We start from the raw sequence: 225224 nt of genomic DNA on the forward strand, positions 1-225224 counted from the left end.
CTACACGCTCACAAGGCCCAAGCGCGAACCGTGGCAGCCGCGCCAGCAATGGACCAAGGGCGGCCGCTTCGCGCCGCAACGGCCGACCACGCCGCAGGCGAAAGCGGTCGGGCTGAGCGGCCTCGGCGCGCAGACTGCGCGGGCCGTTCTCCACGGACTGCTGCGCTTTCCGGAGGTGATCGCCGACCATATCGAGGCGATCGCAGCCATCCCGCTGGCCGAAAAAGCGGGGGTCGATCTGCGCCGCGCGCTGCTCGATGCCGCCCTGCATCACGGTGAACTTGATCCCGAGCGCCTAAATACCATATTGGCGGACACGGGTGTGGCTGGTCTCATTGGCGAGCTGCGCCTGCAACAAGGTTTGTCCTTTTCCTTTATTCGACGTGATGCCGACCCGGAACGTGCTCGTCGCGACCTCGTTCTGGTCATCGAGACTCTGGCAGCACGCCCCGGACTGGAGGCCGCCCTCGAGGCGGCGACCGCACGGTTGAAGGAAGAGGGCGACGAAGCCGCATTCCAGGAGCAGCAACGGCTCCGGGCGGCGCGGGACGAGGCGGACAGGCAGCTCGCGACCCTCTTGGTCGACGTGGCTGATTGACAGATTTAAGGCGTGCGAATGGCGAAGACGAATATGGCCGAGGCGAACGAGAAGTCCGAGGGCGGCGATGCGCCGCTGATCGACCTCAACGAAGCCTCCCTCAAGAAGCTGGTCGCTCGCGCCAAGAAGCGCGGCTACATCACTTATGACGAGCTGAACAACGGCCTGCCCCAGGACCAGATGTCGTCCGAGCAGATCGAGGACGTGATGTCGGCGCTCAGCGAGATGGGCATCAACGTCGTCGAGAATGAGGAAGCCGACGAGGACGAGCAGCCCGATTCGGACAGCGGCGCGGAGGAAGTCAGCGAGATCGACGCCGACGGCGCGGCCAATTTCATCGTCGAGAAGAAGAAAGAGACGGTTGATCGCACCGACGATCCCGTCCGCATGTATCTGCGCGAGATGGGCGCGGTCGAACTGCTCTCGCGCGAGGGCGAGATCGCCATCGCCAAGCGCATCGAGGCCGGCCGCGACACGATGATCTGGGGCCTGTGCGAGAGCCCGATCACGTTCAACGCCATCATCGAATGGTCCGAGGCCCTCAATCGCGGCGACATGCAGCTGCGCGAAATCCTCGATCTCGACGCGATGCTCTCCAAGGGCCCGACCCCGGAGCAGGTCGAGGGCGCCGAGGAAGGCGAAGGCGAGATCAGCGAGAAGACCGCCGGCCCCTCCTACAAGGAGGAAGAGGAGGTCGAGGACGAGCCCGAGGCCGAGGTCGACGAGGACGGCAACCCGCGCACCCCGCGTCCCACCGAAGAGGATGACGAGGACAACACCCTATCGCTCGCTGCGATGGAGGAACTGCTCAAGCCGCAGGCGCTCGAGAAGTTCGCCAACATCACCGCCCTCTTCAAGAAATTCTCGAAGCTCCAGGGCGGACGCATGGAGGCGATGGGCGGCGGCCAGGAATTCGCCAAGGCCGACGAAGCCAAGTACCAGAAGCTCCGCGAGCAGCTCACCGCCGAGGTCGAGAGCGTCCAGTTCCACGGCGCCAAGATCGAATATCTGGTCGACCAGCTCTACAGCTACAACCGCCGGCTGACCGCGCTCGGCGGCCAGATGCTGCGCCTGGCCGAGCGCCACAAGGTGCCGCGCAAGGCCTTCCTCGATTCCTATATGGGCCACGAGCTCGACGACGGCTGGGCCGAGCGCGTCTGCAAGACCGACAAGAAGTGGGCCGCCTTCTGCGAGCAGGAAGGCCCCGCGATCGAGCGGATCCGCACCGAGATCGCCGAGATCGCCCAGGCGATCGGCATGAGCCTCGCCGAATTCCGCCGCATCGTGAACCAGGTCCAGAAGGCCGAGCGCGAGGCGCGCATCGCCAAGAAGGAAATGGTCGAGGCGAACCTGCGCCTCGTCATCTCGATCGCCAAGAAATATACCAATCGCGGCCTGCAGTTCTTGGATCTCATCCAGGAGGGCAATATCGGCCTGATGAAGGCGGTCGATAAGTTCGAATATCGCCGCGGATACAAGTTCAGCACCTACGCCACCTGGTGGATCCGCCAGGCGATCACGCGTTCGATCGCCGATCAGGCGCGCACGATCCGAATCCCGGTCCACATGATCGAAACGATCAACAAGCTGGTCCGCACCAGCCGCCAGATCCTCCACGAGATCGGTCGCGAGCCGACCCCGGAGGAATTGGCCGAGCGCCTGTCGATGCCGCTCGAGAAGGTCCGCAAGGTGATGAAGATCGCCAAGGAGCCGATCTCCCTCGAAACGCCGATCGGCGACGAGGAAGACAGCCATTTGGGCGACTTCATCGAGGACAAGAACGCCGTCATCCCGGTCGACGCCGCGATCCAGGCCAACCTCAAGGAAACGGTGACGCGGGTTTTGGCCTCGCTGACGCCGCGCGAGGAGCGCGTGCTGCGCATGCGCTTCGGCATCGGCATGAACACCGACCACACGCTCGAGGAAGTCGGCCAGCAATTCTCGGTGACCCGCGAACGCATCCGCCAGATCGAGGCTAAGGCACTTCGGAAGCTGAAGCATCCGTCGCGGTCGCGGAAAATGAGGTCGTTCCTCGACCAATAGGCGCCGACAGTAGCGAGCGCAAAGGCCCCGCCGAGGCGGGGCCTTCTACCGGCATCCGTTAGGCAATTAGCGCCAACGATCGCCTCGTTGCGTTACGTAGTGGGTGCGAACCTAGGTAGTTCGCTGGTCGCCTTGCCTCAGAGCACGAAGTCGGTGGCGACCAGCGCGTGCTGGCCCTCGACCATGATCAGGAAGTCGGCGGCGCGGTCGCCGTTGAAGTCGCCGGCGACGAAGGTGTCGCCGCTCGACTGGAAGGTGCGGAGCTGGCCGGCGACCCCCGAGAAAGCGGCGGTGCCGATGAAGGTGAAGGCATCGTCGACGCCGCCGGGACGGGCGTCGGCGAGCGAGACGTCGATCTTGTCACCCTCGGAGCGGAAGAAATCGGCGATATAGTCGGCGGTGGCGTTTGTGCTGCCGCCGAACTCGCCGTCGTCGAAGATGAACCTGTCGGCGCCGAGGCCGCCGTTCAGATCGTCGGTGCCGGCTCCGCCGCGAAGCAGGTCGTTGCCGGTCCCGCCCTCGAGGAAGTCGCGCCCCGCGCCGCCGAATAATGTGTCGGCGCCGGCGTCGCCCTCGAGCAGGTCGCTCTCGGTGCCGCCGTCGAGCCGGTCGTTGCCGTCGCCGCCGACCAGCCGGTCGTTGCCGGCATTGCCGTTCAAGACGTCGCTGCCGACGCCGCCGAGCAGGATGTCGAAGCCGGCGCCGCCGCTGAGAATGTCGTTCAGCCGCGAGCCGAACATGACGTCGTCGAACGCAGTTCCGGTGGCCGTGATTGCCGCGGGATTGGCGAAGATGAAATCGCCCGCGATCAGGTCGCCCGGCGCGACGGCGTTGAGGGTCAGAACATGGTCGTGACCGGCATAATAAGCGTTGAGCGTAGCGTCGCCGTAGGAATCGCTCTCGAGCAAAGCGAGGACTTGGCCGAAGTCGCTGACTCCCCAAGCGCGGAGGTCGATCCGGTCGACGTCGAAGCGAAAGTCCCAGACTAGGTCGTCGGAGAAGCCGGCGCTGGAGCGTGCGCTCATCGTGAAGATATCGGCGCCGGAATCGCCCCACAGGTCGTTGATGCCGAGTCCGCCGATCAGGACGTCGTTGCCGAAGCCGCCGAAGAGCCAGTCGTTGCCGGCGCCGCCGTCGAGCCGGTCGTTGCCGCCCTTGCCGTAGAGAGTGTCGTGGCCGCCGCGGCCCTGGATGTCGTCGTCGAGAGCGGTGCCGTGGAGGGTTTCGGAGGAATCGGTGCCGATGATTGTCGCCATGGAGCTTCTCCTCGGAAGATCAACAGGATAGCGCCGCGCCGGCTGAATGGCGGATGAAGCGGGCCTGCCCCATTGCTCTGGAAATCGGAATTCGGGCGCCCATCTAAGAGACTGACAACACGGCTTTAAGGACCGATATGGCTGGCGGATGGTCGCGCGACGGCGCGGTGCAGGATCAGATCGACGACACCGTGAAGGACGCGGTCATGGCCGCGCGCGCGCGGCTCGCGGCCGGCGAGGGCGAGACCCATTGCGTCGAATGCGGCGAGGAGATTCCCGAAGGGCGCCGGCGGGCGCTGCCGGGCGCGATCACCTGCGTCGCCTGCCAGTCCGCCCGCGACGCCCGCACGCCGGCCGGGGGCATCAACCGCCGCGGCAGCAAGGACAGCCAGCTCCGCTGAGCGCGTCGCCGCGCCCCTAGCGCAGCACGCCGCGCGCCCGCATCCGCAGCGCATAAGCGAGCAAGGCGATCGCCACCGCCCAGATGGCGAGGTGGAGGGCAAGCGCGCCGCCGCCGTCCATATGGCTGCCGGGCATCGGGCTGGTCGCCTGGAACAGGGTGTTCACCGCCAGGCCCGCAAGCGAGACTGCGAAGGCGATGACCGCGTGGCGGCTGCGCGCGAGAAGCAGCAGTGAACCGATGAGCGCGCCCCAGACGCCGCACGCCCACGAGGCCACCGCCCAGGCCGGCGCGGCGTCGAGCCAGGCGATCTGTGCGGGGCTGAGCTGCGCCATCCATGCCGCGCTCCGGGTCTGGGTCATCGTGTAATCCAGTGCGCCGAACGCGTTCCACAGCGTCGTCACCCCGGCGACGACCCACAGATGCACAGGCGTGCCTGCCCCTCCCTCCATGTCGCTCCTCCCCGTTTTCTTGCCAGGCCGGAGCCTGTCATTCCACTGCGCGGACCGCCAGTCCAAATTGACGGCAGCCACGGGTGGCGTACATTCGACGTTGCCCTGGCAGAATTTCGCAACAAATTTCCCAACATTTGGCGCGCAGCGCCGCCAAGCCCTGGCTCGGTCTGCATCTACAGCGGCTAAAACCCTTCAGAATCCACGCCTTCCGTAATCTGGCACGGCTCGTGCTCTGCACTCCGTAACCACGCCAGCCAGGAGCCGACGATGCAGACCCAGACCAATCTTTTCGCCCGCGACGACACCTTCTTCGGCATCTGCCAGGGGCTGGGCGACGATCTCGGTTTCAACCCGAACTGGCTGCGCGTGGCGCTGACCCTGTTCCTCTTCTTCCATCCGGTCGCCGCGATCGCCGCCTATTTCGGCGCCGGCATCCTCGTCGCCGCTTTGCGCCTCCTCATCCCCGATCCGCGCCCGGCCGTGGCGCCGCAGGCCGAAACCGCCGAGGAGGACGAGACGGTCCGGCTCGCCGCCTGAGGCCCGGGTTCGCCCCCCTGCCTCGCTCGGCGAGGCGGGGGTCCGCCTGCCCGCGTAAACCCGATCTTTACGGGCCCGGCGTAGGACCGGACGAGCGCACCGCATGGGGGAGGATGGACATGGCAGCTTCACTGGTCGGCAGGGAGAGCGACGCCCGCTTGGGCGGAAGATTGCTCGCCCGCGTCGCCGAGCAGGGCAGCGCCGCCCACCCCTATCTTTCGAGCGAGGCTTTGCTGCGCGGGCCGCATGCCGCGCGCAACCTTGCCGACGCCATCCATTTCCTCTGTGCGCTCCACGCCCGGCATCCCGGCGTGGTCGATCATGCCGCCGCCCGCGCGGTCGATCCGGCGGCGCGGCAATGGTTCGCCTCCACGGTCCCGGCCTTCGCCGGCGAACGCGGCCTGCTGGCGCGGCTAGCGGTCGGGGCCGGGCCGCTGCCCAGCACGCCCGGCGCTGCCGACAACCAGGCCGCTGCTCTCGGCCAGCGCCATGCGCTCGAAATGCTCGCCCAGTCTGAGCGCAACGGCTGCGCGCTCGGCGCCGCTTTGGCCGTCGTCGCCGATTGGAGCGCGATCCGCGCCGTGCTCGACGTCGCCGCCGCCCGCTTCGGAGTCCAGGTCCCCCCTTGCGCCCTCGACGCGCCCCACGCGCTCCACGCCTTTGCCGACGGTCAGGACGAAGGGCCCGGCTTCGAGCGCGCCTTGATGTTCGGCGCCGAGCAGGTCCTGCTCCAGCATTTCGGCTTGTGGGACCTGCTCGAGGCCCGCCAGGAAGCTCGCGGCGACAACTGACGCCTGGCGCTGCCTCGGCGCCGCGCTTGCGCCGTCCCCTGCCCTCCCTTATCCCGGCGCCGCACCGGCACGGAAGGAAGAGCATGCGTTTCGAGGGCACCGATTCCTATGTCGCGACCGAGGATCTGAAGGTCGCGGTCAACGCGGCGGTGACGTTGCGCCGGCCTTTGCTGGTCAAGGGCGAACCCGGTACCGGCAAGACCGTGCTCGCCCACGAGATCGCTGCCGCGGTCGGCGCGCCGCTCATCGAATGGCACGTCAAATCGACCACCAAGGCGCATCAGGGCCTCTACGAATATGACGCGGTGGCGCGGCTGCGCGATGGCCAGCTCGGCGACGAACGCGTCCACGACATCGCCAACTACATCCGCAAGGGCAAATTGTGGGAGGCGTTCACCTCGCCCGCGCTGCCGGTCCTGCTGATCGACGAGATCGACAAGGCCGACATCGAGTTCCCCAACGATCTCCTCCAGGAACTCGACCGGATGAGCTTCGACGTCTACGAGACGCACGAGACGATCGCGGCCCGCGAGCGGCCGATTGTAGTGATCACCTCGAACAACGAGAAGGAGTTGCCCGACGCTTTCCTGCGCCGCTGCTTCTTCCACTATATCAAGTTCCCAGACCGCGAGACGATGGCGGCGATCATCGACGTCCACTTCCCGGGCATCCAGAAGATGCTCGTCTCCAAGGCGATGGACATCTTTTACGAGGTGCGCGAGGTCCCCGGCCTCAAGAAGAAGCCGTCTACCAGCGAATTGCTCGACTGGCTGAAACTGCTTTTGCACGAGGACATGCCGCTCGACGTGCTCCAGTCGCGCGACCCGCACAAGGCGATCCCGCCGCTCCACGGCGCCCTGCTCAAGAACGAGCAGGACATCATGCTGTTCGAACGTTTGGCCTTCATGAGCCGCCGCCAGGGCGGCTGACGCTCAGCTCTCGGTCGCAGAACTTTCGTCCTGGGCAGCCTCGTCGCGATAGGCGAGCTCGAAATTGCCCCAGCGGCGGCCGTTGATCCACAAGGGCACAAACACGTTCTTGACCGGCAGATAGCGGCCGTGGCCGAGGTCCATCCGGTAGGTGACCAGCATCGCTTCCTTGTCGCTTTCGATCGCGCGCTGGGTCGCCTCGTCGATGAAATTGCGGCGGTTGCGGCAGAATTTGGCGTTCCACACCGGGTCCGCGCTCTGCGGCTGCGACCGCTCCGAAACGTGGGTCGGCAGATAGCCCTTATTGTCGCTGATAACGCAGCCGATATGGCGCGGGTCCGCCGCCATCACCCGGTCCAGGATCGGCCGGACGCGGGCGTCGGCGAAGGCGCAGAAGCGGGTTTCATATTGAGTCGGGTTGGTGCCCGGCATTGCAACGTAGGTCGTATCGAATACGGCGCCCTCGTCGATTTCGCCGGCGGCGACGGCAGCTTCGATCATCGAAGCCAGCTCGCGCGTCGCGCCCTGGGCGAGTTCGATGAAGGCGGTGTCGTCGATGCGGACGCCGCAGCTCGCGAGCCGGTCGAGCATTTCGCCGGAAAGCCGCTCGAGCTCGGACAGGCGTTGCTGCGCGGCGAGCAATTGCCCGCCATTCTCGCGCGCGTCGGCGGCGAAGTCGGAGAGCCCGCCCTTCACGCTGTCGACGCTCTGCTGGATGAGGCCGGTGGCCTGGGCGATGCCGTCGGTCTGGCGGTCGACCATCGCGACGATGTCGGAAACGTCGCGGATATTCTCGGTCATCGCCGCGAAGCGCCCCTGTGCGACGCGGCTGCGGTCGACGCCGGTGCGGATTTCCGAGGTCACCGCCTCGGCCTCGCGGGTCAGCGACGCGACGGTCAGCGCGATCTCGCTCGTCGCGGCGCGGGTGTCGTGGGCGAGCTTCTTCACTTCGGCGGCGACGACGGCGAACGAGCGCCCCGCTTCGCCCGCGCGCGCCGCCTCGATCGTGGCGTTGAGCGCGAGCCGGTTGGTCTGGTTGGCGATGCTTTCGATGCTGCTCGAAACCTTCTGGACCTGGACCATGGCTTCGGCGAACCCCGCCATGCGGTCGCCCAGTTGGACGACGAGTTCGGTGAGCCCACTGAAGATCTGGATCGTGTCCTCGATCGCCGCGCGGCCATCGCCGAGTTTCTCGCGCGCCTGTTCGGCGAGGAGGCGGGCTTCGTCGGTGGAATCGGCAACTCGCGCTTGATCGGCCATCAGGCGGGAGGTGACGTCCTCCAGCGAATCGAGCGTCTTCAGATTGGAGGAGATGCGCTCCGAAACGCCTGCAACATAGCCGGAGACGTCGCTGCACTCGATCGCCAGCGATCCGCAATTGCGCGCGACTCTACTGATCGCGTTTCCGTCCGGTCTCTCAAGCGCTGAACTCGCCACGACGCACTCCCGATACGATATGCCGTCCGGTGTATCCGCAATGTCTTGCGAGCGTCTTAACCGCGAGGTGCTGGCTCGCGCGCCGCGAGCAGGATAAGAGGCGCCGATGTTCTTCTCTTTCGTCGACGAACTGCGCGCTGCGGGCATCCCCGCCTCCATCAAGGAGCATCTGACCCTGCTCGAGGCGCTCCAGGCCGACGTGATCGCGGCCCGGCCGGAGGAATTCTATTATCTCGCGCGCGCTACCTTCGTGAAGGACGAAGGCCTGCTCGACCGCTTCGACCAGGTGTTCGGCAAGGTCTTCAAGGGCATCGAGAGCGATTACGGCACCGATACCGTGCCGATCCCCGAGGAGTGGCTGCGCAAGGTCGCCGAACTCTACCTTACGCCTGAGCAGATGGCGGAGATCGAAGCGCTCGGCTCCTGGGACGAGATTATGGAGACGCTGAAGAGGCGGCTCGAGGAACAGAAGGAGCGGCACCAGGGCGGCAACAAGTGGATCGGCACCGGCGGCACATCGCCGTTCGGCCATGGCGGCTATAATCCCGAAGGCGTCCGCATCGGCGGCGACGGCGGTCAGGGCCGCGCGATCAAGGTCTGGGACAAGCGCGAGTTCAAGAATCTCGACAATGCCCGCGAGCTCGGCACCCGTAACATCAAGGTCGCGCTGCGCCGCCTGCGCCGCTTCGCCCGCGAGGGCGCGGCCGACGAGCTCGACCTCGACGCGACGATCGACGGCACTGCGCGCCAGGGCTGGCTCGACATCCGCATGCGGCCCGAGCGACACAATGCGGTGAAACTGCTACTCTTCCTCGATGTCGGCGGCTCGATGGACCCGCATATAAAGGTCTGCGAGGAACTGTTCTCGGCTGCGACCGGCGAATTCAAGAACCTCGAATTCTTCTACTTCCACAATTGTCTCTATGAAGGAGTATGGAAGGACAATCGCCGCCGCTTCACCGAGCGCACGCCGACCTGGGACGTGCTCCACAAATATGGGCACGACTACAAGCTCGTCTTCGTCGGCGACGCCTCGATGTCGCCCTACGAGATCAACATGCCCGGCGGCTCGGTCGAGCATCATAACGAGGAAGCCGGCACAGTGTGGATGCAGCGCATCGTGAACACCTATCCGAGCGCGGTCTGGCTCAATCCGACGCCCGAGCAATATTGGGGCTACACCCAGTCGATTGGCATGATCCGTGCGCTGATGCAGGACCGCATGTATCCGCTGACGCTGGAAGGGCTCGATGATGCTATGCGCACGCTGAGCCGGAAGAGCTAAACCCCGAGGCCTGGAAGAGACCCGTGTCCGATATTGACGATCTCCTGCCCGACGACCGCAGCAGCGCCGAGAAGCGCCGTGCGCCGCGCGAAAGCGTGTTCCTTTTGGCGATCGTCACCGCCTTCGGATCGGGCATCACCAAGCATCGCGTCCGCAACATCTCGGCCAGTGGCGTCTGCATCGACCAGGCCGATGGCCTCAAGCTCGGCCAGACGGTGGCGGTCGCCCTCGGCATCCTCGGAGACGTCGGCGCGACCGTGATGTGGATCGACAACGGTTTGGCGGGCCTCCGTTTCGCTCAGCCGATCGAGCTTACCGCGGCCAAGTCACGCCCCAAGCCAGCCCATGTCGAGCAAGGCTGGGGCGCCGAACCTTGGCGAAGGGCCGTGCCACCGCCGCCGCGGCGATAAGGTCGGCCGCTCAGTAGAGCAGATAAGGACGCCGTTCCTCTGCCCAGGCTTGTTCGTCGGGGACGGTCAGCGCATCGAGATCGGCCGCCATCGCGTCCGCATCGTCGACCCATTCCCTGAGCAGCGGTGAGCCGTTGATCACGTCGATCGGAAGCTTCCCGAACTCATATTCGTAGGGGAAATCGCGCCACAGTTCGTAATCGGGATAGAGCCGACGGATCGCCTTGAAGGCCAACGCCTGCAGGCGCCAGGGCTTGAACGCGTCATGTTCGTAGAAGGCGCCTTCGGGGTGGATGTGGACCCCGTGACAGAGCTTGCCGACATGCTTGTGGAAGGTCGGCTCGAACGAAATCTCTCGGAGCGCGCAGCCCCCCAGCCATTGCGGGGCGAAGGCTTGCATCTCGGCGATGACGGCGCGGGCGTCGATGTCGGGTGCGCCGAACAGTTCGAGCGGGCGGGTCGTCCCCCTGCCCTCCGACAAAGTCGCGCCCTCCAGCATGACCGTGCCGGCATAGGAGCGCGCCATCGACAGATTGGGCGCGTTGGGGCTGGGGTTGACCCAGATCCGCTCCATCGGCCAGCCGAAGCCCGGAGCGGCGTCGGGCGCGTAGCCCTCCATCTCGATCACGCGATAATCGACGTCGAGCTTGAAATGATCGACGAACCACAGGCCCAGTTCGCCCAAGGTCATGCCGTGGCGCATCGGCATCGGGCCCGCGCCGACGAAGCTCTCCCAGCCGGGACGAAGCGTCAGACCCTCGATCGGGCGGCCGGCGGGATTGGGGCGGTCGAGCACCCAGACCGTCTTGCCGTGCTCGGCGGCCGCCTCGAGCACGTAGAGCAAGGTCGTGATGAACGTGTAGATGCGGCAGCCCAGATCCTGCAGATCGACGAGCATCACGTCGAACGTGCCCATCGACTGGCCGGTCGGCCGGCGCACCTCACCGTATAGGCTGAAGACCGGGACGCCGTGGGCCGGATCGTTATAGTCGGGCGATTCGACCATATTGTCCTGCTTGTCGCCCCGCAGCCCATGCTGCGGACCGAAGGCCGCGGTGACGTTGAGCCCGGCTGCCACCAGGGCGTCCAGCGAATGGGTGAGGTCCTCCGTCACCGAAGCCGGATGGGCGAGAAGCGCGACGCGGCGGCCGGCAAGCGGCGCGCGCAAAGCGGGATCGGCGAGGAGTCGGTCGAGGCCTGTTTTCATCGGTCTAGCTTGCTGGCGGGAGTGTGAGGGCAAAGCAATCCCCGTTGTGGAAATCGGGGTCGCCCGGCGAATGGGCGAGCGCCCAATAGGATTTGGTGCCGTCTCTTTGCTCGATCACCGCGGTGAGGTTCAGATGCCAGGGTGCGCCGTCCAGATCGGGAAGGTCGAGCGTGGCCCGAAGCACGAAACCGTCGGCCCCCTCGACCTCGATCTCGGGCGGGGCGATCGGCGCGTCGGTTCGCCCGGCGCGATAGCCGGCGAAGCTGTAGGCGGCCCACTCCGTCGACGGGGCGAAGTTGAACTCGTGATAGGCCTCCGCGTCGCCGGGCCGGACGAACGCTTCGAAACAGCTATGCTGCCAAAGATCGTCGGCGCGAACAGAGGCGGATAGCGGCGGGAGGCGCAGGGCGGCGACGTCGCCCGTGACGCGGTACAGCAGTTCCAGTCTGCCGGAGCGGGAGCGCACGACCTTTGCCGTAAGGCTTTGGACTGCCGCGGCTGGCGTGTCCGGATGAGGATGCAAATCATGGAGCATTGCTCCCCCTACGTCATTCCCGCGCAGCCGGGAATCCCGCTTCCCGCGCATTGCCGCGCCGAAAAAGCGGGATCCCCGCTTTCGCGGGGATGACGAGAAACCTTGTGGGCGCTAAGCACTCGCTCGCCATGACCGAATACAAATCCGATCTCCTTCGCCTGCTCGACGAGCGCGGCTACATCCACCAGGTCACCGATGCCGAGGGCCTCGATGCCATGGCGGCCAAGCAGATCGTGCCCGGCTATATCGGCTTCGATCCGACCGCGCCCTCGCTCCATGTCGGCAGCCTGGTGCAGATCATGATGCTCCGCAGGCTCCAGCAGGCCGGCCATAAGCCGATCGTGCTGATGGGCGGCGGCACCGGCAAGATCGGCGATCCGAGCTTCAAGGACGAATCCCGCAAGCTGCTGACCGACGAGGTGATTGCCGGCAACGTCGCCTCGATCAAGCGTGTGTTCGAGCGCTTCCTGACCTTCGGCGACGGACCGACCGACGCGGTCATGCTCGACAATGCCGAGTGGCTCGATGCCCTCGAATATATCCCGTTCCTGCGCGACATCGGCCAACATTTCTCTGTGAACCGCATGCTGAGCTTCGACAGCGTCAAGCTGCGGCTCGACCGCGAGCAGTCTTTGTCCTTCCTCGAATTCAACTACATGATCCTGCAGGCCTACGACTTCCTCGAGCTTTCGCGCCGCGCCGCATGCCGGCTGCAGATCGGCGGCTCGGATCAGTGGGGCAATATCGTCAACGGCGTCGAGCTGGCCCGGCGGGTCGATTCGACCCAGGTCTACGGCGTCACCACGCCGCTCATCACCACCGCCGACGGCGGCAAGATGGGCAAGACGGCGGCCGGCGCGGTCTGGCTCAACGCCGACGCGCTCGCCCCCTACGATTACTGGCAGTTCTGGCGAAACACCCAGGATGCCGATGTCGGCCGCTTCATGCGCCTGTTCACCGATCTGCCTCTGGACGAGATCGCGCGCCTCGAGGCGCTTCCGGGCAGCGAGATCAACGACGCCAAAAAGGTGCTGGCCGACGAGGCGACGGCGATGGCGCACGGCCGCGCCGCCGCCGTGGAGGCCGCCGAGACGGCGCGCCGCACGTTCGAGGAAGGCGCCGCCGGCGGAGCCCTGCCGACGCTGACCGTGACCGGCGACGGGCTCGGCATCGTCCAGGCCCTCACCGTGATCGGCTTCGCGGCGTCCAACGGCGAAGCGCGCCGCAAGATCGCCGAAGGCGCGGTGCGCTTGAACGGCGTCGTGATCAGCGACCCCGCCTTCACGATCACGCTGGAGAGCGACGAGCCGCTGAAGCTCAGCCTCGGCAAGAAGAAGCACGGCGTCCTGACGCGCTAGCCCGAGCGCAGCAGCCCCACTGCCGCGTCGCGCTCGAACAAATAGAGCAGGGTGCGCGCTGCCTGGCCGCGCGGGCCTTCCAGGCCGCCGTCGCGGTCGACCAGCAGCCGCGCGTCGTCGCTGGCCGACTGGATCAGCGCCTGGATCTGCTCGGGACTGGCGAGCCGGAACTGGGCCTCGCCCGACTGGCGCGTGCCGAGGATCTCGCCGGCGCCGCGCAGCCGCAGATCCTCCTCCGCGATGCGGAAGCCGTCGTTGGTCTCGCGCATCAAGGCGAGCCGCGCCCGCGCCGTTTCCGACATGGCGTTGCCGCGCAGCAGCAGGCACACCGATTTCTGGTCGCCGCGGCCGACGCGACCGCGCAACTGGTGGAGCTGAGCGAGGCCGAAGCGCTCGGCCCCCTCGATGATCATCAGGGTCGAATTGGGCACGTCGACGCCGACCTCGATCACCGTCGTCGCCACTAGCACCGCCACCGCGCCGCGCTGGAACGCCTCCATCACGGCGTCCTTTTCCGGCCCTTTCATGCGGCCGTGGACGAGGCCGACCTTGTCGCCGAACCGCAGCCGCAGCAACGCCGCCCTTTCCTCGGCCGCGGCCTGGTCGGAAGCCTCGCTCTCCTCGACCAGAGGGCACACCCAATAAGCCTGGCCACCTTTGCCCATGTGTCGGCCGAGCGCGTCGATCACCTCGGGCAGACGCTCGGCGCTCAGCACCCGCGTTTCGATCGGCTGGCGCCCCGGCGGCATCTCGTCGAGCCGGCTGACGTCCATCTCGCCATAATGGGTAAGCGTCAGCGTACGCGGGATCGGCGTGGCGGTCATCACCAGCAAATGCGGCGGCTTCTCCGCCTTCTCGGCCAGCATCATGCGCTGGGCGACGCCGAAGCGGTGCTGCTCGTCGACCACGGCGAGGCCGAGATTGCGATAGGCGACGTGCTGCTGGAAGATGGCGTGCGTGCCGACCAGGATGTGGATCGAACCGTCGGCGAGACCCATCAGGGTCGCCTCGCGCGTCCTGCCCTTCTCGCGCCCGGTCAGGATCGCGACGTTGACCGGCAGGCCGGCGAGCTGGCGGCGCAAAGTGTCGAAATGCTGGCGCGCCAATATCTCGGTCGGCGCCAGCAGCGCCCCCTGAGTCCCGGCCTCGACCGCGATCAGCAAGGCCTTCAAGGCGACCAGGGTCTTGCCCGATCCGACGTCGCCCTGGAGCAGGCGCAGCATCGGCACCTGCTGCTGCAGATCGCCTTCGATCTCGTCGATCGCGCGGCGCTGGGCGCCGGTCGGGGCGTAAGGCAGGTTGAGCTGGCCCCGCAGCCGTCCGTCGCCGCGCAGCGGCACGCCGCGTCGCCGGCGCGAGGACGCGCGCACCAGCATCAAAGCGAGCTGGTTGGCGAATATCTCGTCATAAGCGAGCCGCTCGCGCGCGGCGTCAGCTTCCGAGTCGCGATGCGCCTTGTGGAGCGAGGCCTGCCAGCCCTGCCAGCCCTTGCCGGCGGCGAGGCTCGGCTCGATCCATTCGGGCAGGTCCGGCATGCGGCCGAGCGCCTGCGCGGCGAGCTGGCCCATCCGGTTGTTGGTGAGCCCCTCCGACAAGGGATAGACCGGCTCGCGCTCCGGCAGCGCGTCGCCCTCGTCGGGCGCGAGCACATAGTCCGGATGGACCATCTGCAGCTCCTGGCCATACATCTCCATCCGGCCCGAGACGAGCCTGGGCTCGCCGAGCGGGAGCTGCTTGCGCGCCCAGCCGGGGTTGCGGAAGTAAGTGACGGTGAGCGCGTTGCCGGCGCGGTCCTGCGCGATCACGCGGAACGGACCGGTCGCGCGTCCCTGGCGATAGTCGGTCGGCGTGACGACCACGCTCACCACCCGCCCCGCATCCGCCTCGTCGAGCAGGTCGACGCGCTTGCGATCGATCCAGCTCACGGGGAGGTGGAACAGAATATCGACCACGCGCTCCAACCCCAGCCGCTTGAGCGGCTTGGCGAGGCCCGGGCCGATGCCTTTCAGCACCTCCACTTCGGCGAACAGCGGATTGAGAATATCGGGGCGCATAACTAGATGGGCACTTCGTAAGCATGATCCGGGAAAGTGGGAACCGGTTTTCCGACCCGATCATGCGCCAACCAAGAAGCCCAAAGCCTGCAGGCTCCGCCAGCCCGCCGGCCGATTCCCCATGGAGCGTCATGAACCGCGAACACCGTCTGAAACGCCTCCGCTTCCGCGCCTGGCACCGCGGCACCAAGGAAGCCGACATATTGATCGGCGGCTTCTTCGACCGGCACCATGAAGGCTGGGACGAGGCGGAGATCGACTGGTACGAGGCGTTCCTCGAGGAACAGGACGTCGACATCATGGCCTGGGCGATCGGAACCCAGCCCGTCCCCGAACGCTGGGACGGCGCGATGATGCGCGACCTCAAGACCCTCAACTATATCAAGCATGCGGAATAAGTGACCGACATCCAGAAGATCCTGTCGGCCACCAGGCCGACGACGCTCGCCGGGGCCCCCGTCGGCTTCGTACCCTGGCTCGCCGCCGACCTCGCTCGCGCCGCAAAGCCTGCCCTGAGCGGCGCCGCAGGAGGCCGCGCCGAAGGAGGCCGCGTCGTCTTCATCGCGCCTGACGAGGCAGCCATGCGGCACATCGTCGATGCCGCCCATTATTTCGCGCCCGAGCTCGAGACTTTGAGCTATCCCGCCTGGGACTGCCTGCCCTACGACCGCGCCTCGCCTTCGCTCCGCGCTTCGTCCGAGCGGCTGGCGACGTTGCATGCGCTGCAGCGCAAGGCCGACAAGCCCCAATTGCTGGTCACCACCGTCAATGCCGCGACCCAGCGGACGCTGACGCCGTTCCGCGTCCGCCAACTGGTCGCGCACCTTGCTCCCGGCGAGCGGATCGACCTCGACAAGCTCACGCAGCTGCTGAGCGCCAACGGCTATGCCCGCACCGAGACGGTCGCCGACGCCGGCGAATTCGCCGTCCGCGGCGGCCTCGTCGACCTTTTCCCCTCGGGCGAGGAAGAGGCGCTGCGACTCGACTTCTTCGGCGACGAAATCGAGAGCGTGCGCCGCTTCGACCCGGCCACCCAGCGCACCACCGGCCGGGTCGATGGCTTCACCCTCCTGCCCGCCTCCGAGACCCTGCTCGACGAGGACAGCATCAAGCGCTTCCGCTCGCGCTACCGGGAGCTGTTCGGCGCCACCGCGACCGGCGACCCGCTCTACCAGGCAGTGTCCGAGGGCCGGCGCCTGGCCGGGCTCGACCATTGGCTGCCCCTGTTCGAGGAACGGCTCGAAACCCTGTTCGATCATCTCGGCCCGGCCGACCTGATCGTCCGCGACGCGGGCGATGCCGGCGCGGTCGATGCGCGGTTCGAGGCGATCGCCGATTATTACGAAAACCGGTCGCGCGCGCAGTCGTCCGACGCGGGCAGCTATCGCCCGCTCAAGCCCGAGACGCTCTACCTCAGCCGCGCCGAGTGGGACACCGCGATCGCCGAACAGCCGATGCACCTCGTCACGCCGTTCCACGAGCCGGACAGCGCCACCGTGATCGACTTCCAGGTCGAAGCTCCGCGCGACTTCGCGCCGGAGCGGGCGCAGAATGCGAACATCTACGAAGCGGTCGTCGATCATGTCGACGCGCTCCGCAAATCGAACCACAAGGTCGTGCTCGCCAGCTACTCGGCCGGCTCGCGCGAGCGCCTGAAGGGACTGCTGGGCGACCACGGCCTGACCAAGGTCGCCGAGGCCGACAATTGGCAGGAGGCGCTGGGCGCCGCCGCCAAGGGCCAGGTGGCGCTGACCGTCATCCAGCTCGATCACGGCTTTACCGCCGCCGATGTGGCCTTGCTGACCGAGCAGGACATGCTCGGCGACCGCCTCGTCCGCCGCAAGAAGCGCAAGAAGAGCACCGACGCCTTCCTGTCCGAGCTGGCGACGCTGACGCCGGGCGATCTCGTCGTCCACATGGACCACGGCATCGGCCGCTATGACGGCCTGACCCAGATCCCGGTCGGCACCAGCCCGCACGATTGCGTCGCGCTGGAATATGCGGGCGGTGACAAGCTCTACGTGCCGGTCGAAAATATCGACGTGCTCAGCCGCTACGGCAGCGAGAGCGACGGCGTGACCCTCGACCGGCTCGGCGGCGAGGCCTGGCAGCGGCGCAAGGCGCGGATGAAGGAGCGGATCCGCGAGATTGCGGGCGAGCTCATCAAGACCGCGGCCGAACGCGCGTTGCGCCAGGGCCAGGTGGCCGAACCCGATACCGGCTTCGCCGCCTTCGTCGACCGCTTCCCCTATGAGGAGACAGAAGACCAGGACCGCGCGATCGACGACGTGGTGGGCGATCTCGGCGCCGGACGGCCGATGGACCGGCTCGTCGTCGGCGATGTCGGCTTCGGCAAGACCGAGGTCGCGCTGCGCGCCGCCTTCGTCGCGGCGATGGCTGGAATGCAGGTCGCGGTGGTCGCTCCCACCACCCTCCTCGCCCGCCAGCATTACACCAATTTCGTCGAGCGCTTCCGCGGTTTCCCGGTCGAAATCGGCCGCCTGTCGCGGCTCGTGCCCGCCAAGGAGGCCAAGGAAACCCGCGACAAGACCGCCGACGGCCAGACCGACATTCTCATCGGCACCCACGCCCTTCTCGCAAAGTCGGTGGAGTTCAAAATGCTCGGTCTCGTCATCGTCGACGAGGAGCAGCGCTTCGGCGTCACCCACAAGGAGAAGTTGAAGGCGCTGAAGTCCGACGTCCACGTGCTGACGCTGACGGCGACGCCGATCCCGCGCACTTTGCAGATGGCGATGTCGGGACTGCGCGAGCTTTCCGTTATCCAGACCCCGCCGGTCGATCGCCTCGCCGTCCGGACCTATGTGATGCCGTGGGACCCGGTGGTGCTCCGCGAAGCCCTGCTGCGCGAACATTATCGCGGCGGCCAGAGCTTCTTCGTCGCGCCGCGCGTGTCGGACCTCGCCGACATCGAGCAGTTCCTGCGCGAGGAAGTGCCCGAAGTCAGCTTCGTCACTGCCCACGGCCAGATGTCGGCGACCGAGGTCGAAGAGCGCATGTCGGCCTTCTACGACCGCAAATATGATGTCCTGCTCTCGACTACGATCGTCGAGAGCGGCCTCGACATCCCGAGCGCCAACACGCTCATCATCCACCGCGCCGACCGCTTCGGCCTTGCCCAGCTCTACCAGCTGCGCGGCCGCGTCGGCCGCTCGAAGACGCGCGCCTACGCCTATCTCACCACCCCGGCCAACCGCACGGTCACCGAGGCGGCGGAGAAAAGGCTGAAGGTGCTGGTCAATCTCGATTCTCTGGGCGCGGGCTTCCAGATCGCCAGCCACGACCTCGACATTCGCGGCGCCGGCAACCTGCTCGGCGACGAGCAATCGGGCCACATCAAGGAGGTCGGCTTCGAGCTCTACCAGTCGATGCTGGAGGAGGCGATCGTCACCGCCAAGGCGGGCGGGCTCGAACCGCGGCGCGAGGACTATTCGCCGCAGATCACGGTCGACGCTCCGATCATGCTGCCCGAGGAATATGTCCCCGACCTCGACCTGCGCATGGGCCTCTACCGCCGCATGAACGAACTCGAGAACCGCCAGGAGATCGAGGCGTTCGCGGCCGAGCTGATCGACCGCTTCGGCAAATTGCCCGAGGCGACCGAGAATCTGCTCAAGATCATCGAGATCAAGCTCAACGCCAAGAAGGCCTGCATCGTGAAGCTGGACGTCGGCGCCAAGGGCGCTCTGGTCAGCTTCCACAATGATCAGTTCCCCGATCTCGAAGGCCTGATCGGCTACGTCCAGCGCCTCAAGGGCACCGCCAAGCTGCGCCCCGACAGCAAGCTCGTCATCACGCGCAGCTGGCCCGACCCGGCGGCGCGGATCACCGGCGCGCTGCAGCTCTCCAAGGGCCTGGCGAAGATCCTCGCCTAACCGGCGACCAGGGCTTCCAGCGCGGCCGAATCGATCGGCTTGGAGCAGAGGAAGCCCTGGTAGAGGTTGCAGCCCTCCTGGGCGAGCAGGCCCAATTGCTCCTCGGTCTCGACCCCCTCGGCGATCACGGCGAGGCCGAGCGAGCGCGCCATGTCGATCACGCTGCGGACGACGATGCGGTCGCGCGGCGAGCCGGTGATGTCCTCGCACAGCCGCTTGTCGATCTTCAGGTAATCGAGCGGCAGCGCCTTCAGATAGGCAAGGCTCGAATAACCGGTGCCGAAATCGTCGATCGCGATGCGCAGCCCGCCCTCGCGCAGCTCCGCGAGCAGGGTCGCGGCCGCGTTGAGGTCCTCGATCAGGCCGGTCTCGGTCACCTCGACGGTGAGGCGCGAGCGATCGAACCCGCTCTTCTCGACCAGATCGAGGAACTGGGCGGCAAAGCCCGGACGGACGATGTCCTCGGCGGTGATGTTGACCGCGACCCGCAGGTGGGCAAGCGAGGCTGGCCAGGCGGCCGCGGCGGCGATCGCCTTGCGCTGCACATGGTCGGACAATTGGACGAGATAGTCCGAGCGCTCGGCGACGCTGAACAAGGTGATCGCGCCGAGCTCGCCATAAGTCGGGTGGCGCCAGCGGGCGAGCGCTTCGGCGCCGGTGATGGCTCCCGTGGTCGTCGAGACCTGGGGCTGGAAAAGGATTTCGATCTCGTCCTTGTCGAGCGCGCGGCGCAGGTCGATCTCGAGCTGGTCGCCGAGCGCCGTGTCGCTCTGCGCTTCGCTGTCGAGCACCCGGATCGGCCCGGTGTCGGCATTCTTGGCGTCGACGAGCGCGCTGCTGGCGCGGCGCAGCAAGGCGGCGGCATCGTCACCGGACGCGGATGCGGCAATGCCGACGCGGCTCCCCAGGGTTATGACATGATGGCCCGACATGAACGGCCGCGCGATCGCCTCGACCAATTGGCCTGCAAGGAAGCGCGCTTCCGCCAAGGTGGTCGGAGCCGCCATCGCGATCACGAACTCGGCTCCCGCCAGGCGGGCGACGAAGCGGCGGCGCGGCGCACCTTCGACCACGCGCTCGATGCGCCGCGCGACCGCCTGCAGCACGCTGTCGCCGGTCGCGCGCCCGAAGGCGGCATTGATCGTGTCGAACCGGCTGACCGCGAGCAGGAGCACGACCAGTTGCGGCTGGTCGCTCTCGGCGCCGGCCAAACGGCTCCCGAGCCAGGCGCGGGCGGCGTGGGCGTCGCGCAGGCCCGTCATCGGATCGCGCGACTGGAGCGGGCCGTTCTCGGCGACGGCGATCGTCTCGGTGCGGCCGACAATCTCGCTGTCGGCGCCGACGCGGAGATGGTGTGCGAGCCGGGCCCCGTCCTCGTCATGATGGGCGAAGGCGGTCGATTCGCCGGTCGCCATCAACCGGTCGATCGCGCCCCGAGCGGCGCGGCGGCCGTCGGCGTCGAGCTTGCGGAACAACTCGATCAGCGGGATGCGCTGGCCGTTCTCGCCGCCGATCCCCGCCTTGCGTGCGAGCGCCGGGCTGAGCTCGACCGTGGAAGCCCCCGGCTGCCAGCGCCACGAGACGCGCTGGCCGGCCTCTTCCGAACGGCGCGGGCGATAGCCGCCGGCGACGCGATCGGCGTGGCGCGCGGCGAACTGGACGGCCTTGAGGAACTGGTGGTCGCTGAACGGACTCACCAGGAAATGGGTGGCGCCGGCTTCGTGCAGCCGGTCGAGCGCCTCGCCGTCGTTGCGCGAGACGAGGACGAGCAGGGCAGCGGCATTGGCTTCGGCCGGGTCGGCGAGCGCGCGCACGCCCTCATAGCCTTCCTCCAGCGCGCCGCGCGCGTCGACCACGGCGACGGTAGCGCCGGACGAGACGAAGCGACCTTCGGCATTGGCGGTGCGGCGGGCGGCGATCGGCTGCCAGCCCGCGCTTTCGGCGAGACGGGTCAGCTCGTCGCGATGGCGGAACGAGAGGACGAACAGGGGTGCGGACACACCGGCTGCCATTCGCTTCGACCCCTTTCCGCCCGGGCGAGCTTGCCCTCCGTCCCTCTAGCTTGCGCCCATCGCCTCAACAATCGGTTTAGACCGCCTGCCCCGCCCCGGCACAGGCCGCGCTTGCGGCGGGCCGGCACCCGCCCTAGCAATGTCGCTGATGTCGTACAGCAACCATCCGGCGATGGCCCTTCTCGCATCTCCCGCAGAGGCGGCCCTCGCGGCCGAGACCCTGCTGCGCGAGCGCTACGATTTCGTGCCGCTCGAGCAGGCCGACATGATCCTCGCATTGGGCGGGGACGGCTTCATGCTACAGACGCTCCACGAGATGCTCGACCGCGGCAAGGCCTGCCCCGTGTTCGGCATGAACCGCGGCACGGTCGGCTTCCTGATGAACGAATGGCGCCTCGATGGCCTCTACGAGCGGGTCCAACGCGCCAAGAAGATTTCGGTCGCGCCGCTCCGCATGGACGCGTTCACCGTCACGGGCGAGCATATCGTCAGCCCCGCGATCAACGAGGTCTCGTTGCTGCGCGAGACACGCCAGACGGCGCGGGTCGAGGTGGCGGTGAATGGCCGCGTCGTGCTGCCGGAACTGGTCTGCGACGGCGTGCTGGTCGCAACCCCGGCAGGGTCGACGGCGTACAACCTGTCTGCTCAGGGACCGATCTTGCCGCTCGGATCGAAGATGATGGCGCTGACCCCGATCAGCCCGTTCCGGCCGCGGCGCTGGCGCGGGGCGCTCATCCCCGACGACCTTAAAATCTCGTTTCGTGTGCTCGATCCGGTCAAGCGGCCGGTGTCTGCGGTGGCCGATCAGCGCGAAGTGCGCGACGTTGCCGTCATCGAGGTGCAGATCGACCGCGAGCAGGTGCTGACGCTTTTGTTCGATCCCGAGCATGCTCTCGACGAGCGGATCACGATGGAACAGTTCGCAGTCTGAAAAATCTCGGCCGAAGGCCTTGCCAGCCCCGAACATCTCTGCTTATAGCCCGCCCTGCCTGAACGGGCTGCTCCCCGGTAGCTCAGCGGTAGAGCATCCGACTGTTAATCGGATGGCCGATGGTTCGAATCCGTCCCGGGGAGCCACTTCTTCTTTGAAGAAGAGCCCGTAAGCGCAGGAAAAGGCCCGACTGGAGCGATCCAGCCGGGCCTTTCGCATTTCGTGCTTCAGGCGGTCGCGAGCGACCGCGCCGGGGCCGGGTCGGACCTCATGTCGGACGGCGTCTCGAAGTCGCGCGTCGCCGCGCCCCGCGCGGCCGCAACGCCGCCTGGGAAGCCGGAACGGTCGCTATAGTCGCGCTGCTCGCCGCGATCCTCGCTCACCTCGCGCGTCAGGCTCGCTGCGGTCAGGACATCGACCACAGCGATCCCCGCCACCGCCGCGATCGCCATGCCCGCATTGCGGCGCTGCTGCTCGTCGCCACGCCTCAGCCCGACCGCGAGCGTACCGAGATCGAGCAGGTCGCCGCCGACGCGGCTCCAGATCGCCGGCGCCGGGTCGACCGACAATGCGCCGACGCCGCTCGCAATCTCGCGTGCCCCGAATGCCTGGAGCAGACGCTCATGCCCCTCGAGGCCGAGCGCCTTGGCGAGCCGCCCGGGCGCGACGATCTCGGCGAGCCCGAGCCCGATGCTGAACCAGCCCAGGCCGCGCGCCACGCGGTCGGTCGTCGTCAGGCTTCGATCGGGACGGCTGACCACCAATGTGGAAACTTCGTTCATGACCATCTCCTAGGGTTTCAGGACCACCTTGATGCAGCTGTCCTGCTTCTGCTCGAAGACGCGGTACATGCCCGGGCCCTCCTCGAGCGAGGCGGTGTGGGTGATGACGAAGGACGGGTCGATCTGACCCTCCTCGATGCGGCGCAGCAGGTCGTCGGTCCAGCGTCGGACATGAGTCTGGCCGGCGCGCACGGTCAGTCCCTTGTTCATCAGCTGGCCGAGTGGGATCTTGTCGGCAAGCCCGCCATAGACGCCCGGGATCGAGAGAATGCCGGCCGGGCGGCAGACGTAGATCATCTCGCGCAGCACATGGACCCGGTCGTTGACCGCCATCGTCGCCTGCTTGACGCGGTCGTACATGGAATCGACCGTGCTGCTGGCGTGCGCTTCCATGCCGACTGCGTCGATGCACTTTTCGGGGCCCTTGCCGCCGGTCAGCTCGTTCAGGCGCTCGACGGCATTCTCCTCGTCGACGTTGATCGTGATCGCACCCGCCGCCGCAGCCATGCTCAGCCGGTCGGGAAGCCGGTCGATCGCGACGACCTGCTTGGCGCCGAGGAGGATGGCGCTGCGGATCGTCATCTGGCCGACCGGGCCGCAGCCCCAGATCGCGACCGTATCGGTCGGCTGGATGTCGCACTGAACGGCGGCCTGCCAGCCGGTGGGGAAGATATCGCCCAGGAACAGCACTTGCTCGTCGGTGAGGCTGTCCGGCACCTTGATGTGGGTCGCGTCGGCGAACGGCACGCGCAGGTATTCCGCCTGACCGCCCTGGTAGCCGCCGGTGAGATGGGTGTAGCCGAACAGGCCTGCGGTGGTGTGGCCGAACACCTTCGCCGCTAGGTCCTTGTTGCGGTTGCTGCGCTCGCACACCGAATAATTCCCGCGCTTGCACTGCTCGCATTCGTCGCAGTTGATCGTGAACGGCACGACGATGCGGTCGCCCTTCTTGAGCTTGGTGACGCTGCTCCCGGTTTCGACGACTTCGCCCATCATCTCATGGCCGACGACGTCGCCGGGCTTCATCGCCGGGATCATGTTGTGGAAGAGATGGAGGTCCGAGCCGCAGATCGCGCAGCTCGTCACCTTGATGATGGCGTCCTTCGCGTCCTCGATTTCGGGGTCGGGGACCGTGTCGCACCTAATGTCCTGCTTGCCGTGCCAGACGAGCGCTTTCATCCTGGTCTGCTCCTTCTTTTCACCCCACGCACGCCAACCGAACGTACCCGCTGGCGGATCGGCCACGGCCTTGGCTTCGGGTGGTCGCACACCAGTAACGGCTCGACGCGGCAGGCGCAGTCGACGGAGCCAAGTGAAGGAAATTGCTCCGCTTTTCCTGATCTGGATCAAAGGCCCACTCGCCCCGAACCGGAACATCGCAGCCCGCCCGAAGGTTTGCAGCAGCAGTTTCCTAGGAGGTCGATATGGCAACCAAGACACGTGCGAAGGGCGGCAGCAAAAGCCGCTCGGGCGAAAGCCTGTTCAACTGGGACAATGCCAATACCGGCGTGCTCGTCGGCGCGGCCGTTGCCGGCGCGGCGGTTGGGCTTGCAGCCAATATGGGGCGCAAGATGTTCGTCCAGATGTCGAGCGGCGCCAGCGGCGACTGGGTCGAGGCGCTCAAGACCGAGCACAAGCTCGCGCTCGCCATCTTCGACAAGATCCAGGCGACCGACGACAGCCAGACGATGATGCGCTCGCATCTGCTCGCCAAGCTCAAATATGCGCTGACCAAGCATGCGCTTGAGGAAGAGAATGTGATTTATCCGGCATTGCGCGCGGCCGACGAGATCGCCGGCGCCGACCGGCTCAACGCCGATCACGGCTATGTGAAGACCTATCTCTACGAGCTCGAGACGATGGCCAAGGATGATCCGGCTTGGCTCGCGCGCGTGTCCGATTTCCGGGCAATGATCGAGGAGCATATGCGCGAGGAAGAGGAAGAGCTTTTCCCGATGCTGCGCGGCCGGCTCTCCGAAGAGGACAATGCGAAGCTATCGACGATGATGAACAAGGAAGGCTTCAAGTTCGCCTGATCGCAATCTGAAAAGAAAAGGGCCGGTCCCATCGGGCCGGCCCTTTCTCTTTTAGGCCACCACGCCGTGGCAGTGCTTGTACTTTCGCCCGGACCCGCAGGGGCACGGTGCATTGCGGCTTTCGGGCGGCGCGAACTCGCCATTCTCCCCGGCCGGCAGCGGCGGCTGCGGAATCTGCATCGGCGGCAGGCGCGACATGACGTTGCCCGTGGCCGCGTCGATGTCGGCGCTGTTGTCCTCGCCGGTCAGCGGGTCGATATGATGCGTCACAAAATCCGGCATTTCCGGAAATTCGCTCATTTCCGGCTGCTGCCAGCTGAACTGGGCGAAGGCCAGCGACCGGGTGACGTCCTCACGGATCGCGCCGAGCATGCGCTCGAACATCTGGAAGGCTTCGTGCTTATACTCGTCGATCGGCTTCTTCTGCGCATAGGCGCGCAGGTGGACGACCTGACGCAGCGCGTCGAGCATCGCGAGATGCTCCTTCCAGTGATGGTCCAGCGACTGGAGCAGGATGCTCTTCTCGATCTGGATCCAGGTCTCGGGCGCGAGTTCGGCCGCCTTGGCGGAGATTTGCGCGTCCGCCATTTCGCGAATCCGGTCGAGTAGGATCTCCGGATCGACCGCTTCCTCCTTGAGCCAGTCGTCGATCGGCGGATTGAGGCCGAACACCTGCTCGAGGCGCGATTTCAGCAGCGCGATATCCCACTGCTCGGGATAGGTGTTGGGCGGGCAGGCCTCGCCGACGATCGTGTTGACAGTCTCCGCGCGCATGTCCTCGACCACATCGCCGATCGTGTCGGCATCCATGATGTCGGCACGCTGCTCGTAGATCACCTTGCGCTGGTCGTTCATCACGTCGTCATATTCGACGACCTGCTTGCGGATGTCGTAGTTGCGCGCCTCGACCTTCTTCTGCGCCGTCTCGATCGCCTTGGAGATCCAGGGGCTGACGATCGCCTCGCCGTCCTCCAGATTCTTGTTCATCAGGCGCGCGAACATGGTCTGCGGGCCGAAGATGCGCAGCAAATCGTCGTCGAGCGAGAGATAGAAGCGGCTGAGACCCGGATCGCCCTGGCGCCCCGAACGGCCACGCAGCTGGTTATCGATGCGGCGGCTCTCGTGGCGCTCGGTGCCGAGCACGAACAGGCCACCGGCATCGAGCACGCGCTGCTTCTCTTCAGCAATTTCGCGCTTGATGCGCTCGATCGCCGCCTCGCGCTCCGGACCCTCCGGCATCTCGCTGAGCTCGTCGTTGATGCGGAAGTCGAGGTTGCCGCCGAGCTGGATGTCGGTGCCGCGGCCGGCCATGTTGGTCGCGATCGTGACGGCGCCCTGGCGGCCCGCCTGCGCCACAATATGCGCTTCCTGCTCGTGGTAGCGCGCGTTCAGGACCTCATGCTTGACGCCGTCTCGGTTGAGGAACTCGGAGAGCAGCTCCGACTTTTCGATCGAGACGGTGCCGACCAGTACCGGCTGGCCGAGCTCGGACTTCTCGCGGATCGCCTTCGCGATGGCCCCGAACTTGTCCTCCTGATTCTTGTAGAATTCGTCTTCCTCGTCAATGCGCTGCACCGGCACGTTGGTCGGGATGGTGACGACGTTCATCTTGTAGATGTCGTAGAATTCGGGCGCCTCGGTGAGCGCCGTTCCGGTCATGCCCGCAAGCTTCGGGTAGAGACGGAAATAATTCTGGAAAGTTATCGAGGCGAGCGTCTGGTTCTCGGGCTCGATCTTCGCCCCTTCCTTGGCTTCCACCGCCTGGTGGAGGCCGTCCGACCAGCGCCGCCCGTCCATCATGCGCCCGGTAAACTCGTCGATGATCACGACCTTGTCGTTCTTCACGATGTAATCGATGTCGCGCTTGAAGATCACGTTCGCCTTCAGCGCCTGATTGAGGTGGTGGACAACCTGCGTATTCTCGAACGCGTAGAGGTTGGCGCCCTCGAGCAGCCCCGCGTCCTCGAGCAGGCGCTCGACGCGCTCGGTGCCGTCTTCGGTGAGCACGACCGAACGCTGCTTCTCGTCGACTTCGTAATCGTCGGGCACGAGCTGCTTCACGATCAGGTCGACCGCCATGTAGAGCTCGGACTTGTCGTCGGTCGGGCCCGAGATGATCAGCGGCGTGCGCGCCTCGTCGATCAGGATCGAGTCCACCTCGTCGACGATCGCGAAATTGAAAGTCCGCTGGACCATCGATCCGCGGTCATATTTCATATTGTCGCGCAGATAGTCGAAGCCGAACTCGTTGTTCGTGCCGTATGTGATGTCCGACGCGTAAGCGTCGCGGCGCTGCTGGTCGGTGAGGTTCGGGACGACCACGCCGACGGTCATGCCGAGGAAGCGGTAGACCTGGCCCATCCAGTCGGAATCGCGGCTGGCGAGATAGTCGTTGACCGTGACGACGTGAACGCCCTTGCCCTCGAGCGCATTCAGATAGGTGGCGAGCGTCGCGACCAGCGTCTTGCCCTCGCCGGTCCGCATCTCGGCGATCGAGCCGCGGTGCATGACGATGCCGCCGATCATCTGGACGTCGAAATGGCGCATGCCGAGCACCCGCACCGCCGCTTCGCGCACCGTGGCGAACGCCTCGGGGAGCAGGTCGTCGAGCGTCTCGCCCGCAGCCAGGCGTTCGCGGAACAACTGGGTCTGGTTCCGCAGCGCATCGTCGGACATCGCCGAGATGGTCGGTTCGAAACCGTTGATGCGATCCACGATCTTGCGGAGAGAACGGACGTAACGGTCGTTGGCCGAACCGAAGATTGCTTTGGCAAATCCGCCAAACATGGGCGTTCCTGTCGTTAATTATGTGATCTGCAACAATTGCGGCCCGGAACAGCCGCCCCCGCAGAAATTGTCCCCGGCGATGTAGGGTTGGCCCCTATCCAAGTCAATTGACGGGGGACCGACCCAAGGCCTAGCAAAAAGCCATGACCGAGCGGCTGTCGGGAGGCTGCGCCTGCGGCGCAGTTCGCTATGCGCTGGAAAGCGCTCCGTTCGACGCCGGCTGGTGCCATTGCCGCATCTGCCAGCTCAATTCCGGAGCTCCGGCCATGGCCTTCGCCAGCGTGCGATCCGGCAACCTCGTCTTTGTCCAGGGCGCGGACCAGGTCCGGACCTTTCCTTCTTCGAGCTTCGGGCACCGGCTGTTCTGCGGAGCGTGCGGAACGCCGATCGCGATGGAGGTGAACCACCAGCCCGAGACGATCGACTTCAGCATCGCCACGCTGGACGAGCCGGACGCCGTGGCGCCCGGCTTCCATATCTTCTGGGCGAGCCGCATCGCCTAGTTCGATCCCGGCGACGAGCTGCCCCGCCACGACCGCTTCCGTCCCGACACGCGCGGGCTCGCCGGGACGGAACCGCCGGAATAGATTCCCCCACGATATCGTGGGGAAGATTGGCTCAGAGTTCGCCTTCGAGCCAGCCCTGGAGCGCGCTCTTGGGAGCAGCGCCGACCTTGGTCGCCGCCGGCTCGCCATTCTTGAACAGGATCATGGTCGGAATGCCGCGCACGCCATATTTGGCGGGCGCGTCGGGGTTCTCGTCGATATTGAGCTTGGCCACCGTGACCTTTTCGCCCAATTCGTTGCTGATTTCCTCGAGCGCGGGCGCGATCATCCGGCACGGGCCGCACCATTCCGCCCAGAAATCGACGAGCACGGGGCCCGATGCGCCCAGCACGTCCTGCTCGAACGAGGCGTCGGTAACGGTCTTGGTAGCCATTTCAATCTCCTGAAGTATCCAAGTCGATGTAGGGTGCGCGGGCAGCCGCCTCAACCTTCGGCGAGCGCGGGGACGGCACCGAAGCGCAGAAGAAGCTCGCGCGGAAGCGGATGGAGCGTCGGGCCGGACGTATAGAGCAACGAGGCCTCGACCGGGCGGCCCGGGAAGATGACCTCCAGCGCGGCGACATAAGCGGCCATCTGCCGCAGGTGGGGCACTGGCACCTCCTCGGGCCGGGCAGGCACGCCCCTCCCCGTCTTGAAATCGACGAGGCGTATGCCCGCATCGGTCACCAGCAGCCGGTCGACTGTGCCGGTAATGACGGCACCCTCCGGCGTCACCGCCGCTATCGGCGCCTCGGCCAGCGCGTCCGGGCCGAATATGTCGGCAAAGGCCGGATCGCCGATGATCGCGCAGGCATCGGCGACGAGCCGGCTGCGGAGCGCGGCGTCGGCGACGCCCGCCGAATGTTCGAGCCAGGCGTCGGCGAGCGCCGCACGCGCATCGGGCGCGGCCGAAGGCAGCCGCTCGAACAAAGCATGGAGCAATTTGCCCCGCTCCGAGGCGGCGCGCATTGCCGGTGTCGGCGGCGGATTGGGGACGTCGTCCTCGCCCAGCGACGAAGGCGCGAGCGGGCGCGGCGGCCGCGCTTCGATCGGCGCGGGACGGTGAGCCCAGTGCGGAGCGACCAGCGGCGCGCGGTCCGCCTTGGCGGTCACGCCCCGCGCAGGCGCCTCCGCATCGCCGAAGCGGCGCGCCTGGCCCCAGAGGCGATCCTCCTGCCAGTCGCAACCGAGCCCGGCCAGCGATGTCTCGATCGCCTGGTACCAGCTTCCCTGCGGCGGCCCCCTGCGGTCGGCCGGACCGAGAGCGCCGCCGACATAGAGCCGCTCCTCGGCGCGGGTCATGGCGACATAGAGCAGCCGCCAATGCTCCTGGCGGTCGAGCGCGTCCTGGCGCTCGACTTGGGCCTTGAGCGGATCGGTCAATTCGTCCTTGCGCGGCCGGAAAACGGGCAAAGGCGGCGAGCCGTCGCCGAGATCGAGGTCGGCGCCGCCGGCGCGCGAACGCGACGGATCGACAGTGGCGTCGGCGAGGATCACGACCGGCGATTGCAGCCCCTTCGAGCCGTGCGCGGTCATCACCCGCACCGCGTCGCGCGATTCGCCGGCGTCGCGGACGATCTCGACATCGCCGCGCGCGAACCAGTCGAGGAAGCGCTGCAGCGACGGCCTGGCGTTGCTCTCGAAGTCGAGCGCGCTGGCGAGCAGTTCCTCGATCGGGTCGCGCGCCTCCGGGCCGAGCCGTTCGAGCAACCTGCGCCGTCCTTCGAGCGGACCGGACAGCAAAGTTTCGATAAACTGGTGGGGCGTCGCGTAATCGGCCATCGCCAGGATGTCCTGGAGCCCTTCGAGCGTCGCCGGGTCGGCCTTCGCCCGTATCTCGGGCCAGAGCGCCCCTTCCCTTTTGTGCGCGACGGCGAAGAGTTGGTCCTGGGTCCACCCGAACAGAGGCGAGACGAGCAGGCCGGCGAGGTTCAGATCGTCCATCGGCTGGACTGCGAAGCGAGCGGCCGCGAGCAGGTCCTGCACGGCCAGCGGCGCAGAGAGGAGCAAGCGGTCGACACCGGCGACCGGCACGCCTTCGGCGTGGAGCCGCGCGACTATAAGCGCCGCAAGCGTCGAGCGGCGCCGGACGAGGATCAAGATGTCCTCGGGCCGGACCGGACGCTTCTTGTCGCCATGGCCGATTTCGAACGGATGATCGAGCCAGTGGCGGATCTGCCGCGCGACGCGCGACGCGAACAGGCGCACCGAGTCACCGATCCAGCCCTCCTCGCCTTTGTCTTCGTCCAAGGTCTCGGCGAGTTCGACGCTGAGCGGCTGCCACAGGGTCACCGAGCCCGGGCGCGTCTCGTGGAAGCTTTCATGCGGGTTCGGGCGCTTGGGCAGGCCCAATGCCTCGTGCCCAAGATCGGCGATCACCCGGTCGACGGCCTGCAGGATAGGCGGCGACGAGCGGAAGCTGCGGTCCATCGACAGATCGAGGAAGTCGCGCTCGACCGCCCGCGCCTCGCGGTCGAACCAGGCCCGGGCGACGTCGAAGCTTTGCGGATCGGTGCCTTGGAAGCCGAAGATGGCCTGCTTGTAGTCGCCGACGGTAAAGATCGTGCGGTGGGCGTCGCGCGCACCCTCGCCAGCGAAATATTCGAGCGCGAGCGCGCGGACGATGTTCCACTGCCGCTCATTGGTGTCCTGCGCCTCGTCGACCAGGATATGATCGGTCTGCTGGTCGAGCTTGAAGCGGACCCACTCGCCCATGCCGGGCTCGAGCAGCAGCCGCTCCGCCCATCGGATGAGGTCGTCGAAATCGACCGCGCCCTGCGCGCGCTTGGCAGCGGCATAGGCTGCGGCAAAGCTCTGGCCGACCCGCAGCCCCGCGGCGATCTGCTCCACCAGCCGAGCGGTGGAGCGGAGGCGCAGCAGCGCTTGGCAGCATTCGACCAGCTTGGCCGCATGCTGCGCATAATCGGGGGCGGCTTTGAGCAGGCCGGCCGTGACCGCGCGCGGCTCGCCTGCCTTGGTGAGCACAGTGCCGGCCAGCTCATCGAGCGTCAGGCCCCGTTCAGCATTGGAGCGGGTCCGCCAGGCGGCGATCGCGTCGCAGCATTTGAGCCCGCTGGCCGTGCCCCAGTCGCGATTGGCAGCGACGATCCGATCGACCGTGCCGACATCGAAAATATCGTCGCAGCAGGCCTCGGCGATCGCCTCCTCAACGTCGCCGGCCGGAATGCCGAATGCGCGCCGCAGCCGCGCCTCGATCCCTTCGCGCGCGCCGAGCGCCTCCATTGCCGCGGGCGCGCGGGCGCATTGCATCAGGAAATCCTCGGCTCCGCCCTCGCCCAGCCGATGGCTCAGCGCCTGGAGGTCGCGCACCAGCGGCAAATCACCGCCGGCCTCGGCGCGGACGAGCAGGTCGGCCAGCGTCTGGCGGGCAAGCGCCTTCTCCTCGCGTGCCTCCAGGGGGCGGAAACCGGGGACCAGCCCCGCCTCGGCCGGGAAAGCGGCGAGCAGTCCCTGGGCGAAGGCGTGGATCGTCTGGATGCGGAGGCCGCCGCCGGCGGCATCGAGCACCCTGGCGAACAGCGTCCGGGCCCGCTCGCGGCTGGCCGGCCCGGGGTCCTCGCCGAGCGCGACCAGCTCGGCGCCGAGCTCGGCATCCTTCAGCCTGACCCAGTAAGCGAGCCGGGCGTGGATGCGGTCGGCCATTTCGGCGGCGCCGGCCTTGGTGAAGGTGAGGCACAGGATCGAGGCAGGATCGACGCCGGAAAGCAGAAGCCGCAGGACGCGCGCGGTGAGAACGTGCGTCTTGCCGGTACCGGCCGAAGCCGACAGCGCCGCATGGTCGCGCGGGCTCGACGCGCGCAACTGGTCGCCTTGCAGGCGCGAGAGCGGCTTCAGGCGTTTAGGCAAGGTGCGACAGGTCCCGCATTACCAAAGCTATAGGCGAGGCATCGCCCGCGCGCCAACCGCCCGCCCCGCAGAGGCCCTTCAAATATTTCCCGGCATTAACCTTCCTTAATTCGCCGCCGCCGCCGCTCCGCTATGACCGCGGCTGCTCGATTCGGAAGGACCACCGATGGCCGCGGAACGCATTCGCACTCTCTCCACCTGGTTTGCCGGCGCATTCGTGTCGACTTTGCTCGGCCTGGCGTCAGCCTCGCTCCCGGGATTGCTCTGACGGCGGAAATAAAGATCCCCACGCGCTTTAAGAGTCGGCCTGCCGACACTAATGTAGATTCATGGCACTGAGCGCGCGCTACCGTTTCCCGATCGGGATCAAAGCCGAAGACATCGACTTCATGGGGCACGTGAACAACGCCACCTATCTCACGTGGGTGCAGGAGGCGGTGATCAGCCACTGGCGCAACCTGGCGCCGTCCGACGCGGTGGCGAGCAAGCTCTGGGTCGCGCTCAAGCACGAGATCACCTACCGCAAGCCCGCCTTCCGGCAGGACGAGGTCGTGGCGACCGTGGTGCTGGAGAGCGTCAAGGGCGCCCGGGCCATCTACCAGACGCTGATCCAGCGCGGCGAGGAAGTGCTGGCCGAGGTCCGCTCGAGCTGGTGCTGCGTCGACGCGCACACGCTGCGGCCGTCGCGGCTCGCGAAGGACGTCATCCAGCGCTTTCTCCCGACCGGGGGCCGCGAAAGCTAAAGCGCGCGGTCGTGTGCCGCCACGGCGTCGGGCGCGTCGGCGCTCGATATCTCGCCGCGATCGCGATCGTCCGGCGAGGGATCCTCGTCCTTCCTGCGGGCATTGTCGGTGACATCGGGTCGATCCCCGGGCCGTTCGCGCTCCGGAGCCGGGCCGGCATTGACCGTGTCTTCGCCTTTTTGATTGGCCATCGAAAACCTCCATCCGTCACCAGCCAAACGAACAGCCGCGGGAAAGGTCGCCGCGGCGATGACGGGCGCGTCAGCGGGTGGGATTGGCGCGGTAGAAGGCGGCGATCTCGTCGGCGAGCGTGGCCGCGGCGGCCACGTCCGGACTGACCTTGATGTCGGGATAGGGTTCCTCGCCTGCGCAGACGAAGCGGAGCACGTCCTCGCTGGCCGAACGCGGCAAGACCGGGCGCATGTCCGGAGCACGCGTCGGCTCGGCGAAGAGCAGGTGTCCGCCTTCGCCGTAGAAACGGGCCTGCTCCTCGCCGACCGTGCCGCGCGCGCAATCGGCGCGACTGGTCCGCACGGCGCGGCGGACGAGATGCGGACCGACGTGTTGCGCCGGGGTGTAGATCCAGAGGGTCTCGAAGCGTTTCGAATCGCCCTCGACGCGGATGGTGCCGGGCGCGACGAAGCCGACCTGCTCGTCGCCGGCGAAGGCGACCAGCACAAAGGCCGGCGGCGCGGTCGCGGCGGCGAACATCAAGGCGAGACTGGCGAGCACGGGTTCTTCTAGACCCAAAGCGGCTGAACCGGCGATGATCTTGTCGCTCCGGCGCATTCGGCGGCGAAACAATCCCCGTCCCGCCTCGTTCTCCGCTCAACTCATGTGCGGAGCCCCGGAATGGAAGCCTCGTTGCTGGAGGGAATTCGCTGGACAGTCCGCGCCATCGAGGTCGTCGGAATCGCGATCATCGTCGTCGGCGCTGCGGCCTCCCTGCTTCTCTTCCTGAGGGATTTGGCGCGGCGCATCGGCAAGGACGCGGCTTTCGAAGCGTTCCGCTCCGACCTCGGCCGCTCGATCCTGCTGGGACTGGAGTTCCTCGTCGCCGCAGACATCATCAACACCGTCGCGATCGAGCCTTCCCTCGACAGCCTCGCCGTGCTCGCCGGCATCGTGCTGATCCGGACCTTCCTCAGCTTCAGCCTGGAGGCGGAGATCGAGGGGCGCTGGCCATGGCAGCGCGCCGCGGCCGAGCAGCGCCGAAACGACGCCTAGAGCGGCACGGCCGGGAGCTCGACGACGAAGCAGGTGCCGCCGTCCGCATTGTCCTCCGCCCAGATACGGCCGCCATGGCTCTCGACGATCGTGCGGCAGATCGACAGGCCGACGCCCATGCCGCTGTCCTTGGTCGACCGGAACGGCTCGAACAATGCGTCCCGTGCGGCTTCGCTGAGGCCGGGGCCCGTGTCGCTAACGGTGATCCGGATATGGCTGCCATGCCGGGAACCGCTGATGCGAAGCGTCTTGCACGACTCTCCCTCCATCGCCTCGATGCCGTTGCGGACCAGATTGAGGATGACCTGCTCGAGCTGGATGCGATCGGCGCTGACGCAGAGACGCGGCGCATGATGGATGACCGCCTCGACGTCGCGGTCTGCGGCGCCCACGAGCGCGAGCGCGGCCGCCTCGTCGATCACCTCGGCAGCGTCAACGATCGTTCGCTGTGTCTCGCCCCGGACCGTCATCGTGCGCAGACGGCGTATGATCTCGCCGGCGCGCATCGCATTCAGGCGGGCGCCGTCCAGAACCGGGCCGAATGTTTCGGAGTCGAGCGGCCCCTTGCGAAGCGCCGTACCGCACGCCGACAGGTAATTGCTGATCGCGGTGAGCGGCTGGTTGAGCTCGTGCGCCAGCGTCGCTGCCATCGTGCCCATGGCGCTGACCCGGGAGACATGGATCAGCTCCGACTGCAGCCGCGCGATTTCGGCCTCGGCTTCCTTGCGCGCGGTGATGTCGCGGACGAAGCCGAGAAACAGCTTCTCGTGGAAGCGATTGGTGAGCATCACCGACAGTTCGATCGGGAATTCCTCACCGCTCTTGCGCAAGGCGGTCAGCTCGACCCGCCGGCCGAGGATCGAAACTTCGCCGATGTTCAGGAAACGCTCGAGACCGATATCGTGCCGCCGCCGCTCAGAAGCCGGCATGATCAGCTCGCTCATGCGCCGGTTCAGGGCTTCGGCCGCGGTCCAGCCGAAGGTGCGCTCGGCGAGCTTGTTCCAAGCGGCGACGGTGCCGTCGTGGCGCATGACGACGACGGCATCGAGCGCCGTGTCGAGGACGGCGGATAGGAGCTGATCCGGGTCGGCGGACGAAGTCATCGGGCGGACTTAGGCAGGCCCGCCCGGTTCGCGATACCGCGCGACTACGGGGGCGAGCCGAATTCCGCCGGGATCGGCGCCTTGCCAAAGCGGCCGGCGTCGGGGATCAAGGGCCCCATGACGATCCTTTCGAACCGACGCGATTTCATCGGCATGACGGCCGGCGCTAGCGCGCTCGCCGCAGCCGCCCCCAGCGGCCTGCTGGCCCAGGTCCCAACCGGACTGACGAAGATGACCACGGATGTCGTCCCCATCGAGCCTGCCGAGCGCCAGGCGCGGATCGCCAAGGCCCAGCGCCTGATGCGCGAGCAAGGCATCTCGGCGCTGCTGATCGAGCCCGGCGCCTCCCTGGTCTATTTCACCGGCATCCATTGGTGGCGCAGCGAGCGGCTCACCGCAGCGATCCTGCCGGCCGAGGGCGAGATCGGCATCGTCACGCCCGCTTTCGAGGAACCGTCGATCCGCGAGAGCCTGGCCGTTCCGGGCGACGTGCGGGTATGGCAGGAGGATGAAGACCCGCTCGCGCTGGTCGCCGGCTGGCTGCGCGACCGCAAGCTCGGCCAGGGCACGATCGGCGTCGAGGAGACGGTGCGCTTCTTCGCCGTCGACGGGCTCGCCCACGCGCTGCCGCAGGCGAAGATCAAGTCGGGGGCCGCGGTGGTGCGCGCCTGCCGGATGGTGAAGTCGCCGGCCGAGATCGCGCTGATGCAGAAGGCGACCGACATCACGATCGCCGCCTACCGCCACGTTCATCCGCGGATCAAGCGGGGCATGACGCCGCGCGACATCGGCCGAATGATGGACGAGACCACTAGCGCGCTTGGCGGCACTCCGGAATTCTCGCTCGTCCTGCTCGGAGAGGCGGCCGCCTACCCGCACGGATCGGGCAAGCCGCAGCAGGTGCGCGACGGCGAGATCGTGCTGATGGACTGCGGCTGCCATGTCGAAGGCTATCAGTCGGACGTGTCGCGCACCTTCGTGTTCGGCGAGGCGAGCGCCGAGCAGCGCAAGGTCTGGGATAAGGTGCGGCGCGGCCAGGCGCTGGCTTATCAGGCGGCGAAGGTCGGCGTGTCGGCCGGCAGCGTCGACGACGCCGTGCGCGGCTGGTACGAAAGCCTCGGCTATGGGCCGCGCTACAAGCTCCCGGGCCTCTCGCACCGCACCGGGCACGGCATCGGCCTCGAGGGCCACGAACCGGTCAATCTGGTCCATGGCGAGAAGACGAAGCTCGCGCCGGGCATGTGCTTCTCCAACGAGCCCGGTCTGTACCTCCCCGGCAAGTTCGGCGTGCGGCTGGAGGATTGCTTCCATATGACCACGCAGGGCCCGCGCTGGTTCTCAACGCCGCCGACCTCGATCGACAGGCCGGTCGGCTGATCAGCCCGCGCGCCGCTGTCGCCACCAGCGCCGCGACTCGCCGAGGCTCCGGAGCAATTCGGGGATCTGGACGCCGGGGACGGCCGCACTGAAGAAATAGCCCTGCGCCTCGTCGCAGCCCCTGCCCCGCACCTGATCGAGCTGCTGGCGGTTCTCGACGCCCTCGGCGGTGATCGCCATGTGCAGCGAGACGCCGAGGCCGGCGACGGCGCGGACGATCGCCTGCGAGGCTTCCTGGCCTTCGAGCCCGGTGATGAAGCTGCGATCGATCTTGATCTTGTCGAACGGGAATTTGTGCAAATAGCTCAGCGACGAATAGCCGGTGCCGAAATCGTCGAGCGCGATGCGCACGCCCATATCCTTCAACCGGCGCAACGTCGCGAGGTTGGCGTCGCTGTCGCGCAGCAGCACCGACTCGGTGATCTCCAGTTCGAGCCGCAGCGGGTCCAGCCCCGTCCGGTCGAGGATGGCCGCGACGCGCTCGACGAGGTTGCGGCTGTGGAACTGGGCTGGAGACAGGTTGACCGCGAGGCGCAGATGGCCGGGCCAGTTGCGAGCCTCGGCACAGGCCTTTTCCAGCGCCCATTCGCCGATCGGTACGATCAGCCCCGTTTCCTCGGCGATCGGGATGAACTCGTCGGGCGGGACGAGTCCGCGATCGGGATGGCGCCAGCGCATCAGGGTCTCGAAGCCGGAGACCTCGTCCCGGTCGAGCGCGATGATCGGCTGGTAGACGAGCTCCAACTCGCCGTTGGCGAGAGCGACGCCGAGATCCGTCTTGAGGCGCTTCCGGTCGCGGTTGCTGCGCTCCATCTCCGGGTCGAACAGCGACCAGGTCCCGCGCCCTTCCGATTTTGCGGAATAGAGGGCGAGGTCCGCATGCTTCAGCAATTCGCCAGCATCGGCAGGGCCGCAATTGCGCCAGGCGATGCCGATGCTCGCCCCGATCCGCACGACCGCACCGTCGATCACATAGGGCGCGGCGAGGTCGGCGACGATGTGCTCGGCGAGCAGCGCCGCGTCCTCCGCCGCATAGCCGGTGAGGCCAATGATCGCGAACTCGTCTCCGCCGGTGCGCGCCACCAAGTCGTTCGCCTGGACCCGCCGCTGCAGCCTGGAGGCGACCTCGCTCAGCACAGAGTCGCCGGCCGCGTGACCGTGCATGTCATTGACCTCCTTGAAGAGGTCGAGATCGATGCCCATCACCGCGAAGGATTCACGCGTAGCGCGGGAGCAATATTCGTCCAGCCGGGCCTGGAAGCGGACGCGATTGGCGAGCCCGGTCAGCGCGTCGTGGTGCGCCAGATGCGCCAAGCGCTCGGCCGCCTCGCGCCGCTCCGAAATGTCGCGGAAGAAGAGCGACAACGAATCCGGCCGGGGATGGGCGTGCAGTTCGAGCCATTTCCCCTGCTGCTCCAGATAGTCCTCGACGCTGACCGGCCGCTGCCGCTCCATCGCATCACGACAATGATGGGCGAGCGAGCAGCCATCCTCGGGGAACAGGTCCCACAGGTGCGCGCCGATGCGGAGCAAATCGGGTCGACCGATCAGGCCGTGCGCATTGGCGTTCGCGTAGGTGATCCGCCACTCACCATCGAGCACGATCACGCTGTCCGTCGTGCTCTCCAGCACGTTCGCGAGGCGGAAGCGGCTCTCCGCAAGGCCGCAGGCATTCTCTTCGGCAGCGATGCGCAGTGCGCGCTCCCGGCTCAGCCCCATATGTTCGCGGACGCCGATTACGAGCGCGAAGAGGAGCCCGATCGGAAGGCACAGCGTGAACAGGGCGCCGCTATGAAGGACGCCCGAGAATGCCCCGGCCGCGAGGATCGCTGTCACCGCCGCGGTCGGAACGAACGCCTCGAGCCAGACCCGCGGCCGCGGTGGCGCGAATGCCGTTTCCGTAGCGGCTTGCGCCTTGAGGCGGATAATCATCCGGATGGCTGCCGTTGCGACCAGGAGCGGGCTCGCCACCCAGAGATAGTCTGCGATTCCGATCCCGCCGCCCATGCGCGCCATCAACGCCCGGCCGAACTCGTAATCGGCCACGGCCTGGCCGAGGATGGCGATCAGGATGAGCGAGAAAACCGAGCGCTTTGCGGGCTGTGTGTAGAGCAGCATGCAGGTCACGCCGAACAAGGCGGTGCCGAGCCACAAGGCGGGTACGAGGAAGGCCACCAATGTGCCGAGCGGCGTCAATTGCGACGCGGCGAGATCGGGAAAGGTGACGATGAACGCCGCGATGCCAGTGGAGCACAGAACCAGTGCGAGATTGCAGAGCTGGACCCGATCGATCTGGCCCTTCGCCGAGCCGAAGCGATAGATGCCGGCAATGACCGTCAGGGCGGCGCCGAGATAGAAAGCGTCCGACAGGCTCGGAAAGCCGGGAGGAGAGCCGACGCTCGCCCGAAAGGTGAAGAGCAGGCTTCCGAGCGCCCAGGCGATGCAGCCACCGCCGAAGCACCGCCACGCAGCATGGTCGCGATCGCACGACAGGCGGGCGGCCCACAGGCACAAAGCCGCCGCAAGCGCGGGCGCCGCGGCCCATCCGAAATGGAACCAGGCGAGGAGGCCGGCGCCGTCCATGCCGCGCAACGCCAGAATCCAGAAGAAGCCGACGAACGCCGCCGCCGGCAACAACTGCAGGCAGAGATTGCGAAGTGCGGATGGCAATGTCGAAGAAGGGATATTTCCGGCCATGGTTCCGGCCGGAATTATGGGCACAAAGTCAAATTCTTCCGTTCCCCCCGTGCGGTAATATTCCTTATCGGCGGAATGCACGGCATTCTCCGGTTTCCGACCGGCCGCTTGGAGCACTGGACCCCAGCCCGCGCCCGGTTGCGCCGGCCGGGAGCGCTGGTTAGGGAGATCGGATGCTACGCCCCGAAACCCAAAGCAAAGACGCCGCTGCGCATCCTTCCGATGGCTCCGAAGATGACGGTCGGCACAAGAAGAACCGCCTGATCAAGGGAGTCGCCTTCGGGATCGGCTCGGCGGCCATCGTCGCCGCCCTGCTCTACGCCAACCGCTCCAAGCGCAACGGCTGACGCGCGGCCCGGCTGGACGCAACATTGCTAGTCCGGACGTGCAATCCCGGTTAGCCTCCAACGGGTTAACCGAGGGGGCTGCGTGAACCAGGCTACCGATCCCTACGATCCCGCCGCGATCATGCGCGGCCTCTACGGCGACGGAATCATCGCCTTCCAGGGGGCGTTCGGACGCCCCTGGGTGGAGCGGATGCGCGAGGATATCGAAGCGCTGTTCATCGAAGCGCGGCAGGTGCCCGGCGGTGCGCTACCGCGCGGGCCCGAGCGTTTCTACGTCGAGGTGCAGCCCGAGCGGGTGCGCGGCTTCGTCGACATCGTCACCCACCCCTGGTTCGTGGCCGTATGCCAGACCGTGCTCGGGCCAGACTATAAGGTGGTCGAGATCGGCTTCGACATTCCCTTCCCGGGCGCGGCCGACCAGCCCTGGCATCGCGACTTCCCGGCGCCCGAGGCGACCACCCGTGGGCGGCGGCTCAATTCGCTCGCGTTCAACCTGACCGCAGTCGACACCGTGCCGGCCATGGGCCCGCTCGAAATCGCGCTAGGGACGCAGTGGGACGATCTGTCCGGGTGCCCGGATACGATGTTTCCGCCGAAGGAACTCTATCCCCGCTATCGCGAGCGGATGGTGCGCAAGATGCCGCAGATGGGCGACATGTCAGCGCGCTCGGCGCTCACCATCCACCGCGGCACCGCCAACCGCTCGGACCAGGCGCGGCCGGTGCTGGTCGTCGGGGTCGACGCGCCGGACGCGACCAACGCCCACCATCACGATCTGCAGGTGACGCGGGACTATGCGGCGACGCTCCCGCAGAGCGTGCTCGACCATCTCACCTATCGGCTGGTCGATGCGCTGGAAGTGGTGGTCCAGCACCATGTGATCGAGGGGCTGCTTCAGCCCGAATAGCAGGGACGGCGCCGCTCCCTTCGGCGCCGCCCCCTACCCCGCGCGGCTCAGCGCGCGACCGGAGCGGCCGCGCTGGGGTTTGCCGGAAGGCCGCCCAACTGGGTGACCAGATTCTTGTAGGCGTCGAGGTAGGCCAAGACGAGCACCTGGCCGATGTCGGTATTCTGGTAGCCGCCGCCACCGACCGCACCGAAGCCGCCCCACCAGCCCGCGCCGCCGCCGGCGCCGAAGCTCCAGTCGGACTTGCGGGCATAGCCCTCCGTCATCCGCTCCTGTTCGGTGGTGCGGCTGTTGACGAGCGTGAGGAGGACGTTGGCCTCCTTCTTGTTGACGCTGATATTGCCGGCGAGCGCGCCGAACGTGCTGCCGCCAAGGAATCCGCCAAGAGCGGCGCCGATATTGTTGCCGCCCGAACGGTCGTTCTTCGAGACGATGTCGGGGACGATGAAATAGTCGGCGGCCTTGACCTGGCCGCGGCCGATGTTCGAGCCGCCCTGCAGCTCGCCATTGTCGGCCAGCGCGCGCTCGATGTTGCGGCTCTGCAGGCCCTTGTTGCGGTCGACGAGGCTAAAGCAGCCCGACTTCATGACGAACATCTTGATCACCGCCTCCGGGCTGCCGAGGCCGAGGCTCTGCCACCAATTATTGTCAGGTTCGACGATCGCGATCGTGCCGAGCTTGCGGGTGCAGACCGGGATTTCGGCCTGGGCCTTTTCCTGGGCCTTGCGGCCCGAGGATTTGTCGGCCGCCATGGCCGGAGTCGCGGCAACCGCGATCATGGAAACGGCAGCGATAAGAGCCAGTTTGCGCATCGATTTTCCCCCTTTTAGGACCGTTGTGCCCCGACCGGCCGATCTGTGCCGATCAAGTTGATCTTCTGCCTAGGAGGGGCTCTCGTCGAGGTCGCGGCTCTTGCGGCTGAAGCCGCGCGCTATGCTGCCAACGCGGCAGCGTGCGACGAAAGCGCCAATTCCATCGACGGGGATGCACTCCGGCCTGATGTTTCCCGCACCCTGTCCTTCCACGCGGCCGCATGCCACAAACGCTGCCGACAACCAGATTCGGGGAAATATCCAGATGCGTTCTGCCGTGCTTGCCCTGCTCCTCGCCACCGCCGCGCCGGCGATCGCCCAGAATGCGCCCGTCGAGACCCGCCAGGTCGGGACCGCCACCCTGGAGAACGTGCCGGCCATTCCCGCCGAGGTGAAGGCGGCGGTCCAGCGCTACCAGAACTACCGCGAGGCGACCTTCCGCGACTGGCTCCCCGACGGATCGATGCTGATCACCACCCGCTTCGGCACCACCAACCAGGTCCACCGCGTCGCTGCCCCGGGCGCGGCCCGCACCCAGCTCACCTTCTTCGACGAGCCGGTCGGCGGCGTCTCGACGATCCCCGGCAGCGACCGTTTCGTCGTCACGCGCGACACCGGCGGCGACGAGTGGTTCCAACTCTACGCCATGGGCCTGACCGGCGAACCGGTGGCGCTGACCGAGCCCGGCACGCGCAACCAGGGCACGGTGTTCAGCAAGGACGGCAGTCTGATGGCCTGGTCGCGCGCGATCAAGGGCTCGCCAGATTACGCCATCTTCACCGCCGATCCGTCCAGTCCGGGATCGCGCAAGCTCGCTTATCAGGGCACGGGCGCGATCCAGGCCGCCGACATTGCGCCCGACAAGAGCCGCATCCTCCTCGCCCGCAACCTCTCCAACCGCGTCACCCGGCTGTCCCTTCTCGATCTCGCCACCGGCGAGGCGCGCGAGATCGCCTTCACCGCCAAGCCGGCCCGCTACGAGGAGGCGCGCTTCACGCCGGACGGCAAGGGCATCATCGTCATCACCGACGCCGATGCCGACAATCGCCGGCTGGTCGAGATCGACCTCACCAGCGGCAAGCGCACCGTCCTGGCGCCGGACCTCAAATGGGACGTCGAGACCTTCAAGCTCAGCCCCGACGGTCGCGTGCTGGCTTATGCGGTGAACGAGGACGGCTTCTCCAAGGTCGTGCTGCAGGACCGCGTGACGCGGCGCGCGCTGCCGCAGCCCCAGCTGCCGCGCGGCGTGCTGACCGGCCTGGAATTCTCGCCGGACGGGTCGAAGCTCGCCGTCAGCCTTTCGACTGCCACGTCGGCCGGCGACGTCTGGAGCTGGGACGTGGCCGGCGGGCAACTCGTCCGCTGGACCGAGTCCGAGCTGGGCGGGCTCGACACGAAGTCGCTGGCCGAGCCGAAGCTGATCCGCTTCAAGTCCTTCGACGGGCTCTCGGTCCCCGCCTTCGTCTATCGCCCCACCAACGTGCCTGCCGGCGCGAAGACCCCGGTGGTGATGGACATTCACGGCGGCCCGGAATCGCAGACGCGCCCTGGCTGGAATCCCGGCGCGCAATATATGGCCAACATGCTCGGCGCGACCGTGATCCTGCCCAACGTCCGCGGCAGCGACGGGTACGGCACCAAATATCTCAACCTCGACAACGGCCCCAAGCGCGAGGACAGCGTCAAGGATATCGGCGCCCTGCTCGACTGGATCGCCGCCCAGCCCGACCTCGATAAGGACAAGGTCGCCGTCTACGGTCAGTCCTATGGCGGCTACATGTCGCTGGCGGTGATGACCCATTATGCCGATCGCCTGGTCGGCGGCGTCGAGCGCTACGGCATCAGCGACTTCATCACCTTCTTGAACAACACCGAAGCATATCGTCGCGACAACCGCCGCGCCGAATATGGCGACGAGCGCGACCCGAAGATGCGGGCCGTGTTCGAGCGCATCAACCCGCTCGCCAACGTCCACAAGATCACCAAGCCGATCCTGGTGATGCAGGGCGCGAACGATCCGCGCGTGCCCAAGTCGGAAAGCGACCAGGTGGTGGCGAAGATCCGCCAGAACGGGGTGGATGCCTGGTACGTCGTCTATGCCGACGAGGGCCACGGCTTCCTGAAGAAGCACAATAACGACCTGCGCCGCGAGGTGGAGACGGTGTTCCTGCGCAGGCTATTCGGCAGCCAGTAAGGCGAAGCGGCCGCGGGGATCAGCCCTCGCGGCCGTACCATTCGTCGAGGCGCATCAGCTGGTCATATTCGCCATAGGGCGCATATTCGGGATGGAGCTTGGCGGTGAATGGCTCCTCGCCGGTCAACCATTTCTCGGCCGCGCCGATGAAGTTGCGCGCGGCCACGGTCGTGAACTCGGCCGGATCGAGACCGTTGCGGCCGCCGACCGGGCTGGCGACATAGCCGAGCTTCCCCGCTTTCTTCGCCAGCGACCAATATTCGAAGCCGGCGGGGACGCCCTCGACGCCCTCGAAGCCACCGCGCTCGGCGATCAGCCCGAGCAGGCCCAATTGCATCGAATAGCCTTCGGCGACGGCCTTGGGCCCTGGCGGCATTCCGGTCTTGTAGTCGATCACCACCAGGCTGCCGTCGGCGGCGCGATCGAGTCGGTCGGCCTTGCCGCCGAGCTTCACCCCTGCGATTTCGGTCGCGCCCCAGATTTCCGCTTCGAGCGGCACGCGCCCGGCGGCGCGATTGGTCGCGACCTGCTCGGCCACCCAGTCGATCGCCTCGAGCAGCCGCGGCTGCCACAGAGCCCGCATCAAGGGATGCGCCGAAGCGGTGGCGAGGAAGGCTTCCGCCCGCGGACGCAGCTTGTCCGGGTCGCAGCCATCCTGCTTCATCCAGGCTTCCAGCACGTCGTGAACGGCGGTGCCGCGCCAGGCCGGGCTTGGATCGGCATCGATCGGGTCCAGCGCCAGCAGCCGCAGCATCTTGCGCGCATAGAAAGCGAACGGGTCGGCTTTCAGCCGGTCGACTTCGGTGACCGAGATCGACCGCGGGCGGATGTCCGCCGGGGGGACCGGCGCCGGCTGCGCGGCCGGGCGATAGTCGGCCGGCCTGTCGAGCGCCTGCGCCCAACGGCGGAGCCGCGGCTCGCGGGTGAGCCCGCCGGTCATCGCCTCGAGCCGGAGCCACAAGCGCGAGGCGATAGCGGGCGCGCGCGCGTCGCGGCGGGCGCGGGTCACCAGCACCTCGCGGCCGCCGAGCGCGGTGGCGAAATCGTGGGCGGCAAGGCCGATGCGCCGCTCCAGCCCCGGCAGGCCGAGCTCGGCGCGGATGCGCGGGGCGAGCCACGGATCGGGCGTCGGCAGCGCGGGCCACGTCCCTTCGTTGAGCCCGGCCAGGATCATCAGATCGGCATGCTGCAGCCGCGCTTCGAGCAGGCCCCAGATGAAGATGCGCGGATGCTGACCGTAAGGCGGGCGCACGGCGACGGCGTCCATCAACTGCTGGAGCAGAGGCGCCAGGCTGGCGCGATCGAGCCGGCCCGGTCCGTGCTCGGCGGCCGGCTCCGCACTGGCGAACAGGTCCGCGGCCGCCCGTCCGGCCGGACCGGCCCAGACAGCGTCCTGGGTGAGGTCCGACGCCGCCGAGCGGAGCGCGCCCAGCAGTTCGGCAATCTTCGGCTGCGGGACGGCGAAGGCCGCTTCGAGCGCATCCAGACGCCGCCCCGCGCCTTTCCACCACAGGCCTGCCCGCCTGCGCAGCTCGCCGTCGCGGCCGCTCGTATCGGCGAGATAATCGGCAATGCCCTTCAGCCCGGCGGGCGGGCGCGGTCCGCGCAGGGCGAGGTCGAGCATGCGCACCCCCTCGAGCCAGTCGAGGCGCCCCTCCTCTTTCATCACCAGCGGATGCTTGAGGAATGCCAGCAGCGACACCGGCGCGAACGATTCGGCGGCGGCGGTAGCGAGCGCCAGCAGCAAGGTTCCCGGCGGAGTCTGGCTGAGCGGGCGGCCGGCGCTATCGTCGGCCTCGATGCCCCAGCGCTTCAAATGCGCCGAGACGCGGCGGGCGAGGTTGCGGTCGGGCGTCACCAGGGCAGCGGTTCGCTCCGGAGTCTCGAGCGCCTCGCGCAATGCCAGCGCGATCGCCTGCGCTTCCTCGGCCGGGTCGGCCAGTTCGAGCGCACGCACGCCCGAGAGGCGCCGCTCCGCCGGCTTCAGGTCCTGCCACTTGCCGGTGAAACGGGCCGGCGCCATCGCATGGGCGATAGCGCGGCTGCGCACTGCCGGCGCATCCCGGCCGCCGCCCCAGCGCCAGCGTTCGACCTCGCCGCGCCTTACGCCCATGCGGTCGAGCAGCAGCTTCAACTGGAATTGCGGATGGGTTTCGATCGCACGCGGTCTACGGCCGGTGACGGGATCCGGGTCGTGGGGCCCGAGCGCGTCCCATTCCTCGTCGGGCATCGCCGTGTCGAGCGCGGGCAGGACGACCATACCCTGCTCCAGATGCGCCACGGTCTTGAGCAGGCGTGCCACCGCCGGTGCCGTCGTGGTGATGCCGACGGCGGCGACAAAGCCGCGCGGCGGCTCCGCCTGCCATCGCCTGGCGACGGCGGCGAGCAACCGGTTGCGGCGCTCGGCCAGGTCGATGCGGCCGCGCTCCTTCAGCAAGGCCGGCCATTCGTTCAGGATCAGGCCGAGCCGGTCGAGCGACTTCTGCCAGTGGATCGACAGATCGGGCAGGTCCGCAGCGATTCCGCGCAGACGGGCCGGATCGATCTCCTCGATCAGCAACTGATCGAGCGTGCGCGCCAGATGCTGGGCGAGGCGCAGCGCCTCGGCGGCGTCGACGTCGCCGTGGCGCTGGACCAGGCGGGCGAGCAGCATCAGCCGCTCGACCGGGTCGATCGCGGGCGGGATGCGCTCGCCCTCCCCCAGCGGCTCGAGCGCGCCGCCGATCCGCTCGTCGAGCTCGGGATCGCCGACCGGGACGAGCCGCGGCAGCAGCAGACCCTTGTCCGAACGACGGACGAACGCGTCGGTCAGCGCGCGGGCGGCACGGTTGTTGGGCACGAGGACGATGCCCTGCGCCAGCCCGAGCGGCCCCTGCCCGTGGCGCGCGAGCAGCCGCGCCGCCAGCGCATCGGCGAAGGCGCGGTGGGGCGGGATCGTGTAGACGGACGGACGCAGGCTCACGCGCCGAGCCTAGCCGCTCGCCGGCCGCTTAGTCGAGCGGCGAAAGCCCGGCTTTGGCGAGCAGGGCTTCGGCCTGGGCGACATGCATCGATTCGATCATGCGCCCTTCAAACCGCTCGGCCCCGCCGCTCGCGGCGGCGATCAGGCGCCGGGCGCCTTCCACCTCTTCCGCCGTGGGACCGAAGACGCGGTTGGCGGTGTCGATCTGGCTCGGATGGATGATCGACTTGCCGTCGAAGCCGAAGGCGCGGCCTTCCGCGCATTCCTCGGCGAGGCCGGCATCGTCTTCGAGCCGGTTATAGACCCCGTCGAACGCCGGGAGGCCCGAGGCGCGGGCGGCGACGACGATCGTCTGCAGCCCGTGCATCAGCCCGCGCCGCCCCGCTCCTGCGGGAATGCCGAGATCGGCGGCGAGGTCGTTGGTGCCGGCGATCAGCCCTGCCGCCTCGCGGGCGATATGGTGGGCGGCGAGCACGCCTAGCGACGTCTCGATCATCGCCAGCACCGGCTTGCCGCCGATCCGCGCGACCTCCTCGACCCGACCCGCCGACTGGGCCTTGGGCAGGATCAGATAATCGGCCCGGCTGGCCGCGACCGCGGCCACGTCGGCCTCGTACCAGGGCGCGCCGCGCGGGTTGACCCGGATCGCGACCGGGCGCCCGCCGAAGCCCTGCGCGGCCGCGGCGACCGCGGCGTCACGGGCGGTGGCCTTGTCCTCCGGCGTCACCGAATCCTCGAGATCGAGGATGATCACGTCGGCGTCCAGGCCGCGCGCCTTCTCGATCGCGCGGGGGTTGGAGGCGGGCAGGAAGAGGAGCGAGCGGCACAGCCGCAATTCGGTCGGGTTCATCATTCTCGATTCTGCTTGGAAGCGGGGCCGCTTGTCTACATGATATCTGCCACATTCGGGGGAGATTGATGATGGCTGCGACCGCCTTGTTCTTCGTGCTGCTGCTGGTGATCATTTTCCTGATGTCCGGCATCAAGATCGTGCGCCAAGGTTATCATTACACGATAGAATATTTCGGCCGGTTCACGACCGTGGCGAAGCCCGGCTTCAATTTCTACATGCCCTTCTTCTATCGCGTCGGCCGCAAGGTGAACATGATGGAGCAGGTCCTCGACATCCCCGGCCAGGAAATCATCACCAAGGACAACGCGATGGTGGCGGTCGACGGGGTGGTGTTCTTCCAGGTGCTCGACGCCGCGCGCGCCGCCTATGAGGTGTCCGACCTCTACCTCGCGATCATGCAGCTCACGACCACCAACCTGCGCACCGTGATGGGCTCGATGGACCTCGACGAGACCCTGTCCAAGCGCGACGAGATCAACGCCCGCCTGCTGATCGTGGTCGACCAGGCGACCGAGAGCTGGGGCGTCAAGATCACCCGCGTCGAGATCAAGGACATCCGCCCGCCGACGGACATCGTGTCGGCGATGGGCCGGCAGATGAAGGCCGAGCGCGAGAAGCGCGCCCTCATCCTTGAGTCGGAGGGCCTGCGCGCGTCCGAGATCCTCAAGGCCGAGGGCCAGAAGCAGGGCCAGATCCTGCAGGCCGAGGGCCGCCGCGAGGCCGCCTTCCGCGACGCCGAGGCGCGCGAGCGCGAAGCCGAGGCCGAGGCCAAGGCGACGCAGATGGTGTCGGAGGCGATCGCCGGCGGCAACGCCCAGGCGATCAACTATTTCATCGCCCAGAAATATGTCGAGGCGGTGAGCCAGTTCGCCACCTCGCCCAACGCCAAGACGATCCTGTTCCCGGTAGAGGCGACCCAGCTGATCGGCACATTGGGCGGGATCGGCGAGATTGCGCGGGACGCGCTCGGCGGCGGCGGCAGGTCCGCCGCGGAGGCGCCGGCCGAGCCCACTGCCCCGCGCCGCCGTGGCCCCTTCGAAGGGACGCCATCGTGAATTTTGACGGCATCGAACCGCACTGGCTGTGGCTGACCGCGGCGTCGGTGCTCGGCATCGCCGAATTGGTCATGCCCGGCGTGTTCCTGATCTGGCTGGCCGCGGCGGCTGCCCTGACCGGCTTCGCGGCCTTGCTGCTCGGCATCCCGCTTGCCTTCCAGTTCGCTTTGTTCGCGCTTCTTTCGCTCGCCGCAGTCTATGTCGGCCGGCGCTGGTATGCGCGCCACCCGGTCGAGAGCGCCGATCCCCTGCTCAACGACCGCGCCGCGCGCCTGATCGGCGAGACTTTGGTGGTGGTGGGCGCGATCGAGAACGGCCGCGGCCGCGTCGCAGTCGGCGACAGCGTGTGGCCTGCGCGCGGCCCCGACGCCGAAGTCGGCGCGCGGGTGCGCGTCGTCGGCGCCGACGGGGCCTGCCTCAAGGTCGAACCCGCGCCGGCGTTGCGGCCGCCCGCGCCGTAACAGGCGCCGGGCGCGCGGGCTCAGTCGTCGGCGCTCTCGCGGTGGCGGCGGTACATCAAAGCCGCTCCGGCCGCAGCCGCGACGCCGATCGCCGCCGCGCCGACGCCGATCGTCTTCCAATCGAACATCGGCCCTTCGCCGAGGCCGTAGCCGCTCTTCTCCTCTTCGAGCATGACGGCATTGTCGCCATTGGCCGAAAGCCGCACGCGATTACCCTCGATGCCGGCGATCAGGCCTTCGGAGATATAATGGTGGTGGCTCTTGTGCGAGCCGCTGTCCGGCTTGGTCATCTTGATGCGGCTGCCCTCGACCTTGTCGACCGTGCCGACATGGACGCCGTCGGCGCCGACGATCTCCATATGCTCTTTGACCTGGCTGATGTCCGCCATTCCTGATCTCCTCGTTGCAGGTGGAGAACAAGAAACGGTTCGGCACGGCATTGGATGCAGGGGGTGCGGGACTTGGCCGAAAGCGGACTGTCTGCTTCTGGACGACGGGCGAGTGGAAAGCAGGCGTTTCAGAGCGGCGTACGCGAGTGTCCGCTTACGACCATGAAGACGCCCGGGGCGTCCTAGGCCGTCCTCAGAATAACCGCCTCGAACGTCATCATCGCTCTCAGGACCGGGCCGAGCGCATCCCGGACCTCGACGGCAAGCCGATGCTTCACGCTTCCGGGGATCACGTCACGCGCGAGCTCGGCGAGCGATCGCGCGGCCTCGACCTTGACCGCTTCGAGATTTGGAAAATCGAGGCCCATGTCATCTTCGATGAAGTCGTCATTGTCGCGCGTGTCGAAGAAATATAGCGGCATGATCCGGCTCCTTCCGCGCGGCGGCGGCGCCCGGGTCTTCAGACCGGACGCCAGCGACGCAAAGGCCACAACGCAGTGGCACGATGCGTGTTTCCCTAGGGACCGGCCCCGCAGCATAAGTGCCGGCCAAAGTGCGGTAACGGGGCTGCTGAATAAATATAAGATAGAACCGAAGCGACTAAACTATGCTATGACTTTCTATCGCTTGCTCATTCTGGCCGCTGGCGACTGAGAGTTTCGTGCTCCCGCCCGCAGGGAGAGCATATGCCGCATTCCGACAAATCCCCGCTCGCGTCGTTGCTTCGCAAGCTGGAGCTGTGGGCGGGCTTCACGCCTGACGACAAGGAGGCGCTGCTCGCACTTCCCCACACGCTCAAGACGATCGAGCCGGCAGGCTACATCGTTCGCGACGGGGATGTGGCCACCCATAGCTGCCTCCTGCGCACGGGCTTCGTGTACCGGCACAAGATCGTTGCTGAAGGCGCGCGGCAGATCGTCTCCATTCATATGGCCGGAGACATGGTGGATCTTCAGAATTCGCTTCTGGGCGTTGCCGACCACAATGTGCAGGCGCTTACACGTTGCGAGGTGGCGTTCATTCCGCGCGAGGCGGTTCGCGAGATTGCGTTTGCCAGACCCGCCATCGGAATGGCGATGTGGCATGACACTCTCGTCGACGGCTCCATCTTCCGGGAGTGGATAGCGAACGTTGGTCGTCGCAATGCGCGAACGAGGATGGCGCATTTGCTGTGCGAGTTCTCTCTCCGGCTGGAGGCGGCAGGCCTCGGCACCCAGAACGAGTGGGAGTTGCCGATGACCCAGGAGCAGTTGGGCGACTGCACGGGGCTGACTCCGGTCCACGTCAACCGGACGCTGAAAGGGCTCGACCGGGATGGGCTGATCACGCGATCGAACCGCGCGGTGACCGTCAACGACTGGCAGAAGCTGGCTCAAGTCGGTGATTTTCAAAGCCGCTATCTGCACTTGGGCAGCGACAAGCTCGAGATGCTTCAATGAGGCGTCACAGGTTCGGCCTGCGGATTGCTTGGAGCGTGCACGCTCTAGTTGATTGATGTTAGCCGCAAATTTGGCTGCGTTTTACCTGCAGTTAGTGACGCCCGTTGCCTCTGGGCACGATCCTCCTTGGCGGAAGTGAGTCCGCCGCCCACCGGGACGTGGGAAATGGAAGAACTTCGTTACGTGCAGTTGCACCTAAACCGAGCAGCCGAGGAGTTGGCCGCCGCCGAGCAATGTTCGCATGGGAACGCAGCACGAGCGCACTCGAAGCTCGCTTTCCTGCACAACGTTCGTGCTCAGGAGCTGTCGTGCGGATTTAGGCCGGGGCGCCGACGACTTCTGCCTGCCAATATTTCGTAACTGGTATGGGCAGATAATGATTAGAGGTATCGAAGTCAGGTTGACGCAACTGGACTGCACGCTATCCTAACCAAAACGATAACTGGGGGGATAGAGGATGAAGTCCGTCGATGCCGGCCGCGTGGCCGCGAACAATGCACGTCTTTTGAAGAATTTGCTGGCCGGCGCGGCCCTGTCCGCGCTCGTTCTGCCCGCTGCGGCTTATGCCCAGGAGCAGGATTCGAGCGTCGCCGACGATCAGCTCGCGACCGCCGACGAAGGCGACGCGATCCTTGTCACCGGCATCCGCAGCTCGCTGCGCAGCGCCCTCAATGAGAAGCGGACGTCGGACAATCTCGTCGAAGTCATCCAGGCCGAGGATATCGGCAAGCTGCCCGACCAGAATCTGGCCGAAGTGCTCGAGAACGTCACCGGCATCCAGATCACGCGCGAGGCCGGCGTCGGCAACGCCGTGCAGATCCGCGGCACCGACGCCAACCGGACCGAGATCAATGGCGTTTCGACCGTATCCTCCGGCGCCGGCCGCTCCGGGATCAGCTTCGAGGATCTGCCCGCCGCGCTGATCGCCTCGGTGGAGGTCACCAAGGTTCCCGAGGCGCGCACGACCGAAGGATCGGTCGGCGGCACCATCAACCTGCGCACGATCCGGCCGCTCGATCTGCGCAAGCCTTTGTTCGCGCTGCGCGTGCAGGGCGAGCGCAGCGACCTTGCCGAGAGCACCCGGCCGCGGATCGCCGGCACGGTCGGCAACGCCTGGTCGACGGGCGCGGGAGAATTCGGCCTCGTCTTGAGCGGCAGCTATGCCCGGCAGGACGTCGCCAGCTTCGAGCCGCGCGTCGACCGCGACAATCTCATCCTGCCCAATTCGGGCATCACCAGCGCCGAATCCTTCCCGTTCCTGCCGATCCAGTTCTTCGACCAGGAGCTGATCGCGTACAAATATGAGACGCTCAACTTCACCGGCTCGCTCGAATGGAAGCCGGCCGACAACCTGAAAATCTATTTCGACGGCACCCATAACGACCAGAAAAGGGCGCAGCAGAGCACGCGCGTGCAATTGTCGGGCGTGTCGGCCGTCCCGGTCTTCAACAATACGACGAACACCGCCTTCGAGACGGTCGATTTCGGCACGCTCCAGGGCCCCAACGGCCCGATCAAGCTCGGCGAAGTTCAGGCCGTCGTGGCCGGCGTCCTGCGGCCGGGCGCGAACGTCAACGGCGCGCTCGATCCCAATCTGCGCACGTCGAGCAATACCGGCGCGCGCCTCACCAAGAGCCAGGTCTTCGCGCTCGGCACCGAATGGGAATCGGGTCGCTTCAAGGCGCGCGCCGAAGGATCGCTGTCGACCTCGGATTCGGTCCTCCCCAATTTCTCGACCAACCTCGACTTCATCAATCCCAATTCGACGCAGCCGCGCTACGGCCAGAGCCTAGACAACGGCGTTCCGCTGGAATTCGACCTGCGCAATGGGACGCTCCAGTTCGGCATCGCACAGGGCCTGGCGTCGACCCCGACCTCGGCGCAATTGCTCGATCCGGCCAATTACAAGCTGCAGCAGATCGACCACAGCCTCGACACGCGCGAGAATAAGGAAAAGGCCTTCCGGCTCGACACCTCGCTCGACATCTCGGATCTCAATCCGGTCGTGACCTCGTTCGATCTGGGCTATCGCTGGAACGAGACGTCGGCGGAGAATAACGACGTTCTGCGCCGCACCAACTTCACCAGCGCCACCAGCGCCTGGAACCGGCCGAGCGCGAATCTGTTCGCCGACATCGTCAAGGCCGGCCCCAGCAATTTCGATGCGGCCGACGGGCGGACCCTGTTCTTCCCTGATTACCTGATCATCGACGGCGGCCTCGCCCACAAGAATCCGGGCAAGGTCCTCGACGCGATCAATGCCGCGATCGCGGCCAGCAACGCCGCCAAGACGGTCGGCCCCAATATCCCGCTGATCTCCCAGCCGACCGACCAGCTTTCTGCCTTCTTCTCGGTCGCGGAAACGACGCACGCCGTCTACCTGCAGGCCAATTTCGACGGCGAAGAACTCGGCCTCCCCGTGCGCGGCAATGCCGGCGTCCGCTGGCTCACCACCGGCCTCAAGTCGGTCGGCAACAATATCGAGAACGGCGCCGTCTCCGGACAGGTCGTCAAGCGGAGCAACTATCAGTTCTGGCTGCCGCGCTTCAACATGGTGGTCGAGCCGGTCGAGAAGGTGCTGATCCGCGGCGGCATCGCGCGCGATATCCGCCGTCCCGATTTCAACGACCTGTCGACCTCGCTCACCTTCAGCGGCTCGGCCAACACCCCCGTCGTCGCAGGCAATCCGAGCCTGATCCCGGAAGCGGTCTGGTCGTTCGATATCGCCGGCGAATGGTATTTCGCGCCGTCGAGCCTGGTGAGCGTCGGCTTCTTCCACAAGATCCGCACCAACCTGTTCGCCGATCGCCAGGAGGATCCCGCGCCCAATTTGGTCGGTAACCAGCTCAACATCGACATCACGGCGCCGTGCGAGCAAGGCGGCATCTTCAACCCGATCGCCGACCGCAACATCAACAACCCGACGCCGGGCACCGGCATCTGCGTGCCGCTGCGCACGACCTTCAACGTCCCGGGAACGACGACCCAGACCGGCATCGAGGTCGCTTTCCAGCATGACCTTTCGGCCTACGAAGACGTGCTCGGCTTTGCCTCCGGGTTCGGCTTCATCGGCAACTTCACCTACCAGTGGACGGGCGGGTCGGCTGAGGAATATCGCGCCGTCGACGGGCCGCGGAATATCTTCACGCAGCTGGGCATCGCCAACGCACAGGACCGGATCGAGCTGGCGAACCTCTCCAAATATGCGTTCAACACCACCTTGTTCTACGACAAATACGGGCTGAATGCGCGGCTGCGCTACACGTGGCGCTCGAGCTATTTGAACGAGGAGCGCTTCTTCTTCGGCCTGCCGCTGGTCAACGGCGCTCGCGGGCAGCTCAACGCCAGCGTCAATTACGACGTCACCGACAACATCAATATCGGCATCGAAGGGATCAACCTGCTGCGCCAGGACGCCAATCAATATTGCGTCAACAACAAGGCATTGCTCTGCTTCCAGGGCCTCACCGACCGCCGCCTTACCGCCGGCGTCAGCGTGAAGTTCTAGGAGCGCCAACCGGCGAAGCCGGGAAAGGGCATGGAAGGCGCAGGCCCCTGACGGGAGACCGGCAGTCGCGAACGGCAAGGATACTTCCCTTACCGATCCGACTGCCGGACTCGGCGACGAAGGCACCTTCCGCCCGACTCCTGTCGGCCCGACGCCTGGTCCACCACACCATTGCGGAAGGCTCGAACCCTGGCGCCGGCACGACAGGGTCGCCGTCGTGCGAGACTCTGCGATCGCCGGCTTGGCGCGGCGCTAGTCCGCTTTCGACCCATTGCAGACATAGACGGCGCGTGTGAAAGTCGAGGTGATGTTGAACCTCATCCTCATGCTGATGGCCGGTGCTGCGGGTGCTCTCGCACCCGGCATTCCGTCTGATGGTCCCCTAGTCCTTGTTCAGCCTCAGGTGGCGGTAGCGCGAGTTGCCGATTGTGGCTTCAACAGCGTTCAATCGAGATTTGATGATGACCTCCAGCAGGAGGTGGTCGAGGTCCTAGATGTGAGTTCTGCCACGCCCGAGCAATTGCGGTGCACGGTGATCGCTTCCCTGAATTCGCACTACTACGTCCTATTCCCGGCACCATTGTCTGAAGCATATCAGAGCCTCTATTGGCGCATTTCACACGAGGCGGAACAAGCTGACGCGCGGGCCTGGCTTGAGAAGCGAGGCTTGTTGTCGCAGCTCCCCCCGTATGATCCCGAGCGCTCCGACGAAGCCGTCTTCGTTCACACGCTCGAAGGGCTTTGCGGCCCAGCCGCGACTGGGATGCTTCAGGCCGTGGGCGGCATGGCGACCCTTGAGGAAGCGTCCGGCAGGATCGAAAAGGGCAGCGTCGCCCAAGGCAAGCTGGACGACGAGACGATGTCCTGCCTCGTCAACGCCGCAGTCGCATCCGGCTACCCTCTGGGGTTCACGGGCAATGAAGCATATCAGTAGCGGCCTGAAGTCTGGTTTCCACCCTTAGCCGACATTGCCGTCGCCTATGCGCAAAGTCCGTGTTCCCCGTCCGCTAATCGAAAGCGGACGCGCTATTGGAGGCCAATAAGCTCTCCATTCGCGAGATTCTGCCGTCCGTGATTAGGGCTGATCCTCATACTTGTTCCGGGTGTCGAAGCGTGCCTCGCCGATCTCGTCTCCGTGACGTGTGATGAACCGGTGAAGCGCAAACGCGCCGCCGAGCGTCAGGAGGATGACGAGAATGCCAAGGACCGTGTTCACCGGCGAGCCGTTAAAGAAGCCGCTGCTGCCGTAACCAAAAGCTGCGAAGCTCGTAACGAGGATTAAGCAGACACCTCGAGCCGTGGCCCAGTCTCTGCTTTTGTCATCTTCCATGCCGGCAGCTTGGCCCGGGCCATGAACGTCCGCAATAGGTCGGAAGCAGACCGTCAGCTACGAAAGCGGACATCAATCGGCGACGCATCTTCCAACATCAGCGGGCTGGTAGTTCAGCCGAGCGCCATCAGTGGCAAGCATCTGAAAGCCCTCCAGCAAGCCCTCGTCAAATACCCCGTAAACTCTGCCGTCTTGTTCGCGATAAAAGTCGAGAAACCTGCCAATTCCTCGGCGATCGATGGCGAACTGATAGCCTTGGGCGGTGCGATCCGCCCGTATCGGAGCCTCGGCTACCAGACTTATTCCTGTCTTGTGTCGCTGCAAGTGGAAAGCGATCGCCGGGAAGCCCCCCTGACGGATGTGCATGCCCGTTGCGTTAAGCAGGATGGCTGCAGCATGAGGATTTGCGTAGCAGCCGAAGACCAGGCTGTTCGCTGGCGGCGGCGGCGGAGAGGCGCGCAAAAGCAGCAAAGCTCCAAAACCCAAAGCTAAACCGAGGGGCAGAAGCCGAAGGAACCAGCTGAACTCATCCTCACCTTCGAACGGCATCCGGCCTTATCCACCGCAATCTGAATGTCCGCAACGGGTGGCTTTACGACGGTCCGCTACTGGACATGATGGATTGAAAGCGGACATACGCTGTGACCGCGCGAGGGGTAACGCTGACATGAGTTTCGAGAAGATAGGACCTTACGAGTTGACGCGCGGCGACCTGATTGCAGCGTCGCTGGTCATATCTTTCTCGACCGGCGCTACCTCCACCCGATTAAAGGCCACGCTATTCATATTTATTGGGGTGTTGATGATCGGTGGTGGCTTGGCTTTCGGAGAACCGCAGACCGTCGGCTTCGGCTTGTTTTTCATCCTCCTAATTTTCGTGATTGCTCCGGCATTGCGCTCCCGAAAGGGAAGCGAAGAAATTTACTTGGACTACAGCCCGGATGGATTGGTCGCGGAGACGCCTGACGCGCGAACCACTTACAAATGGTCCACAGTTCGCGAGGCAAAGAAAGTAGGTTCGCGGCTGTTCATTATGATCAGTGACGGCTGCGCGCTCGTGATTTCTGACCGATCAACCAGCGGCAAAAACATGAGCCGCCTGATCGCCACGGTTGCGCAACATCGAGGTTCTGCCGGTCTCTGAACGGCAGCCTTTCGACAGGACCCCGAAGATTTTTAGGGCCGAGATGGGTCGCTAGCTGCAGTTCCAACAACGCGGCGCCGAATGTCCGCTAAGGGTGGATAGGCGGCATTGCTCTTCTTCGGCGCTTGAGCCACTGTCGTTGGGTCGACATTTGAGGCGTGTCTGGGTCTAGCATCATGCGCGTCGGGGGGGCTTAACTGGATGGTCCGCGTCCGCGCTTACAAGTTCGTCCTCGGGCTACCGATGCTGCTCGCCATCATAGGCACGGCTACGGCTTTTTTGGGAAGCGGGAGCGCATTCATTGTAGGTTGGTGCACTTCGCTCGCAGGTGCCGCCCTACTAGCGCTATTCAATTTGATCTTCGCCTGTCCGCAGTGCGGCAAGTCTCCATACGCCATAGGCCCTCACCGTGGCCCATTCAGCCTCGTCGGCAAGCCTTGGCCGGATAAGATATGCTCATCGTGCGGGCACAAGTTTTTTAGCAATGCGCGCTCGGGACAACCGTTGCAGACATTCTTCTGACGCAGCAGTCTACCGAAAGCCGCCGGTCCGCTTTCCACCCATCGCGGACATCGAGACTTTTGAGGTGGGAGGTCGTTGCGAACGTCCAGTAACGCCTCTAGCGCCCTTCACTGGGGCAAGAAATTGAAGGGGCGAGATGGTTCGTAGCTCGGATGTGCTGGCTCGCGTGGGGCTTGCTTTGTTGAACGTGCCTGCGCCGGGAACCGGGCTGCTGCGTCTTGGGCGACTGAAGACGGCGCTCGTCTTCTATCTTCTGGCTCTGCTCGCCCTCGTCTTCCTTCGAGCCGCGCCACCCGTTCCTTTCGCGTTGCTGGCCATCGTCGCTATGCTCGCTATTGTCGTTCCGCTAACCGCTATAGTCCTCACCTGGCGACAAAGCCGCGAGCGCCTCGAGTCGAGGCCTTGGTATGCCCGCTGGCATGCCGTCCTCGCCGCCGCCCTCGCGATGCTGATCGTTCGTGTTGTGATCGGCGATCCGAACAAGGTCGCTTATCGCTCCTTCTACATGCCCTCCGAGGCGATGGCGCCATCTCTGCCCAAGCATGACAGGTTCATTGCATATATGGGTTCGTTGGGGCCGCTGCGGCGCGGCGATCTGGTGCTGGTGCGCACACCGGCCGACTTCATCTACGTCAAGCGGGTGGCAGCCATGGGCGGCGATCACTTCGCCATGCGCGCAGGCGTCGTCATCCTGAACGGAAGGCCAGTTCTCCAGCGCCCTTTGGGACAGGAAAAACACTTGGACGCCTTCGACGAGGCACCTGCACGCCGTCTCGCGGAGCGCTTTCCCGGGGAGACATCCGGGCATGAGATTTACGATCTCGGCCCGAGCGCCGGCGACGACGTGCCTGAGCAGCTGATCCCGGCCGGGCATCTGATCTTGCTCGGCGACAATCGGGATCGCTCGGCCGACAGCCGCTATTCGATAGAAGAATTCGGTCTCGGCGGCGCGGTCCAGGAAGCCGACATCATCGGCCGCCCTTATTACTCCAGCTGGGGATCCACCCGACCGCTCGGGACGCCCTTGGCGCCGTGAGCGTCGATGTCCGCTTCCGACCCATTGCGGACATTCGTGGAACTTGGCACCTTCGATCGATGTCGACGCGATATCAGCAATTGCGGGGAGCGGTCGTTCACCTCAGCTTGGACGCGGATGATCAACACGCATACCTTGAGGGCATCCTCGCTCCCATGAGCAAGGATGGGAGTGGTATTGGCTATGGTAATGACGAACTCGCACTTGAACTGAACGATATCTTTCTGGCCGCAGGGCATATGCGCGAGTGGGGCGAAATCAGCGACGCTGAAGTGGCAGCAGTTAAGCCGCTCGACGATCTCCTGGAGAAATGGAGCGGAGAGGCAAACTCGGACTTCTGGCAGCGAGAAGCTTTGTGGACCGACCCTCGATGGAAAGAAGTCCGAAAGTGCGCCTCTCAGGCGCTGGCCGCTCTGCCGGATGAGGAGCGTGATACCGGTTGGCAGGCCAGCCTGTGATGTCTGCTTTCCACCCATTGCGGACGTTGATGGCCAGTTGAGTGATCGAGGCCCAGGGACGTTCGGAAAAGAGTGGACAACGGACATTGCCTCAGTCGTCAGTAGTACGCCTGCTTCGAGTAGAAAGCGGGCTTATGTCTCCACGCGCTACAGCATGCAGCATGATGTATGCATGCACGACTGCCGGACCCATCATCGCCGCGAAGAGGGCCATTGTGGCGTAGGGATGTTCCCACGGTTCGCCGAACATGATGAGAGCGAACCATAACAAGAGGCAGGCGAAGAATGGCCACTGCAGGCGTTGCGCCCAGGTGGGCATCCACTTCGGTCCAGATGGCTTCATCTCCTATCGGTGCTGGAAAGAGCTAACGTCCGCAATGGGTCGAAAGCGGACGTTCGGGACTCGCGTACGATGCTGGTCTCTTCCCTTCGCATCAGCGGCGGTCCCGCCGCGTGACGCTGCGCCATCGTGAGCGCGCGAAGGCGCGAAGGGTGTGATCAGGCGGGGACGTAGGTCAGCCTGATCACGTCCTCGCCCATGCGCTCCTCTCCCACGAGGCGGAGCGGCGGGCGGGGACCGGCGAAAAAGGGCGTGCCGTGCCCGAGCACGACGGGGTGGAGGTAGAGCCGGTAGGCATCGAGCAGCCCCAGTTCGGCCAAGCTTCGCGCAAGGCTGGGTCCGCCCACCTGGATCTCTCCATCGAGCTCGGCCCTCAGCCGGCCGATCACCGCCGCGACGTCATCCCGGACGAGCGTGGCGTTGGGGCCGACCGACAGCAACGAGCGCGACACGACCCATTTCGGCTGGCGCCGCCACGCCGCCGCAAAGGCGCGTCGCTCCGCGTCCCACTCGGGATGGTCCTCGTCCCAATAGCGCATGAGCTCGTACAAGCCGCGGCCGTATACGCTGCCCGCCTGGCCGCGCGCCTGCTCGATAAAGTGGCGGAAGAGCGCGGGACCGGGCGCGAACGCCATGTGGTCGACATAGCCGTCCAGCGACTGGTTCATTCCAAAGACGAGCTTCGCCATGCTGCACTCTCTCCGCTCGGGGGTGGGACACGGAATGCTGCCGGTGATTGAACCGACGTAACACAAAATGCATCCGTCGCGGCGATTCCATAATTCCGGGACGGCGCGGCCGCCAGCGCCGGCCCTCGTGCTTGTCACAGCGCCGGCGCCCGACTATTCCCTCGCCGCTGTAGCCTCGGGCGCTTGGTCCCGCGGACGCCGCCCCCGAAGATTCCTTGCTTCAGCCGAGACCTGCCCCAGCGCCTCCATTCGTCGAGCGGCTCCGCACCGTCGCGGGGCGACGCGCGCTCGCCATCGGCTTCGCGCTGCTGATCGAAGGGCTGCTGCTGCTGCTTTTGCTGTCGCTCGGCACGGGAGGGCGGCCCGGGGACAAAGCGCCGCGCTTCACCGTGGTCAGCCTCAGTGCGGACGATGTTGCTGAGCCAGCGCCCGAACGGGCCAGCCCGGAGCCTGAACAGCGGACGGAGGAGCGATCCGCACCCGAGCGTCCGGCGCCCGAGCGACCGCAGCCGCCGCAGCCCGTGGAGCCACAGCCCGCCCCGGCCGCGATCATGCCGAGCACGCAGCAGCAGCCGCCCGCCGCCGCCACTCCCGCTGCGCCGGCGCCTTCGCGCAAGCTCTACGGGCCGCCCGATACGCGCCGCTCCTCCTCCGCCTCCCGCGACACCGAGCGGGTGGGAACGGCCCCCAATGGCGAGCCGCTTTATGCAGCGGCCTGGTATCGCGAGCCGAGAGAAGACACGCTGCGCGACTATCTGTCGACCGCCCGCGGCCCGGGCTGGGGGCTGATCGCGTGCCGCACGGCGCCCGACTACCGCGTCGAGGATTGCGTCGCGCTCGGCGAATATCCGGAAGGGTCGCAGATCACCCGCGCGGTGCTGGCCGCGGCGTGGGAGTTCAAGGTGCGGCCTCCGCAACTGGGCGGGCGACCATTGGTGGGCAGTTGGGTCCGGATTCGGATCGATTACGGCGAGCGGCGATAGCGGCGTCTGCTCGGGGCTGGCGGGCCAAAGTCCCACGCGGCAAGAGCACATTACCTGTCGAACTATTGACTGCTTCGGGGTGCCGCAGCGTCCGCAGAGAATACTTTCGCAGCGTCGTTAACTCAAGACGCGATAAATAGACGTTAAACTTCTGTGAGATACGTTTGGGGAACGTGTGCCGATTCGCACATGAACAGGGGGATTATCATGAAGTCTATTGTACTCAGCGGCGCTGCCGTCGCGCTTGTTGCGTGCCCGACGCAGTCAATCGCGCAGACTGCCGCGCCGGCGCCAGTCGCTTCGCCGGCCGTGGCAGCGATCGCCGCGCCCGCTGCCAACAATGCAGTCCTGCGCACCGGAACCGAGGTGGCTTTGCGCCTTTCGGAAGAGCTGACCACCCAGGGCAAGAAGTTGCGCGTGGGCAACCGCTTTCGCATGGAGATCGCCGAGCCGGTGATCGTTCAGGGCATGACGGTGATCCCGGCCGGCAGTCCGGCAGTGGGCGAGATCACCGACGTGCGGAATAAGGGGATGTGGGGCAAATCGGGCCGTCTGGTGGCGCGCCTGCTTTATGTCACGGTTAACGGTCGTCAGATTCGCCTGACGGGCGCGTTCGACGACAAGGGCATCGCCGGGGGCATCGGCGCGGTGGCGGTGTCGGCGGTCGTGTTTCTCCCGGCCGGCTTCTTCATGACCGGGACCAGCGCCAAGGTGCCGATGGGGACGGTAGTCAAGGGCTTCGTCGACGAAGACGTGCCGCTGACCATCGCGGCCGAAACTGTCGCCCCGCTCACGATCAGTGCGTCCGCGCCAGTGAACGCGGCGGCGCCGGTCGCGGCGACTGCGTCCCAGCCCAACTGATTCGAAGCGACGTCGACCGGCAGCCTCTGGACTGCCGGTCGGCTCGTTCGATGCGACTGCTCTAGGCGGTCGGCAAGGCGGCCACATCCGGCTCGACCCAGCCCAAGCGCGCTTCGACCGAAAACAGGCGATCGGGCGAATAAAAACGCAACGGCCAGCCGCGCCGGCCCTCCTCCGCGTTGAGCAACGCGTTGACCTTGTCGACCAGGGGCAGCGCCGGATCGGTGCGGGCGAGGAAGGCGCGGACGGCGCGGATCGAGACCTGGGTGATGGTCTCGTGATAGCCCTGGGTGGCGTCGTTGACGCCGCCGACGCTCTCGTTGAAGCGGCGGATGATGGCGGGCAGATCCCGCTCGGGCACGATGTCGGGCCGGGCGAGGAGGATCCATACGCAGGCGGCGAGATGGGCTTCGTGGGTCCAGTCGACGCGCTGTAGGGCGCAGGCGAGCAGGCCCTCGCCGATCCGCACGATCGCCGCGTCGTCGGCGAAGAGGCGCGGTTCATAGTCGGTCATCATATCGCTCCAATGCAAAAGGGGCGCCCCGGCCGTGGCCGACGCGCCCCTTTTGGGTCATGGGTCAGGCGTCAGGCGGCCGTCGGGGCAGCTTCGCGGACGCTTTGGTCGACATGGGCTTCGAACTTGGCGAAATTGTCGATGAACAATTTCACCAGCTTGGCCGCGGTCGCGTCATATTCGGCCTTGTCGGCCCAGGTCTCGCGCGGATTGAGGATCGCGCTGTCTACGCCCGGCACGCTGACCGGCACCTGGAAGCCGAAATTCTCGTCGATGCGGAATTCGGCGCTGTTGAGCGAGCCGTCGAGCGCGGCGTTGAGGAGCGCGCGGGTTGCCTTGATCGGCATGCGCTGGCCGACGCCGTACTTGCCGCCGGTCCAGCCGGTGTTGACCAGCCAGCAATCGACATTCCCCTTGGCGATCCGCTCCTTTAGCAAATTGCCGTAGACGCTCGGGTGGCGCGGCATGAACGGCGCGCCGAAGCAGGTCGAGAAGGTCGCCTGCGGCTCGGTGACGCCGATCTCGGTGCCGGCGACCTTGGCGGTGTAGCCGGAGAGGAAGTGGTACATCGCCTGGTCGGGCGTGAGCTTGGCGATCGGGGGCAGCACGCCGAACGCGTCGGCGGTCAGCATCACGATGTTCTTCGGCACCGGCCCCATATTCTCTGCCGACGCATTGGGGATGAAGTCGATCGGGTAGGCGCCGCGGCTGTTCTCGGCGAGGCTGTTGTCGTCGAGATCGAGCTCGCGCGTGCCGGGATCCACCACGACATTCTCGAGCACCGTGCCGAAACGGCGGGTGGTGGCGTAGATTTCCGGCTCGGCCTCTTCCGACAGGCGGATCATCTTGGCGTAGCAGCCGCCCTCGAAGTTGAACACGGCGGTGTCCGACCAGCCATGCTCGTCGTCGCCGATCAAAGTGCGGCTGGCGTCGGCGCTGAGCGTCGTCTTTCCGGTGCCCGACAGGCCGAAGAAGACGGCGGTGTCGCCGTTCGGGCCGATATTGGCCGAGCAGTGCATCGGCATCACGCCCTTAGCGGGGAGCAAATAGTTCAGCACGCCGAACACCGACTTCTTCATCTCGCCGGCATATTTGGTGCCGCCGATCAGGATCAGTTTCTCGGTGAGGTTGACCGCGATCACGGTTTCCGAGCGGCAGCCGTGGCGGGCCGGATCGGCGACGAAGCTCGGCAGGTCGATGATCGTGAAGTCGGGAACGAAACCGGGAAGATCGGCCGCTTCGGGGCGGACCAGCATCGTGCGGATGAACTGGTTGTGCCAGGCGAGCTCGTTGATCACGCGAACGTTGACGCGGTGCTCGGGCTGCGAGCCGCCGAACAGATCGGCGACGAACAAAGTGTCCTTTTTGGCGAGCTCAGCAAGGAAATCGGCCTTCAGCGCAGCGAAATGCTCGGGGCTGATCGAGGGGTTATTGTCCCACCAGATCGTATTCTCGGTCTCCGAATCGCGGACCATGAACTTGTCCTTGGCGGAGCGGCCGGTGTGCTTGCCGGTCTCGACGACCAAAGGACCGTCCTTGGCGAGCATGCCCTCGCCGCGCGCCACCGCCTGCTCGACCAGCGCCGGCGTGCCGAGGTTCCAGTGCAGGTTCGCTTTGGTGTCGATACCCTGTTCGGCAAGCCCATGAGAGGGCACGCGATTGGCCACGTCGGTCTCCATATGATTAAAAGGCGCGAGGCAGCTGAACTGCTGCACTGAAATATGGCGCCCGCATAGTCGAGGATAGTAATTTCGTCAAAGGGCGCGGGTTGCTGCGGCGTCCCGGACTCAGTCGGCTGCCGAATCCGGGACATCGGCAGCGCGGTGCCTCAGCAGGCCGGGCAATGATCGACGCCTTCGGTCGCCGCATAGGTGTGTTGGACGATCTCCTCGAGCACGTCCAGGTCCACGTCGGCCAGCTTGCCGAGATACAGGCAGGCCTTCGAGCTCTTGTGCTTGCCGAGCTTCGCCAAGAGCGCCTCATATTCGGGGAAGCCGCCGACATAGAGGACGAGATTGGCCGAGCGCGGCGAGAAGCCGACGCGGCACATGTCGCCCTCGTGCCCGCTGGCGTAGCGATAATGATAGCGGCCGAAGCCGACGATCGAAGGGCCCCACATCACCGCCGGCTCGCCGGTGACGCGCTCCATCATCGCGCGCAGCGCCTTGCCGTCGGCGCGGCGCACCGGATGCGCGACGCCGTCCAGGAAGGCGTCGACGCTCACATCGGTCGGCTTGGTCTTGGTGTCGGCCATGCGTGCCTCCCTCCGCCGTCGCTTTTATCATGAGTCCGCATCGCCAAGCCAGCGCTCGCCACCGGCGTCCGTCCGCTGGAGTTGCGGGTGTCGGCCGCTTTGGATAAGAGCCGGGCGATGCGGTGGAAGGCGAATGAATGTCGGTAACGATCGCGCTCGTCGACGATGACCGCAACATCCTGACCTCGGTGTCGATCGCGCTCCAGTCGGAGGGGTTCGTCACCCGCGTCTATTCGGACGGCGAGACGGCGCTGAAGGCGTTGGTCGAGAACCCGCCGGATCTCGCCGTGCTCGACGTCAAGATGCCGCGCATAGATGGGATGGAATTGCTCCGCCGCCTGCGCGAGAAGAGCGCCCTCCCCGTCATCTTCCTGACGTCGAAGGACGACGAACTGGACGAGGCGCTTGGCCTCGCCATGGGCGCCGACGATTATATCGCCAAGCCCTTCTCGCAGCGCCTGCTGATCGCGCGCATCCGCGCCATTTTGCGCCGTACCGAAATGCGCGCGACGCCGGTCGAGGCCGAGGAAGCGGCCGAGCCGGTGCAGATCGTGCGCGGCCGGCTCGCCATGGACCCGGCCCGGCACCGCGTCGCCTGGGACGGCAACGACGTGACGCTGACCGTCACCGAATTCATGATCCTCGAGGCGCTCGCGCAACGGCCGGGCGTGGTGAAATCGCGCAACCAGCTGATGGACGTCGCCTATCACGACGACATCTATGTCGACGACCGCACGATCGACAGCCACATCAAGCGGCTACGCCGCAAGTTCCGCGCGGTCGACGAGGATTTCAGCGCCATCGAGACGCTGTATGGCGTAGGCTATCGCTTTGCGGAGGAGTGACGAGCGCGACCTCGCAGTGCGGTGGTCCGGACGCCTGTCGCTGACCAAGCGGATCCTGGCGGTCAACATCTTCGCGCTGGCGATGCTGGCCGGCAGCCTCTTCTATCTCGACAGCTACCGCCACCGCAGCACCGACGCGCGGCTCGACCAGGCCAAAACCGAGGTGCGAATGGCCGCCGACGCGCTGGCGATGGCGCCGGCCGAGGCGCGTGCGACCCTGATCGCACGATTGGGCCAGGCGTCGCGCACGCGGCTGCGTCTCTATGCGCCGACCGGCGAAATCCTGATGGACAGCTGGTCGGGCACGCCGCCGACCTACACGTTGCGCGACCCCAAGACGGAGCCGTGGACCAAGAATGCGGCGCGCATCATGGACGACGTCTTCAATGCGATCGTCGGCGCCGAGCGCCCGCCCGATTACGTCCCGAGCGCGGACGAGACGCTGCACCACTGGCCCGAGGCGCAGGCGGCGCTCGGCCAACGGCGCACGACCACCGCGCTCCGCCAGGCGCCCGAGGGCACGCCCTTCATCTCCGCCGCGACGCCGATGCCGGGCGATACCGGCGTGCTGCTCATGACCCGTAACGCGCGCGACATCCGCGCCGAAGTGCGCGCCGAGCGCACCACGCTCGGCCTGGTCCTGCTCGGCACGTTGCTGCTTTCGATCCTGCTCTCGGTTTTCCTGGCGCGGACGGTGGCCAACCCGCTCCGCCGGCTCGCCCGCGCCGCCCACAGCGTCCGGCTCGGCCGCGCGCGCGAGGTCGACGTCCCCCTCCTCCCCGCCCGCCGCGACGAGATCGGCCTGCTCGCCCGCGCGCTGCACGACATGACGCATTCGCTTCGCTACCGGATCGACGCCACCGAGGCATTCGCGGCCGACGTGACGCATGAGCTCAAGAACCCGCTCGCCTCCTTGCGGTCGGCGGTCGACAGCCTCGACCGCGTCAAGGATCCCGAATTGCAGCGGCAGTTGCTCGACGTCGTGCGCAACGACGTGGTGCGGCTCGACCGGCTAGTGGTCGATATTGCCGAAGTGTCGCGGCTCGACGCCGAATTGTCGCGCGCGCGCTTCGAGGAGGTCGACATCGGCTGCATGATCGAATCCTTGCTCGGGCTGTGGGAAGCGCGCGCGGCCGAATGCGGCGTACGCGTCGCCTTCGCGCGGCCGCGGGTCGGGACGGCGGTCCTCATGGGCGAGGAATCGCGGCTGGCACGCGTCGTCGACAATATCGTCGACAACGCCATCTCCTTCTCGCGCCAGGGCGGGCTGGTGGAGATTTCCGCGGCCCGGATCGACGGCGAGGTCGTGGTCGACATCGAGGACGAGGGACCCGGTGTTGCCCCCGCGGTGCGTGAGGCGATCTTTAACCGCTTCCACAGCATAAGGCCCGACGGCGAAGCCTTCGGCCGCCATTCCGGGCTCGGGCTCGCGATTGCAAAGGCGATCGTTGAAGGCCATGACGGTCGGATCGAGGTCGGGGACCGCCATGACGGGCGCACGGGTGCCCGCTTCGTGCTTCGCTTCCCGGGGGGGTTCGCAGAATGACCATGGCTTCGCTGTCCTCCGAAACGCTTCATGCCTCCTGCGTCGCCAAGGACGGGCGCGCGATCCTGATCTCGGGACGCTCTGGCGGCGGCAAGTCCGACCTCGCGCTCCGCCTGATCGACCGCGGCGCCGTGCTGGTGAGCGACGATTACACGATCGTGAAGCGGGTCGCCGGGCGCCTTCTCGCCTGTGCGCCGCAGACGATTCTCGGTAAGATCGAGGTGCGCGGCGTCGGCCTCGTCGAAATGGAGGCGGCGAGCGACGTCCCGGTGGCGCTGGCCGTCGATCTCGACCGGACCGTCGACCGCCTGCCGGAACTGCACGACCCGCTCGGCGTCTGCGGCATGAAGGTGCCGGTCATCGGGCTGAGCGGCCTCGAGCCGTCGGCGCCGATCAAGGTAGAGCTGGCGCTGCGCCAGTTCGGGCTGGAATCGGCGTGAAGCCCGGTCCGGCGCCCAAACGCATCCTGCTCGTCACCGGACTGTCCGGCGCCGGCAAGTCCACTGTGCTGCGCACGCTCGAGGATATCGGCTGGGAAGTCGTCGACAACCTTCCGTTGTCGATGCTCGAGGCGCTGCTCTCCACCCCGCTGGCCAAGGGCGCGAGCCGCCGCCGGCGTCCCCTCGCGCTCGGCATCGACAGCCGCACGCGCGACTTCGACGCAAATTCGGTGGTCCAGCAGATCAAGGAACTGGCCGGGGACCACAGCTTTCCGGTCGAGACGCTCTATCTCGACTGCGCCGGATCGAAGCTGCTGCAGCGTTATTCGGAAACGCGCCGCCGCCACCCGCTCGCGCTCGACCGCCCCGCCACCGACGGCATCGCCGCCGAGCGCGACCTGATGGAGCCGCTGCGGCGCTGGGCCGAGTATATCATCGACACCACCGACACCGACAGCAACGCGCTCCAGCAGCAGATCCGGCACCGCTTCGCCACCGATCTCTCGCCCTACCTCCACATCATGTCGTTCGGCTTCGCGCGCGGGCTGCCGCGCAACGCCGACACCGTGTTCGACATGCGCTTCCTCAAGAACCCGCATTGGGAAGACCATTTGCGGCCGTTGACCGGGCTCGACACCCCGGTCGGCGACTATATCGCGACCGACGAGAGCTACGAGCCGGCGGTGGCGCGAATCGAGGAATTGCTGCTGTTGCTCCTGCCCCGCTACCGCAGCGAGGGAAAATCCTATGTTTCAATCGCATTTGGCTGTACCGGCGGGCGCCATCGGTCGGTGCACGTCGCGCAGCGGGTTGCCACGAGGTTGCGCGAGGCCGGTTTTTCGCCCACGGTCGAACATCGCGACCTCGCTTCGCGGCCGCGCGACCTGGTCGAGGGGGACCAGCGGGCGCAGTTGGATATTTAGGTGTATCAATGATCGGTCTTGTACTGGTTACCCATGGCCGCTTGGCGGCCGAGTTCATCGTTGCCATGGAACATGTGGTCGGCCCGCAGCAGCGGATCGAGGGCATCTGCATCGGTCCGGACGACGACATGGAAGTGCGGCGCAACGACATCGCCGAAGCGATCGCCAAGGTCGATGACGGACAGGGCGTCATCATCCTCACCGACCTGTTCGGGGGAACGCCCTCCAACCTCGCCATCTCACTGATGAAGTCCGAGAAGATCGAGGTCATCGCCGGCGTCAACCTGCCGATGCTGATCCGGCTCGAAGGCGCGCGCAAGAATATGGACGTGAAAGCCGCGGTCGCCGCGGCGCGCGAGGCCGGCCGCAAATATATCTCGGTCGCGTCCGAAATCCTGGGCGAAGCGGTCTAGATGCCGTCGCGTACCGTCGACGTGCTGAACAAGCGCGGGCTCCACGCCCGGGCGAGCGCCAAATTCGTCACCATGGCGAGCGAGCACAAAGCCGAAATCGAGGTCGAAAAGGACGGCAGCAAGGTCTGCGGCACATCGATCATGGGCCTGATGATGCTGGGCGCCGCGATGGGCGACACGATCACGATCAGCGCGTCCGGCGACGGCGCCGACGCCGCGGTGGCCGCGCTGGCGGAGCTCGTGGAAGCCAAGTTCGGCGAGGAATAATGCCCCGCGAGATCACCGCTTTCTCCAACCCGCTGGTGAAGCGGGTGCGCGGCCTGCGCGAGAAGAAGAACCGCCGCGAGGAAGGCCTGTTCATGGCCGAGGGGCTGCGCATCCTTACCGAGGCGCGCGAGGCGGGCTTCTTGCCCGATACCTTGTTCTTCGCGGCGAATAGCCCGCCCCACCCGTTGCTCGACCAGCTGATCGCCGAAACCGAGGCCGACGGCGGCGAGGCGATCGCGACCAGCGCCGACATCCTCCACAAGCTCTCCGGCAAGGACAATCCGCAGATCGTGCTGGGCGTTTACCGCGCCTTCCCGACCGATCTCGACCGGATCGACCGGAGCAAGGCCGACCTCTGGATCGTCGCCCAGTCGCTGCGCGATCCCGGCAATCTCGGCACGATCCTCAGAACCGGTGACGCGGTCGGCGCGGGCGGGCTGATCCTGGTCGACGAGTGCGTGGACCCCTTCTCGGTCGAGGCAGTGCGCGCGACCATGGGCGCGCTCTTCACCCAGCAGATCGCCACTGCCTCCTGGGAGGAGTTCGTCGCCTGGCTTCGCGCCGGCGAGGGCGAACTCGTCGGCACCAGCCTTCAGGCGAGCCAGGATTATCAGGAGCCGCGCTACGGCAAGCCCTGCTTCATCCTCGTCGGCAACGAGGCGCAGGGGCTTCCCGCGGCCTATGAGGCCGAGTGCGACACTTTGGTGAAGATGCCGATGCTGGGCAAGGCCGACAGCCTCAACGCCGCCGTCGCCACCGCGGTGATGGCCTATGAAGTGATCAACCAGTGGCGGCGCGCGTGATGCGGAACCTTCGATTCGCTCATTCGCTATGGCGCCCATGAAAACGGCCCGAATCACGATGCCGAAATGGCCCGCTTACGTGATGATGGCGCTGTGCGCGGCCTGCGCCTATCCGGCCGTGACGGCGAGCGCGCCGGGCGACAAGCACGAAAGCTACAGCGCGCGCGGCCAGGAACCCGGCTGGGCGCTGACCATCGCAAACGGCGTGATCGACTATCAGGGCAATTACGGCGAGAAGCGCATCCGCGTCGCCCGGCCCGAGCCGCGCACGACCTTCAACGGCCACCGCTACGAGACCCAGCGGCTGGTGGTCGACGTCACCCACGGCCGCTGCAATGACGCAATGAGCGGCCACGGCTATGCCGACCAGGTGATGGTGGTCGCCGACGGCGAAAGCTTCACCGGGTGCGGCGGCGAGCGCCGGGCCGACTGGGACGTTTAGGCTATTCGGCCGCTTCCGCCTCGTCCTCGCGCCTCCTATCCGGCAGAGCAGGCCGAACCAGATCGCCCGCACTGGCCAATGCCTCAACGGCGGGCACGTCCTCAAGCTCACGCGCACCCGTCTCGATATTGAGTTCCTTGAACTTCCGACCCGTTGAGACCAGTCGGCTATTGAACGAATTCGTGAAAGTATTGAAGTTGCTGACGGCGCTGTTCAGTCCCGTTCCCACCTTCCGCAAATCCTCGCCAACCTTTGCAAGGCGGTCGTAAAGCTCCTTCCCGAGAAGGGCGATGTCGCGCGCGTTGCGGGCGAGCGCCTCCTGCTGCCAAACCGAAGCCACCGAACGGGCGATCGCGATCAGATTGGTGGGAGTTGCCAACAGCACCTTCCTGTCGAAGGCGTAATCCCAAAGGGTTGGATCATGTTCGAGGGCGGCTGACAGGAAATGTTCGCCTGGCACGAACATGAGGACAAAATCGGGACTGTTGCCGAACTGGGTTTGATAGGCCTTGTTGCCCAGCGTGTTGACGTGCGCCCGCATCGCCGCCGCATGGGCGGCGAGGCCGATGTGGCGCTCCGCCTCATCCACGGCTCCGAAAGCATCTTGGTACGCGTTCAGGGACACCTTCGCGTCGATGATCAGCGTACGCCCTCCGGGAATACGAATGACGACGTCGGGCCGGAGCCGGCCCTCCTCACCTTCGACGCTGACCTCGGTCTGGAAGTCGCAATTTTCGGTGAGCCCGCACGTCTCGAGCACGTTCTTCAACTGCTGCTCGCCCCAACGGCCACGCGACTTAGGCGCATTGCGCAGGGAGTTAACGAGCTTGGCCGCTTCCGAGCTGACTTTCTCCTGACCGACCCGCATCGATTCAATCAGCCCGACGAGATTGCCGAAGGCGTCGCGGCGCTCCGCCTCAACCTTGGCAACCCCCTCCTCGTAACGCTGCAACCGCTCGTTGACCGGTTGGAGAAGTGCTTTGAGGCCATTGCCGGCAGTCTCCTCAGACTGGCGGAAGCGCGCATCGGCGCGTTCCAGGAAGCTCTTCTGCGCTTCACCCAGGATCTTGCCGCCGATCTCGCTGAACTGGGCGCTCATCGCCTCGCGCGCCTCCTTCAATTCCTGGAGCCGGGCTTCGAAGGCGCGCTCGCGCTCGATCTGGCTCGACGAGAGGCGCGCGCATTCGGTGCGGGCTTCGCCGCATTCGCGCCGGACCTGATCGAGTTGCTCCTGCAGCGCCGGCACCTGCTTGGCACGCTCCTCGGCGGCGGCGAGGTCGGCGATCGCCTTGCGGAAATCCTCAAGCCTCTGGTCGCGCTCGGCGCGGAAGGCGGCGGCCTGTCGGTTGCCCACGAACCAGCCCGCGCCGAGCCCCGCGACGAGCGCCACTACCACCAAAATCATCGGATCCATCTCAACACCCCACGCAGGAACGAAATGGGAACCTAGAGCAGCGGAGCGTCGCGCTCAACAGGATTCGGGAACCGGCGCCACGCGAAACCCGTTCGCCTTTTTAGAGGAGAAAGCCATGTCGATCGCCAAGATGATCGCCGCCCATCCCGATGCCGGTGGCCATCTCAACGAGCCGCTCGCGCTCGCCGTCCGCCACGCCATGTTCTGCGCCGTCATATGCACGAGCTGCGCCGATGCCTGCGCTGCCGAGGACATGGACATGCGCCAGTGCATCCGCACCTGCCTCGACTGCGCGGACATCTGCCAGGCGGCCGCGAAAGTGGCGACGCGCCAAACCGGCAGCAACGAAGCTTTGCTGCAGGAGATGCTGCAGCTCTGCATCACCGCCTGCGACATCTGCGCCGAAGAATGCGCGCGCCACGACCACGAACATTGCCGGATCTGCGCCGAAATGTGCCGCGAATGCGCGCGCGACTGCCGCGCCGCGATCGACGCGGTCGCGGCTTAATGTTCCCCGGCGGGATCTCTGGGCCCCGGCTTTCGCCGGGGAGCAACAGATTGCGGGGAGCAGCTAGGAAAAGCTTATAGAATCGCGGCGTTGCCGCGGTCGCGGCGGGCCTTCAGGACCTTCTTCACCACCATGTCGCGCTTCAGGCGCGAGAGATGATCGATGAACAGCACACCGTTCAAATGGTCGACCTCGTGCTGGAGGCAGACCGCCATCAGGCCATCGAATTCGCCCTCGCGCGGCTTGCCGGTCTCGTCGAGCCAGGTGGCGCGGACGGTCGCGGGGCGCTCGACCTCGGCATATTGGTCGGGGATCGAGAGGCAGCCCTCATTGTAGGTCTTCCATTCGTCCGAGCGCTCGACGATCTCGGGATTGATGAAGACGAAGGGGTTGCGCACCGGCTCGCCCCCTTCCTCCTCCGGGTCTTGCAGATCGATGACCAGCAGCCGCCGCGGCACCGCGACCTGGACGGCGGCGAGGCCGATTCCCGGCGCCGCATACATCGTGTCGAACATGTCGCGGACGAGCCGCGTGACGTCGTCGTTGATCGCTTCGACCGGCGCCGATTCGGCGCGCAGGATCGGATCGGGGATTTCGATGATCGGAAGAAGGCTCATGCAGCGCAGCTAGGCAGCGCCCGGGGGAGCGTCAAGGCTTGGCGGCGTCAGGCGACGGGGCGGCGCGCCCGCAGCGCCTGGGCGAGCGTGCCCTCGTCGAGATAGTCGAGCTCGCCGCCGACCGGCAGGCCGTGGGCGAGCTGGGTGATGCGGACGGGAAAGCCCTCGAGCCGCTCGGCGAGGTAATGGGCGGTGGTCTGGCCCTCGAGCGTGGCGTTCATCGCCAGCACCACCTCGTCGATGCCGCCTTCGCCGACGCGCGCGATCAGCCGATCAATCGTCAGATCCTCGGGCCGCACCCCTTCGAGCGCCGAGAGGCGGCCGCCGAGCACATGGAAGCGGCCCGGGAACAGGCGCGAGCGGTCGAGCGCCCACAGGTCCGAGACTTCCTCGACCGCGCACAGAAGCCGCGCGTCGCGCCGGGCATCGGCGCAGATGCTGCACGGATCGGTCGTATCGACATTGCCGCAGACGTGGCAGACGGCGAGCTTCTCGCTGACCTGCTCGAGCGCGCGCAGCAGCGGATTGAGCGCCACTTCGCGCTTCTTGAGGAGATGCAGCACGGCGCGTCGGGCCGAACGCGGGCCGAGACCGGGCAGCCGGGCCAGAGCCTGCGTCAGCGCGTCGATCTCGGGAGATGCCATGACGCAGCCATATGGCGCGCCACTGTGACTTGCCAAGCCGGTTTGACCGGATAGAGCGAAACGATGCGCATCGCCTTCATGGGAACTCCGGACTTCGCCGTACCGACGCTCGACGTGCTGGCCGAGGCCGGGCACAACATCGTCGCCGTCTACTCGCAGCCGCCGCGGCCCGCCGGGCGCGGCAAGGGACTGCGTCCCTCCCCCGTCCAGGAGCTGGCCGAGGCGCTGGGCCTCCCGGTGCGGACGCCGGCGAGCCTGCGCGACACGGACGAGCAGGCGGCGTTCGCTGCGCTCGACCTCGATGTCGCGGTGGTCGCGGCCTATGGGCTGATCCTGCCCGTGCCGATATTGGAGGCGCCGCGCCACGGCTGCCTCAACGTCCACGGCTCGATCCTGCCCCGCTGGCGCGGCGCCGCGCCAGTGCAGCGTGCGATCCTGGCCGGGGACGCGAGGACCGGGATCACCATCATGGGCATGGAAAAGGGCCTCGACACCGGCCCGATCTACGCGGTGCGCGAGACCGAGATCGACCGCAAGACGGCCGGCGACCTGACCGAGGAATTGGCCGAGACCGGCGCCTTCCTGATGAACGAAGTGCTCTCCGACCTCGCCCGCTACACGCCCGAGCCGCAGCCGGAAGACCGCGTCACTTATGCCGCTAAGATCGAGAAGCACGAGGCGCGGCTCGATTTCACCCGAACCGCGGCCGAGGTCGAGCGGCAGGTGCGCGCCTTCAATCCGATGCCCGGCGCGTTCATCGAATTTGGCGGTGAGCGGATCAAGATCCTCGAAACCGAGATCATTCAAGCCATCGAAGCGCCCGGCGTCGTGATCGACGAGCGCCTCACTATCGCCTGCAGCGCCGGGGCGATCGCCCCGACCCGAGTCCAGCGCGCCGGGCGGACCGTTATGACCCCCAAAGAGCTGTTGCGCGGTTTCCCGGTACCGGCTGGCACGCGCCTGGCATGACTCGCTTCCGCCTGACGGTGGAGTTTGATGGCCGCCCGTTCATGGGCTGGCAGCGGCAGGCGCACGGGCCCTCGGTCCAGCAGGCGATCGAGGAAGCCGTCGCGCGGATGACCGGCGAGCAGGCGGTCCTCCACGCGGCCGGACGGACCGACGCAGGCGTGCACGCGCTGGCGATGACCGCCCATGTCGATATCGCCAAGGAGGTGACGCCGTTCCGGCTCTCCGAAGGGCTCAATGCCCTGCTCGCGCCGCAGCCAGTGGCGATCCTCGAAGCCGAGGCTGCGGCCGACGATTTCCACTCGCGCTTCAGCTGCATCGGGCGGCGCTACGTCTACCGGATCGTCAACCGGCGCGCGCCTTTGACTTTCGAGGCGGGTCGCGCATGGCGGGTCGCGGCGGCGCTCGACGCCGCGGCGATGCACGAAGCGGCGCAGCTGCTGGTCGGCCGGCACGATTTCACCACCTTCCGCTCGGCCCATTGCCAGTCGGAAAGCCCGCTGAAGACGCTCGACCGGCTCGACGTCGTGCGCGAGGGCGACCGGATCGACTTCCATGTCGCCGCCCGCTCCTTCCTCCACCACCAGGTGCGCTCGATGGTCGGCTGCCTCCAGCTGGTCGGCCGCGGCAAATGGAGCGCGCGCGACCTCAAGGAGGCGCTGGAGGCGCGCGACCGCGCCGCGCTCGGCCTCAACGCCCCGCCCGACGGCCTCTATTTCGCGGCGGCGCTGTATCCGGACGAGGAACCGAGCCCGAACAGGCGCTGAAGCGAGCGGTCCAGCATCAGCAGCTGCCAGAGCAATCGACCATGATCGGCACGGCCGGCGCGATGGTCGGCGGCAACACGCGCGATCGCCGCCTCGTCGAACCAGCCCGTTTCGGCCAACGCCGAGCCGCGAGCGATGCCGGCGGCTTCGCCGGCGAGCGGACCGCGGAACCAGGCCGAAACCGGAGTTACGAAGCCCATCTTGCGGCGGTGCAGGATCTCGTCGGGCAGATAGCGGGCGAGCGAGCGCTTCATCAGCCATTTGCCCGAGCCGCGGCGCAGGCGCATCCCGGCGGGGACGCGCGCGGCGAACTCGACGAGCCGGTGATCGAGCAGAGGTTCGCGCGCCTCGAGGCCGACGGCCATGCTGGTGCGGTCGACCTTGGTCAGGATGTCGCCGGGCAGCCAGATCTTGAGGTCGGCATATTGGGCGCGCGAGAGCGCATCGCTGGCCGGGGCGTTCTCCATCGCGCGGACATAGCGATCCTCGGCGCGGTGGCCCTGCAGCGCCGAACGGAAGCCCGGCGCGTAGAGGCGCTGGCGCAGCGCGGGCGGCGTCACCCCGACCGCCTCGGCATAGGCCTCGCCGGCCGACTTGCCGAGCGCCTGGAGCGTCGTCTTGGCGCGGAACGGGCGCGGCGCCCAGTCGAGCTTGGGCCAGGCATCGCCGAGGCGACCGAGCGCCCTGCCCGCGCCTTGCGGCAGCAGCCCGCGCAGCCGCTCCTCGGCGGCGAACAGGCGGTAGCGACGGTAGCCGGCAAATGCCTCGTCGGCGCCGTCACCGGAGAGGGCGACCTTGACCTTCTCGCGCGCCAGTTCGGCAACGCGGTAGGTCGCCAGCGCGGAAGCATCGGCGAACGGCTCGTCGAACGCCGCGGCGAGCGTGTCGATCAGCGCGAAATCGTCGGCGGCGACGATGCGCGCGCGATGGCGGGTGGCGAAGCGCTCGGCGACCTGCGCGGCATATTTCGTTTCGTCATGATCGGCCTGGTCGAAGCCGATCGAGCAGGTCTCGACGGCGCTGCGGCTCGCCTCGGCCATGAAGGCGACTACCGCCGAGCTGTCGACGCCGCCCGAGAGGAAGGCGCCGAGCGGGACGTCGGCGACCATGCGCGAACGCACGGCCTCGCGCATATGGTCGGTCAGTTCCTCGGCGAGGATGTCGGCCTTGGCCCCACTCGGCTGCGAGAAATCCAGGTCCCACCAGGACGAAGGCTGCGGCACCCTGCGGCCGCGGCGGACGAGGAGATGGTGGCCGGCGGGGAGCTTGCGAACCCCGACCACGATCGAAATGTCGTCGGGCACGTAGCCGTAAGCGAGAAAATCATCGACCGCCTGCGGGTTGGGGCCGGCGCGCATCAATGGATGGGCGAGCAGGCCCTTCAGCTCGGAGGCGAAGACCAGGGCGCCGTCGGCAAGCTCCGCGTAGAAAAGCGGCTTCACGCCGAGCCGGTCGCGGGCGAGGAACAAGGCGTCCGCGGCGGCATCGTAGAGCGCGAAGGCGAACATGCCGTTGAACCGGGACAGGCAATCCGGACCCCATTCGCGCCAGGCGGCGAGGATCACCTCGGTGTCGCTGTCGGTCCGAAAGACGTGGCCCTTGGCCTCGAGCTCGGCGCGGACCTCGCGGAAATTGTAGATTTCGCCATTATAGGTGACGGCGACGCGGTCGTCGGGCGTCGCCATCGGCTGGGCGCCGCCGGCAAGGTCGATGATCGAGAGGCGGCGATGGCCGAGGCCGACGCCGGGCGCGGTCCAGACGCCGCTGCCGTCGGGCCCGCGATGGGCGAGGACGTCGCTCATCGCGCGGACGCGGGCCGGATCGACCGGCTTGGGAACGTCGGGATGGAAGATGCCCGCGATTCCGCACATGGCTCAGGCCCCCGCAGCGCGGTCGGCGACCGGCGCGATCGGACCGAGATCGTGGAGGAAGGCATCGATGGCGGGGCGGGCGTCGGGCTCAGGGGCAGAGACGAGCAATGCCACCGCCCGCTGGGGCCCACCCAGCAGGCGCGTCTTCATCGTTTCAAGCTTCACGCGGTACTCGCTCCCCGTCACCAGATCGCCGACCCGATAGAAGGTCGCGACCTCGCGTACAGTCCCGCCCGAGCCGATCCGTTCGGAACGTCCGTCGGACGGAGGCGGCGTAGCGGCGATCCGGGTCCATTCGCCTTCGGGGCCGACCGCGCCCTGGCCGAAGCCGACCATCTCCCTGCCCTCGCCCTGACGCGCGAACACGGCGATGGCCAGATCGACCTCCCGGCCCATCGCGTCGCGATAGCGGCCGATGCGGATCCGGTCAGCGCCGGCGAAATGGGGCTGCCAGTCGAGATCGCCGGCGACGCGCTGCCAGCCCGGAACCGACGGCAAGGCGATGTCGCTTGGTGCGTGGCTCCCCGCGGCCACGGCGGCCGACCAGAGCGGCGGCACCGCGGCGATGGCGAGTGCGGCGGCGGCGATCTGGACGGCGCGCTGCGGCTTGCCGGGGACGGAGCGAAGCGCCTCCGGATCGAACCAGGGGTCGCCCGGCGCGCGATCGAAGAAGCGCCAGCCGACGCCCAGCGTCAGCGCGATCACGATCGCGAAGAATATCCAGCCGTAGATCACGTGATCGACCCCGGCGGCGAAGTCGGAATCGGTGACGTGGGCGATGTAGATCGTGCCCCAGGCACGCACGCCGTTGGCGAGGATCGGGATCGCCACGGCGGCGAGCATGAAGAGCGCCCGTCGTTTCCACGAGCGGAAGCAGAGATTGGCGACCAGCGCGCCGAGCGCGACCATTGCGACGAGGAACTTCACCCCGGCGCAGGCCTCGGCGACGCGGAACAGGCCCGAGGGGATCGTGATGAAGATGCCCTCGAGATGGGCGGGGATGCCCGACAGGCGCAGCAGCGCCATGCAGAGCTCGGCGGTGACGGTCTGCATCAGCGGCACGATCTCGTCGCCCGCCGGCACCAGGAACAAAGCGTAGAAGAGCGGGAAAGCGAGGCCGCGCGCGACCGATTTGCCGAGGCAGGCAATTACCGTCGCCTGCAGCATCAGCACGAGCCCGAGATGACGGGCCAGCGCCACGCCCCCCGCCTCGCCCAGCAGCCAGAGTAAGGCGCCGGCCGCGACAAGGACCAGGCCGGGCGCCCAGGCGGCGGGCGCGAGCCGGTCGAGCGCGGGCCGGCGCTGCCACACCAGCCAGGCGATGATCGGCAGGATCAGGGCGCAATGATTGTAGGTCGAGCTGTTGAGCCAGATCCGGACCATGTCGGCCGCGTCGCGATGGAAGACGACGAGGATGCCCGCCGCCGCGCCGGCGAGCGCGAGCAAATGCGGGCGCCAGGCCGGGTCGGCGCGGCCGGCCGCCCGGACGATGGCGGCCTGAGCGGTCATTCCGCCGCCTGCCGCTCGGGCCCGCGTAACAGTTCGGTGAGCGGCGCGAGCCGGGCCTCCCAGCGATAGGCGAATTCCATCCGGCGGCGCGCGGCGGCGCCCATCTCCGCGCGGCGATCGGGACCGGCGAGCAAAGCCGTGACGGCTTCGACCGGGTCGTCGGCGACCAGCAGATCGCGGCCGGGCAATGCCTCGATCCCTTCGAAGGCCGGCTGCGAGGCCACCACCGGCCGCCCCATCGCCATCGCCTCCAGCACCTTGTTTTGGATCCCGCGGGCGACGCGCAGCGGTGCCACCACGACGTCGGCGGCGGCGAGCCAGCTGCGCACGTCGGCGACCGATCCGGTGACGGTCACACCGTCGCGGCTTGCGAGCTCCCGGACGGCGGAAGCCGGGTTGCGGCCGACGATCGCGAAGCGCGCGTCGGGCCGGACAGCGCGGATGCGCGGAAGAGCCGTCGCGGCGAAATGGGCCACCGCCTCGACATTGGGACGGTAATCCATCTGGCCGGTGAAGACGATCAGCGGGCCTGGCGTCGGTTCCAGCCGCGCGAAATTGGCGGCGGGGTCGTAGAAAGTCAGGTCGATGCCGTTGCCGACGGCGCGGATCTCGACCTGTTCGAGCGCTGCCTTGTCGCGGAACAGGGCCGCCTCGGCTTCGCTGACGAACAGGCTGGCGTCGGCGCGCCCGGCGGTGGCGCGCTCGAACGCGAACAGGCGCTCGGCCTCGCGCCGGAACAGCCAGGCCTTGGCGCCCCCGGTGCGGGCATAATCGGCGAACTTGGCCGAATCCATGTCGACGAAGTCCATCACGAAGCGCGGGCCCGCAGGCACGAACTGCGCCATCTGGCTGGAGAAGGCGAACACGGTGCCGATCGGCTCGCGCGCCATGATGTCGCTGACGAAGCGGCGCAGGCGCCGACTGTCGAACAGCGTCAACGACACCGGCGCGCCGGTGACGAGCGCGCGCAGGCCCGCGCCCAGCTTGTTGGCCCGCCGCACCTCGACATGGGCCGAGCCCAGGCGCCCGCCGAGCGCCGCCCGCAGCGCGCCGAGATGGGCCGCGTCGGCCTCGTCGTCGGCAAAGCAGGCGAGATGCACGCGGCCGAGCCCGGCCAGATGGCGCAGCATGTGCCACGAGCGCATCTTGTCGCCGCGGTCGGGCGGAAACGGGATGCGGTGGGCGAGGAAGAGGATGTCGTCCATCAGCCGAGCCCGCGCGAGACGACCGGGCCGAGCCGGTTGGCCAGCCACAGAGGCAGACGCTTCCAGATCGCGACCTGCAGCCGGTAGCGCCGATCGAGCGGGTTGATCTCGCGCGGCGCGGCGCCGTCGGCCGTGCGGCTGGCATAGACCAAAGGCCGCGGCTCGAACCCCCAATTCTTCTTGTACGCATAAGCGCCGGTGCCGAGTTTCGAACGGCCCATGTCGAACCGCGCGCAGCCGCGGCGGCGGGCATGGCACATGGCCTCGTAATAAAGGAGATCGTTGGCGCGGGCCTCGCGCGCCTCCCACGTGCCGCCGCCCCAATAGGGAAAAGCGGTGCCGCGGAAATAGAGGCTGAGGACGCTCGCCAGCGGGCGGCCGTCGCGGCTCACCGTGACGATATCGGCGTCCTCGCCGAACCTCTCGAGCGCCGCCGCGAAAAGGCTGCGCGGGAAGACCGGCGTGCCGAGATTGCGGACGCTCTCGCTATAGACGCGGTAATGGGCGTCGAGATCGGAGGCGCCGCGGCCGATCGAGACCGTGAGGCCGTGGCCCTGTGCGCGGCGCACCTCGGCCCGCTCCTTGCGCCGGATCGAGAGGAGGATTCCCTCGTCGCTGTCCGGAAGGTCGCGCGAGAAAGCGGCATAGACGCCCTCCTGCCGTGTCCACCCCTCGGGCAGCCGGCCGCCGCGAAGCTCGAGCGTAGGACAGCCAAGCTTGACGGCCAGAGCCCAGGCGGCATCGGCCAGCGCGTCGGACGCTGCCGCGCCGTCGGCGAGGATGCCGCCGCCGACCCCGAAGCCGGTCGAGACCAAGGCGGAGCCGAACAAGGGCGATCGTATTTCGGTCAGCGGCAACACGCCCTCGACCGCCTGCTCCCCGGCGACGAGATAATGGCTGGGCTGGCGGCAGCCGCGTGCGACCGCTTCGCTCCACTGCGGCAGGTGGAAGGGCTGCGCATCGGGCTGGGCCCGCACATAGGCTTCAACCGGCCGCCGCTCGTCGGGGCAGTCGAGGTCGGCGTGACGAACGGCGACGCCGGCGACGGGGGTGAAGGCGTTCACGCCAGCCTCGCTTGCTCGTTCGCGACCACATGATCGGTACGACCCCAGCGGTGTCCACGCAGCAATTTCAGGAGCTTGGACTCCATAGCGGAGAGACGGCTGTAATGGCGCAGTTTCGATCGCAGCGGCGCGTTAGCGACGCGGGGCTGGCCGGGATCGATCTCCCAAGGATGGAAATAGAAGACTGCGGGTCTCTGCTCGGCGCGGTTGACGCGGGCGATCGCCCAGTCCGAGAAACGATAAGGCAGCAAGCGGAAGAAACCGCCGCCGCCGGCAGCGAAGCGGCGCCCGGCCCATTCGACGGTGGTGACCGGAAGCTCGACCAGAGGCGCGTCGGCGATCGGGCGATGGGCGAAGCGCGGCGCCTCGGGCCAGCCATAATGGTCGTGGCGGACCGGGGCGACGCTGGAGGAATAGACATAGCCCTCCTCCGCCAGCACGCGGTGCGCCCAGGGGGTCCTCTTGTCGATCGAGAAGCTCGGCGCGCGATAGCCGACCGGCGAATGACCGCAGGCGTCCTCGATCGCGATGCGGGCGCGCTCCAGATCGGCGCGGAAGCGCGCCGGATCGAGCGTGAAGACGCGCTTATGGTCCCAGCCGTGGCTGGCGATCTCGTGCCCTGCCTCGGCGGCGCGGCGAATCAGCGCGGGAAAGCGTTCGGCGACCCAACCCAAAGTGAAGAAGGTCGCCTTGACCCCGGCGCGGTCGAACAGGTCGAGCACGGCGGCGCCGTTGCGCTCGACGCGCGATTCGAGGCCGTCCCAGTCGCTGCGGTCGATTACCGTTTCGAACGCGCCGACCTGGAACCAATCCTCGACATCGACGGAGAGCGCATTGAGCATCGGCAGCGCCTCAGGCGGCGTGGTGGCGATAGCTCGGCGCCTCGTCATTCTCGACCCAGTCGACCAGCAGCGTGAGGACGCGGCGGACCGCGGCTTCCTGCTCCTCGAGCCGGGCCTCAAGCGCGGCGACGCGCCGCTCGAGCGCGAAGTCACGCGGAGGATCGGCCATGGGCATGGTTTGAGGTGACGACGGTTCGGCCACCGGGGCGGCAGGCGCCGACACAGTGGCGCGCAGCGGCAGGACCGGCTCCGCGCGGACCGTGGCATCGGCGCCCATGTCGGCGGCGACGGCATCCACCGCATCTGCGTCGATCGTGGCCGTTTGCTCGACCGAGGCGAACAGCATCAGCCGCGTCGCGATCTGGTTTACGCGGCGCGGGATGCCGCCGGTGTGGCGATAGATGGCCGGAAAGGCGCTCGCGCCGAAGGCCGGACGGCCCTGCCAGCCGGCAATGCCGAGGCGGTGCAGGATATAGGCCTCGATCTCCTCCTCATCCATCGGCTCGAGATGGTGGGTGGCGATCACCCGCTGGCGGAGCTGCTCAAGCCCCTCGGAGGCGGCGAGGTCGTCGCGGAACTCGGGCTGGCCGAGCAGGAAGATCTGTAGAAGCGCGCGGCCGCCGATTTGATAATTGGACAGCATGCGCAATTCTTCGAGCGCCGAATGGCCGAGATTCTGCGCCTCGTCGACGATCAGCAGGGTGCGCCGGCCGCTGCGCGCCTGCTCCTCCAAATGCTGCTCGACCCTCTCCAGCAGCCCGGCCTTGGCGACGCCCTCGGTGGCGATGCCGAGTTTCTGCGCGGCGAGGCGCAGCATGTCGTCGCCCTGGACCTGGGTGGAGACGATATTGACGGCGTTGAGGCGGGCGCGGTCGATCGTCGCCATCAGGTGCGCGACCAAGGTCGACTTGCCCGCCCCGACCTCGCCGGTGATGACGATGAACCCCTCGCCCTGCGCCAGGCCGTAGCCGAGATAGGCCATCGCCTTCTTGTGGGTGCGGCTGTCGAAATAGAAGCGCGCATCCGGCGTAAGCTGGAAGGGCCGTTCGGTCAGTCCGAAGTCATTCATGTCCGTACGCCCCTTCAGAAGGTGTAGCGAAGCCCGACCAGTGCCGAGGCGCTGGTGCTGTCGAACTGGCCGCTGTCGGTCGTGTAGAGGCCGATCGCGGCAAAGCCCGTCAGCCTGTCATAGAACAGGCTTTGATAGTAGCTTGCGCTCGCGCCGGCACCGAAGCTGGTGTCCGACAGGGGGACGCCGCTGTCGAACCAGCTGGCATAAGCGTCGAACGACAGGCCCGAGCTGCGGCTGAGCTGGCGTGACAGATTGCCGTTGAGCGTGAAGCTCTCGTCGGTGCGGCCGTCCATCGTGAAGATGCCGCCGCCGAATTCGGGCGCCAGATACTTGCGGTGGGCATAGCCGCCGCCGAAACCGAACGACCATGGGCCGCGGGCGCCGGAGAAGAGCAGGGTCGCGCCGCGGTTGCGGAACTGGTTGCTGTCGATCGACTGGAAGGCGTCGTCGAAGCAGACGCCCTGCCCGCCCTCGGTGCCGAACACGCAGCCGCCCATCCCGCCGATGCCGGTCGAGAGCGGGTTGCGATTGGCCTTGAAGTCGAGCGGCAGGCCCTGGAGGTCGGTGACGACGAGCCGGCCGAAGCTGGAAATGCCGTCATAGACGAAGGCCTGGACGCCATAGGCCGAATTGAATTCGTGGCGCAGCGAACCCGTGTAGGTCATGTCGCCGTAGCGGCGGCCGGCGCGCGCCTGCAATTCGGTGCGGCGGCTCGGGCGGTAGATGAAGCCGACGTCCCAGATCAGCCCGTCTTCGTCGAAGGCGACGAGGCGCGGGCGCGAGGGATCGCCGATCAGGCGGCCGCCCGGGGTTAGCACGGGCACGCCATTGGCATCGCGCAGCAGGTCGTCCTGGTCGATCCTGATGTCCTCGTAGCCGACGCCGCCGGTGACGGCGAAGGTGGGCGAGACCGGTACGACGATGTCGGCGCGGATATATTTGCCTTCGTAATTCTGGTCGAGACGCTCGACGTCCTCGCGGACATAGCCGCCGCCGACCGTCCAGCCGAACGGCAGACGGCCGGGCGCCATGCCGACGCTGGCCGACGCGCTGTGGCTGGTCGAGCTGTCGTAGCGGTCGCGGACCGCCTGGCCCGGCGTCGTCGGCAGGCCGGCGAGACTGTGATCGTCGACATTGACGTAAGCGAGGCGGTAGCTCGCGCCGACATCGATATCGCCGATCTTCTTCGACACGGTCGGGCCGGCATAGACGCTGTAGACCTCGGCGATATTGCGGTCGTCGGCGGTCGAGAAACCGAAGGCCGGACCGCGGCCGTCGGCGCGGGCGCGGGCGGCCAGAGCGCCGGCATCGAGGCTGACGCCCGGCGCGACCTGGAGCCGGGCCTGGGCGACGCCGCTATGGACGTCCTCGTCGACGATGTCGTTGCCCCAGTCGATCCGGCGCTCGTAGCGATAGCTGATCGCCGCCTCGACCCGGCGGGTGGAGACCCTCCCGTCGATGCCGGCGGCCACCGTCGAATAGGTCAGGGTGTCGCCGCCGTCGTTGAGATCGGCGGTGACGACCTGCTGGACCTCCAGATAGGGCGCGATGTCGGTCCGGGCGGGCGCGGCGATGGCGGTTGCGGCGACCGCTGCTGCCAGGGCCGAAAGGCCGAAGGCGCCGGCGGCGATGCGCTTGCGTGCGATGAACTCGATCATTGGCCTATCCCATAATAGCTGCCGAAGCGGCGACCGGTGGCGGCAAAGCCCGCCCCGTTGAGCATGAGGCTCAGATGGTCGCAGCCGGAAAGGAGAGCGACCGCTTCCCTGAGGTCGGCTTCCCTGGTCTGGTCCGCCCGCACCACCAGCATCACCTGGCCGACATGGGTCGCAAGCACGGAGGCGGGCGAAGCCATGAGGGCGGGCGGCGAATCGAAGATGACGACGCGCTGGGGGTGCGTGACCGTAAGGCCGGCGAGCACTTGCCGGGTACGCGAGGATGCGAGCAATTCGGTGACGTCGTTGGCGCGGCGCCCGGCGGGCAGCACGGACAGACCATCGATGTCGGTGCGGATGACGAAGCTTTCCGGATCCACCGACGGATCGGCGAGCGCATCGGTGAGGCCCGGGCCGTCGTCGAGGCCGAGGATCGACAATATCTCCGGCTTCACGACGTCGCCGTCGACCAGCAAAACCTCGGTGTCATGCTCGGCGGCGAGCGAGAGAGCGAGGTTCAGCGCGCAGAAGGTCTTGCCCTCGTTCGGCGAGGCCGAGCAGACGAGGATCGACTGGCGCTTGTCGGCGGCGATCCCGGTCGCGCCCGAGACGCCGAGCAGCAACGGACGCTTGAGGATACGGAATTCCTCGGCGAGCGCGGTCGCGAGCGCGTCGGGGCGGATGAAACCGGCCTCCTCCAGCGCCGTCAGGTCGACGCGGCCGAGGCGGCCCTTGAACGGATCGGCCGAGCGCGGCGCGGGCTGCGGCTTCGTCTGCGGCAGGGGCTGGGCTTGCAGCTCCGGCGCCGGCGCCGGCGCGACGACCGGCGCTTCCGACTCGGGGAATTGGATCGGTTCGGAGACGCGCAGGCCCGACCCGAAATCGTAGATTTCGGCGGCGCGCTCGATCAGGGATTGGCGGCTCTGGTCCATGTTCGTCCTCTCAAGCCACCGTGCTGCGCTGCCAGAATTCGACGAGCATCAGCAAAGCGTAGCCGCCGGCCAATGCACCCCCTGCCCCGGCGAACCATTTCAGCCGCTGGCGCTGCAGCGCGCGCTTCTCGGCGGTGAATATCTCGCTCACCGAACCCAGCACCGGCAGGCCGGTGACCTGCGCGAGGCGCGCCTGGGTCGGAAAAGTCATCTGCAGCTGGCCCGCGACGAATGCGGCGCCTGCGCCGGCGCCAAGCGCGACGACCAGGATCAGCGACAGGAAGATCGGGCGATTGGGCGCGGCCGGCACTTGCGGGCGCGACGGCGGCTCGATCACGCGGAAGTTGATCGCGTCGGTCTTGCTGGCGACGTCGCCGCGCAACCGGACCTGCTCGCGATCCTGCAGCAATTTGTCATATTCGCGCTTCAGGACTTCATAGTCGCGGCTGAGGCGGGCCTGCTCCGAGACCAGGCCGGGCTCGGTGCTGGCAGCGGTGAGCTGGGTCATCGCCTGCTGGATCTGGTTCTTGCGCGCGGTCGCGGCGGCGACCTGCGCCTCCTTCTCGGCGGTCATTGCGCGCAGCGAGACATAGGCCGGATTGGGCGTTCCGCCGGCGACGCCGCCGCCGCTGCGGCGCTCGGCCGCGGCCTGCGGGCGCAGCCGCGCGATCTCGGCGCGGGTGGCGACCACGTCGGGGTGGCGATCGGTCCAGCCGCGCGCCTGGGCGGTGCTGAGCTGGCCTTCGAGCGCTGCGATCTGGTTCGAGGCGAAGCCGCCCCCGCCGCCGACGCCGGGCGTGGAAATCGCCGCGGGAATCCCGGCCATCTGGCTGCGCAAAGAGGTGAGCGAGCTCTGCGCGGTCATCAGCTCGCGCTCGATATTGGAAAGCTCCAGCCTCGCCGAGGAGACGCGCTGCTCGATCGTGCCGTCGCCCGGGAGCAGGCCCATATATTGGGCGTCGAACTCGGCGCGGCGCTGCTCGGCCTGCTGGAGCTGCGTCTCGCGGCGCTTCAGCTCCTCGTCGAGGAAGGCGAGGCTCTGGCCGATCTCGGTGCGGTTGCCGGCGAGATTCTCCTCGTTGAACAGATCGAGGAGGTTCTGCACGACCGCGCTGGCGGTGCGGGCATTCTCGCCGTTGGAGAAGCTGCCGATGCCCGAGCTGGCGCTGATCTCGATCACGCTGGCATTGTCGATTTGGGCGGTGATTTTGATGCTCTGGCGGAGAGCGGTGACCTGAGCGGCAAGATCGCGGTCGCTCGCCACGAGCTGGTTGAGATCGGTGGCGCGGACGACCTTCTGCAGATTCTCGGTCGAGGTCAGCATCTGCTTGATGCGCAGCAGGTCGTTCTGGCGGTCGACCTGGGTGATGCCCATCTTCTCCGGCAGGATCGTCTGCATCTGGGCGAAGACCTTGGCCTTCGATTCATAGCTGTTCGGGATCAGAGCCAGGACCAGCCAGCCGAGCAGGCACACGCCCCACGCCACGGCGAGCGCGAGCCAGCGACGGCGCCACACCTGGTGCAGGGCGATGCGGAACTGCTCGTAAAGTCCGTCCAAGGTGCTGGTCCCCTTTTCAGGCCGCCGGGTGGCTGCTCAGAACATGCTTTCGGGAATGATGATGACGTCGCCCGGCTCGAGCTTGACGTTGGCGCTGGTGTCGCCGCGCTTGATCAGGCGCGAGATCTTGAGGTCATATTCCTTCTGGCGGCCGGTCGCGCGGTCCTGGCGGACGAGCCGCGCCTTGTCGCCGGCGGCGAATTCGGAAAGGCCGCCGACCTCGATCATCGCGTCGAGCAGGGTCATGTTGGCGCGGAACGGCAAAGAGGCCGGCTTCTCGGTCGCGCCGACGATGCGGATCTGCTGCGAGAAGGTGCCCTGGAACTTGTCGACCATCACCGAGACGAGCGGTTCCTCGATATATTGGTTGAGGACGCCCTTGATGTCGTCGGCGAGCTGGGAAGGCGTCTTGCCGACCGCCGTCATGTCGCTGATCAGCGGCGTCGTGATGCGGCCGTCGGGACGGACCTGCACCTTGGCGCCAAGCTCGGGATTGCGCCACACGAAGATGGTGAGCTCGTCGAGCGCACCGATGATATATTCCTCGCTGACGTCCTGATCGTTGCCGACGAACGAGGCGGCCGGAAGGCGATTGCCAGTGGGGCTACCGCCCGAGGCACAGCCGGTGAGCGCGAGCGCGACGGCGCCGAGCGCGAGGGCTGTTCTGGACTGTGCAACGACACGCATGGGCCGATCCTCTTGGCAGGCGATAAGGGCCTGCGCCGGCCGCCCGAACGGGGACGAAACAGGCGCAGCTTGCGCACTGCTATCGCTGCAAGAGGTAAAATTAACGTTAGGAACGTGCGGTTTATACGGAGGTCACAAGGACTTCGCGGGCGGCCTGCTGACCCAGGAAGGCCTGCGGGCTGGCCGACAGGCCGTAGGCGCCGGCCATGAAAACGGCGACGAGATCGCCGACATCGGCGCGCGGCATCATGACGTCATCGGCGAGGCGATCGAGCGGCGTGCAGAGGCAGCCGACGATGCTGACCTCCTCTTCTGCGGCCTCGTCCATGCGGCTGGCGATCGCCACCGGATAGTTGCGGCGGATCACCTGGCCGAAATTGCCGGAGGCGGCGAGCTGGTGGTGCATGCCGCCATCGACGACGAGAAAGGTCTTGCCGTGGCTGACCTTGCGATCGACGATTCGGGTCAGATAGACGCCCGCCTCACCCACCAGCCAGCGGCCGAGCTCGATCGCGAAGGCGCTGCCGGCAAGGCTGTCGCGGCGGCGTTCCAGAGCGGCCGCCAGCGCGTCGCCGATTGGCTCGATGGCGAGCGGCAGCTCGCCGTGGAAATAGGGAATGCCGAAGCCGCCGCCGAGATTGACCAGAGGCGGCGTCGCGCCGATCGTGTCGGCAAGCGCGCCGGCAAGGTCAACCGTCGCCTGCTGCGCCTCGATCAAAGCCTCGGCGGAGAGCGCCTGCGAGCCGGCGAAGATGTGGAAGCCGCGCCATTCGGCGCCGCCCTCCAGGATGGCCCGCACCAAAGCGGGCACGCGCTCGGCATCGACGCCGAACGGCTTGGCGCCGCCGCCCATCCGCATCCCCGAGCCCTTGATCTCGAAGTCCGGATTGACGCGGACGGCGAGCCTGGGCCGCACCCCGCACCGCTCGCCGATCGCGAGCGCGCGCGCCACCTCGCCCTCGGATTCGCAGTTGAGCGTGACTCCGGCCGCGATCGCTTTCTCGAGGTCGGCGTCGCGCTTGCCGGGACCGGCGAACGAGATAGCGTCGGGCGCCATGCCGGCGTCCAGCGCGAGCGCCATTTCCCCCGCCGATGCGATGTCGAAGCCGTCCACTTTCCTCGCAATCGATGCAAGCAACGGGCCGTACGAGTTTGCTTTAATTGCATAATGTAGCTGAACCGGGAAAGCGGACCGAAAGCGGGCGATACGCTGCTCGACCATCGCCAGATCATAGGCGAAGAGCGGCGTGTCGCCGGCTTGCGCGACCAGATCCGCGACGGTGCGGCCGCCGACCAGCAGTTGCGCGCCTTGCGTCCCGTACTCCTGGGGAATGGCCCCGGCGGGCTTGCTCATGCCATCAACTCTTGCTTCAGCGCCTCGCGGTCGAGCTTGCCGTTGGGGTTCCTCGGCAGCTCCGCGCGCCAGATGATAGGGCCGGGCTGCATAAAATTCGGTAACTCGCGCCGGAAAAAGGCGCGCAATTCGGCCTCGGCCTCGCGGCCGTGCGGCGGCGCCGGGCGCACGATCAGGGCGATCGCCTGCCCCAGCCGGTCGTCGGCGACGCCCAGGGCGACCGCCTCGGCAACGAGGCCGCTGGCGACGGCCGCCTCCTCCACCTCGGTCGGGCTGACGCGATTGCCCGAGGTCTTGATCATCGCATCCTCGCGGGAGACGAAATAGAGCAGCCCGTCTTTGTCGCGGCGCGCGGTGTCGCCCGACCAGACGGCAGTGCCGCCGTAGCGCGACCCCGCCGGGGCCGGCTTGAACCTCTCGGCGGTGCGCACGGGATCGTTCCAATAGCCCTGCGCGACGAGGGGACCGGCATGGACCAATTCGCCCGGCTCGTCGGGCGCGGTCTCGCTGCCGTCGGGACGCACGACCAGGATTTCGGCGAAGGGAATGGCGGTGCCGATCGAATCGGGATGCTCGTCGACCAGGGCCGGGTTGAGATAGGTCGAGCGGAACGCCTCGGTGAGGCCGTACATCGGGAAAATCTCGGCCGCCGGGAACAGCTCGCGCATGCGGCGGATGACCGAGGCCGGCAGGCGGCCGCCGCTATTGGTGAGGCGGCGCAGGCGCCAGGCCGCTTGCTCGGGCCATTGCGCCTCGATCAATTGCACCCAGAGCGGCGGCACTCCGGCAAGCGTTGTGACGTCATGACGCTCCACCGCGCGGATCACGTCGCGGGCGGAGAGATAGTCGAGCGGGATCACGCAGCCGCCCGCTGCCCAGGTCGAGAGCAACTGGTTCTGGCCGTAATCGAAGCTCAGGGGGAGCACACCGAGCACGCGGTCCTGCGAGGAAATTCCGAGATAATGTGCGACGCTGATCGCGCCGAGCCACATGTTTGCGTGGCTCAGCATCACGCCCTTGGGGCGGCCGGTCGAGCCCGAAGTGTAGAGCAAGGCGGCCAGAGCCTCCGGATTGGCGGAGGACGGCGGCAGCGTGCCGGCGAAGGCGAGCATCGCCTCCCCCCCTGCCTCGGTGATGGCCGCGCAGCCGGAGGGGAGATCGCCCTCCTCCAAGGTGGCGAGGCGGGCGTCGCCGGTAATCAGCAAAGCGGCGCCGCTGTCGGCGAGGATATGGGCGACCTGGGCGCGCTTCAGCACCGGATTGATCGGCACGTGGACAAGGCCGGCGCGGGCGCAGGCGAGCGGCAGGAGCGATGTCATCCGCGTCTTGGGCAGCCAGCTCGCGACCCGGCTGCTTGGCGCGAGCCCCCGCGCCTGCAGCGCCGCCGCAAGGGCGCCGACATTCCGCTCGAGCCCGGCATAATCGAGCAAGCCTTCTTTGGTGAGCAAAGCCGGCGCATCGGCCGCGCCGTGTCGGGTCAGATGGTCGAGCGGTCGCGGGGTCGGATCGGGGGCTTGCACGGAGGCTCCTCGCTGCGCCACACAGGCCGTGGCGTCAGGGGGATAGCGCGTTGACCGGCGACGTGGAACTGTTCGATGACTGGGACGAGATCGAACGCGACGCCGCGGGGGCGCTGGACCGCGCCGCCCGCCCTTCCCTGTTCGACCGGCTGAGCTGGTTCCGCCTGACCGCCGAGCATTGCCCGCCCCGGGGAACGCCGCTGGTCGCGCGCAGCCGCGACGGCGAACGCTCCGCCTGGCTGTTCCTCTCGCGGCATGGTCGCACGGCGGAAGCGCTGGCCAGCTGGTACAGCCTGCGCTTCGGCGCAATCGGCGATGCCCCGCTGGCGCCCCTGGCACGCGCGCTGCGCGGCAAGGTCGGCATGGTCGACCTCTACCCGATCGGGGACGGCGATGCCCTGCCCGCCGCCTTTCGCAAGTCCGGGTGGCGCACCCTGCTCGAACCGGCGAGCAGCGCCTGGCATATCCCCACCTACGGCATGACCTTCGCGGCCTATTGGGCCGGCCGGCCGTCGAAGCTGCGCAACACCGCCGAGCGCAAGGCCAAGGCGGCCAAGCTCGACATCGCCATCCACACCTCCTTCGACGCCGCCGCCTGGGCCGATTACGAGACCGTCTACCGCGCAAGCTGGAAGCCCGACGAAGGCTCCACCGCCTTCCTGCGCGCGCTCGCCGAGCAGGAAGGCGCGGCCGGCACCTTGCGGCTCGGCCTTGCCTATCAGGACGGGGCGCCGCTCGCCGCCCAGCTCTGGCTGGTCGAGGACGGCCACGCGACCATCCACAAGCTCGCTTATGTCGAGGAGGCGAAGAAGCTTTCGCCCGGCACCGTGCTGAGCATGGCGATGTTCCGCCACGCGCTCGACGTCGACCATGTCCGTGGCATCGACTTCGGGCTCGGCGACGATGCTTACAAGGCCGACTGGATGGAGGAGAAGGCGCCGGTCTACCGGCTGCGCGCTTTCGATCCCTTTACGATTGCTGGCCTATATGGGCTGGCGCGGGCCACTGCCGCCCGGCTTGTCCGCGGCGGGCGGAACGATTAGGCGACGGCAAAAGCCAAGGGGACTGACCGTGCATACCGACGCCGACGACGTGGACAGGACGCTGCGGGCGGTGCTGAGCGACGTGCTCGGCCTGCCCAAGGAGCGCGTCGCCGCCTTCACCGAGTCGACCCCCCTGTTCGGCGCCCTGCCCGAATTCGACTCGATGGCGGTGGCGGGGCTTCTCACCGAGCTGGAGGAACGGCTCGGCATCCTCATAGAGGATCATGAGGTCGACGCGGATATGCTTGAAACCTATGGACATCTTCTGACCTTCTCCCGAGCCAAGGCGCTGCGGTGAACGCGGGCGGCGGTCTTCATTACGACCGCTATGCCGCCCCCACAGGCGACGAATGCGTGATGCGGATCGGCGCCGCCGGCGCGCCACCGATCCTGTTCGTCCCGCCATTGTTCGAGGAACTGAACCGCACCCGCGCGCTGATCGCCGCCGTGATGCGCGGCCTCGCCGCCCGCGGCTTTGCGTGCCACATGCCCGATCTGCCCGGTACCAACGAAAGCGCCCTGGCACTGGAGGCTTGTCGCTGGGAGGACTGGCGGGGAGCCGTACGCGCGGCCGCCGCGGCGATGGGACGTCCAACGGTGGTGGCGCTGCGCGGCGGCTGCCTGCTCGACGGCGCCGCCGAGGCTTCCTGCTTCTACCGCTTTGCCCCGGCCGAGGGCGTTTCGCTCGCCCGCGATCTCGCCCGCTCGGGCCTCGTCAGCGCCGGCGGCAGCGCCGGCTATCCGCTCGACGACGCGTTCTCGGTTGCGTTGCGCGAAGCGAAGCTGGAGCCGCTTGCGCCGCTGCGCGTGGCGCGGCTCGCCAGCGACCTCGCCGACGCGGACGCCAAGCTCGACGGACCGGCTCTGTGGCGCCGCTCCGAACCTGGCAATTCGTCTGAGCTTGCCGAGGCAATGACCTCAGATATCAGCGAATGGATCGCGCGATGCGGCGGCTGATGACTTTTGCCTGCGAGGGCGCGTCGCTCGGCGCGACGCTCGACGACGGCAACGGCGCGACGGGTCTGCTGATGGTGACCGGCGGCAGCCAGACGCGGATCGGATCGCACCGTATGTACGAACGGCTGGCGGCGGCGCTCGCCGAACGCGGCATAGCCTGCTTCCGGTTCGACCGGCGCGGCGTCGGCGACAGCGAGGGCGTGGATCCCGGCTTTCGCGGCAGCGGCCCCGACATCGCCGCTGCGACCGCCGCGTTCCGGGCCGCACGGCCCGGGCTCGCGCGGATCGTCGGCTTCGGCCTGTGCGACGGCGCCACCGCGCTGGCGCTGTTCGGCCGCTCCGCGGGGCTCGACGGGCTGATCCTCGCCAACCCCTGGCTGGTCGAGACCGAGGCGGGGCAGCCCGCGCCGGCCGCGATCAAGCGACACTATCGCGACCGACTGCTCAGCCGGCAGGGCTGGAGCAAGATCCTTTCCGGATCAATATCATATCGGAAGCTTCTAAAAGGTATTTTGCAGATTATTCGACCGGCGGCGCCGACCGATCTCGCCAGCGAGACGGCTTCGGCGCTGGCCGCGCGGCCCCTGCCCCTGGCGCTGATCCTGTGTCGCAAGGACGCAACCGCGATCGCCGCGGAAGACGTGTGGAAGAAGCCGGTCTTCGCGTCCGTGCCGAGCGGGGAGCCGCTTTACGTCGAGACCGACTCGCACACCTTCGCGCGCCCCGGCGACGAGCAGGCACTGCTCGAGGCCTGCCTCGTTGCCATGGACCGGCTGAAAGCCTGACTCAGGCCGCAGCGGCCGCTTCGAACTCGGCTTCGGCGAGGAAGCGCTCGGCATCGAGCGCGGCCATGCAGCCGGTGCCGGCGGCGGTCACCGCCTGTCGGTAAATCTTGTCCATCACGTCGCCGCAAGCGAACACGCCGGGGACGTTGGTGCGGGTCGATCCGGTCTCGATCTCGAGATAGCCGTCCTTGTCGAGCGCGAGCTTGCCCTTGAACAGGTCGGTCGCCGGCGAATGGCCGATCGCGACGAAGCCGCCCTGGACGTCGAGCCGGGACATCTCACCGGTGACGGTGTCGCGCAGGTCGAGCGCGACCAGCCCCTCGGGCGTGCCGCCACCGACGAACTCGGCCACTTCCTTGTTCCACATCACCTTGATGCTGGGATGGGCGAACAGGCGATCCTGGAGGATCTTTTCGGCGCGCAGCGAATCGCGACGGTGGATCAAAGTGACGTCATGACTATGGTTGGTCATGTAGATCGCCTCCTCGACCGCGGTGTTGCCACCGCCGATCACGGCGACCTTCTTGCCGCGGTAGAAGAAGCCGTCGCAGGTCGCGCAGGCCGACACGCCCTTGCCCTTCAAATGCTCTTCCGAGGGAATGCCGAGCCAGCGCGCCTGCGCGCCGGTCGCGATCACGACGGTGTCGCCAGTGTAAATGGTGCCGCCGTCGCCGATCAGGCGGAACGGACGCTGCGAGAAATCGACCTCGACGATCGTGTCCCACATCATCTGCGCGCCGACATGCTCGGCCTGCTTCTGCATCTGCTCCATCAGCCACGGGCCCTGGATGACTTCGGCGAACCCGGGATAATTCTCGACGTCGGTGGTGATGGTGAGCTGGCCGCCGGGCTGGATGCCCTGCACCACGATCGGCGCGAGGCCGGCGCGGGCGCCGTAGATCGCCGCCGAAAGGCCGGCCGGGCCGGAGCCGAGGATGAGCATGCGGGTGGAATGGGTGGCGGCCATGAACGTCTTTCCGGAGGAGAAATGGATGGGGGCGAGATAGGGTGTCCAAGCCCCCCAGCGCAACCTCCGCAATTTGCGGCGCACCCGGCGCGCTGATAGAGAGGCCGCCATATCGACATTCCAGACAGAGGTTGCCCCCATGACTGCGCACGACAATCCGCTCGGCCTCGACGGCTTCGAGTTCGTCGAGTTCACCAGCCCTGATCCCGAAGCGCTGGCCGGCCTGTTCACCGCCATGAGCTTCACCCATCTCGGCAACCACAAGAGCAAGAACGTCCGCCATTACGGCCAGGGTGACGTCAACTTCCTGCTCAACATGGACGAAGGCGGCCATGCCCGCAGCTTCCAGAACGCGCACGGTCCGTCGGCGAGCGCGATGGCGTTCCGCGTCAAGGACGGCGCCAAGGCGCTCGCAATGGCGGTCGAGCGCGGCGCCACCAAGGTCGAAGGCGAATATGAGCTGCCCGCGATCGAGGGGATCGGCGGCTCCTATCTCTATCTGGTCGACCGATACGGCGCCCAGACGATCTACGACAGCCTGTTCGATCCGGTCCCGGGCGCGGTCCGCGGCGCCGGCGCCGGTCTCCACACGCTCGACCACCTCACCCACAATGTGAACCGCGGCCGGATGAACCATTGGGCAACATTCTACGAAAAGCTCTTCAACTTCCGCGAGATCCGCTATTTCGACATCGAGGGAAAGCAGACCGCCTTGGTCTCGCGCGCGATGACCGCGCCCGACGACAAGATCCGCATCCCGCTGAACGAGAGCCAGGACGAGCACAGCCAGATCGAGGAATTCCTGCGCGAGTATAAGGGCGAAGGCATCCAGCATATCGCGCTCGCCACCGACGACATCTTCAAGACGGTCGACGAGCTGCGCGCCAGCGGCATCAAGTTCCAGGACAGCCCCGACACCTATTTCGACATGATCGACGAACGCCTGCCGGGCCACGACCACGACGTCGCCGAGATGCGCAAGCGCAGGATCCTGATCGACGGCTCCCCCGAGACCGGCGAGGGCCTGCTGCTCCAGATCTTCACCGAGAATATGGTCGGCCCGATCTTCTTCGAGATCATCCAGCGCAAGGGCAACCAGGGCTTCGGCGAGGGCAATTTCAAGGCCCTGTTCGAGTCGATCGAGCTCGACCAGATCCGCCGCGGCGTGCTGCCGGCGACCAAAGAGCCGGCCTGAGCCCGCAATGACCGCAGCCACGCTCGCCGACGTCGCCACGCCCGCGCTTGCGCTCGACCTGCCCCGGTTCGAGCGCAATTGCGCGCGCATGCTCGAGAGGTGTCGCGCCCTCGGCGTCCACCTCCGGCCGCACATGAAGACGCTGAAGGCGATCGAGGCGGCGCGCGTTGCGATCGACCCCAGTCACGGCGGCATCGCCGTCTCGACGCTGAGCGAAGCCGATTATTTCGCGCGGGGCGGCATCGCCGACATCCAATATGCGGTGTGCATCACGCCCGACAAACTCGCGCGCGCGGCCGATCTGATGCGGATCGCGCCGCGCTTCAGCTTCTTCCTCGACAGCGTCGAGATGGCGGCGGCGGCGGCGGAGTTCGCGACGCGCGAGGGCGTTGCCCTGCGCGCCTGGATCGAGATCGACAGCGGCGAGCACCGCACCGGGATCGAGCCCGGCGACGAGCGCCTGATCGCCATCGCGCGCACCCTCGCCGCCTCCCCCGCTTCGCTGGCCGGAGTCGCAACCCATGGCGGCCACAGCTACGAGGCGCGCACGGCCGATGGGATCGCGGCGGTCGCCCAGCAGGAAAGGCTGGCCGTGGTCACGGCGGCAGAACGGCTGCGCGCGGCCGGGTTCGAGGTGCCGGGCGTCAGCGCCGGATCGACGCCGACCGCGATGCACATGCGATCGGCCGAGGGGCTGACCGAAATCCGCGCCGGCGTCTACATGGCCGGCGACCTGTTCCAGGCCGGGATCGGATCGCATGGCACGCAAGACGTCGCCGCCTCGGTGGTCGCCACCGTCATCAGCCACAAGCCCGATTACAACCAGATCGTCGTCGATGCCGGCGGGATCGCTCTATCCAAGGACCGCGCCACCGGAGCGCTCGGCGAACGCGACATGGGCTACGGGCTCGTCGTCGACCTAGACGGGGAGCCTTCCTACGGCCGCCTCACCGTCGGCGGCGTCCACCAGGAGCATGGCGCGATCGCCGTCACCGACCCGGCCCTGTTCGCACGGCTGCCGATCGGCGCCAAGGTGCGCATCCTCCCCAACCATGTCTGCATGACCGCGGCGGCGCACGATCATTATCTCGTCACCGACGGCGCCGCCGTGCGCGGCGAATGGAGCAAGGTCGGCGGCTGGTGACGGCATCTCAGCCGGTCGCGAGCAATTCCTGGAGGCGTAGCGCGTCGCCGGTCGCGGCCGACGAGGCGGTGTTGTCGAATATGCACCAGACCTCCTGTCCCGCGGCCCGCTCCGCGGCGAGCGCCTCGGCATAGGCTTCCAGCCGGCCGTCGTCGTAGCTCGACCGGTACATGACCGGCGAGCCGTGCAGCCGGTAATAGGTCAGGCCGCGCCAGCCGCCGGGCCGGGCCGCCACCTCGACCCGCGCCGGATCGGCGGCGACGCGCGCCACACCGGCTTCGTCGAGCAGCCGGTCGCCTTCCTGCTCGAACCAGCTCGGGTGGCGCGGCTCGCAGGCGATCGCGGCCCCGGTCCGCTGCTTCAGGGCGGCGAAGAAGGGCGTTGCGACCGAAGGATCGAGCGCGAGGCTGGGTGGGAGCTGGACGAGGATCACCGCCAGCTTGGCGCCGAGCCCGCTCGTTTCGGCGAGAAAAGCATCCACCAGCGTTTCGCAGTCGACCAGCTTGCGCTGGTGCGTGACCGTCTTGGCGAGCTTGGCGGCAAAGCGGAAATCATCGGACACCGAGGCCGCCCAGCGCGCATAGGTTTCGGGACGGTGCGACCGGTGGAAGCAGGAATTGATCTCCGCGCAACGCAGGCGCCCGGCATAGCGCTCGAGGCTCGTTCCGTCGGCCGGAAAGCGCGCGGCATCCTTGCCCGGGATGCTCCAGCCGGCGATGCCGATGCGCGGCTCAGCCATCGAGGAAGCGGCGAATCCATTCGCCCAGCCGGGCGCGGTCGTCGGGCTGCTCCAGCGACTCGATCGCCTTGTCCGGGTCGGGCAGTCGATCGCGCCGCGCCTCGACTAAGGCCTGGGCATAGGCTGGCGCGAATTCCGGATGGCATTGGCAGGATATGGCCGGCTGGTCGTCATAGGCGATCAGGCCGAACGGATTGAACGCGCTCCCCGCCAGCACGCGGCTGCGCGGCGGAAGCTCGACCATCTGATCCTGGTGCGACACGGGGATCGCGAGCGAGGCCACGTCGTCCATCCACGGCGCGCGCTCGCGCACCTCGTAGCGATGGAGGCCGATGCCCCAGCCCTTGTCCGACTTCAGCACGCGCCCGCCGAACGCCTCGGCCATGATCTGGTGGCCGAAGCAGATGCCGACGAGCTTCGCTTTGCCCTTCGCGTCGCGCAGCCAGTCGATCAGCGCAGCGATCCAGGGGAGATCGTCATAGACCCCGGCCGGCGAGCCGGTGACGACATAGGCGTCATTGTCCTCGACGGGCGGCAATTCCCCTGCCTGAACGTCGTAGCGCGTGAAATCGTAGCGCGCGTCGCCGAGCAGGGCTCGGATCATGTCAGGATAAGTGCCGAACCGCGCGACGAGAGCCGGGGGCGGTCCGCCGGTTTCCAATATGCCGATCTTCATGCCCCGTCCCTGCCCCGCCGCGCTCCCTTTGTCACGGCCGACCGGGACGGGACGAACGTACTGTCAGACCAGGAAGCTCAGCGCGACGGAAGCGAGGCCGAGCAGGAGCATGGCCAGCACGAGCGGACTGTCCTGCCGCACGAAGTTGCGGCGGCGCTGGGTGCGGCGGTTGCCGAGCACGTACACTCTCCGGTTGTGGAAAGGCGACGCGCTACGGGCTGGCGGCGGAGCGGGCAACATGCGGTCAATACTATGAAACCAAAGGTATATCTCCGAGCGCGGGACCGGTCGGACGCGCAGTTCCTTTCCGCTAACCGAGGCCGCTCCGCAGAAGCCGCGGGTTGCGCGCTATCACGCAGCCTCTAAGGCCTGCCTTTCCACGGACCCGGCGCGACCGGGTGGCTCGGCCGGGCGCCTATCCCCCGGACAATTTGGCCGCATGGCCGACCGACACGGACCCACCATGACATTCCTCGCCTCGCTTCGCCGCGACTGGCTCGCCAACCCTCGCGCCGACATCCTCGCCGGCATCGCCGTCGCGCTCGCCCTCATTCCCGAAGCGATCGGCTTCTCGATCATCGCCGGCGTCGATCCGCGCGTCGGCCTCTACGCCTCGGTGTCGATCGCGATCGTGATCGCCTTCACCGGCGGCCGGCCGGGCATGATCTCCGCCGCCACCGCCGCCGTCGCGGTGCTGGTGGTGCCGCTGGTGCGCGAGCATGGCGTCGACTATCTGTTCGCCGCGACGATCCTGATGGGCTTGATCCAGATCGTCGCCGGGCTGCTGCGGCTCGACCTTTTGATGCAGTTCGTGTCGCGATCGGTGATCACCGGCTTCGTCAACGCGCTCGCCATCCTGATCTTCATGGCGCAGATCCCGCAGCTCACCAATGTCGGCTGGGAGACCTATGCGATGGTCGCGGCGGGCCTCGCGATCATCTATCTGTTCCCGCGCCTCACCAAGGCGGTGCCCTCGCCCCTGGTCGCGATCCTCCTCCTCTCTGCCTTCGCGATCCTGATGGGCACCCCGGTTAACACGGTCGGCGACATGGGACGTTTGCCCGAAGGCCTGCCCTCATTGACCTGGCCGCAAGTGCCCTTCACGCTCGAGACGCTGCGCATCATCCTGCCTTACTCGCTGACGATGGCGGCGGTGGGCCTGCTGGAGTCGCTGCTTACCGCGCAGATCGTCGACGACATGACCGATACCGACAGCGACAAGCAGCGCGAGAGCATGGGCCAGGGCTCGGCCAACATCGTCGCCGCTCTGTTCGGCGGGATGGGCGGCTGCGCGATGATCGGCCAGTCGGTGATCAACGTCACCTCGGGCGGCCGCGGCCGGCTCTCGACCTTCACAGCCGGCGCCTTCCTCCTCTTCCTGCTCGCGGTGCTCGGCCCGTTCGTCGGGCAGATCCCGATGCCGGCGCTGGTGGCGGTGATGATCATGGTCTCGATCGGCACGTTCAGCTGGAATTCGATCGCCAATATCCGGCGCCACCCGCCGACGTCCTCGGCCGTCATGCTGGTGACGGTCGGCGTGGTCGTCGCGACCCACGACCTCGCCCAGGGCGTGCTCGCCGGCGTATTGCTCTCGGGCATCTTCTTCGCGGGCAAGGTGCGGCGCATGTTCGCCGTCGAGCGGATCCTGAGCGACGACGGAAACACGGCCACCTATCGCGTCACCGGCCAGATCTTCTTCGCCTCGGTCGATCGCTTCAACCGGGCGTTCGGCGAGGAAAGCGCATCGCATGTCGCGATCGACGTCACCGCCGCGCATTTCTGGGACATTTCTGCCGTCGCCGCGCTCGACAAGGTGGTCGCCCGCATGCGCCGCGAGGGCCGGAGCGTCGCCGTCACCGGCTACAACCGCGCCAGCGCCGACCTCGTCGACCGCTTCGCGCTGCACGACAAGACCGGCGTCGAGATCGGCCTGACGCCGCATTGAGGTTCAGGAGTAGGGTGCCGCGCCGGCGCGGCCGGCTCCCCACATGAAAGCGATCGCCGCCAGCGAAAGGGCGCTCCAGAAGAACAGGTTGAGCAGGAACGGCAGCCAGTCGAACCGGTCTGCGGCGAACCACACCTCCATGATGTCGGCCGTGTCGACGACCGACATCCCGGTATAATCCCGCACGAAGACGAGCGGCCATCCGGACGCGGCGACCGTGCAGCTTTTCTCGCAGCCCATGATGTCCGGATAGGTTGCGGTCGCCGAGCGCGCGCCGACGAAGGTCGACAGCAGGGTCAGCGTCGTCCCGATGAGCACCGACAGGAGAAGTCTTGGCATGGCCTACGCCTAGTCCGGCTTGTGCGGCCGTGGAAGCTGCTCGCCGTCGGACTTAGCCCTCGTCTCGCGCAGGTGGCGGATGGCCCAGAGCGACGCCAGAATCAGCGCAACGGCGAAAGTATCGGCGGCCCAGTCGACGGCATCGCCCTGACGATTGAGGGCGGGGATGAGTTGCACCAGCTCGATCGCCAGTCTGAACACCGAGAGGCACAGGGCGATCAGAAGGAACGACTTACTCGGATAGGCTGCGACCGCGAGTGCCGCGAGGGTCGCGAAGCCCAGAATATGCTGTATCTTGTCCTAAGGAGCGCCCGGCAATTGCGGGGGATTGGGCAGAACAGCCATCGTGAAGGCGAACAGGAGCGCCGACCAAAAGGCAATGCGAAACAGGAGAAGCATGGTGCTGAACTCGTCTGGTTGAACCGTCGTCCCATGCGGATGCGGAGGCATTCACCCCCGAACGCGACAGACGCGGTGATCGGCACCAGGCCCATAGCGATTGTTCGCAACGGGTCGATGGCCGTCATTCCCATGGGACGAAACGCACGGCGCCTTGCCTTGGCGAACATCGCAAATGGGCGATTTTCCTGTGGTAGCGGAGGCCCGAGTTCATCAAGCTCCCTGACGCGCCGCCTCCCCTTTCGGTTGACGACGACGGGGTGATCGTGGGTGAGCCCTTACGAACGGGCGTTGGCGGTGGCGTCCCGTTTGGCTCCCTAGGGCGAGTGGAGAGAAAATGATGTCCGAGCAGGATCAACCGGAAACACCTTCTAACACCGAACGGACCGGTGCCCGCTCGTCGGAAAAAGCAGCTGGGCCCCGCCGTCTCGGGAAGATCACGGGGGCGTTCCCGAGGATTTTGACCGGCTCGGCGCAGAGGAAATCGCCGCTCTGTTCTATGGTGAGGGCGACGTCAGCTAACTTGGCCCTCAGCGTAAGAGAGTCGCCCACGGCCTGTTCAAGTCGCCGGTCGGCTCCGCGCCGAGCATCGGGTCGCTCAGGCCGAGCGCCAAATTGCTGAAAGCAGCTATCCAGCTTAGCCGGGAAAGGTGCTCCCCAGTCGCTTGGGATATCCAGTTCTACCACGTGCTCGGGTCGCCGGCCTATGCGGCCATCGTGGGCCGGGAAACGAGAATACCGCGGTGCGAGTCGCCGCCATGATCGATCGGTACGAATGAGCGGACAGGCGCCGGCCCGAGTTGTCCGGGGTACGCCGCTCGAATTCATTTGTCTCCGGAAGCGGCAGGCGCCGAAAGGTCGAGCGCGAGTTCGCGGGCCTGACCGGTCGCGAGTCCGAAATGCTTCACCATGTCCTCGAACAGCGACGGTTCCGGTTGTCCGAGCGCCAGGCGGTACCGCGTCAGATCGGCTTGCAGATCTTTCAGGCGGGTGGTGTTTTGGCTAAAGCGAACGTCGAAGGTGATGCTGATCGGTCGATGGTCGGGCGGCGACCACCAGCGCTGCAGTCCCCTGCCGTCGCTCGACGCCGCGCGTGCGGCCTCGAAGATTTTCCAGAACGGGCTCGTGCCTCGACCTGCTCTCTGCGCCGCGCTGGCATAGTCGCGGGCGAGGGCTCGCCGCACACAAAGGCTTGCGTACCGCGCGATGCGACCTTCGCGTTGTTCGAAATCGACCGGATCGCGGGGCAGGTCCCAGTGGATGATCCGGTCGCACCAGACGTGGAAGTCGAGGCCTTCCTGCCCGACCGAGGTCGTGGCGAGAACATGGGGCCAGAACGGGGAGTTGAAGGCGCGGCGCAGATTGTCGGAGCGGAGCTTGCCTTCTTTGGACGCCTTCGACCGTACGCGTTCCGCGCCGGCGTAAGGGACGGCTGCATGGACAGTGATTCGTGCCGGCTTGCGAACACCGGCGCGTCGCATGCGGACCCGGCCCGCGCGACCGAAAAAAGACTGGCGAAGATAGTCGATTGGCGTCTCGTCGCCGATGAGGCGCATTACCGCGATATGTTCGTCGATGACCGCCTCGAATCCGCCGCGTACGATCGCGCGGCGAAGCGCCGCCGGGTAGGAATGGCGCTTGCCCTTGACGGGCTTGGGCAGGATCGCGCCACCGAAGGTTCGCTGGCCAAGATAGGGCCGCAAGTCGTGCCAGCAGAACGCAAATGCCAGCCGCAGGCCCTCGGCATCTTCCAGCAACTCGGGCTGATGGCGCAGGAGACTTCGGCCGATGATCATGCCGGGCGACGACAACAGCCAGGCAGCCAGCAGGCGGACCTCGTCGCGGGTCAGTATCGGCTTCTCTGTCGAGGTCGCGGCGGCGCGCCACTGCCGCCGCTGGCTGGTCGGCAACCCGGGCACCTCGCGGAGCGCCTCGCCGACATCGCCGGCGCGATCATATGCTCGCTCGATGGCGATCGCGAGTTCCCAGGGCTTGCGCGACGCGCCTTCGCGAGGAGCGATCCGGAATTTCCTTCCCAGAAGCCAGGCCTTCAATTCGGCGTTCGCGGCGTCGATCACGTCGCTCGAACGACTGGCGGGGTCGCGGGCCGGATCGATCGCGTCGATGAGCGAAGGCCATGGCATGAAGGATGCGATCAGGGGCCAAGGTGTCTTGGCTTCGTAGCGAAGATAGGGCTGCGCCGTCTTGCTCGGCGGCTGCCGGCGGTGAACGTCGAGACCGAGCACCGCGCTAATTGAAAGCGGCGTTGCGATGTAGCGGCTGAACAGGAGCGCCTTACCCACCGGACGGTCGCGCGACGCGAGATCCGCCCATGGGCCGGCCAATCGCCACCAAGGGGCGGTCGGCGCCAGCCACGGCAAGCCAAGCAGCGGCAAATCGACCGGCGCGGGACGCGCAACAGGGTCTGTCGCATCCGCCGTGACCGCGGCCCGCAATTGCGGATGAGCTGCGCGCGGCGTGGCGCGAGCGCTATTAACCGTCGGCAGATCGGTGAGAGCGTCGCTGATCTTGTACTCGAACAAGGTCTCGGCGGGATAGGGCACCGACGACCAGAGCGTCGTTACCCATCCGCTCAGCGCCGGTTTTCGCTCTGATACGGCATGAGCGAAATGACGGAAGGCGCGCAGATCGTCGGCCTCGACAACTGCGGCGTGCGATCGGCGATCGAACAATTCGGTGGTGATCGTCGTCGCTCGCTCGGTGCGCGCGATGATCGGACGCAAGGCGGCTTCGACCTCAAGCTTCGCCGCGCGCACCGTCTTGAGCACCGTCGCCTTGTCCGCCTTCGACTGAAGCGCTTGGTGATGCGCGGTGATCCGCGCCGCGGCCTGATCGGCCGCCGCGATCGCGTTATCGCCAAACAGAAAGCGGACGAGCGTGATGAAACTGCGGTAGCGGCTCGCTTCGACCTCGGTGCCATCGACTCGTAGCAGCCGGTACGGTGTCGCCGACATCAACAGGAGCGCCGGCCGACGCCGGTCGTTGTCGTCTCCGAGCATCGTCCGGACCAGCAGGCGTTGAACCTCGAACCGCTCCGCTTTGATCCCTGAGAGTTTTAGCCCATCACGCGGGAGAATGAGGTCGGCGAAGCGATGGAATTCGTCGAGGATAAGCAGATGCGGCCGCGTCGCCGGATTGATCAGCGCCACCAACGCGAGAGCGGCGCGCGCCCGCAACACGAGTTCGGGGATTTCGTTGTCGCGCGCCTTGAGCCACCCGCGCAATTCGGCGTCGAGATCCGTGCCCGGGATCTGGAGGACGCGGATCAGGGCGGCGCGGAAGGCGGGCGGCAAATGCCTGGGCGGCTTCGTCGTCCATGTGAAGTGACGGTTGTGGCCTTGCGCGACGTGGTGGTCATCGATGCGTTTGAGGCTGCGCCAGAATTTCGGTGCGATACGCGCGAACAGCCCGGCAATCAGCCATCGCTCTTCGGCGCGACCGGCGCGCTGTCCGGCCTTCCAGCCCGGGAGACTGGTGTCGGGCGTGTACGAGAATAGCCGGAATGCCTCAACGGCCTCACGTCCGGTCATCGCAGCGGCGAGCGACAGGCGATCCGGCGGCGTTTCCCATGTCTCGTCCAGCGACGTGAGCTTGGTCAGGTTCTGCGACGCGATATCGAGGTTGGGGCAGAGATAGACGACGTTCAGCGGATCATCCTGATCCCGCTTCAGCCGCTGGGCGACCGCCTTCGAGGAGATCGTCTTGCCGAGGCCGACTTCGTCGGCGATCAGGAAGCGGCGGCTGCCTCCGCCATTGCAGAGCGCGCGATAGGCCGCATCGACCGTATTCTGCTGGAACCCCTCAAGCGCCATTCTTACCGCCCTTGCCCAGGCACTGCCGCACCGCAGACCAGAAGGCATCGACCTCGTCGAGCTCCAGTCGGGCCGCCACAGCCTCGTCGTCGTCGCGATCCGCCAGATCAGCTGCGAAGCCGTCGAGGAGATCCGAAATCGATGTGGCGCGGGTCTCGAACTGCGCGGGGTTTCGCGCCCAGGCCGACAGAACCTCTTCTAGCGCGAACGTTGCGATGCCGGGAAGCATGCCGTCCGGACCGCGTGGCACGCCGGGCGGGTCGCCGCCCGACCAGGTCGAGGTCTCAACGGGAGTGATGCCCTGCAGCCGGGCGCGCAGCCACGCCGCCAGGTTAGACGTGCCGATATAGGCGGCGGTTGCGGCGCGGTTGCGCGCCGGGACGTCGAGGCCCGGAAAAGCGACCGCCTGCGCCCAACTTCGCGTGACGGGTGGATCGGTTCGCGCGGTCGCGCGGAAGCCGACGAGAACCGTCTGCAAGCGCAGCGGGACGAGCTCGGTCCGCAATATGATCTGGCCTGCTCCTTGCGGCCATTCGACGGGCGCATCGGGGTAGGTGAACAGCCAAGTCTCTAGGCGGTAATCAGCGAGGAAGGCGGTCAGTTCGGCTTCGGTCGCGAGCGTCAATCGATCCGGTTCTGCCACGAGAGTGAAATCCGCCTCGAGCAGAGGCTGGAGCGCGTCGTCGAGCGCGCGCTCGGCCGCCTCTACCGCGAGCGCTTCTTCGCTCGGTGGTTTGGCGACAGCCAGCGCCTGCGCTTCGGCAAAGGCTTCGAGGGCGACCACGATCGGCTCACCGACATCGAGTTCCACGACGATCTCTGCGTTGCCCTTCGCCAGGCCGCGACCGGTGGCATTGGCGCTGCCGATCCACAGCCGGCGCGTCCTGTCATTGCGCTGCAGGACCAGCTTGGCGTGCAGGCCGCTCGGCGCGACGGGATCAGGCGCTTCCGCCGCCGAGGTCTCGTCGCGCTCGCGCACGGTGGCCGGCGTATCGCGTTGCGGCGTGCCGGCAACCCGCATGGTCGTTCCCGGAAGCTCGCCAAGCGCATCGGCCGTCGGTGCGATCGTGACGAGATCGACGGGGGTCCGCGGGGCCTTGATGCCGAGCGCGTCAAGTCCGCCCCGATTGACGAAGGGGCTGATGACGAGGGTGCGGCGAACGCGAGGTAGCGGAGTGAAAAAGGATTTGCGCTCACCGAGCCGTCGCCAGTGCAGCGCGCGAACTTTGGTATCCGCGGGCGCCTGCCAGCGGAGCGTGGTGAGCTCGTCGATGATGAGTTTGGACCAGCCCAGCGGCTGCGCCAGCTCGCCGACCATCCTGGCGATATCGGGGATGCGGCCGCTGCGACCGGGTGCCCCACACAGGACAATCCCCGCTTCACGGTCGGCGCTGACCGTGAGATTGCGACTGCCGATCCAGAGACGCCATCGGGGTTCGTCCTCGTCGCCGATGTAGCGGGCAAGCACGCACTTCGGATGCCAGGACGCGCCGAGCCGGGGTGTGACCTGATGCAGCATGCCGTCGAGCAGATGGAGGATGCCGAAGTGACGCCGCGCGACCTGCAGCCTGCCCTTCTGATACAGGATGCGCAGGTGCGGCCCCAGCGTCTCGATCGCATCGGCCAGGCACATCGGGCCGCCACTCAGTTCGTCCTCGACCTGACCGGACATCGAGATGAGCATGGCGGTGACGGCGACGAGGTCGAGCGAATAGGTCAGGCAGGCCATCCGCTCGATCGTGAGGCCGGGTCCCGGTCGCATTACCTCGAACACCGAATAGGCCTGCTCCGACCCGAACGGGCGATGGTCGTTCATGCGCGCGGCGCCAGTTCGTCGAGGAAGCGCGCGACCTTTTCCCAGCGATAGGTCAACGGCCACGGTTCGAAAGGCGACCATTGCGCGCGACGATCGACCGAGCCCTGCAGAAGAAACGCGCGATCGCCCTTGAGATCGAATTCACGCGCAAGGAAGATCGGTCGCATCGCGCTGTAGTCGCCGCGGTGGCCAGATAACCATTCCTGCGTCGCGGCGAGCAGCGGTCGCAGGCGGCCCACCGCGGTAACATCATCCTGGAGTTCATCGAGGTCGAGCGTCAGCGCCTTGTCGGCATGATCGGCGAGGGCGGTGGCGAGCATAGTGTCGGGCGCCGGCACAGTCGCGCCATCGGTGCGCTTGAGATCGCCGACCATCGCGACGTAGAGCGCGCGAGCGATGCACACAAGCGACGCGGCCTGATCGGCGCGGTCGAGCTTGCGCTTCTCATCGTCGGTACAAAGCTGGCGGACAGCGCGACTGTTGAGCGCGTCCGGCGCACAGCGACGACGCGCCGCAAGACGTGACAGCAACGGCGCCTCATCGGGATGCCCGAGCCTAGACCAGGCAGCAAGGATGCGCTCGCCTTCCAACTTGCCGGCATCGAGCTCGAAATCCAACGCGCCGCGCTTGCGGCTCCAGCCGGCGGGCATCGGCGGCGGATCGAGAAAGAAGTTACCACGCGCGGCTGCATCGACTTCGAGCCGATCTCGACGGGTGAGCTGATCCCAGCAACGGTCGAGATCGCCACGATACGGCGCGATCCCGGTCGAGGGGAGTGGCGCCAGCAGGCCCCATGTTCTAAGCGCGCTCCAGTAGATGGCGCTCGGCTTCGACACCGGGCTCCCGCCTTTACGGAGTACACGTCCGCCGATGATCCCCGTGCGATCGCCGCGACCGTAATGCTCGATCAGCCGATGACCCGTGCGATCCTCAATCTCGCGGAACATTGGTTCCGGGAAGTCGCCACCGGGACTGCGCTGCGCCATTTCCTCTAGCGCCCAGGCGATGAACCAGACGTAGCGCAGGCTGGTATGCTGTACGGATGTGCCGGGGAAGAACAGGTCGGCGTAGGCGAAGTGGATGACGCCGAAGCCCAGTTCGTCCCGCGTGCCCTCGAGACCGGCATCGTCGAGGCTGGCTTCGGCAGCCATGCGCTCGGATTGTGACAGCCATACCCAACCTAGCTTTGGTTCCAAACGAATCCTCCTGGCGAATACTGGATGTACAGACTTTTACGCCGCTCGGCTTTGCCAAGTGCCGTTGTCGCCGGTTCGGTTACGTCCTCCAAAACTTCTCGCGGCTTTTGTTAGCTGAACAACGGCGCCCCGTGCTGCGACAAAGGAGAGAAGGGCTGACCGGAACGTTGTCAACCGGATAGCACGCAAATCAGCAAAGGTCTTCAGCGTCCCGATCAGGTTTCACGATGCCTATGTCGCGGCGCTGAGCCAGAAGGGCGCATTAAAAGCCTGGGGCTAGCGACGCCAATCAGTTAGCGCCGGCATGGCAGAACTGGTTACGGACGATGGGTTGATGCGCGAGCCGCTTGCGCATCCCGGCACAATCAAGCGAATACGGGAGTCGGCCGCCGAGCAACGGTAAACGCGTGGATGAATGCCCGGACAGCGCCAGCAAGCGCAGGGCGCGAGGAACGACCCGCTCCCCGCCGCGCCCAAGGCGAACAAGAGCGACGCGTCACCCAAGAAGACTAGGCCCAGACCCAATTCGTCGGCCCTGCGTCTAACTGCTGCTTGATGCGTGGCTATGCAGCTTCACCCGCGCTGACTCTCAACTCCAGCTCTCGCGCATCAGGCGCCGGCCGCCCCTCCCCGCTAGCAGCGAGTGCGTCGGGGAGCCGTTAGACTGGTCCGAGTTCATCAAGCTCCCTGACACACCGACTGCCCTTTCGATTAACGGAAACGGGTTGATCGGCGACGAGGCGATACGGACGCGATACTTCGCGGGAGCGCGCCGGGAGCGCCCGGCATGATTATGGCCGGTACTCAGATCAGCCGGGAATTTCGCTGACCTGGGGTGAAGCTCCGACTCCGAGCCGCGTCTGGACTCAGTATCTGGCCGAAATCGAGTTGAGAGGCGCGAATTGGTATCCTCCGATTTTCGAGCAGGTCAGGTAATAATGTTTGGCGTGTCATTCGCGCAGTTTTGGATGATCGCTACGGCCGTCCAGCCTCGATCGAAAGTAAAGGTGCCGGTCCTTCCAAACGGATTGCGAATCTTGACGATGCGGGCTCGCGCATCGTCTTCCGCATGCTCGACCACGTACAGCCAATACTGGTCGCCATAACGGCGTGCATGCTCCATCTGAGGCTGGCTTAGGCCCACGGGACGGCCGGCAAGACTGCCCGTCATCGCCTTGACCTCGATCCACCGCTGCGGTTCGCCGATCGCGTCTGTTTCGATCAGGTCGAATCCCTTGTTGCCCGGTGGCAGGCGCTCCAGCCGCGGCTCAAATTCAAGGATACGCGCGATCGCGTGATCCTCCAGCCGCATTCGCGCTTCCTGAGTGAGGCCGTCCGGATCTGCCTCACCCTCGCCTACATGGGCGGCGACGTAGGAAATGAACTCACGTTCGCCGCCACGGTTGCCATTCCCGCCGGTGCCCTTCCCCTTGCTCTTGCCCGAGCCACTACCGCTGCTCCCGCCGCCACCTCCAGTGCTCCCGCTTTCATCATGATCTTCGCCGTTGTCACCTCCCCGTCCGTCGCCATCGGGCGGCGCATCCTCGTCCTCGCCATCGCCAACGTCGTAACCATCTTCTTCGTCGTGATCACTCGCCTCGCTGTGATTTTCCCCGGTCCTATCATCGTCGCTCTCATCGTCCGGGTCGACTTTGAGACGCGTACGCAGCTGAGCAAGATCCGTGACGCCAAGCCGTTTAAGTTCGTCGAGAACATCGGTGTCTATCCCCACTTCGCGAGCGAGCGCAGCGATCGCCGGCGGCTTGAATTGGATGCGGCTTTCGAGAAGCGGATGCGTCGGCCAGTCCAGGTCCTCGAACAACATCTCCGACGGCAGGCGAAGAACGCCATCGCGGTCAGATATCCAGGCATGCGCGTTCAACTTACGAATGAAGTGTGCATCAAACGAAGTCGTACGCTGATAATGGTAGGTCCAGCTATATTGCACGGACAGGGCATTGGCACGACGATCGGCCAGTTCCGCTAGCGCTTCCCAAAGCTGGCGCGATCGATCGCGCCGCTCTGCCTCGGGCAATGTCGGCAGCAATGCGAGCAATCCGTCGAGCCCGGTGATATCCTGATCAAAAATGCTGTTCTCGTAGGTGCAGCTCTCGCAGCCTGCGGCGCGCCGGTATTCCCGGCGCGTCTTCTCGGGCAGGTCACAAGGAACCGCAATCGTACGCAAGATGCGTACGCCGCCGCACGCTTCGAGCATCTCGCGGACCGCCTCTCCGCGAAGACACGCATAGCTGCTATCGAGCAGCAGCACGCCCTCGACCCCCTGAAAGAGATTCACCATTCGGTTCGAGGCGAGATAAACCTCGGTCGGGCGCGAGATGAAATCGTCTCCGCTCTTTGCATCGGTGCACATCACAATCGATGAGACCTTTAGCGCCTCCACAAGCTTGCCGCGCTGGACGGAAGAATCGGTTTGGAAGGCGCGCAGAATGCGCCCAATGTCCTCCTCATAGTTCGAGGTGTCGACGTCTCCGTTCTATATTTGGGAAGAAGATTGCGAATCACGTCGTCAACGGGGTCTGGCTTAGTAAGCCCAACGCCCTGAAGAAACTTGAGGGTCTGCGGCGTGCACAGAGTAGCCCGCAAAGTTGGAAAACCGGTCTTTCCCTCACCGGGAAGAAAGGCCTGAATGACCCCGTCTCGAATTAGCCGCACCTGTTTTCCGCCCTCAAGCCTAAGCAGCGGCATTTCTTTCGCGCGGCTCCGCCACAGAGCAGGTTGAGCGGCGAGCGCCCGATACAGACGCACCATCCAGCTGTCCGATTGATTGGTGAGGAACGCCTCCGTCATTCGGGCAAGCGCCATCTCCAACGTCAGCTCAGTAACCTTCAGCTCCTGCATCAGGAAACTTCGCAATTGGGGCGCACGGTCGGTGGTAATCTCGGCGCTCACCCATGAGACATTCCCATCCCCGCCAAGCAACTTTCCTTATTGCTGCGGCCCGAGCAGGTCGCGCACGTCCTGCGCGCGGGCGAGACGCACATCGCCGGCGGCGGCGAAACGGCCGGTCGAAGTTGGAACGAGGCGCTCTTCTGTGAATGCGCGCACGGTACGATCGAACAGAGGTGCGAAGAGGCTGCCCGCAAGTTTCTGGCGCTCGAGCGGGAGCGACTTCAATACCGCGACTTCTAGCAAACCGACATCCCGCAGACGAAGGAGCGCCTCGACGAGCAGGTCGGCGGTGATAGCCGCAAGCTTGACGTTCCAAGGCTTGTCCACCGGTACGTTGTCACGGCTCGGCGTCGTTTGATACGGACCCTGGACGAGAAAGCCTGTGTAGGTTGGCAGGACCGTCGGGAAGAAGACCACAAGCCGCGCGTCGGTGATCGGGCGAACGACCCTTTTGTCGTCCTCGAGAACGGTAAGGAACGCGATTTCTACGAGGCCGACCGGATTACCTTCATGCTCGACGGGGCGGGAAAACAGCAGATAGGTCTCATCGCGCGGCCCGCTGGCGCCACGTGCAGAGAGCCGCACCTGGTGCATGAACCCCTCGCTGGTGGGCGCGCGCTCATAGTTGCCGCTGCCGCCGCCTTCCACGCTCCAGACAACCTTGTCGACATGCTTGAGGAAGAGGAGCGCCTCTGGACCAAGCGCAGCGAGTCCGGCGGCGATTTCGTCGAAGGGCCCTGTTTCTTCCACCTTTAGCGGGAGGAGGATGACCGTTTCCTCTGACTCGCGGGCACAAGCCGGCACCGCTTCCGGAAGCACATAATCCAAGATAACGAAGGCTTCGTCCCCCGAATGCACTTCGGGACGCTCGGTGACTGCATAGACCGATTTGAAGCCGATACCGAACCGGCCGATCGCGGTGATGTCCTTGGTGCTCTCGTCGATCCCGCAAATGCCGCGGACATCGTCCTTGTCGAAGGGCGCGCCGTAATGGGAGATGCGGAGCCGATCCCGCGTGAGCTCGAACAGGACGGTTCGCGAGCCCGCCCAATCTGGACCGCGCCGGCGCAAAGCATCCTCCGCGTTCTGCAACACCTCATGAATGAAGTGGGTCCGCCGGTCGTAACGATCCTCGAGCAGCATTTTGCCGATGCGCTTGATCGCCCGGCCATACTCGATCCTGTTTTCCTCGGTCAGGGCCACATAATCGGTGGTCACGCGCAGCCTCCCGCCGCTTCGCCGGCCGAGCAAAGCCGCCGGAAATCGCATTGCCGGCAGCGATTTTGGTCGGGGTCCGGCGTGAACGCGTTGCTGCGCAGTGCCGCGGCCGTCGCATGGACGCGGGCGGTCACGTCCTGGATGAGATCCTCATCGACGGTGCGGGCCTTGCGGCGCTGCTTGTCGAGCTCATAGGTTTCGACAAAGTCCGCGTCGCGGCCGGTAAGCTCGCGGTAGCCGAGCGCATAGATGTGAAGCTGCGCCTCGGTCAGCGCTTCCGCTTGGGCCCGCTCGTTCGACTTCAAGTCGACGATCGCGATGTCGCCGCTGTCCCGTCGGCGTACCAAGTCGATGCGGCCCGCCACCGAGACACCATTGCCCAGGTTGAGCTCGATCGCCTTCTCACTGAGCTCGAGATGAGCGAATTCGGCCTTGCGCGCCTCAATATAGGCGTTGACCGTGCGTAAATTCGACGGGATCATCATCGAAAACCTCTCGCGATTGACGCGCGACGTTGAGGACGCCGCCTACACAATGAAGCGCGCCGAGTTCCATGGTGTGAAACTGTACCCCGCCAATGACAACGGTTCGCCGGTTTCCGGCGATATGGCGAATTTCCAGGCGATGATGGCCGAGATGGCTCGCAAGCAGGGTGCGCAGATGATCCACCGGTCGATGAGCGGTCTCGTCCTTGGTGGAAAGTCAGCCGGTGGGAAAAGCTACGGCTACCGCTCCAAGGCGCGCCGACCCGGTGAGCGCGGCGGCGAACTGGAAGTCGTAGAAGAGGAGGCGGAGATAGTCCGCGAGATTTTCGTCCGCTACGTCGCCGGCGAGTCCCCCCGCGCTATCATCACCGATCTGAATCGCAGGGGTATTCCAAGCCCGCGGGCGGGGATCAAGCGCAAGGACGGGTCGCTGACCACAGGGCGCTGGCGAGACAGCACGCTGAATGGGAACAAGGATCGGGAGACCGGCATCCTTTTCAACCCCCTTTACGCGGGTGTGCGCAAGTGGAACCGAACGAAACACATGAAGCATCCCGACACGGCCAGCCGCGTGTCGCGCGTCAATTCGAAGGATCAGTGGACCATAATGGGTGTGCCGGAGCTCGCAATCATCAAACCCGAGATCTGGGAAGCCGCGCAGAACCGTAAGGCAGACCGCAGCTTCAAGCAGAACACTCGACAGGCTCAGCGTGCGAAGCGCCTGTTCTCGGGACTGCTCCGGTGCGGGTCTTGTGGTTCGACGATCAACAGCAACGGCGTGGATGCAAAGACCGGCAAACCTCGCGTGCAGTGCGCCGGCAACGCCTCGCAGGGCATCTGCGACAACCCCGTCCGGGCCTATGTCGAGGACATCGAAGGCGTGGTGCTCACTGCCCTTCGCGCCAATCTCGCCGACACACGGCTCATGAACGCCTACATCGACGCCTACATGGCTGAACGAAAGCGCCTCGCCCGCCAAGCGGTCAACGAGCATGACACCATCAACAAGGGCCTTGCCGAGGTCGAGAGGAAGATGGAGCGACTCAAGAAGGCTTACATGGCGGGCGTCATCGAACTCGAGCAGTTCGGCGCGGACAATGCCCCGCTCAAGGACGAGAAGGCCGCACTCGTTGCCAAGCTCGCCGTCGTGGACGGGCCAGCGTCGGCGATCAGCTTCCATCCTGCCGCCGTCGCAAGCTTCAAGAACGCCCTGGCCGATCTGAACTCAGTGCTGTGCGAGGATGGCGAACGACCATCCGCCAAGCTTATCCGCTCCGTGGTTGATCGCGTTATCGTGACGCCCGCCGAGAAGAAGCCGAAGTCGCCCTTCGAGCGGCGGTCCATGAGGGTGGAGATTATCGGCGGATTGGACGCTCTCTTGAACGGTACGGCGGTGGATCGCTGTGCCGCCCTCCCCGTCAGGGATGGTAGTGGTAGCGGAGGAGGGACTTGAACCCCCGACACGCGGATTATGATTCCGCTGCTCTAACCAGCTGAGCTACTCCGCCCCATCGGGCGCGCCGCGGCTGCGCGCCGGGCGTGCGGGGCCTATAGGCAGCGACGCGGCGGCGGTCAACGGTGGTTTGCGCGCTGCCGGAACCGCGCCGCCCGACTGTCGTTGCAGAGACCAAGCCCTCGCTGGACGGAGAGATTGAATGGACCTGCTGACCCCGCTCGAGACCTATTGCAGGCTGCTATTGCGGGCGCGCGAATTGGAAGCCCAGGTGCCGGCCGCCGTGCCGGACGAGGACGCCGACAATGTCGACGATTTCGACGACGAGGGCGGCGAAGCGCTCTCCGCGCTGGAGGACGAGCTCAACACCGGCGTCGAGGAGGAAATCCGCGCCGCGCTGGACGACCTTGCCGACGACCAGCTCGCCGAGGCGCTGGCCTTGGCCTGGGTCGGCCGCGGCACCTATGACGCGAGCGAATGGGACGAGGCCTTTGCCGAGGCGAACGACACCGATCCCGAATCGACGGTCGATGAGCTTCTCGACATGCCCCTGCTCGCCTCGCACCTCGAAGCCGGGCTCGCCGCCTTCGACTATAGCTGCGAGGGCATCGGCCAGATCGACTGATATCCTGGCCTAGCCGCGGAAGACGTGGGTCCGGATCGGTTCCCACGGGCCGCCGGCGTAGCGCCAGGCGGCGAGGCCGCGGATCGCGAGCGGGCGTGGCTCGAACGTCGCGCGTAGGCGCTGCTGGAGCGCCCGCGCCTCCTTCGGCTCGACCTTGTTCTGGATGGTGACGTGCGGGCGCCACGGCGCCTGGTCCTGCGGAGTCAGCAGGCCGCGCAGCGCCTCGGCAAGGTCGGTGCGTATGTCCTCCAGCTCCTCGCTGTCGACGCGCAACGCCGTCCCCTGCCCCAGGTCCATCACGCCGGCGAAGATCGCCCGGGGCGCAGGCGTCGCGGCATAGACGGCGAGACGCTGGTTGAGTTCACGCTCGAGGCTGGGTGGCAGATGGCGGAACAGAGTGAGGTGCGCCGGCACCTGGTTGCGCTCGGGCGGGTAATACGCGCGCCGCAGCTCCTGCAGCCAGCCATTGTCGCCGTCGCCGAACGTGGCCGTGACGACGATCGGCGCCGTCACTAGATCTCGACCTGGCTGCCGAGCTCGACCACGCGGTTGGTCGGCAGCTTGAAGAATTCCATCGCGCTTTCGGCGTTGCGCAGCATCCAGGCGAACAGTTTCTCGCGCCACACCCACATGCCAGGCCGCGACGAGGGCAAAAGGGTCTGACGGGCGAGGAAGAAGCTGGTGTCCATCATCTTGAACAGGCCGCCGCAATTGTCGAGGCGCTGCAGCGCCACGGGGACGTTGACCTCCTGCATGAAGCCGTAGCGGACGATCAGACGGTAGAAGCCGTTGCCGAGATCGGTCAGCACATGATCGCCCTCGTCGACGAACGGCACGTCCTCGATGCGCACGGTCAGCAGCACGACGCGCTCGTGCAGCACCTTGTTGTGCTTGAGATTGTGCAGCAGCGCATGCGGCACGCCTTCGAGCGAGGTGGTCATGAAGACGGCGGTGCCCGGAACGCGGGTGGCGCTGGTCGCGGCGGACTTGATGAAGATGGCGATCGGCATCGCCGCCTCGTTCATCCGTTCGATCATCAGCTTGCGGCCGCGCGCCCAGGTGGTGAGGAGGGTGAAGGCGACAAAGCCCACCAGCAATGGGAACCAGCCGCCGTCGGGCACCTTGGTAAGGTTGGCGCCGAAATAAGCGAGGTCGACGATTGCGAAGACGGCGAGCACCAGGCCGGCGGCGATCTTGTTCCAGTTCCACAATTGGAACAGGACGACGGCGATCAGCACCGTGTCGATCAGCATCGCGCCGGTGACGGCGATGCCATAGGCGGCGGCGAGGTTCGACGAGGAGCGGAAGCTCAGCACGAGCAGGATCACCATCACCATCAGAGCCCAGTTGATCACCGGGATGTAGATCTGGCCGGCTGCGGCGGCGCTCGTGTGGGTGATGCGCAGGCGCGGCATGAAGCCGAGCTGGATCGCCTGCTGAGTGACCGAGAAGGCGCCGGAAATCACTGCCTGGCTGGCGATCACCGTCGCCATGGTGGCGAGGATGACGAGCGGGAGGCGGACCATTTCGGGGGCGAGGAAGAAGAACGGGTTCTTCACCACCTCGACCGCTTCCGCCGGAGTCAGCGACAGGATCATCGCACCCTGGCCGAGATAGTTCAGCATCAGGGCCGGCAGCACGAACGTCATCCAGCCGATCCGGATCGGGTTGCGCCCGAAATGGCCCATATCGGCATAGAGCGCCTCGGCGCCGGTCACGGCGAGCACGACCGAACCCATCGCCAGGAAGGCGAGCCATTTGTCGGTGAGGAAGAACTGGACCGCATACCAAGGGTTGAGCGCGGCGAAGATGCCCGGCGCCTGCAGGATATGCATCGTGCCGAGCACGGCCAGGGCCAGGAAATAAACGAGCATGATCGGGCCGAACAGGGCGCCGACCTTGGCCGTGCCGCGCGCCTGGATCGCGAAAAGTCCGATCAGGATGCCGACCGCGATCGGGATGACGAACGGCTCGAAGGCCGGTTCGACGACGGTGAGACCCTCGACCGCGGAAAGGACGGAGATGGCCGGAGTGATCATGCTGTCGCCGTAGAACAAGGCAGTCGCGAACACGCCGAGCAGGACGATGCCCTTGTTCCAGCGCCGCGGGCCGCCGCCCTTGCGGTTGATCAAAGCGAGCAGAGCAAGGCTGCCGCCCTCGCCCTTATTGTCGGCGCGCATGATGATCGTGACATATTTCAGCGTCACCACCAGCATCATCGACCAGAAGATCAGGCTGAGCACGCCATAGATGTGGAGCGCGTCGGGCGTCAGCGGATGGTGGCCGGCGAAGGTCTCGCGGAAGGCGTAGATCGGGCTGGTGCCGATGTCGCCGAAGACGACGCCGACCGCGCCGAGCGTAAGCTTGGCGAGACTGCCCGGATGATGGGCATGGCCAGCCGGACGTTCGTCCGGCAATTGCGAGGCGGCGGCGGTATCGGTCATTGCTCAGGAAGGCGCGAGACCTTGAAATCCTTCACTCCAAACGCCTGGACCCGCCAGGAAGTCGAGGCGCTTAGCACGGGGGCGTTCCGTTCCGCAACGGCGACAAACCGCCCGCCGCCCGTTATAGCCGCGCCACTCGTCCCTGCGATGGAGAGTTAAATGCGCGTCGGCGTGCCAAAAGAAATCAAGAACAACGAGTTTCGCGTCGGGCTCACGCCGTCCTCGGTGGCGGAACTGGTCGCGGCCGGGCACGAGGTCGTGGTCGAGACCCTGGCAGGCGTCGGCATCGATTTCGACGACGAGGCGTACCGGAAGGTCGGTGCACGCATCGCCCCCGACGCGGCTTCGGTGTTCCGCGATTCCGACATGATCGTGAAGGTGAAGGAGCCGCAGCCGCAGGAGATCGCGTTGCTCGAGCCGCGCCACCTGCTCTTCACCTATCTCCATCTCGCCCCCGACCCCGACCAGGCGCACGGCCTGATGCAATCGGGCGCGACCTGCATCGCCTATGAGACGGTGACCGCCGACGATCGGTCGCTACCGCTGCTCAAGCCGATGTCCGAGGTCGCAGGCCGCATGTCGATCCAGGTGGGCGCCCATTATCTCGAAAAGGAGCAAGGCGGGCGCGGCGTCCTGCTCGGCGGCGTCCCGGGCGTCGCCCCGGCGAAGGTCACGATCCTCGGCGGCGGCGTCTCCGGCGTCAACGCGGCGCAGATGGCGGTCGGCATGCGCGCCGACGTTACCATCTACGACATCTCCAACACGCGCTTGGCCGAGCTCGACATGTTTTTCGGAAGCCAGATCAAGACGGCCTATGCCTCGAAGGCGGCGATCGCGAGCGCGGTGGCGAAGTCCGAACTGGTGATCGGTGCGGTGCTGGTGCCGGGCGCGGCCGCACCCAAGCTCGTCACGCGCGACATGCTGAAGACGATGAAGCGCGGCAGCGTGCTGGTCGACATCTCGATCGACCAGGGCGGCTGCTTCGAGACGTCGCGGCCGACGACGCACGGCGACCCGGTGTTCGAGATCGACGGCGTGATCCATTATTGCGTCGCCAACATGCCCGGCGCGGTCGCCCGCACTTCGGCGATCGCGCTCAACAACGCGACCCTGCCGTTCGTGCTGAAGCTCGCCAATGCCGGCGCCGAGGCCGCGATGGCGGCCGATCCGCACCTCGCCAACGGCCTCAACGTGTCGGGCGGCAAGATCCGCCACCATGCCGTGGCCGAGGCGCTCAACCTGGAATTCGTGCCGCTCTAGGCGGCAAGCACCCCGATCCCGTCATTGCGAGGAGCGTAGCGACGCGGCAATCCAGTCGCGCGCCGGACTGGATTGCTTCGCTGCGCTCGCAATGACGAACCGTCTAGCGCCCCGCTCCCATCGCCCGCGCCTGCGCGATCATCGCGAGCCGCTCCTCGACCATCGGCCGCCAGGCGGCGTCGGCGGGGGCGCCTTCCAGCAGGCTGCGCCAGATCCCCTCGGCCTCGTCGATCTTGCCGCCCTGCGCCAGCGCAAGGCCATAGAAGAATTTGGGCCCGGGATGCTCGGGCGCGATTTTCGCGGCGCGCTGGAAGGCGAGCTCGGCCGCCGGGGTCATCAGCCCGTCGGCATGGATGACGAGCGCATTGCCGAGCCCAACCCACAGGTCCGGATCGTTCGGATGCTGCCGGAGGCCGGCGCGGATCACGCCGGCGGCGTTGCGCGTGTCGCCCGAGCGGTGGAAGCTGTCGGCGATGGTCAGCCAGCGCGCGGCACTGTCGAACTGGCCGAGCATGTCGCCGCGCGCACCGGCGAAGGCACTGTCGGGCAGGTTCTGACGTTCGGGCGGCGGCAGCGGCTTGCCGGGCAGGCCGGGCTGCCCCTGCCAGACATAGCCGGCCATGGCGAGCAGCAGGCCCGCGCCGAGGAACTGGAGCGCCGCCTTGTCGAAGCGGGCGAAGCGCCAGAGGGCGACGAAGGACGCGAGCGCGAGCAGGATGAAGATCAGCCAGCCCATCAGCTCTTCTTCCTGCGGAAGCGGCCGCGGGCGAGGAACAGGCCGATCAGCACCAGAACGACCGGCGCGGCCCAGAGCGGCCAGGTCAGCGGCTCGAGCGGCGGATCGTAGCTGACCCAGGCGCCGTAGCGGTCGACCAGCCAGGCGCGGATGTCCTCGGGCTTCTCGCCGGCCTCGATCCGGCGCCGGACCAAAGCGCGCATGTCGCCGGCCATGTCGGCGTCGCTGTCGGCGATCGACTGGCCTTGGCAGACGAGGCAGCGCAGCGTGACCATCAGCCCCTGCGCCGCAGCCTCCTGCTTCGGATCCTTGAGCTGGGTGTCCGCATATTCGGCTGGCGGCAGCAGCGAATCGGCCGACGCCGGCGCGGCCAGCGCCAATGCCACGACGGCGATCGCGCGGCTCAGGTCCCGCATCATCGCGCCGCCTCATAGGCTTGGACGATCTCGGCCATATGCTCGGGCCGGATCTCGCCGATATGCTGGTAGCGGATGATGCCGGCGCCATCGACCACGAAGGTCTCGGGCACGCCCGATGAGCCGAACGCCATCTGCACGCGACTGTCCTTGTCCGAGCCGATGCGCTGGTAGGGATCGCCCCATTTGGCGAGGAAGGCGGCGATGTCCTCGGGCCGGTCGCGGATAGCGATCGCGTCGATCGGCAGGTCGAGTTCCTTCAGCGCCAGCAATTGCGGCGCCTCGGTGATGCAGGGCAGGCACCAGCTCGCGAAGACGTTGACGATGCGCGGCTGGCCGGCGGCGAGGTCGCGGCTCTCCAGCCCCGGGCGCCCCGGCACCGCTGCCGGCAGCACGAATTGCGGCACCGGCTTGCCGATCATGCGCGAGCGGATCGTGCGGTCGGTGGGCGCGTAGAGGCTGACCGCGACCGTCACCGCGAAGACAAAGAACAAAGCGAGCGGGACCCACAGGACCAGGCGGCGCTTCATGCGTAGGCCTCCTCGAGCTTGACCCGTCGTTCGCGGCGGACGCGGCCGACCAGGGAGAGCAGCCCGCCCAGCGCGATCAAGATGCCGCCGAACCAGATCAAAGTTACGAACGGCTTCCACCACAAGCGGAGCTGCCAGCGGCCCTGCTCGTCGGGCTTGCCGAGCACGGTATAGAGCTGGCCGTCGAGTACGGTCGTGATGTCCGCCTCGCTCGTCTCGGTCGGGGGCGAGCTGAACATGCGCGCCTGGGGATGGAGCGTGAACGGCTTGCCGTCGCCGCGGCGCGCGGTCAGCGTCGCCTCGATCGCGGTCCAGTTGGGCCCGGCGATCGGATCGACCTTGTCGAAGCGGATCCGGTAGGGCCCGACCTCGGCGGTCTGTCCGGGCGCGACCGCAACCAGGGTCTCCTTGGTGAAGGCGCTTTCCGAGGCCATGCCGACGAGGCTGACGGCGATGCCGAGATGGGCGATCACCATGCCCCAGGTGAAGAGCGGCGTCCGGCGCAGGTTGCGCTTCCACAAAGGCGCAACGCTGGCCGCGCCGACGCCGAAAGCGAGGACGAGGCCGGCCAGCGGCAGGATGCCGACGCCGGGCGCGAGCAGGACCAGCGCGAACAGCATCACTGCGGAGAGCAGCACCGGCACCGCGATCCGGGCGAGGACGTCACGCGCCTTGTCGCGGCGCCAGCGGATCAGCGGCCCCGCCGCCATGATCGCGACCATGGCCAAGGCGAGCGGCCCGGCGGCGCTGTTGAAGTAAGGCGGGCCGACCGACAGTTTCTCACCGGTCACCGCCTCGACGCCGAGCGGGTAGAGCGTGCCGACCAGGACGATGCCGAGGATCGCCGAAAGCAGAAGGTTGTTGGCGACCAGGGCGCCTTCGCGGCTGACCGGCTCGAAGGTCGCGCCTTCGCGCACCGTGCCGACCCGCAAGGCGAACAGCGCGAGCGCGCCGCCGATATAGAGGGTGAGCAGGATGAGGATGAAGAAGCCGCGCTCGGGATCGACGGCGAAGGCATGGACGCTGGTGAGGATGCCCGAGCGGACCAGGAAGGTGCCGACCATCGACATCGAGAACGCGACGACGGCGAGCATCACCGTCCAGGCACGCAGGGAATCGCGAGTCGCGAGCACGGTCACCGAGTGCAGCAAGGCGGTGGCGGCGAGCCAGGGCATGAGCGACGCATTCTCGACCGGATCCCAGAACCACCAGCCGCCCCAGCCGAGCTCGTAATAGGCCCAGTAGGAGCCGGCGGTGATGCCGAGCGTCAGGAAGATCCAGGCGGCGAGCACCCACGGCCGCATCGCGCGGGCGAAGGCCGCGCCGACGTCGCGGGTGACGAGCGCGCCGACCGCGAACGAGAAGGCGATCGAGATGCCGACATAGCCGAAATAGAGGGTCGGCGGATGGAAGGCGAGGCCCGGATCCTGCAGCAGGGGATTGAGCCCCTGCCCCTGCGCCGGCGCCGGATTGAGCCGCTCGAACGGGTTCGAGGCGAACAGGAGGAAGGCGTAGAAGCCGAGCGCGATCGCCGCCTGCGCGGCCAGGGTCGCGATCAGGGTGCGCTGCTCAAGCTTGCGCTCGAACAAAGCGACGGCGCCGCCGGCGACGGCGAGCACCGTCACCCAGAGCAGCATCGAGCCCTCGTGATTTCCCCACGCGCCGGCGAATTTGTAGAGCCACGGCTTGGCCGAATGGCTGTTGGCCGCGACCAGGGCGACCGACAGATCGGTGCGCAGGAAGAGCAGGACCAGGCAGGCGAAGGAGATGGCGACCAGCACCGCCTGCGCCGCCGCCACCGGGCGCACCGTGCCGAGCAGGCTCTCGCCGCCCTGGCGCAGCGCAAAGGCGCCGAATGCGAGCTGCATCAGCGACAATGAAGCCGCCAGCCAGAGGGCCGCCAGCCCGGCTTCCGCGATCATTGCAGCGTCTCGCTCTTATGCTTGTCGCCGGCCAGCTGCGGCGGCATGTAATTCTCGTCGTGCTTGGCGAGGATCTCGGTGGCCACGAACGTGCCGTCCGGCTGGAAGCGCCCCTCGGCGACGACCCCGCTATTCTCCTTGAAAAGGTCCGGGGCGATGCCGGTGAAGCGCACCGGGATCACCGCCTTGGTCTCGTCGTGGACGAGGAAGTCGATCGTCACGCCGTCGGCGGCGCGCTTGATCGAGCCGTCCGACACCATGCCGCCGATCCGCACCGCCCGGTCGAGCGGCAGGCCCTTTCGCGCCACGTCTGCCGGCGCGTAGAAATAGGCCGCCTCGTCCTTCAGCGCCGACATGCCGAGCAAGACGGCGGCGAGCACCGCGCCGATCGCGAGGATCAGCAGAGTGAGGCGCTGATTCTTGGCCTTCACCTGTCGCGCCTCAAGGCATCGGCGTCGCGCTCGGCGCGCTTCATGGCGGCATAGCTCCAGGCGGTGACGCCGAGCGTGCCGAGGACGGTGAGCGCATAGGAGCCGATGATGAAGGGCCAGTGGTTCATGCCGCCATCCTCCGCAGCCTTGCCTCGATCTTCTGCCGGGCGAGGATGGTGCGCATCCGCATCAGCACGATCGCGCCGAACAGGCAGGAGAAGCCGACCGCCGCGACCAGCACCGGCCACAGCATCGAGGCGTCGATGGTGGACGTGCCGCGCACGAAGCTGATGCTCTGACCCTGGTGGAGCGTGTTCCACCACAGCACCGAATAATGGATGATCGGGATGTTGATCGCCCCCAGCAGGCCGAAGATCGCGGTGATCCGCCCTTCCCCGCCGCGCTCGCGGTCGGCGTCGTCGAGCGCGATATAGGCGACGTAGAGGAACAGCAGGACGAGCATAGACGTCATGCGCCCGTCCCATTCCCAATAGGTGCCCCAGGTCGGCCGGCCCCAGAGCGAGCCGGTGACGAGGCAGATGGCGGTAAAGAGCGCGCCCGGCACCGCGATGGCGCGCGCGGCGACCGTCGCCAGCGGGTGGCGCCAGACGATCTGCAGCAGGCTGGCAATGGCGATCCCGGTCCAGCCGCCCATGCCGAGCCAGGCCGCGGGCACATGGACGTACATGATGCGGACGCTGTCGCCCTGCAGATAGTCGGCGGGCACGACGAATAGGCCTGCGCCCAGCGCGAGCAGGATCAGCCCGCATCCGACCCACCCCAGCCAGGCTGTGAGGGGACGTGCGAGCTTCAGAAATCGGGCTGGATTCGCGAACTTGTGCATTTCTTGCCGGGGTCCATGTAGCGAAGCTTCTCCGCTCCCGAAAGGGATGCGTCCCCGGTCTTGCCCTTTTTAGGCGGCGGCACCAGAAGCGCCGGACCCATGGCCGATCCCGCCTCCCCCTCTCCCCCGCAGCAAAACCGGCTCCTCGGCATCCTGCTGCGCCTCGGCGCGACGACCTGCTTCGGCTTCATGGCGGCGATGATCAAGCTCGGTTACGAACACGGCGTCAGCACGGTCGAACTGGTCTTCTACCGATTCGCGTTCGGCCTGCCGCCGCTGCTGCTGTGGATCGCCTGGACCCGCAACTTCACCGCATGGCGGACGCAGAGGCCGCTCGCCCATATCACCCGCACGGCGATCGGCCTCACGACGATGATGCTGGGTTTTTCGGCGCTCGCCTTCCTGCCGCTCGCGGAAGCGACCACGATCGGCTTCGTCGCGCCCTTGTTCGCGGTGCTGCTGTCGGCGCTGGTGCTGCGCGAGGAGGTCGGACGCCACCGCTGGAGTGCGGTCGCGGTCGGCTTCGGCGGCGTGCTGATCGTGATGCAGCCGCAGGGCACCGATCTGCCCCTGGCCGGGCTCGCGCTCGCCTTGCTGTCCGCCTTCGGCGTCGCGGCCGTCACGATCACGATCCGCCAGATCGGCCGGACCGAGGGGACGCAGACCACCGTGCTGTGGTTCACCGTCCTGTCGATGCTCGCGGTCGGGATGGCCATGCCCTTCTTCGCCGGTTTTCACGACAGCCGCACCTGGCTGATCCTGTTCGGGCTCGGCACGTTCGGCGGCGTCGCCCAATTGCTGATGACGGCGGCCCTGCGCTGCGCCCCCGTCTCGGTGGTGGCGCCGTTCGACTATGCGCAATTGCTCTGGGCGGTGCTGCTCGGCTGGCTGATCTGGAACACGCAGCCCGCCGCCTCGACCTGGCTGGGGGCCGCGGTGATCATCGCGAGCGGCCTGTATACGCTCTACCGCGAGCATCGCCTGGGCCGGGAAAAGCCACGTCCGGAGCCGCTTTGAGCCCGCCTGCCGCGCTCCATTGATGCGTTGACGGCGGTCCCCATATAGATGTCAAAGGGCCGTTCGGCCCTGTGTGGAGTTACAATGACCGAATCCTATCCCGTTCTCCCCCTGCGTGACATTGTCGTCTTCCCACAGATGATCGTTCCGCTGTTCGTGGGACGCGACAAATCCGTGGCGGCGCTCGAAAGCGCGATGGCGGCCGACAAGAGCATCTTCCTGGTCTCGCAGCTCGATCCGGCCGAGGACGACCCCGATCGCGACGCGCTCTACGACCTCGGCGTCGTCGCCACCGTGCTGCAGCTCCTGAAGCTTCCCGACGGCACGGTGCGCGTGCTCGTCGAAGGCCAGCGCCGTGCGACCCTGGCCGCGTTGCGCGACGAAGGCACGTTCCTCGCCGCCGAGATCGAGCCGATCGAGATCGACGACCCGGAAGGCGCCGACGTTTCGGCGCTGATGCGCTCGGTGGTCGACCAGTTCGAGAATTACGCCAAGCTCAACAAGAAGCTGCCGGCTGAAACCGCCGTCCAGCTCGGTCAGATCGAGGAGCCGTCGCGGCTCGCCGACGCGGTCGCGGCCAACATCACGATCAAGGTCTCGGACAAGCAGGCGCTGCTCGCCGAGCTGAACCCCATTCGCCGCCTCGAAATGACGTTCGCCTTCATGGAAGGCGAGCTTGGCGTGCTCCAGGTCGAGAAGAAGATCCGCTCGCGCGTGAAGCGCCAGATGGAGAAGACCCAGCGCGAATATTACTTGAACGAGCAGTTGAAGGCGATCCAGCGCGAGCTCGGCAACGAGGGCGAGGAAGGCGAAGGCGACGAGCTTGCCGAACTCGGCCGCAAGATCGCCAAGCTCAAGCTCTCCAAGGAGGCGCGCGGCAAGGCGACGCAGGAGCTCAAGAAGCTCAAGGCGATGGCGCCGATGTCGGCCGAGGCGACCGTCAGCCGCAACTATCTCGACGTGCTGCTCGGCCTGCCCTGGGGCAAGAAGTCGAAGCTCAAGCACGACATCGCCGAGGCGCAGCGCATCCTCGACGAGGACCATTATGGCCTCGAGAAGGTCAAGGACCGGATCGTCGAATATCTCGCCGTGCAGGCCCGCACCAACAAGCTGAAGGGGCCGATCCTGTGCCTCGTCGGCCCGCCGGGCGTCGGCAAGACCTCGCTCGGCCGCTCGATCGCCAAGGCGACCGGGCGCGAGTTCGTGCGCCAGTCCTTGGGCGGCGTGCGCGACGAGGCGGAGATTCGTGGCCACCGCCGCACCTATATCGGCAGCTTGCCGGGCAAGATCGTGTCGAACCTCAAGAAGGCCGGCACCTCGAACCCGCTGTTCCTGCTCGATGAGATCGACAAGCTCGGCCAGGATTTCCGCGGCGACCCCGCCTCCGCCCTGCTCGAAGTGCTCGATCCGGAGCAGAATTCGAAGTTCCAGGACCATTATCTCGAGATCGACTACGACCTCTCGGACATCATGTTCGTGACTACGGCGAACTCGCTGAACCTGCCGCAGCCCTTGCTCGACCGCATGGAGATCATCCGGCTCGAGGGCTACACCGAGGACGAGAAGGTCGAGATCGCGACCCGCCACCTCATCGAGAAGCAGATCGAATCACACGGCCTGAAAGAGGGCGAGTTGGTCTTCACCGAGCCCGGCCTCCGCGCGCTGATCCAGGGCTATACGCGCGAGGCCGGCGTGCGCACGCTCGAGCGCGAGATCGCCAAGGTCGCGCGCAAGGCGCTGCGCCAGATCCTCGAGGGCAAGACCGACAAGGTCGAGCTCACGCCGGACAATGTCGCCGACTTTGCCGGCGTGCGGAAATTCCGCCACGGCATCGGCGAGGAGGAGGACCAGATCGGCGCCGTCACCGGCCTCGCCTGGACCGAAGTCGGTGGCGAACTGCTGACGATCGAGGCGGTGACCGTGCCCGGCAAGGGCCAGATCAAGACCACCGGCAAATTGGGCGACGTCATGCAGGAGTCGATCCAGGCGGCCTTCTCGTTCGTGAAGGCGCGCGCGCCGAGCTACGGCGTCCGCCCGAGCCTGTTCGGCCGCAAGGACATCCACGTCCACCTCCCCGAGGGTGCCGTGCCCAAGGACGGTCCATCGGCCGGCATCGGCATGGTCACCGCGATAATCTCGACGCTGACGGGGATCCCGGTCCGTCGCGATATCGCCATGACCGGCGAAGTCACCCTGCGCGGCCGCGTGCTGCCGATCGGGGGCCTCAAGGAGAAATTGCTCGCGGCGCTGCGCGGCGGCATCGCCACCGTGCTGATCCCGGCCGAGAACGAAAAGGACCTCGCGGAAATCCCCGCCAACATCACGGCGGGCCTCGAGATCGTCCCGGTCAAGCATGTCGACGAGGTGCTCGCCCGCGCGCTCACCACCCCGGTGGTGCCGATCGAATGGACCGAGTCCGACGAGCTGGCGGCGGTAGCGCCGAGCGAGCTCGCGGTAACGGCCGACGAGGGCGCCGGAGCGACCAGCCGCCACTGACGTCCCGGTCTGGAACCGCTATATCCAATATGGAGGCGCGATTTTCCCCGGAAAATCGCGCTTTCCTTTTGACTCGTGTCCCTAACCTGTTTGAAGATGCCCGACGGCATTTGCCGCGATTCATAGTAACAGGGGTTCAGAGAGGATGAACAAACAGGAGCTTATCGGCGCAGTCGCCGAGACGACCGGTCTGAACCGGGGGGATGCGACCAAAGCGGTCGAGGGTGTGTTCGAAGTGATCGGCAACGCCCTCAAGAAGGGCGACGAAGTCCGGCTCGTGGGCTTCGGCACCTTCTCCTGCTCGAAGCGCAAGGCATCCACCGGCCGCAACCCGCGCACCGGCGAACCGATGCAGATCAAGGAATCCACCCAGCCCAAGTTCAAGGCGGGCAAGGGCCTCAAGGATTCTGTGAACGCCTGATTCGAAGGGGGGCCGGATGCGCGGGGGCGCTCCGGTCCTTTTTTCATCCGGCATATGCTGGACAGCCAGCGGGCACCCCATTATGGGGACGCCCGGAAGGCGGCATCGCCGCCTCTTTCCCGACCGACCGGCCCTTTCAGCCCGGTGGAAGCGTGGGCGCGTAGCTCAGTGGTAGAGCACACCCTTCACACGGGTGGGGTCGCAGGTTCAATCCCTGCCGCGCCCACCACGCTTCTCCCGTCGGTGCGCCCTTGAGCGGCATTCCCTTTGCGATCGAAGATGGCGGCGTGCGCCTCGCCGTGCGGCTGACCCCGCGCGCCCGGCGCGATGCGATCGGCGGTGTGGGCGAAGACGGCGAAGGGCGTCCGGTCCTCGCCCTCCGTCTCGCCGCTCCTCCGGTCGACGGCGCCGCCAACAAGGCGCTAATCGCCTTCCTGGCCAAGGCGCTGGCCATTCCGAAATCGTCCATCACCATCCGGTCGGGCGAGACCGCGCGGCAGAAGATGCTGTTCCTGGTCGGCGACGGCGAGGCGATCGCGCGGAAGCTGGCCGCACTCGTAACGGCTGGCTGACCCAGCCACCGTCATTGCGAGCCAAGCGAAGCAATCCAGCGACGCGGGCAGGGCGGTGACTGCTTCGTCGCTGCGCTCCTCGCAATGACGAGGTGCGTCAGCCGGCAGCAGCTTCGAGCGGGGCCGGCGCCGCCGCGCGGCCGAAAAGCTCGGCAACGATCTCGTAGGAGCGCAGCCGCGCCTTGTGGTCGTAGATTTGCGAAGTGATCATCACCTCGTCGGCGCCGGTGCGCTCGACGAACGCCTCGATCGCCGCCTTCACGCTGGGTGGCGAACCGATCGCCGAGACCGACAATGTCTGTTCCAGCATTGCCCGGGCGGCATGCGGCAACGAGTCGACATAGCCTTCCATGGGGGGCTTCAATTGGGTCGGCGCGCCGGTGCGGAGCTGGACGAAGGCCTGCTGCATCGAACTGGCCAGATATTCGCCCTCCTCGTCGGTCTCGGCCGCGAAGGCGTTGAAGCCGAGCATCACATAAGGCTTGTCGAGATATTCGGACGGCGTGAAACGCTCGCGATAGACCTGGATCGCCTCCATCATCATCTGCGGCGCGAAATGCGAGGCGAACGAATAAGGCAGGCCGAGCATCGCCGCGAGCTGCGCGCCGAACAGGCTCGAGCCAAGGATCCAGACCGGGATGTTGCTGCCCTCGCCCGGGATGGCGCGGACCTTCTGCCCCGGTGCGGGCGCGCCGAGATAATGGAGGAGTTCGACGACGTCGCGCGGGAACTGGTTGGGATCGGTGTCGAGGTTGCGGCGCAGCGCCTGGGCGGCGGCCATGTCGGTGCCGGGCGCCCTGCCGAGGCCGAGATCGATGCGGCCGGGATAAAGCGATTCCAGCGTGCCGAACTGCTCGGCGACCTGCAGCGGCGAATGGTTGGGCAGCATGATCCCGCCGGCGCCGACGCGGATCGTCGTCGTGCCTTCGGCGACATAGCCGAGCGCGACAGCGGTCGCGGCGCTGGCGATGCCCGGCATCGAATGGTGCTCGGCCATCCAGAAGCGGTTGTAGCCCCAGCGCTCGGTATGTTGGGCGAGGTCGCGGGCGTTGCGGAAAGCGAGGGCGGCGTCGCCCCCTTCGATGATCGGCGCAAGGTCGAGGACGGAGAAAGGTACCATGTGCCCGATATGGGGAACGGATCGCGCGAAGCTAGGCGTGGAGCCTTTTGTGCCGAAGGGAGTGGCCGGCACGCGTAACTGTCCTTGACGCTGGCCACGGCGCGCCCTTATGAGCGCCCCCGCAGACATTGCACCATGTGGCGATCGTAGCTCAGCTGGTTAGAGCGCTGGTTTGTGGTACCAGAGGTCGCGGGTTCAAACCCCGTCGATCGCCCCACTTGTTTGAAATTTCTCAGGAAAACCAGCCATGCAGTCGCCTTGGGAATATCCCGACTTCGATGACCATGAGGTCGTGCATTTCGTAACCGATGCCAAATCGGGGCTGAAGGCGGTGATTGCGGTCCATTCCACCCATCTCGGCGCGGGCGCGGGCGGCGTCCGCTTCTGGCATTATGCCGAGAGCGCCGACGCGGTCCGCGACGCGCTCCGCCTGTCGCGCGGCATGAGCTTCAAGAACGCCATGGCCGGCCTGCCGCTGGGCGGCGGCAAGGGCGTGATCCTGGCCGACGCCAACCGCACCAAGACTCCCGAAATGCTGGCCGCCTACGGCCGCGCCGTCGAGCAGCTGGGCGGCGCCTACGTGACGGCCGAGGATGTCGGCGTGAACGTCGACGATCTCGTCGCAGTCTCCAAGCATACCAAATATGTCTCGGGCCTGCCCGCCGCCGAGGGCGCGGTCGGCGGCGACCCGGGCCCGCACACGGCCTATGGCGTCTATCTCGGCGTCAAGGCGGCGGTGCAGCGCAAGCTCGGCAAGGACAGTCTTTCCGGCCTTCACCTCGCCATCCAGGGCGCCGGTTCGGTCGCGAGCGGCCTCGCCCGCCTCGCCGCCAAGGACGGCGCGCGCATCAGCCTCGCCGACATCGACCAGGGCCGCGCCCGGAAGCTGGCCGACGAAGTCGGCGGCACCGTGGTCGATCCCGAGGACATTTTGTCGCTCGAGGCCGACGTGCTCAGCCCGTGCGCGCTCGGCGCGATCCTGGCCGCCGAGACCATCGACGCACTGCGCGTGGCAGTCGTCGCCGGCGCGGCCAACAACCAGCTCGCCACTCCGGCCGAGGGCGATCGCATCCACCAGCGCGGCATCCTCTACGCGCCCGATTACGTGATCAACGCCGGCGGCATCATCAACGTCGCCTCGGAATATCTCGGCGACGCCGACGAGGCCGGCGTCCGCGCCAAGATCGAGCAGATTCCGGGCCGCCTCAACCAGATCTGGGACGAGAGCGACGCCACCGGGCGCAACCCGGCCGCCGTCGCCGACACCATGGCCAACCGCCTGATCGGCCGCGGCTGATCTACCACTGAAATCAAAAGAGGCTCGCCGGACTCACAGCCGGCGGGCCTTTTTTTTGTGTCGGCGACATGTTACTGACTGAACGGTCATTAAGTGAGTCGCCTCGATGGGCTCTCCGCCGAAACGCCGCCGACTGAAGGAACAGCGCCCCGCCGATATCATCGCGGCCGCGCTGGAGGTCTTTGCCGCGAAAGGCTTCGCCGGCGCGCGGATGGAGGAGATTGCGGCGCGGGCCGGGCTGTCGAAGGGCACCATCTACCTCTATTTTTCCACCAAGGAGGACCTGTTCCGCGCGGTCGTCCAGGCGGCCGTCGTCCCCAATATCGAGGCGATCCAGGCGACGGCGCTCGCCAGCGACCGGACGTTCGCGGAGCTGGTCCGCACCCTCCTCCCCCGCTTCGCCGAACTGATCACCGCGATCCCGCTCGGCGCCGTGCTCAAGATGGTGATCGGGGAATCGCGCAACTTCCCCGAACTCGCCCGGGTCTGGCATGACGACGTCGTCCAGCGCGGAGTCGGCCTGCTCAGCGCGATCATCGCGCAGGCGCAGGCGCGCGGCGAGGTGCGGCCGGGCGATCCGCGCATCCACGCTTTCTCGTTGATCGGGCCGATGCTGCTCGGCGTGATCTGGCGCGAAACCTTCACGCCGGTCGGCGCCGCCGAGGTCGACCTGCCGGCGGTCGCGCGCCAGCATGCCGAAACCGTGCTCGAAGGACTGATGGAGAAAGCGCCGTGAAGCCGCAGCGCGTCGTCATCCTGGTCCTCGCCATCCTGGCCGTGATCCTGCTCGGCTGGCGCCTGACGGCGGCGCGCTTCCAGCCCGCTCCCACCTTGTCGGGCTATATCGAGGGCGAGACGCTGTATCTCGCCGCGCCGGTCGCCGGCACGGTCGCCGAGCTCGACGTGCGTCGCGGCCAGCGCGTCGCTGCCGGCACGCGCCTGTTCGTGATCGAGCCCGACCAGCGCGCCGCCCAGACCGGCCGCGCCGAAGCCGAGCTCGCCGCCGCAGAGGCCCAGGCCGAGGACGCGCGCAAAGGCCAGCGTCCGGTCGAGCTCGCCATCCTCGAGGCCGACCAGGCCGCAGCCGAAGCGCAGGCGCGCGAGGCCCGTGCGGTCCTGAACCGCACCGCGCCGCTGGTCGCGAAAGGCATTTACGCCAAAGCCCGGCTCGACGACGCCCGCAGCGCCTATGAGAGCGCGGCGGCCCGGGTGGCGGCGGCGCAACGCCGCGTCGAAGCAGCGACGCTCGGCGCGCGCAGCGACCAGATCCGCGCCGCCGAGGCACGGGTTTCTCAGGCGCGGGCATCGGCCGCGGAGACCGGCGCGCGCGTCGCCGACATGGCGCCGTCGGCGCCGGCTGCGGGCCGGATCGAGGATACATTCTTCCAGCGCGGCGAATGGGCCGCCGCCAACAAGCCGGTCGTGGCCTTGATCCCCGACGATCACGTCTTCGTCCGCTTCTTCGTGCCCGAGCGGGACGTCTCCGCCTACCGGATCGGCCGCACGATCCGCTTCGGTTGCGACGGCTGCCCCGAGCGGAGCGCGACCATCTCCTATGTCAGCCCGCGGCCCGAATTCACGCCGCCGGTCATCTACAGCCGCGATTCGCGCGATCGCCTCGTCTTCCTGGTGGAAGCGCGCCCGGCGGACGGCGCATCGCTCGTTCCCGGTCTGCCGGTCGACGTGACGCCCTTGCCATGAGCGCGGTCGCCATCGACGTCGAAGGGCTCAGCAAGTCGTTCGGCGGCCGGCGCGTCGTCAAGGACCTGTCGATCGAGGTTCAAGAGGGGCGGATCACCGGCTTCCTCGGCCCCAACGGCTCGGGCAAGACCACCACCCTGCGCATGCTCTGCGGTCTGCTCACTCCCGACAGCGGCCGCGGCACCGCTTTGGGCCTCGACATCGTCGCCGACGCCGCCGAGGTGAAGCGCCAGACTGGCTACATGACGCAGCGTTTCTCGCTCTACGAGGATCTGACGGTCGAGGAGAATCTCCAGTTCGCCGCGCGCATCCACAGCCTCGACCGCCGTAGGGAGCGGGTCGCCGCCGCGCTCGACGATCTCGGCCTCGCCGAACGCCGCCGCCAGCTCGCCGGCACGCTCTCGGGCGGCTGGAAGCAGCGCCTCGCGCTGGCCGCGGCGACGCTGCACGAACCGCGCCTGCTGCTGCTCGACGAGCCCACGGCCGGCGTCGACCCGCAGGCGCGCCGCCATTTCTGGGACGAGATCCACGCCCTCGCCGCGCGCGGCCTTACCGTGATGGTCTCGACCCATTATATGGACGAGGCCGAGCGCTGCCACGACATCGCCTATATCGCCTACGGCACTTTGATGGCGCGCGGCACTGCAGACGAGGTGATCGCCGATGCCGGCCTGGTCACCTGGCGCGGCGAAGGGCCCGGCGTCGACCGTCTCTCGGCCGAGTTGCTGCAGCGCCCCGGCGTCGAAATGGCGGCGCCGTTCGGTCTCGCTTTGCACGTCAGCGGCACCGACGGAGCGGCGCTCGAAGCCGCCCTCGCCCCCTATCGCCGCCCACCCCTCCGCTGGGAGCGGGTCGAGCCGACGCTGGAGGACGTGTTCATCCACCTGATGGGCCGCGCCGAGGACAATTTCCAATGAGCGGTGGCCGCAACCATAGGGCTTTCTCGCCCACGCGGATGCTGGCGGTGCTCGCCAAGGAGTTCATCCAGCTCACCCGCGACCGGCTGACCTATGCGATGCTGCTCGGCGTGCCGGTCGTCCAGCTGCTGCTGTTCGGCTATGCGATCAATACCGATCCCAAGCAGCTGCCGACGGCGGTGCTGGTCCAGGAGAATTCGGTCTTCGCCCGCTCCGCGCTCTCGGCGATCCGCAATTCGGGCTATTTCGACATCGTCGCCCAGGTCCGCACGCCCGCCGAGCTCGACACTCTCGTGCGCCAGGGCGAGGTCCAATTCGCAGTCACCATCCCCGGCGACTTCAGTCGGCGCGTGGTGCGCGGCGACAAGGCGCAATTGCTGGTCGAGGCCGACGCCTCCGACCCGGCCGCGACCGGCGGAGCGGTTGCCGCTCTGGCCGCCCTCCCGGCCGAGGCATTGCGCCACGACCTGATCGGTAGCCTTGCGCCCGACGCCGCCGCGCCGCCGTTCGAGGTGGTCGTCCACCGCCGCTACAATCCGGAGAACATCACCGCCCACAACATCGTGCCGGGGCTTCTCGGCGTGATCCTGTCGATGACCCTGGTGATGATGACCGCGCTCGGCGTCACCCGCGAGCAGGAGCGCGGCACGATGGAAAGCCTGCTGGCGACCCCGGTGCAGCCGCTGGAGGTGATGGTCGGCAAGCTCGCGCCCTATGTGGTCGTCGGGCTCATCCAGACCGTGGTCGTGCTGACCCTCGCCCGCTTGCTGTTCGACGTGCCGATGCGCGGCGGGTGGCTCGGCCTCGGCGTCGGGGTGATGCTGTTCATCGTCGGCTCGCTGTCGCTCGGCTTCCTGATCTCGACCGTGGCCCGCACCCAGCTGCAGGCGATGCAGCTCTCCTTCTTCTACATGCTGCCCTCGATCCTGCTGTCGGGCTTCATGTTCCCGTTCCGCGGCATGCCCGAATGGACGCAGGCGCTGGGCACGATCATCCCGGTTACGCACTTCCTGCGGGTGGTGCGCGGCGCCCTGCTCAAGGGGCAAAGCTTCGCCGACATGGGTCCGAGCCTGCTCGCCCTCGCCATTTTCGTCTGCGCCGTGGCCGCGCTCGCTTTAGCCCGCTACCGCACCACGCTGGATTAGGGCCTGGCTTCGAGCACCATGTTGAACGGCGTCTCGGCGGCGCGGCGGACGCGGGTGAAGCCGGCTTCCTTCAGCACGGCGGTGAGCCGCGCCTCGCCGGCCTGCGCGCCGAGCCCGAGCCCGACTTCCTGCGCCAGCGAGCCCGGCGTGCAGATCATCGTCGAGGCCGAATAGAACATCCGCCCGACCGGGTTGAGATTCTCGGCCAGAGTGTCGCCGGCATTGGGCTCGACCAGCATGAATGTGCCGTCGGGGGCGAGCATCTCGCGCGCGTGGCGGGCCGCGCCGACCGGGTCGCCCATGTCGTGCAGGCAATCGAAGCAGGCGACGAGGTCGAAACCCTCGCCCTGCGCTTCCTTGGCGGACGCGACCTCAAAGCGGAGGTTGCGCGGATCGCCGGCCTCCTTCGCCGCCTCGCGGGCCCGTTCGATCGACGCCTCGTGATAGTCCAGCCCCACGAACTCGCTGGCGGGGAAGGCCTGCGCCATGATCACGGTGGAGGCGCCGCAGCCGCAGCCGATGTCGGCGACGCGGGCGCCGCGCTCCAGTTTCGCGACCACCCCGTCGAGCGCCGGCAGCCAGGCGTCGACCAGGTTGGCGCGGTAGCCGGGCCGGAAGAAGCGCTCGGTGCCGCGGAACAGGCATTCGTGATGCTCGTGCCAGCCGACGCCGCGCCCGGTCTGGAAGGCGGCGGCGATCTTGGGTTCGTCGATATAGGTGGATGCGATCAGCTCGAACGCGCTGGCGACGTAGACCGGCGAATCCTCGTCGGCGAGCGCCATGGCCTGCTCGGGGTTCATCGAGAAACGGTCGCCGTCGGAATCATATTCGACGAAGTCGGCAGCGGCCTGCGCGGCCAGCCATTCGCGGACGTAGCGCTCGTAGAGACCGGTGCGTTCGGCCAGTTCCGCCGAGGTGCAGGGGCCGTTCTTGGAAAGGGCGCGGTAGAGGCCGAGACGCGCGCCCAGCATCACAAGCGGGCCGCTCATCGCCGCGCTCATGTCGCCCACCATCTTGCCCATGAATGCTTCCAACTTGGCCGGATCGGCCATCGTGGTGCCCGTCATCGCCCGTCTCCCGTGTGGAAGCCGCGCACAATAGCATGAAGGCCGGCGCTTCGCAGCACCGGCCTCCAGCATTTCCGGACGAAGCGAGGCGGGCTTAGGCCGCGCTCTCGCCCTTCTTCTCGGCATAGACGCGGACCGGCTCCTTGCGGCCCTCGACCACGTCCTTGTCGATCATCACCTCGTCGACGCCGTCCATCGAGGGCAGGTCGAACATCGTGTCGAGCAGGATATTCTCGAGGATCGAACGGAGGCCGCGCGCACCGGTCTTGCGCTCGATCGCCTTCTTGGCGACCGCGACCAAAGCCTCGTCGGTGAAGGACAGCTTCACCTCCTCCATGTCGAACAGCTTGGCATATTGCTTGACCAGCGCGTTCTTCGGCTCCTTGAGGATCTTGACCAGGGCCTCGGTGTCGAGGTCCTCGAGCGTCGCGATCACCGGCAGGCGGCCGACGAATTCGGGGATCAGGCCGAACTTCAGCAAATCCTCGGGCTCGCCCTGGCGCAGCACCTCGCCGGTGCGACGCTCCTCGGGAGCGGCGACATAGGCGCCGAACCCGATCGACTTGCCCTGCAGGCGGTCGGCGATGATCTTCTCGAGGCCGGCAAAGGCGCCGCCGCAGATGAACAGGATGTTGGTCGTGTCCACCTGCAGGAATTCCTGCTGCGGATGCTTGCGGCCGCCCTGCGGCGGGACGCTGGCCGTCGTGCCTTCCATCAGCTTCAGCAGCGCCTGCTGGACGCCCTCGCCGGAAACGTCGCGGGTGATCGAGGGGTTGTCCGACTTGCGGCTGATCTTGTCGATCTCGTCGATATAGACGATGCCGCGCTGCGCCCGCTCGACGTTATAGTCGGAGGCCTGGAGCAGCTTCAGGATGATGTTCTCGACGTCCTCGCCGACATAGCCGGCTTCGGTCAGGGTGGTGGCGTCGGCCATCGTGAACGGCACGTCGAGGATGCGGGCGAGCGTCTGCGCGAGCAGGGTCTTGCCGCAGCCGGTCGGGCCGACGAGCAGGATGTTCGACTTGGCGAGCTCGACGTCGGCGCCCTTCGCGCCGTGGTTGAGGCGCTTGTAGTGGTTGTGCACCGCCACCGAGAGCACGCGCTTGGCGTGGCTCTGCCCGATCACATAATCGTCCAGGACGTTGCAGATCTCGAGCGGCGTGGGGACGCCGTCACGAGTCTTCACCAGCGCGGACTTGGTCTCCTCGCGGATGATGTCGTTGCACAGTTCGACGCATTCATCGCAGATGAACACGGTCGGTCCGGCGATGAGCTTGCGCACCTCATGCTGCGATTTTCCGCAGAAGGAGCAGTAGAGGGTGCTCTTGGAGTCGCCGCCGCTCAATTTTGTCATTCTTCGTCCTTCGGGCCCCGGGCCCGCTGTTATCCGCTCCGTTAAGAGCCATCCTGACCGCGTTTATGCACGATCACAATGGCCTAAACGTTAAGCCGCGTTTTTGGCCGCATCCTCTTCCGAGGCGGCGGGCCGCTTGTCGAACACCTCGTCGACCAGACCGAATTCCTTCGCCTCGGAGGCGGAGAGGAATTTGTCGCGCTCGACGGCGTTCTCGATCGTCTCGATCGTCTGGCCGGTATATTGGGCCATCAATTCGTTCATCCGGTGGCGGATGCGCAGGATTTCCTTGGCCTGGATCTCGATGTCCGTGGCCTGGCCCTGGGCGCCGCCCGACGGCTGGTGGATCATGATCCGGGCGTTGGTCAGCGCCACGCGCATGCCCGGCTCGCCGGCGCCGAGCAGGAACGCGCCCATCGACGCGGCCTGGCCGATGCAGACCGTGCCGACGCGCGGCCGGATATATTGCATCGTGTCGTGGATCGCCATGCCCGCCGTGACGACCCCGCCCGGCGAGTTGATGTACATGAAGATGTCCTTCTTCGGATTCTCCGATTCGAGGTACAGCAGCTGCGCCGTGATGAGCGTCGCCATGTGATCCTCGACGCCGCCCGTCACGAACACGATCCGTTCGCGCAGCAGCCGCGAATAGATGTCAAAGCTGCGCTCGCCGCGGTTCGACTGTTCGATAACGATGGGTACGAGGCCGCTGACGATATCTTGATGGTCCATGTGGGGGAGAATCCTGTGGGCTTGTGGTCTGGCGCCAACATCGGAGCTTCCGCGCGGCGGTTCAAGCCCTGCCGCGCATCCCCGCCGCCTTTGACGCGCGGTCAGTCGCGCGGCGCAGGCTCGAGCGCGACCGCCTTCTCCACGATCGCGGCCACCGGCGTGCCCGCCGGGATGGCGGCGCTACGGCCGGTGAAGCCGGGCGTCAGCAGGACCATGCCGACGACGGCGCCTGGATCGACCTCGCCTTTCTCCGCAGCGTCGCCCGTGAGCCGCACGACGCGGCCGCCGACCTCGAGATAGAGCGGGCGCAGGGTGAGCTTGCCCGACATGCCCATCGCCCCCTTGGCGCGCGCGTCGGCGATCTGGCCGACCGCCTCGGTGTCCGCGGGGATCGCCACGCGGCCGTCGATCACCACGTCATGCGCCGTGCGCAGCGGGACCATGTCGCCCTTGACGTGGGTCTTGCTCGAAAGCGGCGTCGTCGTGACCAGCGGAACAATGGTGCCGATCGGGAGCATGATCGGCTGCCCCGCGAGCGCCGGCGCCGCCACGGCGGCCAGCAAAGCGCCGGCGATGCGCAGCCCGGTCATTGCTGCACCGGCGCGGCCGGAGCCTCCCCTGCGGCTGCGGCCACCCGGCGCGCGGGACCGGAGGACAGATCGAGCAGGACATCCTCGCCGATGAAGCCGGCCAGGATCTCGCCGGCCTTGATCTTGGCATTGTTGCCGCGGTGGAAGAATCCGGCGACGCCTGCGAACAGGATCGCGACGCCCGCCGAACCCGCGCCGGTGCCCTTCGCGCTCATCTCGCCCTCGAGCGGAATGTCGGCCTCGCCGAGACGGATACGGAGCAGGCGCGCGGTCATCTTTCCGGATTTTCCCAAACCTCCGGAATCGCTGGCGGAGATGACCTCGCCGAACGCTGGGGTGCCGACCGGGATGACGACCTGCCCGTCCACCGTCACCGCCCGGTTCACGCGCAGCTTGAACACCGTTCCCGGAGTGACGTCGGCCGTGCTGACTTCCGCCACGGCCATCAGCTCGACCGGCGTGTCCTGCGCGAGCCTGACGGTGCGCACGGGCGGGGCCGCGGGCGCCTCGGCCACGACCTCGGCGGCCGCGTCGACGGAGTCACCCGGAACGACCTCGCGGCCGTCCGAAACAGCGGCCGCCTGGACGGCCGCGAAATATAGCAGGATCATGCTCCCCCTCCCCCTTGAAAGAAGCATCGTGCATTTTTCAGCCCAGGCCCGCAAGTCATTGCGTACGCATGAGACTTCGTTCAATAAATGAGCGCGGCCGGCCCAGTGCGCCGGCCCATAAGGGGGTATATGAAAATCATTCATTCGGTAATTCTGGCCGCCATTCTGACGACGGGCGCCGCGTCCACCGCCGTTGCCAAGGACAAGCCCGCCAAGGCGTTCGTAATCGTCAACGAGGATGTCGGCGTTCCGGTCTTCCCGTACGACATCACCGACCGTCCCTACACCGTCGTCGGCGAGGTCAAGGCCGGCGTCCGCAAGGCGACCGTCTTCAGCAAGGAAGCCTCGCAGGAAAAGATCTATCGCGAGCTCTGGGAGCGCGCCGAAAAGCTCGACGCCGACGCCGTGATCAACGCTAAATATGGCGATTCCCACGTCTCGGCATTCAGCTGGGGCAAGACCAATGCCACCGGCACCGCAGTGAAGTTCACCGGCCCTGCAACCACGCCGGCAGCGGAGACTCCGGCTCCGGCGCAGCCGCAGACCGAGCAGTAAGGACCGCGGGCCGCCCGGGATCTCGCATCCCGGGCGGCCCCCTCACAAAAGAGGCGAGGCCTCGCGGAGCAACCGGCGGGTAACCCGCGACAGGTCTTGCGGCAGTTCGCCGAGCGGAAATTCTCTCACCTCTGCGACTTCGAGCGACCAGCGCGGCGCATAGTGGACGTCGCGGACCACGAACAAAGACGATCGGTCCTTCTTGAAATCGGGATAATGGTCGAAGGCCGTGACCAGCTCGACCGCGCCATGCGCCGTCAGCCCGATCTCCTCGCGGAGCTCCCGCAGCACCGCTTCGCGCGGATCCTCGCCGCGCTTCAGCCCGCCCCCGGGGAGCCGCCAGCCGCGGGCATAGCTCAAGGTCACGAGCACCACGTTTCCGGCCGGGGTGAGCGCGACGGCATGCACGCCGGCCGTCTCGGGCCGGGTGACGGACCAGACCAGGCGCCGGCCGCGATGCAGCCAACGGACGCCCCAATGGAGGACCTGCCGCACCGCCTTGAGCACCCGAACGCCGCCTTCCTAAGAGGCGGAGGGGCCCGTGGAGACCCTCCCCTTCGCTTCCGCCTACATCTTCACCGAGACGCGGACATAGCCGAACTGGCCGGGCACGTCATAGGTGGTCGGGTCCATATTGTTGAGGCCGCAGCTGATGCAGGGCGGCGGATCCTTGTCGAACAGATTGTTGACGCCGACCGCGACGCCGAACCTTTCGCCCCAGAAGCCGGGCGTCCAGCGCAACTGGATATCGGTGTAGAAGCGGCTGCCGAGCTTGTTGTCGTCGGCCTCGCTTTCCTTGACGCTGCTGATGTAGCGGCCGGTCAGCGAGGCGCCGAAATCGCCCAGGGTCCAGTCGAAGATCCCGGTCGCCTTATATTTCGGGAAGGCCTGATCGGGGCTGCCCTGCTCGGTGCCCTCCCGCTCGATCTCGGTCACGCCCTCGGTCGCCGGGACGATGACCGTGTAATTGAACAGAAAGGTGTTGGTCCAGAACAGGCCGAACGTGCCCGCGCCCGTCTCCGGGGTGCGATAGTTCAGCGTGACATCGAGGCCGTTGGTCTCGATGCCGGCAATGTTCTGGAGGAGGCCGCTAATCTGCGAGACCGATCCCGAGCCCGTGCGGCTGATCGCGGCGCAGCTCAGCGGGTCGTTGGTGAGCGCGCAGCGGTTGAGCAACGTGCCGGCGGCGATGGCCTGGATCGCACCGTCGACCTGGATATCGAAATAATTGGCCTCCAGCGACAGGCGCGGAATGAAGGACGGGCTGTAGACCGCGCCGAACACCCAGCTTTCCGACGTCTCGGCGTCCAGTTCCTCGTTCCCGCCGGTCACCACCGAGATTTGCGGGTTGGGCTGGGTGGCCCCAGTGGCCGGCACGCCCTGCAGGATGCAGTTGCTCCGCACGGTGGCGTTGTTGTTGAAATTCTGGCCCGTGGTCGTGCTCGTCGCGCAGGGATCGGCGACCTCTTGGTCGAAGCGTGACGGCGTGCCGAACAATTCGCCGATGCTCGGCGCACGGAAGCCCTCCGCCCAGCTGCCGCGGAACAGCAGGTCCTCGATCGGCTTCCAGTTGACGCTCGCCTTGAAGGTCGCGTTGGAGCCGGAGGTCGAATAGTCCGAAAAACGCGCGGCGAGCTGGACGTCGAGCTGGTCGAAGAAGGTCATGTCCTTGAGCAGCGGAATGCTGAGCTCGCCGTAAATCTCGTCCGAATTGATCGAACCGCTCGTCGGCAGCGCCGGAATGTCGGAGCCGAAGCCCTGTACGATGATCGGATCGGGATCGAACGAGCCCTTCACCGCGCGGTGCTCGTAGCCCAAGGCAACGCCGAGCGGCCCGGCCGGCAGGCTGAACAGCGACCCCGAAATGTTCGCGCTGAAGTCCCACAGGCGCTGCTTGCTGCGGTCGCGCTGGATGAAGCCGATATAATCGTACATTTCCGGCGTGATCGAGCCGACGCCGCCGAACAGGTTCAGCGGCACGCAGCCGTCGGTGGCGCCGGTGCAGGCCGCGACCGGCCCGAGCGCGCGCCGCACGCGATCGGCATTGACGTTTCCGAACACGGTCTGGTTGGCCTTGTTCTCGCCCCAGACGGCGTTGACGTCCCAGTAGAGCGTGTCCTCGTGGACGTTGAACGAACCGTTGAGCGTGGCCGTCGCGTAATAGGTCTCGACCTTCTGGTCGTAGCGGCGCGGACCGCCCTCGATGACACGGCGGAAGATGCCGTCATAATTGACGCCCGCGACCAGGGTCTCGCCGAACGGGTTGAACGGATTGCTCGCATCGACCGTGATGAAGTCGAGCAGATTGCCATTGCCGACCGCCGGGCCGATGCCGAGCGGCAGCGGCGCCGCCTGGTTGCTCGAATTGCGCCGGTTGTAGATGCCCTTCAAGGTGAAGGTCGTGACCGGACTCAGTTCCTGGGTCAGCGTGACGAAGCCGCCATATCGCTCGATGGGCACCTGGATGAAGTTGAACGGCGCGAAATTGAACCGGTCGGCATCGCCGAATGCCTTGAAATCGCTGTTCGGACCGGTTGGATCGGCCGGATCGAAGCGCGGGCGGCCGCTGACCGGGCCCTTCAGCGTCAGATTCTCGCCGAGCACGATGAAGCGCCCGAGCGGGGTGAACGAACTGCACCCGCCGGCCAGGCACGAAGTCGCCCCCGGCGTCGGGAATTGGGAAATATCGCGATCGGCGGCGCTCACTCCCTCCTGCTTCACATAATTGCCGCCGATGACGATCTGGGTCGGGCCGCTGTCGCCATTGCCCCAGCTCAGCTGGTAGTTCTGGGTCTCGCCGTCGCCCTCGCTGATATATTGGCCATATTGGGCCGAGGCGCGGAAGCCGTCCTGGCCGCGCTTGGTGATGATGTTGACGACACCGGCGATCGCGTCCGAGCCGTAGATCGAGGACGCGCCATCCTGCAGCACCTCGATCCGCTCGATCATCGATTCGGGAATGGAGTTGAGGTCGGTCGAGCCGGGCACGCCGCTGGCCGACGAGGCGTTGACGAACCTCAGGCCGTCGACCAGCACCAGCACGCGCTTCGAGCCGAGATAGCGCAGGTCGACTTCGGCCGCACCGGCGCCGACGCCGCCGCCGTCGGGCGGGTTGCCGAAATTGCCGCTGTTGTTGAACTTGCTGTTGAGCGCGCCGCCCGAACTGGGAATACGCTGCAGGACCTCGGCCACCGACACGAGGCCGGTGCGGTCGATATCGGCGCGGTCGACGAACACGACCGGCGCCGGCTGATCGAGCGGGTCGCGGCGAATGCGCGAGCCGGTGATGACGATGGGGCCGCTATCCTGCTGCTGGGCACCGGGACCGGCGCCGGTGGTGGGCGGCTGATCGGGGACGGTCGACTGGGCCGAAGCCGGCGATGTCGTTCCAAGCAGTCCCGCTGCCAGTGCCAGACCCGCACAGCCCAAACGAAAGTTGTTCTTCCGATGCAGCATGGTCACCTCCCCGTTCGATGTCGTTTTCGCTGACGCAAACCCGCCGCATCTCCGGCTTACTCAAGTAAAACACGGGACGGGCAGGCCGGCGAAGCGAAATCAACTTTTAGGAACGGGACCGCACCATTTCGGCAACGTGTGTTGCATGTGCGTGACACCGGCAGGCGACTGGCCCGGCCGGCCGCAGATCAATCGTGCGGAAGCGATGGCCGGCCGAGGAGGAGCGCGCGGACGACGGCCCAGACACCCACCGCCAGCATCGCCGCCAGCACGATCGCGTAGAAGCCGGCGCTCGCCTTGGGCGGGCCGTAGAGGAGGTGATCGAGGGTCGGCACCAGCAGGCCGAGCGTCAGGCCACAGAAGAGGCCCCAGGCGGCGGCGAGCGGTGCCGTCCCGGCCCGCGGTGCGATCGCTGCCGCCCCCAGCATCGCCACGGCGACGAGCAATTCATCAAACGCCAGCGGCACCAGCCGCGCCTGCCCCCACCAGCGCGCGACTTCGCCGAGCGCCAACAGGAGGGCGACGATCACCGTCAGAACGCGGAGGCTTCGCATCCCCTGCCCTCACTCGCCGACGGCGGGGAGGCTGAGATAATGGAGCCGCCGCACCTCGCGGCGGCCGCGCACAACCGTGTCGAGGATCAGGCCGGCGATGAAGCTCAACGCCGCCACGATGATGAGGCCGGTGGCAAGGAGCGCCGTCGGCAAGCGCGGCACCAGCCCGGTCTCGACATAAGTGATCGCCAGCGGCACCGCGAGCACCACTGCCAGCGCGGCGAGGAAGGCGGCGATGCCGCCGTAGAACAGCACCGGGCGCTCGATCCGGAACAGGTGCAGGATCGTCTTCATGATCCGCCAGCCGTCGCGATAGGTGGAGAGCTTCGAGACCGAGCCTTCGGGGCGCGCGCCATAGGCCGTCACGACTTCGCCGACCGGCATCGCCAGTTCGAGCGCGTGGACCGAAATCTCGGTCTCGGTCTCGAAGCCGCCGGATAGAGCCGGGAAGCTCTTCACGAAGCGGCGCGAAAAGACGCGATAGCCCGAGAAGATGTCGCTGAAGCTGCGGCCGAACAGGCGCGCAAGCAGGCCGGTGAAGAGCCGGTTGCCGAGGCGGTGGCCGCGCCGATAGGCTTCTTCGACTTCCGACTTGCGGGCGCCGACGACCATGTCGAGCCGCTCGTCGATCAGGCGCGCGATCAAGGTCGGTGCGGCCGAGGCGTCATAGGTCGAATCGCCGTCGGCCATGACGTAGATGTCGGCTTCGACGTCGGCGAACATGCGGCGGACGACATGGCCCTTGCCCTGCATGCGTTCGCACCGGACGATCGCGCCTGCCGCCGCGGCGACCTCGGTCGTGCGGTCGGCGCTGTTATTGTCGTAGACGTAGATGGCGGCGTCGGGGAGCGCGGCGCGGAAACCCGCGACCGTCTGCGCGATCGCCGCTTCCTCATTGTAGCAGGGCAGCAGGACCGCGATGCGGAGCCCGTCAGTCTCGTTCAGCAACATTCGCCCCCAATAGCCCGCTCCCCCCGCCGGGGAGAGGCTTGCCTAACCCGAACGCGCGTCTTTGGCGAGCCCAGGCGAGGCACGGGAGGGCGACGGATCCGGCTTAGTCCCGCCGGCGCCGTTGCCCTCCCGTCACGTTCGCTTACTTCTTGGCAGGCGCCTTCTTGGCGGCCGGCTTCTTGGCCGGCTTGGCCTCGGCGGCCGGAGCCTCTTCCTTGGCGGCCTTCTTCGGAGCGGCCTTCTTGGCAGCCGGCTTCGCTTCGGCCTTTTCAGCCTTGTCCTCGGCCTTCGCGTCCGCCTTCTTGGCGGCCGGCTTCTTGGCCTTCGGCTTGGCGTCGTGGCTGTGGTCGTGGCCGCAATCCGGGCCGTGGACATGGCCTTCCTCGGCCTCGATCTCGTGCTCCAGCTCCTCGCGGGTCACGGTGCGGTCGGTGATCTCGGCCTTGTCGAACAGGAAGTCGACGACCTTGTCCTCGAACAAAGGCGCGCGGAGCTGCGCGGCCGCCATCGGCTCCTGGCGGACATATTGGACGAAACGCTCGCGATCGGCCGGGCGGTACTGCTGCGCCGCCTGCATGATCAGCTGGTTCATCTCCTGGTTGCTCACCTCGACGCCGTTGGTCGAGCCGATCTCCGACAGGAGCAGGCCGAGGCGGACGCGGCGCTCGGCGATCTTGCGGTAATCCTCGCGCTCGGCTTCCATTTCCTTGCGTGCGGCTTCCGGATCGGCCTCGTGGCTCGCTTCATGCTCGAGCTGCGCCCAGATCTGGTTGAACTCGGCCTCGACCATCGACGGCGGGACCTCGAAATCGTGGGTCTCGGCGAGCTGGTCGAGCAGCTTGCGCTTCATGTGGGTGCGGGTGAGGCCGTTCAGCTCCTGCTCGGTCTGGCCCTTCAGCAGCCCGCGCAGCTGGTCGATGCCTTCCAGGCCCATCGCCTTGGCGAAGGCGTCGTCGGCCTTGGCCTCGCGCGGCTGCTGCACTTCGGTGACGGTGACGTCGAACGTGGCCGGCTTACCCTTCAGGTAGTCGACGTTGTAATCCTCGGGGAAGGTGACGTTGAGCGTGCGCTGCTCGTTCGCCTTCACGCCGACCAGCTGGTCCTCGAAGCCCGGGATCAGGCGGCCCGAGCCCAATTCGACCGACATGCCCTCGCCGGTGCCGCCCTCGAAGGCTTCGCCGTCGACCTTGCCGACATAGTCCATGATCACGAGGTCGCCGGTCTTGGCGGCATATTTGGCCGGAGCCGGATCGAAGCTCTTCTGGCCCTGGACCATGCGATCCAGCGCGGCGTCGACCGCGGCGTCGTCAGCCTCGACGGTCAGCCGCTCGAGCTTCAGCCCGTCGATCTTGGGGGTGCCGACGTCGGGGAGCGTCTCGAGCTCGACCGTGACGACGGCGTCCTTGCCGGGCTCGTGGCCGGCCTCGAGCGCCACTGCCGGCTGCATCGCCGGACGGAGCTTCTTGTCGGCGAGGAGCTTCTGGACGCCTTCCTGGACGGCCGTCTCGAGCGCCTGCTGCTGCAGCGCCTCGCCGTGCATCTTGCGGACGAGATTGGCGGGAACCTTGCCGGGGCGGAAGCCGGGCATGCGGATCTGCGGGGCGACCTTCTTGATCTCGCCGTCGACGCGAGCGTCGATGTCCTTCGCCGGAATGGTGATCTTGTAGGCGCGCTTCAGGCCCTCGTTCAACGTCTCGACAGTCTGCATTTCAGCTCGAACCTTCGCTTCAGGAAATTCGTGTTAGCGGCACTTCGTCCTTGCGGGACGAAGCTGGTGCGGGCGAAGGGACTCGAACCCCCACATCTTGCGATACTTGGACCTAAACCAAGCGCGTCTACCAGTTCCGCCACGCCCGCCGGGCCGCCGGTCGCGCGGGTCTATAGCAGGGTGACGGCCGAGGGCAAGCGCATTGCCAGCGAGCGTGCGGGTACGGGGCGCGGCGGCCGCGGAAACCGGTTGTCCCCGCCCCGTCCCAGACCGGGGCACGCGCTCCGCGCCCCTTGCGCGCGGCCGCTGCAACTGAAAAGCATGCTCGCATGTTGAGGCCAGCGGAGGACTTCATGCGAAACCTGACGATCGCGATCGCGCTGGCCTGCAGCCTTGCCGCAACCGCCCAGGCCGCAGCGCCGCAGCGGCCGGAACCTTTGATCACGCGCGAGGCGGACGGCAGCGTCCTCATCAGCCGCGACATCCGCAGCGAGGAGCCGCGGCTCTCGATCGACGTCGCGACCCTGCTCGACGACCGCGATCCGCGCCTCGCCTACGACTTCTCCCGTAGCCCGTCCGAGCGCGAGACCCTCTCGGGCACCGGGATCGAGGACGACGCCCGCGAAGCGTTCGAGGAAGCGATCGACCAGGCGCGCTCGGCCCGGTCGTTCTGAACGGCGCCGGGCTTAGCCCAGCGCCTTCTTCAGCAGTTCGTTGACCACAGCCGGGTTGGCCTTGCCGCCCATCGCCTTCATCGTCTGGCCGACGAAGAAGCCGAACAAAGCCTCCTTGCCGCCGCGATACTGCTCGAGCTGGCCGGGATTCTTGGCAAGAACGTCGGCGATCACCGCCTCGATCGCGCCGGTGTCGGAGGTCTGCTTGAGGCCGCGCTCTTCCACGATCGCGCCCGGATCCTGTCCGGTCTCGAGCATGATCTCGAACACCTGCTTGGCGAGCGTCCCTGACAACGTGCCGTCGGCGACCAAGCTCAGCAACTCGGCGCCCTGCTGCGGCGAGACCGGGCTGTCGGTGATGTCGCGGCCGAGGCGATTGAGAGCGCCGAACAGGTCCGAGATCACCCAGTTGGACGCGGCCTTGCCGATTTCGGGCCCGGCCTTGCCGGTGGCGGCGAGCAATTCCTCGAACCAGCGCGCCGTCGTGACGTCGGCGGTCAGCACCGAGGCATTGTAGGCGGAAAGGCCCAGCTCCTGCTCGTAGCGGCGGCGCTTGGCGTCGGGCAGCTCGGGCAAGCTCTCACGGCATTCGGCGAGGAACGCGTCGCTCAATTCCAGCGGCAGCAGGTCCGGATCCGGGAAATAGCGATAATCGTGCGCGTCCTCCTTGGAGCGCAGCGACCGCGTCTCGCCCTTGTCCGGGTCGAACAAGCGGGTTTCCTGGACGATTTCGCCGCCGCTCTCGAGCACGTCGACTTGGCGGTTCGCCTCATATTCGATGGTCGCCATGATGAAGCGGACCGAATTGACGTTCTTGGTCTCGGTGCGGGTGCCGAACGGCTCGCCGGGCTTGCGCACCGACACGTTCACGTCGGCGCGCATCGAGCCCTGTTCCATGTTGCCGTCGCACGAGCCGACATAGCGCAGGATCGAGCGCAGCTTGCGCACATAGGCGCCGGCTTCCTCGGGGCTGCGCATGTCGGGCTTGGAGACGATCTCCATCAAGGCGACGCCCGAGCGGTTGAGATCGACATAGGAGAAGCTCGGATGCTGGTCGTGCATCAGCTTGCCGGCATCCTGCTCGATATGGATGCGCTCGATGCCGATCGTCTTGGCCGAGCTTTCATCCTTCTCGTCCAGGATGATCTCGATCGCGCCCTCGCCCACGATGGGGTGGTAGAGCTGCGAGATCTGGTAGCCCTGCGGAAGGTCCGCGTAGAAATAGTTCTTCCGGTCGAAGCGCGACCAGGGATTGATCTGCGCGTCGAGCGCCATGCCGGTGCGCACCGCCTGGCGGACGCACTCCTGGTTGGGCACGGGCAGCATGCCCGGCATCGCCGCATCGACCAGGCTCACCTGGGTATTGGGCTCGGCGCCGAACTCGGTCGACGCCCCCGAGAAGAGCTTGGCGTTGGAAGTCACCTGGGCATGGACTTCGAGGCCGATCACGACCTCCCATTCGCCGGTGGCGCCCTGAATGCGATAGCTGCTCATAGCGAGATCCCGTTCGGGCTGAGCCTGTCGAAGCCCTGCCCTTCCTTAGGAAGAGAAGAAGAAGAGCCCTTCGACAGGCTCAGGGCGAACGGCGCGAGCCGGATCATGCTCACCACCATGCCTCCGGACGGGCGACGAAGCCGGCCCGTTCCTCGAACGCCAGTGCCGCGTTGAGCACGCTCTGCTCGTCGAGCGCGCGGCCGATCAGTTGCAGCCCGAGCGGCAGCCCCTGCCCGTCGAGCCCGGCCGGGACCGACATGGCCGGAAGGCCGGCGAGGCTCGCGGGAACCGCGAACACGTCGTTCAGATACATGGCGAGCGGATCATCCATCTTTTCGCCGAGCCCAAACGCCGCCGACGGCGCGGTCGGGGTCAGCAGCAGGTCGACGTCCTCGAACACGCGGGCGAAGTCGCGCGCGATCAGCGCCCGCACCTTCTGCGCCTGGTTGAAATAGGCGTCGTAGAAGCCCGCCGAGAGCACGTAGGTGCCGATCATGATGCGGCGCTTCACCTCGGCGCCGAAACCGGCGGCGCGGGTCGCCCTGTACATGTCGTCGAGGCTGCCATTTTCCGGCGCGACGCGCTGGCCGTAGCGCACGCCGTCATAGCGGGCGAGGTTCGAAGACGCCTCGGCCGGCGCGATGATGTAGTAGGTCGGCAGCGCATATTTGGTGTGCGGCAGCGAGACCTCGACGATCTCGGCGCCGGCGTCGCGCATCCACTGGATGCCCTGCTCCCACACCGCGTCGATTTCGGCCGGAACGCCGTCGATCCGATATTCCTTCGGGATGCCGATGCGCTTGCCGCGAATGTCGCTGGAGAGGTTCTGCTCCCACTTGGGGACCTCGAGGTTGAGCGAGGTCGAGTCCTTGGGATCGAAGCCGCTCATCACTTCGAGCATGATCGCGCAGTCGCGCACGTCGCGCGCCATCGGGCCGGCCTGGTCGAGCGACGAGGCGAAGGCCACCATGCCCCAGCGCGAGCAGCGCCCGTAGGTCGGCTTGATGCCGCTGATGCCGACGAAGGCGGCGGGCTGGCGGATCGAGCCGCCGGTGTCGGTGCCGGTGGCGCCGGGGACGATGCGGGCCGCGACCGCGGCCGCAGAGCCGCCCGACGAGCCGCCCGGGGTCAAAGCGGCATTGCCGCCGTCCTTGCGGCGCCACGGCGAGATGACGTTGCCGAACGCGCTGGTCTCGTTCGAGGAGCCCATCGCGAATTCGTCCATATTCAATTTGCCGAGCATGCCGGCGCCGGCGGCGAGCAATTTGCCGCTCACCGTCGAATCGTAGGTCGGCTTGAAGCCCTCCAGGATCTTGCTCGCCGAGGCGGTCTGGACGCCCTTGGTCGCGAACAAATCCTTGATGCCGAGCGGCACACCGGCCAGCGGCTTGAACTCGCCCTGACCGCGATCGCGGTCGGCCTCTTCGGCCGCGGCGATCGCATGGTCGGGGGTTTCGACGATGAAGGCGTTCAGCGCACGCCCCTTCTCCACCGCATTGTTGAAGGCGTCGGCCGCCTCGCGCGCCGAGAAGTCGCCGTTGCGGAAGCCGTCGCGGAGACCCGCGATGCCGAGATCGGTCAGATTGCTCACTATTCGATAACCTTGGGAACGGCGAAGAAGCCATGTTCGGCGACGGGCGCATTGGCGAGCACCTCGTCGCGCTTGCCGCCGTCGGAGACGACGTCGTCGCGCAGGCGCAGCTGGTTGGCGATGACTGCGGTCATCGGCTCGACGCCGTCGACGTCGACCTCGCGCAGCTGCTCGACCCAGCCGAGAATGTTGTTGAGTTCGGGCACCAGGGCCTCGACCTCGGCGTCGGTGACGGCGAGCCGGGCGAGCTTGGCGATATGGCGGACGGTTGCGGTGTCGACGGACATGGACAGGGCCGCTAGCATCCGCCCGCGGGCGCTTCAATCCGCTTCTGCCACTCCCGCCGGCAATCCCGACTTGAAAGATGCGGCGGCATGCTGTTGGAGCGCACCTCGTTTGTTCGGAGAGACTGATGCTGGCGCGGCGTTTTCTGTGGGTGGTTGCGGGGCTGACGATCTTGGTCATCGCCGGCGCGATTGCCTATCGCATCTTCCAGATGGACCTGATGAAGGCGACGATGGTGCCGACCATCGCGTTCGAGGAGGAGGCCGCTCCGCCCGAGGGCCCGACCTATGCCGACGCCGCGATGTGGATCGCACGGCCCGACATCGCCGACAATCCGGCCTTGTGGCTGCCCGAGGGTTTCGGCCCGGCCGACTCCGAGCCGCAGGGCGACGCGCCGGAACCGTCCGCCGAACCGGCCGCGCCGCCGACGCCGCCCAAGGCCTCGGTCTTCTTCGTCCATCCGACCTCCTATCTGGAGCGCTCGCACTGGAACGCGCCGCTCGACCACCCCGATTCCCAGCAGCGCGCGGCTTTGTTCGTGCGCAGCCAGGCGAGCGCCTTCAACGGCATTGGCGCGATCTGGGCGCCGAAATATCGCCAGGCGACGTTCGGCGCCTTCCTGACCAGCCACGAGGACGCCCAAAAGGCGCTCGCCTTTGCCTACAGGGACGTGCTCGCCGCGTTCGAGGCGTTCCTGAAGGAGGCGCCCGCCGACCGCCCGATCATCCTCGCGGCGCACAGCCAGGGCAGCCTGCACCTCACCCGCCTGCTGCGCGAGCGGATCGCGGGGCGGCCGGAGGCGAAGCGCATCGCCGCCGCCTATGTGATCGGCTGGCCGGTTTCGGTCACCGCCGACTTGAAGACGCTCGGCCTGCCCGCCTGCGAGACCAGCGACCAGGCCGGATGCATCGTCGCCTTCCAAAGCTTTGCCGAACCGGCCGACCCTAAGATGGTGACCGACGTCTACGACGCCTCGGTCGCGCCCGACGGCACGCCGCGCGTCGGTTCGCCGATGCTGTGCGTCAATCCGCTGACCGGCGCCGCCGGCGGCGCGGCCGGCCCGGAGCGCAATCTCGGCACTTTGGTGCCCAACGGCGATCTCACCCAGGCCAAGCTGGTCAAGGCGGCGGTGCCGGCGCGCTGCGACGTTCGCGGCTTCCTGCTGATCGGCGAGGACGATCCCGAGCTCGGCCCCTATGTGCTGCCGGGCAACAATTACCACGTCTACGATTACGCTTTGTTCTGGGCGAATTTGCGCGCCGACGCCGAGGCGCGGCTGACGAAGTTCCACCAATCATGATCACCAGCGCCCTCGGCGAATTTCGCGAGGCGCTGCCCATGGGCGGCCGCCTGCTCGGGCTCGATGTCGGAACCAAGACGATCGGCGTTGCCTTGTGCGATTCGGGCTGGACGATCGCGACCGCCGCCGAGCTCATCAAGCGGACCAAGTTCACGGCCGATCTCGCCAGGCTGAAAGCGCTGGCGGCGGCCCAGAACGTGACGGGGATCGTCGTCGGGCTCCCGCTCAACCTCGACGGCAGCGACAGTCCCCGTACCCAGTCCACCCGCGCCTTCGCCCGCAATCTCGATTCGCTCGGCCTGCCGGTCCTGCTGTGGGACGAGCGCTGGTCGACCCAGGCCGTGACCCGCACCCTGCTCGACGCCGACGCCAGCCGGGCCCGCCGCGCCGAGCTGGTCGACAAGATGGCCGCGGCCTACATCCTGCAGGGCGCGATCGACGGCCTGACGATGGGCTGACCCTTCGGGGATCATTAGACGACAGCTTTGCGCTGGCCTTAGCCTCGGCCTGATGTTACTGATATAGTCAGATAACACACGGGGGAGGAACCATGCGCTTCACGACAGCCCTTTTGCTCGCATCCGCCAGCTTCGCGCTCGGCGGCGTGGCCCACGCCCAGACTTCCGCGCAGGCAACGGCCCCCGCCCCGTCCCAGCTGCCGCGTTACTCGGCGCAGGCCTTTTACGACACCACCGCCTTCGGGCTCGCCGCGCCGGCCGGCTTCGGTTTCTCGGCCGACGGCAAATCGATCCTGGTGCGCAGCGACAAATCGGGCGTGTTCAATGCTTACGCCCTGCCCGTCTCGGGCGGCGCGCCGGCGATGCTGACCGGATCGAAGGACAATGCGATCTTTCCCGCCAGCTACTTTCCGAAGGACGACCGCATCCTGTTCACTTCGGACCAGGGCGGCAACGAGCTCAGCCATGTCTATGTGCGGCTGGCCGACGGGACGGTTCGCGACCTGACGCCCGGCGACAAGGTCAAGGCCGATTTCCTCGGCTGGAGCGCGGACGGCAAGACCTTCTGGCTGACCAGCAACGAGCGCGACCCGAAGATGTTCGACATCTACGCTTATGATGCCGCCACCTACGCCAAGAAGCCGGTCTTCCAGAATGACGGCTATGCGGTCGGCGCGATCAGCAGCGACGGTCGCTACGTCGCTCTGGTGAAGGAACGGACCAGCGCCGACAACAACCTCTATCTGGTCGATCTTGCCGCCGGCGGCGCGCCCAAGCTGCTGACCCCGCATGAGGGCAATGTCAGCTACGGCGTCTACGATTTCACGCCCGACGGCAAGACGCTCGTCTACGCCACCAACGAAGCCGGCGAGTTCAACCAGGCCTGGGCCTATGACATCGCGACCGGCGCGGAGAAGCCGATGATCGCGGCCGACTGGGACGTGATGGCCGTCTCCTACTCGCCCTCGGGCCGCTACCGCATCTCGGCGCTCAACGCGGACGGGTCGACCAGGCTCACCATTCAGGACAAGAATGGGAAGGTCGTCGCGCTCAAGGGCCTGCCCGAAGGCGACGTCGGCGCGGTCCGCTTCGACCGGGACGAGAAGAGGATCGCCTTCACGGTCGCCTCCGATACGTCGCCGTCCGATATCTTCGTCGCCGACCTCGCCACCGGCCAGGCGCGGCGTCTCACCACGGCGCTCAACCCGGCGATCGACGAGAACCAGCTGGTCGAGGCGACGGTGGCGCGCTTCAAGAGCTATGACGGCCTCGAAGTGCCCGGCATTCTCTACAAGCCGCGCGAGGCGAGCGCGACCAACAAGGTACCGGCTTTGGTCTGGGTCCATGGCGGGCCGGGCGGCCAGAGCCGGCGCGGCTATTCGGCCCAGATCCAGCACCTCGTGAACAACGGCTACGCGGTCTACGCGATCAACAATCGCGGCTCGTCGGGCTACGGCAAGACCTTCTTCCACCTCGACGACAAAAAGCATGGCGACGTCGATCTGAAGGACGTGGTCGCGTCCAAGGCCTTCCTCCAGGGGCTCGACTGGGTGTCCGACGACGCGATCGGCATCGTCGGCGGCTCCTATGGCGGTTACATGGTCGCCGCGGCTTTGGCGTTCGAGCCGCAGGTGTTCGACGCGGGCATCGACATCTTCGGCGTGACCAATTGGGTCCGCACGCTCGAGTCGATCCCGCCCTGGTGGGCCTCGTTCCGCGAGTCGCTCTATGACGAGATGGGCGATCCCAAGACCGACGCCGAGCGCCACCGCCGAATCTCGCCGCTGTTCCACGCCAAGAATATCGTCAAGCCGCTGCTGGTGGTGCAGGGCGCGAACGATCCGCGCGTGCTGAAGGTCGAGAGCGACGAGCTTGTCGCGGCGGTGAAGGCGAACAACGTCCCGGTCGAATATCTCGTCTTTCCGGACGAGGGCCACGGCTTCCTGCGCAAGGCCAACCGGGTTTCGGCGTCGGAAGCCTATCGCAAATTCCTCGACACCCATTTGAAGGCGGGCAGCTGACGGCTTGAGGCGGGAAGGCTGTGGCCCTAGAGCGAAGCTCGATGTCCACAGCCTTTCCGCACCGCCACCTCCTCGGCATCGAGGGCCTTTCCGCAGACGATCTCCGCTTTCTCCTCGACGAGGCCGAGCAGTGGGTCGAATTCAATCGCGGCGCGCGCAAGCAGGATAGCCGCCTTACCGGCCTCACCCAGGTCAACGCCTTCTTCGAAAACTCAACCCGCACGCTCTTCTCGTTCGAGATTGCCGGCAAGAGGCTCGGCGCGCAGGTCGCCAACTTCCACGTCGCCGCCTCCAGCGTGAAGAAGGGCGAGAGCCTGATCGACACGGCGCTGACGCTGAACGCGATGCGCCCCGACGTGCTCGTCATCCGCCACGAGGCCAATGGCGCGGCCCGCGACGTTGCGGCCGTGATGGGCTGCCCGGTGATCAATGCCGGCGACGGCCGCGGCGAGCATCCGACCCAGGCCCTGCTCGACGCGCTCACCATTCGCCGCCGCTTCGGCCGGATCGAGGGCCTGAAGATCGCGATCTGCGGCGACGTCCGCCACAGCCGGGTCGCCGGCTCGAACCTGCGCTCGCTGCCCGCTCTGGGCGCCGAAGTGCGGATCGTGGGTCCGGAAGCGTTGCTGCCGGACAAACTGCCGGTCGGAGTCGAGGCCTTCACCGACTTCGAGCAAGGCGTCGCCGGTGCCGACGTCGTCATGATGCTGCGCATCCAGCGCGAGCGGATGGAAGAAGCGGTCTCCGCCTCGCTCGGCGACTATCACAGCCTCTACGGGCTGACGCGCGCCCGGCTGGCGCTGGCCGCGCCCCACGCCATCGTCATGCACCCGGGCCCGATGAATCGCGGTGTCGAGATCGACGGGGACGTCGCCGACGACCCCGAGCGCTCGGTCATCCTCGAGCAGGTCGAGATGGGCGTGGCCGTGCGCATGGCCTGCCTCGACGTGCTGACGCGCACCCGCCGCGACGCATGAAAAAGGGGCGGCCGAAGCCGCCCCTGCCCCATAATTGAAGTGTCAGTTCAGGCGGTGCGCGCGTTGCGCGAGGCCCAGCGCACCGGCGCGTCGCCCGCGGTGACGCGGACGAAGCAGGCGCCGCCCTTGGCGCGGATCGTGCCGCAGACCTGCGACGCTTCGCGCGGAGTCTCGAAGCCCGAGACCGACAGGCGATGGAACGTGCCGCGGCCCGGAATGGAGACGGTGGTGCTGAGCGGCTCGAGCTCTGCCAGGTCGTAGCGCTTGTGCGCGCGCGTCCAGGCGGTTTCGACCTGTCCGGCCGACCGGTAGGCGCCGATCTGCACGACATAGCGGCCGGTCTTCGCGGCGCGCTCGGCCTTCATCTGCATCGCGCCGGCAATGCGCGGCGCCTTGCGCGGCACGAAGGCCGGGATCGGGGCCGGGGCGATTTCGGCCGAGGCCTGGATCACCGGCGCGGCCGGCACGACCAGCGACTGGGCGGCGGCGGCGTAAATGGATGCCGGGACCGGCTCGGAAGCCGGCGGCTGGGTTTCGGCCTGGGCGACCTCGACCGGCGCAGGCGCCGGAGCGGCGGCAAGCTGCACGTCCGGCGAAACAACCGGCGCGAGCGCGAGTCGGGTCGGCTGGCCGAGATCCTCGGCCGGCGTCACGCCGAGCAGGCCGGCAACCTGGGTCCAGGCGGCGGTCGGCTGGGCAAAGCTCGCCCACTGCGACAGGCGGTCATTGAGTTCGGCCGGAGAAATGTCCTGCGCCGCGGTGACGCGAGCCTTCTCCCAGTCGCCGGCGAGGGCGTAGGACAAGGCCAGATTCTGGCGGGTGCGTCCGTCGGCATTCTGCTCGCGCGCGGCGGTCTCGAGCATCTCGATCGCACGCTGCGGCTGGCCGGCAAGCGCATAAGCGAGACCGACGTCGCCGGCTGGAGCGCTGCCCGCCAGGCGGTCGATCTGGACGATGGCGGCGTAATTCTTGCCCAGCGCGATCTGGACCAAAGCGAGGTTCAGCGTGGCGCGCACATTGCCCGGATTGAGCGTCAGAACGTCTGAGAAGGTCGTCTCGGCGGAGGCGAAACGCCCGTTCTTCAGATAGATATCGGCGAGCGACATGCGGTAGCCGACATCGTTGGGCGCGGCCGCCACGGCATTTTCGGCATGGGTGAGAGCGGTCGCGAAATCGCCCTGGCGCATCGCCTGCTCGGCGAGCGCATAAGCCTTCGGGGCACCCTGGCCGGCCTTGGGCGCCTTGGCGGACAGGTTCACGGGACGCACCTGGCTGCTCGGCGTGCAGCCGATCGTGGTCACCCCGAGGAGGAGGCCCGAAGCGGCGATCTTCACTGCCATATTGTTCATGCCATTCACTCCGCTAGTTCCGCTTGCCCGCCTGGGCCGGCAGCTGCTTGGCCACCGTGTCGAGCTCGGGCAGCGTCTCGAGGAAATTGTCGAGCGCCTCGCTGACGATATGTTGGGCCGAACGGCGCGTCATCGCGCCGGCGAGGCGCAGGCGCAGATGCCGGTCGGGATCGAGGCGCAGCGTGAAGGCCGCCTTGGCCCTCGCCGGCATCTCATCCTTGGCACGAGCCGGTGCGGCGCGACGGCGCGGCGCCATCGGCACCACGGCGGCGGTCGACTGTGGTTCGTCCGCCTCGACCGGCTCCTCGTCGCCGAAGCTGGCGGCGATCGCGCGCTGCTGCTCGACGACCTGAGGCGGCGCTTGCTCCTCGCTCTGCTCGGAGGCACCGCGCGGCGCCGGCGTCAGCGCCGAAATCTTGCTCGGGACGCGTTCGATTTCCTGCGGGTGCGGATCGAATTCGGGCGCGCCGGCGGCGTAGCCCATGTCGTTCCAGCCGAGATCTTCTAATCCCATGCCCATCTGGCCGAAGCCCTGTGGACGCATGGCCGGCTTGGCTGCACCCTTGCGGGCGAGCAGGCCGGACGACAGCGAGGCGAAAGTCCTGGGTTCACTCATCACGCAACGCTCCGTTTAACCGACGACCCGACGACCAAAGCCCCCGGCGGGGCGCGGCGCGACGGCCTGCATCGGCATCGCGCCGGGTGCGGCAAAGACGGTGCGGCGGAAATTCTTCTCGAGCCGGTCGGAGATGTAATCCCAGAGCTCGCGGACCTCGTTGGCCGACTTGCCCTTGGGATCGACCTCCATGACCGTGCGGCCGTCGATCATCGAGGCGGCATAATCGGTGCGGTGATGGAGCGTGACGGGAGCGACCGTGCCGTGCTGCGAGAGAGCGACGGCGGCTTCGTAGGTGATCTTGGCCTTGGGCGTCGCCGCGTTGACGACGAAGATGAGCGGCTTTCCGGCGCGCTCGCAGAGATCGACGGTGGCGCCGACGGCGCGCAGATCGTGCGGGCTCGGCCTGGTCGGGATAACGATCAGCTCGGCAACCTGGATGACGCTCTGGATCGCCATGGTGATCGCCGGCGGAGTATCGATGACGGCGAGTCGGAAGCCCTGCTGCCGCAGCACCTCGAGGTCCGCGGCGAGGCGGGCCACCGTGGTCTGGGCGAAAGCCGGCATTTCGGATTCGCGCTCGTTCCACCAATCGGCCAGCGAGCCCTGCGGGTCGATGTCGATCAGGCAGACGGGACCCTGGCCGGCGAGCTGGGCCTGCACGGCCAGATGGCCGGAAAGCGTCGTCTTGCCGGACCCGCCTTTTTGCGACGACAGTGCCAGAACGCGCATGTTTTCCCCTCGATCTCGTACTTCAGCCCGACGAAATGCGCCCGTGGCTGCTAAAATCTGGTTAACTCAGGCTTCCCCCGCAGGCTGGCCATGGCCAACACTCTGATTTTTATCTAAAGAACGCGTTAACGCTTCTGGCGTAGGGATGCGGAGCTACAGCGCCCGTGGGGGAGGATCATATGAAGTTGGAACGCCGTTCGTGGATCGTTGCCGCAACGATGCTGGCCGCCTTTGCCTCCGTCCCGGCCGCCGCGGACGTCAAGACGGGCGTCGACCTGTGGCAGGCCAAGAATTATGTCGGCGCGGTCAAGGAATGGCGCCCGCTCGCCGACAAGGGCAATGCCGACGCGCAGTTCAATATGGGCCAGGCCTATAAGCTCGGGCTCGGCGTCCCGCAGGACCTCAAGATCGCGCAGAGCTGGTTCGAGAAGGCCGCGGCGCAGAAGCATGAGCAGGCCCAGGCCAATCTCGCCGTCATCATGTTTCAGAACGGCAATCGCTCCGCGGCCATGCCCCTGCTCAAGAAAGCGGCCGAGCGCGGCAATCCGCGCGCGCGCTATCTGTACGGCACCGCTTTGTTCAACGGCGACGTCGTCGCCAAGGATTGGCCGCGCGCTTACGCGTTGATGACCAGCGCTGCCTCGGCCGGCCTCGCCCCTGCCGCCGAGAGCCTGGCGCAGATGGACAAATATATGTCCGAAGGCGATCGCAAGAAGGGCATCGCCCTGCTCGCCCAGATCGACCGCCCGGACATCGCGAAATCGCCGACGCCGGCGCAGGTCGCGCGCGCCAATGCCGCCGCCGCCGCCAAGCCCGCGCGCGTGGCCGGCGCGGTGCCGGCCACGAAGCCGGCCGCGGCTTCGCCCAAGCCGGCCCCTGCCCCGGCCGTCGCCGGCGGCTGGCGCGTCCAGCTCGGCGCTTATGGCAGCGCCAGCGCGGCGCAGGGCCAATGGGCGGCGCTGAGCAAGAAGATCGGGGCGCTTTCGGGCATGCAGCCGAGCTACGAAGCGGCCGGCAAGTTCACCCGCCTCCGGGTGGGGCCGCTCGCCAGCCGCGCCGCCGCCGACAAGCTGTGCGCCGCCGCCAAGGCCGCGGGCCAGGCCTGTTTCCCTGTCGCGCCTTAACCCTGCCGCTTAATCATTCCTAATCCCGGCGGTCGCTATTTTCGCGCCCACACAGGGATTCGGGGGAATGCGGGATGAGCGCAAAGCGGAAGTTCAGCGATGCGCAGCCAATGGCCTCGCGCTGGCGGCGCCGCCGCATGTGCGTGCTGATCGCCGACCAGCCGGCGCCGGCCGCCCTGCGCGACATCTCCGCCGTCGGCGCCTTCCTCGAGACCAACGCGCGGCCGCCGCTCGGCACCGCGGTCGAACTGCATCATCCCGAAGCGGGGACGATCGCCGCCGTCGTGCGCGCGTTCGCGCCGGACGGGATCGCCTTGGGGTTCGAGACCGGCGAGCGTTCGGTGGCCTTCGCCCTCGCCGCGATCACCGCCGACATGAGCCGCCCCGCCGCCTGAAGCGCGGGGGCTATTGCGCCCACTCGCTCCGCGCATAGCCCTGCGCGAACAGCAGGGCAGTAAGATCGTTGAACTCGATTCGCGCCGGCGCTGCGGCGGCGACCTTGGGCTTTGCGCGATAGGCGACGCCGAGGCCGGCCGCCTCGATCATCGGAATGTCGTTGGCGCCGTCGCCGACCGCGAGCGTGTCAGTGAGTTCGATCCCGCGCGCGGCCGCCGCGTCGATCAGCGCCTGGCGCTTGGTCGCCGCGCCGACGATCGGCTCGCCGACCGTTCCGACGAGCCTGCCGGCCGCGATATCGAGCCTGTTCGCGATCGCGCGGTCGAAGCCGATCTCCTCGGCAACCGGATCGGCAAAGCGCGTGAAGCCGCCGGAAACGAGCAGGCAGTAGGCGCCGTCGCGCTTCATCGTCTGCACCAAGGCCCTGGCGCCGGGCATGAGCTTCACCCGCTCGGCGCGGCAGCGGTCGATCATCGCCTCGTCTAGTCCCTGGAGCAGGGCGACGCGGCCGCGCAGCGCGCCCTCGAAATCGATCTCGCCGCGCATCGCGCGCTCGGTGACTTCGGAAATCTCCGCCTTGAGCCCGGCATAATCGGCCAGCTCGTCGATGCATTCGATCGTGATCATCGTCGAATCCATGTCGGCGATCAGCAATTTCTTGCGGCGGCCCGCCTCGCCCTGGACGATCGTGTCGACGCCGCGGAACAGCCCCTCGATCGCGCCGCGGGCGGTGGTGGGGTCGGCCGAGAAGAGCAGGTCGCAGGCCTGGTCCTGCTGGACCCAGCTCCGCCCCATCGGCTCGATGCCGGCGGCGCGCAGCGCGTCCTCCGCGGTAGAAATATCCCCGCTCGAAAGCCGCTGGGCTGCTATCAGGGTCGCAATGAACATGTCTTCGTCCTTACCAAGGGTCGCGCTTATTGCGGGGCCGACGGCCAGCGGCAAGTCCGCACTGGCACTGGCGCTCGCCGAGCGTGCGCGCGGCACGATCATCAATGCCGACAGCGCCCAGGTCTATCGCGATCTCTGCCTGGTTTCGGCCCGGCCGAGCGCGGACGAGGAGGCGCGCGCGCCGCATCGTCTCTACGGCACGCGCGACGGCGCCCTGCCCTGCTCGGCCGCGGACTGGGCCGCCGACGCCAGGGACGCGATCGACGAGACGCATGGCGACGGGCGGCTGCCGATCCTGGTCGGCGGCACTGGCCTCTATCTGCGCACCCTGCTCGAAGGGATCGCGCCCGTCCCGCCGATCGATCCGGAGATCCGCGCGCAAGTCCGCGCCCTGCCGGTCGCCGAATCGCACGCCGCCCTCGCGGCCGAGGACCCGGACGCGGCGGCGCGGCTGCGCCCGACCGATACGACCCGCGTCGCCCGCGCGCTCGAAGTCGTCCGCTCGACCGGGCGGCCGCTGGCGCAATGGCAGGAGGAAAAGGTCGGCGGCATCAAGGACCGCATCGGGCTCGTGCCGCTGATCCTGCTGCCGCCGCGCGACTGGCTCTACGAACGCTGCGACCGCCGCTTCGAAACCATGATGAGCGAAGATGGGCTCGCCGAAGTGCGCGTATTGGTCGGCCGCGGCCTCGACCCGGCTTTGCCGGTGATGCGCGCGATCGGCGTGCGGGAGATCGCGGCCTTCCTCGCCGGCGATCTCGAGCGGGAGGACGCGCTGGCGGCGGGCCGGATGGCGACGCGGCGCTACGCCAAGCGCCAATATACCTGGTTCGCGCACCAGCCGCCGGCGGATTGGCCGCGTTTTTGCGATGCGCTCGATTGCGGGGGCGTCGCGGATGCCGTAGCGCGCCTCGCAGCCGCCGGGAGGGATTGATGCGCGCTTATTTCGACCAGGATGCCGACCCGGCAGCGATCGCCGACAGGAAGGTCGCGGTGTTCGGCTACGGCAATCAGGGACGGCCGCAGGCGCTCAACCTGCGCGACAGCGGCGTCGGCGCGGTGCGGATCGCCTTGCGCGAAGGCGCGCCGAGCGCCGCCAGGGCGCGCGACGACGGGTTCGACGTGACGACTCCGGCCGAGGCCGCGGCCTGGTGCGACGTCGCCGTTCTGCTGCTTCCCGACGAAGACCAGGCGCGGCTCTACGACGAAGCGCTGGCGCCCCACCTTCGCCAAGGCGCGGCTTTGGTCTTCGCTCACGGGCTCAGCGTTCATTTCAATCTGATCCGTCCGCGCGCCGATCTCGACGTCGTCCTGGTCGCTCCCAAGGGGCCCGGTACGGCGCTGCGCGACGAATATGTGAAGGGCAGCGGCCTGATCGCCCTGTTCGCGGTCCATCAGGATGCCACCGGCGGCGCCCGCCCTCTCGCCCTCGCTTATGCGGCGGCGCTCGGCAGCGGCCGCATCGGCATGCTCGAGACGAGCTTCGGCGAGGAATGCGAGGCCGATTTGTTCAACGAGCAGGCCGTGCTGTGGGGCGCGATCCCCGAATTGATCCAAGCCGGGTTCGAGACGCTGACCGATGCCGGCTTCTCGCCCGAAATCGCCTATTTCGAATGCCTGACCGAGGTGAAACTGATCGCCGACCTGATCTACGCGCGAGGCATTGCCGGGATGCGCGAAGCGATCTCCAATACCGCCGAATTCGGCGCGCTGAAGGGCGGCAGCCGGATCGTCACGGCCGAGACCCGCACCGAGATGCGCCGCATCCTGCGCGAGGTCCGCAGCGGCAGCTTCGTCAAGGAACTGCTCGCCGACGCCGAAGCCGGCTATCCGCGCCTCAGGCGCTCGCGCGCCGAGGCCGCCGCACAACCGATCGAGGAGGTCGGAGCGCGGCTGCGCGCCTTGAAGCCGCCTGCGGGCTGAGGTCGCGGCCAGTTATTTCCGGCCGAACAGTTTCTCGATATCGCCATGGGACATTTTCACCCAGGTCGGGCGGCCGTGGTTGCACTGGCCGCTATGCGGCGTCACCTCCATCTCGCGCAGCAGGGCGTTCATCTCGGCGACCGAGAGCAGGCGGCCGGCGCGGACCGAGCCGTGGCAGGCCATGGTCGCCGCGACATGGTCCAATTTCTCCTTCAGGCTCAAAGCCTCGTCATAGGCGCCGATCTCGTCGGCGAGGTCGGTGACCAAGCCGCGAATGTCGCCCTGCCCGAGCAAGGCCGGCGTCGCGCGGACCAGCACCGCCTTGGCGCCGAACCGCTCGAGCTCCAATCCCATCTCGGCCAGTTCCTCCGCGCGCGCCTCGAGCCGGTCGCAGGCAACCTCGTCGAGCTCGACCACTTCGGGCAGGAGCAAGGCCTGGCGGGCGACGCCGCCATTGGCCATCGCCTTGCGCATCCGCTCGAGCACGAGCCGCTCGTGGGCGGCATGCTGGTCGACGATGACGAGCCCGTCCTCGGCCTCGGCGACGATATAGGTCGCCGCCACCTGGCCCCGGGCGACGCCGAGCGGGTATTGGACAGAGGCCGGCGGCGGCTGAACCGCGGCCTCGGCACGGGCTTGCGGGAGGTAATCGGCGTGGCGATCCCACACCGCCCCCTGCGCCGCCCCCGCGAAAGCCGGGGTCCCGCTTTCGGCACCCGGCCAATAGGATGCAAAACCGGGATTCCCGCTTTCGCGGGCATGACGGGGTTGATCCGCTGACCCCACCCAATTGCCGAGCGCCGCGGCCGAGGGATGCTGGGCGCTGCGGTGCCCCGCCGCATCGAGCGCGTGTCGCAGGCCGCCGACGATCAGCCCGCGGATATTGCCGGGGTCGCGGAAGCGCACCTCGGTCTTGGCGGGATGGACGTTGATGTCGACCTCGGCGCCCGGCAGATCGATGAACAGGGCGACGATCGGATGGCGGTCGCGCGCGAGCATGTCCTGATAGGCGGCGCGGACCGCGCCGATCAGCAGCCGGTCTTTCACCGGCCGGCCGTTCACGAACAGATATTGATGGTCGGCGACGCCGCGGTTGAAGGTCGGCAGGCCGGCGACTCCGCCCAGCCGCGCCCCGCCGCGCTCGTAATCGACCCCGACGCTGTTGTCGGCGAGGCCGCGGTCGGTGAGGCCGGCGACGCGGGCGGGTCGGTCCTCGCCCGGCTGAACCGCGAGGCTGCGGCGGCCGTCATGCTCGACGCTGAAGCCGATATCGGGCCGGGCCATGGCCAGCCGTTTCACGACGTCGAGGCAGGCGGCATATTCGGACCGTTCGGAGCGCAGGAATTTGCGGCGCGCCGGCACACGAGCAAACAGATCCTCGATCGTGATCCGCGTGCCCGGCGGCAAAGCGGCCGGCCCCTCGCGCACGACAATGCCATTGTCGACGGCGCGGCTCCAACCGTCGGCGCCGCGCGCGCGGCTCTCCACCGTCAGCCGGGCGACGCTGGCGATCGAGGGCAAAGCCTCGCCGCGAAAGCCCAGAGTGGCGACATTTTCGATGGCGTCGTCGGGCAGCTTGGAGGTGGCGTGCCGCTCGAGCGCCAGCGCCATTTCGGCAGGGCTCATGCCGCAGCCGTCGTCGGCCACTTCGATGCGGCCGATTCCCCCGCCCGACAGCGTCACCGCGACCCGCGTCGCGCCCGCGTCGATCGCGTTTTCAACCAGCTCTTTCAACGCACTGGCCGGTCTTTCCACCACTTCACCGGCGGCGATGCGGTTAACCAGATGTTCGGGCAATCGCCGTATTGACATGAATCAGGGCCTAAACCAATTGCCGGCCTCCCGCGACCGTCCTTAACTAAATTTTTCAGGGTCAAGTGATTTTGTGGACGCAGCCGCCGGGGGCACCCTATAGAGCTATACACGGGCGGAGGCCGAGGCATCGGCTGGGCGCGCCGCGATACTAGGAAGCGAGACCTGCGACGATGTCCTTTATGCGTTTTCTGAAGTTTCCGTCCCATGACATGGCGATTGACCTCGGCACCGCCAACACGGTCGTCTATGTCCGTGGCCGCGGCGTCGTGCTCAACGAGCCGTCGGTCGTCGCGATCGAGACGCTGAACGGCGTCAAGCGCGTCAAGGCGGTCGGCGACGACGCCAAGCTGATGATGGGCAAGACCCCGGACCAGATCGAGGCGATCAGGCCGCTGCGCGACGGAGTTATCGCCGACATCGACGTCGCCGAGCAGATGATCAAGCATTTCATCCAGAAGGTCCACGGCAAGCGCCGCTTCCCGCGCTGGCCCGAGATCGTGATCTGCGTTCCCTCGGGTTCGACCTCGGTCGAGCGCCGCGCGATCCGCGACGCCGCCTCCAACGCCGGCGCCTCGCAGGTCTGGCTGATCGAGGAGCCGATGGCGGCCGCGATCGGCGCCGACATGCCGGTGACCGAGCCGATCGGATCGATGGTCGTCGATATCGGCGGCGGCACCACCGAAGTCGCCGTGCTCTCGCTGCGCGGCCTCGCCTACACCACTTCGGTGCGCGTCGGCGGCGACAAGATGGACGAGGCGATCTCCTCCTATGTCCGCCGCAACCACAACCTCCTGATCGGCGAAGCCACGGCCGAGCGCATCAAGCAGCAAGTCGGCATCGCCAAGCCGCCGGCCGACGGCGACGGCCTCACCGTCCACATCAAGGGTCGCGACCTCGTCAACGGCGTGCCCAAGGAAATCACGATCAACCAGCGCCAGATCGCCGAGGCTCTGTCGGAGCCGGTCGGCACGATCGTCGAAGGCGTCCGCATCGCGCTCGAGAATACGGCGCCGGAACTGGCCGCCGACATCGTCGACCAGGGCATCGTGATGACCGGCGGCGGCGCTCTGCTGCAGGGCCTCGACGAAGTGCTGCGCGACGAGACCGGCCTGCCCGTCACCGTTGCCGACGACCCGCTGACCTGCGTCGCACTCGGCACCGGACGGGCGCTCGAGGAAGAGATCTTCCGCGGCGTGCTGCAGACAGCCTAAGGCGGGATTCAAAACATGGCGCCGCCAAAAACACGGCGCCCCGGCTTTTCCCGCAGGGCGCAATACGGACTGTTTGTCGGCTATGTCGTCGCCGTCGGGGGCGTGATGCTCGCAGTGCTCCTGCTGGTCGTCGCGGCGGTGGACCCGCGCGGCTTCAGCGCGCTCCGGGGCGCCGCCCTCGACGTGACGACGCCGATCAGTTCCGGCGGGCGCAGCGTCGTCACCTTCTTCACCGGCATGGGCGATTCCATCTCCAACTATTTCGTCGCAGCGTCACAGAATGACGGTCTCAAGAAAGAGCTGGAGGGAAGCCGCCAGCGGCTGGTCGAGGCGCGCGCGATCGAGTTCGAGAATAAGCGGCTGAAGCGCCTGCTGAAGCTTGCCCACGACGTGACCGACGACGTCACCACCGGCCGCATCGTCAGCTCGACTTTCGACACCAGCCGCAGCCTCGCCACCCTTTCGGCGGGGTCGTCCGCAGGGGTCCGCATCGGCCAGCCGGTGCGCGCGCCCGAGGGCATTATCGGCCGCATCGTCGAAACTGGCCGCTACGCCTCCCGCGTCCTGCTCGTCACCGACGGCGCCAGCAACGTGCCGGTCCAGCTCGTGCGCGACGGCACGCCGGCGATGGCGACCGGGCGCGGCGACGGGACGATCGAATTGAAGCCGCTCGAGGTCGGACAGAATCCGTTCAAGCGCGGCGACATCGTCGTGACCTCGGGCACCGGCGGCATCTACGCGCCCGGAATTCCGGTCGCGATCGTGGTCAAGGTTGATCACGACGACACCGTGGCGCGTCCGCTCGCCGATCCCTCGCGGATCGACTTCGCGATCGTCCAGCAGATCTACGTGCCCGAAGCCAGCGAGCCGATCGAGCCGCAAGCGGCAGTGCCTGCTCCTGCCCCCGCTCCGGTCCCTGCCGCGGCGCCATGAGCCGCATCGCCCTCACCCAGCGGGACTATGACCGCAAGACGATGCGGCGCAAATATGTGCCGATCGTCTCCACCATCTTCGCCTGTACGCTGGTGCTGCTGCCGATCGTCGTCAGCTCGCCGATCGTGCCCGACTTCGCCTTTCTCGTCCTGATCGCCTGGCGCCTGCTGCGGCCCGAATTGTGGTCGGCGACCACCGCGCTGCCGCTCGGCCTGTTCAACGATCTCGTCGCCGGCCATCCGCTCGGCCAGTCGATGGCTTTGTGGACGATCATCTTCCTCGCCTTCGATATTCTCGACAGCCGCCTGCTCTTTCGCGACTACTGGATGGACTGGTTCTTCGCCTCGCTCGCGATCATCGGCTACGTCTTCGCCGGCTGGTGGATCGGCCGGATGATGGGAAGCACGGCCGAATTCACGATCATGGTCCCGCAGCTCATCGCGTCGGTCCTGGCCTTCCCGGTGGTCGCGCGGCTGGTGCTGGCGCTCGACCGATGGCGGCTGTCGCGATGAGAAAGCGCGGCATCCCGCTCATCACCGAAAATTCGCAAAGCTACACCTTCACCCGGCGCGCCATGGTGCTCGGCGGATTCCAGGCCGGCATCGCCGTCTTGCTCGCCGGACGGCTCTCCTACATCTCGATCGCCGAGAACGAACGCTACGAGCTGCTGTCCGAGGAGAATCGCTTCCAGCTCGTGCTTGTGCCGCCGCGGCGCGGCTGGATCGTCGACCGCCACGGCCAGCCGATCGCGATCAACCGCAGCGACTATCGCGTCGACCTCATCCCGGACCAGTTGAAAGAGCCCGAGCGGATCATCCCGCAGCTCGCCCAATTGCTCGCGCTCCCGCCCGAAGAGGTCGAGCGCATCCATAAGGAGCTGAAGCTGGCGGCCGGCTACCAGCCGGTCGCGGTCGCGGAGAATTTGCCGTTCGACAAATATGCGGCGGTGACGCTGCGCCTGCCCGAAATGCCGGGCGTGGCGCCGCTGCGCGGCTTCAGCCGCTTCTATCCGGAGGGGGCCGCGGTCGGCCATCTGGTCGGCTATGTCGGCGCCGCCAATAAGGAAGAATATCAGAAGGAGAAGAACCCGCTCCTGATCACGCCCGGCTTCAAGATCGGCAAGGAAGGGCTTGAGAAGGTCATGGAGCAGAGGCTCCGCGGCAAACCCGGCGCCAAGCGGCTCGAGGTCACCGCGCGCGGCAAGCTGGTGCGCGAGCTTGCCTCGGTCCGCGACACCAGCGGCGGCACCCTGCCCCTCACGATCGACGCCGGTCTCCAGGCCTTTGCCGCCCGCCGCATGGGCGAGGAATCGGGCTCCTGCACCGTGCTCGACTGCCATACGGGCGACATTCTCGCCATGGCGTCGATGCCGGCCTACGATCCCAACGCCTTTTCGGACGGCATCAGCACCAGCGAATGGAAGATGCTGTCGGAGGACGAGCGCCGTCCCTTGCTCAACAAGACGCTGAACGCGCTCTACCCGCCGGGCTCGACGATCAAGCCGATGGTGGCGATGGCGCTGCAGGGCGCGGGCGTCGATCCCAGCGACACCATCTTCTGCGGCGGCGGCTGGCGGCTCGGCAATCGCTTCTTCCGTTGCCTCGGCCGCCACGGCAGCGTCAACATGCACCGCGCCATCGCCAAAAGCTGCAATTCCTATTTCTACGCCATGGGCAACCGGGTCGGCTACGACACGATCGCGGTGATGGCGCGCAAGCTTGGTCTCGGCGTCAAATATGACCTCCCAGTGGTCTCGCAAAGCTACGGCACCGTCCCCGACAGCGAGTGGAAGCAGCGCAAATACAAGCAGAAATGGACCGCGTCCGACACGCTCAACGCGTCGATCGGCCAGGGCTATCTGATCGTGAACCCGCTCCAGCTTGCGGTGATGGCCGCCCGCCTCGCGTCGGGGCGCGACGTCAATCCGCGCCTCATCGGCACCGGCAAGGCGGCGGCCCCGATCGACGCGCCGCCCGAACATTTCGAAACCGTGCGCAAGGCGATGTGGGAGGTCGTCAACGGCGACGGCACCGCCGGCCGCAGCCGCCTTCCCTTCCCCGACATCGCGATGGGCGGCAAAACCGGCACCGCCCAGGTGCGCCGGATCACGGGCGGCCAGCGCGGCCAGAGCGGCGACTGGAAATATCGCGACCACGGCCTGTTCGTCTGCTTCGCCCCGACCGACAATCCGCGCTACGCCTGCTCGGTGGTGATCGAGCACGGCATGGGCGGATCGCGCGCCGCCGCGCCGGTCGCCAAGGACGTGCTCACCTATCTCTTCGACAAGGAGAAGGCGATGCAGGCGCTGCTGCCGATGGAGGAAGCCTGGGGCGGCAACGTCGCCCAGCGCATGCAGCGCCGCGCCAACCAGTGGCTGGCGGCGAACGGCAAGGCGCCCGGCGCATGACCACCAATTCGCTAGTCCCGGCGCCGATCGCGCAATTGCCCTGGAAGCTGATCTTCCTGATCATCGCCATCGGCACGTTCGGCGGCCTCTGCCTCTATTCGGCGGCGGGCGGATCGATCCGGCCCTGGGCCCTGACCCATTTCATCCGCTTCTTCGCCTTGCTCGGGGTCGCGGTCGGCATATCCTATATCAGCCCGCAGCGGTTCCGCGATCTCGCCTATCCGGCCTATTTCGTCCTGCTCATCTTGCTGGTCGTGGTGCTCGTCATCGGCGTCGTCGGCGGCGGCGCGCGCAGCTGGCTCGATTTCGGTCCGATCCGGCTTCAGCCCTCCGAGCTGATGAAGCCGGTGATGGTGCTGGTGGTGGCGAGCTTCTACGCCAGCCTACCGGCCAGCGAGATCCGCAAATGGAGCGCGATCTGGCCGCCGATCGCGCTGACCGCGATTCCCGCTGCCCTCATCATCCTGCAGCCCGATCTCGGCACCTGCCTGCTCCTGCTCTTCTCGGTCGCGACGGTGATGTTCCTGGCCGGCCTGCCGATGCGCCTCTTCATCGGCGCCGGAGTGGCGGTCGCCGCGGCGATCCCGATCGCCTACAATCTCTTCATGATGCCGCACCAGCAGAAGCGCGTGCTGATCTTCCTCAACCCCGAGGACGATCCCTTGGGCGCCGGCTACCATATCACCCAGTCCAAGATCGCGATCGGCTCGGGTGGCCTGTTCGGGAAGGGCTATCTGAACGGCACCCAGAGCCACCTCCACTACCTTCCCGAGCAGCATACCGACTTCATCTTCCCGGCGATGGTCGAAGAATGGGGCCTCATCGGCGGCCTGTTCCTCCTGATCTGCTTCGCTTTGATGTTCCGCTGGGGGATGGCGGTCGCGCTCGACACCAAGGGCCGGTTCGAGCGGCTGGTCGTGTCCGGCCTCACCATGACGATCTTCTTCTATTTCGCGATCAACCTGTTGATGGTGATGGGCCTGGCGCCGGTCGTCGGCATCCCGCTGCCGCTCTTTTCCTACGGCGGGTCGGCGATGATGACGGTGCTGATCTGCCTGGGCATCATGATGGCGATCGACCGTGATAACCGCAGAGACCGCCGCGGATTGTGACCGACGCGAAATTAGGGTTTGCATCGCGCGCAGGCCCTGCTAATGGCCAGCCCGCGCCGGGGAACATCGCTTCCCCAGAGCGCTTTGCCTTCCGGCAATGGACGCATAGCTCAGTTGGTAGAGCAGCTGACTCTTAATCAGCGGGTCCTAGGTTCGAGCCCTAGTGCGTCCACCATTCCTTCGATCATTGCAGCCCGCGCGCTCTGCAAAAACCGAGCGGCAGCAGGTCCGGTAGCGGTAGCGGTACAGGACCGGGCGAGACGCTCTCTGATTATCTTATGACGAAACAATGTCGGTTGGCGCTGCCGGTGAAAGCGATGCCGGCCTCGGTGCCCCGGCGACATCGTAAGACGTCTCCTGTAGACACCACATAGAAGTCCGCCTTCCTGTACCGGCCGGATCCGGCGCTCCGATAAACCTCCGTGGCGCAGCCATGCGAACCGCAATCGAACAGGGAGCGATATCTGACCACTACGTCGGATCTGCCGTCCTCATCGAGATCGGCGATTACGGTCTGCAAGCTATATAGCCGGTTGAAACGCCGCTCCGTGCAGACGCGCGCCAAGTTCGGAAACAGCCTCAAACATGCGGAGCGATCGGCGAGATCCCGGAACGGAAGCGTCAGAGTCTCGCCGCCCCCCACGTGAGCCTTGGCCGACGGGAAAGGCTCGGAGCGAGGCGGTTCATGGCCCGATCTCTGGGCATGTGCAGTGCTAATGCAGGCCATCAGCACCCCGGCGACCAGATAACCCCCCGCTTTCATCGCAACCCCCCAGTCTAATGCAGCTCATTCAGCCTGCGGTCCACTCACGCGCCCTGTCACCGCCTGGCCAGCCTGGCCGCGAGCTCTCTGGCCTCCCGCACCTCGGCGCGCGTGCCATCAGCCTGCGGCGTCTGCTCGACGATCTGGGCATAATAAGTTCGGGCCATGGCCGTGTCGCCAGCCAGCCGGGCCGCCCGCGCGGCGCCGTAAAGCCCGGCCAGCCGGCGCGGGGCGTGTGCGAGCGAGGCTTCATATTCCGCCAGCGCTTCCTTGGGTCGGCCCAGCTCGAGCAATAGCTCGCCGAGTTGCTCCCGCGCCGGCAGGATCGCGCCGGGCGTGACCGGATGCTTCTCGGTGGCGTCGTCCAGGTCGGCGGCCGCGCGCATCAGCCGCGCCGCTTCCTCCTTTCGGCCTTCGGCATGAGCGAGCCAGCCTTCGGCTACCTGCCGTTCGATTGCCACCTGGGTCCGCCAATCGTAGCTGCCCGGCGGGATGGTGAGCGCCTGCTCGATCGCCTTGAGCTTCGCCACCTCATCCCGGGCATCGGCGGCGCTCCCGCTGCGCGCCGCGCCGACGGCCCGCGCGAAGTGGATATGCGCGTCGCCCCAGGTGAAGCTGTCGAGCGGGGCAAGCTTGCGCACATTGTCCTGCAGCGCGAGCGAGGCCGCCTCCTTCCACTGTCGCCGCTCGAGCGCGAGGCGCGCGGGGATGGCGGTCGCCGCATAAGCGACCGTGAAGATCGGCGGGTCGGCGCGGCCGATCGCGTTCAGATCGGCGAGCACGCGCCCGGCGCGGCCGTCCTGCCCGGTCTGGAGATAGCCGTAGGCCAGATAGTCCATCGCGTGCAGCCGCTCGCTGGACGAATCGGGCAGGCCCTGCGCCTTGGCGAAAGCGCGGGAGGCGGCTTCGGAGGCGATGTTGGACTCGATCGCCTCGTCCCACAGGCCGAGCCGCACGAAGATGTGCGACGGCATATGCTGTGCGTGCGGCGAAGCCGGCGCGATGCCGGCGTAGCGCCGGGCGGCGGGAAGCGCGAGCGCGGCCAGCGGCGGATAGTCGAAGCTGTGGATCAAATAATGCGACACGCCCGGATGGTCGGGCGCGAGCGCCAGCACCTGGTTGAGGATCGCACCCGCCTCCTTCTCCCTGGCGAAGTCCGGATCCTTGTCCATCGTGCCGGCGGCGATCAACGACAGCGCATGGAAGATCGCGGCCTCGCGATCCTGCGGGTAGCGCTTGTGAAGCTGCCCCATGGCTTTCGAGTAAGCCAGCGCGCGCGTCTTGTGATCGAGCCGGTCGGAATCGCGGTAGAATGTCTCCAGCGCACCGACATAGGCTTGCTCGCGCGCGCTCTTCGCTCCGGCTGCGCGCGCGGCCGCGAGGGCATGCCTGCCCTTCTCCAGCTCAGCCGCGCTCGGGGGCGCCCACAGCGGGTGATAATAGCTCATCGCCACGCCCCATTGGGCGATGCCGCATTGCGGGTCGGCCGCGGCCGCTTCGGCAAAGGTCCGCGCGGCCTGCTCATATTCGAACGAATGAAGCCAGCCGAGCCCGTCCCGGAAACGGGCATCGGCCTCGGCCTTGCAACTCGTTTCAAAGGCGACCTTGCCGAGTTGCGGACCGTGGCCGTCGTGACTGTCCTGGGCGGCGACCAGTGCGAGCGCCGAAACGGCGAGAAGCAGGTTCATGGCAGCACCTCCACGCGCCTTCTACCATGGCGAGGCCGCAACCACGAGCGATGCGCGAACCCCCGCCCGGTGGGGTGGCCGCCCCGGGTCCTTCCGCTCTTTCCCCTATGTCCCCCGTCCCTTGCGGGGAGAACTTCCCAAAGCGCCCTTGCTTTGACACAATCGTTTCCGAAAGCCCGGGGGACAGGGAGATCAGGGTGAAGGCACCAAGCAAAGCGGGCACACGCGTGCCGGCCTGGGGATTCTATCGAGGCGTGCGCGGCGCAGGGATGGCGCTCGCCGCTTTGGTGTGGCTGGCGATGCTGATCTGGGGCGGCGCCGGCTCGGTGTTCGACGAGCGGCTCTATGGCGATCTCTATGCCGGGACGAACCGCGTCTTCGCCCGCAACGCCTCCTTTCTGACCCTGCTGGGGAGCTGGAAGGTGCTCGTGCCGCTGGCGATCGTCGCCGCGGTCTTCCTCGTCTTCACGCGCCGGATGCGGGCCGCGTTGCTGCTGATCATCGTCTTCGGCGGCCGGCTGCTGGTCGAACTCCAGAAGGTGCTGATCGATCGGCCGCGGCCGGGCGTTTCCCCGCACCTGGAGGCCGTCCATTCGATGAGCTTCCCGAGCGGTCATTCGGCCAATGCGATGATCACTTATGTCGCGATCGCGGCCCTGCTTCCGGTCAGCCAGCGCATGCGCGCGGTCGCGGTCGGCATCGGCCTCGCCATCGCCCTCCAGGTCGGGTGGAGCCGGGTCGCGCTCGGCGTGCACTGGCCGAGCGACGTGATCGGCGGCTGGGCGTTCGGCTTGCTCTGGGTGGCCCTGTGCGTCCGCATGGCGAGCAGCCGGCCCGAGGCCGAGCCGAACTGACGTTTGAGCCGCGCCGCGCACGGCGCGGCGGCCGTCAGCTATGGCGGAACACCACCGACAGGTTGTTGGCCGGCATTTCGACGACGCGCTCGAGCGCGAGGCCGCGCTGCGCCGCCTCCGCGAAGACGTCCTCGAGCCGGCGGACGCCCCATTCGGGGTTGCGTGCCCTGAGCGAGCGGTCGAACGCCTCGTTGCTCTCTGCCGTTGCGACGCCGTCGCGGCGATAGGCGCCGTAGAGGTAGAGCGGCGCGCCGGGGCCGAGCAGCCGCTCCGCGCCGGCCAGAAGGCCCCGGGTCGCCGCCCAGGGGCTGATATGGACCATGTTGATGCAGAGGATCGCGTCGGCGCGGTCGACCGGCCAGGACGCCTCCTGCGCGTCGAGCATCACCGGGCGCAGCAGGTTCGGAGCGCCTTCCGCCTCGCGCCACGCCTCGATCGAGGCGAGCGCCTGCGGATCGGGATCGCTCGGCTGGAATGTCAGTCCCGGAAAGGCGCGCGCGAAATGGAGCGCATGCTCGCCGCTGCCGCTCGCAATCTCCAGGACGGTCCCCGTGGCGGGAAGCACGGTGCGCAGGACATCGATGATGGCCTCCGCGTTGCGCGCGACATGCGGCGCAATGCGGCGCGGATCGCCTCCCCTCCCGCCTGCGGGAGGGGCCGGGGGTGGGCCGGCGCCGTCGGCATGTGACTCTGTCATAAAGCCCACCCCTCAATCCCCTCCCGCAAGCGGGTGGGGAAGTTCTTCATTCCGCCGCCTGGGCCTGCTCGGGTTCCTTGTAAACCAGCACCGGCTTGCGCGCCGCGAGCGTCTCGTCGAGGCGGCGGCGGGGGGCATGGACCGGAGCGGCCTTGAGCGCCTGGTCGCCGGCCTTGGCGCGCTGCGCGACGTGCCGCAGCGCACCGATGAACTGGTCGAGCGTCGCCTTGCTCTCGGTCTCGGTCGGCTCGACCAGCATCGCACCGTGGACGACCAGCGGAAAATACATGGTCATCGGGTGGAAGCCCTCGTCGATCAGGCCCTTGGCGAGATCGAGCGTCGAAAGGCCGCCCTCGAAGTCCTTATCGCTGAACAACGCCTCGTGCATGCACGGGCCGCTGGCCCCGAACGGGGCGTCGAGCACGTCGTCGAGGCTGCGCAGGATGTAGTTCGCGTTGAGCACGGCGTCGCCGGACACCTGGCGGAGGCCGTCGGCGCCGTGGCTGAGGATGTAGCTCAAGGCGCGGGTGAACATACCCATCTGGCCGTTGAACGCGGCCATGCGGCCGAACGTGCGGCCGTGATGCTCGCCCGCCGTCTCTTCCTCGATCAGGGCATAATGGTCGCCCTGCTTCTCGACGAAGGGCAGCGGCGCGAACGGCGTCAGCGCTTCGGAGAAGACCACCGGACCCGAGCCCGGGCCGCCGCCGCCATGCGGGGTGGAGAAGGTCTTGTGGAGGTTGATGTGCATCGCGTCGATGCCGAGGTCGCCGGGGCGGACGCGGCCGACGATCGCGTTGAAGTTCGCGCCATCGCAATAAACGAGGCCGCCGGCGGCATGGACCGCCTCGGAAATCTCGATCATGTCGGGCTCGAACAGGCCGCAGGTGTTCGGATTGGTGATCATCACGCCGGCGACATCCGGCCCAAGCCGGGCTTTGAGCGCCGCGACGTCGACGCGGCCGCGCTCGGTGGCCGGGATGTTCTCGACCCGGTAGCCGGCAAAGGCCGCGGTGGCCGGATTGGTGCCGTGGGCGCTTTCGGGGACGAGGATGACCTCGCGCGCGTCGCCGCGCGCCTCGAGCGCCGAGCGGATCGCGAGCAGGCCGCAGAGTTCGCCATGCGCGCCCGCCTTCGGGCTCATCGCGACGCTGTGCATGCCGGTCAGCTTCACCAGCCATTCGCCGAGCTGATGGATGAGGGCATAGGCGCCCTGCACGGTGTCGATCGGCTGCAGCGGGTGGATGTCGGCGAAGCCCGGCAGGCGCGCCATTCGCTCATTGAGGCGCGGATTGTGCTTCATCGTGCACGAGCCGAGCGGGAACAGGCCGAGGTCGATCGCGTAATTCTGGCGGCTGAGGCGGGTGTAGTGGCGTACAGCCTGCGGCTCGGAGAGGCCGGGCAGGCCGATCGCGCGCTTGCGGTCGAGGCCGCCGAGCCGGCTCGCCGCCTTGGGCGCCGGGTCGAAATCGACGCCGGTGCCGTTCTCCTCGCCCAACTCGAAGATCAAGGGCTCTTCGAGCATCAAGGCGCGGTTGCCGGTGTAGGTGTCGATGGCCGCGACGTCGCCGCCCTCGGGGCGCTCGGGGCGCCAGCCGCTCTGGTTGATGCTCATGCCAGGATCTCCTGAAGCGCATCGGCCAGCGCTTCGATATCTTCATCTGTGACGGTTTCGGTGACGGCGACGACGAGGCCGTTCTGCAGCGCGTCCACGCCGGGATAGAGCCGCCCCAGCGAGACGCCGCCGAGGATGCCGCGCTCGGCCAGCGTGCGGATGACCGGGCGCGCTTCCTTGGTGAGCTTCAGCGTGAATTCGTTGAAGAAGCTCTCGTTGACCAGTTCGACGCCGGGGACCTTCGCCAGCCGCTCGCTCGCGCGCACCGCCTTGGCGTGGTTGATCTCGGCGAGCTGGCGCAGGCCGTTCTCGCCGAGCAGCGTCATGTGCACCGAGAAAGCCAGCGCGCACAGGCCCGAATTGGTGCAGATATTCGACGTCGCCTTCTCGCGGCGGATATGCTGCTCGCGGGTCGAGAGCGTCAGCACGAAGCCGCGCTTGCCCTCGGCATCAACGGTCTCGCCGCACAGGCGGCCCGGCATCTGGCGGACGAACTTCTCCTGGCAAGCGAACAGGCCCACATAAGGCCCGCCGAAATTGAGGCCGACGCCGATGGACTGGCCCTCGCCGACGACGATGTCGGCGCCCATCTCGCCCGGGCTCCGGATCGCGCCCAGAGCCACCGGCTCGGTGACGACGGCAATCAGCAGCGCGCCATGGGCATGCGCCTTCTCGGCGATCGGGGTGAGATCGGTGATGCGGCCGAGGATGTCGGGATATTGGACGACGACGCAGCTCGTCTCGCCGTCGATCTGGGCGAGGAGGCGCTCGGCGTCCGTCTCGGCAACCAATGCGGGCGGCGCCAGGTCGAGCACGTCGCCGGTGAACCTGGCCATCGTCTCGGCGACCGAGACATAATGCGGGTGGAGGCCGGCCGACAACACGGCCTTGCCGCGACGGGTGATGCGGCGGGCCATGACGATCGCCTCCCAGCATGCGGTCGATCCGTCGTACATCGAGCAATTGGCGACGTCGCAGCCGTAGAGGCGCGCGACCTGGGTCTGGAACTCGAACAGGACCTGCAGCGTGCCCTGCGCGATTTCCGGCTGGTAGGGCGTGTAGGCGGTCAGGAACTCGCCGCGCTGGATGATATGGTCGACGCTGGCCGGGACATGGTGCCGGTAGGCGCCGGCGCCGAGGAAGAACGGCACCTCCCCCGCGACCATGTTCTGGCGCGCGAGCGTGGTGAGCTGGCGCTCGACCGAAAGCTCGCTGGCATGATCGGCCAGGCCCTCGATCTTGCCCGGCAGGCGCGCGGCCGCGGGCACGTCGACGAACAGATCGTCGACCGAGGACGCGCCGACCGTGCGGAGCATCTCCTGGCGGTCGGCATCGGCGAGGGGGAGGTAACGCATGTGCTTTGGGTTCCCGGGCTTACTGCGCGTCGCAGAAGGCTTTGTACTCCTCGGCGCTCATCAGGCCGGAGAGTTCGTGATTGTCGGAGACGGTGAGCTTGAAGAACCAGCCCTCGCCTTCCGGATCGCTGTTGACCAGCGACGGATCGGCCTCGAGCGCGGCATTGCCCTCGACGATCTGGCCGGTGAGCGGGGCATAGACGTCGGACGCGGCCTTGACCGATTCGACGACGGCCGCTTCGCCGCCCTTCTTCACCTGGGTGCCGGCGGCGGGGACTTCGACGAAGACGATGTCGCCCAGCTGGCCCTGCGCGAAATCGGTGATGCCGACGGTGGCGGTGTCGCCCTCGACCGAGATCCACTCATGTTCCTGGGTGTAATAGATGCTCATTGACCGGCTCCCTTGCGAATGTAGCGGTGCGGAACGAAGGGCATCGGGACGACCTTCGCTTCGAAAATCTTGCCGCGCGAGGCGAGGCGGATGGCAGTGCCGGGCTCGGCGGACGCGACCGGCACATAGGCCATCGCGATCGGCGTCTCGAGGACCGGCGAGAAGCCGCCGCTCGTCACCCTGCCGACTTCGTTGCCCTCGCCGTCGACGACCATCGCGCCCTCGCGGACCGGCTGGCGGCCGAGCACGGCGAGGCCGACGCGGCGCGTGATCGTGCCGTTGGCGAGCTCGTGCTGGATGCGGGCCGCGCCCGGAAAGCCGCCTTCTTCCTTGCGGCGCTTGGAGATGGCGAAGCCGAGATCGGCCTCGATCGGCGTCGTGGTCTCGTCGAGGTCGTGGCCGTAGAGCGGCATGCCCGCCTCCAAGCGCAGCGAATCGCGCGCGCCGAGGCCGATCGGCTTCACTTCGGGTTGGGCGATCAGCAGGCCGGCGACCTTCTCGGCATCCTCCGCGGGGATCGAAATCTCGAAGCCGTCCTCGCCGGTATAGCCCGAGCGGCTGATCCAGGCGGGGACGCCATTAATCTCGAACGCGTCGCCGGTCATGAAGGTGAGCGCGTCGACGCCCGGCACGATCCGCGCGAGCGCCTCTGCGGCCTTCGGCCCCTGCAGCGCGAGCAGAGCCTGGCTGGTGAGATGGTCGAGGCCGATGCTGGCCGGCAGGCGCGAGCGCAGGACGGCGATGTCGCCGTCCTTGGTGGCGCCGTTCACGACCACGTAGAAATGGTCGTCGCGACGCGTGACCATGAGGTCGTCGATGATGCCGGCCTCGTCGTTGAGCAGCAGCGAATAACGCAGGCGGCCGTCCTTCAGCAGCGACAGGTCGGCCGGGAAGACGGTCTCGAGCGCCGCGTCAAGATCGTCGCCGCTGATCGTGAGCTGGCCCATGTGGCTGACGTCGAACAGGCCGGCCGATTCGCGCGTCCAGCGATGCTCGACCATGATGCCCTCATACTGGATCGGCATCGCATAGCCGGCGAAGGACACCATGCGGGCGCCCTGGGCGCGATGCCATGCATCGAGCGGAAGCGTCTTGTCGGCGGTTTCGGAAGCTTCGCTCACTTGTGGTCTCCGTGACTTGCAAAGTTGCACCGGAGCCAGGACCGCAACGGCCCGCATCTCCAGCGCCCCCTCTGTCACTGAAACCTGAGAGCTTTCCCCCGGATCCTCTCCGGGGTTACCCCTTCGGTGGGACGTGGTGTACGTCCGCTTTCCAGAGTGCCGACATGAGCGCGCGGTCCTTCGGCCTGAGAGATTCCGGGGCGGTTGCTCCTTCGGCGGCGGCCTGCCGGGTTGCCCCGCCATGCCACGCTCTCCCGCGCGTCACTCCGACGGTTTCCCGCCGGCGACGGACGCCGCTCTGGAGCGGCGCCGCGCCAGAGTCAATCGACCTTGTCCGCCGATCGGCCCTAACGGGTCGCGTTGTAGGCGAGCTGCTCCTGGGTGAGCTGGAAACCGACCAGCAGTTCGAAGCTCGCGCGCTGGACGGCGGTGCGGACGGTCGGGTCCGCCATCGGGTCGAGCGCCGCGTCGGCATCGCCCGGCTTGCGCTCGCGCGTGATCTGGCGGCGGATATCCTCGGGCAGGGTCGCCGCCGAGCGAAGCACGCGCGAGGTGGCGGTGCCGGCGCTGGAAGCGCGATACTGGCCGTCCTCGAAGCGCAGGGCGACGCGGCCGACCCGCTTGGAAACGACATTGTTGCCGCCCTGCACGACGACGGCGAAATAGGGAACGACCACCTCGCGCGCGCCGCTCGGATTGCGGCGCTGCCCCTGCACCTCGAAGGTCGCGTTGCTGATGATATATTCGCCCGTTTCGTCGCAGGTGGAGCGAAGATTGGTGATGCTGGCGACGACGTCGATCGCCGTGGCGTCGCGGCTGGTCTCCGGGTTGAACAGAGTGATGTCCCCGGTAGCGGCGGGAATCGCCACTGCCGGGCAGGCCGAGCGGGTCACCGTAATGCCGGTCGCGGTGATTTCGCCGTCACTGGCGCAGGCGGCAAGGGCGAGCGACAGCAAGGCGGGAAGTGCGACTTTGGGGTTGATCACAGACGTCGGTCCTCAAACATAGGAATGGAGCCGCCGGGCCCCGGATCGGCGGGGATCATAGGAAGGGGCCTTGCCGCCTGCAAGCGAGGAACGGGGGGCAATCCGTTGCAGCCTCGCACCCTAGCATCGGTAGACGGCCGTGCCCGATCATCGTAGAGACGCCCCCATGTCGACATTGAAACGCCCCCTCACCCTGCTGATCGCGGCGCCGCGCGGATTCTGCGCCGGTGTCGACCGGGCGATCAATATCGTCGAGCTGGCGATCGAGCGCTACGGCGCGCCGGTCTATGTCCGCCACGAGATCGTCCACAACAAGTTCGTGGTCGACAGCCTGAAGGCGAAGGGTGCGATCTTCGTCGCCGAACTCGACCAGGTGCCGGACGGCGTGCCCGTGGTCTTCTCCGCCCATGGCGTGCCCAAGGCGGTGCCGGCCAAGGCCGAGGAGCGCGGCCTCAACTATCTCGACGCGACCTGCCCGCTCGTCTCAAAGGTCCATCGCCAGGCCGAGCGGCTCGTCGAAAATGGACGCCACATCCTGTTCATCGGCCATGCCGGCCATCCCGAAGTGATCGGAACGTTCGGCCAGGTGCCCGAGGGCCGCATGACTTTGATCGAGACCGTGGCGGACGCCGAGACGATCGTCCCGGCCGATCCCGACAATCTCGCCTATCTCACCCAGACCACCCTGTCGGTCGACGACACGTCGAGCATCATTGCGGTTCTTGAACGCCGCTTCCCCTCGATCCGCGGGCCCAAGGGCGAGGATATCTGCTACGCCACGTCGAACCGCCAGGCGGCGGTCAAGGACATCGCCCGGCGCTGCGAGGCGGTGCTGGTGATCGGCTCGCCGAACAGCTCCAACTCGGTGCGCCTGGTCGAGGTCGCCGAGCGCGAGGGCGTCCGCGCGCAGCTGATCGGCCGCGCCGGCGACATCGACTTTGCCTGGCTCGACGGCGTCGCGACGCTCGGCATCACCGCCGGGGCCTCCGCGCCGGAAGTGCTGGTGCGCGAAGTCGTCGACCGGCTCGCGGCGCATTTCGACGTCCGCGAGGAAGCGGTCGAAGGCGTCCAGGAGCGCATGGTCTTCAAGCTGCCGCGCGGCCTCGAAGCGGCCTGAGGCTCAGATCATTACCGACATGACCGAAGTCGAGATTTTCACCGACGGCGCCTGCAAGGGCAATCCGGGGCCTGGCGGCTGGGGCGCTGTGATCCGCTCGGGCGCGCACGAGAAGGAGCTGTCCGGCGGCGAGGCGCTCACCACCAACAACCGCATGGAGCTGCTTGCCGCGATCCGCGCGCTCGAGGCGCTGAAGCGGCCCTGCCACGTCATCCTCACCACCGACAGCGTCTATGTCCGCGACGGCATCACCAAGTGGATCTTCGGCTGGCAGAAGAATGGCTGGAAGACCGCCGCCAGGCAGCCGGTCAAGAATGCGGAATTGTGGCAGGAGCTGCTCGCCGCGGTGAAGCCGCACAAGATCGACTGGCGCTGGGTGAAGGGCCATGCCGGCCATCCGGAAAATGAGCGCGCCGACAAGCTCGCCTGCGATGCCGCCCTTCAGTTCCTGAAGCGTCCCGCCAGATAAGGCGAAGGATCGATCCCGGCCACCATCGGGTCGGGTGCTGATCCAAGCAGCAAGGACGCGGCCAGCCGCGCCCCGGCCGGTGCGGTCTGGATGCCGAAGCCGCCCTGCCCCGCGCACCAGAAGAAGCCTTCGTTCTCCGGATCGAAGCCGTAGACCGGCAGCCGGTCGGGCGCGAAGCTGCGCAGGCCGGCCCATTTGCGCTCGACGCAGTCGACCTTCCAGTCGACCAAACGCTCGAAGCGGTCGATCGCGACTGCGACATCTACCTCCTCGGCCGCCGCGTCGCACGGATCGCAGGCGGTCTCGTCATGCGGGCTGAGCCAGATCCGTCCTCCCGCTTCCGGCTTGAAGTAGAAGCGGCCGAGCGCGTCGATCACCAGCGGCAGATCGGCCGGGGCCGGCGGATCGGTGCGGAGCTGGACGATCGTGCGGCGATAGGGCCGGACGCCGATCGGCGTGACGCCCGCCAGGCGAGCCACGTCGTCGGCCCAGGCGCCGGCGGCGTCGACGAGGATCGCGGCCTCGACGCGCCCCGCCTCGGTGTCCAGGCGCCACGACCCGCCATCCCGCTCTGCGCTGACGAGGCCCGCGTTGGTCAGCAACCGGGCGCCCACTGCCCGCGCGGCCCTCAAATAGGCTTCGTGCAGGGCGGCGACGTCGATGTCGGTGCAGCTCGGCTCGACCACGCCTTCGTCCCAGCCCGGCCGCAGCCCCGGGACCATCGCCGCGAGTTCGGCGCGGCCGACCCGCTCCAGCGCCAGGTCGGTGCCCGCGAACTCGGCGCACAGATCCCGGAGCGCCGCTTCGCCTTCGGCATCGGCGATGTGCAGCGCGCCGCGCGGCGAAAGGAAGGACCGCTCGCTAAAGTCCGCAGGCGGCGACGCAAGGAAAGCCCCGGAGGCAAGCGTCAGCGGCCGGATCAGGGGCCCGCCATAGCTTTCCGACCAGAAAGCCGCCGACCTCCCCGTGGAATGGTAACCCGGCCGCGCCTCGGCCTCGAGCAGGACGACGCTCGCGTGCGGCGCGACTTCGGCGGCGAGGCTGGCCCCGGCCATGCCCGCGCCGACGATCGCGATGTCGGCTTTCACCGCGCATGCTCGTCGAGGAACGCGTCGATGCGGGCGAGCGCCTCGGTGCGCACCGGATCGCTCTCGCGCAGCAGCTCGTGGGCCGCGCGAGGAAACATGTGCAGTTCGGCCCTGGGCAGGAGGCGTGCCGCCCGCCGGATCGCCGTCGGGCTCACCAGCCGGTCGCGGTCGGTCCCCACGATCAGGACCGGGATGGACATGGCGCGCAGCTTGTCGGCGGTGAGGCCGTGGATCGACTGGTAAGCGGCGTTGAGCCAGCCCCAGCTCGGCGGCCCGAGCTGGTAGCCGGGCTTCCGGCCGTGCCACCACGCCTCGTCGGCATAGCGATCGGCGCAGCTGGTGAGATAGGACTGCCGGCTCGAACCGGGCAGATGGGGCCGCTCGTTCTGCCCCCAGGCCCGGACCCGGGAAAGGCCGAGCGCCGACAGCGTCCGGGCGGCCCAGCGGCCGATCACGTCGGGTATCGGCCGCGCGTTGATCCCGATCATCGGCGCGATCAGCACCGCGGCGTCGATCGCGGTCCGGCGTTCCGCCAGTATCCGCAGCATCAAATGCCCGCCCATCGAATGGGCCACGATCACGTGCGGCCCCGGCGTCGCCGCCAGCCACGCCTCGATGAGCGCTGCCCCGTCGGCGACGAGCCCGTCGAAACTGTCGAGATGCCCGCCGAGGATGTCGCCGCGCGACTCGCCCTGGCCGCGCCAGTCGAACGAAGTGACGTCCCAGCCCGCCTGGTGCCAGTGCGCCAGCGGCTCCAGATATTTCTCGATGAAATCGCTGCGGCCGCCGGCGAACAAGAGGCTGCCGCGAACGCGCGCGTTCGTCGGTTGGGGCCAGTCCATGCGCCGCAGATCCCACCCGTCGGGCGCCTGCCAGGACGAGAAAGCGGCGCCGGCCGGATGGGCCCTCCGGTCAAATACTGTCGAATTCATGAGCGGTGGTTACGGTTTAGCAAGCAACCGCGTCTAGACCGTAAACCATGATGTGGGCTCACGTGGACATTTTGCTCGCCTTGCTCGCCGTGGCCCTGGCCGCGGTGATCGTCGGCGACTGGCGCACGCGGACCATCCCCAACTGGCTGAACGGCGCGATCGCGCTGCTCGCCATTCCCTTCTGGTGGATCGCCGGGCTCCCGCTTTGGCCGGACGTTGTGGTCCAACTCGGCATGGCGCTGGTCCTGTTCCTGCTCTTCGCCCTCGCCTTCCGCTTCGGCGCGATGGGCGGCGGCGACGTCAAGCTGATCGCGGCGCTGGCTCTGTGGCTGGATCCGGTCGCGATGGTGAAACTGCTGGTGGTGATGTCACTCGCCGGCGGGCTGCTCACGATGGTCATGCTGATCCGGCACCGGCTCGCCAAGGCCGGGCACAAGCTCGAAATTCCCTACGGCATAGCAATCGCCTTCGGGGGATTCTGGGTGCTTGGCGAACGATATCTTAACCAATTTGGCTGATGAAAGTCGGGTTTGAATTGAGCCCGATTGGGAGGCGACTGGCGTCATGGATGTAAGAAAGCTCGTGCTGCTGATCGGTGCGCTTGCGGTAGCCGCAGTGACCGCTTTGATGGCCCGCAACATGTTTGCCGGAGCCTCGGCGCCGACCGCGCAGGCCGCCCCGGTGGTTCCCGCCGGGCCCGAAGTCCTGGTCGCGACCCGCGCCATGCCCGTCGGCACGATCATCGATGCGACGGCGCTCAAATTCCAGGTCTGGCCCGAAGGTTTGGTCCAGCCTGCTTATTTCATCAAGGGCGCCGAAGGCAGCGTCGATCCGGCGAGCCTGATCGGAACGGTCGTCCGCAACGAGGTCACCGCCGGCCAGCCGCTCACCCAGGGCACGCTGATCAAGCCCGGCGAGCGCGGCTTCCTCGCCGCGGCGCTCGGGCCCGGCATGCGCGCCGTCACGGTCTCGGTGTCCAACACCAGCGGCGTCGCCGGCTTCGTCTTTCCGGGCGACCGCGTCGACCTGATGCTGACCCAGGAAGTCACCGGCGGCGGCGACGGTGCTCCGCTCAGGGTCTCCGAAACCATCCTGCGCAACGTCCGGGTGCTCGCCACCGACCAGCGCATGAGCTCGCTGGGCGAAGACGGCAAGCCGGTTGTCCAGACCAGCTCGACCGTCACGCTCGAAACCACGCCGAAGATCGCCGAGAAGATCGCGGTCGCGCAGACGATCGGCCAATTATCGCTGTCGCTGCGCTCGATCGCCGACAATACGGCTGAGTTTGAGCAGGCGATCGCCTCGGGCGAGGTCAACCTGCCGGAAGGCGTCGACGCCAAGGCCGAAAAGCAGATTCTGCTCGCCGTGGCGTCCAAGCCCGCCGACGCCAATCCGACCTTCACCGTCGGCGCGGACGTCTCGCGCTACCAGCGCAGCAGCGTCCCGGCCAAGGCCGCGCCGGCACCCGGTACCGGCCAGCCCGGCGAAGCCGCTGCCCCGACCGGTCCGAGCGTCCGTGTCGCCCGCGGCAACAGTGTCACCGTCGTCCCGGTGGGAGCCAAGTAAATGATCGTCAGCAAGCCTTTCAAGCGCGCGACCCTGAACACCGCCTTCGCGGCGCTGTGTGTCGCCGGTCTCGGTGCCGCGGTCGCCGCTCCGGCGAGCGCCGCTCCCACGCCGATCAAGCCGTCGGGCGAAGTCCTGCTCTCCGCCGGCACCGGCCGGCTGGTCAACCTCAGCAGCCCGATCAGCGACGTGTTCGTGGCCAACGAAGCCATTGCCGACGTTCAGGTCCGCTCCTCCACGCAGATCTACGTGTTCGGCAAGGGCAATGGCGAGACTTCGGTCTTCGCCACCAACAAGGCCGGCAAGGTCGTTTATTCGACCAGCGTCCGCGTCGGCCAGAACTTGGCGTCGATCGACGACATGCTGCGCCTGGCCATGCCCGAGGCGCAGATCCAGGCGACGCCGATGAACGGCATGGTCCTGCTGACCGGCACGGTCGCGGCGCCGAGCGACGTCGAAGAAGCCGAGCGTCTGGTCCAGGCCTTCGTCGGCGACGAACCCAAGATCGTCAGCCGCCTCAAGACGGCCACGCCGCTCCAGGTCATGCTCAAGGTCACGATCGCCGAAGTCAGCCGCTCGCTGGTCAAGCAGATCGGCGTCAACCTTCAGGCGCTCGACACGACCGGCGGCTTCCAGTTTTTCGGCGCTAGGGGCCGGGACTTCATCGATGAAGCGAATAGCAAGCTCCTCATGCCTGACGGCGGAGGCACGCTCGGGGCGCTCGGCAACCTGTTCGGCCTCAACGTGGCCGGAGCCGTCGATCTCAACGAGAATAGCGGCCTGGTCACGATCCTGGCCGAGCCGACGCTGACGGCTTTGTCGGGTGAGACCGCGAGCTTCCTCGCGGGCGGCGAATTCCCGATCGCGACATCGAACGGCATTCAGGGCACCTCGATCGAGTTCAAGCAATATGGCGTCAGCCTCGCTTTCTCTCCCGTCGTGCTCGATGGCGGCCGGATCGCGATGCGGGTGAGGCCGGAAGTGTCCGAACTCTCTTCGGACGGTGCGATTACGCTCAACAATATCGAGATCCCCGCCCTCACGACCCGGCGCACCGAAACCACGGTCGAGCTGGGTTCGGGACAGAGCCTGATGCTCGCCGGCCTGCTCCGCAACAACGGCAACAACGCGGTCGAAAAGACGCCCTTGCTCGGCGACATTCCGATCCTTGGCAGCCTGTTCCGGTCGTCGAGCTTCCGCCGCAACGAGACCGAGCTGGTCATCGTCGTGACGCCCTATCTGGTGAAGCCGGTGCATGCATCGCAGATCGCGCTCCCGACCGATGGCTTCCGCCTGTCCAACGAACCGCGCCGCGTGTTCATCGATCAGCGCAATGCCGGCCGCAGCGGCGAAGAACGGCCCGTGGCTTCGGTCGCCGGTCCGCGGACGGTCTCCCCGGGCATCGCCTCGGCCGTGCCTTCTGCGCCGTCGCAGGTTCCCCAGGTTGCGCCGGCCCGCCAGGCCGACGGCCGTCCGGCTGCCGCCTCGGCGAAGCCCGGCTTCAGCTTCTGACCGTCGAGAGGATAGGATAATGGCATCCGTGAAATCATCCGCCGCCCTGCTCGTTCTCGGCATCTCCCTCGGCGCCTGCGTGCACGAGCCGGCCACGAACGGTCTCTCGGCGCATTATAATCCGAGCCTCTACTCGGTGAACCAGCCGGTCGTGCAGCGCACCGATTATGTGCTCGACCTCGGCGGCGGCGGGGGTGTGGGCCCGGCGGATCTGGATCGCCTCGGTGCCTGGTTCGAATCGCTCGGCCTCGGCTATGGCGATCGCGTCTCGATCGACAGTGGCGCCGGCTATATCGACCCTTCCAGCCGCGACGCGATCGCGCGCGTGGCTGCCTCCTATGGCCTGCTACTCAGCGATGGCGCCCCGGTCACGGCCGGGAGGCCGCAGTCCGGCGCCGTTCGGGTCGTCCTTAGCCGCATGACGGCGAGCGTCCCGGATTGCCCGCAGTGGAATTCGGAAGAAATCGGCGCCCGCGTCACGACCTCGCCCAATTTCGGCTGCGCCACGAACGGCAACCTCGCCGCGATGATCGCCGACCCGACCGATCTGGTCCGGGGCCAGACCTCCGTGGGCGGCACCGATGCGGCAACCTACTCGAAAACGGTCAAGGTCTTCCGCGACAGAAAGCCCAGCGGCACTGACGGTGCGATCAAAATCGAAAAGGTGGATGGCAACTGATGAACGCTCCTTTCCATGGCGCCCGCTCCGGCGGCCTGCGCGACCCGTTCACCGCCTTTGTCTGCGACGAGGCGACGGCGGAAATCCTGCGTCCGATCGCGGTCGAACATGGCTGGGCGCCTGAAAAGGTCAACAAGGGCGGCCTGCGCAACGCGGTCCAGTCGCTCTCGGTGTCGGCGAGCCCAAACATCCTGTTCGTCGATCTCTCCGAATCCGGCGATCCGCTCAACGACATCAACGCCCTTGCCGAGGTTTGCGAGCCGGGAACGGTCGTGATCGCCGCCGGCCAGGTCAACGATGTCCGCCTCTACCGCGACCTCGTCGCGAGCGGCATCCAGGATTACCTGCTGAAGCCTTTCACGCCTGATCAGGTGCGGGACGCCTTCGCCCATGCGCAGATGACCATTTCCGGCCCGCGCACCAACGAGCCCTCGATGGAGCGGCCCCACGTCGTGGCGGCCGTGATCGGCGCTCGCGGCGGCGTCGGCGCTTCCACCGTCGCTTCGTCGATGGCCTGGATGATGGGCGACAAGATCAACCGGTCGACCGCCTTGCTCGATCTCGACGTCCATTTCGGCACCGGGGCGCTCTCGCTCGATCTCGAGCCCGGCCGCGGCCTCACCGACGCGATCGAGAATCCGAGCCGCATCGACGGCCTCTTCATCGAGCGCGCTATGGTCCGCGCCAACGACCGCCTCAGCGTGCTTTCGGCCGAAGCGCCGATCAACCAGCCTTTGCTGACCGACGGATCGGCCTTCTTCCAATTGCTCGAGGAAATGCGGGCGGCGTTCGAGACCACGATCATCGATCTGCCGCGCTCGATGCTGGTCCAGCATCCCCATCTCCTCAACGACGCGCATGTCGCCGTGCTGGTGGTCGACCTGACGCTGGCGGCCACGCGCGACGCCATCCGCATCCTTTCGTGGCTGAAGGCCAATGCGCCCCAGGCCCGAGTCATCGTGGTCGCCAACAAGGTCGCGCCCGGAGGCGTCCAGGAGATTAACCGCAAGGATTTCGAGAAATCGATCGAACGCGCGGTCGATATCGTCATCCCGTTCGACATCAAGGCGGCGACCAACGCCGCCAAGCTCGGCCAGCCCCTCGTCAAGGGCGCCGGCGGGGCCAAGATTGCGCAGCCATTCGGAAAGCTGTGCAACATGACGGTGTCGGCGGTCGACGGCGACGAGGCAACCGCGGAGAGCAGCCCGTCGGGCGCTTCCCTCCTCGGCAAGCTCAATCTCAAGGGTTTTGTGACGAAGAAGCCGGCGAAAGCCACGGCTTGATCATTTCGCGAACGTGCGAAACGGGTGAAGGGCGGTAGATGATGGTGCCGATGATCGCGATGATGGCCGGGATGCTGGGCACGCTGGCGCTCGCCTATTTCGCATTCGCCGGCCCGTCGGTGGCGAAGGCGCAGAACCGCCGCCTCGACCAGTTGCGCGAGCGCCACAGCAGGTCCGCTGAAGTCACCCAGCAGGTCCAGCTCAAGAAGCTGATGGGCGGTTCGAACACGCGCATGGACGGCCTTGCCCAGCGCCTGGTCCCCAATCCCGCCCTGCTGCGCAAGCGCATCGAACAGACTGGACGTTCCTGGTCGGTCGGCCGCTACGCTTTGGTCTCGGCCGGCATCGCGGTCGTCGTCGGCACCCTGCTAGTCCTGCGCGGCGCCCCGCTCCTCCTCGGCCTGTTTGCCGGCCTGTTTGCCGGGATTGGCATCCCCCACTTCGTTATCGGCCGCATGATCCAGCGCCGTATCGCCAAGTTCACCGCGCGCTTTCCCGACGCGATCGAGCTGATGGTGCGCGGCCTCCGCTCAGGTCTGCCGATCTCGGAGACGATCGGGATCGTCGCCTCGGAAATTCCGGGCCCGGTTTCGGTCGAGTTCCAGTCGGTCTCGGACAAGATGCGGATCGGTCGCACGATGGAGGCCGCGCTCCAGGAAACCGCCGACCGCCTCGGCACGCCCGAATTCCAGTTCTTCGTCATCACGCTCGCCATCCAGCGCGAGACCGGCGGCAATCTCGCCGAGACGCTCGCCAACCTGGCCGACGTGCTGCGTAAGCGCGCGCAGATGAAGCTCAAGATCCGCGCCATGTCGTCCGAGTCCAAGGCCTCGGCCTATATCATCGGCTCCCTGCCCTTCATCGTCTTCGCGATGATCATGATGGTCAATCCAACCTATATGGGCCAGTTCTTCACGGACCAGCGGCTGATCGTCGCCGGGCTCGGCGGCATGGTGTGGATGAGCTTCGGCGCCATGATCATGGCCAAGATGATCAACTTCGAGATTTAGGGGCGCGCCGACATGACCTCTACCCCTCCCAGCGGCCCAACCCTGCTCGGCGTCGACGTGATGATGGTGGCGACCGCGCTCGCGGCCATCGCGACCTTCGCCGTGCTCGTCGCCATCTACACCGCCACCACGGTGCGCGATCCGATGGCGAAGCGGGTCAAGGCGCTGAACGAGCGCCGCGAGCAGTTGAAGGCAGGCATCGTCGCCTCGACGTCCAAGCGCCGCAAGAAGATCACCAACAAGAACGAGGCGGCCGACAAGGTCCGCAACATCCTCGGCTCGTTGAAGATGCTCCAGGACGAGCAGGTCGAAAAAGCCCAAACGCGCCTGATGCAGGCCGGCATCCGCTCCAAGGACCTCGCCTTCGTCGTCATCTTCGCACGTTTCGTGATGCCGCTCGTCCTCGGCACCGCGATGCTGATCCTCGTCTATGGCGTGGACTATTTCCCCGATTGGTCGGCGCTGAAGAAATACGGCCTGTGCGCCGGCACGCTCCTGCTGAGCTACAAGTCGCCCGACCTCTGGCTCAAGAACAAGATCGACAAGCGCACTGCGGCCATCCGCAAGGGCCTGCCCGACGCGCTCGACCTGCTCGTGATCTGCGCCGAGGCCGGCCTCACCGTCGACGCCGCCTTCAGCCGCGTCGCTCGCGAACTCGGCCGCGCCTATCCCGAGCTGGGCGACGAATTCGCTTTGACCTCGATCGAGCTGGGCTTCCTGACCGACCGCCGCTCGGCGTTCGAGAACCTTGCCCAGCGCATCGACCTCGAATCGGTGCGCGGCGTCGTCACGACGATGATCCAGACCGAGAAATACGGCACGCCGCTCGCCAGCGCGTTGCGCGTGCTCTCCGCCGAATTCCGCAACGAGCGCATGATGCGCGCCGAGGAAAAGGCCGCGCGTCTGCCGGCGATCATGACCGTGCCGCTGATCCTGTTCATTCTGCCGGTGCTGTTCATCGTCATCCTCGGCCCGGCGGCCTGCGCGATCTCCGATAACCTGATGAGTTGAGCCGGGGGCGGAACAACCGCCGTCCCCGCCGCATTCAAGCTATCTGGCGGTAAGGAGACTGCGATGTTTGCGTTGACCCCCGAACAGTGGCTGACGGTGCTTCTGTTCTTCGTTCTCGGCCTCGTGCTCGGCATGTACCTGTTCGCCGGTACGAAGTGGAAGCGCCGCTATCGCACCGAGTCCGCGCGCTGCGAAGCGCTCGAGGCGGAGAATGCCCGACTGCGGCGCGAGGCTTCCGAAATGGATTCGCTGCGCCACGCCGCCGCCCGCAACCCGGCGGTCGACCGAGACCGGGGTCCGCTCTGATCGCCCCTCAAGTCGTCATTGCGAGGCGCGAAGCGACGCGGCAATCCATCTCCGGGCCGGGACCGGACTGGATTGCTTCGCTGCGCTCGCAATGACGAGGTATCTAACAGCCCCTACAATCGCGGACATGACCACGCCCTCCCCCGTCATTGCGAGGAGCGCGAGCGACGCGGCAATCCAGTCCCGCGCCGAAGGCTGGATTGCTTCGCTGCGCTCGCAATGACGGCTCTTAATCAGCTCTTCTTCAGAGCCGCCTGCGCCGCCGCGAGGCGGGCGATCGGCACGCGATAGGGCGAGGCCGAGACGTAATCGAGGCCGATATCCTCGCAGAAGGCGATCGAGGTCGGATCGCCGCCATGCTCGCCGCAGATGCCGAGCTTGATGCCCGGCGCGGTCGCCCTACCCCGCTCCTTGGCCAAGGCGATCAGCTCGCCGACGCCCTCGACGTCGATGGTGACGAACGGGTCGCGGGCGAAGATGCCCTTCTCGACATAGGTGGTGAGGAAGCGGCCGGCATCGTCGCGGCTGACGCCCAGGGTCGTCTGCGTGAGATCGTTGGTGCCGAAGCTGAAGAATTGCGCTTCCTCGGCGATGCTGCCGGCCATCAACGCGGCGCGCGGCAGCTCGATCATCGTCCCGACCAGATAGTCGACGGACATTCCCTGCTCTTCGAACACGGCCTTGGCGGTGCGGTCGACCAGCTGACGGATGATGGCGAGCTCGGCCTTGGTCGCGACCAGCGGCACCATCACTTCGGGGATCGGAGCGTCGCCGCTCTCCTTCGCCACGGTCACCGCCGCCTCGAAAATGGCGCGGGCCTGCATCTCGTAGATTTCGGGATAGGTGATGCCGAGCCGGCAGCCGCGATGGCCGAGCATCGGATTGAATTCATGCAGCTCGGCCACGCGGCGCTTCAGCACGTCCACCGTCGTGTCGGCGGCGGCGGCGACGATCGCGAACTCCTCCTCGTCGTGCGGCAGGAATTCGTGGAGGGGCGGATCGAGCAGGCGGATGGTGACCGGCAGCCCGGCCATGATCCGGAAGATCTCCTCGAAATCGCTGCGCTGGGCCGGGAGCAATTTGGCGAGCGCGGCACGGCGGCCGGCCTCGGTCTCGGCCAGGATCATCTGGCGGACGTTGCTGATCCGCTCAGCGTCGAAGAACATATGCTCGGTACGGCAAAGACCGATGCCCTCGGCGCCGAATTCGCGCGCGGTGCGACAGTCGAGCGGCGTTTCGGCATTGGCGCGGACGCGCAGACGCCGCACTTTGTCGGCCCAGACCATGAGCGCCGCGAAATCCCCGGCCAGCTCGGGCTGCACGGTCGGCACGGCGCCGAGCATCACTTCGCCGGTGGAACCGTCGATCGTGATGACGTCGCCTTCTTTGATCTCGTGGCCGGCGGCGCGCATCACCTTGGCCTTGGCGTCGATGGCGATGCCGCCGGCGCCCGAGACGCAGGGACGGCCCATGCCGCGCGCGACCACCGCCGCATGGCTGGTCATGCCGCCGCGCGCCGTCAGGATGCCGCGGGCAGCGTGCATGCCGTGAATGTCCTCGGGGCTGGTTTCGACCCGGATCAGGATGACCGGCTCGTTCATGCCGGCATAGCGTTCGGCGGTGTCGGCATCGAATACGGCCTGGCCGCAGGCCGCGCCCGGCGAGGCCGGCAGGCCGCGGGCGATGACGTTGCGCTCGGCGCTCGGATCGAGCGTCGGGTGGAGCAGCTGGTCGAGCGCCTGCGCGTCGACGCGGAGCACCGCTTCCTCCTCGGAAATCAGGCCCTCGCGCGCCATGTCGACGGCGATCTTGAGCGCCGCCTTGGCGGTGCGCTTGCCGCTCCGCGTCTGGAGCATCCATAAAGTGCCGCGCTCCACCGTGAATTCGATGTCCTGCATGTCGCGATAATGGTTCTCGAGCAGGTCGAACACGCGCGCGAGCTGGCCGTAGACTTCGGGCAGCGTCTCTTCCATCGAGGGCTGCTTCGCCCCGGCCTTCTCGCGGGCGGCGAGCGTCAGATATTGCGGCGTGCGGATGCCGGCGACGACGTCCTCGCCCTGCGCGTTGATCAGATATTCGCCATAATAGGCCCGCTCGCCGGTCGAAGGATCGCGGGTGAAGGCGACGCCGGTGGCCGAGGTCTCGCCCATATTGCCGAACACCATCGCCTGGACGTTGACCGCCGTGCCCCAGTCGTGCGGGATGTGGTTCAACCGGCGATAGACCTTGGCGCGCTCGGACTGCCACGAGCCGAACACCGCGCCGACCGCACCCCAGAGCTGCTCGTGCACGTCCTGCGGGAACGGCCGCTCCCACAATTCCTCGACCAGTTCCTTGTAGCGCCGGACCAAAGCCTCCCAGTCGGCCGCCTCGAGGTCGGTGTCGAGATGGACGCCCTTATCCTCCTTGGCGATCTCGAGCGCTTCCTCGAACGCGCCATGATCGAGCCCGAGCACGACGTCCGAATACATCTGGATGAAGCGGCGATAGCTGTCCCAGGCGAAGCGCGCATCGCCCGAGGCTGCGACGAGGCCGGCCACGGTCCCGTCGTTGAGGCCGAGATTGAGGACCGTGTCCATCATGCCCGGCATCGATACGCGGGCGCCCGAGCGGACCGAGACCAGCAAAGGATCGGCGGGATCGCCGAAGCTTTTGCCGGTGATCGCCTCGATATGGGCGATGCCCTCGGCGACTTCGGCGCGCAGGCTATCCGGAAAGGCCTCGCCTTCCTCGTAATAGCGCGCGCACATCGCGGTCGAGATGGTGAAGCCCGGAGGAACCGGCAGGCCGATCGAGGCCATTTCGGCAAGGTTGGCGCCCTTGCCGCCGAGCAATTCCTTGTCGCCCTTGCCGCCGTCCGAAACGCCGCCGCCGAAGCGGTACACATATTGGCTCATCATACGCCCCCAGAAGCGCGAAGGTTGGAAAAGGTGAGACCGATCCGGCCGATTCTGTTCGGACCGGCCATGGCTTAGCCCTCGATACGCGAGAAGTCCGCCACCGCATGGACCGCGTCGCGCATCCGGGCGAGCAAAGCGAGCCGCGCCGCGCGCTTGGCGGGATCCTCGTCATTGACGGTGACCTTGTCGAAGAAGGCGTCGACCGGGCCGCGCAGGGTCGCGAGAGCCCCCATCGCCGCCTCGAAATCCTCCGCCTCGACCGACGCGCGGGCGCGCGGCTCGGCCGAGTCGAGCGCCTCGACCAGCTCGGCCTCCTCGATCTCTTGGGCATACGACGCCTTGTGGTTGCGGGCCTCGCCGCCCTCCCACTTCTCGCGCTTCAAGATATTGGCGGCGCGCTTGTAGCCGGCGAGCAGGTCGGCGCCCTCGGACGTCTCGACGAATGCCTGAAGCGCCTTCACGCGGGCGAGCAGGCGGACAAGATCGTCTTCGCCGCCCAGCGCGAACACCGCGTCGATCAAATCGTGGCGGACGCCCGCTTCGCGCTGCTGCACCTTGAGGCGATCGGCAAAGAAATCGAGCACGGCTTCCTCGACCTCGGTCACTTCCTCGATGATCTTGGCGCGCTCCATCTTCGGCGTCAGCGACGCATCCCAGCGCACGACGACCCGGTCGCCGTGGCGGTAGGTGAACGAGCCGACCTCTGCGGTGATCTCGTGGTCGTCGTCGTCCTCGTCGAGCAGGTTCGGGAACGAGACCGACGACAGGGCGCCCATGCGCGAGACGATGTTGAGCACGGCCGCCTGGACCAGCACGTCGGACAGCGGAATGCGGAGGCCCGTCCGGGTCAGGATCTGAAGGAAGCCGAGCGCGGCACGGCGCAAGGCGAACGGATCGCGCGATCCGGTCGGCTTCTCGCCGATCGCGAAGAAGGCGACCAGCGTGTCGAGCCGGTCGGCGATGTTGACCGCAGCGGTGACCTTGTCGGTGGGGACGTCGTCCCCCTGGCCGGCCGGCTTGTAGTGGTCGCGGACCGCGTTCACCACCGCCTCGGGCTTGCCCTGCGCCCGCGCCAGGTACGAGCCGAGCGTGCCCTGCAATTCGGGAAATTCGCCGACGCTCTGGCTGACGAGGTCGGCCTTGGCGAGCTTCGCCGCCGTCTCGACCTCGGCCTTGTCGGCGCCCTTGATCAGCCGTTCCTGGACCAGCCACTGGGCGAGCTTCGCCACCCGCTCCACCTTGTCGGCGACCGTGCCGAGCTTCTCGTGGAAGACGATCTCGCCGAGCTTCTTCGCCTGATCCTCGAGGGGCACGTTGAGGTCGTGCTCCCAGAAGAATTTGGCGTCGCTGAGGCGCGCGGCCAGTACCTTCTCGTTGCCGGCAGTGATCGCCTTGCCGCCGTCCACCGCCTCGATATTCGCCGTGCAGACGAAGTTCGGGGCGAGCGAACCGTCCGGCCGCGTGCAGGCGAAATATTTCTGGTTGGTGCGCATGGTGAGCTGGATCACCTCGCGCGGCACCTGGAGAAAGGCGGGATCGAAGCCGCCGAGCAGAGGCACCGGCCATTCGGTGAGGCCGGCATTCTCGGCGACCAGGCCCTCGTCCTCGACCAGCGCAAGCCCGGCCGCCGCTGCGGCGGCACGCGCGCCCTCGGAGATGATGCGGCCGCGCTCGGCCGGATCGAGGATCACGTGGCAGGCGCGCAATTTCTCGGCATAGTCGTTGGCCGAGCCGATCGTGATGATGCCGGGATGGTGGAAGCGGTGGCCGATCGTGGCCGCGCCCGACCGGATGCCGGCAATCTCGAATTCGACGATCTCCTCGCCGAGCAGGGCCACGATGCCCTGCAGCGGACGGACCCAGCGCAAGGCTTCGGTCGAGGCCGAAGCCGCGCCCCAGCGCATCGACTTGGGCCAGGGAAAATTCCGGATGATCGCCGGAACGGCGTCGGCGATCACCGAGGCGGTGCTGCGGCCGGGCTTGTCGAGCGTCGCGAACCACACGCCGTCGCGCTCAGTGAGCTGGTCCTGCGAAAGGCCGGTCTTGCGCAAAAAGCCTTCGAGCGCCTGCGGCGGCGCGCTGGTGCGCGGACCTTTCAGTTCCTCGCTGACCGCTGCAGTCTCGGTCGGCAGCGCGCGCGCGATCAGCGCCAGCCGGCGCGGCGTCGCATAGGTCTCGATCCCGGCCACGGCGAGGCCGGCGGCGGCAAGCTGCTCGGCGAACAGGCGCGCAAGATCGGCCTGCGCCTTGGCCTGCATGCGGGCCGGGATTTCCTCGGAAAGAAGCTCGAGCAGGAAATCAGCCATCTCAGATCCTCCCCTGCACGGGGAGGGGGACCAGCCGCAGGCTGGTGGAGGGGCTGCGCAGGACGAGCGGCGTCGCGCCAACCCCTCCGCCGTTCTTCGAACGGTCCCCCTCCCCGCTCCGGGGAGGATTTCCACACAGCATCACGCGTCCCATCCGTTCTTTTCCATCCAGGCCGCGGCGACCGCCTTGGTGAGGTCGCGGACGCGGCCGATATAGGCCTGGCGCTCGGCGACCGAGATCACGCCGCGCGCCTGCAGGGTGTTGAAGATGTGGCTTGCCTTGATCGCCTGGTCGTAGGCCGGCAGCGGCAGCTGGCGGTCGACGCAGGCGCGGCACTCGTCGGCGGCCTCGCGGAACCAGCGGAACAATGTCTCGGTGTTCGCCACTTCGAAATTGTAGGCGCTGAACTCGCGCTCGTTCTCCTGGAAGACGTCGCCATAGGTGACGGCCTGCTCGCCCTCTTTGGCATCGTTGAACTTCAAATCGAACACGCTGTCGACGCCCTGGATGTACATGGCCAGCCGCTCGAGCCCGTAGGTGAGTTCGCCCGCGACCGGCTTGCAGTCGAAGCCGCCGACCTGCTGGAAATAGGTGAATTGCGTCACCTCCATGCCGTCGCACCAGACTTCCCAGCCGAGGCCCCACGCGCCGAGCGTCGGGCTCTCCCAATCGTCCTCGACGAAGCGGATGTCGTGCTTGGTGAAATCGATGCCGATCGCGGCGAGGCTGCCGAGATAGAGCTGCTGCAGATCGGGCGGGCTCGGCTTCAGGATCACCTGATATTGGTAATACGCCCCCAGCCGGTTCGGATTCTCGCCGTAGCGGCCGTCGGTCGGGCGGCGGCTCGGCTGGACATAGGCCGCCTTCCATGGATTGGGCCCGAGCGACCGCAAGGTCGTGGCGGGGTGGAAGGTTCCGGCCCCCATCTCCATGTCATAGGGCTGGAGGATGACGCAGCCCTGGCTGCTCCAATAATCGTGGAGGGTCAGGATCAGCTTCTGGAAACTGAGCGGTTGGGAGCCCAAGAGGATACCTTCGCAACGGCTGGATGAGGTGGCGTCGCTTTGGCGCATGGGTGAAAGACGGTCAAGCAAGCCGGTGTTAAGCCGGGTGCGGCACAAAGGGCCGGCAGAATGGGAGTTGCCATGTTCGCGTTGAAGAAAGTGTCCAAGTTCCTGGCCGCGTTGGGCGGGCTGTCGGTCGCCGCCTGCGCCACGCCCGAGGGCGCCGCGACCGCCGCGCCCGCGCCCAAGCCGGCTTTGTGGAAGGTCGCGGACGCGGACACGACCATCTATCTGTTCGGCACGATCCACATCCTGCCCAAGGATCTGCAGTGGCGCACGCCCAGGCTGGCCGAGGCGATCGCCGAGAGCGACGAGCTCGTGCTCGAGACCGAAATGGGCACCGATCTCGCCGCGACCGCCAAGGTGATGCGCAAGATGGGCCTCTCCGACGGGCTGCCGCCGCTGATCGAACGCGTTCCCGAGGAGAAGAAGCCGGCGCTCGCCAGCCTGATCAAGTCGACCGGCGTCCCCGCCAAGGCGCTCGACCGGATGGAGACCTGGGCGGCGGCGCTGATGCTGACGGCCGCCTCGTTCCGCAACATGGGCTTTGCCGCCGAGGCGGGCGTCGAGAAGAGCATCGAGGTCGATTACAAGGGCCAGGACAAGAGGATCAGCGGGCTCGAGACCGTCGAGCAGCAGTTCGGCTTCTTCGATTCGCTGTCCGAGGAGGCGCAGCGCGCCTTCCTGGTCGGCGCGATCGAGGATCCGGCCGGCGCGCGTGCGCAGTTCCAGGCTATGCTGAAGGCATGGGCCTCGGGCGACACCGACGCCATCGCCGCCACGTTCGACGCCGAGACCGCTTTCTCGCCCGAACTGCGCGCGGTGCTGATGCAGCGCCGCAACGTGGCCTGGGCGGACTGGATCGCCAAGCGTCTCGACACGCCGGGCACGGTGATGGTCGCGGTCGGCGCGGGCCACCTCGCCGGGCGCGACAGCGTGCAGGCGATGCTGGCGCAGCGCGGGCTGAAGGCGCAGCGCGTGCAGTGACGCGGGCGGGGCGTTCGCCTTGCCTTCGCTGCCCCCCTCCCCTATAGGGCCCGCTTCCCCGTTCATGGTCATCCCTGGAGGCGTGCGCGGCGGAAGTTATATCAATCTGTTTTGAAGGACATGCACATGAGCGAACAGCTTACGCTGTCGGCCGAGACGCGCGATCGGGCAGGCAAGGGAGCCTCCCGTGCCATGCGTCGCGAAGGCCGCGTTCCCGCCGTGATCTACGGCGCCAAGGAAGAGCCCCTCTCGATCCACGTCGAGGAGAAGGTTCTGATGAAGATGCTCAACACCGGGCACTTCATGAACTCGGTCGTGATGATCGACGTCGCCGGCAAGGCCAACCGCACGCTCCCGAAGGACGTGCAGTTCCACCCGGTCACCGATCGTCCGCTGCATGTCGACTTCCTGCGCATCGGCGAGCATTCGACCGTCACGGTCGCCGTGCCGATCCGCTTCGTCAATGAAGAGGGCTCGAAGGGCCTGAAGCGCGGCGGCGTGCTCAACACCGTCCGCCACGATCTCGAGCTGATCTGCGAAGCGTCCGTGATCCCCGACGAGATCGAGATCGACCTCGCCGGCCTCGACATCGGCGATTCGCTGCACATCTCGCAGGTGAAGCTGCCCAAGGGCACCGAATCCGCGATCACCGACCGCGACTTCACCATCGCGACGATCGTCGCTCCGTCCGGCCTGAAGGCCGAGGCCGAGGAAGCCGAGGAGGCTGCGGCCGCGGCCGACGTTCCGACCGTGGGCGAAGAGTCCGCGGGCGAAGAAACCTCGGAAGGCTAAGGGCCTTTTGGCTTTGTTCGGCTGGCTCAGCTCCCTCTTCGTGCCACGGCGCGTGGAGGTGCTGGGCCAGACCGGCGAAGACGTCGGCGACTGGGGTGATTTCGAACCCATGCAGATCTGGGTCGGCCTCGGCAATCCGGGCGCGCAATATGCGATGCACCGCCACAATGTCGGCTTCATGGCGCTCGACGCCATTGCCGAAATCCACAATTTCGACCCGCCCAAGAAAGCGTTCCAGGGTTGGACGCAGCAGGGCCGGATCGGCTCGGAGCGCATCCTGCTCCTGAAGCCCGCCACCTTCATGAACGACAGCGGCCGCGCGATCGGCGAGGCGATGCGCTTCTTCAAGAAGGATATCGACGCCCTTACGGTCTTCCACGACGAGCTCGATCTCGCGCCGTTCAAGGTCAAGGTGAAGACCGGCGGCGGCACCGCCGGCCACAATGGCCTGCGCTCCACCGAGGCCCATATCGGCAACGCCTTCCGCCGCGTGCGGCTGGGCATCGGCCACCCCGGCCACAAGGACCGGGTCACCAAGCACGTCCTCGGCAATTACGCCAAGGCCGAGACCGACGACCTCGCCGCCATGCTCGGCGCGATCGCCGGCGAGGCCGATTGGCTCGCCAAAGGCGACGACGCCCGCTTCATGAGCGAAGTCGCCCGCCGGCTCCAGGACTGACGGTGCGGCTGAACCAGGTCACCGTCGGCACGACCGATTATGACGCGGCGGTCGCCTTCTACACCCGGCTCGGTCTCACCCAGATCGTCCATTCCCCGCCCCGCTATGCGCGGTTTGAGACGCCCGACGGCGAGACTCTCTCGATCCATCTGGTCGACGCGGTGGCGAGCACCACCACCATCTATTTCGAGGTGGACGAAGTCGACGCGTTCGTCGCGAAACTCGGTCTGCCGCTGCTGCACGAACCGATCGACCAGGCTTGGCTGTGGCGCGAGGCGCGGCTGCGAGATCCCTCAGGCAACGTCATCTGCCTCTACCATGCCGGCGACAACCGGCGCTTCCCTCCCTGGCGGGTTAAGATCTAATCCGCCCGGCGCGCGCGGACGATCGGGATCGGCGGCGCCAGCATCTGGCCCTTCATCGCGCCCTCCCCTGCGGTCGGCGAGGTCGGCGCGGCGAGGATGCGGCGCACCAGGTCCATCCCCTCGACCACCCGGCCGAACACGGCGAAGCCCTGATTGTCGCCCGGCTGCTTGGGGTCCGCGTCCATCGAGACGAGATCGCCTACGGTGATGAAGAAATCGGCATTGGCCGAGCCCGGCGCCGCCCGCGCCATCGAGATCGCGCCGTCGACATGGCTGAGCCCGGTCTTCGTGGTCGGCTCGTGCGCGATCGGCGGCAGCACGCGCTTGGGATCGTTGCGCACGCCGCCTTGGATCAGGCCGTAGCCCTGGCCGATCGGCGTGGCGCGGTAGAAGGCGACGCCGTCGAGCCTTTTGCCGTCGACATAGCGCAGGAAGTTGGCGGTCGTGACCGGCGCGCGCTCCTTCTCCAGCGCCAGCACGATCGGCCCCTCGGCCGTCTCGAGGACGACGCGGATCACGGCCGGCTGCGGCGCGGCCGCCGGGGCCGGCTCCTGCGCCTGAGCGGGGACGAGCGGGAGGAGGGCAAGAGCGAGCAGGGCGAATCGGGCGAACATCCGCCAAGGCTAGCGAAGTTTCGCGCCCACACCACCGCATCGCTGGCATTTCGCCGGTCCAGCCGCTAACGGGCGGGCATATTTCATCCTCTCCGGCGTGGGCAGAGGATCAAGGAGACATTATGGGTTTTCGTTGCGGTATCGTCGGCCTTCCCAACGTGGGCAAGTCCACCCTGTTCAACGCGCTGACCGAGACCGCGGCGGCGCAGGCGGCCAATTATCCCTTCTGCACGATCGAGCCCAATGTCGGCCGCGTCGCCGTGCCCGATCCGCGCCTGCACAAGCTCGCCGAGACCGCCAAGTCCGCCAACATCATCGAGACGCAGCTCGAATTCGTCGACATTGCCGGTCTGGTGCGCGGCGCCTCCAAGGGCGAGGGGCTCGGCAACCAGTTCCTCGCCAACATCCGCGAGGTCGACGCGATCGTCCACGTGCTGCGCTGCTTCGAGGAAGGCGACGTCACCCATGTCGAGGGCCGGGTCGATCCGATCGCCGACGCCGAGACCGTCGAGACCGAGCTGATGCTCGCCGACCTCGACAGCCTCGAGAAGCGCGTGCCCGCCCTCGCCAAGAAGGCGCAGCAGGGCGACAAGGAAGCCAAGGTCCAGGCCAGCGTGCTCGGCAAGGCGCTCGAATTGCTGCGCGACTCCAAGCCGGCCCGCCTCACCCAGCCCGCCGACGAGGAAGAGACCCGCGCGCTCGCGCAGGCGCAACTGCTCACCAGCAAGCCGATCCTCTACGTCTGCAACGTCGACGAGGGCGATGCCGCCAACGGCAACGCCCACAGCGCGCGCGTGTTCGAAAAGGCGGCGGCCGAGGGCGCCAAGGCGGTGATCATCTCGGCCGCGATCGAGGCCGAAATCGCGACCATGCCGTCCGAGGAGCGCACCGAATTCCTGAAGGATCTCGGCCTCGAGGAAACCGGCCTCAGCCGCATCATCCGCGCCGGCTACGAGCTGCTCGATCTCATCACCTTCTTCACGGTCGGGCCCAAGGAAGCGCGCGCCTGGACGGTGGAAAAGGGCTCGAAGGCCCCCCAGGCCGCCGGCGCGATCCATTCCGACTTCGAGCGCGGCTTCATCCGTGCCGAGACGATCGCGTTCGACGATTACGTCACTCATGGCGGCGAGAGCGGCGCCCGCGACGCCGGCAAGCTCCGTTCCGAGGGCAAGGACTATGTCACCAAGGACGGCGACGTGATGCTGTTCCGCTTCAACGTCTGATCGTCGGCGGGCGTCGGCGCGCGATCGCAAGCGGGATTCCCGCGTTCGCGGGAATGACGGGATGGTGGGTCGGTGCTAGAACGCCAGGCGTAGCCGATGCCCTGCGCTTCCTCCTTCGTCATTCCCGCGCACGCGGGAATCCCGCTTCCTTCGTGAAAGGCGGCTGGGTCTACATGATGGCCGACCGCTATCGCGGAACCATCTACACCGGCGTCACCGCCGATATCGCCCGTCGCGCATTCCAGCATCGTGAAGGCTCGGGCTCCCATTTCACTCGCAACTACAGTCTCCACCGCCTCGTACACGCCGAATTCTACGAGACGATCGACGAAGCCATCGCCCGCGAGAAAGCCATCAAGAAATGGCGCCGCGCCTGGAAAATCGATCTGATCGAGAAGGCCAATCCCGACTGGAGGGACCTCTTCGACCATGTCCTCATGGTCTGAAGAAGCGGGATTCCCGCTTTCGCGGGAAGGACGGCCCCGGCTTGCGCCACTTCCTTCGTCATTCCCGCGTACGCGGGAATCCCGCTTCTGCGCCGAACGGCGGCCTTAAGGATCGATTTGATCGAACGTGCCGATCTCGACTGGAATGATCGCTCCGACCATGGGATCACGGGCCGAACAGCAGCGGGATTCCCGCCTGCGCGGGAATAACGGAGACGGACGGAATGAAATATCTCGAGGATCTTGAAATCGGCCAGAAAGCCGCGTTCGGGCGCTACGCGGTGACGCGCGAGGAAGTGCTGGAATTCGCGCGCAAATATGATCCGCAGCCCTTCCACCTCTCCGACGAGGCCGCGGCGCAGACCCATTTCGGGCGGGTGGCGGCGAGCGGCTGGCACACCTGCGCGATGACGATGGCGATGCTGGTCGAGCATCTCGGCGCGGACCCGCAGGCGGGCCTCGGCTCGCCCGGCGTCGACGAATTGCGCTGGCTGAAGCCGGTCTATCCGGGCGACACGTTGCGCGCCGAGAGCGAGATCGTCGAGGTCACGCCCTCGCGCAGCAAGCCCGATCTCGGCTCGTTCCGCTCGAACGTCACCGTGTTCAACCAGGACGACCTGCCGGTGCTGCGCTTCACCTCGATCGTGCTGATGCGCCGCCGACCGGCCTGACCCTCAATCGCGGATGTCGCGCCGGTTCTCGCGGCGCAGCGCGCGATTGTCCTGCCTGAATTCCCGACGGAATTCGCGCCGGTCCCCGCGCCGGTCCTGACGGAACTGGTCGCGCGTGACCTCGCCGCGCCGGAGCGCGCCGCGGTCGTCGCGCCGTTCCTGGCGGAAGGCGCGATTGTCCATCCGGCGGTCCTGGCGGAAGGCGCGCCGGTTGTCGCGCAGTTCGCCGCGGTCCTCGCGCCATTCGTTGCGGTCGCGCCGCCATTCGCCGCGGTCGTCACGGTCCCAGCGCCGGTCGCCCCAGCGCCGCCCGTCCCCGCGGCGGTCGCCGCGGAAGCCGTCCCAGCGGTCGCGGAAGTCGCCGCGCCATGCGTGGCGCCGGCCTTCCCAATGGCGGCGGTGATTGTCGTTCCAGCGGTGGCGGGAGCCGAACCGGTCGTAGATGAAGAAGCCCGTGCCCGGATAATAGAAATTGTCGTACCAGCCCCAATAAGGCGAGCCGTAGCCGCCCGCATAATAGGGATCGTAATAGCCGGCGCTGCTGTAGCCGACCGAGAGGCCGCCATAGCCGTAGCCGTCCTCGTAGCAGGCGCTGAGGCCCAACGTTGCGGCGGCGGCGAGAACGATAGTGCGGAGACGGGAAACGATCATGCGAACCTCCCGAACATGCGATGCGACCCGAGAGTCCGCCTCGCGCGGTGAACGACCGATGAATGGTTAACCCGCTGAAAACGAAAGCGCCTCGGCAAAGTTCCTGAGACGTAACGACGCGCATTGGCGGCGCTCAATCGCCCTTGAACGATACCAGGGAATGGACGGGAAAGCCCTCGCCGCGCAGCCGCTCGGCGCCACCCAGATTGGGCAGGTCGATGACGAAGCTGGCGCCGGTCACCGAGGCCCCTGCCCGCCGCAGCAGCCGCGTCGCCGCCAGCGCGCTGCCGCCGGTCGCGATCAGGTCGTCGACCAGCAGCACCTGCGCCCCGGGCGTGCACGCATCGACATGCATGGCGAGACGGTCGCTGCCATATTCGAGCGCATAATCCTCGGCGATGGTCGCGCCGGGCAGCTTGCCGTCCTTGCGGATCAGCAGCAGGCCGGCGCCGAGCCGCTGCGCCAGAGCGGCGCCGATGACGAAGCCGCGCGCCTCGACCCCGGCGACGAGATCGGGCTTGGCCTCGATCCGGGAGGCGAGCCGCTCGATCGCCGCGGCGAAGCCGGCCGGGTCGAGCAGCAACGTGGTGATGTCGCGAAACTGGACGCCCGGCTTGGGGAAATCGGGAATCGTCCGGATCAGCGCCTTGAGGTCGTCATGCTCCTGGATCATGCTTTGCGTCTCCAAGCAAAAGGGGCGCCGCGGATCGTGCCGCGGCGCCCCTTCTATCGTTCAGCCCTGCGGCCGATCCGCGATCAATGCTTCTTGTCGGCCCAGATGTTCCGGTACGACAGATAGGCAAGCGCCGTGGCGAAGATCAGGAAGATCAGCACGGCGAGGCCGGTACGGTGGCGGGCCTCCAGCTTCGGCTCGGCCGTCCAGACGAGGAAGGCGGAGACGTCCTGCGACATCTGGTCGATGCTCGACTTGGTGCCGTCGGCATAGGTGACCTGGCCGTCGGCCGCGATCGGCGGCGGCATCGCGATGTTGAGGTTCGCGAAATAGGGGTTGTAGTGCAGGCCCGTGCCCGGCTGGTTTTCCTTCGGCAGGTCGGCCGGCGGGTTCTGGTAGCCGACCAGCAGCGAGCGGATGTACGGGGCACCGCCCTCGCGCGCCTTGGTGATCAGCGAGAGATCGGGCGGCAGCGCGTTGTTGTTCGCGGCGCGGGCGGCGGTCTCGTTGGAATAGGGCTCCGGGAAGCGGTCCGCCGCGGTCGCCTTGCGGGTAGTCGCCTCGCCGGTGTCCGGATTGATCGAGGGAACCTCGATCGCCCACTGGTTGGCGATCGCCTTCACCTCGGCCTCGTTATAGCCGAGGTCCTCGAGGTTGCGGAACGCCACCTGGTTGAGGCCGTGGCAGGCGGCGCAGACTTCCTTGTAGACTTGGAAGCCGCGCTGCAGCTGCTGGCGGTCGAACTTGCCGAGCGGGCCGTCGCTGGCCAGCCTGAGCGGTTCGGGCTCCTTGTGGAAGCGGTGCTCGACCGTCTCCGTCTTGCCCTCGGCGATGAAGGCGCTCGCACCGGTGATCAGCGAGATCAGCAGGACGAGGATGAAGCCTGCACCTGCGAGCGCGGCAATGAAACGTACCATGACTCGTCTAACCCCTTATTCGGCCGGCGCGACGCGGGCGTCGACACCGATTGGCGCAGCTTCAGCCTTCTCGCCGTGCAGCACGCTTTCCGAGATGGAATTGGGCAGCGGCAGCGGACGCTCGAGCTTGGAGACGAGCGGAAGGATGATGAGGAAGTGCGCGAAATAGTAGATGGTCGCGATCTGCGAGATCATCACATAGGGCTCTTCCGCCGGGGCGCCGCCGCAATAGCCGAGCACCAGCACGTCCGCCACGAGGATCCAGAAGAACATCTTGAACTTCGGGCGGTAGCTGCCCGAGCGGACCGGCGAGCGGTCGAGCCAGGGCAGGAAGAACAGCAGGATGATCGACGCGAACATCGCGATCACGCCCCACAGCTTAGCCGGCAGGATGAAATCGACGGTGAAGGCGCGCAGGATCGCGTAGAACGGCCAGAAATACCATTCGGGGACGATGTGCGCCGGCGTCGAGAGCGGGTTGGCCGGGATGTAGTTGTCGGCATGGCCCAGCGCGTTCGGCAGGAAGAACAGAACGATCGCGAAGGCGATGAGGAACAGGCCCAGTCCGAAGCCGTCCTTGGCGGTGTAATAGGGGTGGAAGGGCACCGTGTCCTGCGGCGACTTGACGTCGACGCCGGTCGGGTTGCCCGAGCCCGGAATGTGCAGCGCCCAGATGTGCAGGATGATGACGCCTGCGATCACGAACGGCAGCAGATAGTGGAGCGAGAAGAAGCGGTTCAGCGCGGCATTGTCCGGGACGTAGCCGCCGAGCAGCCAGGTCTGGATCGGCTCGCCGACCAGCGGGATCGCCGCGAACAGGCCGGTGATGACCTGCGCGCCCCAGTAGCTCATCTGGCCCCAGGGAAGGACGTAGCCCATGAAGGCGGTCGCCATCATCAGCAGGAAGATGACCAGGCCAAGCAGCCACACCATCTCGCGCGGCGCCTTGTAGGAGCCGTAATAGAGACCGCGGAAGATGTGGATGTAGGTGACGATGAAGAAGAAGCTCGCGCCGTTGGCATGGGCATAGCGCAGCAGCCAGCCCTGGTTGACGTTGCGCATGATGTGCTCGACCGAGTCGAACGCGATCGCACCGTTGGCGGCATAATGCATCGCCAGGATGATGCCGGTGATGATCTGGATCGTCAGCGCGACGCCGGCGAGGACGCCGAAATTCCAGAAATGGTTGAGGTTGCGCGGCACCGGATAGCCGGCGCCGACCGCGTTGAACACCAGCCGCGGCAGCGGCAGGCGGTCGTCCACCCAGCGCATGAACGGCGACTTGGGATTATATTGTTCCGCCCAGGGAAAGCTCATCTGTTCTTACCTCAGCCGATGCGGATGACAGTGTCGGACGCGAATTCATATTCGGGCACGACGAGGTTGGTTGGCGCCGGACCCTTACGGATGCGCGCGGCGGTGTCGTAGTGCGAACCGTGGCAGGGGCAGAAATAGCCGCCATATTCGCCGCGATTCTCGCCCTCGGCGGCGCCCAGCGGGACGCAGCCGAGATGGGTGCAGACGCCCATCGTGACCAGCCAGTTCTGCTTGCCTTCCTTGGTGCGCTCGGCGAGCGTCTGGGGATCGCGCAGATCGGCGGCCGGCACCGCGTTGGCGGCGGCGATTTCCTGCGGGGTCAGGTTGCGGACGAAGACCGGCTGCTTGCGCCAGCTGGTCTTGATCGCCTGGCCCGGTTCGATCGCCGAAATGTCGAGCTCGGTCTGGGCCAGCGCGAGCACGTCGGCCGACGGGTTCATCTGGTTCACCAGCGGATAGACCACAGCGACCGCGCCGACGCCGGCGAAGCTCACTGCTGCGATATTGATGAAATCGCGGCGGCGGACGCCCTCGGGCGAGCCGCCAACCGTATCATCGGGATGTTCAACCGTCGCCATTATCACCCTTCAGCGATTCAAACCGGATGTGCAAAAAGCCGCCAGGGCCGGTGGGACCGGGCCGCGGCGACCGACTTACACGCCGCGAAGGGACCCCCTTATGCGGCTTCGGGGGCCTGATAGACGCCTGAACGCCGCTTTGCCAACAGCGATTTTGCCGCCGGTATGACACGCTCCGGCGCTTTCGCTATGCGGAAACCATGCGGATCGCTTTGTATCAACCCGACCAGGCCGGCAATGTCGGCACGATATTGCGGTTAGCCGCATGTTTCGGCACGCCGCTCGACATTGTCGAGCCGTGCGGATTCCCCTATTCGGACCGGGCCTTGAAGCGCGCCGGCATGGACTATGCCGAAATCGCCAACGTCACCCGCCACGCCGACTGGACCGACTTCGCGGCGCGCCTGCCCGGCCGGCTCGTCCTGTTCACCACGCAAGGCGCCGTCCCCCTGCCCCAGGCCCACTTCGAACCCGGCGACACCTTGCTCTTCGGCTCCGAAAGCCACGGCGCCCCGGGCGACGTGCACGCGCGGGCGGACGCGCGGGTCCGCATCCCCCAGGTGGAAGGCACCCGCTCGCTCAACATCGCCGTGGCGGCGGGCATCGGCTTGGCCGAGGCGCTCAGGCAGACGGCGTGGGCGTGAGGGCTGGACACGAGCCAAATCGGGCAATGTGCGACTACCCGCCGGTTTACTAAAAGCTGTGCGTATCCATCCGCCGCGCCAACGTCCGGTTTCGACCCGAAGCAGGCAACCAACCGAACGTGCGTTAGCCGTGGGGCGATCAAGCGGCCAGCACACGGCCCAAGAGAAGAGCACCGATGATTGCGGGGACCACCAGCAAACCTGAGATGGATAAGCCGAATAAGAGAGTAGCTGGATTGATCGCACCGCGCCTTCGGATAGCGCTCAGCAACACTGCACCCGACGGGAGGACCACCGCGGCGGACGTGACCACGCCCGGTGTATAATAACCGAAAAACGACGTTTGAGCGATGTGGCCGAAGCCGTGCAGGAAGAACGCGCCGGTGCAGAGCACGAAGGCCCAAGTAGCGAGCTTCGAGAGATTGGTCTGATTTGCCCAGATAGTGACGCCGACGAATATCGTCAGGATTACTCCCATCGCCGCCAGAGTGCCGAGTGACGAGGAATATACGTCAACAACAAGCTGCGCTGGAATATCCCCAGCACGGCTGCGTAAATCGGCAGCATGTTGTTCGAGCCAGCGCCTGCCTGTGATGAACTCTTCAGCATCGTGTACAACGAAGGCCAGTGGCAACAGCCACAGGGTGCTTAGGGGGCCTCGCCTGGGCCATTCCTGCTCGGGGTTGGGGTTAGCTGGGGGCTGCATCATCCAACCCTTGGTTTCTGACGAAGCCCGATATTACCGCTCTTTGCCGTCCCCCGGCAAACGTCCGCTCTCCACCTTAGCGGACGCCCAACATGAAATCTGGGTCTGGACGACGGAGATGTCCGCATGGGTGGAAAGCGGACCGGCAGCTTTCGGATGCCAGGCGGCACAAGCTGCCATACGGTCAGGAATAGGCCTAACGGCTGCAAACGACCCAAATCGGCCGTAGAAGGTCGTTCGCCCGATGCCCGAAAGCAGCCGATCGTTCATGCCGAGCGCGAATGGCTGCAAACGACCCCATGCGGGCATTGAGAGAGCGGTGTGTCGAGCTTATCGAAGGCGGGTATGTTTACGAACGCCGCGTCGCTCAATATGCAAGATCACGGTGCAGAACGCGTGCCAGGTGCAGTGACCGGCGCCTTAGCAGCACTGCATGCCACTCTAGCCCACCTTCCGGCAGATCACGCTGGCATCCGCATCCGGCGGGTTGCAGGGTTGGCTTACTTGCTCGGCCCGCATGGTCCGATCGGAAAGATTGCCACACGCTCTCTTGGCCTGAGCAGCCGACCGGTGCGCGCTGTCCTGTTCGACAAAACCGAGCGCACCAATTGGTCTCTTGCTTGGCATCAGGATCGAACGATCTGCGTCGAGCAGCGCGTGGAGGTGGACGGCTTCGGGCCGTGGACGATGAAGGACGGGATGCAGCACGTCGCCCCGCCCTTCGATCTTTTATCCCGAATGGTGACGTTGCGCGTTCACTTGGACGACGTTCCGGCCATCAACGCACCCCTGCTGATCGCGCCCGGCTCACACAAGCATGGTCGCGTCGCGGTGGGCGCAATTGATGACGTGGTGCGCCAGTGCGGCACCTATGCCTGCCTAGCAGATGCCGGCGACGTATGGGCGTATTCGACGCCGATCCTCCACGCATCTGAAGCCGCCGCCACACCTGCGCGCCGCCGTGTCTTACATGTCGATTACGCGGCGGAGGAACTGCCGGGCGGATTAGCTTGGCTCGGCGTCTGACGTCCGCTTTCCCACCCTTAGCGGACGCTCGGCGCGGAGTCTGTGCCTAGGCAATGTCGGCAAAGGGGTGGAAAGCGGACGCTAGCGTTGAGCTGCAGAGTCCAGTGCGTCATCGATGAACGTGGACTCGAAGGTGTCGTAACCCACATCTCTGACAGTGTAGGAGAAGGTCCTCGGGTAGAGACGGCGCACGCAATTAACAATCTCCTCGTCAGATGGATGCCACGTTTTCACGTTTTCCCAAATAGTCGACGACGAAGATGGCACCACAATAGCTTCCCAATGCGAGGATTGCTCGTACCAACTTAGTCCTGTTCCGCAGTTGATAACTGCGAAGATTAGTTCCTGCACATTCATCTCCCCTGCTTCACGTCCCTTCACCCTGGTGAAGTTTGGAAGACGATTTGCGTCTTGTGTAAGCGGGAATATCAAGGATCGGTTCGCAGATGCCTTGGCAATCCTGTTTTCGCTTCCGGATCGGGCGGCGCCGAATCTCGTCGGTTCCAGAACTTCCCGATCAGGCGCGTCCGAGCAAGAGGTGACCAGCAGACCTAGAAAAACCAGTTTGCGCCGCTTCAAGTCCTGTATCCTTATTCCTGGGCGGCGAAGAGAGCGCCCACGATGATGGCTCACCAGTATCCTGCCAAGATGGCAACTCAGCTTATGCGCGTCGGGTCGAAGTAATGTCCGCAACGGGTCGTTGCCCGACATGATCCTAGAGCAGCGCAGCTGCATTTTTAAGAAGCACAATGCCGCTGATCAGAGCGTAAAGCGTGGCCAGAGCCCAAAATCCCATCGGATTCCTCGTTCGTGCCGGCCAATCATGGCGCTGGGCATCCGTCCTGTGGCCAAACCTGCGGCAAGCATGATCCCCGCTAGAGCCCCTATTCCGAGCTGCAATAAATCCACTCGGGATCGGTCGCACGTCCGATGAATGTCCGCATTGGGTCGTGAGCCGACATAGAGCCGGCGGAACCGCGAACGTCCGCTTTTCCGTCACTTCGTCCGAAAGCCGCCGGTCCGCTAACCACCCATTGCAGACATTCACCTACCGGTCCGGCCTGAACAATTCCGTCATCACCCAGACCATGGCGTCGGCGCGGTCGGGGCTGCGGCCGGGGCCTTAGGTGCCGGCTGCCTGCACCGTTTCTCCTCCCAACGCTCATCGGCCGCGCGCACTTCCCTGCCAAAAGCATGGCCCTTGGGAATCGGTTCGCGGGAGGCTCACGTGCCAGGCCTTGTCATCACGCTTATCGCCTATGTCGCAATGTGCTGCTTTGCGGTCCTCGCGCCTGCCTATCTCCTCGCGCGCATGGGCTTCGCAAGGACGTCCCTCGCGGTAGCATTAGCCACCGCCGCCGCGCTGACGATCGACCATTTGTACAATTGGGAAGGGCTTTCCTACCCGCACGTCTTGCTGGGCGGGGTGACCGATTTCTTTCCGCTCACGATATTGTTCGCCCTGGGCGCCATCGCGATCGGCTTCTCGGCCTGCCTGGAGCGGCTCTGACCAACTGTCCCTTGCGGCAGACGGAGCGTGACCGAAGCAACCTCAAGGCGCTGGCGCGGAGCTCCGGGTACAGTCTCGGCGGACGCGGTGGACGAAGGGTTGGGCGCGTCGCCTGCCCTCCACCAATAAAGCACGGCCGCACCGAGCATTAAGAGGAAGATCAGCAGCAACACGACGCTGCGGCGCGCGGACGGCTTCCAAGGTGGTCGCATGCGGCTTGCCCAGTCTTTGCGGATAAACGAACCGGGCCGGACCGGGTTGCCATTCGCACCCGTCAGCGATCGTAAATCCGCCTTCGACTCAGGTCGGGCGTAAGGGGCTGTCCGGCCCGGCGCTCGCCCCAAGAAACGGCGAACTCTTTTGTAACCACCCTTCCTCCACACTGCATTATGCAGCGGCCTCCTTACGATAGCTCTCGATGGACGGGAGACTTGGACCAATCCCCCGACGACCGTACAGGCTGGACGGCCAGGATCGGCCAACCATTTGTTCCGCCGCACCTGCAGCGTGCCGAAGTCCGGCCAGCCTATGGGGCGAACCAGCTGCGCGCCATGCATCATGCGGCGCTGTTGATGCTTTCGCCGATCCTCATTTGGCTGGGCGGGGTCCTGACGGAGGCCTTGACGTCCGATTTTCTGGTCGACGCGCCGCCCGTGGCCGATCTTTGGCCGTTCCCGCTTCTTGCCGGCCTCGCGCTCTGGTTTACAGCCGGGAAAGGGGTTGCGCCAAACCTCTGTCGCTGGCTGGGCCTCGTCGGTTGGATCGCGACCGGAGTGGTCGCCCTCCTCTATCCCGCAGCAAGCTTCTATGCGCGGGCTCATGCCGCTCCAGGGCCGGAGCTCAGGAGCCAGATCTCGAAATTTGAGACGCGGGGGGGCAGGTTCAAGACAACGATGACGACATTCGCTCTTCAGGATGGCTCCTCTGTCGAGACCAAAGCTTACCCTGCAGGCGAATATGGGAGCATGGGGCGGTGTCTCGCGGTGCGGAGGCTCGCCGGGCCATTCGGGTTCATCTGGCTGCAGGTCACCGAAGCCGCGCCTTTGCCGCCGGCGCCTGGCCCGGGACAACTGGCTTGGCCGGTGGAGCCGGTAAGTCGGGTCGATTGCTTCTCGCACAAGCCCCTTTCGGAGCTGCGCGCGACGACTTAGCGGTCCCTGAGCGCAAACGTGCGCTAACCACCCTTGCCGGCGTCCACCTGCGTCCGGTCACCGACTAAGCGATATCTCCGGCGCGACCGCACCTGCCTCCCCTGTCTCGAATGGAGGGGCTGGGGGGTGGTCCCGTCGAGGCGCTCGGCGGCCTTTGAGCAGGATGGCCCTTATCCGCCGGCGCCGTCCGCGTCGTCATTCTCTTTACGGTGGCGGCGAAGCATCTCGTCCGATTGGCCGACCAGCCGCTCCGTCTCGGCTATGCTCTTCCGCAAATTTGCTTGGCTCGCCTCGACCTCGGCTGTCTGTCGGTCACGGCGCCTAGCTCGATCTTCAGGTGTCGGCATGAGTTGCCAACGCCCATCACTCAAGTTGGCTCCGCGTGACCGGGCAGAAGCTCGCTCAGGTGATGGAGCCGATCTTCTGGCCCGCGTGGTAAACGTCGCAGATGGGACAATCTTCGTCGCTCGCGGCGACTTCCATGGCGACCTTCTCGCTTTGAGCTAGAATGTCCCTCTTCTTAAGCACGACGCCGCCGGGCTTGGCGACTTTGTTAATGCGATAGTGTTTCATGGAACCCCTCCCAAACCGGCGGATATTATCAATGGCGGAGCCCGGGGCCGTCAAGGCAGTTGGCGAGGGCGTCGAACGTCTGCCTTCCACCCGTCGCAGACATTCACCTGCGAACAGCTACAGCATCCGCACCCGCACCTCGCGCTCCGGCTTGAACAATTCCGTCATCGCCCAGACCATGGCGTCGGCGCGGTCGGGGCTGCGGCCGGGACCTTCGTAGCCGGCATAGGTGAGGCCGCAAAGCTGGTCCTCCAGCTCGGGAAAGAAGCCGGCGAGCTTCGCCCGGCCGGTCTCGAAAAGGAGCGCGATCGGCTCGGCGCGGGCCTCCTTGCTCAGGGTCGCGGCGACCAGCCGCACCGGCAGGCCGACGCTCGCCGCGCGCAGCACGCTCGCGACCATGTCGCCGCCCTGGTTCTTCTCGGCGACGACCAATTGCGCGTCCCACGCCTGCGCCGCGGCGGCGACGCGGCGCGCCCAGCCTTCGGGCCGCGCGCCGGCGATCGTGCAATCGGCGAGGACGTAGCCGACGCCGTCGCCCCCCATGCCGCAGACGATGATGCCGCAGCTGTCGCCATGGGCGGAAGCGGGCGGATCAACGCCGACGACCACGCGAAGCAAGGGAGGAAGGTTCGCGCAGAGGCGCAAAGGCGCAGAGGGATCGTTCCCGTCGCCCAGATCGGACGAAGCCGAGGGCTCCGCGTCGAAGGGATCGAGGGCCGCTTCGCGGCGGTGGGCGCCTGCGGCCTCTCCGCGTCTCTGCGTCTCTGCGCGAACCCCTGCCCGCGCCTGCTCCAGCATTTGCCGGGTCCAGAGCGCGCCTTGCACGTCCTCGAGCAGCACGCCGTCCAGCTCCTGCCGGCCGAGCCGCGTGCCGGCATAAAGCGCGGTGACGGCGTCGCGGAAGTCGGCGGGGAGGTGCGGATTTTCGGCGGTGCCGCCGCCGGTCTGCGCGGTGTGCGGCAATGCGAGGATGCGCGTCAGCAGCGGCCCCGGCCGCGGGGTGGTGGTGAGGACCGTGCGCGGCTGCGGCCCGAGGCGCAGGCCGAGCATGAGGTTGTCCCACGTCGCCTCGGCGTGGCGCCATTTGGCGAGCTCGTCGACCCAGGCGAAATGATGCTGCGGCCCGCGCAGCTGGTCCGGACGCTCGGCCGAATAGACGAAGCCCTGCGCGCCGCCTGGAAAGCGCAAGACGCCGCGGCTCGGCGTCCAGCGCGGCGCCTCGCCGCTGCGCGCGCAGGCGATGAGGCCGCTTTCCCCCTCTACCATCACCCGCGCCGCTTCCTCGCGCGTCGCCGCCACCAGCGCGATCCGCGCCCCCTCGCCGCCGACGCGCGCCCGCGCCCAGATCCATTCGGCGCCGGCCCTGGTCTTGCCGAAGCCGCGCCCGGCGACGATCGCCCACACGCGCCAGGGCAGCCCGTTCTGCGCCGCGCGCGGCTCGTGCTGGCCACCATGGACGCCCCACCACCATTCCTCGGCGATCGCGGCGACCGCCGCCTGCGGCAGCGCGGCCAGCGCGACCCGGCGCCGCTCGGGCGAGAGCGCGGCCAGCATCCGCAAGGCGGCGACGGCCTCGCTGCGCTTCACGGCGCCCCCTCCCCTTCGCCCGCTTCACCGTCATAGCGGGCGGCGACGCCGGACGGCAGCGGCGGGACCGCCATGCCGAGCGCGGCGAGCCGCCGATTGAGCAAGGCGATGGCGCCCTCGAAGCTCCACGGCTCCTGCCGCCCGTCGGGCGCGGCGTGGCGCTCGGGCCGCCGCGGCTTGCGGTCCCAGCGCGCGAGCAATTTCAGCACGCGCTCGAACTCGGCGGCCATCTCCGCGGGGAGGAGCGGCGCGGCCCCCGGCTGCGCCCCCGGTTCAGAGCGCTCGACCGCGGCGCGCAGCGCCTGCTGCGCCGCCAGCCGCTGGCGCAGCGCCTCCGCCTCGAGCCGCGCATAAGCCTGGTCGAGCGCCGCCTGGAATTCCTCGGCGAAGGCCGGGTTGCTGCGCCGCTGGTTGTAAACGGTGGTCTCGCACACGCCCGCTGCTGCCGCCGCCGCCAGCGTATCCGCGCTCCACGCGAAATGGGCGAGGAAGCACTGCTGCCGCTTCGCGCCGAACCGCACGTGCCGCATCTTGCGCACCTGCAGCCCGCGCAAATTGTTGGCGGCGATCCGCTCCTCGCCGGCCGGGCCGACGCTGCCCCGCCCGGCGCCTCCCCGCTCCGCCGCCGCCGAGGCAGCATGCGCCGCCCGCCACCCGGCGTCGAACAGGGGATCGCGCTTGCGCGCGCGCTGCAGCGCTTGCGGCGTCACGCCGATCGCCGCCGCCAGATCCGCCACCCGCGCTCCGGCAAGCAGTCCGTCGAGGCAAGCCGCCTTCGCCGCGGCATCGATCCGCACCCGCCGCCCGCTCGACTCAGTCCTCCCGCCCATCGGCGAGTTTAAAACATAAAAGGAACGAATAGGAAAGTTTTTAACCGTATCGGTTACTCTTAAGCTATCCCGGCTTGCCGTGATACCGGCGATGGAGCGCGTGGATTTCGTCTGCCAATTCCGGCACCGGCCCTTCGGCCGCCACGCCGGGCGCGATCTCCCGGATCGATAGCGGGCGGACCGGAGCGGCGGGAGCGCCGAGCTCTTCAAGCCATGCCGTCAATTGGGCGGCGGAGGTCGCGAAGACGATCCGTCCCAGGCCCACCCAGCCGTGCGCGGCCGCGCACATCGGGCAATGTTCGCCGGAAGTGTAAACCGTCGCTTTCGCCCGCCCTTCCGGGCTCATGTTGCCAGCCGCCCATCGCGCCAGCGCGAATTCGGGATGGCGCGTCGCGTCCCCCTCGCCGATGCGATTGCGCTCCTCGGCCAGAACCTGGCCGTCGCCACCGACCAGGACGGAGCCAAAGGGTTGGTCGCCCGCCGCCAGCGCCTCGGCCGCCAGGTCGACGCAGCGGCGCAGGTGCCGCAACGGATCATCGTGCATCGCTTCATCCTCCTCGGCCGATGCCTGGGCCGCTATCCGCCCGCCTGTTCCCAGCCCCAACGAACGGAGCGAGCCGCGGCTGCCATCCTTGTCGCAGAAGAACCAGACGCCTGTCCCCTGATCCATCAGGGGCCGATGGTTCGGAATAGGTTGAAATAGCTCGTCACTGCGATGATCCAGCCGATCGCCAGCGATTGGAACCAGATGGCCTGCACGCGAATGGCGAGCGCAGCGAGAATGGCGCTGACGATCGGCAGCATCGAGCGCCAGTCTCCCCAGGCGCCCCAGTCGCCAGAAACGCCGGAATCTTTAATCATCAGGGCGACGTTGAGCCCCAGGCTCAGCGTTATCAAACTCCACCGATGGCGCATCGACGCGATGTAGAAGGCGCGGAGATCGATCCCTTCGGCCGGAACGTCGTCCGGCAGGGCCGAAGCCACCATCAAGAAGCTGATCGCGAGAAAGACGAAGTCGAGGAGAAAGGCGGCGACCGTCAGCGTCTCCGTCCGCGGATAGCCGAACTGCCACCACCAGAACACGATCAGCGCGTAGAGCATCATCGCCGCATAGGCGATCGTCAGCCAGTCCCATTTCACCCTTGCCCCTGCTCGCAGGAGTTTGTGCAGGCTGGTCAGCAGATCGCCGACACCAAGACCGATAACGACGCCGACAAAGGCGAGCACGAATTCGTTTAGCGACATTCCATCCCCCCTTCCCCAGCCATCCCATGGCGATGCCGCATCTGCAAGCGCAGCGCCTGCCGTTCGTTTTCAGGTCATCGGGGAGACGGAATGGTGGTTGCAGTCGCGTGTGCCTCCAATAGGGAGACGGAGAGCACCGATCGTGCTGGCGTTCGCAGTCGCCCGCTATCTTGGCTTGATGCTAGGAACGCCCGCTTTCGACCCATTGCAGACGTTCGATGTTGCTTTTGGCGGTATAGCTTTTGCACCGACAAGCTATGATGGAGCTCATGCGCATCTGGCAAACCATCGGCAGCGTCACGGCCTCTTTAGTCTTGGTAACGTGCGTTGCATGCGGCTCACGACAGGCTGGCTGGGGTTTTCAGGAAAGGGGCAACAGCGCGCTGGTTTTCGGCGAGCAGGAGACTGACAACATCGGGTACGCCCTCGCCTGTTTGGACGATAGGCTGGAGCTTAGCCTATGGTCATCGTCCTCAGGACAGCCGTTGGGCACCCACCTTGCCGAGCCGCTACTGCTACACGTGGCCGATCGCACGTTCCGGGCCACAGCGACCGGCGAGGTAACGGAGGTTGGAGACGAAATTGTCTTCACCGCCTTGTTCGTCGACGCGGCGAGCGTCCTCCGCGCCCTTTCCAAGGGGCGGCGGCTCACGACGCAAGTCGGCAGAGAATTCGGCAGCGCTCCGACACCCTCACGGGAACAATTGATGCGTTTGGCGCGAAGCTGCGGCGCCGCGCTTTAAGTCCGCATGCCACCCATTGCAGACATTCGGAGGGCGTGGAATGCTGCCGCCGTGAACCGAATTCGCTTCGCAGCTGCTTGCGCTGTCCTTGCCGGATGCGGCGGGCAATCGAACCAGGATCCCGCCAGCGTCGACTTCGTCGCGGTCGCCGGCGAACTGCGGTCCCCAGCCGAGTCGATTCCAGCCGCTTGGGAGTCCTGCGAAACGGTCACCTACGACTCGATTGGAAACCGGTGGTGGGGCGGAATTACCGCCTGCCAAGGTACCGTCCGGGTCGACATCGAAGCGGATTCCGTGACCCTTGGAGGTCCTTCGGTTCGCGTCGTCATCCGCACCCCCTCTTGCCCGGCGGGTCGAGGGGCCGGCGGCGGGAGCTTCGCCCGGGCGGTTTTCGAGCGGCCCTTCGACGGCCAGCTCACCGAAGTGAAAAGGATCGTGACGCAGTCTCTGACGCAGATCGACGAGGCCTGCGGCGGCCCCGCCCACGCCCCTGGACTGCTTGGCCGACAGTTCGATGCGGAATTCCTCGATCTCGCCAGACGCTACTGGCTCCACCTCTCTGCTGCCGACAGACAGAGGTCCTGGACATCCTGACAGTCGCCCGAGACTTCCAAGCTGAGGGATACTGCGGCCCCGGGTCCGGCGATAGCGCGACGATATCTTCCGCTATGGGTGGAAAGCAGCCATTGGCAATGGCATGGATTGCCGATGCTGGAAGGTCGCGATTGGTATCGGATGGAGGGGGCATCGGTTCAAGCCATCGAGGCATTGCGCGCTACTGCTCCTGATGAGCTTCCCGAAAGCTACGTCCAGCTTCTGATGATTAGCGACGGGGGTGAAGGGCCGCTGCCCGTCAGTCCATTCAACCTCTGCCTTGACCCGGCAAGGGAGGTGATCGCTCGGATAGCTGACGGCAATCACGCGCAGCCCGCATTTGACGGCTTCCTCATTTTCGGCGGCAATGGGGGTGGTGAGTATTTCGCTTTCGATATGCGGCTGGGAGCTCCTTGGCCGGTCGTCGCCATCGACATGGTCGCGGGACGTGAAAGCGCCGAGGTTGTGGCATCGAACTTTGACCGGTTCATCGACCTCATCGGCGTGGCACCCAGCGACGCTTAGCGTCCGCAACGGGTCGTTCCCAGTCATTCGCAGGCGGGATCAACGAACCGCGACTTTCGGCGAGCCTCGCGATCACTCCAAGAAAAATGGGGCCCCCACCCCGCCCTTGCCATTCCGTCCGCTTCGCGGCATCCGCCTCGCATGATCGAGCTTGACCAGGAACAGCAGGCGGCGCGGGACTGGTTCGAGTCGCTGCGCGACCGGATCTGCGCCGAATTCGAGGCCATCGAGCGCGAGGCCGGCAGCGACGCCGCGTTCGATTACACGCCGTGGGACCGCACCGACGCCGACGGGTCGCCGGGCGGCGGCGGCGTGCGCGGGCTGATGAAGGGGCAGGTGTTCGAGAAGGTCGGCGTCAACGTCTCGACCGTCGGCGGCCGCTTCGCCGAGGATTTCGCCAAGACCATCCACGGCGCCGGCGAGGATCCCAGCTTCTTCGCCACCGGCATCAGCCTCGTCGCGCACATGGCCAATCCGCACGTGCCGGCCGTGCACATGAACACGCGCTTCCTGGTCACCACCAAGCGCTGGTTCGGCGGCGGCGCCGACCTCAATCCGCCGATCCCCTATCAGGAGGATACGGACGACTTCCACGCGCGGCTGCGCGCCGCCTGCGCCGCGTTTGACCCGACTTATTATCCCAGGTTCAGCCAATGGGCGGAGGACTATTTCTACATCCCCCATCGCGGCGTGCAGCGCGGCGTCGGCGGCATCTTCTACGACCATCTCGAATGCGCTGCGCCCGGCGAGGGGGTCTCGTTCGACGAGAATTTCGCGTTCACGCGCGCGGTCGGCGACGCCTTCCTCGACATCTTCCCCAGGCTCGTGCGGCGGCGCATGGCTACGCCCTTCACCGAGGCCGACAAGGCGCGGCAGCTCGAATGGCGCGGCCGCTACGCCGAGTTCAACCTGATCTACGATCGCGGCACCCTGTTCGGCCTCAAGACCGGCGGCAATGTCGACGCGATCCTGATGAGCCTGCCGCCGCTCGCGACCTGGTCTTGAGCCCGGTCCCCGACGGGGAGGTCGGCGCGGTCGTCACCTAACTCAAGATCCGCCGGACATAGCTTGTGCCTGCCATGACGCTTGGCTGACCGCCCATGCGCCTCGTCTGGATCCGGTCGAGAGCGGACGGGCGGCTTCGGAGCGGCGAGGCTTAAAAACGGGCGTTGCCGGACGAAGTAAGAGCAGCTGACACTTTGTCGGTTCTATCGGAACCGGTAGGAAGTGGTTCATGCCGAACTGCTCTCGTTGCAGCCTCGCGCCGAGGTCGACGCACGCGCCCGCGGCCGTGCAATGCGCCAGCTCGAGATCGCGCTCGCCTGGGAAGTGGAGAATGATGGTGACTCCCGCGCCGATCCCATGCGCCTCGAGCGCCTCCGGCAGTTGCGTGAGGCCCTTGCAAATGACAGCCAAGCATCCGCTGTGACGTGAACCCTCAAGGTAGGTCTGGCAAACTGCCTTGGGCGCCCGGCGCTCGCACGTTTCCGACATCCGGGCTGCGGTTCGGCAGGACCTAGACCTGGCGCCTCTCGATCCGTAAATCGGTAGCGCAAGGCTCTAATCGCGCGATCGGGCTTTCATGCCAAATCTACTGCCACGATCGAACGTGCCTCTCATCCCTGCCGAGCTCAGCGTGGGCGGTGATCTTTGGTACGAGCCGCCGCTCCTGCCCCAGCCGGGCGAGGCGGGCTATTCCGTCATCACGATGGACTGGACGGCACCAGGCGTCGACTTCGCATGGCCCAACCGGGCGCGGACGGGCAAGCCGGACCCATGGCTCGGGGCGTTTGAGACCCTTGTCGAGGCGCCGCAATGGCATGCCGACGCACCCGAACCTCACGACTTTGCCGAAATCATGATCGGGCTGACCCACACGGTATCCGAGAGGGTTCTGGACGTCTTTTTGAAGTTCGACGAAAGCGCCGTGAAATATCGGGAAATCGACATCCGCTTCAAGGGAGGCACCCCTTCGCGCCGGCGATATTTCTGGATGCATGTTACCCGCGCGCTGCCCGCGATCGACTTTGCCAATTCCCGAATTCGCTACCTATGGCCGAAACGCTCCAGGCCCTACCCGGGTCAACACGGGCCTGTCCGCCTGATGCCGGACATCGAAGGCATCCCCTATCTCTGCGCGACAACGCTGGGGAGCCGGGCCGTTTTCATCTCGGACGAGATGCTCCGGACTTTCCGGGGCATCGAGCCTCGCCTGGCACATTTCGAGGCACAGGACATTTCGGGCGGGTTCACCTTCTAGTGCCACCGGCCGAGCAGCGGCCTCGAAGCCTCCATGCCGCGCGGACGCATAGTCGCGCGCATGGCCAAAGCCGTTCGCGGTTCACGGTCTGCTGGTGGTCGAACGTGAGTTTGCCATGCAGGCTCGACGCCCAGCCAATCCGACCAGTAGCCGGCTGGATCGGGTGCAGCGATACGAGCGTCCGTTTTTAGAAGTGCAGCGCGACGCTTTCAACGGCGGCAATTGGCGCAAAGCCGTCGGGGGCGATAGCGCACTTGGCGCCCGCGCCTTCCCCGCCGCCGCCCCTAGCCATTGCGTACTCTTCGCGGCATCCGGCTCGCATGATCGAGCTGGACCAGGACCGACAGGCGGCGGCGGCGGGTCCGGCCTCGGGACCGACGGAAAGGTCGACGCGGCCCCGATGAGCCTGTCGCCGCTCGCGGCCTGGTCATGAGCCTGATCGCGCGGGCGAGCTAGGCGCCTCTTCACCTCCCTCGAGATGACCGAGCGGCCCAGACCGCGGCCCTTCGCGGACAGAGCTTGTGCCTGCCATGGCGCTTGGCTGACCGCCCCTGCCCTGCGTCTGCTCCTGGCCGTTAGCGGACTGTCCGCTTCTGAGTGTGACGGCGGAAAAGCGGACCTTTGCGGCTTCTGCGTGCTCTACGTCTGCTTACGACCCATTGCGGACATTAGCGGGCATCGATACCCAACCCGCAAGGGAGGGCAGATTGCGGCTAATCGAACTCATCCAAGGCTCATCAACTTGGACCGGTGACGATACAACCATCTATGTTGCGCGGCCTTGGTCGTGCGATGCGGATGCGACGCTTATCTCGCCAGCGCCAGACACAACCGAACCGGTGGAACAGGGCGGCAGACTCTACGACTATTTCCTCGAAACCTTCATTGCTCGCGAGGTCATTGAGGGATTCGCTGGCTCTGACGAAAAGCGGTGCCAGCGGCTGATAGATTACGCTGAAAACGATGCGTGATTGAATATCCGATTTCCACCCTTCGCGGACGCTCAACATGGAACTGACGCCTGGGCGACGGCATGTCGGCTATGGGTGAAATGAGGACCGGCGGCTTTTGCGCGAAGTGACGGAAAAGCGGACGTTCGCGGTTCCGCCGGCTCTATGTCGGCTCACGACCCGTTGCGGACATTCCGACACGCCGTCGGATCAATCGAATGTTGTCTTGCGCATCGATACGGAAAGCCCCCATTCCCGCTCTAGGTTGTGCGCATAGATGTTGCTGTTGAAGCCAGCGAGCGCAGCGGTTCGCACCCAGTTCTTGATATTCACGTCGATCTCCATGCCGTTCGCCGAGAGGCTGAAGAGGTCCATGGAAGCCACCATCCGTTCCCCACTGGCGAGCAGCAGCTCCGCCCCTTCCCAAGTGCCGGGTGGTGCCTGATTGAAGCCGGCTTTCTGTTCGACAACCGAAAAAGTCCTATGTCTGGACTGCGTGAATCCGGCGACCCTCAATCTTTGATCGAGCGCCCGCGCTATTTCAATGGCCTCGCCGACCCTGAGCGGACGGTGGTGCGGCGAGAACTGGATCGAGGTCACGATTCCTCTCTGGACTCCCGAGCTTATGATCAGTGGCCCATGGTCCAGCCCCCCCACCGTGGGAAAGCTCAGGATCGTGTCGCCAACGCGGATGCACAAGGTCCACCAGGTCGGTCGTGAGAAAAATGCCGTTTTCCTGAAACGATGTCCCAAATCTGTAGGTCGACCGCGATACCGTGTCCTTGAATGGTTCACCCAATCTCACGTCGATGGCGCCCTCCGCCACCGGATTGATCGGCCCGTTGCGCTCGAGTTCCCAACCGCAAAGAAGGAGGGCGATTACAGCCACCAGGAGGATCCACCCGGAATGGCGGGACTTTCGATTCAGATAGACTACGGCCCACGTGAGTGCCGCTGCGAACACGGCCAAAAGAGCAATGGCCAGTAAAATACCTTCGGCTAGGCCATCGACAAACATTGCACGCCCCCGTTACGCCCCCAATGTGGAACAGCCAGTCCACCGCAGCAATCAGGAAACAACTAGTCCGTTTTCCACCCTTAGCCGACCTTGCCGTCGCCAAGAGCAGCATCCGCGCCGTGCGTCCGGTACGGGTGGAAAGCGGACATTGAATGACCGCCGCCGACCTGCAAGCAGTGGCCTGTGGCGCCTTCACCAGCGCTAGAAGCGGTTCGGCACTTCCGTAGGGATGTTTGGGATGGCGAGCCACCCACTGACAAAGCCCTATCTGAAGCGTTGCACCGGCTGGTTGCCGTTTCTCAGACGGCATTCGGCCCATAACCGTTTGCGCTCGGACGACAGCGCCCGAAGGTAGAGATCGGCCAATCGTTATCTCCTGTTCCGTACTTTTCGCGCGCGGTAGCGGCGGACCGTAGCCACGTTGCTGTTTTCCGCATCCTCATTGGCGAGCTTGCGCCACCGTTCGACGCGAGCCGGATCAAGCTCCCCTTCCACCATCGCGGCCCGGATAGCGCATCCGGGCTCGTCGGCATGGGTGCAGTTCGCGAACCGGCATTCGAGCGCCAAGACCGTGACGTCGTCGAACACCTCGGTCACGCCCCAGCCCACTTCGGACATCTGAAGCTCGCGCATACCCGGCGTGTCCACGAGCCAGCCGCCCCCGTCGCCATCGCCGGCCAGGCGATGCATCTCGCGGACAGTCGTCGTGTGCCGGCCTTTGCCGTCATCCTCGCGGACGGTCTGCGTGGCGATGCTATCCGATCCCTTCAGCGTGTTGATGAGGGTGGACTTACCTACGCCGGAGGATCCTACCAGCGCGACCGTCTCTCCAAGGCCGCAATATCTTGCGAGGTCAGCTGCACTCGTCGGATCGCGCCCGTCGACCAGTTCCACCCGCAAACCCGCCTGGAGCGCGCGCGCCTCTTCGACGAGGCGCCTAGGCGCAAGCGAAAGGTCGGATTTCGTGAGGACGACCACCGGACGCACGCCTGCCTCACGCGCGAGGACGAGATAACGTTCGATGCGCGCGACGTTGAAGTCTTGGTCGCAGGACGTGACGATGAAGAGCGTGTCGATATTCGCCGCGATGAGTTGGACCCGGCGATCGTCGCCTGGAGCAGGCCTTTTGAGCAGGCTCATCCGATCGAGAATGCGCACGAGGGTCCGGCTGCTCCGGTCGATCAGCAACCAGTCTCCGACGGTAGGTCGGTCTACCTCTCCCCCTTCCACGGGGAGACTAGACGAGATCGAGTCGTCGAGCCCCTCGCCGGAGACGGTCACTCTTCCGCGATGAACCGACATTACGCGGACAGGCTGGCAGCTGAGGGTCTGGGCGGCTGAAACCTGCTCGCTGAAGAAAGATCTCCAGCCGAGCCGGGCGAGAATTGGGTCTGGCGCTTTCATCATGCGTCAGCGAACCTAGCAATCGGCTGACTGATCCGCATCCGACGTTTCCTGCCCAGCCGCCCGCTTATCCGCCTTGGCTTGCGCCTTCTTCGCGGACTCGGCCGCCTTGGTCCTCTCCCGCTCGCGGCGCTCGAAGTCGTAATTCGGTTTACGTGGCATGTCGGTAACTCCGGACAGTGGGTCGCGGCTTGAGCAAAACGCTCGACCTAGGGACCCTCGCCTTCCGGCTACACCGATTGAGTGCTCGCTACTAGGCTGGCGGCGTGACTCTGGGCCGCCCGTCGGCATGGCAGGCGACACCCAGAGTCGGTCATCCACCACGTACCGACTGCTCGCCGGAATCGAGCGCTCCCGACAGGCTCCTGAATGGCGCTCTGTGGTAACCGGACATAGCTCGCAAGCCTGAACGAACGTCCGTTTCCCGGACAAAGCTTGTGCCTACCATGGCGTTTGGCTGAGCGCCCCTGTCCCTCGTCTGGATCTGGCCGGGAGCGCACGGGCGGCTTTGCCGCCAATGATCAAGATCGTGGACGCGGCAATCGTCGCCGCCTCAGTTCCGGGTCCGCACCGGCGCACTTGCCCACGGGCCCTGGAAGGTGAAATTGCCCAGCGTCGGCTTCCCGTCCTTCGTCTTGGCCTGTTGCGCGCTGCGTCATGTGTAGGTCTCGTGCTCGCGTTCATCGAAGGATGCAATGTCCGCCGTGACCGGCAAGCGGAACTTGGCGATCACAATTTCTGGCGCTAATCCAGAGAGATGACCGGAAACCTTCTTCGATGACACCTCTGTTAACTGCGCTGTTGCTCACGCTCCAGTCATCGGCACCGCCGGTTATCACACCCGCCCCAGTCCTTCCTGAGGACGACAGCAAGCAGACCTATCGCGCGCACTCCCCGCCCGTCTGTGGAGACTGGCGTGCGGCCCGCCACGGTACGGCTCAAGAGAGCGTAATTCGCCTCGGAATCTACAGAATGTGGGTCCTGGGCTATATCACCGGCTTCAATATCGTAGGACCGGACCAGACCGGGAACCTGCTAGGCGATGCTCCGCACGACGAGTTTTATGCGGCTATCGATGGATACTGCACCCGCAATCCGTCGCACACCGTCGAGGACTCCATGTATCCGATAGCGGCAGCGTTCATTCGAAGGCGACAAGCAACCCCGGCGTCGAGCCCGCCTTCCCCGGGAAGCCGCCGGCGCGCTCAGGCCGTCGCAACAAGAACGTGTCAAGACTGGGCTCAGGACCGGGACAACGCCATCATGCGACTGGCCTACGTCAGCGTGGTGCGTGGGTACGTGACAGCGTATAATCGTTGGGGGCCGGATCCGACTGGAGACGCGGCTGGTACCAACGACCAGACGCTTATCGAGGAACGGCTGGACGTCTGGTGTCGCGAGCGACCTTCCGGCCTGCTGATCGGGGTCATCGCTCCTCTCATCGACCATGTCGCCGCCGAGAGAGCCGCCGGGCGACGGCCACCGGCCGGAATGAGGCCACGCGATCGTTTCAGTCTGCCACGCCCTGGCGAGCCGTCGCCGGACAGCTAAGGGTCGCTGTTTATCGAAAGCGGCCATTCGCAGCGCCGCCGCTACGCCGAATTCAACCTGATCTACGACCGCGGCACCCTGTTCGGCCTCAAGACCGGCGGCAATGTCGACGCGATCCTGATGAGCCTGCCCCCGCTCGCAACCTGGTCCTGAGCCCGGCCGCGTGGGCGGGCCAGGCGCGGTCGTCACCTACTCGAAATGCGGGAGCGGCGCAGGCCGCGCGCCTTCCGGACAGAGCTGGTGCCCTGCCATGGCGCTTGGCTGACTGCCTTTGCCCCTGGTCTGGATCTGGCCGCTAGCAGACCGTCTGCTTACGGGATGAGCAGGTGGAAAAGCAGACGCCTAGGCGCTGCATTGGCCTATGACCGGAAACGACCCAAGCCGGTCGTTAGATGTCGTCAGCCCGATCCCCGAAAGCAGCCGTTCGTTCATGCGTTCGCGAATGACTGCAAACGACCCATTGCAGACATTCGCGGGAGGTGCGAACCTTCCCTGTCGGAGGTGAGGCACGGATGAGGAAGCTCGCGAAGCATAAGTCGGTGGAGAAGCCAGAGTGAGGGCGTTCATCCCGCTGGCGTTAGCCGTGCTGCCCGCAGCAGCGATTGCGTGCCCACCTCCGCCGCCGCCCACAGCCGAAAGCGAGGCTGCGTGGCAGCAGCAAGTCGATGATTACAAACAGTACGCCACCAGGGCGCCGAGCATCGTTTATGGCGTCGTAGAAGAAGACATCGGCTACGATGAGAAAAGGCACAACCACAAGAAAGTGGGAACTCTGCGAATCCTACACGTCTACAAAGGCCCATATAAGCGAGGCCAACGGGTCAGAATGAGCGGGGGTTTCTCCCGACTAGCAACCTGCCCAATGGCGCCCATGTCACTCAGCAAAGGAGCGTACGGCGTTGTCATCCTCGACAAAGCCAAAGAGGGGCAACCGCTACGGCATAACGGCTTTCTCCCTCCCAATATGATCCAGCAATTTATCGGCGAGGGAATCATCAGGAGCGCACGCGGAGGTGCAGCCGGGGATGCGGGCTTGTAAACGATACAACTGCCCATTTAGTGCCGAGGCGCGGTTGTCCGGAATTCACCCATAGTGGACATGCCGTGACGCAGGCGCCAATTCCATGGTGAGCGTCCGCTAAGGGTGGTTTGCGGACGTAACGTCAGGGCAGCGTCACCTCGGCTTCGCCCGTGCCTATGCCATCGACCGCGAGTCGAAAGGGCCCCCGTACACCAGCCTCCAACGGAACCGTCTCTTTAAAGCTTCGGGGGGCTTCACCGACGATAAACGTACTCAGATCGACACACTGGCCTGTCGCAGACTCCGCGAGCCACACGATCCGCTCCACGCCTACAGCCCCTGCTTCAAGTTCGAGGGTATGAACACAGGGCGGCTTCTCACCTTCAAATAGTCCCCAGGCCTGAGACAGGTGGGCGACTTGCCTCCCATCCATTCGCTCAACTGAGATATTGATCGAGGGCGGCGAACATGAGGCAGTAAGAACTGCGCCTCCGAACACGACAAAACAAGGTCTACTCGGCTTCATTCTGCCACCCCTAAATCGAACGTCTGGAATGGGTCGTTTCCAGTCGTTAGACCGATGTCTAAACCAACGGTTGTTTCTGCGGCCTGGTGCCCGGAAGCTGCCGGTCCGCTTTCCACCCAATTCAGACATTGAAGGCCGGCGAAGCGATCGAAACCCTAGAATGGCCGCTAAGGGTGGAAAGCGGACCTAGTCCGACGGCGGAAAATACGCCTTATAATCGTCATGTTCGGAAAAGAACGCTTCGAACTCGCCACCATCCCGAAAAAATACCGTTAGCTCCCGCTCTTCGAGTGCGTCTGCGTAATCTGCGATCGAAATGGCAGCGCTGTTGATGCGGCCATGTTGATCTGCGCACACGAGGAATGACTGCCCCCGATCTCCAACATAATCGCCCTCAATAATATTCGCATGTTGATCTCGATCGTATTGATCGGAGGGCGCGAACGGGCCGAAAGCAACGCCCATTGGGGGATCGATGTGTTCTAATCTGCCGGTCCCTAAGATGGTCGAACCTTGAAGGACGCTCACTCGCATACGGGCAGCTTCTCAGGTTAGCCGAATGTCCGCAATGGGTCGAAAACGGACACAGCGCCGGAATGGGGGAAACGCACAGAGGCTACAGGTAGGTTTGGACGGTT

Annotated in this window: 215 protein-coding genes, 6 tRNA genes, 2 pseudogenes, 2 riboswitches and 1 other annotated feature (1 of these 226 only partly in view); of the genes and pseudogenes, 110 read left to right on the forward strand and 113 right to left on the reverse strand. The window is 66.7% G+C overall.

Annotated elements, in window-relative coordinates; genetic code table 11:
* Both dnaG and rpoD read left to right on the forward strand, forming a co-directional pair.
* On the forward strand, positions 1–598 hold the 3' portion of the coding sequence (gene dnaG, locus SH591_RS01735) for a DNA primase (RefSeq protein ID WP_324750254.1). It extends 1241 nt beyond the left edge of the window; only the last 598 of its 1839 coding nucleotides appear in the window; its start codon lies beyond the left edge, outside the window; the stop codon is at positions 596–598.
* 18 nt (positions 599–616) lie between these two features.
* On the forward strand, positions 617–2641 hold the full coding sequence (gene rpoD, locus SH591_RS01740; protein WP_322830521.1) for an RNA polymerase sigma factor RpoD: 2025 nt from the start codon (positions 617–619) through the stop codon (positions 2639–2641).
* A 137-nt stretch (positions 2642–2778) separates the two neighbouring features.
* Here rpoD and SH591_RS01745 read toward each other — a convergent pair whose 3' ends face one another.
* On the reverse strand, positions 2779–3897 hold the full coding sequence (locus SH591_RS01745) for a calcium-binding protein (RefSeq protein ID WP_324750255.1): 1119 nt from the start codon (positions 3895–3897) through the stop codon (positions 2779–2781).
* A 137-nt stretch (positions 3898–4034) separates the two neighbouring features.
* Between SH591_RS01745 and SH591_RS01750 the strand changes: the two genes are divergently transcribed.
* On the forward strand, positions 4035–4298 hold the full coding sequence (locus SH591_RS01750) for a DksA/TraR family C4-type zinc finger protein (RefSeq protein WP_322830888.1): 264 nt from the start codon (positions 4035–4037) through the stop codon (positions 4296–4298).
* Positions 4299–4314: 16 nt separating this feature from the next.
* On the opposite strand, the gene SH591_RS01755 is transcribed toward SH591_RS01750, so the two are convergent.
* The gene (locus SH591_RS01755) at positions 4315–4749 is read right to left on the reverse strand and encodes a hypothetical protein (protein WP_324750256.1); all 435 of its coding nucleotides are present in this window, start codon (positions 4747–4749) and stop codon (positions 4315–4317) included.
* A 270-nt stretch (positions 4750–5019) separates the two neighbouring features.
* Between SH591_RS01755 and SH591_RS01760 the strand changes: the two genes are divergently transcribed.
* The 3 genes from SH591_RS01760 to SH591_RS01770 all read left to right on the forward strand — a co-directional run bounded on the left by SH591_RS01760 (position 5020) and on the right by SH591_RS01770 (position 7009).
* Positions 5020–5289, forward strand: a complete 270-nt coding sequence (locus SH591_RS01760; protein ID WP_324750257.1) for a PspC domain-containing protein — start codon at positions 5020–5022, stop codon at positions 5287–5289.
* Positions 5290–5408: 119 nt separating this feature from the next.
* Positions 5409–6080 carry a DUF6975 family protein gene (locus SH591_RS01765; protein ID WP_322830525.1) on the forward strand — a complete coding sequence of 224 codons (672 nt, stop codon included), beginning with the start codon at positions 5409–5411 and terminating at the stop codon, positions 6078–6080.
* Between the two features lie 83 nt (positions 6081–6163).
* Positions 6164–7009, forward strand: a complete 846-nt coding sequence (locus SH591_RS01770; RefSeq protein WP_324750258.1) for an AAA family ATPase — start codon at positions 6164–6166, stop codon at positions 7007–7009.
* 3 nt (positions 7010–7012) lie between these two features.
* On the opposite strand, the gene SH591_RS01775 is transcribed toward SH591_RS01770, so the two are convergent.
* Positions 7013–8446, reverse strand: coding sequence for a methyl-accepting chemotaxis protein (locus SH591_RS01775; protein WP_322830526.1), 1434 nt, complete (start codon positions 8444–8446; stop codon positions 7013–7015).
* A 106-nt stretch (positions 8447–8552) separates the two neighbouring features.
* On the opposite strand from SH591_RS01775, the gene SH591_RS01780 reads away from it, so the two are divergent.
* Positions 8553–9731, forward strand: coding sequence for a vWA domain-containing protein (locus SH591_RS01780; protein ID WP_324750259.1), 1179 nt, complete (start codon positions 8553–8555; stop codon positions 9729–9731).
* A 23-nt stretch (positions 9732–9754) separates the two neighbouring features.
* Complete coding sequence (locus SH591_RS01785) at positions 9755–10141, forward strand: PilZ domain-containing protein (RefSeq protein ID WP_324750260.1); 387 nt, start codon at positions 9755–9757, stop codon at positions 10139–10141.
* 10 nt (positions 10142–10151) lie between these two features.
* Here the strand turns inward: SH591_RS01785 and SH591_RS01790 are convergent, their stop codons facing one another.
* Complete coding sequence (locus SH591_RS01790) at positions 10152–11348, reverse strand: exo-beta-N-acetylmuramidase NamZ family protein (protein WP_324750261.1); 1197 nt, start codon at positions 11346–11348, stop codon at positions 10152–10154.
* 4 nt (positions 11349–11352) lie between these two features.
* Complete coding sequence (locus tag SH591_RS01795; protein ID WP_324750262.1) at positions 11353–11814, reverse strand: DOMON-like domain-containing protein; 462 nt, start codon at positions 11812–11814, stop codon at positions 11353–11355.
* Between the two features lie 197 nt (positions 11815–12011).
* On the opposite strand from SH591_RS01795, the gene tyrS reads away from it, so the two are divergent.
* A complete protein-coding gene (gene tyrS / locus SH591_RS01800; protein ID WP_324750263.1) occupies positions 12012–13241 on the forward strand; it encodes a tyrosine--tRNA ligase in 1230 nt (409 codons plus the stop codon).
* Here the strand turns inward: tyrS and recG are convergent.
* Positions 13238–15295, reverse strand: a complete 2058-nt coding sequence (recG, locus tag SH591_RS01805) for an ATP-dependent DNA helicase RecG (protein ID WP_324750264.1) — start codon at positions 15293–15295, stop codon at positions 13238–13240. The genes tyrS and recG overlap by 4 nt on opposite strands.
* A gap of 131 nt (positions 15296–15426) precedes the next feature.
* On the opposite strand from recG, the gene SH591_RS01810 reads away from it, so the two are divergent.
* On the forward strand, positions 15427–15693 hold the full coding sequence (locus tag SH591_RS01810; protein ID WP_324750265.1) for an FAD assembly factor SdhE: 267 nt from the start codon (positions 15427–15429) through the stop codon (positions 15691–15693).
* On the forward strand, positions 15694–19188 hold the full coding sequence (gene mfd / locus SH591_RS01815) for a transcription-repair coupling factor (RefSeq protein WP_324750266.1): 3495 nt from the start codon (positions 15694–15696) through the stop codon (positions 19186–19188).
* On the opposite strand, the gene SH591_RS01820 is transcribed toward mfd, so the two are convergent.
* Positions 19185–21200: a putative bifunctional diguanylate cyclase/phosphodiesterase gene (locus SH591_RS01820; RefSeq protein WP_322830535.1), complete on the reverse strand. Its 2016-nt coding sequence runs from the start codon at positions 21198–21200 to the stop codon at positions 19185–19187. The genes mfd and SH591_RS01820 overlap by 4 nt on opposite strands.
* Positions 21201–21348: 148 nt before the next feature.
* Between SH591_RS01820 and SH591_RS01825 the strand changes: the two genes are divergently transcribed.
* Both SH591_RS01825 and SH591_RS01830 read left to right on the forward strand, forming a co-directional pair.
* On the forward strand, positions 21349–22131 hold the full coding sequence (locus SH591_RS01825; protein ID WP_322830536.1) for an NAD kinase: 783 nt from the start codon (positions 21349–21351) through the stop codon (positions 22129–22131).
* A 71-nt stretch (positions 22132–22202) separates the two neighbouring features.
* Positions 22203–22277 (forward strand) — tRNA-Asn (locus SH591_RS01830).
* A gap of 81 nt (positions 22278–22358) precedes the next feature.
* Here the strand turns inward: SH591_RS01830 and SH591_RS01835 are convergent.
* On the reverse strand, positions 22359–22913 hold the full coding sequence (locus tag SH591_RS01835) for a hypothetical protein (protein WP_324750267.1): 555 nt from the start codon (positions 22911–22913) through the stop codon (positions 22359–22361).
* 9 nt (positions 22914–22922) lie between these two features.
* The gene (locus SH591_RS01840) at positions 22923–24092 is read right to left on the reverse strand and encodes a zinc-dependent alcohol dehydrogenase (RefSeq protein ID WP_324750268.1); all 1170 of its coding nucleotides are present in this window, start codon (positions 24090–24092) and stop codon (positions 22923–22925) included.
* 245 nt (positions 24093–24337) lie between these two features.
* Between SH591_RS01840 and SH591_RS01845 the strand changes: the two genes are divergently transcribed.
* A complete protein-coding gene (locus SH591_RS01845; protein ID WP_324750269.1) occupies positions 24338–24949 on the forward strand; it encodes a hemerythrin domain-containing protein in 612 nt (203 codons plus the stop codon).
* 51 nt (positions 24950–25000) lie between these two features.
* Here SH591_RS01845 and secA read toward each other — a convergent pair whose 3' ends face one another.
* A complete protein-coding gene (gene secA, locus SH591_RS01850) occupies positions 25001–27736 on the reverse strand; it encodes a preprotein translocase subunit SecA (RefSeq protein WP_324750270.1) in 2736 nt (911 codons plus the stop codon).
* A gap of 143 nt (positions 27737–27879) precedes the next feature.
* On the opposite strand from secA, the gene SH591_RS01855 reads away from it, so the two are divergent.
* On the forward strand, positions 27880–28239 hold the full coding sequence (locus tag SH591_RS01855; protein ID WP_324750271.1) for a GFA family protein: 360 nt from the start codon (positions 27880–27882) through the stop codon (positions 28237–28239).
* A 115-nt stretch (positions 28240–28354) separates the two neighbouring features.
* Here SH591_RS01855 and trxA read toward each other — a convergent pair whose 3' ends face one another.
* Both trxA and addA read right to left on the reverse strand, forming a co-directional pair.
* Positions 28355–28675 (reverse strand): thioredoxin TrxA, encoded by a 321-nt coding sequence (gene trxA / locus SH591_RS01860; RefSeq protein WP_322830542.1) that lies wholly within the window; start codon positions 28673–28675, stop codon positions 28355–28357.
* Between the two features lie 50 nt (positions 28676–28725).
* Entirely contained in the window at positions 28726–32148 is a 3423-nt protein-coding gene (gene addA, locus SH591_RS01865; RefSeq protein WP_324750272.1) for a double-strand break repair helicase AddA, read from the reverse strand.
* A gap of 329 nt (positions 32149–32477) precedes the next feature.
* Between addA and SH591_RS01870 the strand changes: the two genes are divergently transcribed.
* A complete protein-coding gene (locus SH591_RS01870; RefSeq protein WP_324750273.1) occupies positions 32478–32891 on the forward strand; it encodes an acyl-CoA thioesterase in 414 nt (137 codons plus the stop codon).
* Here SH591_RS01870 and SH591_RS01875 read toward each other — a convergent pair.
* Both SH591_RS01875 and SH591_RS01880 read right to left on the reverse strand, forming a co-directional pair.
* Complete coding sequence (locus SH591_RS01875) at positions 32888–33082, reverse strand: hypothetical protein (RefSeq protein ID WP_324750274.1); 195 nt, start codon at positions 33080–33082, stop codon at positions 32888–32890. The two genes, SH591_RS01870 and SH591_RS01875, sit on opposite strands and share 4 nt — an antisense overlap.
* Before the next feature lie 70 nt (positions 33083–33152).
* Complete coding sequence (locus SH591_RS01880; RefSeq protein ID WP_324750275.1) at positions 33153–33680, reverse strand: surface-adhesin E family protein; 528 nt, start codon at positions 33678–33680, stop codon at positions 33153–33155.
* Positions 33681–33743: 63 nt separating this feature from the next.
* On the opposite strand from SH591_RS01880, the gene SH591_RS01885 reads away from it, so the two are divergent.
* The gene (locus tag SH591_RS01885) at positions 33744–34118 is read left to right on the forward strand and encodes a DUF1622 domain-containing protein (RefSeq protein ID WP_322830547.1); all 375 of its coding nucleotides are present in this window, start codon (positions 33744–33746) and stop codon (positions 34116–34118) included.
* On the opposite strand, the gene SH591_RS01890 is transcribed toward SH591_RS01885, so the two are convergent.
* Positions 34115–35221: a PAS domain-containing sensor histidine kinase gene (locus SH591_RS01890; RefSeq protein ID WP_324750276.1), complete on the reverse strand. Its 1107-nt coding sequence runs from the start codon at positions 35219–35221 to the stop codon at positions 34115–34117. The two genes, SH591_RS01885 and SH591_RS01890, sit on opposite strands and share 4 nt — an antisense overlap.
* 117 nt (positions 35222–35338) lie before the next feature.
* Between SH591_RS01890 and SH591_RS01895 the strand changes: the two genes are divergently transcribed.
* Positions 35339–36598 (forward strand): M24 family metallopeptidase, encoded by a 1260-nt coding sequence (locus tag SH591_RS01895; RefSeq protein WP_324750277.1) that lies wholly within the window; start codon positions 35339–35341, stop codon positions 36596–36598.
* Here the strand turns inward: SH591_RS01895 and SH591_RS01900 are convergent, their stop codons facing one another.
* Positions 36599–39268, reverse strand: a complete 2670-nt coding sequence (locus tag SH591_RS01900; protein WP_324750278.1) for a putative bifunctional diguanylate cyclase/phosphodiesterase — start codon at positions 39266–39268, stop codon at positions 36599–36601.
* 200 nt (positions 39269–39468) lie between these two features.
* Here SH591_RS01900 and SH591_RS01905 point away from each other — a divergent pair, with 200 nt between their 5' ends.
* Positions 39469–39642, forward strand: coding sequence for a hypothetical protein (locus tag SH591_RS01905; RefSeq protein WP_324750279.1), 174 nt, complete (start codon positions 39469–39471; stop codon positions 39640–39642).
* A gap of 82 nt (positions 39643–39724) precedes the next feature.
* A complete protein-coding gene (locus SH591_RS01910) occupies positions 39725–40549 on the forward strand; it encodes a phytanoyl-CoA dioxygenase family protein (RefSeq protein WP_324750280.1) in 825 nt (274 codons plus the stop codon).
* Between the two features lie 47 nt (positions 40550–40596).
* Here the strand turns inward: SH591_RS01910 and SH591_RS01915 are convergent, their stop codons facing one another.
* Positions 40597–41328, reverse strand: coding sequence for a CsgG/HfaB family protein (locus tag SH591_RS01915; protein ID WP_416385202.1), 732 nt, complete (start codon positions 41326–41328; stop codon positions 40597–40599).
* A 298-nt stretch (positions 41329–41626) separates the two neighbouring features.
* On the opposite strand from SH591_RS01915, the gene SH591_RS01920 reads away from it, so the two are divergent.
* Positions 41627–43555, forward strand: coding sequence for a S9 family peptidase (locus SH591_RS01920; protein WP_324750282.1), 1929 nt, complete (start codon positions 41627–41629; stop codon positions 43553–43555).
* 19 nt (positions 43556–43574) lie between these two features.
* Here the strand turns inward: SH591_RS01920 and addB are convergent, their stop codons facing one another.
* Together addB and SH591_RS01930 are read right to left on the reverse strand one after the other, a co-directional pair.
* Positions 43575–46517: a double-strand break repair protein AddB gene (gene addB, locus SH591_RS01925; protein WP_324750283.1), complete on the reverse strand. Its 2943-nt coding sequence runs from the start codon at positions 46515–46517 to the stop codon at positions 43575–43577.
* A 28-nt stretch (positions 46518–46545) separates the two neighbouring features.
* Entirely contained in the window at positions 46546–47370 is an 825-nt protein-coding gene (locus tag SH591_RS01930; protein ID WP_324750284.1) for an HpcH/HpaI aldolase/citrate lyase family protein, read from the reverse strand.
* Positions 47371–47489: 119 nt separating this feature from the next.
* Here SH591_RS01930 and SH591_RS01935 point away from each other — a divergent pair, with 119 nt between their 5' ends.
* Together SH591_RS01935 and SH591_RS01940 are read left to right on the forward strand one after the other, a co-directional pair.
* Complete coding sequence (locus SH591_RS01935) at positions 47490–48425, forward strand: SPFH domain-containing protein (RefSeq protein WP_416222319.1); 936 nt, start codon at positions 47490–47492, stop codon at positions 48423–48425.
* Entirely contained in the window at positions 48422–48886 is a 465-nt protein-coding gene (locus SH591_RS01940) for an NfeD family protein (protein ID WP_324750285.1), read from the forward strand. Before SH591_RS01935 ends, SH591_RS01940 begins: the two co-directional genes overlap by 4 nt.
* Before the next feature lie 152 nt (positions 48887–49038).
* Here the strand turns inward: SH591_RS01940 and SH591_RS01945 are convergent.
* Positions 49039–49275, reverse strand: a pseudogene (locus SH591_RS01945) (DUF2171 domain-containing protein); the annotation flags it as partial.
* Between the two features lie 182 nt (positions 49276–49457).
* On the reverse strand, positions 49458–49766 hold the full coding sequence (locus SH591_RS01950) for a DUF6894 family protein (protein ID WP_324750286.1): 309 nt from the start codon (positions 49764–49766) through the stop codon (positions 49458–49460).
* A 195-nt stretch (positions 49767–49961) separates the two neighbouring features.
* Between SH591_RS01950 and SH591_RS01955 the strand changes: the two genes are divergently transcribed.
* The 3 genes from SH591_RS01955 (at position 49962) to SH591_RS01965 (ending at position 55156) form a co-directional block, all read left to right on the forward strand.
* Positions 49962–50714 (forward strand): Crp/Fnr family transcriptional regulator, encoded by a 753-nt coding sequence (locus SH591_RS01955; RefSeq protein ID WP_324750287.1) that lies wholly within the window; start codon positions 49962–49964, stop codon positions 50712–50714.
* A 457-nt stretch (positions 50715–51171) separates the two neighbouring features.
* Entirely contained in the window at positions 51172–54222 is a 3051-nt protein-coding gene (locus SH591_RS01960) for a TonB-dependent receptor (protein WP_324750288.1), read from the forward strand.
* 307 nt (positions 54223–54529) lie between these two features.
* The gene (locus tag SH591_RS01965; RefSeq protein WP_324750289.1) at positions 54530–55156 is read left to right on the forward strand and encodes a hypothetical protein; all 627 of its coding nucleotides are present in this window, start codon (positions 54530–54532) and stop codon (positions 55154–55156) included.
* A gap of 141 nt (positions 55157–55297) precedes the next feature.
* On the opposite strand, the gene SH591_RS01970 is transcribed toward SH591_RS01965, so the two are convergent.
* Complete coding sequence (locus SH591_RS01970; RefSeq protein ID WP_324750290.1) at positions 55298–55552, reverse strand: DUF1129 domain-containing protein; 255 nt, start codon at positions 55550–55552, stop codon at positions 55298–55300.
* Positions 55553–55624: 72 nt separating this feature from the next.
* Positions 55625–56101, reverse strand: a complete 477-nt coding sequence (locus SH591_RS01975; protein ID WP_324750291.1) for a hypothetical protein — start codon at positions 56099–56101, stop codon at positions 55625–55627.
* 118 nt (positions 56102–56219) lie between these two features.
* Here SH591_RS01975 and SH591_RS01980 point away from each other — a divergent pair, with 118 nt between their 5' ends.
* The 3 genes from SH591_RS01980 (at position 56220) to SH591_RS01990 (ending at position 58712) form a co-directional block, all read left to right on the forward strand.
* Positions 56220–56696 (forward strand): YcxB family protein, encoded by a 477-nt coding sequence (locus SH591_RS01980; RefSeq protein ID WP_324750292.1) that lies wholly within the window; start codon positions 56220–56222, stop codon positions 56694–56696.
* Positions 56697–57354: 658 nt separating this feature from the next.
* Positions 57355–58254: a signal peptidase I gene (lepB, locus tag SH591_RS01985; RefSeq protein WP_324750293.1), complete on the forward strand. Its 900-nt coding sequence runs from the start codon at positions 57355–57357 to the stop codon at positions 58252–58254.
* Between the two features lie 155 nt (positions 58255–58409).
* On the forward strand, positions 58410–58712 hold the full coding sequence (locus SH591_RS01990; protein ID WP_324750294.1) for a hypothetical protein: 303 nt from the start codon (positions 58410–58412) through the stop codon (positions 58710–58712).
* 498 nt (positions 58713–59210) lie between these two features.
* On the opposite strand, the gene SH591_RS01995 is transcribed toward SH591_RS01990, so the two are convergent.
* Complete coding sequence (locus SH591_RS01995) at positions 59211–59741, reverse strand: dihydrofolate reductase family protein (protein WP_324750295.1); 531 nt, start codon at positions 59739–59741, stop codon at positions 59211–59213.
* Positions 59742–59956: 215 nt separating this feature from the next.
* Between SH591_RS01995 and SH591_RS02000 the strand changes: the two genes are divergently transcribed.
* Both SH591_RS02000 and SH591_RS02005 read left to right on the forward strand, forming a co-directional pair.
* Positions 59957–60724, forward strand: a complete 768-nt coding sequence (locus SH591_RS02000; RefSeq protein WP_324750296.1) for a hypothetical protein — start codon at positions 59957–59959, stop codon at positions 60722–60724.
* A 309-nt stretch (positions 60725–61033) separates the two neighbouring features.
* Positions 61034–61585, forward strand: a complete 552-nt coding sequence (locus SH591_RS02005; RefSeq protein ID WP_324750297.1) for a hypothetical protein — start codon at positions 61034–61036, stop codon at positions 61583–61585.
* Between the two features lie 61 nt (positions 61586–61646).
* Here SH591_RS02005 and SH591_RS02010 read toward each other — a convergent pair whose 3' ends face one another.
* The 3 genes from SH591_RS02010 to SH591_RS02020 form a co-directional block, all read right to left on the reverse strand.
* Complete coding sequence (locus SH591_RS02010) at positions 61647–62102, reverse strand: hypothetical protein (RefSeq protein ID WP_324750298.1); 456 nt, start codon at positions 62100–62102, stop codon at positions 61647–61649.
* A 68-nt stretch (positions 62103–62170) separates the two neighbouring features.
* Positions 62171–63778 carry a phosphoenolpyruvate carboxykinase gene (locus SH591_RS02015; protein WP_324750299.1) on the reverse strand — a complete coding sequence of 536 codons (1608 nt, stop codon included), beginning with the start codon at positions 63776–63778 and terminating at the stop codon, positions 62171–62173.
* A gap of 149 nt (positions 63779–63927) precedes the next feature.
* Positions 63928–64353, reverse strand: coding sequence for a DUF1801 domain-containing protein (locus SH591_RS02020; RefSeq protein WP_324750300.1), 426 nt, complete (start codon positions 64351–64353; stop codon positions 63928–63930).
* A gap of 137 nt (positions 64354–64490) precedes the next feature.
* Here SH591_RS02020 and SH591_RS02025 point away from each other — a divergent pair, with 137 nt between their 5' ends.
* The 8 genes from SH591_RS02025 (at position 64491) to SH591_RS02060 (ending at position 70032) form a co-directional block, all read left to right on the forward strand.
* Complete coding sequence (locus tag SH591_RS02025) at positions 64491–65198, forward strand: response regulator transcription factor (protein ID WP_324750301.1); 708 nt, start codon at positions 64491–64493, stop codon at positions 65196–65198.
* An 82-nt stretch (positions 65199–65280) separates the two neighbouring features.
* Complete coding sequence (locus SH591_RS02030; RefSeq protein ID WP_416385222.1) at positions 65281–66744, forward strand: HAMP domain-containing sensor histidine kinase; 1464 nt, start codon at positions 65281–65283, stop codon at positions 66742–66744.
* Positions 66745–66746: 2 nt separating this feature from the next.
* On the forward strand, positions 66747–67184 hold the full coding sequence (locus tag SH591_RS02035; RefSeq protein ID WP_322830890.1) for an HPr kinase/phosphorylase: 438 nt from the start codon (positions 66747–66749) through the stop codon (positions 67182–67184).
* Positions 67181–68107, forward strand: coding sequence for an RNase adapter RapZ (gene rapZ / locus SH591_RS02040; protein WP_324750303.1), 927 nt, complete (start codon positions 67181–67183; stop codon positions 68105–68107). The genes SH591_RS02035 and rapZ overlap by 4 nt, the downstream gene beginning before the upstream one ends.
* A gap of 8 nt (positions 68108–68115) precedes the next feature.
* Positions 68116–68520: a PTS sugar transporter subunit IIA gene (locus SH591_RS02045; RefSeq protein WP_322830572.1), complete on the forward strand. Its 405-nt coding sequence runs from the start codon at positions 68116–68118 to the stop codon at positions 68518–68520.
* On the forward strand, positions 68521–68787 hold the full coding sequence (locus SH591_RS02050; protein ID WP_322830573.1) for an HPr family phosphocarrier protein: 267 nt from the start codon (positions 68521–68523) through the stop codon (positions 68785–68787). It begins immediately after the preceding gene.
* A complete protein-coding gene (locus SH591_RS02055; RefSeq protein ID WP_322830574.1) occupies positions 68787–69590 on the forward strand; it encodes a TrmH family RNA methyltransferase in 804 nt (267 codons plus the stop codon). The genes SH591_RS02050 and SH591_RS02055 overlap by 1 nt, the downstream gene beginning before the upstream one ends.
* A 37-nt stretch (positions 69591–69627) precedes the next feature.
* Positions 69628–70032 (forward strand): hypothetical protein, encoded by a 405-nt coding sequence (locus tag SH591_RS02060; protein ID WP_324750304.1) that lies wholly within the window; start codon positions 69628–69630, stop codon positions 70030–70032.
* 1 nt (position 70033) lies between these two features.
* Here SH591_RS02060 and rmuC read toward each other — a convergent pair whose 3' ends face one another.
* The gene (gene rmuC, locus SH591_RS02065) at positions 70034–71446 is read right to left on the reverse strand and encodes a DNA recombination protein RmuC (protein ID WP_324750305.1); all 1413 of its coding nucleotides are present in this window, start codon (positions 71444–71446) and stop codon (positions 70034–70036) included.
* A gap of 115 nt (positions 71447–71561) precedes the next feature.
* Here rmuC and SH591_RS02070 point away from each other — a divergent pair, with 115 nt between their 5' ends.
* A complete protein-coding gene (locus SH591_RS02070) occupies positions 71562–71954 on the forward strand; it encodes a four-helix bundle copper-binding protein (RefSeq protein WP_324750306.1) in 393 nt (130 codons plus the stop codon).
* A gap of 74 nt (positions 71955–72028) precedes the next feature.
* Here SH591_RS02070 and def read toward each other — a convergent pair whose 3' ends face one another.
* Together def and recR are read right to left on the reverse strand one after the other, a co-directional pair.
* Complete coding sequence (gene def, locus SH591_RS02075) at positions 72029–72571, reverse strand: peptide deformylase (protein ID WP_324750307.1); 543 nt, start codon at positions 72569–72571, stop codon at positions 72029–72031.
* 47 nt (positions 72572–72618) lie between these two features.
* Entirely contained in the window at positions 72619–73215 is a 597-nt protein-coding gene (gene recR / locus SH591_RS02080; RefSeq protein WP_324750308.1) for a recombination mediator RecR, read from the reverse strand.
* A gap of 63 nt (positions 73216–73278) precedes the next feature.
* Here recR and fmt point away from each other — a divergent pair, with 63 nt between their 5' ends.
* Together fmt and truA are read left to right on the forward strand one after the other, a co-directional pair.
* The gene (gene fmt / locus SH591_RS02085) at positions 73279–74184 is read left to right on the forward strand and encodes a methionyl-tRNA formyltransferase (RefSeq protein ID WP_324750309.1); all 906 of its coding nucleotides are present in this window, start codon (positions 73279–73281) and stop codon (positions 74182–74184) included.
* Positions 74181–74948: a tRNA pseudouridine(38-40) synthase TruA gene (truA, locus tag SH591_RS02090; protein ID WP_324750310.1), complete on the forward strand. Its 768-nt coding sequence runs from the start codon at positions 74181–74183 to the stop codon at positions 74946–74948. Before fmt ends, truA begins: the two co-directional genes overlap by 4 nt.
* On the opposite strand, the gene SH591_RS02095 is transcribed toward truA, so the two are convergent.
* The 12 genes from SH591_RS02095 to SH591_RS02150 all read right to left on the reverse strand — a co-directional run bounded on the left by SH591_RS02095 (position 74894) and on the right by SH591_RS02150 (position 90217).
* The gene (locus tag SH591_RS02095) at positions 74894–76819 is read right to left on the reverse strand and encodes an XrtA/PEP-CTERM system amidotransferase (protein WP_324750311.1); all 1926 of its coding nucleotides are present in this window, start codon (positions 76817–76819) and stop codon (positions 74894–74896) included. The genes truA and SH591_RS02095 overlap by 55 nt on opposite strands.
* A gap of 3 nt (positions 76820–76822) precedes the next feature.
* The gene (gene xrtA / locus SH591_RS02100) at positions 76823–78328 is read right to left on the reverse strand and encodes an exosortase A (protein WP_324750312.1); all 1506 of its coding nucleotides are present in this window, start codon (positions 78326–78328) and stop codon (positions 76823–76825) included.
* Positions 78325–79533, reverse strand: a complete 1209-nt coding sequence (locus SH591_RS02105; protein ID WP_416385203.1) for a TIGR03087 family PEP-CTERM/XrtA system glycosyltransferase — start codon at positions 79531–79533, stop codon at positions 78325–78327. Before SH591_RS02105 ends, xrtA begins: the two co-directional genes overlap by 4 nt.
* Positions 79533–80597 carry a FemAB family XrtA/PEP-CTERM system-associated protein gene (locus SH591_RS02110; RefSeq protein ID WP_324750313.1) on the reverse strand — a complete coding sequence of 355 codons (1065 nt, stop codon included), beginning with the start codon at positions 80595–80597 and terminating at the stop codon, positions 79533–79535. The genes SH591_RS02105 and SH591_RS02110 overlap by 1 nt, the downstream gene beginning before the upstream one ends.
* Positions 80594–81439 carry an XrtA system polysaccharide deacetylase gene (locus SH591_RS02115; protein WP_324751315.1) on the reverse strand — a complete coding sequence of 282 codons (846 nt, stop codon included), beginning with the start codon at positions 81437–81439 and terminating at the stop codon, positions 80594–80596. Before SH591_RS02115 ends, SH591_RS02110 begins: the two co-directional genes overlap by 4 nt.
* A gap of 10 nt (positions 81440–81449) precedes the next feature.
* On the reverse strand, positions 81450–82508 hold the full coding sequence (locus SH591_RS02120) for an XrtA/PEP-CTERM system-associated ATPase (RefSeq protein ID WP_324750314.1): 1059 nt from the start codon (positions 82506–82508) through the stop codon (positions 81450–81452).
* Positions 82509–82522: 14 nt separating this feature from the next.
* Positions 82523–84169: a hypothetical protein gene (locus SH591_RS02125; protein WP_324750315.1), complete on the reverse strand. Its 1647-nt coding sequence runs from the start codon at positions 84167–84169 to the stop codon at positions 82523–82525.
* Positions 84166–85098, reverse strand: a complete 933-nt coding sequence (locus SH591_RS02130; RefSeq protein ID WP_324750316.1) for a P-loop NTPase family protein — start codon at positions 85096–85098, stop codon at positions 84166–84168. The genes SH591_RS02125 and SH591_RS02130 overlap by 4 nt, the downstream gene beginning before the upstream one ends.
* A 10-nt stretch (positions 85099–85108) precedes the next feature.
* The gene (locus SH591_RS02135) at positions 85109–86656 is read right to left on the reverse strand and encodes an XrtA system polysaccharide chain length determinant (RefSeq protein WP_324750317.1); all 1548 of its coding nucleotides are present in this window, start codon (positions 86654–86656) and stop codon (positions 85109–85111) included.
* 36 nt (positions 86657–86692) lie between these two features.
* Positions 86693–87343, reverse strand: a complete 651-nt coding sequence (locus tag SH591_RS02140) for an XrtA/PEP-CTERM system exopolysaccharide export protein (protein WP_324750318.1) — start codon at positions 87341–87343, stop codon at positions 86693–86695.
* Positions 87344–87464: 121 nt separating this feature from the next.
* On the reverse strand, positions 87465–88697 hold the full coding sequence (locus SH591_RS02145; RefSeq protein WP_324750319.1) for a pyridoxal-dependent decarboxylase, exosortase A system-associated: 1233 nt from the start codon (positions 88695–88697) through the stop codon (positions 87465–87467).
* The gene (locus tag SH591_RS02150; protein ID WP_324750320.1) at positions 88694–90217 is read right to left on the reverse strand and encodes an acyl-CoA ligase (AMP-forming), exosortase A system-associated; all 1524 of its coding nucleotides are present in this window, start codon (positions 90215–90217) and stop codon (positions 88694–88696) included. The genes SH591_RS02145 and SH591_RS02150 overlap by 4 nt, the downstream gene beginning before the upstream one ends.
* A gap of 50 nt (positions 90218–90267) precedes the next feature.
* Between SH591_RS02150 and SH591_RS02155 the strand changes: the two genes are divergently transcribed.
* The 4 genes from SH591_RS02155 to SH591_RS02170 are packed head-to-tail and all read left to right on the forward strand — an operon-like array spanning position 90268 to position 93002.
* Positions 90268–91260: a GNAT family N-acetyltransferase gene (locus SH591_RS02155; RefSeq protein WP_324750321.1), complete on the forward strand. Its 993-nt coding sequence runs from the start codon at positions 90268–90270 to the stop codon at positions 91258–91260.
* 28 nt (positions 91261–91288) lie between these two features.
* The gene (locus SH591_RS02160; protein ID WP_324750322.1) at positions 91289–91558 is read left to right on the forward strand and encodes an acyl carrier protein; all 270 of its coding nucleotides are present in this window, start codon (positions 91289–91291) and stop codon (positions 91556–91558) included.
* Positions 91555–92217 carry an alpha/beta hydrolase family protein gene (locus SH591_RS02165; protein WP_324750323.1) on the forward strand — a complete coding sequence of 221 codons (663 nt, stop codon included), beginning with the start codon at positions 91555–91557 and terminating at the stop codon, positions 92215–92217. Before SH591_RS02160 ends, SH591_RS02165 begins: the two co-directional genes overlap by 4 nt.
* Positions 92193–93002 carry a hydrolase 1, exosortase A system-associated gene (locus tag SH591_RS02170; RefSeq protein WP_324750324.1) on the forward strand — a complete coding sequence of 270 codons (810 nt, stop codon included), beginning with the start codon at positions 92193–92195 and terminating at the stop codon, positions 93000–93002. The genes SH591_RS02165 and SH591_RS02170 overlap by 25 nt, the downstream gene beginning before the upstream one ends.
* Position 93003: 1 nt before the next feature.
* On the opposite strand, the gene trxB is transcribed toward SH591_RS02170, so the two are convergent.
* A complete protein-coding gene (gene trxB, locus SH591_RS02175; RefSeq protein ID WP_324750325.1) occupies positions 93004–93969 on the reverse strand; it encodes a thioredoxin-disulfide reductase in 966 nt (321 codons plus the stop codon).
* A 139-nt stretch (positions 93970–94108) separates the two neighbouring features.
* On the opposite strand from trxB, the gene hppD reads away from it, so the two are divergent.
* A complete protein-coding gene (gene hppD / locus SH591_RS02180; protein WP_324750326.1) occupies positions 94109–95164 on the forward strand; it encodes a 4-hydroxyphenylpyruvate dioxygenase in 1056 nt (351 codons plus the stop codon).
* A gap of 7 nt (positions 95165–95171) precedes the next feature.
* Positions 95172–96308: an alanine racemase gene (locus tag SH591_RS02185; protein ID WP_324750327.1), complete on the forward strand. Its 1137-nt coding sequence runs from the start codon at positions 95172–95174 to the stop codon at positions 96306–96308.
* 7 nt (positions 96309–96315) lie between these two features.
* Here the strand turns inward: SH591_RS02185 and SH591_RS02190 are convergent, their stop codons facing one another.
* The 3 genes from SH591_RS02190 to SH591_RS02200 form a co-directional block, all read right to left on the reverse strand.
* Complete coding sequence (locus SH591_RS02190) at positions 96316–97047, reverse strand: DUF72 domain-containing protein (protein ID WP_324750328.1); 732 nt, start codon at positions 97045–97047, stop codon at positions 96316–96318.
* Positions 97040–97723, reverse strand: a complete 684-nt coding sequence (locus SH591_RS02195) for a type 1 glutamine amidotransferase (RefSeq protein ID WP_324750329.1) — start codon at positions 97721–97723, stop codon at positions 97040–97042. The genes SH591_RS02190 and SH591_RS02195 overlap by 8 nt, the downstream gene beginning before the upstream one ends.
* Positions 97724–97786: 63 nt before the next feature.
* On the reverse strand, positions 97787–97909 hold the full coding sequence (locus SH591_RS02200) for a hypothetical protein (protein WP_324750330.1): 123 nt from the start codon (positions 97907–97909) through the stop codon (positions 97787–97789).
* Between the two features lie 192 nt (positions 97910–98101).
* Positions 98102–98155 (forward strand) — a sequence feature (sul1 is cis-regulatory element that is thought to sense ions involved in sulfur or methionine metabolism; They are found in Alphaproteobacteria).
* A 31-nt stretch (positions 98156–98186) separates the two neighbouring features.
* On the opposite strand from SH591_RS02200, the gene SH591_RS02205 reads away from it, so the two are divergent.
* Positions 98187–99668, forward strand: coding sequence for a SulP family inorganic anion transporter (locus tag SH591_RS02205; protein ID WP_324750331.1), 1482 nt, complete (start codon positions 98187–98189; stop codon positions 99666–99668).
* Between the two features lie 3 nt (positions 99669–99671).
* On the opposite strand, the gene SH591_RS02210 is transcribed toward SH591_RS02205, so the two are convergent.
* From SH591_RS02210 to SH591_RS02250, 9 genes are all read right to left on the reverse strand, one after another.
* Positions 99672–100007, reverse strand: a complete 336-nt coding sequence (locus tag SH591_RS02210; RefSeq protein ID WP_324750332.1) for a hypothetical protein — start codon at positions 100005–100007, stop codon at positions 99672–99674.
* Positions 100008–100016: 9 nt separating this feature from the next.
* Positions 100017–100208 (reverse strand): hypothetical protein, encoded by a 192-nt coding sequence (locus SH591_RS02215; RefSeq protein ID WP_324750333.1) that lies wholly within the window; start codon positions 100206–100208, stop codon positions 100017–100019.
* A gap of 1022 nt (positions 100209–101230) precedes the next feature.
* Entirely contained in the window at positions 101231–104239 is a 3009-nt protein-coding gene (locus tag SH591_RS02220; protein ID WP_324750334.1) for a DEAD/DEAH box helicase, read from the reverse strand.
* Positions 104229–106055: a phospholipase D family protein gene (locus SH591_RS02225; RefSeq protein ID WP_324750335.1), complete on the reverse strand. Its 1827-nt coding sequence runs from the start codon at positions 106053–106055 to the stop codon at positions 104229–104231. The genes SH591_RS02220 and SH591_RS02225 overlap by 11 nt, the downstream gene beginning before the upstream one ends.
* The gene (locus SH591_RS02230; RefSeq protein WP_324750336.1) at positions 106052–107206 is read right to left on the reverse strand and encodes a DUF6361 family protein; all 1155 of its coding nucleotides are present in this window, start codon (positions 107204–107206) and stop codon (positions 106052–106054) included. The genes SH591_RS02225 and SH591_RS02230 overlap by 4 nt, the downstream gene beginning before the upstream one ends.
* 973 nt (positions 107207–108179) lie before the next feature.
* Positions 108180–109622, reverse strand: a complete 1443-nt coding sequence (locus SH591_RS02235) for a protein NO VEIN domain-containing protein (RefSeq protein ID WP_324750337.1) — start codon at positions 109620–109622, stop codon at positions 108180–108182.
* Between the two features lie 17 nt (positions 109623–109639).
* The gene (locus tag SH591_RS02240; protein ID WP_324750338.1) at positions 109640–110161 is read right to left on the reverse strand and encodes a hypothetical protein; all 522 of its coding nucleotides are present in this window, start codon (positions 110159–110161) and stop codon (positions 109640–109642) included.
* 36 nt (positions 110162–110197) lie between these two features.
* Entirely contained in the window at positions 110198–111379 is a 1182-nt protein-coding gene (locus SH591_RS02245; RefSeq protein WP_324750339.1) for a sacsin N-terminal ATP-binding-like domain-containing protein, read from the reverse strand.
* On the reverse strand, positions 111376–111864 hold the full coding sequence (locus SH591_RS02250) for a RecB family exonuclease (protein ID WP_324750340.1): 489 nt from the start codon (positions 111862–111864) through the stop codon (positions 111376–111378). Before SH591_RS02250 ends, SH591_RS02245 begins: the two co-directional genes overlap by 4 nt.
* Between SH591_RS02250 and SH591_RS02255 the strand changes: the two genes are divergently transcribed.
* A complete protein-coding gene (locus SH591_RS02255; protein WP_324750341.1) occupies positions 111839–113317 on the forward strand; it encodes a recombinase family protein in 1479 nt (492 codons plus the stop codon). The two genes, SH591_RS02250 and SH591_RS02255, sit on opposite strands and share 26 nt — an antisense overlap.
* Here SH591_RS02255 and SH591_RS02260 read toward each other — a convergent pair.
* Positions 113296–113372: transfer RNA gene (locus SH591_RS02260), tRNA-Met, on the reverse strand. The genes SH591_RS02255 and SH591_RS02260 overlap by 22 nt on opposite strands.
* A gap of 147 nt (positions 113373–113519) precedes the next feature.
* On the opposite strand from SH591_RS02260, the gene SH591_RS02265 reads away from it, so the two are divergent.
* The gene (locus SH591_RS02265; RefSeq protein WP_322830603.1) at positions 113520–113942 is read left to right on the forward strand and encodes a DUF3775 domain-containing protein; all 423 of its coding nucleotides are present in this window, start codon (positions 113520–113522) and stop codon (positions 113940–113942) included.
* A gap of 9 nt (positions 113943–113951) precedes the next feature.
* Here SH591_RS02265 and SH591_RS02270 read toward each other — a convergent pair whose 3' ends face one another.
* Together SH591_RS02270 and SH591_RS02275 are read right to left on the reverse strand one after the other, a co-directional pair.
* On the reverse strand, positions 113952–114455 hold the full coding sequence (locus tag SH591_RS02270; RefSeq protein WP_324750342.1) for a 2'-5' RNA ligase family protein: 504 nt from the start codon (positions 114453–114455) through the stop codon (positions 113952–113954).
* The gene (locus tag SH591_RS02275; protein WP_324750343.1) at positions 114455–116386 is read right to left on the reverse strand and encodes a potassium transporter Kup; all 1932 of its coding nucleotides are present in this window, start codon (positions 116384–116386) and stop codon (positions 114455–114457) included. The genes SH591_RS02270 and SH591_RS02275 overlap by 1 nt, the downstream gene beginning before the upstream one ends.
* Positions 116387–116545: 159 nt before the next feature.
* Here SH591_RS02275 and ald point away from each other — a divergent pair, with 159 nt between their 5' ends.
* Positions 116546–117646 carry an alanine dehydrogenase gene (gene ald, locus SH591_RS02280; protein WP_324750344.1) on the forward strand — a complete coding sequence of 367 codons (1101 nt, stop codon included), beginning with the start codon at positions 116546–116548 and terminating at the stop codon, positions 117644–117646.
* A gap of 103 nt (positions 117647–117749) precedes the next feature.
* Here ald and SH591_RS02285 read toward each other — a convergent pair whose 3' ends face one another.
* From SH591_RS02285 to ccmC, 7 genes are read right to left on the reverse strand one after another with little or no spacing between them, the layout of a single operon-like run.
* Complete coding sequence (locus SH591_RS02285; protein WP_324750345.1) at positions 117750–118382, reverse strand: tetratricopeptide repeat protein; 633 nt, start codon at positions 118380–118382, stop codon at positions 117750–117752.
* A complete protein-coding gene (locus tag SH591_RS02290; RefSeq protein ID WP_324750346.1) occupies positions 118382–118801 on the reverse strand; it encodes a cytochrome c-type biogenesis protein in 420 nt (139 codons plus the stop codon). The genes SH591_RS02285 and SH591_RS02290 overlap by 1 nt, the downstream gene beginning before the upstream one ends.
* Positions 118798–119328 carry a DsbE family thiol:disulfide interchange protein gene (locus SH591_RS02295; protein WP_324750347.1) on the reverse strand — a complete coding sequence of 177 codons (531 nt, stop codon included), beginning with the start codon at positions 119326–119328 and terminating at the stop codon, positions 118798–118800. Before SH591_RS02295 ends, SH591_RS02290 begins: the two co-directional genes overlap by 4 nt.
* Positions 119325–121250: a heme lyase CcmF/NrfE family subunit gene (locus SH591_RS02300; protein WP_324750348.1), complete on the reverse strand. Its 1926-nt coding sequence runs from the start codon at positions 121248–121250 to the stop codon at positions 119325–119327. The genes SH591_RS02295 and SH591_RS02300 overlap by 4 nt, the downstream gene beginning before the upstream one ends.
* Positions 121247–121681, reverse strand: a complete 435-nt coding sequence (ccmE, locus tag SH591_RS02305) for a cytochrome c maturation protein CcmE (RefSeq protein WP_322830611.1) — start codon at positions 121679–121681, stop codon at positions 121247–121249. The genes SH591_RS02300 and ccmE overlap by 4 nt, the downstream gene beginning before the upstream one ends.
* Positions 121678–121809 carry a heme exporter protein CcmD gene (gene ccmD, locus SH591_RS02310; RefSeq protein ID WP_324750349.1) on the reverse strand — a complete coding sequence of 44 codons (132 nt, stop codon included), beginning with the start codon at positions 121807–121809 and terminating at the stop codon, positions 121678–121680. The genes ccmE and ccmD overlap by 4 nt, the downstream gene beginning before the upstream one ends.
* Positions 121806–122525 carry a heme ABC transporter permease CcmC gene (ccmC, locus tag SH591_RS02315; protein ID WP_324750350.1) on the reverse strand — a complete coding sequence of 240 codons (720 nt, stop codon included), beginning with the start codon at positions 122523–122525 and terminating at the stop codon, positions 121806–121808. The genes ccmD and ccmC overlap by 4 nt, the downstream gene beginning before the upstream one ends.
* 99 nt (positions 122526–122624) lie before the next feature.
* Between ccmC and SH591_RS02320 the strand changes: the two genes are divergently transcribed.
* The 5 genes from SH591_RS02320 (at position 122625) to SH591_RS02340 (ending at position 127031) form a co-directional block, all read left to right on the forward strand.
* The gene (locus SH591_RS02320; RefSeq protein ID WP_322830614.1) at positions 122625–123542 is read left to right on the forward strand and encodes a DMT family transporter; all 918 of its coding nucleotides are present in this window, start codon (positions 122625–122627) and stop codon (positions 123540–123542) included.
* A gap of 84 nt (positions 123543–123626) precedes the next feature.
* Entirely contained in the window at positions 123627–126038 is a 2412-nt protein-coding gene (gene lon, locus SH591_RS02325; RefSeq protein WP_324750351.1) for an endopeptidase La, read from the forward strand.
* Positions 126039–126183: 145 nt separating this feature from the next.
* Positions 126184–126459 carry an HU family DNA-binding protein gene (locus SH591_RS02330; protein ID WP_322830616.1) on the forward strand — a complete coding sequence of 92 codons (276 nt, stop codon included), beginning with the start codon at positions 126184–126186 and terminating at the stop codon, positions 126457–126459.
* Between the two features lie 154 nt (positions 126460–126613).
* Positions 126614–126688, forward strand: a tRNA-Val gene (locus SH591_RS02335).
* Between the two features lie 22 nt (positions 126689–126710).
* Complete coding sequence (locus SH591_RS02340) at positions 126711–127031, forward strand: DUF167 domain-containing protein (RefSeq protein WP_324750352.1); 321 nt, start codon at positions 126711–126713, stop codon at positions 127029–127031.
* A 97-nt stretch (positions 127032–127128) separates the two neighbouring features.
* On the opposite strand, the gene SH591_RS02345 is transcribed toward SH591_RS02340, so the two are convergent.
* Positions 127129–128151: an LLM class flavin-dependent oxidoreductase gene (locus tag SH591_RS02345; protein ID WP_324750353.1), complete on the reverse strand. Its 1023-nt coding sequence runs from the start codon at positions 128149–128151 to the stop codon at positions 127129–127131.
* Between the two features lie 140 nt (positions 128152–128291).
* Between SH591_RS02345 and SH591_RS02350 the strand changes: the two genes are divergently transcribed.
* The 6 genes from SH591_RS02350 to SH591_RS02375 all read left to right on the forward strand — a co-directional run bounded on the left by SH591_RS02350 (position 128292) and on the right by SH591_RS02375 (position 133211).
* Positions 128292–128368: transfer RNA gene (locus SH591_RS02350), tRNA-His, on the forward strand.
* Positions 128369–128398: 30 nt separating this feature from the next.
* On the forward strand, positions 128399–129448 hold the full coding sequence (locus SH591_RS02355) for a Leu/Phe/Val dehydrogenase (RefSeq protein ID WP_324750354.1): 1050 nt from the start codon (positions 128399–128401) through the stop codon (positions 129446–129448).
* Positions 129449–129554: 106 nt separating this feature from the next.
* Positions 129555–130184: a TetR/AcrR family transcriptional regulator gene (locus SH591_RS02360; protein WP_324750355.1), complete on the forward strand. Its 630-nt coding sequence runs from the start codon at positions 129555–129557 to the stop codon at positions 130182–130184.
* A complete protein-coding gene (locus SH591_RS02365) occupies positions 130181–131149 on the forward strand; it encodes an HlyD family secretion protein (protein WP_324750356.1) in 969 nt (322 codons plus the stop codon). The genes SH591_RS02360 and SH591_RS02365 overlap by 4 nt, the downstream gene beginning before the upstream one ends.
* A complete protein-coding gene (locus tag SH591_RS02370; RefSeq protein ID WP_324750357.1) occupies positions 131146–132066 on the forward strand; it encodes an ABC transporter ATP-binding protein in 921 nt (306 codons plus the stop codon). Before SH591_RS02365 ends, SH591_RS02370 begins: the two co-directional genes overlap by 4 nt.
* Positions 132063–133211, forward strand: a complete 1149-nt coding sequence (locus SH591_RS02375) for an ABC transporter permease (RefSeq protein WP_324750358.1) — start codon at positions 132063–132065, stop codon at positions 133209–133211. Before SH591_RS02370 ends, SH591_RS02375 begins: the two co-directional genes overlap by 4 nt.
* On the opposite strand, the gene SH591_RS02380 is transcribed toward SH591_RS02375, so the two are convergent.
* The 5 genes from SH591_RS02380 to SH591_RS02400 form a co-directional block, all read right to left on the reverse strand.
* Positions 133208–134278: a class I SAM-dependent methyltransferase gene (locus tag SH591_RS02380; protein ID WP_324750359.1), complete on the reverse strand. Its 1071-nt coding sequence runs from the start codon at positions 134276–134278 to the stop codon at positions 133208–133210. The genes SH591_RS02375 and SH591_RS02380 overlap by 4 nt on opposite strands.
* A 94-nt stretch (positions 134279–134372) precedes the next feature.
* Positions 134373–135632 carry an ATP-dependent Clp protease ATP-binding subunit ClpX gene (gene clpX / locus SH591_RS02385; RefSeq protein ID WP_322830625.1) on the reverse strand — a complete coding sequence of 420 codons (1260 nt, stop codon included), beginning with the start codon at positions 135630–135632 and terminating at the stop codon, positions 134373–134375.
* A 90-nt stretch (positions 135633–135722) separates the two neighbouring features.
* Positions 135723–136364 carry an ATP-dependent Clp endopeptidase proteolytic subunit ClpP gene (gene clpP / locus SH591_RS02390; protein WP_322830626.1) on the reverse strand — a complete coding sequence of 214 codons (642 nt, stop codon included), beginning with the start codon at positions 136362–136364 and terminating at the stop codon, positions 135723–135725.
* Between the two features lie 101 nt (positions 136365–136465).
* Complete coding sequence (locus SH591_RS02395; RefSeq protein ID WP_324750360.1) at positions 136466–136954, reverse strand: hypothetical protein; 489 nt, start codon at positions 136952–136954, stop codon at positions 136466–136468.
* The gene (locus SH591_RS02400; RefSeq protein ID WP_324750361.1) at positions 136951–137565 is read right to left on the reverse strand and encodes a hypothetical protein; all 615 of its coding nucleotides are present in this window, start codon (positions 137563–137565) and stop codon (positions 136951–136953) included. The genes SH591_RS02395 and SH591_RS02400 overlap by 4 nt, the downstream gene beginning before the upstream one ends.
* Positions 137566–137694: 129 nt before the next feature.
* Between SH591_RS02400 and SH591_RS02405 the strand changes: the two genes are divergently transcribed.
* Positions 137695–138120, forward strand: coding sequence for a heavy metal-binding domain-containing protein (locus SH591_RS02405; protein ID WP_324750362.1), 426 nt, complete (start codon positions 137695–137697; stop codon positions 138118–138120).
* A gap of 42 nt (positions 138121–138162) precedes the next feature.
* On the opposite strand, the gene SH591_RS02410 is transcribed toward SH591_RS02405, so the two are convergent.
* From SH591_RS02410 to SH591_RS02435, 6 genes are all read right to left on the reverse strand, one after another.
* Positions 138163–138627, reverse strand: coding sequence for an NUDIX domain-containing protein (locus SH591_RS02410; protein ID WP_324750363.1), 465 nt, complete (start codon positions 138625–138627; stop codon positions 138163–138165).
* 60 nt (positions 138628–138687) lie between these two features.
* The gene (locus SH591_RS02415; protein WP_324750364.1) at positions 138688–141576 is read right to left on the reverse strand and encodes a TonB-dependent receptor; all 2889 of its coding nucleotides are present in this window, start codon (positions 141574–141576) and stop codon (positions 138688–138690) included.
* A 188-nt stretch (positions 141577–141764) separates the two neighbouring features.
* Positions 141765–142130: a hypothetical protein gene (locus SH591_RS02420; RefSeq protein WP_324750365.1), complete on the reverse strand. Its 366-nt coding sequence runs from the start codon at positions 142128–142130 to the stop codon at positions 141765–141767.
* Positions 142131–142139: 9 nt separating this feature from the next.
* Complete coding sequence (locus tag SH591_RS02425) at positions 142140–143081, reverse strand: glycosyltransferase family 2 protein (protein WP_322830633.1); 942 nt, start codon at positions 143079–143081, stop codon at positions 142140–142142.
* Between the two features lie 142 nt (positions 143082–143223).
* Positions 143224–144789, reverse strand: a complete 1566-nt coding sequence (gene tig / locus SH591_RS02430; protein WP_324750366.1) for a trigger factor — start codon at positions 144787–144789, stop codon at positions 143224–143226.
* 64 nt (positions 144790–144853) lie between these two features.
* Positions 144854–144938, reverse strand: a tRNA-Leu gene (locus tag SH591_RS02435).
* 204 nt (positions 144939–145142) lie between these two features.
* Here SH591_RS02435 and SH591_RS02440 point away from each other — a divergent pair.
* Entirely contained in the window at positions 145143–145463 is a 321-nt protein-coding gene (locus SH591_RS02440; RefSeq protein ID WP_324750367.1) for a hypothetical protein, read from the forward strand.
* A 12-nt stretch (positions 145464–145475) separates the two neighbouring features.
* Here SH591_RS02440 and gatB read toward each other — a convergent pair whose 3' ends face one another.
* The 3 genes from gatB to gatC form a co-directional block, all read right to left on the reverse strand.
* A complete protein-coding gene (gatB, locus tag SH591_RS02445) occupies positions 145476–146957 on the reverse strand; it encodes an Asp-tRNA(Asn)/Glu-tRNA(Gln) amidotransferase subunit GatB (protein ID WP_324750368.1) in 1482 nt (493 codons plus the stop codon).
* A 109-nt stretch (positions 146958–147066) separates the two neighbouring features.
* Entirely contained in the window at positions 147067–148548 is a 1482-nt protein-coding gene (gene gatA / locus SH591_RS02450) for an Asp-tRNA(Asn)/Glu-tRNA(Gln) amidotransferase subunit GatA (protein ID WP_324750369.1), read from the reverse strand.
* Positions 148548–148835 carry an Asp-tRNA(Asn)/Glu-tRNA(Gln) amidotransferase subunit GatC gene (gene gatC / locus SH591_RS02455; protein ID WP_324750370.1) on the reverse strand — a complete coding sequence of 96 codons (288 nt, stop codon included), beginning with the start codon at positions 148833–148835 and terminating at the stop codon, positions 148548–148550. Before gatC ends, gatA begins: the two co-directional genes overlap by 1 nt.
* Before the next feature lie 128 nt (positions 148836–148963).
* Here gatC and SH591_RS02460 point away from each other — a divergent pair, with 128 nt between their 5' ends.
* From SH591_RS02460 to SH591_RS02475, 4 genes are all read left to right on the forward strand, one after another.
* Positions 148964–150133, forward strand: coding sequence for a DUF3089 domain-containing protein (locus SH591_RS02460; protein WP_324751316.1), 1170 nt, complete (start codon positions 148964–148966; stop codon positions 150131–150133).
* Positions 150130–150591 carry a Holliday junction resolvase RuvX gene (ruvX, locus tag SH591_RS02465; protein WP_322830639.1) on the forward strand — a complete coding sequence of 154 codons (462 nt, stop codon included), beginning with the start codon at positions 150130–150132 and terminating at the stop codon, positions 150589–150591. Before SH591_RS02460 ends, ruvX begins: the two co-directional genes overlap by 4 nt.
* A 92-nt stretch (positions 150592–150683) precedes the next feature.
* Positions 150684–152612, forward strand: coding sequence for a S9 family peptidase (locus SH591_RS02470; protein ID WP_324750371.1), 1929 nt, complete (start codon positions 150684–150686; stop codon positions 152610–152612).
* Positions 152613–152653: 41 nt separating this feature from the next.
* A complete protein-coding gene (locus tag SH591_RS02475) occupies positions 152654–153589 on the forward strand; it encodes an aspartate carbamoyltransferase catalytic subunit (protein ID WP_324750372.1) in 936 nt (311 codons plus the stop codon).
* A gap of 47 nt (positions 153590–153636) precedes the next feature.
* Here SH591_RS02475 and SH591_RS02480 read toward each other — a convergent pair whose 3' ends face one another.
* From SH591_RS02480 to SH591_RS02490, 3 genes are read right to left on the reverse strand one after another with little or no spacing between them, the layout of a single operon-like run.
* Positions 153637–154938 (reverse strand): SPOR domain-containing protein, encoded by a 1302-nt coding sequence (locus SH591_RS02480; RefSeq protein WP_324750373.1) that lies wholly within the window; start codon positions 154936–154938, stop codon positions 153637–153639.
* 13 nt (positions 154939–154951) lie between these two features.
* The gene (locus SH591_RS02485; RefSeq protein WP_324750374.1) at positions 154952–155554 is read right to left on the reverse strand and encodes a hypothetical protein; all 603 of its coding nucleotides are present in this window, start codon (positions 155552–155554) and stop codon (positions 154952–154954) included.
* A gap of 15 nt (positions 155555–155569) precedes the next feature.
* Complete coding sequence (locus SH591_RS02490) at positions 155570–156286, reverse strand: ParA family protein (RefSeq protein WP_322830644.1); 717 nt, start codon at positions 156284–156286, stop codon at positions 155570–155572.
* Between the two features lie 179 nt (positions 156287–156465).
* Between SH591_RS02490 and SH591_RS02495 the strand changes: the two genes are divergently transcribed.
* Positions 156466–157410, forward strand: a complete 945-nt coding sequence (locus tag SH591_RS02495; RefSeq protein WP_324750376.1) for an SPOR domain-containing protein — start codon at positions 156466–156468, stop codon at positions 157408–157410.
* 74 nt (positions 157411–157484) lie between these two features.
* Positions 157485–157805 (forward strand): hypothetical protein, encoded by a 321-nt coding sequence (locus SH591_RS02500; RefSeq protein WP_324750378.1) that lies wholly within the window; start codon positions 157485–157487, stop codon positions 157803–157805.
* Between the two features lie 10 nt (positions 157806–157815).
* Here the strand turns inward: SH591_RS02500 and serB are convergent, their stop codons facing one another.
* Complete coding sequence (serB, locus tag SH591_RS02505) at positions 157816–158694, reverse strand: phosphoserine phosphatase SerB (protein WP_324750379.1); 879 nt, start codon at positions 158692–158694, stop codon at positions 157816–157818.
* Here serB and miaA point away from each other — a divergent pair.
* Positions 158687–159628 (forward strand): tRNA (adenosine(37)-N6)-dimethylallyltransferase MiaA, encoded by a 942-nt coding sequence (gene miaA / locus SH591_RS02510; protein WP_324750380.1) that lies wholly within the window; start codon positions 158687–158689, stop codon positions 159626–159628. The genes serB and miaA overlap by 8 nt on opposite strands.
* Complete coding sequence (ilvC, locus tag SH591_RS02515; protein ID WP_324750381.1) at positions 159628–160617, forward strand: ketol-acid reductoisomerase; 990 nt, start codon at positions 159628–159630, stop codon at positions 160615–160617. The genes miaA and ilvC overlap by 1 nt, the downstream gene beginning before the upstream one ends.
* Before the next feature lie 12 nt (positions 160618–160629).
* Here ilvC and mutL read toward each other — a convergent pair whose 3' ends face one another.
* Entirely contained in the window at positions 160630–162429 is a 1800-nt protein-coding gene (gene mutL / locus SH591_RS02520) for a DNA mismatch repair endonuclease MutL (RefSeq protein ID WP_324750382.1), read from the reverse strand.
* Positions 162430–162602: 173 nt separating this feature from the next.
* Here mutL and SH591_RS02525 point away from each other — a divergent pair, with 173 nt between their 5' ends.
* The 6 genes from SH591_RS02525 to SH591_RS02550 all read left to right on the forward strand — a co-directional run bounded on the left by SH591_RS02525 (position 162603) and on the right by SH591_RS02550 (position 168270).
* The gene (locus SH591_RS02525; protein ID WP_322830652.1) at positions 162603–163643 is read left to right on the forward strand and encodes a rod shape-determining protein; all 1041 of its coding nucleotides are present in this window, start codon (positions 162603–162605) and stop codon (positions 163641–163643) included.
* A 15-nt stretch (positions 163644–163658) separates the two neighbouring features.
* Positions 163659–164576: a rod shape-determining protein MreC gene (mreC, locus tag SH591_RS02530; RefSeq protein ID WP_324750383.1), complete on the forward strand. Its 918-nt coding sequence runs from the start codon at positions 163659–163661 to the stop codon at positions 164574–164576.
* A complete protein-coding gene (mreD, locus tag SH591_RS02535; protein WP_324750384.1) occupies positions 164573–165088 on the forward strand; it encodes a rod shape-determining protein MreD in 516 nt (171 codons plus the stop codon). The genes mreC and mreD overlap by 4 nt, the downstream gene beginning before the upstream one ends.
* Positions 165085–166983 carry a penicillin-binding protein 2 gene (gene mrdA, locus SH591_RS02540; RefSeq protein ID WP_324750385.1) on the forward strand — a complete coding sequence of 633 codons (1899 nt, stop codon included), beginning with the start codon at positions 165085–165087 and terminating at the stop codon, positions 166981–166983. The genes mreD and mrdA overlap by 4 nt, the downstream gene beginning before the upstream one ends.
* Positions 166980–168095, forward strand: coding sequence for a rod shape-determining protein RodA (gene rodA, locus SH591_RS02545; protein ID WP_324750386.1), 1116 nt, complete (start codon positions 166980–166982; stop codon positions 168093–168095). The genes mrdA and rodA overlap by 4 nt, the downstream gene beginning before the upstream one ends.
* Before the next feature lie 99 nt (positions 168096–168194).
* Positions 168195–168270 (forward strand) — tRNA-Lys (locus tag SH591_RS02550).
* 644 nt (positions 168271–168914) lie between these two features.
* On the opposite strand, the gene SH591_RS02555 is transcribed toward SH591_RS02550, so the two are convergent.
* Entirely contained in the window at positions 168915–170546 is a 1632-nt protein-coding gene (locus SH591_RS02555) for a tetratricopeptide repeat protein (protein ID WP_324750387.1), read from the reverse strand.
* 197 nt (positions 170547–170743) lie between these two features.
* Here SH591_RS02555 and SH591_RS02560 point away from each other — a divergent pair, with 197 nt between their 5' ends.
* Positions 170744–171400, forward strand: coding sequence for a phosphatase PAP2 family protein (locus SH591_RS02560; protein ID WP_324750388.1), 657 nt, complete (start codon positions 170744–170746; stop codon positions 171398–171400).
* Between the two features lie 34 nt (positions 171401–171434).
* Here SH591_RS02560 and SH591_RS02565 read toward each other — a convergent pair whose 3' ends face one another.
* From SH591_RS02565 to SH591_RS02590, 6 genes are all read right to left on the reverse strand, one after another.
* Positions 171435–172097 carry a DUF938 domain-containing protein gene (locus tag SH591_RS02565; RefSeq protein ID WP_324750389.1) on the reverse strand — a complete coding sequence of 221 codons (663 nt, stop codon included), beginning with the start codon at positions 172095–172097 and terminating at the stop codon, positions 171435–171437.
* Between the two features lie 46 nt (positions 172098–172143).
* On the reverse strand, positions 172144–173712 hold the full coding sequence (gcvPB, locus tag SH591_RS02570; protein WP_324750390.1) for an aminomethyl-transferring glycine dehydrogenase subunit GcvPB: 1569 nt from the start codon (positions 173710–173712) through the stop codon (positions 172144–172146).
* Positions 173709–175067, reverse strand: a complete 1359-nt coding sequence (gene gcvPA, locus SH591_RS02575) for an aminomethyl-transferring glycine dehydrogenase subunit GcvPA (protein WP_324750391.1) — start codon at positions 175065–175067, stop codon at positions 173709–173711. The genes gcvPB and gcvPA overlap by 4 nt, the downstream gene beginning before the upstream one ends.
* 19 nt (positions 175068–175086) lie before the next feature.
* Positions 175087–175458: a glycine cleavage system protein GcvH gene (gene gcvH, locus SH591_RS02580; protein WP_322830662.1), complete on the reverse strand. Its 372-nt coding sequence runs from the start codon at positions 175456–175458 to the stop codon at positions 175087–175089.
* Positions 175455–176579 carry a glycine cleavage system aminomethyltransferase GcvT gene (gene gcvT, locus SH591_RS02585; RefSeq protein ID WP_324750392.1) on the reverse strand — a complete coding sequence of 375 codons (1125 nt, stop codon included), beginning with the start codon at positions 176577–176579 and terminating at the stop codon, positions 175455–175457. Before gcvT ends, gcvH begins: the two co-directional genes overlap by 4 nt.
* Before the next feature lie 61 nt (positions 176580–176640).
* Positions 176641–176742, reverse strand: a riboswitch (glycine riboswitch).
* Positions 176743–176846, reverse strand: a riboswitch (glycine riboswitch).
* Positions 176847–176926: 80 nt separating this feature from the next.
* On the reverse strand, positions 176927–177565 hold the full coding sequence (locus SH591_RS02590; RefSeq protein WP_322830664.1) for a hypothetical protein: 639 nt from the start codon (positions 177563–177565) through the stop codon (positions 176927–176929).
* A gap of 166 nt (positions 177566–177731) precedes the next feature.
* Here SH591_RS02590 and ispH point away from each other — a divergent pair, with 166 nt between their 5' ends.
* Entirely contained in the window at positions 177732–178682 is a 951-nt protein-coding gene (gene ispH, locus SH591_RS02595) for a 4-hydroxy-3-methylbut-2-enyl diphosphate reductase (protein ID WP_324750393.1), read from the forward strand.
* A 19-nt stretch (positions 178683–178701) separates the two neighbouring features.
* The gene (gene rnhA / locus SH591_RS02600) at positions 178702–179151 is read left to right on the forward strand and encodes a ribonuclease HI (protein WP_322830666.1); all 450 of its coding nucleotides are present in this window, start codon (positions 178702–178704) and stop codon (positions 179149–179151) included.
* Here the strand turns inward: rnhA and SH591_RS02605 are convergent.
* Together SH591_RS02605 and SH591_RS02610 are read right to left on the reverse strand one after the other, a co-directional pair.
* The gene (locus SH591_RS02605) at positions 179124–180239 is read right to left on the reverse strand and encodes an NAD(P)/FAD-dependent oxidoreductase (RefSeq protein ID WP_324750394.1); all 1116 of its coding nucleotides are present in this window, start codon (positions 180237–180239) and stop codon (positions 179124–179126) included. The genes rnhA and SH591_RS02605 overlap by 28 nt on opposite strands.
* Entirely contained in the window at positions 180236–181171 is a 936-nt protein-coding gene (locus tag SH591_RS02610) for an alpha/beta hydrolase (protein WP_324750395.1), read from the reverse strand. Before SH591_RS02610 ends, SH591_RS02605 begins: the two co-directional genes overlap by 4 nt.
* Before the next feature lie 47 nt (positions 181172–181218).
* Here SH591_RS02610 and SH591_RS02615 point away from each other — a divergent pair, with 47 nt between their 5' ends.
* The 8 genes from SH591_RS02615 to SH591_RS02650 all read left to right on the forward strand — a co-directional run bounded on the left by SH591_RS02615 (position 181219) and on the right by SH591_RS02650 (position 188538).
* Positions 181219–181689 (forward strand): A24 family peptidase, encoded by a 471-nt coding sequence (locus SH591_RS02615; protein WP_324750396.1) that lies wholly within the window; start codon positions 181219–181221, stop codon positions 181687–181689.
* A 46-nt stretch (positions 181690–181735) separates the two neighbouring features.
* Positions 181736–182737: a Flp pilus assembly protein CpaB gene (cpaB, locus tag SH591_RS02620; RefSeq protein WP_324750397.1), complete on the forward strand. Its 1002-nt coding sequence runs from the start codon at positions 181736–181738 to the stop codon at positions 182735–182737.
* Entirely contained in the window at positions 182738–184249 is a 1512-nt protein-coding gene (locus SH591_RS02625) for a type II and III secretion system protein family protein (RefSeq protein ID WP_324750398.1), read from the forward strand.
* Positions 184250–184268: 19 nt separating this feature from the next.
* Entirely contained in the window at positions 184269–184928 is a 660-nt protein-coding gene (locus tag SH591_RS02630) for a CpaD family pilus assembly protein (RefSeq protein WP_324750399.1), read from the forward strand.
* Positions 184928–186211: a pilus assembly protein CpaE gene (locus SH591_RS02635; protein ID WP_324750400.1), complete on the forward strand. Its 1284-nt coding sequence runs from the start codon at positions 184928–184930 to the stop codon at positions 186209–186211. The genes SH591_RS02630 and SH591_RS02635 overlap by 1 nt, the downstream gene beginning before the upstream one ends.
* Before the next feature lie 41 nt (positions 186212–186252).
* A complete protein-coding gene (locus SH591_RS02640) occupies positions 186253–187221 on the forward strand; it encodes a type II secretion system F family protein (protein ID WP_416385223.1) in 969 nt (322 codons plus the stop codon).
* A 12-nt stretch (positions 187222–187233) separates the two neighbouring features.
* On the forward strand, positions 187234–188232 hold the full coding sequence (locus SH591_RS02645; RefSeq protein WP_324750402.1) for a type II secretion system F family protein: 999 nt from the start codon (positions 187234–187236) through the stop codon (positions 188230–188232).
* 63 nt (positions 188233–188295) lie between these two features.
* The gene (locus tag SH591_RS02650; RefSeq protein ID WP_324750403.1) at positions 188296–188538 is read left to right on the forward strand and encodes a hypothetical protein; all 243 of its coding nucleotides are present in this window, start codon (positions 188296–188298) and stop codon (positions 188536–188538) included.
* 233 nt (positions 188539–188771) lie between these two features.
* Here the strand turns inward: SH591_RS02650 and ppdK are convergent, their stop codons facing one another.
* The 3 genes from ppdK to SH591_RS02665 form a co-directional block, all read right to left on the reverse strand.
* Positions 188772–191435 carry a pyruvate, phosphate dikinase gene (gene ppdK / locus SH591_RS02655; RefSeq protein ID WP_324751317.1) on the reverse strand — a complete coding sequence of 888 codons (2664 nt, stop codon included), beginning with the start codon at positions 191433–191435 and terminating at the stop codon, positions 188772–188774.
* A 74-nt stretch (positions 191436–191509) separates the two neighbouring features.
* A complete protein-coding gene (gene glyS / locus SH591_RS02660) occupies positions 191510–193744 on the reverse strand; it encodes a glycine--tRNA ligase subunit beta (RefSeq protein ID WP_324750404.1) in 2235 nt (744 codons plus the stop codon).
* 141 nt (positions 193745–193885) lie between these two features.
* Positions 193886–194770, reverse strand: a complete 885-nt coding sequence (locus SH591_RS02665) for a glycine--tRNA ligase subunit alpha (RefSeq protein ID WP_322830679.1) — start codon at positions 194768–194770, stop codon at positions 193886–193888.
* A gap of 120 nt (positions 194771–194890) precedes the next feature.
* On the opposite strand from SH591_RS02665, the gene SH591_RS02670 reads away from it, so the two are divergent.
* From SH591_RS02670 to SH591_RS02685, 4 genes are all read left to right on the forward strand, one after another.
* On the forward strand, positions 194891–195796 hold the full coding sequence (locus SH591_RS02670) for a TraB/GumN family protein (RefSeq protein WP_416385224.1): 906 nt from the start codon (positions 194891–194893) through the stop codon (positions 195794–195796).
* A 126-nt stretch (positions 195797–195922) separates the two neighbouring features.
* Complete coding sequence (locus SH591_RS02675) at positions 195923–196588, forward strand: 50S ribosomal protein L25/general stress protein Ctc (protein ID WP_322830681.1); 666 nt, start codon at positions 195923–195925, stop codon at positions 196586–196588.
* 109 nt (positions 196589–196697) lie between these two features.
* Positions 196698–197267 carry an aminoacyl-tRNA hydrolase gene (gene pth / locus SH591_RS02680; RefSeq protein ID WP_322830895.1) on the forward strand — a complete coding sequence of 190 codons (570 nt, stop codon included), beginning with the start codon at positions 196698–196700 and terminating at the stop codon, positions 197265–197267.
* 2 nt (positions 197268–197269) lie between these two features.
* Entirely contained in the window at positions 197270–197632 is a 363-nt protein-coding gene (locus SH591_RS02685; RefSeq protein WP_324750406.1) for a VOC family protein, read from the forward strand.
* On the opposite strand, the gene SH591_RS02690 is transcribed toward SH591_RS02685, so the two are convergent.
* Positions 197629–198246: a peptidylprolyl isomerase gene (locus SH591_RS02690; protein ID WP_324750407.1), complete on the reverse strand. Its 618-nt coding sequence runs from the start codon at positions 198244–198246 to the stop codon at positions 197629–197631. The two genes, SH591_RS02685 and SH591_RS02690, sit on opposite strands and share 4 nt — an antisense overlap.
* A 122-nt stretch (positions 198247–198368) precedes the next feature.
* Between SH591_RS02690 and ychF the strand changes: the two genes are divergently transcribed.
* The 3 genes from ychF (at position 198369) to SH591_RS02705 (ending at position 200586) form a co-directional block, all read left to right on the forward strand.
* Positions 198369–199469, forward strand: coding sequence for a redox-regulated ATPase YchF (gene ychF / locus SH591_RS02695; RefSeq protein ID WP_324750408.1), 1101 nt, complete (start codon positions 198369–198371; stop codon positions 199467–199469).
* Positions 199470–199642: 173 nt separating this feature from the next.
* Positions 199643–199915 carry a GIY-YIG nuclease family protein gene (locus SH591_RS02700; protein ID WP_416385225.1) on the forward strand — a complete coding sequence of 91 codons (273 nt, stop codon included), beginning with the start codon at positions 199643–199645 and terminating at the stop codon, positions 199913–199915.
* Between the two features lie 224 nt (positions 199916–200139).
* Positions 200140–200586, forward strand: coding sequence for a MaoC family dehydratase (locus SH591_RS02705; RefSeq protein ID WP_324750410.1), 447 nt, complete (start codon positions 200140–200142; stop codon positions 200584–200586).
* 3 nt (positions 200587–200589) lie between these two features.
* Here the strand turns inward: SH591_RS02705 and SH591_RS02710 are convergent, their stop codons facing one another.
* From SH591_RS02710 to petA, 5 genes are all read right to left on the reverse strand, one after another.
* The gene (locus SH591_RS02710; protein ID WP_324750411.1) at positions 200590–201237 is read right to left on the reverse strand and encodes a hypothetical protein; all 648 of its coding nucleotides are present in this window, start codon (positions 201235–201237) and stop codon (positions 200590–200592) included.
* A 133-nt stretch (positions 201238–201370) separates the two neighbouring features.
* Complete coding sequence (locus SH591_RS02715) at positions 201371–201910, reverse strand: adenine phosphoribosyltransferase (protein ID WP_324750412.1); 540 nt, start codon at positions 201908–201910, stop codon at positions 201371–201373.
* 83 nt (positions 201911–201993) lie between these two features.
* On the reverse strand, positions 201994–202827 hold the full coding sequence (locus SH591_RS02720) for a cytochrome c1 (protein ID WP_324750413.1): 834 nt from the start codon (positions 202825–202827) through the stop codon (positions 201994–201996).
* A gap of 15 nt (positions 202828–202842) precedes the next feature.
* Positions 202843–204144, reverse strand: coding sequence for a cytochrome b (locus tag SH591_RS02725; RefSeq protein ID WP_322830689.1), 1302 nt, complete (start codon positions 204142–204144; stop codon positions 202843–202845).
* An 11-nt stretch (positions 204145–204155) separates the two neighbouring features.
* Positions 204156–204722 (reverse strand): ubiquinol-cytochrome c reductase iron-sulfur subunit, encoded by a 567-nt coding sequence (petA, locus tag SH591_RS02730; protein ID WP_322830690.1) that lies wholly within the window; start codon positions 204720–204722, stop codon positions 204156–204158.
* Between the two features lie 200 nt (positions 204723–204922).
* Here petA and SH591_RS02735 point away from each other — a divergent pair, with 200 nt between their 5' ends.
* Positions 204923–205366 carry a tRNA (cytidine(34)-2'-O)-methyltransferase gene (locus SH591_RS02735; protein WP_324750414.1) on the forward strand — a complete coding sequence of 148 codons (444 nt, stop codon included), beginning with the start codon at positions 204923–204925 and terminating at the stop codon, positions 205364–205366.
* Between the two features lie 139 nt (positions 205367–205505).
* On the opposite strand, the gene SH591_RS02740 is transcribed toward SH591_RS02735, so the two are convergent.
* On the reverse strand, positions 205506–206000 hold the full coding sequence (locus SH591_RS02740; RefSeq protein WP_324750415.1) for an HXXEE domain-containing protein: 495 nt from the start codon (positions 205998–206000) through the stop codon (positions 205506–205508).
* Positions 206001–206417: 417 nt separating this feature from the next.
* Between SH591_RS02740 and SH591_RS02745 the strand changes: the two genes are divergently transcribed.
* Positions 206418–207098: a phytanoyl-CoA dioxygenase family protein gene (locus SH591_RS02745; protein ID WP_324750416.1), complete on the forward strand. Its 681-nt coding sequence runs from the start codon at positions 206418–206420 to the stop codon at positions 207096–207098.
* A gap of 81 nt (positions 207099–207179) precedes the next feature.
* Here the strand turns inward: SH591_RS02745 and SH591_RS02750 are convergent, their stop codons facing one another.
* On the reverse strand, positions 207180–207677 hold the full coding sequence (locus SH591_RS02750) for a hypothetical protein (protein ID WP_324750417.1): 498 nt from the start codon (positions 207675–207677) through the stop codon (positions 207180–207182).
* 649 nt (positions 207678–208326) lie between these two features.
* Here SH591_RS02750 and SH591_RS02755 point away from each other — a divergent pair.
* Complete coding sequence (locus SH591_RS02755; protein ID WP_324750418.1) at positions 208327–208608, forward strand: hypothetical protein; 282 nt, start codon at positions 208327–208329, stop codon at positions 208606–208608.
* 431 nt (positions 208609–209039) lie between these two features.
* Positions 209040–209759, forward strand: a complete 720-nt coding sequence (locus SH591_RS02760; RefSeq protein WP_324750419.1) for a hypothetical protein — start codon at positions 209040–209042, stop codon at positions 209757–209759.
* A gap of 402 nt (positions 209760–210161) precedes the next feature.
* On the opposite strand, the gene SH591_RS02765 is transcribed toward SH591_RS02760, so the two are convergent.
* The 5 genes from SH591_RS02765 to SH591_RS02785 all read right to left on the reverse strand — a co-directional run bounded on the left by SH591_RS02765 (position 210162) and on the right by SH591_RS02785 (position 213976).
* Positions 210162–210332 carry a hypothetical protein gene (locus SH591_RS02765; RefSeq protein ID WP_322830696.1) on the reverse strand — a complete coding sequence of 57 codons (171 nt, stop codon included), beginning with the start codon at positions 210330–210332 and terminating at the stop codon, positions 210162–210164.
* A 117-nt stretch (positions 210333–210449) separates the two neighbouring features.
* A complete protein-coding gene (locus SH591_RS02770; protein ID WP_324750420.1) occupies positions 210450–211919 on the reverse strand; it encodes a terminase large subunit domain-containing protein in 1470 nt (489 codons plus the stop codon).
* Positions 211916–212749: a hypothetical protein gene (locus SH591_RS02775; protein WP_324750421.1), complete on the reverse strand. Its 834-nt coding sequence runs from the start codon at positions 212747–212749 to the stop codon at positions 211916–211918. The genes SH591_RS02770 and SH591_RS02775 overlap by 4 nt, the downstream gene beginning before the upstream one ends.
* Before the next feature lie 64 nt (positions 212750–212813).
* Positions 212814–213293, reverse strand: a complete 480-nt coding sequence (locus tag SH591_RS02780; RefSeq protein ID WP_324750422.1) for a nucleoside deaminase — start codon at positions 213291–213293, stop codon at positions 212814–212816.
* 125 nt (positions 213294–213418) lie between these two features.
* Entirely contained in the window at positions 213419–213976 is a 558-nt protein-coding gene (locus tag SH591_RS02785; protein WP_324750423.1) for a hypothetical protein, read from the reverse strand.
* A gap of 275 nt (positions 213977–214251) precedes the next feature.
* Between SH591_RS02785 and SH591_RS02790 the strand changes: the two genes are divergently transcribed.
* The 7 genes from SH591_RS02790 to SH591_RS02820 all read left to right on the forward strand — a co-directional run bounded on the left by SH591_RS02790 (position 214252) and on the right by SH591_RS02820 (position 219087).
* A complete protein-coding gene (locus SH591_RS02790; protein WP_324750424.1) occupies positions 214252–214737 on the forward strand; it encodes a hypothetical protein in 486 nt (161 codons plus the stop codon).
* A gap of 51 nt (positions 214738–214788) precedes the next feature.
* A complete protein-coding gene (locus SH591_RS02795) occupies positions 214789–215331 on the forward strand; it encodes a hypothetical protein (protein ID WP_324750425.1) in 543 nt (180 codons plus the stop codon).
* Positions 215332–215445: 114 nt separating this feature from the next.
* Positions 215446–215856 (forward strand): SMI1/KNR4 family protein, encoded by a 411-nt coding sequence (locus SH591_RS02800; RefSeq protein WP_324750427.1) that lies wholly within the window; start codon positions 215446–215448, stop codon positions 215854–215856.
* A gap of 141 nt (positions 215857–215997) precedes the next feature.
* Positions 215998–216861, forward strand: coding sequence for an oxygen-dependent coproporphyrinogen oxidase (hemF, locus tag SH591_RS02805; protein ID WP_324750428.1), 864 nt, complete (start codon positions 215998–216000; stop codon positions 216859–216861).
* A 222-nt stretch (positions 216862–217083) separates the two neighbouring features.
* Positions 217084–217290: a hypothetical protein gene (locus SH591_RS02810; protein WP_324750429.1), complete on the forward strand. Its 207-nt coding sequence runs from the start codon at positions 217084–217086 to the stop codon at positions 217288–217290.
* A 148-nt stretch (positions 217291–217438) separates the two neighbouring features.
* Entirely contained in the window at positions 217439–218116 is a 678-nt protein-coding gene (locus SH591_RS02815) for an imm11 family protein (protein ID WP_324750430.1), read from the forward strand.
* A gap of 707 nt (positions 218117–218823) precedes the next feature.
* Positions 218824–219087, forward strand: coding sequence for a hypothetical protein (locus SH591_RS02820; RefSeq protein ID WP_324750431.1), 264 nt, complete (start codon positions 218824–218826; stop codon positions 219085–219087).
* A gap of 189 nt (positions 219088–219276) precedes the next feature.
* Here the strand turns inward: SH591_RS02820 and SH591_RS02825 are convergent, their stop codons facing one another.
* The gene (locus tag SH591_RS02825) at positions 219277–219666 is read right to left on the reverse strand and encodes a hypothetical protein (RefSeq protein ID WP_324750432.1); all 390 of its coding nucleotides are present in this window, start codon (positions 219664–219666) and stop codon (positions 219277–219279) included.
* 787 nt (positions 219667–220453) lie between these two features.
* Positions 220454–221488: a ribosome small subunit-dependent GTPase A gene (rsgA, locus tag SH591_RS02830; protein ID WP_416385226.1), complete on the reverse strand. Its 1035-nt coding sequence runs from the start codon at positions 221486–221488 to the stop codon at positions 220454–220456.
* A gap of 517 nt (positions 221489–222005) precedes the next feature.
* On the opposite strand from rsgA, the gene SH591_RS02835 reads away from it, so the two are divergent.
* Positions 222006–222236, forward strand: coding sequence for a hypothetical protein (locus SH591_RS02835; RefSeq protein WP_324750434.1), 231 nt, complete (start codon positions 222006–222008; stop codon positions 222234–222236).
* An 836-nt stretch (positions 222237–223072) separates the two neighbouring features.
* Positions 223073–223192: pseudogene (locus tag SH591_RS02840) on the forward strand (coproporphyrinogen III oxidase); the annotation flags it as partial.
* A gap of 1580 nt (positions 223193–224772) precedes the next feature.
* Here SH591_RS02840 and SH591_RS02845 read toward each other — a convergent pair.
* Positions 224773–225051 (reverse strand): hypothetical protein, encoded by a 279-nt coding sequence (locus SH591_RS02845; protein ID WP_324750435.1) that lies wholly within the window; start codon positions 225049–225051, stop codon positions 224773–224775.
* Between the last annotated feature and the right edge of the window lie 173 nt (positions 225052–225224).

Source organism: Sphingomonas sp. LY54, assembly GCF_035594035.1.
GTDB lineage: Bacteria > Pseudomonadota > Alphaproteobacteria > Sphingomonadales > Sphingomonadaceae > Allosphingosinicella.

Coding starts and splice junctions, on each gene's coding strand:
- rpoD (WP_322830521.1), top strand. CDS start 617: ATGGCGAAGACGAATATGGCCGAGGCGAACGAGAAGTCCGAGGGCGGC.
- SH591_RS01745 (WP_324750255.1), bottom strand. CDS start 3,897: ATGGCGACAATCATCGGCACCGATTCCTCCGAAACCCTCCACGGCACC.
- SH591_RS01750 (WP_322830888.1), top strand. CDS start 4,035: ATGGCTGGCGGATGGTCGCGCGACGGCGCGGTGCAGGATCAGATCGAC.
- SH591_RS01755 (WP_324750256.1), bottom strand. CDS start 4,749: ATGGAGGGAGGGGCAGGCACGCCTGTGCATCTGTGGGTCGTCGCCGGG.
- SH591_RS01760 (WP_324750257.1), top strand. CDS start 5,020: ATGCAGACCCAGACCAATCTTTTCGCCCGCGACGACACCTTCTTCGGC.
- SH591_RS01765 (WP_322830525.1), top strand. CDS start 5,409: ATGGCAGCTTCACTGGTCGGCAGGGAGAGCGACGCCCGCTTGGGCGGA.
- SH591_RS01770 (WP_324750258.1), top strand. CDS start 6,164: ATGCGTTTCGAGGGCACCGATTCCTATGTCGCGACCGAGGATCTGAAG.
- SH591_RS01780 (WP_324750259.1), top strand. CDS start 8,553: ATGTTCTTCTCTTTCGTCGACGAACTGCGCGCTGCGGGCATCCCCGCC.
- SH591_RS01790 (WP_324750261.1), bottom strand. CDS start 11,348: ATGAAAACAGGCCTCGACCGACTCCTCGCCGATCCCGCTTTGCGCGCG.
- tyrS (WP_324750263.1), top strand. CDS start 12,012: ATGACCGAATACAAATCCGATCTCCTTCGCCTGCTCGACGAGCGCGGC.
- recG (WP_324750264.1), bottom strand. CDS start 15,295: ATGCGCCCCGATATTCTCAATCCGCTGTTCGCCGAAGTGGAGGTGCTG.
- SH591_RS01810 (WP_324750265.1), top strand. CDS start 15,427: ATGAACCGCGAACACCGTCTGAAACGCCTCCGCTTCCGCGCCTGGCAC.
- SH591_RS01820 (WP_322830535.1), bottom strand. CDS start 21,200: ATGGCAGCCGGTGTGTCCGCACCCCTGTTCGTCCTCTCGTTCCGCCAT.
- SH591_RS01825 (WP_322830536.1), top strand. CDS start 21,349: ATGTCGTACAGCAACCATCCGGCGATGGCCCTTCTCGCATCTCCCGCA.
- SH591_RS01835 (WP_324750267.1), bottom strand. CDS start 22,913: ATGAACGAAGTTTCCACATTGGTGGTCAGCCGTCCCGATCGAAGCCTG.
- SH591_RS01840 (WP_324750268.1), bottom strand. CDS start 24,092: ATGAAAGCGCTCGTCTGGCACGGCAAGCAGGACATTAGGTGCGACACG.
- SH591_RS01845 (WP_324750269.1), top strand. CDS start 24,338: ATGGCAACCAAGACACGTGCGAAGGGCGGCAGCAAAAGCCGCTCGGGC.
- secA (WP_324750270.1), bottom strand. CDS start 27,736: ATGTTTGGCGGATTTGCCAAAGCAATCTTCGGTTCGGCCAACGACCGT.
- SH591_RS01855 (WP_324750271.1), top strand. CDS start 27,880: ATGACCGAGCGGCTGTCGGGAGGCTGCGCCTGCGGCGCAGTTCGCTAT.
- trxA (WP_322830542.1), bottom strand. CDS start 28,675: ATGGCTACCAAGACCGTTACCGACGCCTCGTTCGAGCAGGACGTGCTG.
- SH591_RS01870 (WP_324750273.1), top strand. CDS start 32,478: ATGGCACTGAGCGCGCGCTACCGTTTCCCGATCGGGATCAAAGCCGAA.
- SH591_RS01875 (WP_324750274.1), bottom strand. CDS start 33,082: ATGGCCAATCAAAAAGGCGAAGACACGGTCAATGCCGGCCCGGCTCCG.
- SH591_RS01880 (WP_324750275.1), bottom strand. CDS start 33,680: ATGCGCCGGAGCGACAAGATCATCGCCGGTTCAGCCGCTTTGGGTCTA.
- SH591_RS01885 (WP_322830547.1), top strand. CDS start 33,744: ATGGAAGCCTCGTTGCTGGAGGGAATTCGCTGGACAGTCCGCGCCATC.
- SH591_RS01890 (WP_324750276.1), bottom strand. CDS start 35,221: ATGACTTCGTCCGCCGACCCGGATCAGCTCCTATCCGCCGTCCTCGAC.
- SH591_RS01895 (WP_324750277.1), top strand. CDS start 35,339: ATGACGATCCTTTCGAACCGACGCGATTTCATCGGCATGACGGCCGGC.
- SH591_RS01905 (WP_324750279.1), top strand. CDS start 39,469: ATGCTACGCCCCGAAACCCAAAGCAAAGACGCCGCTGCGCATCCTTCC.
- SH591_RS01915 (WP_416385202.1), bottom strand. CDS start 41,328: ATGATCGCGGTTGCCGCGACTCCGGCCATGGCGGCCGACAAATCCTCG.
- SH591_RS01920 (WP_324750282.1), top strand. CDS start 41,627: ATGCGTTCTGCCGTGCTTGCCCTGCTCCTCGCCACCGCCGCGCCGGCG.
- SH591_RS01930 (WP_324750284.1), bottom strand. CDS start 47,370: ATGATGAACCCGACCGAATTGCGGCTGTGCCGCTCGCTCCTCTTCCTG.
- SH591_RS01935 (WP_416222319.1), top strand. CDS start 47,490: ATGTCCGGCATCAAGATCGTGCGCCAAGGTTATCATTACACGATAGAA.
- SH591_RS01955 (WP_324750287.1), top strand. CDS start 49,962: ATGCCGCATTCCGACAAATCCCCGCTCGCGTCGTTGCTTCGCAAGCTG.
- SH591_RS01960 (WP_324750288.1), top strand. CDS start 51,172: ATGAAGTCCGTCGATGCCGGCCGCGTGGCCGCGAACAATGCACGTCTT.
- SH591_RS01965 (WP_324750289.1), top strand. CDS start 54,530: ATGTTGAACCTCATCCTCATGCTGATGGCCGGTGCTGCGGGTGCTCTC.
- SH591_RS01970 (WP_324750290.1), bottom strand. CDS start 55,552: ATGGAAGATGACAAAAGCAGAGACTGGGCCACGGCTCGAGGTGTCTGC.
- SH591_RS01975 (WP_324750291.1), bottom strand. CDS start 56,101: ATGCCGTTCGAAGGTGAGGATGAGTTCAGCTGGTTCCTTCGGCTTCTG.
- SH591_RS01980 (WP_324750292.1), top strand. CDS start 56,220: ATGAGTTTCGAGAAGATAGGACCTTACGAGTTGACGCGCGGCGACCTG.
- lepB (WP_324750293.1), top strand. CDS start 57,355: ATGGTTCGTAGCTCGGATGTGCTGGCTCGCGTGGGGCTTGCTTTGTTG.
- SH591_RS01990 (WP_324750294.1), top strand. CDS start 58,410: ATGAGCAAGGATGGGAGTGGTATTGGCTATGGTAATGACGAACTCGCA.
- SH591_RS01995 (WP_324750295.1), bottom strand. CDS start 59,741: ATGGCGAAGCTCGTCTTTGGAATGAACCAGTCGCTGGACGGCTATGTC.
- SH591_RS02010 (WP_324750298.1), bottom strand. CDS start 62,102: ATGATGACCGACTATGAACCGCGCCTCTTCGCCGACGACGCGGCGATC.
- SH591_RS02015 (WP_324750299.1), bottom strand. CDS start 63,778: ATGGAGACCGACGTGGCCAATCGCGTGCCCTCTCATGGGCTTGCCGAA.
- SH591_RS02020 (WP_324750300.1), bottom strand. CDS start 64,353: ATGGCCGACACCAAGACCAAGCCGACCGATGTGAGCGTCGACGCCTTC.
- SH591_RS02025 (WP_324750301.1), top strand. CDS start 64,491: ATGTCGGTAACGATCGCGCTCGTCGACGATGACCGCAACATCCTGACC.
- SH591_RS02030 (WP_416385222.1), top strand. CDS start 65,281: ATGCTGGCCGGCAGCCTCTTCTATCTCGACAGCTACCGCCACCGCAGC.
- SH591_RS02035 (WP_322830890.1), top strand. CDS start 66,747: ATGGCTTCGCTGTCCTCCGAAACGCTTCATGCCTCCTGCGTCGCCAAG.
- SH591_RS02045 (WP_322830572.1), top strand. CDS start 68,116: ATGATCGGTCTTGTACTGGTTACCCATGGCCGCTTGGCGGCCGAGTTC.
- SH591_RS02050 (WP_322830573.1), top strand. CDS start 68,521: ATGCCGTCGCGTACCGTCGACGTGCTGAACAAGCGCGGGCTCCACGCC.
- SH591_RS02055 (WP_322830574.1), top strand. CDS start 68,787: ATGCCCCGCGAGATCACCGCTTTCTCCAACCCGCTGGTGAAGCGGGTG.
- SH591_RS02060 (WP_324750304.1), top strand. CDS start 69,628: ATGAAAACGGCCCGAATCACGATGCCGAAATGGCCCGCTTACGTGATG.
- rmuC (WP_324750305.1), bottom strand. CDS start 71,446: ATGGATCCGATGATTTTGGTGGTAGTGGCGCTCGTCGCGGGGCTCGGC.
- SH591_RS02070 (WP_324750306.1), top strand. CDS start 71,562: ATGTCGATCGCCAAGATGATCGCCGCCCATCCCGATGCCGGTGGCCAT.
- def (WP_324750307.1), bottom strand. CDS start 72,571: ATGAGCCTTCTTCCGATCATCGAAATCCCCGATCCGATCCTGCGCGCC.
- recR (WP_324750308.1), bottom strand. CDS start 73,215: ATGGCATCTCCCGAGATCGACGCGCTGACGCAGGCTCTGGCCCGGCTG.
- fmt (WP_324750309.1), top strand. CDS start 73,279: ATGCGCATCGCCTTCATGGGAACTCCGGACTTCGCCGTACCGACGCTC.
- truA (WP_324750310.1), top strand. CDS start 74,181: ATGACTCGCTTCCGCCTGACGGTGGAGTTTGATGGCCGCCCGTTCATG.
- SH591_RS02095 (WP_324750311.1), bottom strand. CDS start 76,819: ATGTGCGGAATCGCGGGCATCTTCCATCCCGACGTTCCCAAGCCGGTC.
- xrtA (WP_324750312.1), bottom strand. CDS start 78,328: ATGACCGCTCAGGCCGCCATCGTCCGGGCGGCCGGCCGCGCCGACCCG.
- SH591_RS02105 (WP_416385203.1), bottom strand. CDS start 79,533: ATGGACGACATCCTCTTCCTCGCCCACCGCATCCCGTTTCCGCCCGAC.
- SH591_RS02115 (WP_324751315.1), bottom strand. CDS start 81,439: ATGCTCAATGCGCTCTCCGTCGATGTCGAGGATTGGTTCCAGGTCGGC.
- SH591_RS02120 (WP_324750314.1), bottom strand. CDS start 82,508: ATGAATGACTTCGGACTGACCGAACGGCCCTTCCAGCTTACGCCGGAT.
- SH591_RS02125 (WP_324750315.1), bottom strand. CDS start 84,169: ATGATCGAGTTCATCGCACGCAAGCGCATCGCCGCCGGCGCCTTCGGC.
- SH591_RS02130 (WP_324750316.1), bottom strand. CDS start 85,098: ATGGACCAGAGCCGCCAATCCCTGATCGAGCGCGCCGCCGAAATCTAC.
- SH591_RS02140 (WP_324750318.1), bottom strand. CDS start 87,343: ATGCGTGTCGTTGCACAGTCCAGAACAGCCCTCGCGCTCGGCGCCGTC.
- SH591_RS02145 (WP_324750319.1), bottom strand. CDS start 88,697: ATGAGCAAGCCCGCCGGGGCCATTCCCCAGGAGTACGGGACGCAAGGC.
- SH591_RS02170 (WP_324750324.1), top strand. CDS start 92,193: ATGGATCGCGCGATGCGGCGGCTGATGACTTTTGCCTGCGAGGGCGCG.
- trxB (WP_324750325.1), bottom strand. CDS start 93,969: ATGGCCGCCACCCATTCCACCCGCATGCTCATCCTCGGCTCCGGCCCG.
- hppD (WP_324750326.1), top strand. CDS start 94,109: ATGACTGCGCACGACAATCCGCTCGGCCTCGACGGCTTCGAGTTCGTC.
- SH591_RS02185 (WP_324750327.1), top strand. CDS start 95,172: ATGACCGCAGCCACGCTCGCCGACGTCGCCACGCCCGCGCTTGCGCTC.
- SH591_RS02190 (WP_324750328.1), bottom strand. CDS start 97,047: ATGGCTGAGCCGCGCATCGGCATCGCCGGCTGGAGCATCCCGGGCAAG.
- SH591_RS02195 (WP_324750329.1), bottom strand. CDS start 97,723: ATGAAGATCGGCATATTGGAAACCGGCGGACCGCCCCCGGCTCTCGTC.
- SH591_RS02205 (WP_324750331.1), top strand. CDS start 98,187: ATGACATTCCTCGCCTCGCTTCGCCGCGACTGGCTCGCCAACCCTCGC.
- SH591_RS02210 (WP_324750332.1), bottom strand. CDS start 100,007: ATGCCAAGACTTCTCCTGTCGGTGCTCATCGGGACGACGCTGACCCTG.
- SH591_RS02220 (WP_324750334.1), bottom strand. CDS start 104,239: ATGGCGCTTGAGGGGTTCCAGCAGAATACGGTCGATGCGGCCTATCGC.
- SH591_RS02225 (WP_324750335.1), bottom strand. CDS start 106,055: ATGAACGACCATCGCCCGTTCGGGTCGGAGCAGGCCTATTCGGTGTTC.
- SH591_RS02230 (WP_324750336.1), bottom strand. CDS start 107,206: ATGGCTGCCGAAGCCAGCCTCGACGATGCCGGTCTCGAGGGCACGCGG.
- SH591_RS02235 (WP_324750337.1), bottom strand. CDS start 109,622: ATGTGCACCGATGCAAAGAGCGGAGACGATTTCATCTCGCGCCCGACC.
- SH591_RS02250 (WP_324750340.1), bottom strand. CDS start 111,864: ATGATGATCCCGTCGAATTTACGCACGGTCAACGCCTATATTGAGGCG.
- SH591_RS02265 (WP_322830603.1), top strand. CDS start 113,520: ATGGACCTGCTGACCCCGCTCGAGACCTATTGCAGGCTGCTATTGCGG.
- SH591_RS02275 (WP_324750343.1), bottom strand. CDS start 116,386: ATGACCGATACCGCCGCCGCCTCGCAATTGCCGGACGAACGTCCGGCT.
- ald (WP_324750344.1), top strand. CDS start 116,546: ATGCGCGTCGGCGTGCCAAAAGAAATCAAGAACAACGAGTTTCGCGTC.
- SH591_RS02285 (WP_324750345.1), bottom strand. CDS start 118,382: ATGGGCTGGCTGATCTTCATCCTGCTCGCGCTCGCGTCCTTCGTCGCC.
- SH591_RS02290 (WP_324750346.1), bottom strand. CDS start 118,801: ATGATGCGGGACCTGAGCCGCGCGATCGCCGTCGTGGCATTGGCGCTG.
- SH591_RS02295 (WP_324750347.1), bottom strand. CDS start 119,328: ATGAAGCGCCGCCTGGTCCTGTGGGTCCCGCTCGCTTTGTTCTTTGTC.
- SH591_RS02300 (WP_324750348.1), bottom strand. CDS start 121,250: ATGATCGCGGAAGCCGGGCTGGCGGCCCTCTGGCTGGCGGCTTCATTG.
- ccmD (WP_324750349.1), bottom strand. CDS start 121,809: ATGAACCACTGGCCCTTCATCATCGGCTCCTATGCGCTCACCGTCCTC.
- ccmC (WP_324750350.1), bottom strand. CDS start 122,525: ATGCACAAGTTCGCGAATCCAGCCCGATTTCTGAAGCTCGCACGTCCC.
- SH591_RS02320 (WP_322830614.1), top strand. CDS start 122,625: ATGGCCGATCCCGCCTCCCCCTCTCCCCCGCAGCAAAACCGGCTCCTC.
- lon (WP_324750351.1), top strand. CDS start 123,627: ATGACCGAATCCTATCCCGTTCTCCCCCTGCGTGACATTGTCGTCTTC.
- SH591_RS02330 (WP_322830616.1), top strand. CDS start 126,184: ATGAACAAACAGGAGCTTATCGGCGCAGTCGCCGAGACGACCGGTCTG.
- SH591_RS02345 (WP_324750353.1), bottom strand. CDS start 128,151: ATGGTACCTTTCTCCGTCCTCGACCTTGCGCCGATCATCGAAGGGGGC.
- SH591_RS02355 (WP_324750354.1), top strand. CDS start 128,399: ATGCAGTCGCCTTGGGAATATCCCGACTTCGATGACCATGAGGTCGTG.
- SH591_RS02360 (WP_324750355.1), top strand. CDS start 129,555: ATGGGCTCTCCGCCGAAACGCCGCCGACTGAAGGAACAGCGCCCCGCC.
- SH591_RS02370 (WP_324750357.1), top strand. CDS start 131,146: ATGAGCGCGGTCGCCATCGACGTCGAAGGGCTCAGCAAGTCGTTCGGC.
- SH591_RS02375 (WP_324750358.1), top strand. CDS start 132,063: ATGAGCGGTGGCCGCAACCATAGGGCTTTCTCGCCCACGCGGATGCTG.
- SH591_RS02380 (WP_324750359.1), bottom strand. CDS start 134,278: ATGACGGGCACCACGATGGCCGATCCGGCCAAGTTGGAAGCATTCATG.
- clpX (WP_322830625.1), bottom strand. CDS start 135,632: ATGACAAAATTGAGCGGCGGCGACTCCAAGAGCACCCTCTACTGCTCC.
- clpP (WP_322830626.1), bottom strand. CDS start 136,364: ATGGACCATCAAGATATCGTCAGCGGCCTCGTACCCATCGTTATCGAA.
- SH591_RS02395 (WP_324750360.1), bottom strand. CDS start 136,954: ATGACCGGGCTGCGCATCGCCGGCGCTTTGCTGGCCGCCGTGGCGGCG.
- SH591_RS02400 (WP_324750361.1), bottom strand. CDS start 137,565: ATGATCCTGCTATATTTCGCGGCCGTCCAGGCGGCCGCTGTTTCGGAC.
- SH591_RS02405 (WP_324750362.1), top strand. CDS start 137,695: ATGAAAATCATTCATTCGGTAATTCTGGCCGCCATTCTGACGACGGGC.
- SH591_RS02415 (WP_324750364.1), bottom strand. CDS start 141,576: ATGCTGCATCGGAAGAACAACTTTCGTTTGGGCTGTGCGGGTCTGGCA.
- SH591_RS02420 (WP_324750365.1), bottom strand. CDS start 142,130: ATGCGAAGCCTCCGCGTTCTGACGGTGATCGTCGCCCTCCTGTTGGCG.
- SH591_RS02425 (WP_322830633.1), bottom strand. CDS start 143,081: ATGTTGCTGAACGAGACTGACGGGCTCCGCATCGCGGTCCTGCTGCCC.
- tig (WP_324750366.1), bottom strand. CDS start 144,789: ATGCAGACTGTCGAGACGTTGAACGAGGGCCTGAAGCGCGCCTACAAG.
- SH591_RS02440 (WP_324750367.1), top strand. CDS start 145,143: ATGCGAAACCTGACGATCGCGATCGCGCTGGCCTGCAGCCTTGCCGCA.
- gatB (WP_324750368.1), bottom strand. CDS start 146,957: ATGAGCAGCTATCGCATTCAGGGCGCCACCGGCGAATGGGAGGTCGTG.
- gatC (WP_324750370.1), bottom strand. CDS start 148,835: ATGTCCGTCGACACCGCAACCGTCCGCCATATCGCCAAGCTCGCCCGG.
- ruvX (WP_322830639.1), top strand. CDS start 150,130: ATGATCACCAGCGCCCTCGGCGAATTTCGCGAGGCGCTGCCCATGGGC.
- SH591_RS02470 (WP_324750371.1), top strand. CDS start 150,684: ATGCGCTTCACGACAGCCCTTTTGCTCGCATCCGCCAGCTTCGCGCTC.
- SH591_RS02475 (WP_324750372.1), top strand. CDS start 152,654: ATGTCCACAGCCTTTCCGCACCGCCACCTCCTCGGCATCGAGGGCCTT.
- SH591_RS02480 (WP_324750373.1), bottom strand. CDS start 154,938: ATGAACAATATGGCAGTGAAGATCGCCGCTTCGGGCCTCCTCCTCGGG.
- SH591_RS02485 (WP_324750374.1), bottom strand. CDS start 155,554: ATGAGTGAACCCAGGACTTTCGCCTCGCTGTCGTCCGGCCTGCTCGCC.
- SH591_RS02490 (WP_322830644.1), bottom strand. CDS start 156,286: ATGCGCGTTCTGGCACTGTCGTCGCAAAAAGGCGGGTCCGGCAAGACG.
- SH591_RS02495 (WP_324750376.1), top strand. CDS start 156,466: ATGAAGTTGGAACGCCGTTCGTGGATCGTTGCCGCAACGATGCTGGCC.
- SH591_RS02500 (WP_324750378.1), top strand. CDS start 157,485: ATGAGCGCAAAGCGGAAGTTCAGCGATGCGCAGCCAATGGCCTCGCGC.
- miaA (WP_324750380.1), top strand. CDS start 158,687: ATGAACATGTCTTCGTCCTTACCAAGGGTCGCGCTTATTGCGGGGCCG.
- serB (WP_324750379.1), bottom strand. CDS start 158,694: ATGTTCATTGCGACCCTGATAGCAGCCCAGCGGCTTTCGAGCGGGGAT.
- ilvC (WP_324750381.1), top strand. CDS start 159,628: ATGCGCGCTTATTTCGACCAGGATGCCGACCCGGCAGCGATCGCCGAC.
- mutL (WP_324750382.1), bottom strand. CDS start 162,429: ATGTCAATACGGCGATTGCCCGAACATCTGGTTAACCGCATCGCCGCC.
- SH591_RS02525 (WP_322830652.1), top strand. CDS start 162,603: ATGTCCTTTATGCGTTTTCTGAAGTTTCCGTCCCATGACATGGCGATT.
- mreC (WP_324750383.1), top strand. CDS start 163,659: ATGGCGCCGCCAAAAACACGGCGCCCCGGCTTTTCCCGCAGGGCGCAA.
- mreD (WP_324750384.1), top strand. CDS start 164,573: ATGAGCCGCATCGCCCTCACCCAGCGGGACTATGACCGCAAGACGATG.
- mrdA (WP_324750385.1), top strand. CDS start 165,085: ATGAGAAAGCGCGGCATCCCGCTCATCACCGAAAATTCGCAAAGCTAC.
- rodA (WP_324750386.1), top strand. CDS start 166,980: ATGACCACCAATTCGCTAGTCCCGGCGCCGATCGCGCAATTGCCCTGG.
- SH591_RS02555 (WP_324750387.1), bottom strand. CDS start 170,546: ATGAACCTGCTTCTCGCCGTTTCGGCGCTCGCACTGGTCGCCGCCCAG.
- SH591_RS02565 (WP_324750389.1), bottom strand. CDS start 172,097: ATGACAGAGTCACATGCCGACGGCGCCGGCCCACCCCCGGCCCCTCCC.
- gcvPB (WP_324750390.1), bottom strand. CDS start 173,712: ATGAGCATCAACCAGAGCGGCTGGCGCCCCGAGCGCCCCGAGGGCGGC.
- gcvPA (WP_324750391.1), bottom strand. CDS start 175,067: ATGCGTTACCTCCCCCTCGCCGATGCCGACCGCCAGGAGATGCTCCGC.
- gcvH (WP_322830662.1), bottom strand. CDS start 175,458: ATGAGCATCTATTACACCCAGGAACATGAGTGGATCTCGGTCGAGGGC.
- ispH (WP_324750393.1), top strand. CDS start 177,732: ATGTCGACATTGAAACGCCCCCTCACCCTGCTGATCGCGGCGCCGCGC.
- rnhA (WP_322830666.1), top strand. CDS start 178,702: ATGACCGAAGTCGAGATTTTCACCGACGGCGCCTGCAAGGGCAATCCG.
- SH591_RS02610 (WP_324750395.1), bottom strand. CDS start 181,171: ATGAATTCGACAGTATTTGACCGGAGGGCCCATCCGGCCGGCGCCGCT.
- SH591_RS02615 (WP_324750396.1), top strand. CDS start 181,219: ATGATGTGGGCTCACGTGGACATTTTGCTCGCCTTGCTCGCCGTGGCC.
- cpaB (WP_324750397.1), top strand. CDS start 181,736: ATGGATGTAAGAAAGCTCGTGCTGCTGATCGGTGCGCTTGCGGTAGCC.
- SH591_RS02625 (WP_324750398.1), top strand. CDS start 182,738: ATGATCGTCAGCAAGCCTTTCAAGCGCGCGACCCTGAACACCGCCTTC.
- SH591_RS02630 (WP_324750399.1), top strand. CDS start 184,269: ATGGCATCCGTGAAATCATCCGCCGCCCTGCTCGTTCTCGGCATCTCC.
- SH591_RS02635 (WP_324750400.1), top strand. CDS start 184,928: ATGAACGCTCCTTTCCATGGCGCCCGCTCCGGCGGCCTGCGCGACCCG.
- SH591_RS02640 (WP_416385223.1), top strand. CDS start 186,253: ATGGTGCCGATGATCGCGATGATGGCCGGGATGCTGGGCACGCTGGCG.
- SH591_RS02645 (WP_324750402.1), top strand. CDS start 187,234: ATGACCTCTACCCCTCCCAGCGGCCCAACCCTGCTCGGCGTCGACGTG.
- SH591_RS02650 (WP_324750403.1), top strand. CDS start 188,296: ATGTTTGCGTTGACCCCCGAACAGTGGCTGACGGTGCTTCTGTTCTTC.
- ppdK (WP_324751317.1), bottom strand. CDS start 191,435: ATGAGCCAATATGTGTACCGCTTCGGCGGCGGCGTTTCGGACGGCGGC.
- glyS (WP_324750404.1), bottom strand. CDS start 193,744: ATGGCTGATTTCCTGCTCGAGCTTCTTTCCGAGGAAATCCCGGCCCGC.
- SH591_RS02670 (WP_416385224.1), top strand. CDS start 194,891: ATGTTCGCGTTGAAGAAAGTGTCCAAGTTCCTGGCCGCGTTGGGCGGG.
- SH591_RS02675 (WP_322830681.1), top strand. CDS start 195,923: ATGAGCGAACAGCTTACGCTGTCGGCCGAGACGCGCGATCGGGCAGGC.
- pth (WP_322830895.1), top strand. CDS start 196,698: ATGCAGATCTGGGTCGGCCTCGGCAATCCGGGCGCGCAATATGCGATG.
- SH591_RS02690 (WP_324750407.1), bottom strand. CDS start 198,246: ATGTTCGCCCGATTCGCCCTGCTCGCTCTTGCCCTCCTCCCGCTCGTC.
- ychF (WP_324750408.1), top strand. CDS start 198,369: ATGGGTTTTCGTTGCGGTATCGTCGGCCTTCCCAACGTGGGCAAGTCC.
- SH591_RS02700 (WP_416385225.1), top strand. CDS start 199,643: ATGATGGCCGACCGCTATCGCGGAACCATCTACACCGGCGTCACCGCC.
- SH591_RS02705 (WP_324750410.1), top strand. CDS start 200,140: ATGAAATATCTCGAGGATCTTGAAATCGGCCAGAAAGCCGCGTTCGGG.
- SH591_RS02710 (WP_324750411.1), bottom strand. CDS start 201,237: ATGATCGTTTCCCGTCTCCGCACTATCGTTCTCGCCGCCGCCGCAACG.
- SH591_RS02715 (WP_324750412.1), bottom strand. CDS start 201,910: ATGATCCAGGAGCATGACGACCTCAAGGCGCTGATCCGGACGATTCCC.
- SH591_RS02720 (WP_324750413.1), bottom strand. CDS start 202,827: ATGGTACGTTTCATTGCCGCGCTCGCAGGTGCAGGCTTCATCCTCGTC.
- SH591_RS02725 (WP_322830689.1), bottom strand. CDS start 204,144: ATGAGCTTTCCCTGGGCGGAACAATATAATCCCAAGTCGCCGTTCATG.
- petA (WP_322830690.1), bottom strand. CDS start 204,722: ATGGCGACGGTTGAACATCCCGATGATACGGTTGGCGGCTCGCCCGAG.
- SH591_RS02735 (WP_324750414.1), top strand. CDS start 204,923: ATGCGGATCGCTTTGTATCAACCCGACCAGGCCGGCAATGTCGGCACG.
- SH591_RS02745 (WP_324750416.1), top strand. CDS start 206,418: ATGTTTACGAACGCCGCGTCGCTCAATATGCAAGATCACGGTGCAGAA.
- SH591_RS02765 (WP_322830696.1), bottom strand. CDS start 210,332: ATGAAACACTATCGCATTAACAAAGTCGCCAAGCCCGGCGGCGTCGTG.
- SH591_RS02775 (WP_324750421.1), bottom strand. CDS start 212,749: ATGGGCGGGAGGACTGAGTCGAGCGGGCGGCGGGTGCGGATCGATGCC.
- SH591_RS02780 (WP_324750422.1), bottom strand. CDS start 213,293: ATGCACGATGATCCGTTGCGGCACCTGCGCCGCTGCGTCGACCTGGCG.
- SH591_RS02790 (WP_324750424.1), top strand. CDS start 214,252: ATGATGGAGCTCATGCGCATCTGGCAAACCATCGGCAGCGTCACGGCC.
- SH591_RS02800 (WP_324750427.1), top strand. CDS start 215,446: ATGCTGGAAGGTCGCGATTGGTATCGGATGGAGGGGGCATCGGTTCAA.
- hemF (WP_324750428.1), top strand. CDS start 215,998: ATGATCGAGCTTGACCAGGAACAGCAGGCGGCGCGGGACTGGTTCGAG.
- SH591_RS02815 (WP_324750430.1), top strand. CDS start 217,439: ATGCCAAATCTACTGCCACGATCGAACGTGCCTCTCATCCCTGCCGAG.
- rsgA (WP_416385226.1), bottom strand. CDS start 221,488: ATGAAAGCGCCAGACCCAATTCTCGCCCGGCTCGGCTGGAGATCTTTC.
- SH591_RS02835 (WP_324750434.1), top strand. CDS start 222,006: ATGATCAAGATCGTGGACGCGGCAATCGTCGCCGCCTCAGTTCCGGGT.
- SH591_RS02845 (WP_324750435.1), bottom strand. CDS start 225,051: ATGGGCGTTGCTTTCGGCCCGTTCGCGCCCTCCGATCAATACGATCGA.